198 protein-coding genes (1 of these 198 cut by a window edge) are annotated in these 230686 nt (G+C 51.0%); 116 read left to right on the forward strand and 82 right to left on the reverse strand.

Annotated features, from left to right (window positions below):
* The first annotated feature begins 278 nt into the window (after positions 1 to 278).
* Together DEV76_RS20960 and DEV76_RS20965 are read left to right on the forward strand one after the other, a co-directional pair.
* Positions 279 to 683 (forward strand): hypothetical protein, encoded by a 405-nt coding sequence (locus DEV76_RS20960; protein ID WP_109699907.1) that lies wholly within the window; start codon positions 279 to 281, stop codon positions 681 to 683.
* Positions 684 to 799: 116 nt separating this feature from the next.
* Entirely contained in the window at positions 800 to 985 is a 186-nt protein-coding gene (locus tag DEV76_RS20965; RefSeq protein WP_109699908.1) for a hypothetical protein, read from the forward strand.
* On the opposite strand, the gene DEV76_RS26015 is transcribed toward DEV76_RS20965, so the two are convergent.
* Complete coding sequence (locus DEV76_RS26015; RefSeq protein ID WP_157963022.1) at positions 944 to 1165, reverse strand: hypothetical protein; 222 nt, start codon at positions 1163 to 1165, stop codon at positions 944 to 946. The genes DEV76_RS20965 and DEV76_RS26015 overlap by 42 nt on opposite strands.
* 456 nt (positions 1166 to 1621) lie before the next feature.
* On the opposite strand from DEV76_RS26015, the gene DEV76_RS20970 reads away from it, so the two are divergent.
* A complete protein-coding gene (locus DEV76_RS20970; RefSeq protein WP_109699909.1) occupies positions 1622 to 2572 on the forward strand; it encodes an SDR family oxidoreductase in 951 nt (316 codons plus the stop codon).
* Between the two features lie 70 nt (positions 2573 to 2642).
* On the opposite strand, the gene hisS is transcribed toward DEV76_RS20970, so the two are convergent.
* Positions 2643 to 3989 carry a histidine--tRNA ligase gene (gene hisS, locus DEV76_RS20975; RefSeq protein ID WP_109699910.1) on the reverse strand — a complete coding sequence of 449 codons (1347 nt, stop codon included), beginning with the start codon at positions 3987 to 3989 and terminating at the stop codon, positions 2643 to 2645.
* Between the two features lie 31 nt (positions 3990 to 4020).
* Complete coding sequence (locus tag DEV76_RS20980) at positions 4021 to 4455, reverse strand: low molecular weight protein-tyrosine-phosphatase (RefSeq protein WP_109699911.1); 435 nt, start codon at positions 4453 to 4455, stop codon at positions 4021 to 4023.
* 566 nt (positions 4456 to 5021) lie between these two features.
* Between DEV76_RS20980 and DEV76_RS20990 the strand changes: the two genes are divergently transcribed.
* The 19 genes from DEV76_RS20990 to DEV76_RS21080 all read left to right on the forward strand — a co-directional run bounded on the left by DEV76_RS20990 (position 5022) and on the right by DEV76_RS21080 (position 25426).
* Positions 5022 to 5921: a PstS family phosphate ABC transporter substrate-binding protein gene (locus tag DEV76_RS20990; RefSeq protein WP_157963023.1), complete on the forward strand. Its 900-nt coding sequence runs from the start codon at positions 5022 to 5024 to the stop codon at positions 5919 to 5921.
* A 40-nt stretch (positions 5922 to 5961) separates the two neighbouring features.
* Positions 5962 to 7680 carry a tetratricopeptide repeat protein gene (locus DEV76_RS20995; protein WP_157963024.1) on the forward strand — a complete coding sequence of 573 codons (1719 nt, stop codon included), beginning with the start codon at positions 5962 to 5964 and terminating at the stop codon, positions 7678 to 7680.
* Between the two features lie 242 nt (positions 7681 to 7922).
* Entirely contained in the window at positions 7923 to 9635 is a 1713-nt protein-coding gene (locus DEV76_RS21000) for a tetratricopeptide repeat protein (protein WP_109699915.1), read from the forward strand.
* A gap of 241 nt (positions 9636 to 9876) precedes the next feature.
* Positions 9877 to 10272, forward strand: coding sequence for an NADH-quinone oxidoreductase subunit A (locus DEV76_RS21005; protein WP_109699916.1), 396 nt, complete (start codon positions 9877 to 9879; stop codon positions 10270 to 10272).
* 63 nt (positions 10273 to 10335) lie between these two features.
* The gene (locus DEV76_RS21010; RefSeq protein ID WP_109699917.1) at positions 10336 to 10899 is read left to right on the forward strand and encodes an NADH-quinone oxidoreductase subunit B; all 564 of its coding nucleotides are present in this window, start codon (positions 10336 to 10338) and stop codon (positions 10897 to 10899) included.
* A gap of 19 nt (positions 10900 to 10918) precedes the next feature.
* Positions 10919 to 11440 (forward strand): NADH-quinone oxidoreductase subunit C, encoded by a 522-nt coding sequence (locus DEV76_RS21015; protein WP_109699918.1) that lies wholly within the window; start codon positions 10919 to 10921, stop codon positions 11438 to 11440.
* A 24-nt stretch (positions 11441 to 11464) separates the two neighbouring features.
* Positions 11465 to 12682, forward strand: coding sequence for an NADH-quinone oxidoreductase subunit D (locus tag DEV76_RS21020; protein WP_109699919.1), 1218 nt, complete (start codon positions 11465 to 11467; stop codon positions 12680 to 12682).
* Between the two features lie 107 nt (positions 12683 to 12789).
* On the forward strand, positions 12790 to 13287 hold the full coding sequence (locus DEV76_RS21025; protein WP_109699920.1) for an NADH-quinone oxidoreductase subunit NuoE family protein: 498 nt from the start codon (positions 12790 to 12792) through the stop codon (positions 13285 to 13287).
* Positions 13288 to 13330: 43 nt separating this feature from the next.
* Complete coding sequence (nuoF, locus tag DEV76_RS21030; protein ID WP_109699921.1) at positions 13331 to 14689, forward strand: NADH-quinone oxidoreductase subunit NuoF; 1359 nt, start codon at positions 13331 to 13333, stop codon at positions 14687 to 14689.
* Positions 14690 to 14728: 39 nt separating this feature from the next.
* Positions 14729 to 15835, forward strand: coding sequence for a 2Fe-2S iron-sulfur cluster-binding protein (locus DEV76_RS21035; protein WP_109699922.1), 1107 nt, complete (start codon positions 14729 to 14731; stop codon positions 15833 to 15835).
* Between the two features lie 8 nt (positions 15836 to 15843).
* On the forward strand, positions 15844 to 16890 hold the full coding sequence (gene nuoH, locus DEV76_RS21040; RefSeq protein WP_198652152.1) for an NADH-quinone oxidoreductase subunit NuoH: 1047 nt from the start codon (positions 15844 to 15846) through the stop codon (positions 16888 to 16890).
* A 25-nt stretch (positions 16891 to 16915) separates the two neighbouring features.
* Positions 16916 to 17434, forward strand: a complete 519-nt coding sequence (gene nuoI, locus DEV76_RS21045; protein ID WP_109699923.1) for an NADH-quinone oxidoreductase subunit NuoI — start codon at positions 16916 to 16918, stop codon at positions 17432 to 17434.
* A gap of 16 nt (positions 17435 to 17450) precedes the next feature.
* Positions 17451 to 17933, forward strand: a complete 483-nt coding sequence (locus DEV76_RS21050; RefSeq protein WP_232827012.1) for an NADH-quinone oxidoreductase subunit J family protein — start codon at positions 17451 to 17453, stop codon at positions 17931 to 17933.
* Between the two features lie 10 nt (positions 17934 to 17943).
* The gene (gene nuoK, locus DEV76_RS21055; RefSeq protein ID WP_074240334.1) at positions 17944 to 18261 is read left to right on the forward strand and encodes an NADH-quinone oxidoreductase subunit NuoK; all 318 of its coding nucleotides are present in this window, start codon (positions 17944 to 17946) and stop codon (positions 18259 to 18261) included.
* A gap of 22 nt (positions 18262 to 18283) precedes the next feature.
* Positions 18284 to 20182 carry an NADH-quinone oxidoreductase subunit L gene (gene nuoL, locus DEV76_RS21060; RefSeq protein WP_109699925.1) on the forward strand — a complete coding sequence of 633 codons (1899 nt, stop codon included), beginning with the start codon at positions 18284 to 18286 and terminating at the stop codon, positions 20180 to 20182.
* Between the two features lie 25 nt (positions 20183 to 20207).
* The gene (locus DEV76_RS21065) at positions 20208 to 21653 is read left to right on the forward strand and encodes a complex I subunit 4 family protein (protein ID WP_109699926.1); all 1446 of its coding nucleotides are present in this window, start codon (positions 20208 to 20210) and stop codon (positions 21651 to 21653) included.
* 30 nt (positions 21654 to 21683) lie between these two features.
* Positions 21684 to 23048, forward strand: a complete 1365-nt coding sequence (locus DEV76_RS21070) for an NADH-quinone oxidoreductase subunit N (protein WP_109699927.1) — start codon at positions 21684 to 21686, stop codon at positions 23046 to 23048.
* Positions 23049 to 23170: 122 nt separating this feature from the next.
* Positions 23171 to 24448, forward strand: a complete 1278-nt coding sequence (locus DEV76_RS21075; protein ID WP_109699928.1) for an ABC transporter permease — start codon at positions 23171 to 23173, stop codon at positions 24446 to 24448.
* A 201-nt stretch (positions 24449 to 24649) separates the two neighbouring features.
* Entirely contained in the window at positions 24650 to 25426 is a 777-nt protein-coding gene (locus DEV76_RS21080; protein WP_109699929.1) for a hypothetical protein, read from the forward strand.
* 619 nt (positions 25427 to 26045) lie between these two features.
* On the opposite strand, the gene rplI is transcribed toward DEV76_RS21080, so the two are convergent.
* Genes rplI through rpsF form a run of 3 tightly spaced genes read right to left on the reverse strand, consistent with a single transcriptional unit; the run spans position 26046 to position 27129 of the window.
* On the reverse strand, positions 26046 to 26492 hold the full coding sequence (rplI, locus tag DEV76_RS21085; protein ID WP_109699930.1) for a 50S ribosomal protein L9: 447 nt from the start codon (positions 26490 to 26492) through the stop codon (positions 26046 to 26048).
* A gap of 6 nt (positions 26493 to 26498) precedes the next feature.
* Positions 26499 to 26771 (reverse strand): 30S ribosomal protein S18, encoded by a 273-nt coding sequence (gene rpsR, locus DEV76_RS21090; RefSeq protein ID WP_109700096.1) that lies wholly within the window; start codon positions 26769 to 26771, stop codon positions 26499 to 26501.
* A gap of 4 nt (positions 26772 to 26775) precedes the next feature.
* The gene (gene rpsF / locus DEV76_RS21095; protein WP_109699931.1) at positions 26776 to 27129 is read right to left on the reverse strand and encodes a 30S ribosomal protein S6; all 354 of its coding nucleotides are present in this window, start codon (positions 27127 to 27129) and stop codon (positions 26776 to 26778) included.
* A gap of 257 nt (positions 27130 to 27386) precedes the next feature.
* Between rpsF and htpG the strand changes: the two genes are divergently transcribed.
* The gene (gene htpG / locus DEV76_RS21100) at positions 27387 to 29210 is read left to right on the forward strand and encodes a molecular chaperone HtpG (protein WP_109699932.1); all 1824 of its coding nucleotides are present in this window, start codon (positions 27387 to 27389) and stop codon (positions 29208 to 29210) included.
* Between the two features lie 243 nt (positions 29211 to 29453).
* Entirely contained in the window at positions 29454 to 30257 is an 804-nt protein-coding gene (locus tag DEV76_RS21105) for a carboxylesterase family protein (protein ID WP_198652153.1), read from the forward strand.
* Between the two features lie 59 nt (positions 30258 to 30316).
* On the opposite strand, the gene recJ is transcribed toward DEV76_RS21105, so the two are convergent.
* Positions 30317 to 32023 carry a single-stranded-DNA-specific exonuclease RecJ gene (recJ, locus tag DEV76_RS21110; protein WP_109699933.1) on the reverse strand — a complete coding sequence of 569 codons (1707 nt, stop codon included), beginning with the start codon at positions 32021 to 32023 and terminating at the stop codon, positions 30317 to 30319.
* A gap of 116 nt (positions 32024 to 32139) precedes the next feature.
* On the reverse strand, positions 32140 to 33105 hold the full coding sequence (locus DEV76_RS21115; RefSeq protein ID WP_109699934.1) for a polyprenyl synthetase family protein: 966 nt from the start codon (positions 33103 to 33105) through the stop codon (positions 32140 to 32142).
* A 236-nt stretch (positions 33106 to 33341) separates the two neighbouring features.
* Here DEV76_RS21115 and DEV76_RS21120 point away from each other — a divergent pair, with 236 nt between their 5' ends.
* From DEV76_RS21120 to DEV76_RS21130, 3 genes are all read left to right on the forward strand, one after another.
* Positions 33342 to 34892 carry an OmpA family protein gene (locus DEV76_RS21120; protein ID WP_109699935.1) on the forward strand — a complete coding sequence of 517 codons (1551 nt, stop codon included), beginning with the start codon at positions 33342 to 33344 and terminating at the stop codon, positions 34890 to 34892.
* A gap of 203 nt (positions 34893 to 35095) precedes the next feature.
* Entirely contained in the window at positions 35096 to 37063 is a 1968-nt protein-coding gene (locus tag DEV76_RS21125) for a KUP/HAK/KT family potassium transporter (RefSeq protein ID WP_109699936.1), read from the forward strand.
* Positions 37064 to 37127: 64 nt separating this feature from the next.
* Positions 37128 to 38867: a DUF4091 domain-containing protein gene (locus tag DEV76_RS21130; protein ID WP_109699937.1), complete on the forward strand. Its 1740-nt coding sequence runs from the start codon at positions 37128 to 37130 to the stop codon at positions 38865 to 38867.
* A 101-nt stretch (positions 38868 to 38968) separates the two neighbouring features.
* On the opposite strand, the gene ftsZ is transcribed toward DEV76_RS21130, so the two are convergent.
* From ftsZ to mraZ, 13 genes are all read right to left on the reverse strand, one after another.
* Positions 38969 to 40693: a cell division protein FtsZ gene (ftsZ, locus tag DEV76_RS21135; RefSeq protein WP_109699938.1), complete on the reverse strand. Its 1725-nt coding sequence runs from the start codon at positions 40691 to 40693 to the stop codon at positions 38969 to 38971.
* 108 nt (positions 40694 to 40801) lie between these two features.
* Positions 40802 to 42211: a cell division protein FtsA gene (gene ftsA / locus DEV76_RS21140; protein WP_109699939.1), complete on the reverse strand. Its 1410-nt coding sequence runs from the start codon at positions 42209 to 42211 to the stop codon at positions 40802 to 40804.
* Between the two features lie 15 nt (positions 42212 to 42226).
* Positions 42227 to 43267, reverse strand: a complete 1041-nt coding sequence (locus DEV76_RS21145; protein WP_109699940.1) for a cell division protein FtsQ/DivIB — start codon at positions 43265 to 43267, stop codon at positions 42227 to 42229.
* Positions 43268 to 43282: 15 nt separating this feature from the next.
* Positions 43283 to 44641, reverse strand: coding sequence for a UDP-N-acetylmuramate--L-alanine ligase (murC, locus tag DEV76_RS21150; RefSeq protein WP_109699941.1), 1359 nt, complete (start codon positions 44639 to 44641; stop codon positions 43283 to 43285).
* 4 nt (positions 44642 to 44645) lie between these two features.
* The gene (gene murG, locus DEV76_RS21155; protein WP_109699942.1) at positions 44646 to 45740 is read right to left on the reverse strand and encodes an undecaprenyldiphospho-muramoylpentapeptide beta-N-acetylglucosaminyltransferase; all 1095 of its coding nucleotides are present in this window, start codon (positions 45738 to 45740) and stop codon (positions 44646 to 44648) included.
* A gap of 18 nt (positions 45741 to 45758) precedes the next feature.
* Entirely contained in the window at positions 45759 to 46925 is a 1167-nt protein-coding gene (locus DEV76_RS21160; protein WP_109699943.1) for an FtsW/RodA/SpoVE family cell cycle protein, read from the reverse strand.
* Positions 46926 to 46943: 18 nt separating this feature from the next.
* Entirely contained in the window at positions 46944 to 48287 is a 1344-nt protein-coding gene (gene murD / locus DEV76_RS21165) for a UDP-N-acetylmuramoyl-L-alanine--D-glutamate ligase (RefSeq protein ID WP_109699944.1), read from the reverse strand.
* Positions 48288 to 48294: 7 nt separating this feature from the next.
* Positions 48295 to 49545, reverse strand: coding sequence for a phospho-N-acetylmuramoyl-pentapeptide-transferase (mraY, locus tag DEV76_RS21170; RefSeq protein WP_109699945.1), 1251 nt, complete (start codon positions 49543 to 49545; stop codon positions 48295 to 48297).
* A gap of 17 nt (positions 49546 to 49562) precedes the next feature.
* Complete coding sequence (locus tag DEV76_RS21175) at positions 49563 to 51029, reverse strand: UDP-N-acetylmuramoyl-L-alanyl-D-glutamate--2,6-diaminopimelate ligase (protein WP_109699946.1); 1467 nt, start codon at positions 51027 to 51029, stop codon at positions 49563 to 49565.
* Between the two features lie 7 nt (positions 51030 to 51036).
* On the reverse strand, positions 51037 to 53139 hold the full coding sequence (locus tag DEV76_RS21180) for a penicillin-binding protein (protein ID WP_109699947.1): 2103 nt from the start codon (positions 53137 to 53139) through the stop codon (positions 51037 to 51039).
* A 37-nt stretch (positions 53140 to 53176) separates the two neighbouring features.
* Positions 53177 to 53548 carry an FtsL-like putative cell division protein gene (locus DEV76_RS21185; protein WP_232827013.1) on the reverse strand — a complete coding sequence of 124 codons (372 nt, stop codon included), beginning with the start codon at positions 53546 to 53548 and terminating at the stop codon, positions 53177 to 53179.
* A 74-nt stretch (positions 53549 to 53622) separates the two neighbouring features.
* The gene (rsmH, locus tag DEV76_RS21190; protein ID WP_109699948.1) at positions 53623 to 54531 is read right to left on the reverse strand and encodes a 16S rRNA (cytosine(1402)-N(4))-methyltransferase RsmH; all 909 of its coding nucleotides are present in this window, start codon (positions 54529 to 54531) and stop codon (positions 53623 to 53625) included.
* Between the two features lie 11 nt (positions 54532 to 54542).
* Positions 54543 to 55013, reverse strand: a complete 471-nt coding sequence (gene mraZ, locus DEV76_RS21195) for a division/cell wall cluster transcriptional repressor MraZ (protein WP_109699949.1) — start codon at positions 55011 to 55013, stop codon at positions 54543 to 54545.
* A gap of 309 nt (positions 55014 to 55322) precedes the next feature.
* Between mraZ and DEV76_RS21200 the strand changes: the two genes are divergently transcribed.
* From DEV76_RS21200 to DEV76_RS21240, 9 genes are all read left to right on the forward strand, one after another.
* Positions 55323 to 56156 (forward strand): outer membrane protein assembly factor BamD, encoded by an 834-nt coding sequence (locus tag DEV76_RS21200; RefSeq protein WP_109699950.1) that lies wholly within the window; start codon positions 55323 to 55325, stop codon positions 56154 to 56156.
* Positions 56125 to 56466 carry a DNA-directed RNA polymerase subunit omega gene (locus DEV76_RS21205; RefSeq protein WP_109699951.1) on the forward strand — a complete coding sequence of 114 codons (342 nt, stop codon included), beginning with the start codon at positions 56125 to 56127 and terminating at the stop codon, positions 56464 to 56466. Before DEV76_RS21200 ends, DEV76_RS21205 begins: the two co-directional genes overlap by 32 nt.
* 76 nt (positions 56467 to 56542) lie before the next feature.
* Complete coding sequence (coaBC, locus tag DEV76_RS21210; RefSeq protein WP_109699952.1) at positions 56543 to 57748, forward strand: bifunctional phosphopantothenoylcysteine decarboxylase/phosphopantothenate--cysteine ligase CoaBC; 1206 nt, start codon at positions 56543 to 56545, stop codon at positions 57746 to 57748.
* Positions 57741 to 58655, forward strand: coding sequence for a type IX secretion system protein PorD (porD, locus tag DEV76_RS21215; protein WP_109699953.1), 915 nt, complete (start codon positions 57741 to 57743; stop codon positions 58653 to 58655). The genes coaBC and porD overlap by 8 nt, the downstream gene beginning before the upstream one ends.
* A gap of 5 nt (positions 58656 to 58660) precedes the next feature.
* Entirely contained in the window at positions 58661 to 59137 is a 477-nt protein-coding gene (locus DEV76_RS21220; protein ID WP_109699954.1) for a DUF4296 domain-containing protein, read from the forward strand.
* 70 nt (positions 59138 to 59207) lie between these two features.
* The gene (locus tag DEV76_RS21225) at positions 59208 to 59900 is read left to right on the forward strand and encodes a CoA transferase subunit A (protein ID WP_109700099.1); all 693 of its coding nucleotides are present in this window, start codon (positions 59208 to 59210) and stop codon (positions 59898 to 59900) included.
* 7 nt (positions 59901 to 59907) lie between these two features.
* On the forward strand, positions 59908 to 60564 hold the full coding sequence (locus DEV76_RS21230; RefSeq protein ID WP_109700100.1) for a 3-oxoacid CoA-transferase subunit B: 657 nt from the start codon (positions 59908 to 59910) through the stop codon (positions 60562 to 60564).
* Between the two features lie 14 nt (positions 60565 to 60578).
* On the forward strand, positions 60579 to 61409 hold the full coding sequence (locus DEV76_RS21235; RefSeq protein WP_109699955.1) for an aminotransferase class IV: 831 nt from the start codon (positions 60579 to 60581) through the stop codon (positions 61407 to 61409).
* Positions 61410 to 61492: 83 nt separating this feature from the next.
* Positions 61493 to 62791, forward strand: a complete 1299-nt coding sequence (locus tag DEV76_RS21240; protein WP_109699956.1) for a cryptochrome/photolyase family protein — start codon at positions 61493 to 61495, stop codon at positions 62789 to 62791.
* Between the two features lie 467 nt (positions 62792 to 63258).
* Here DEV76_RS21240 and DEV76_RS21245 read toward each other — a convergent pair whose 3' ends face one another.
* Positions 63259 to 64056 (reverse strand): 1,4-dihydroxy-6-naphthoate synthase, encoded by a 798-nt coding sequence (locus DEV76_RS21245; protein ID WP_109699957.1) that lies wholly within the window; start codon positions 64054 to 64056, stop codon positions 63259 to 63261.
* 11 nt (positions 64057 to 64067) lie between these two features.
* Positions 64068 to 64724, reverse strand: coding sequence for a futalosine hydrolase (gene mqnB / locus DEV76_RS21250; protein WP_109699958.1), 657 nt, complete (start codon positions 64722 to 64724; stop codon positions 64068 to 64070).
* A 61-nt stretch (positions 64725 to 64785) separates the two neighbouring features.
* Between mqnB and DEV76_RS21255 the strand changes: the two genes are divergently transcribed.
* The 4 genes from DEV76_RS21255 (at position 64786) to DEV76_RS21270 (ending at position 67307) form a co-directional block, all read left to right on the forward strand.
* Positions 64786 to 65199: a 6-pyruvoyl trahydropterin synthase family protein gene (locus DEV76_RS21255; RefSeq protein ID WP_109699959.1), complete on the forward strand. Its 414-nt coding sequence runs from the start codon at positions 64786 to 64788 to the stop codon at positions 65197 to 65199.
* Between the two features lie 20 nt (positions 65200 to 65219).
* Positions 65220 to 65825, forward strand: a complete 606-nt coding sequence (gene folE, locus DEV76_RS21260; RefSeq protein ID WP_109699960.1) for a GTP cyclohydrolase I FolE — start codon at positions 65220 to 65222, stop codon at positions 65823 to 65825.
* 114 nt (positions 65826 to 65939) lie between these two features.
* Complete coding sequence (fabD, locus tag DEV76_RS21265) at positions 65940 to 66842, forward strand: ACP S-malonyltransferase (RefSeq protein ID WP_109699961.1); 903 nt, start codon at positions 65940 to 65942, stop codon at positions 66840 to 66842.
* Between the two features lie 60 nt (positions 66843 to 66902).
* Complete coding sequence (locus tag DEV76_RS21270) at positions 66903 to 67307, forward strand: hypothetical protein (protein WP_109699962.1); 405 nt, start codon at positions 66903 to 66905, stop codon at positions 67305 to 67307.
* 50 nt (positions 67308 to 67357) lie between these two features.
* Here the strand turns inward: DEV76_RS21270 and DEV76_RS21275 are convergent, their stop codons facing one another.
* Positions 67358 to 67804, reverse strand: coding sequence for a GNAT family N-acetyltransferase (locus DEV76_RS21275; protein ID WP_198652154.1), 447 nt, complete (start codon positions 67802 to 67804; stop codon positions 67358 to 67360).
* A 14-nt stretch (positions 67805 to 67818) separates the two neighbouring features.
* A complete protein-coding gene (locus tag DEV76_RS21280) occupies positions 67819 to 69039 on the reverse strand; it encodes a trans-sulfuration enzyme family protein (RefSeq protein WP_109699964.1) in 1221 nt (406 codons plus the stop codon).
* Positions 69040 to 69117: 78 nt separating this feature from the next.
* On the opposite strand from DEV76_RS21280, the gene DEV76_RS21285 reads away from it, so the two are divergent.
* Complete coding sequence (locus DEV76_RS21285) at positions 69118 to 69612, forward strand: DinB family protein (RefSeq protein ID WP_109699965.1); 495 nt, start codon at positions 69118 to 69120, stop codon at positions 69610 to 69612.
* Positions 69613 to 69643: 31 nt separating this feature from the next.
* A complete protein-coding gene (locus DEV76_RS21290) occupies positions 69644 to 70339 on the forward strand; it encodes an NUDIX hydrolase (RefSeq protein ID WP_109699966.1) in 696 nt (231 codons plus the stop codon).
* A gap of 519 nt (positions 70340 to 70858) precedes the next feature.
* Here the strand turns inward: DEV76_RS21290 and DEV76_RS21300 are convergent.
* The gene (locus DEV76_RS21300) at positions 70859 to 71863 is read right to left on the reverse strand and encodes a beta-ketoacyl-ACP synthase III (protein ID WP_109699968.1); all 1005 of its coding nucleotides are present in this window, start codon (positions 71861 to 71863) and stop codon (positions 70859 to 70861) included.
* A 93-nt stretch (positions 71864 to 71956) separates the two neighbouring features.
* On the opposite strand from DEV76_RS21300, the gene ruvA reads away from it, so the two are divergent.
* From ruvA to DEV76_RS21325, 5 genes are all read left to right on the forward strand, one after another.
* Positions 71957 to 72544, forward strand: a complete 588-nt coding sequence (ruvA, locus tag DEV76_RS21305; protein ID WP_109699969.1) for a Holliday junction branch migration protein RuvA — start codon at positions 71957 to 71959, stop codon at positions 72542 to 72544.
* A gap of 181 nt (positions 72545 to 72725) precedes the next feature.
* Positions 72726 to 79826, forward strand: a complete 7101-nt coding sequence (gene sov / locus DEV76_RS21310; RefSeq protein ID WP_232827014.1) for a T9SS outer membrane translocon Sov/SprA — start codon at positions 72726 to 72728, stop codon at positions 79824 to 79826.
* Positions 79827 to 79947: 121 nt separating this feature from the next.
* Complete coding sequence (locus DEV76_RS21315) at positions 79948 to 80307, forward strand: hypothetical protein (RefSeq protein WP_109699971.1); 360 nt, start codon at positions 79948 to 79950, stop codon at positions 80305 to 80307.
* A gap of 181 nt (positions 80308 to 80488) precedes the next feature.
* Positions 80489 to 82777: a TonB-dependent receptor gene (locus tag DEV76_RS21320; RefSeq protein WP_109699972.1), complete on the forward strand. Its 2289-nt coding sequence runs from the start codon at positions 80489 to 80491 to the stop codon at positions 82775 to 82777.
* The gene (locus DEV76_RS21325; protein ID WP_109699973.1) at positions 82774 to 83988 is read left to right on the forward strand and encodes a sialidase family protein; all 1215 of its coding nucleotides are present in this window, start codon (positions 82774 to 82776) and stop codon (positions 83986 to 83988) included. The genes DEV76_RS21320 and DEV76_RS21325 overlap by 4 nt, the downstream gene beginning before the upstream one ends.
* A gap of 86 nt (positions 83989 to 84074) precedes the next feature.
* Here the strand turns inward: DEV76_RS21325 and DEV76_RS26020 are convergent, their stop codons facing one another.
* The 8 genes from DEV76_RS26020 to dprA all read right to left on the reverse strand — a co-directional run bounded on the left by DEV76_RS26020 (position 84075) and on the right by dprA (position 95294).
* Positions 84075 to 84218: a hypothetical protein gene (locus DEV76_RS26020; protein ID WP_157963025.1), complete on the reverse strand. Its 144-nt coding sequence runs from the start codon at positions 84216 to 84218 to the stop codon at positions 84075 to 84077.
* 192 nt (positions 84219 to 84410) lie between these two features.
* Positions 84411 to 85172, reverse strand: coding sequence for an SDR family NAD(P)-dependent oxidoreductase (locus tag DEV76_RS21330; RefSeq protein WP_109700101.1), 762 nt, complete (start codon positions 85170 to 85172; stop codon positions 84411 to 84413).
* A gap of 12 nt (positions 85173 to 85184) precedes the next feature.
* A complete protein-coding gene (locus DEV76_RS21335) occupies positions 85185 to 87116 on the reverse strand; it encodes a T9SS type B sorting domain-containing protein (protein ID WP_109699974.1) in 1932 nt (643 codons plus the stop codon).
* A gap of 154 nt (positions 87117 to 87270) precedes the next feature.
* The gene (locus tag DEV76_RS21340) at positions 87271 to 89859 is read right to left on the reverse strand and encodes a PKD domain-containing protein (protein WP_109699975.1); all 2589 of its coding nucleotides are present in this window, start codon (positions 89857 to 89859) and stop codon (positions 87271 to 87273) included.
* Between the two features lie 35 nt (positions 89860 to 89894).
* Complete coding sequence (locus tag DEV76_RS21345) at positions 89895 to 90698, reverse strand: alpha/beta fold hydrolase (protein ID WP_109699976.1); 804 nt, start codon at positions 90696 to 90698, stop codon at positions 89895 to 89897.
* Positions 90679 to 92286: an apolipoprotein N-acyltransferase gene (gene lnt / locus DEV76_RS21350; RefSeq protein WP_109699977.1), complete on the reverse strand. Its 1608-nt coding sequence runs from the start codon at positions 92284 to 92286 to the stop codon at positions 90679 to 90681. The genes DEV76_RS21345 and lnt overlap by 20 nt, the downstream gene beginning before the upstream one ends.
* 308 nt (positions 92287 to 92594) lie before the next feature.
* Positions 92595 to 94073 (reverse strand): IMP dehydrogenase, encoded by a 1479-nt coding sequence (guaB, locus tag DEV76_RS21355; protein WP_109699978.1) that lies wholly within the window; start codon positions 94071 to 94073, stop codon positions 92595 to 92597.
* Between the two features lie 114 nt (positions 94074 to 94187).
* Positions 94188 to 95294: a DNA-processing protein DprA gene (gene dprA, locus DEV76_RS21360; protein ID WP_109699979.1), complete on the reverse strand. Its 1107-nt coding sequence runs from the start codon at positions 95292 to 95294 to the stop codon at positions 94188 to 94190.
* A gap of 162 nt (positions 95295 to 95456) precedes the next feature.
* On the opposite strand from dprA, the gene DEV76_RS21365 reads away from it, so the two are divergent.
* Positions 95457 to 96245, forward strand: coding sequence for a 5'-nucleotidase, lipoprotein e(P4) family (locus DEV76_RS21365; protein ID WP_109699980.1), 789 nt, complete (start codon positions 95457 to 95459; stop codon positions 96243 to 96245).
* A 426-nt stretch (positions 96246 to 96671) separates the two neighbouring features.
* Here the strand turns inward: DEV76_RS21365 and DEV76_RS21370 are convergent, their stop codons facing one another.
* The 5 genes from DEV76_RS21370 to pckA all read right to left on the reverse strand — a co-directional run bounded on the left by DEV76_RS21370 (position 96672) and on the right by pckA (position 102340).
* Positions 96672 to 97133 (reverse strand): hypothetical protein, encoded by a 462-nt coding sequence (locus tag DEV76_RS21370; RefSeq protein ID WP_157963026.1) that lies wholly within the window; start codon positions 97131 to 97133, stop codon positions 96672 to 96674.
* 6 nt (positions 97134 to 97139) lie between these two features.
* Positions 97140 to 99014 carry an OmpA family protein gene (locus DEV76_RS21375; protein ID WP_198652155.1) on the reverse strand — a complete coding sequence of 625 codons (1875 nt, stop codon included), beginning with the start codon at positions 99012 to 99014 and terminating at the stop codon, positions 97140 to 97142.
* 64 nt (positions 99015 to 99078) lie between these two features.
* Complete coding sequence (locus tag DEV76_RS21380) at positions 99079 to 99702, reverse strand: 7-carboxy-7-deazaguanine synthase QueE (RefSeq protein WP_109699983.1); 624 nt, start codon at positions 99700 to 99702, stop codon at positions 99079 to 99081.
* Positions 99703 to 99735: 33 nt separating this feature from the next.
* Positions 99736 to 100623: a bifunctional 5,10-methylenetetrahydrofolate dehydrogenase/5,10-methenyltetrahydrofolate cyclohydrolase gene (locus tag DEV76_RS21385; RefSeq protein WP_109699984.1), complete on the reverse strand. Its 888-nt coding sequence runs from the start codon at positions 100621 to 100623 to the stop codon at positions 99736 to 99738.
* Between the two features lie 115 nt (positions 100624 to 100738).
* Positions 100739 to 102340: a phosphoenolpyruvate carboxykinase (ATP) gene (gene pckA / locus DEV76_RS21390; protein ID WP_109699985.1), complete on the reverse strand. Its 1602-nt coding sequence runs from the start codon at positions 102338 to 102340 to the stop codon at positions 100739 to 100741.
* Between the two features lie 305 nt (positions 102341 to 102645).
* Between pckA and DEV76_RS21395 the strand changes: the two genes are divergently transcribed.
* The 4 genes from DEV76_RS21395 (at position 102646) to rsmI (ending at position 105865) form a co-directional block, all read left to right on the forward strand.
* Complete coding sequence (locus tag DEV76_RS21395; protein ID WP_109699986.1) at positions 102646 to 103938, forward strand: aminopeptidase P N-terminal domain-containing protein; 1293 nt, start codon at positions 102646 to 102648, stop codon at positions 103936 to 103938.
* Between the two features lie 169 nt (positions 103939 to 104107).
* Positions 104108 to 104875, forward strand: a complete 768-nt coding sequence (locus tag DEV76_RS21400) for a CDP-alcohol phosphatidyltransferase family protein (protein WP_109700102.1) — start codon at positions 104108 to 104110, stop codon at positions 104873 to 104875.
* A 66-nt stretch (positions 104876 to 104941) separates the two neighbouring features.
* A complete protein-coding gene (gene purS / locus DEV76_RS21405; RefSeq protein ID WP_109699987.1) occupies positions 104942 to 105187 on the forward strand; it encodes a phosphoribosylformylglycinamidine synthase subunit PurS in 246 nt (81 codons plus the stop codon).
* A 3-nt stretch (positions 105188 to 105190) separates the two neighbouring features.
* A complete protein-coding gene (rsmI, locus tag DEV76_RS21410; RefSeq protein ID WP_109699988.1) occupies positions 105191 to 105865 on the forward strand; it encodes a 16S rRNA (cytidine(1402)-2'-O)-methyltransferase in 675 nt (224 codons plus the stop codon).
* On the opposite strand, the gene DEV76_RS21415 is transcribed toward rsmI, so the two are convergent.
* Together DEV76_RS21415 and DEV76_RS21420 are read right to left on the reverse strand one after the other, a co-directional pair.
* The gene (locus tag DEV76_RS21415) at positions 105840 to 106211 is read right to left on the reverse strand and encodes a VOC family protein (protein WP_109699989.1); all 372 of its coding nucleotides are present in this window, start codon (positions 106209 to 106211) and stop codon (positions 105840 to 105842) included. The two genes, rsmI and DEV76_RS21415, sit on opposite strands and share 26 nt — an antisense overlap.
* Before the next feature lie 49 nt (positions 106212 to 106260).
* Complete coding sequence (locus tag DEV76_RS21420; protein ID WP_157963027.1) at positions 106261 to 106929, reverse strand: DUF6896 domain-containing protein; 669 nt, start codon at positions 106927 to 106929, stop codon at positions 106261 to 106263.
* Positions 106930 to 107871: 942 nt separating this feature from the next.
* Here DEV76_RS21420 and DEV76_RS21425 point away from each other — a divergent pair.
* From DEV76_RS21425 to DEV76_RS21530, 21 genes are all read left to right on the forward strand, one after another.
* Positions 107872 to 108465, forward strand: a complete 594-nt coding sequence (locus DEV76_RS21425; RefSeq protein ID WP_109699991.1) for a DUF4255 domain-containing protein — start codon at positions 107872 to 107874, stop codon at positions 108463 to 108465.
* A 44-nt stretch (positions 108466 to 108509) separates the two neighbouring features.
* Complete coding sequence (locus DEV76_RS21430; RefSeq protein WP_109699992.1) at positions 108510 to 109262, forward strand: hypothetical protein; 753 nt, start codon at positions 108510 to 108512, stop codon at positions 109260 to 109262.
* A 15-nt stretch (positions 109263 to 109277) separates the two neighbouring features.
* Positions 109278 to 110726 carry a phage tail sheath family protein gene (locus DEV76_RS21435; RefSeq protein WP_109699993.1) on the forward strand — a complete coding sequence of 483 codons (1449 nt, stop codon included), beginning with the start codon at positions 109278 to 109280 and terminating at the stop codon, positions 110724 to 110726.
* A 19-nt stretch (positions 110727 to 110745) separates the two neighbouring features.
* Entirely contained in the window at positions 110746 to 112767 is a 2022-nt protein-coding gene (locus DEV76_RS26235; protein WP_109699994.1) for a phage tail sheath C-terminal domain-containing protein, read from the forward strand.
* A gap of 30 nt (positions 112768 to 112797) precedes the next feature.
* Complete coding sequence (locus DEV76_RS21445) at positions 112798 to 113229, forward strand: phage tail protein (RefSeq protein ID WP_109699995.1); 432 nt, start codon at positions 112798 to 112800, stop codon at positions 113227 to 113229.
* 3 nt (positions 113230 to 113232) lie between these two features.
* Positions 113233 to 113745 (forward strand): phage tail protein, encoded by a 513-nt coding sequence (locus DEV76_RS21450; protein ID WP_109699996.1) that lies wholly within the window; start codon positions 113233 to 113235, stop codon positions 113743 to 113745.
* Positions 113746 to 113757: 12 nt separating this feature from the next.
* Positions 113758 to 113940 (forward strand): DUF5908 family protein, encoded by a 183-nt coding sequence (locus tag DEV76_RS21455; RefSeq protein WP_109699997.1) that lies wholly within the window; start codon positions 113758 to 113760, stop codon positions 113938 to 113940.
* A gap of 1 nt (position 113941) precedes the next feature.
* A complete protein-coding gene (locus DEV76_RS21460; RefSeq protein ID WP_109699998.1) occupies positions 113942 to 114718 on the forward strand; it encodes a CIS tube protein in 777 nt (258 codons plus the stop codon).
* A complete protein-coding gene (vgrG, locus tag DEV76_RS21465; protein ID WP_109699999.1) occupies positions 114715 to 116451 on the forward strand; it encodes a type VI secretion system tip protein VgrG in 1737 nt (578 codons plus the stop codon). The genes DEV76_RS21460 and vgrG overlap by 4 nt, the downstream gene beginning before the upstream one ends.
* A gap of 6 nt (positions 116452 to 116457) precedes the next feature.
* On the forward strand, positions 116458 to 116748 hold the full coding sequence (locus tag DEV76_RS21470; protein ID WP_109700000.1) for a PAAR domain-containing protein: 291 nt from the start codon (positions 116458 to 116460) through the stop codon (positions 116746 to 116748).
* Between the two features lie 20 nt (positions 116749 to 116768).
* Positions 116769 to 117170, forward strand: a complete 402-nt coding sequence (locus DEV76_RS21475) for a GPW/gp25 family protein (protein ID WP_109700001.1) — start codon at positions 116769 to 116771, stop codon at positions 117168 to 117170.
* 1 nt (position 117171) lies between these two features.
* Positions 117172 to 120441, forward strand: a complete 3270-nt coding sequence (locus tag DEV76_RS21480) for a baseplate J/gp47 family protein (RefSeq protein ID WP_109700002.1) — start codon at positions 117172 to 117174, stop codon at positions 120439 to 120441.
* Positions 120442 to 120460: 19 nt separating this feature from the next.
* On the forward strand, positions 120461 to 121534 hold the full coding sequence (locus DEV76_RS21485) for a tail fiber domain-containing protein (protein WP_109700003.1): 1074 nt from the start codon (positions 120461 to 120463) through the stop codon (positions 121532 to 121534).
* A 3-nt stretch (positions 121535 to 121537) separates the two neighbouring features.
* A complete protein-coding gene (locus DEV76_RS21490; RefSeq protein WP_157963028.1) occupies positions 121538 to 124867 on the forward strand; it encodes a hypothetical protein in 3330 nt (1109 codons plus the stop codon).
* Positions 124836 to 126470 (forward strand): contractile injection system tape measure protein, encoded by a 1635-nt coding sequence (locus DEV76_RS26025; protein ID WP_157963029.1) that lies wholly within the window; start codon positions 124836 to 124838, stop codon positions 126468 to 126470. Before DEV76_RS21490 ends, DEV76_RS26025 begins: the two co-directional genes overlap by 32 nt.
* Before the next feature lie 26 nt (positions 126471 to 126496).
* The gene (locus tag DEV76_RS21505) at positions 126497 to 128830 is read left to right on the forward strand and encodes a vWA domain-containing protein (protein ID WP_157963030.1); all 2334 of its coding nucleotides are present in this window, start codon (positions 126497 to 126499) and stop codon (positions 128828 to 128830) included.
* 107 nt (positions 128831 to 128937) lie between these two features.
* A complete protein-coding gene (locus DEV76_RS21510; RefSeq protein ID WP_109700008.1) occupies positions 128938 to 130380 on the forward strand; it encodes an eCIS core domain-containing protein in 1443 nt (480 codons plus the stop codon).
* The gene (locus DEV76_RS21515) at positions 130373 to 131737 is read left to right on the forward strand and encodes an ATP-binding protein (protein WP_109700009.1); all 1365 of its coding nucleotides are present in this window, start codon (positions 130373 to 130375) and stop codon (positions 131735 to 131737) included. Before DEV76_RS21510 ends, DEV76_RS21515 begins: the two co-directional genes overlap by 8 nt.
* An 18-nt stretch (positions 131738 to 131755) precedes the next feature.
* Complete coding sequence (locus tag DEV76_RS21520) at positions 131756 to 132430, forward strand: chitosanase (RefSeq protein WP_109700010.1); 675 nt, start codon at positions 131756 to 131758, stop codon at positions 132428 to 132430.
* Between the two features lie 4 nt (positions 132431 to 132434).
* Positions 132435 to 136304 carry an eCIS core domain-containing protein gene (locus DEV76_RS21525; protein ID WP_198652156.1) on the forward strand — a complete coding sequence of 1290 codons (3870 nt, stop codon included), beginning with the start codon at positions 132435 to 132437 and terminating at the stop codon, positions 136302 to 136304.
* A gap of 80 nt (positions 136305 to 136384) precedes the next feature.
* On the forward strand, positions 136385 to 138262 hold the full coding sequence (locus DEV76_RS21530) for a M1 family metallopeptidase (RefSeq protein WP_109700011.1): 1878 nt from the start codon (positions 136385 to 136387) through the stop codon (positions 138260 to 138262).
* Positions 138263 to 138336: 74 nt separating this feature from the next.
* On the opposite strand, the gene DEV76_RS21535 is transcribed toward DEV76_RS21530, so the two are convergent.
* The 8 genes from DEV76_RS21535 to DEV76_RS21570 all read right to left on the reverse strand — a co-directional run bounded on the left by DEV76_RS21535 (position 138337) and on the right by DEV76_RS21570 (position 144193).
* Complete coding sequence (locus DEV76_RS21535; protein WP_109700012.1) at positions 138337 to 139350, reverse strand: radical SAM/SPASM domain-containing protein; 1014 nt, start codon at positions 139348 to 139350, stop codon at positions 138337 to 138339.
* Between the two features lie 70 nt (positions 139351 to 139420).
* Positions 139421 to 140770, reverse strand: a complete 1350-nt coding sequence (locus DEV76_RS21540) for a hypothetical protein (RefSeq protein WP_109700013.1) — start codon at positions 140768 to 140770, stop codon at positions 139421 to 139423.
* The gene (locus tag DEV76_RS21545; RefSeq protein WP_109700014.1) at positions 140757 to 141731 is read right to left on the reverse strand and encodes a FecR family protein; all 975 of its coding nucleotides are present in this window, start codon (positions 141729 to 141731) and stop codon (positions 140757 to 140759) included. Before DEV76_RS21545 ends, DEV76_RS21540 begins: the two co-directional genes overlap by 14 nt.
* A 24-nt stretch (positions 141732 to 141755) precedes the next feature.
* Positions 141756 to 142325, reverse strand: a complete 570-nt coding sequence (locus DEV76_RS21550; protein WP_109700015.1) for an RNA polymerase sigma-70 factor — start codon at positions 142323 to 142325, stop codon at positions 141756 to 141758.
* 90 nt (positions 142326 to 142415) lie between these two features.
* A complete protein-coding gene (locus tag DEV76_RS21555) occupies positions 142416 to 142976 on the reverse strand; it encodes a DinB family protein (RefSeq protein ID WP_109700016.1) in 561 nt (186 codons plus the stop codon).
* Positions 142977 to 142989: 13 nt separating this feature from the next.
* Positions 142990 to 143229, reverse strand: a complete 240-nt coding sequence (locus DEV76_RS21560; protein WP_109700017.1) for a hypothetical protein — start codon at positions 143227 to 143229, stop codon at positions 142990 to 142992.
* 26 nt (positions 143230 to 143255) lie between these two features.
* Positions 143256 to 143630, reverse strand: a complete 375-nt coding sequence (locus DEV76_RS21565; protein ID WP_198652157.1) for a hypothetical protein — start codon at positions 143628 to 143630, stop codon at positions 143256 to 143258.
* Between the two features lie 2 nt (positions 143631 to 143632).
* A complete protein-coding gene (locus DEV76_RS21570) occupies positions 143633 to 144193 on the reverse strand; it encodes an RNA polymerase sigma factor (RefSeq protein WP_109700104.1) in 561 nt (186 codons plus the stop codon).
* 107 nt (positions 144194 to 144300) lie between these two features.
* Between DEV76_RS21570 and DEV76_RS21575 the strand changes: the two genes are divergently transcribed.
* Complete coding sequence (locus DEV76_RS21575) at positions 144301 to 145203, forward strand: cation diffusion facilitator family transporter (RefSeq protein WP_109700018.1); 903 nt, start codon at positions 144301 to 144303, stop codon at positions 145201 to 145203.
* On the opposite strand, the gene rsmG is transcribed toward DEV76_RS21575, so the two are convergent.
* The 3 genes from rsmG to DEV76_RS21590 form a co-directional block, all read right to left on the reverse strand.
* Entirely contained in the window at positions 145204 to 145821 is a 618-nt protein-coding gene (rsmG, locus tag DEV76_RS21580) for a 16S rRNA (guanine(527)-N(7))-methyltransferase RsmG (RefSeq protein ID WP_232827016.1), read from the reverse strand. It lies immediately after the preceding gene.
* A 1-nt stretch (position 145822) separates the two neighbouring features.
* Positions 145823 to 146962 (reverse strand): glycosyltransferase, encoded by a 1140-nt coding sequence (locus DEV76_RS21585; RefSeq protein WP_109700020.1) that lies wholly within the window; start codon positions 146960 to 146962, stop codon positions 145823 to 145825.
* Positions 146963 to 147080: 118 nt separating this feature from the next.
* Complete coding sequence (locus tag DEV76_RS21590) at positions 147081 to 147542, reverse strand: contact-dependent growth inhibition system immunity protein (protein ID WP_109700021.1); 462 nt, start codon at positions 147540 to 147542, stop codon at positions 147081 to 147083.
* Positions 147543 to 147834: 292 nt separating this feature from the next.
* Here DEV76_RS21590 and tgt point away from each other — a divergent pair, with 292 nt between their 5' ends.
* The 14 genes from tgt to DEV76_RS21660 all read left to right on the forward strand — a co-directional run bounded on the left by tgt (position 147835) and on the right by DEV76_RS21660 (position 167571).
* A complete protein-coding gene (gene tgt / locus DEV76_RS21595; protein WP_109700105.1) occupies positions 147835 to 148962 on the forward strand; it encodes a tRNA guanosine(34) transglycosylase Tgt in 1128 nt (375 codons plus the stop codon).
* Between the two features lie 100 nt (positions 148963 to 149062).
* Positions 149063 to 150142 (forward strand): LptF/LptG family permease, encoded by a 1080-nt coding sequence (locus tag DEV76_RS21600; protein WP_109700022.1) that lies wholly within the window; start codon positions 149063 to 149065, stop codon positions 150140 to 150142.
* 133 nt (positions 150143 to 150275) lie between these two features.
* On the forward strand, positions 150276 to 151601 hold the full coding sequence (locus tag DEV76_RS21605; protein ID WP_109700023.1) for a citrate (Si)-synthase, eukaryotic: 1326 nt from the start codon (positions 150276 to 150278) through the stop codon (positions 151599 to 151601).
* Positions 151602 to 151720: 119 nt separating this feature from the next.
* On the forward strand, positions 151721 to 153832 hold the full coding sequence (gene recG / locus DEV76_RS21610; protein WP_109700024.1) for an ATP-dependent DNA helicase RecG: 2112 nt from the start codon (positions 151721 to 151723) through the stop codon (positions 153830 to 153832).
* Positions 153833 to 154027: 195 nt separating this feature from the next.
* Positions 154028 to 157714 (forward strand): DUF7948 domain-containing protein, encoded by a 3687-nt coding sequence (locus DEV76_RS21615; RefSeq protein WP_198652159.1) that lies wholly within the window; start codon positions 154028 to 154030, stop codon positions 157712 to 157714.
* Positions 157715 to 157720: 6 nt separating this feature from the next.
* Entirely contained in the window at positions 157721 to 158734 is a 1014-nt protein-coding gene (locus DEV76_RS21620; protein WP_109700026.1) for a PorP/SprF family type IX secretion system membrane protein, read from the forward strand.
* Between the two features lie 70 nt (positions 158735 to 158804).
* A complete protein-coding gene (locus DEV76_RS21625) occupies positions 158805 to 159377 on the forward strand; it encodes a hypothetical protein (RefSeq protein WP_157963031.1) in 573 nt (190 codons plus the stop codon).
* A 61-nt stretch (positions 159378 to 159438) separates the two neighbouring features.
* Positions 159439 to 160560 carry a TIGR03364 family FAD-dependent oxidoreductase gene (locus DEV76_RS21630; RefSeq protein WP_109700028.1) on the forward strand — a complete coding sequence of 374 codons (1122 nt, stop codon included), beginning with the start codon at positions 159439 to 159441 and terminating at the stop codon, positions 160558 to 160560.
* A gap of 120 nt (positions 160561 to 160680) precedes the next feature.
* The gene (locus DEV76_RS21635; RefSeq protein WP_198652160.1) at positions 160681 to 162171 is read left to right on the forward strand and encodes a sodium:solute symporter; all 1491 of its coding nucleotides are present in this window, start codon (positions 160681 to 160683) and stop codon (positions 162169 to 162171) included.
* A 38-nt stretch (positions 162172 to 162209) separates the two neighbouring features.
* Entirely contained in the window at positions 162210 to 162908 is a 699-nt protein-coding gene (locus DEV76_RS21640) for an LOG family protein (RefSeq protein ID WP_109700029.1), read from the forward strand.
* Between the two features lie 245 nt (positions 162909 to 163153).
* Positions 163154 to 163795, forward strand: a complete 642-nt coding sequence (locus tag DEV76_RS21645; protein ID WP_109700030.1) for an O-methyltransferase — start codon at positions 163154 to 163156, stop codon at positions 163793 to 163795.
* A gap of 26 nt (positions 163796 to 163821) precedes the next feature.
* Positions 163822 to 165180, forward strand: a complete 1359-nt coding sequence (locus DEV76_RS21650) for a glucosaminidase domain-containing protein (RefSeq protein ID WP_109700031.1) — start codon at positions 163822 to 163824, stop codon at positions 165178 to 165180.
* 21 nt (positions 165181 to 165201) lie between these two features.
* Positions 165202 to 165732, forward strand: coding sequence for a hypoxanthine phosphoribosyltransferase (hpt, locus tag DEV76_RS21655; RefSeq protein WP_109700032.1), 531 nt, complete (start codon positions 165202 to 165204; stop codon positions 165730 to 165732).
* 72 nt (positions 165733 to 165804) lie between these two features.
* On the forward strand, positions 165805 to 167571 hold the full coding sequence (locus DEV76_RS21660; protein WP_109700033.1) for a YfbK domain-containing protein: 1767 nt from the start codon (positions 165805 to 165807) through the stop codon (positions 167569 to 167571).
* A gap of 4 nt (positions 167572 to 167575) precedes the next feature.
* Here the strand turns inward: DEV76_RS21660 and DEV76_RS21665 are convergent, their stop codons facing one another.
* From DEV76_RS21665 to DEV76_RS21680, 4 genes are all read right to left on the reverse strand, one after another.
* Positions 167576 to 168973, reverse strand: a complete 1398-nt coding sequence (locus DEV76_RS21665) for a sodium:solute symporter family protein (RefSeq protein ID WP_109700034.1) — start codon at positions 168971 to 168973, stop codon at positions 167576 to 167578.
* 6 nt (positions 168974 to 168979) lie between these two features.
* Entirely contained in the window at positions 168980 to 169936 is a 957-nt protein-coding gene (locus tag DEV76_RS21670) for a class I SAM-dependent methyltransferase (protein WP_232827017.1), read from the reverse strand.
* 99 nt (positions 169937 to 170035) lie between these two features.
* Positions 170036 to 171202, reverse strand: coding sequence for a molecular chaperone DnaJ (dnaJ, locus tag DEV76_RS21675; RefSeq protein WP_109700036.1), 1167 nt, complete (start codon positions 171200 to 171202; stop codon positions 170036 to 170038).
* 79 nt (positions 171203 to 171281) lie between these two features.
* The gene (locus DEV76_RS21680) at positions 171282 to 171848 is read right to left on the reverse strand and encodes a nucleotide exchange factor GrpE (protein WP_232827018.1); all 567 of its coding nucleotides are present in this window, start codon (positions 171846 to 171848) and stop codon (positions 171282 to 171284) included.
* A gap of 126 nt (positions 171849 to 171974) precedes the next feature.
* Here DEV76_RS21680 and DEV76_RS21685 point away from each other — a divergent pair, with 126 nt between their 5' ends.
* Positions 171975 to 173147: a class I SAM-dependent rRNA methyltransferase gene (locus DEV76_RS21685; RefSeq protein WP_109700037.1), complete on the forward strand. Its 1173-nt coding sequence runs from the start codon at positions 171975 to 171977 to the stop codon at positions 173145 to 173147.
* A 712-nt stretch (positions 173148 to 173859) separates the two neighbouring features.
* On the opposite strand, the gene DEV76_RS21690 is transcribed toward DEV76_RS21685, so the two are convergent.
* From DEV76_RS21690 to DEV76_RS21705, 4 genes are all read right to left on the reverse strand, one after another.
* A complete protein-coding gene (locus DEV76_RS21690; protein ID WP_109700038.1) occupies positions 173860 to 174210 on the reverse strand; it encodes a T9SS type A sorting domain-containing protein in 351 nt (116 codons plus the stop codon).
* Positions 174211 to 174372: 162 nt separating this feature from the next.
* A complete protein-coding gene (locus tag DEV76_RS21695) occupies positions 174373 to 175413 on the reverse strand; it encodes a PorP/SprF family type IX secretion system membrane protein (protein ID WP_109700039.1) in 1041 nt (346 codons plus the stop codon).
* Between the two features lie 3 nt (positions 175414 to 175416).
* Entirely contained in the window at positions 175417 to 178254 is a 2838-nt protein-coding gene (locus DEV76_RS21700; protein ID WP_109700040.1) for a PKD domain-containing protein, read from the reverse strand.
* A 68-nt stretch (positions 178255 to 178322) separates the two neighbouring features.
* Entirely contained in the window at positions 178323 to 183149 is a 4827-nt protein-coding gene (locus DEV76_RS21705; protein WP_198652161.1) for a PKD domain-containing protein, read from the reverse strand.
* Between the two features lie 220 nt (positions 183150 to 183369).
* On the opposite strand from DEV76_RS21705, the gene DEV76_RS21710 reads away from it, so the two are divergent.
* Positions 183370 to 183975 carry a class I SAM-dependent methyltransferase gene (locus DEV76_RS21710; protein ID WP_109700108.1) on the forward strand — a complete coding sequence of 202 codons (606 nt, stop codon included), beginning with the start codon at positions 183370 to 183372 and terminating at the stop codon, positions 183973 to 183975.
* A gap of 63 nt (positions 183976 to 184038) precedes the next feature.
* Positions 184039 to 184716, forward strand: a complete 678-nt coding sequence (locus DEV76_RS21715; protein WP_109700042.1) for a rhodanese-like domain-containing protein — start codon at positions 184039 to 184041, stop codon at positions 184714 to 184716.
* 43 nt (positions 184717 to 184759) lie between these two features.
* On the opposite strand, the gene DEV76_RS21720 is transcribed toward DEV76_RS21715, so the two are convergent.
* Together DEV76_RS21720 and DEV76_RS21725 are read right to left on the reverse strand one after the other, a co-directional pair.
* Positions 184760 to 185512 carry a hypothetical protein gene (locus DEV76_RS21720; protein ID WP_109700043.1) on the reverse strand — a complete coding sequence of 251 codons (753 nt, stop codon included), beginning with the start codon at positions 185510 to 185512 and terminating at the stop codon, positions 184760 to 184762.
* The gene (locus DEV76_RS21725) at positions 185509 to 187026 is read right to left on the reverse strand and encodes a carboxypeptidase M32 (protein WP_109700044.1); all 1518 of its coding nucleotides are present in this window, start codon (positions 187024 to 187026) and stop codon (positions 185509 to 185511) included. Before DEV76_RS21725 ends, DEV76_RS21720 begins: the two co-directional genes overlap by 4 nt.
* An 83-nt stretch (positions 187027 to 187109) precedes the next feature.
* Between DEV76_RS21725 and DEV76_RS21730 the strand changes: the two genes are divergently transcribed.
* From DEV76_RS21730 to DEV76_RS21750, 5 genes are all read left to right on the forward strand, one after another.
* Complete coding sequence (locus DEV76_RS21730; RefSeq protein WP_109700109.1) at positions 187110 to 188204, forward strand: Nif3-like dinuclear metal center hexameric protein; 1095 nt, start codon at positions 187110 to 187112, stop codon at positions 188202 to 188204.
* A gap of 3 nt (positions 188205 to 188207) precedes the next feature.
* Entirely contained in the window at positions 188208 to 188960 is a 753-nt protein-coding gene (locus DEV76_RS21735; RefSeq protein ID WP_109700045.1) for a zinc ribbon domain-containing protein, read from the forward strand.
* A gap of 77 nt (positions 188961 to 189037) precedes the next feature.
* A complete protein-coding gene (locus DEV76_RS21740) occupies positions 189038 to 190525 on the forward strand; it encodes a tetratricopeptide repeat protein (RefSeq protein ID WP_109700046.1) in 1488 nt (495 codons plus the stop codon).
* Positions 190526 to 190541: 16 nt separating this feature from the next.
* Positions 190542 to 192194, forward strand: coding sequence for a DNA repair protein RecN (recN, locus tag DEV76_RS21745; protein WP_109700047.1), 1653 nt, complete (start codon positions 190542 to 190544; stop codon positions 192192 to 192194).
* Between the two features lie 48 nt (positions 192195 to 192242).
* Entirely contained in the window at positions 192243 to 193055 is an 813-nt protein-coding gene (locus DEV76_RS21750) for an enoyl-ACP reductase FabI (RefSeq protein ID WP_109700048.1), read from the forward strand.
* Between the two features lie 126 nt (positions 193056 to 193181).
* Here DEV76_RS21750 and DEV76_RS21755 read toward each other — a convergent pair whose 3' ends face one another.
* On the reverse strand, positions 193182 to 193403 hold the full coding sequence (locus tag DEV76_RS21755) for a DUF2795 domain-containing protein (RefSeq protein ID WP_012794455.1): 222 nt from the start codon (positions 193401 to 193403) through the stop codon (positions 193182 to 193184).
* A gap of 97 nt (positions 193404 to 193500) precedes the next feature.
* Between DEV76_RS21755 and DEV76_RS21760 the strand changes: the two genes are divergently transcribed.
* Entirely contained in the window at positions 193501 to 194154 is a 654-nt protein-coding gene (locus DEV76_RS21760) for an ABC transporter ATP-binding protein (protein WP_109700049.1), read from the forward strand.
* A gap of 3 nt (positions 194155 to 194157) precedes the next feature.
* On the opposite strand, the gene rfbD is transcribed toward DEV76_RS21760, so the two are convergent.
* Genes rfbD through DEV76_RS21790 form a run of 6 tightly spaced genes read right to left on the reverse strand, consistent with a single transcriptional unit; the run spans position 194158 to position 200068 of the window.
* Entirely contained in the window at positions 194158 to 195006 is an 849-nt protein-coding gene (gene rfbD / locus DEV76_RS21765; RefSeq protein WP_109700050.1) for a dTDP-4-dehydrorhamnose reductase, read from the reverse strand.
* A gap of 10 nt (positions 195007 to 195016) precedes the next feature.
* Positions 195017 to 195577 carry a dTDP-4-dehydrorhamnose 3,5-epimerase gene (gene rfbC / locus DEV76_RS21770; protein WP_109700051.1) on the reverse strand — a complete coding sequence of 187 codons (561 nt, stop codon included), beginning with the start codon at positions 195575 to 195577 and terminating at the stop codon, positions 195017 to 195019.
* Positions 195577 to 196632 carry a dTDP-glucose 4,6-dehydratase gene (gene rfbB / locus DEV76_RS21775; RefSeq protein ID WP_109700052.1) on the reverse strand — a complete coding sequence of 352 codons (1056 nt, stop codon included), beginning with the start codon at positions 196630 to 196632 and terminating at the stop codon, positions 195577 to 195579. The genes rfbC and rfbB overlap by 1 nt, the downstream gene beginning before the upstream one ends.
* Before the next feature lie 26 nt (positions 196633 to 196658).
* Entirely contained in the window at positions 196659 to 197606 is a 948-nt protein-coding gene (locus DEV76_RS21780) for a UDP-glucuronic acid decarboxylase family protein (RefSeq protein ID WP_109700053.1), read from the reverse strand.
* A complete protein-coding gene (locus tag DEV76_RS21785) occupies positions 197599 to 198933 on the reverse strand; it encodes a UDP-glucose dehydrogenase family protein (protein ID WP_109700054.1) in 1335 nt (444 codons plus the stop codon). Before DEV76_RS21785 ends, DEV76_RS21780 begins: the two co-directional genes overlap by 8 nt.
* Positions 198934 to 198940: 7 nt before the next feature.
* Positions 198941 to 200068 (reverse strand): DegT/DnrJ/EryC1/StrS family aminotransferase, encoded by a 1128-nt coding sequence (locus DEV76_RS21790; protein ID WP_109700055.1) that lies wholly within the window; start codon positions 200066 to 200068, stop codon positions 198941 to 198943.
* 103 nt (positions 200069 to 200171) lie between these two features.
* On the opposite strand from DEV76_RS21790, the gene DEV76_RS21795 reads away from it, so the two are divergent.
* The gene (locus tag DEV76_RS21795; RefSeq protein WP_157963033.1) at positions 200172 to 201425 is read left to right on the forward strand and encodes a 3-deoxy-D-manno-octulosonic acid transferase; all 1254 of its coding nucleotides are present in this window, start codon (positions 200172 to 200174) and stop codon (positions 201423 to 201425) included.
* Here DEV76_RS21795 and DEV76_RS21800 read toward each other — a convergent pair.
* Positions 201395 to 202135: a hypothetical protein gene (locus DEV76_RS21800; RefSeq protein WP_109700057.1), complete on the reverse strand. Its 741-nt coding sequence runs from the start codon at positions 202133 to 202135 to the stop codon at positions 201395 to 201397. The genes DEV76_RS21795 and DEV76_RS21800 overlap by 31 nt on opposite strands.
* 116 nt (positions 202136 to 202251) lie before the next feature.
* Here DEV76_RS21800 and DEV76_RS21805 point away from each other — a divergent pair, with 116 nt between their 5' ends.
* On the forward strand, positions 202252 to 202827 hold the full coding sequence (locus tag DEV76_RS21805; RefSeq protein ID WP_109700058.1) for a thymidine kinase: 576 nt from the start codon (positions 202252 to 202254) through the stop codon (positions 202825 to 202827).
* 16 nt (positions 202828 to 202843) lie between these two features.
* On the opposite strand, the gene DEV76_RS21810 is transcribed toward DEV76_RS21805, so the two are convergent.
* Complete coding sequence (locus tag DEV76_RS21810) at positions 202844 to 203323, reverse strand: GtrA family protein (RefSeq protein ID WP_109700059.1); 480 nt, start codon at positions 203321 to 203323, stop codon at positions 202844 to 202846.
* Positions 203324 to 203402: 79 nt separating this feature from the next.
* Positions 203403 to 204893: an acetyl-CoA carboxylase biotin carboxylase subunit gene (gene accC, locus DEV76_RS21815; protein ID WP_109700060.1), complete on the reverse strand. Its 1491-nt coding sequence runs from the start codon at positions 204891 to 204893 to the stop codon at positions 203403 to 203405.
* A gap of 72 nt (positions 204894 to 204965) precedes the next feature.
* On the opposite strand from accC, the gene DEV76_RS21820 reads away from it, so the two are divergent.
* The 4 genes from DEV76_RS21820 (at position 204966) to DEV76_RS21835 (ending at position 208178) form a co-directional block, all read left to right on the forward strand.
* Positions 204966 to 205628 carry a heme exporter protein CcmB gene (locus DEV76_RS21820; protein WP_232827019.1) on the forward strand — a complete coding sequence of 221 codons (663 nt, stop codon included), beginning with the start codon at positions 204966 to 204968 and terminating at the stop codon, positions 205626 to 205628.
* A gap of 135 nt (positions 205629 to 205763) precedes the next feature.
* On the forward strand, positions 205764 to 206429 hold the full coding sequence (ccsA, locus tag DEV76_RS21825; RefSeq protein ID WP_109700061.1) for a cytochrome c biogenesis protein CcsA: 666 nt from the start codon (positions 205764 to 205766) through the stop codon (positions 206427 to 206429).
* Positions 206422 to 206679: a CcmD family protein gene (locus DEV76_RS21830; RefSeq protein ID WP_157963034.1), complete on the forward strand. Its 258-nt coding sequence runs from the start codon at positions 206422 to 206424 to the stop codon at positions 206677 to 206679. Before ccsA ends, DEV76_RS21830 begins: the two co-directional genes overlap by 8 nt.
* A 62-nt stretch (positions 206680 to 206741) precedes the next feature.
* Positions 206742 to 208178, forward strand: coding sequence for a Glu/Leu/Phe/Val family dehydrogenase (locus tag DEV76_RS21835; RefSeq protein WP_109700063.1), 1437 nt, complete (start codon positions 206742 to 206744; stop codon positions 208176 to 208178).
* Between the two features lie 384 nt (positions 208179 to 208562).
* Here DEV76_RS21835 and DEV76_RS21840 read toward each other — a convergent pair whose 3' ends face one another.
* Positions 208563 to 209033, reverse strand: a complete 471-nt coding sequence (locus DEV76_RS21840; RefSeq protein ID WP_109700064.1) for a type I restriction enzyme HsdR N-terminal domain-containing protein — start codon at positions 209031 to 209033, stop codon at positions 208563 to 208565.
* A 65-nt stretch (positions 209034 to 209098) separates the two neighbouring features.
* On the opposite strand from DEV76_RS21840, the gene DEV76_RS21845 reads away from it, so the two are divergent.
* The 4 genes from DEV76_RS21845 to DEV76_RS21860 all read left to right on the forward strand — a co-directional run bounded on the left by DEV76_RS21845 (position 209099) and on the right by DEV76_RS21860 (position 213465).
* Entirely contained in the window at positions 209099 to 209869 is a 771-nt protein-coding gene (locus DEV76_RS21845; RefSeq protein ID WP_109700065.1) for an AMP nucleosidase, read from the forward strand.
* On the forward strand, positions 209869 to 211593 hold the full coding sequence (locus tag DEV76_RS21850; protein ID WP_109700066.1) for an ABC transporter ATP-binding protein: 1725 nt from the start codon (positions 209869 to 209871) through the stop codon (positions 211591 to 211593). The genes DEV76_RS21845 and DEV76_RS21850 overlap by 1 nt, the downstream gene beginning before the upstream one ends.
* Positions 211594 to 211659: 66 nt before the next feature.
* Complete coding sequence (gene queA, locus DEV76_RS21855; RefSeq protein WP_109700067.1) at positions 211660 to 212709, forward strand: tRNA preQ1(34) S-adenosylmethionine ribosyltransferase-isomerase QueA; 1050 nt, start codon at positions 211660 to 211662, stop codon at positions 212707 to 212709.
* A gap of 78 nt (positions 212710 to 212787) precedes the next feature.
* Positions 212788 to 213465, forward strand: a complete 678-nt coding sequence (locus DEV76_RS21860; RefSeq protein ID WP_109700068.1) for a 2-C-methyl-D-erythritol 4-phosphate cytidylyltransferase — start codon at positions 212788 to 212790, stop codon at positions 213463 to 213465.
* A 1-nt stretch (position 213466) separates the two neighbouring features.
* Here DEV76_RS21860 and DEV76_RS21865 read toward each other — a convergent pair whose 3' ends face one another.
* Positions 213467 to 213817 (reverse strand): hypothetical protein, encoded by a 351-nt coding sequence (locus tag DEV76_RS21865; RefSeq protein WP_109700069.1) that lies wholly within the window; start codon positions 213815 to 213817, stop codon positions 213467 to 213469.
* 96 nt (positions 213818 to 213913) lie between these two features.
* On the opposite strand from DEV76_RS21865, the gene DEV76_RS26030 reads away from it, so the two are divergent.
* Positions 213914 to 214081 (forward strand): hypothetical protein, encoded by a 168-nt coding sequence (locus DEV76_RS26030; RefSeq protein WP_157963035.1) that lies wholly within the window; start codon positions 213914 to 213916, stop codon positions 214079 to 214081.
* A gap of 11 nt (positions 214082 to 214092) precedes the next feature.
* On the opposite strand, the gene DEV76_RS21870 is transcribed toward DEV76_RS26030, so the two are convergent.
* The 3 genes from DEV76_RS21870 to DEV76_RS21880 form a co-directional block, all read right to left on the reverse strand.
* The gene (locus DEV76_RS21870) at positions 214093 to 214443 is read right to left on the reverse strand and encodes a hypothetical protein (protein WP_109700070.1); all 351 of its coding nucleotides are present in this window, start codon (positions 214441 to 214443) and stop codon (positions 214093 to 214095) included.
* Between the two features lie 204 nt (positions 214444 to 214647).
* Positions 214648 to 214998, reverse strand: coding sequence for a hypothetical protein (locus DEV76_RS21875; RefSeq protein WP_157963036.1), 351 nt, complete (start codon positions 214996 to 214998; stop codon positions 214648 to 214650).
* Positions 214999 to 215107: 109 nt separating this feature from the next.
* A complete protein-coding gene (locus DEV76_RS21880) occupies positions 215108 to 216079 on the reverse strand; it encodes a Gfo/Idh/MocA family protein (protein ID WP_109700072.1) in 972 nt (323 codons plus the stop codon).
* 89 nt (positions 216080 to 216168) lie between these two features.
* On the opposite strand from DEV76_RS21880, the gene DEV76_RS21885 reads away from it, so the two are divergent.
* Entirely contained in the window at positions 216169 to 218196 is a 2028-nt protein-coding gene (locus tag DEV76_RS21885) for a T9SS type B sorting domain-containing protein (protein ID WP_109700073.1), read from the forward strand.
* Between the two features lie 91 nt (positions 218197 to 218287).
* On the opposite strand, the gene radC is transcribed toward DEV76_RS21885, so the two are convergent.
* Positions 218288 to 219052 carry a RadC family protein gene (gene radC, locus DEV76_RS21890; protein ID WP_109700074.1) on the reverse strand — a complete coding sequence of 255 codons (765 nt, stop codon included), beginning with the start codon at positions 219050 to 219052 and terminating at the stop codon, positions 218288 to 218290.
* Between the two features lie 140 nt (positions 219053 to 219192).
* On the opposite strand from radC, the gene DEV76_RS21895 reads away from it, so the two are divergent.
* The 4 genes from DEV76_RS21895 to DEV76_RS21910 all read left to right on the forward strand — a co-directional run bounded on the left by DEV76_RS21895 (position 219193) and on the right by DEV76_RS21910 (position 222255).
* Positions 219193 to 220143, forward strand: a complete 951-nt coding sequence (locus tag DEV76_RS21895; protein ID WP_109700075.1) for a ribose-phosphate pyrophosphokinase — start codon at positions 219193 to 219195, stop codon at positions 220141 to 220143.
* Positions 220144 to 220179: 36 nt separating this feature from the next.
* Complete coding sequence (locus tag DEV76_RS21900) at positions 220180 to 220770, forward strand: 50S ribosomal protein L25 (RefSeq protein WP_109700076.1); 591 nt, start codon at positions 220180 to 220182, stop codon at positions 220768 to 220770.
* A gap of 98 nt (positions 220771 to 220868) precedes the next feature.
* A complete protein-coding gene (gene pth / locus DEV76_RS21905; RefSeq protein WP_109700077.1) occupies positions 220869 to 221444 on the forward strand; it encodes an aminoacyl-tRNA hydrolase in 576 nt (191 codons plus the stop codon).
* Between the two features lie 199 nt (positions 221445 to 221643).
* Positions 221644 to 222255 (forward strand): fumarylacetoacetate hydrolase family protein, encoded by a 612-nt coding sequence (locus DEV76_RS21910; RefSeq protein WP_109700078.1) that lies wholly within the window; start codon positions 221644 to 221646, stop codon positions 222253 to 222255.
* A gap of 91 nt (positions 222256 to 222346) precedes the next feature.
* Here DEV76_RS21910 and DEV76_RS21915 read toward each other — a convergent pair whose 3' ends face one another.
* Positions 222347 to 222781 carry a MarR family winged helix-turn-helix transcriptional regulator gene (locus tag DEV76_RS21915; RefSeq protein ID WP_109700079.1) on the reverse strand — a complete coding sequence of 145 codons (435 nt, stop codon included), beginning with the start codon at positions 222779 to 222781 and terminating at the stop codon, positions 222347 to 222349.
* Between the two features lie 79 nt (positions 222782 to 222860).
* Between DEV76_RS21915 and DEV76_RS21920 the strand changes: the two genes are divergently transcribed.
* Entirely contained in the window at positions 222861 to 224942 is a 2082-nt protein-coding gene (locus DEV76_RS21920) for an alpha-ketoacid dehydrogenase subunit alpha/beta (protein ID WP_232827020.1), read from the forward strand.
* Here DEV76_RS21920 and DEV76_RS21925 read toward each other — a convergent pair whose 3' ends face one another.
* Both DEV76_RS21925 and DEV76_RS21930 read right to left on the reverse strand, forming a co-directional pair.
* Positions 224943 to 227318, reverse strand: a complete 2376-nt coding sequence (locus DEV76_RS21925) for an ABC transporter permease (protein ID WP_198652164.1) — start codon at positions 227316 to 227318, stop codon at positions 224943 to 224945.
* 180 nt (positions 227319 to 227498) lie between these two features.
* Positions 227499 to 227873: an SWIB/MDM2 domain-containing protein gene (locus tag DEV76_RS21930; RefSeq protein ID WP_109700081.1), complete on the reverse strand. Its 375-nt coding sequence runs from the start codon at positions 227871 to 227873 to the stop codon at positions 227499 to 227501.
* Between the two features lie 254 nt (positions 227874 to 228127).
* On the opposite strand from DEV76_RS21930, the gene DEV76_RS21935 reads away from it, so the two are divergent.
* Positions 228128 to 228970 (forward strand): oxidoreductase, encoded by an 843-nt coding sequence (locus DEV76_RS21935; protein ID WP_109700082.1) that lies wholly within the window; start codon positions 228128 to 228130, stop codon positions 228968 to 228970.
* Positions 228971 to 229169: 199 nt separating this feature from the next.
* A complete protein-coding gene (locus tag DEV76_RS21940; RefSeq protein WP_157963037.1) occupies positions 229170 to 229958 on the forward strand; it encodes a hypothetical protein in 789 nt (262 codons plus the stop codon).
* A gap of 69 nt (positions 229959 to 230027) precedes the next feature.
* Here DEV76_RS21940 and DEV76_RS21945 read toward each other — a convergent pair whose 3' ends face one another.
* Positions 230028 to 230686: the 3' portion of a phosphocholine-specific phospholipase C gene (locus tag DEV76_RS21945; RefSeq protein ID WP_109700112.1), read on the reverse strand. Its footprint extends 1867 nt past the window's final position; 659 of the gene's 2526 nt are visible here — the last part of the coding sequence; the start codon falls outside the window, past its right edge — the gene reads right to left on this strand; its stop codon occupies positions 230028 to 230030.

The following is a 230686-nucleotide window of genomic DNA, read 5'->3' on the forward strand; positions in this document are numbered from 1 at the left end:
TAATAAGCCTACTTTGTTTTTAATTAACTTTACCGCTACATTCATGTCTGGCAGTTTTAAAGGGTTGATTAAAAGTGTGGTTACTTAAAATTAACCCTAACTGTCAGATTAAATCGTAGCTATTTCACCTTATGTAATTGATGTAATTTATTAGCCCTGACATTTAATTGACCACGAACCTGCATAAAGATAATTACAAATATTTCATATTGCCCCCTCTAAAGATATTAGGCTTGTTTTACCCTTACAACCCTAATTAGCCTGCATTAGTATGCAAGGTGAATAAACTTCACCACCATCAGCACGAACAGTTCCATCACCTTCATCACCTCTACAACTCCATTAGCTCCAACAACTCTTACAACTCCATCAACTCTTACAACTTTATCATCCCCTTCAACTTTTACATCACAATCAGTTTCTTCAACTTCATCACTTCTATCAACTCTTACAACACTATCAGCTCCTTCAACTCTAACAACCCCAATAGCTCTTACAACTCCATCGCTTCCTTAAACTCCAGAAACACTTTCAACTCTTACAACACTATCAGCTCCTTCAACTCTAACAACCACAATAGCACCTACAACTCCATCGCTTCCTTCAACTCCATCAACACTTTTAACTCCATCAGCTTCATTAACTCCATCAACTCCAATAGCTCCTACATCTCAATCGTCTAACTCCATCAACACTTATAACTCCATCAGCTTCATTAACTTCATCAACTCCAATAGCTCCTACAACTCAATCGCTTCCTAACTCCATCAACACTTACAACACCATCAACTTCTACAACTTGATCAACACCATCAACACTTATAACTCCATCAGCTTCTACGACTTCATTACCTCCATCAACTCTTACAACTACAATAGCTCCTTCAACTCCATCACTTCCTTCAGCTCCATCAGCTCTTACAACACTTACAACTCCAATAGCTCATATAACTCCATCGCTTCCTTTTACTCCATCAACACCTAGAACTCCATCAGCTTCTACAACTTCATCAACTACATCAACTCTTACAACTCCAAGTTCTCCTGGAACTCCATCGCTTCCTTCAACTCCAATAACTCTTATAACTTCATCATCTCCTTCAATTCTTACAATACCATCAGCTCCTGCAACTTCATCTCCATCTCCACCTCCACCTTGCTTCAATCAACTCTTACAACTCCTATCACTTCCATCGCCACCCTCACCTCCAACATTTCCTTCATCTACATCATATTTCCACTCTTCCAAATCCTCTCCTTAATATTAATTCAGAATAAGATCTTTTTATAACTAATGTCCTTGCCAGATAAGTGAATAACTTCACTTTGTTTAGTATTATTAGCCAGCTTTATTTTAATAGAAAATCCTTGTTGATTCCAATTAATTTCTCTGAATGCATAATTCTGTTAGCAACTTACTCTTTTACAGGACCTATAGACTCCCCTTTGCAATTACCCAATTTTAGATAATCACTACATATTCTACTATAGGAAGTATGTTTGATCAACCAAACCTGGTTTGAACTAGTGCTGTTAATAGGGCAATAATCTAATTCCACTACGCAGATACAATGCGTAGTGAAACTTGATCTTTACCTCCCCAACAAACCTCGAAAAACGTATGAAACCATTGCAAGGAAAAATCATCCTCGTTGCTGGTGCAACCCGTGGCGCAGGAAGAGGCATTGCCTCAATGCTCGGCGAGGCCGGTGCTACAGTATACTGCTCAGGCCGTAGCATAAAAGGTGCACCCGCTTCCGGCCCCAAACGTCCAGAAACCATAGATGAGACAGCCGAAATCGTTACGAAATTAGGTGGTATCGGAATCCCTGTCAGAACGGACCATAGCAAAGAAGAAGAAGTCATAGCCCTGATGGATCGTATCCGTTCTGATCACGGACATCTGGATGTACTGGTAAATGATGTATGGGGTGGTGATTCCCTCATGCAATGGAACCAGCCATTTTGGGAGAATGACCTGTCTAAAGGTTTCCAGATGCTACGGCAGGCTATAGATACCCATATCATAACTGCCAAATATGCTGTGCCCCTTATGTTACCACAAAAAAAAGGACTGATTATAGAGGTGACAGATGGTGATGGTTATTTTTACCGCGGTCAATTATTCTATGACCTGGTTAAAACTTCAGTTATCCGGCTCGCATTCACCATGAACCAGGAGCTAGAGGACTATGGCATTGGAGCATTGGCTGTTACGCCCGGTTTCTTAAGATCAGAAGCTATGCTTGAACACTTCGGTGTTGCAGAATCCAATTGGAAAGACGGGACGCGTGTAGATCCCAACTGGATAGCTTCTGAAACACCATGGTTTGTTGGGCGGGCTGTGGCAGCATTGGCAGCTGATCCCAAAGTGTTTGATAAACGGGGGAAAGTCTTTAGTTCATGGAATCTTTCGGATGAATATAAATTCTCCGATCGTGATGGAAGCCGGCCACATTGGGGCAACTATGTCCGTAGCACAATTCCGGAATATTTGCACAAACCGTTAGACGATGAATTCTACAGCTATTGGCACTTGCCTTCCGGGAAAAAAATCGGTGGAGATGCCTAGGAATAATTAACTGTTTAAACCATAAAGAAAAATGGCGCCGGATATCCGGCGCCATTACAATTTTATATCGTTAGAATTCAAAAGTATCCAGCTCTTCAGGACTTAATGAGTAACGTTGTTTCACTATCATATTCCTGAATGATATCTTACCAGGTGCACTGTCTTCCACATATCCGATATATGGGATGCCACGTTTTTCAGCATACTTGAATTGCTTATCCTGCTTAATGTCGTCAGGATATATTTCGGTATTGATACCTCTCTGACGCAGGCGGGTTACATAGCCGAATACCTCAGCCAGTTTTCCTGCACCCGGATGGAAGAATATAACCTGACTACCTTGCTGAGCGGTTTCCGGGAACAACTGAAGTTCTTCGAGAACATCATAAATTCTGTCTACTCCGAAAGAAATTCCTACTCCGGAAATACCTGGCAGACCAAATAATCCAGTAAGGTCATCATAACGGCCGCCACCACCAATGCTACCCATATTTACATGAGCGGGCGCTTTCACTTCCACAATCATCCCGGTATAGTAATTGAGGCCGCGCGCAAGCGTGAGATCGATCTCCGGAAGGGAACTGAATGCAGTTAAACCGCTGCCGATAATGAACCGCAGTTCTTCCACGCCTTTCAGCCCTGTAGGAGAATTCGTGAAAAGCTGAGAAAGTCGCTCCAGTTTAGATTCGTTGGAACCTTGCAGAGAAATAAATTCCATTACAAGATCGATTTCTTTTGCCGCAAGCCCACGCTGTGCAAGCTCCTCTCGTACACCGTTATCTCCGATTTTATCGAGCTTATCGATGGCAATTGTGATATCAAGCATCAGATCCGGGCGGCCAACCAATTCCGCAAGTCCGGTCAGAACTTTGCGGTTATTAATTTTCATGCGGTAGTTACCGAGACCAAGATTGTTAAATACGGTATCGTAAATCTGTAAGAGTTCAATTTCATTAAGGAGAGAGTTACTGCCTACCACGTCTGCATCGCATTGGTAGAACTCCCGGTAACGGCCACGCTGGGGTTTATCTCCACGCCAAACGGGTTGCATCTGATAACGTCTGAAAGGAAGTTGCAATTTCCCGTGATTCATTACCACATAGCGCGCAAATGGGATCGTAAGATCGTATTTGAGGGATTTTTCGCAAAGCAAAAGCCCCAGTTCACGACTGTCTTTTGCCATTTGAGCTTGTCCCAGAATATTCGGACCGTTGTTGATAATCTTAAAGATGAGTTTATCACCTTCTTCGCCGTATTTGCCGAGGAGGGTAGAGGTATTTTCCATGGCGGGAGTTTCCAGCGGCTGGAATCCAAACCGCTCGAAAGATTGCCGGATGGTGGCGAAAATGTAATTGCGTTTGCGGACAACGTCCGGACCAAAGTCGCGGGTCCCTTGCGGGATGCTGAGTTTTACCATGCTATATAGCGTCAAGAAGGTTTAAAATGTCTTATCCACGGCTTATGATGCGCTCACATGCACCTTGAATGAGTTTGAACACTGGTTCGAAAAGTGCGTCGTCGTACCAGGGATCGGGTACCGGCTGCTGGTCGTTCAGCAACAATTGTACCTTTAGTCTGTCGGCCTCAGAGCGGGCTTTCTGCAGCACATCCCGGTAATTGTCGAGGTCCATGACGAAGATCCGGTCAAACTGGTCGAAATCGGCTGTGGAGAACTGTCTGCCACGGAGTCCGGAGATGTCAATTCCATGTTTTTTAGCCACTGCAATGGATCTGCGATCGGGAGGATGGCCAACATGCCAGTTGCCGGTTCCTGCTGAGTCGATTTGCCAATTCAGTCCTTTTTGGGACGAAAGGTGGCGGAGGATGCCTTCGGCAAGAGGAGACCGGCAAAGATTGCCAAGGCAGACCATCAATATTTTCATGTTTGCTCGCTTGACCGAGAGTAGCTGATATTCAAAGAGTTGATTCTTTCTATGACTATACTTCCTCCCGATTTTTCTGACCGCAAACCTACCGAATTTTCAGGGAAACCACTAACGCATTTTGGAGTAATTGCATATGTTAAAACTTTGTGGTATTATGGAAATTGAAAGGATCAGCATCATCTTCCTGAAAGCTTTTGAAGCAGCCTGAAAATTTTTAACAAACGAATAAAAGTTTGATACGGTAGAAAAAAGCATTTTTTTTGTATACTTGTAATTTGCCACCAATGCGACAGGAGAACGACAATACGAACACAAGGAGGAACATGTCATACCGCCCGATGGGCGAGATACTAAGGGGAGTAATTTTTATTCTTTTCAGTTTGTATGCATTGTTTTCAGAGCAACTCGGAATGGGACAGTTATTTAATTCGCAAACATTAGTTTACATATTTGCCGGCGTATTGGGCGCTTATGGATTATTTCGTGTCTACAGGGGTATCAAACAAATATTCTTTTAACCAAGTATCACCACAGTGCTTATGTTTTTAAAAGCTAAAAACTGGATGGGCTTAGCGTTCGCGACGGTTACCGTATCGATGCTGGCTACAGGATGCGGGGGCTCCGGCTCTCAGCAAGGTGAACTGGACACCCCCACGAAAGGAGAGATTCATATTTCGGTTGATAAAACTTATCAGCCGCTGCTTGAATCAGAAATAAGGGTGTTCCAGTCGCAATACCCGAATGCGAAGATCATAGCAGATTATAAACCTGAAGCAGAATGTTTCAAGGATTTGTTTGACGATAGCGCCCGGCTCATTATCGTGACCCGTGAACTGAAAGAAAACGAACTGGAATTTTTCAAAAAGGAAAAAATACGCCCTCAAAGCGGAAAGCTTGCAACAGATGCCATTGCGCTGATCGTAAATCATAACAATGCAGATTCTATCCTAACCATGGATCAGGTGCGTGAGATTATGAACGGAAAAGCGCAGAAGAAGTGGAACATCGTGTTTGATGATCAGAATTCAAGCACCGTCCGTTTCATTCTTGATTCTATCAACAAAGGCCAGCCGCTGCCACCCAATACAATGGCTGCCAAGTCCAATACCGAGGTACTGGCTCATGTTGAAAAAGATAAAGATGCAATAGGTGTGATAGGTGTTAACTGGATTTCTGATACGAACGATTCCACTGCTATTGAATTCAGCAACCGCGTTACCACTGTAAAGCTGCGGGGCGACGGATATACGGATTTCGTGAAACCGTATCAATACTACATAGGAACTAAATCTTACCCGCTCACACGGGGTATGTATTATATACTGAAAGAGCCGCGTCAGGGACTGGGATCAGGCTTTGTAACTTTTCTTTCCTCCCAGCCAGGCCAACTTGTGATCGGCAAATTCAAATTATTCCCTGCCCGTTTAAACATCGTGTTCCGGGAAGCCACTTTAACAGAGTAAAAACTTAAATACTGATAACACAACTAAAACCGGATTGCTCATGAACAGAAGGAAAAGTTTATTTGTAGCCATGCTCTGTATAGCCAACGGAGCTATGGCGCAAACTGTGGAAGATGGATTGAAGGATCTGTACTATGGCAAGTATCAGACTGCCAAACAGAATCTCGAAAAAGCCATTGCCGCAAAACCTGCAGATGACCGCGCTTATTACTACCTCGGCATAGCCGAATTAGGTCTGGAAAATAAAGACGCTGCCGCCGCTGCCTTCACTAAAGGCCTCGCTGCCGTGCCTACTTCCCAGCTCCTGCTGGTGGCTCAGGGTCGTATTGATCTCCTGAATGGTAAAACTGCTGAAGCGAAACAAAAATTCGAAGCAGCCAGCACTGCCACGGAAGGTCGTGATGGTGAAGTAGCCCGTGCTATTGCTGATGCTAACACAGAAGTAAAAGGCGGCGACCGTGGATACGCACTCGCTATCATGGATAAGCTCTTCAACAACGAAGGCCGTAAAAAGAAACAGATCTACACGCCAATTGCAGCCGATCATATCGAGCATGGTGACGCATACCGTTACCTCGGTGGCGAAAATGGTGGTAAAGCTATCATGGCTTACGAAAAAGCCCTCGAACTTGACGCTAACAACGCTGAAGCTGTAATGAAACAGGGTCTTGTTAACTACAACGCCCGCCTCCTCCAGCAAGCCGTGGCCGACTGGTCGAAAGCTACCAACATGGATGCCAACTATGCACCTGCTTACTTTGAGCTGTATCAGTTCTACATCACCCAACGTAAGGAGCAATTCTCCCTCCCCCACGCTGCACAATACCTGCAGAAATATGTGGAAGTAGGCGATCCCTCCGATAAATCCAAGAACGAATACTACCTCGCAGCTATCAACTTCTATCAGAAGGACTATGATGGTGCCATCAGCAAAGCCAAATCTCTCCTGCCACAGGCTAATGACGTTTATAAAGGAAAGCTCACCCTGCTGGCTGCCGACGCGCATCTGCAAAAAGGTGACTCCCTCTCCGCAAAAGCCCTCATGGATGAGCGTGTGAAAACCGTTTCCGCTGACCAGCTGCAGACAAACGATTATAAACTGCTCAGCGCCATCTACGGCAAACTGAAAAGCACTGACTCTGCTACCCAGGCAGGATACCAGCAAACTGCCGGTCTCTATCTGGAGAAATATGCAGAAAGCGATACGACCACCGACGCGGAAAAATTCCGTAACGTGGCAGAAGCTTTCAAAGACATGCGTAATTACAGCAAAGCTGCACAATGGTATGGCAAAGCACTGGAGGTGAAAGAGAATCCCTCAGCTATGTCTGACCAGTTCTACAAAGCATTCTATGAATACTACGCAGGCACTTACGGAGCTTCTGACTCTACCTGGTCTGACTTCACTGTGAAGTACCCCACCCAAACCACTGGTTTCTACTGGAAAGGGATGGCTAACTTCGCACTCGATCAGCAAGCCAAGGAAGGCCGTGCTAAAGATGCCTTCGAGAAATACATCTCCCTCGTTAAGCCTGAAGACGAAGCCCGTAACAAACGCTTCCTTCTCAACGCTTATACGTACCTGATGCTGTATCACTACAATAAGGAAGATCAGGCTGCCATGCAACCTTACATGGACAAACTGGTGGCAATCGACCCCAACAATGATACCGTACGCCAGGTGAAGGAGTTCCTTTCTTCCTCTAACAAGTCTACCGGAACATCTGCAAAAGCAGGTACCGCAAACGGTTCTAAATAATTCCGTCTCAACCACGGATATCACCGGCAGCGCCCACACGGGCGCTGCCTTTTTTTATGCCCGGTTTTAACGTTTTCTCCATTGTTTTTACGGGAAAAAATGGGTAAATTCAGAGGACGCGCCGGGCTGTAGCGTGGTTGCAGCCACCATTCTGGCATGTTTTTTTATTACATGAACCCATATCGCAGCCGAACTTAAAGGGCTTCGGTAATGTTTAGTTTAACGGTTTAAAACATTTCAATATGAAGAAGCGTATCAGTACCGTGGTTGCCCTCTTCCTCCTGGCAGGAGGGGCAATGGCGCAATCGATAGATGACGGGCTTAAAAACCTCTATTACGGGAAATACGCCACCGCAAAATCTGATTTCGAGAAAGTGGTGGCTGCAAAACCTACGGACGATCGGGCGTATTATTACCTCGGTATCGCAGAATTGGGACAGGAAAATAAAGACGGCGCAGCCGCTACTTTCCAGAAAGGGCTTCAGGCCGTGCCCAATTCGCCGCTGCTCACCGCCGGACTTGGCCGGATAGACCTCCTCAATGGTAATGCCGCTGCTGCCCGCCAGAAGTTTGATGCTGCCATTGCGGCAACCGCAAAGAACAAAAACGGCGACGTGGCCCGTGCCATTGCTGATGCAAATACCGAAGTTAAAGGGGGCGACAGAGCCTTAGCCCTCACCGTCATGGAAACGCTCCTGGCCAACAACGATGGCAGGAAAGGTTACAAACCGGTAGCTGCCGATTATATCGAACTGGGTGATGTTTACCGTTACCTGGGAGGTGAAAATGGTGGTAAAGCCATTGCCGCCTACGATAAAGCCCTGGAACTGGAAGATAAAAATGCCGAAGCGGTTATGAAACGTGGGCATGTGAACTATAACGCCAAATTGCTGGAACAGGCAGTGGCAGACTGGGCGCAGGCTACCACCCTAGACCCGAATTATGCCCCGGCTTTCTACGAACTGTACCAGTTCTACTACACTCCCAAGCCGCGCCAGTTCTCCCTCCCCAAGGCGAAAGAGTACCTTCAGAAGTACCTCTCCCTGTCTGATCAGGCGGATAAAACCCGGAATGAGTATTATCTGGCCTCCATTATGTTCCTGGATAAGGACTACGATGGAGCTATCAATAAGGCAAAAACACTGATTCCCCAGGCAAATGAGTCTTACAAGATGAAGCTCGAGCGTATGATCGCAGATGCTTATCTCCAGAAAGGGGATTCCCTGAGTGCCCGGACAGCCTTTGACGATTATGTGAAGCGCACAGGGGAGGCTAAACTGGAACCGATTGATTATAAGCTCGGGAGTGAAATTTACAGCCGTATCAAATTAGGCGATTCCACCCAGCAGGTAGCTATTGACCAGCAATCGCTGAATTACCTGGAGAAATATGCTACTTCCGATACTGCTAAAGACCTCGACCGCTATGAAAGCGTGGCCAAGGCCTTCCAGCAGGCACGTATATTTGGAAAAGCAGGCGACTGGTTCCAGAAAGTAGCCGACCTGAAGGCTGAGAAAGGGGAGAAACCCTCTGCCCTCGACCTTTTTAACATTGGCCAGAACTACTATTATGCTTCCAGTGGCGGTACCGATACCGTTATGCTGGGCAAATCTTCAGCCGCCTTCAGTCAGCTGACTACAGCGTACCCGGACCTGACCACAGGACACTTCTGGCAGGGGATGGCCGCTGCAGCTCGTGACGTGGAGGCTAAAACAGGAGTAGCGCAGCCGTATTTTGAGAAATACCTTGCCCTGGCCGAAGCTGACCCCGCCAAGAATAAGGCAGGTCTTATCAAGGCATATACCTACCTGATGGTGTACTTCTACAATAAAGACGACAAGGCTAATTTGCAGAAATACATGGATAAACTGACACCGCTCGATCCTACGAGTGAGCCTATTAAGCAAATCAAGGATATCATGAGCAAGCCGCAGCAAAAAGGCGGAGGCAGGTAATAGATATTTAAATTTCAAGGCATTATTAAGGCGGTCCGGATACAACCCGGACCGCCTTTTTGTTATTTACTAACACTCAATGGATTACACAAACGGGTGAGACAAAGGAAACCGGGGAAACCAACATCACATATTTTATTATATTACATATACAAAAAAAAGATTAGATTTTCGAGATTGTCGATTTGAATTCTTGTTTAGTTGCAGTATTTTTGCGCTTTCAGACAATATTGGGAAGCTTATGTTATTTGCCTCTGAATTTTTGACAGCTAGCCAAACGCCGGTCAGTTATTTTCCTATCCTTCTACAAGTGGTTGCGGCGCTGGGTTTCGTCGGCCTTACCATGGTTGCTACGCACTTTCTCGGACCTTCTCGGAAGACCAGTGATAAACTGGAGAATTTCGAAAGTGGTATCGAGCAAATGGGGAACGCACGCCAGCCGGTGGCCATCAAGTATTTCCTGACCGCGATTCTCTTCGTGTTGTTTGATGTGGAAGTCATCTTTTTCTATCCTTACGCTGTTAATTTCAGAGAGCTTGGCTGGGAAGGTTTCCTTGCCGTGCTGGCATTTGTAGGCTTCTTTATGGGTGGTTTCTACTATATCCATAAGAAAGGCGCCCTGAAATGGGAAGATTAGTACTTAGTTAACTATTAATAAATTCCTGTCGTGTGAATGCGATGGGGAAGGAGGGTAAAGATTATGTCTCGTCCTGTTCAGTTTAATTCAAAAGTGAAGGTGGTTGAAATGCCGGAAGGCTATAGCGGAGAAGGTTTCTTTGCCACCTCGTTCGATAAAGTAATTGGTATGGCCCGGAAGAACTCCATCTGGCCACTGCCTTTCGCCACATCCTGCTGTGGTATCGAATTCATGGCTACCATGGCCGCACACTATGATCTTGCGCGTTTCGGTTCCGAGCGTATCGGGTTTACACCCCGCCAGTGCGATCTGTTAATGGTAATGGGTACCATTGCCAAGAAGATGGCACCGGTACTTCGTCAGGTATATGTACAAATGGCAGAACCCCGCTGGGTGATTGCTGTTGGTGCCTGTGCAAGCAGCGGCGGTATCTTTGACAGCTACTCTGTATTACAGGGTATCGATCAGGTGATCCCGGTAGACGTGTACGTGCCCGGTTGCCCCCCGCGTCCGGAAGCCATTCTGGATGGCGTTATGCGCATCCAGGACCTGGTGGGTGAGGAGAGCCTCCGCCGCCGCCACTCCGACCGGTATAAGGATCTCATGAACTCCTACGGAATACAATAGTCACGATAATAGCGATTACATGTCTTTGACGAATGAGCATATCAAGAACAGGCTGGTCGAGAAGTTCGGCGAGGCGTTGACCAATTTTGAAGAGTCGCACGGCATGATGTCGTTCCACGCTCCCAAAGAGATCAATCTCAAGGTATTGCAGTTTCTCTACGATGAAGAGGATCTGCAATTCCGTTTTATGAGCGACCTCTGTGGTGTACACTATCCGGATAATACCGGTGCAGAGCTTGCCGTGGTGTATCATCTGCACAATATGGTGCAGAATGTGCGCCTCCGCTTCAAGGTATTTACAGCTGTGGCTACGCCCCAGATTTTCACGGCTACCCAGCTGTTCGCCACTGCCAACTGGCAGGAAAGGGAAACATACGACTTCTACGGGATCGATTTTGTAGGGCATCCAAACCTCCGCCGCATTTTGAATGTGGATGAAATGGACTACTTCCCGATGCGAAAGGAATTCCCGCTGGAAGACCAGACCCGCGTGGATAAGGATGACGAGATGTTTGGCCGTGGCGGAAGCGTCGGCATTTAAGTAAAACTTATAGCAATTCAGGATATGTCTGATCAGCAACATATACAATTACCGGAAGGCTCAATAGAGAAACAGACCAATACGCTCAACCTGGGGCCTACGCACCCTGCTACGCACGGTGTATTCCAGAACATTCTGGAGCTGGATGGCGAACGGATCGTATCCGCCACGCCTACCGTAGGTTACATCCACCGCGCTTTTGAAAAAATCGCGGAGCGCAGGCCGTATTACCAGATCACTCCGCTGACGGACCGGCTCAACTACTGCTCAGCTCCCATTAATAACATCGGGTGGCACCTGACAGTGGAAAAACTGCTGGGTATCAAAACCCCGAAGCGGGTGGATTACCTCCGCGTTATCCTCATGGAGCTGGCCCGTATCACCGACCACCTTATCTGTAACTCCGTTATTGGGGTAGACTCCGGTGCATTTACCGGATTCCTCTATGTAATGCAGTACCGTGAGCTGGTATATGAAATCTATGAAGAAGTGTGCGGCTCCCGCCTCACTACCAATATCGGCCGCTTCGGTGGTTTCGAAAGAAACTTCAATGAAACGGCTTTCCGTAAGATCCAGAAGTTCCTCGACGAATATCCCACCGTATTGAAGGAGTTCGAGAACCTCTTTACCCGTAACCGTATTTTCATGGAACGGACACAGGGAGTTGGAGCTATCTCTGCTGAGCGTGCGCTTAACTATGGCTTTACAGGGCCTAACCTGCGTGCAACGGGTGTAGACTACGACGTTCGCGTGGCTACTCCTTACAGCTCTTACGAAGACTTCGAATTTACCATTCCTGTGGGTACCACCGGCGATACATACGACCGCTTCCTGGTACGCAATGCGGAACAATGGCAGAGCCTGAGCATCATCAAACAGGCGATGGATAAACTGAAGGATCTCCCTTCTGATGTATACCACACTGATGTGCCGGCATACTACCTGCCCGATAAAGAAGACGTTTATACGAAAATGGAAGCGCTCATCTATCACTTCAAGATCGTGATGGGCGAAACTGATATTCTGCCGGGCGAGTTGTACAACGCAGTGGAAGGCGCCAATGGTGAGCTGGGATTCTATCTCATCTCTGATGGTGGCCGTTCCCCTTACCGTCTGCACTTCCGCAGGCCCTGTTTCATTTATTATCAGGCGTACCCCGAAATGGTGAAGGGTGCCATGCTGAGCGATGCCATCATTTGTATGTCATCCCTCAACCTGATCGCAGGCGAACTGGACGCTTAATTCTTTGCAGGGCCCCCAAGGGCCCTGCAGGCATATATAATCCCCTGTACTGTGATACTGTGAATGCCGGGGGCAACTTGAAATTTAACTTATAAAGACGAAGATAAATGGCCGTTCAATTTTCTGAAGAGAAGCTGAATAAAGTAAAAGAGATCATCGCGCGATACCCTGCAGGGAAGCAGAAGAGCGCCCTGATCCCGGTGCTGCACCTGGCACAGGAATCTTTCGGCGGATGGCTCAGCGCGGACACGATGGATTATGTGGCCGGCCTGCTGCAGATAGAGCCGATCGAAGTGTATGAGGTGGCTACCTTCTACTCCATGTTCAACCTGCAGCCAGTAGGCAAATACCTGTTCGAAGTTTGCCAGACGGGCCCCTGCATGCTCAATGGATCCGATGACATTATTCACTACATCAAGGAAAAACTCGGTATCAAAGTAGGAGAAACTACTCCCGATGGCCTGTTTACCCTCAAAACCGTAGAATGCCTCGGCGCCTGCGGTTATGCTCCCATGATGCAGCTGGGTAAATTCTATAAAGAACATCTCACCAAAGAGAAGGTAGACCAGATCATCGCGGATTGCCGCGCACAGGCGAACAACTAAAAACATTACGTTGCCACGGCAACAACATATATAAAGCGAGACAATGGGACGTAAATTATTGTTAGACAAGGCGCATATAGAAGGCATCCGGTACTTCGACGTATACCGGAAAAACGGCGGTTATGCCGCTGCTGAAAAAGCCCTGAAGAGCATGAGCCCGGATCAGGTTACCGAAGAAGTTAAGAAAAGCGGCATGAGAGGCCGTGGCGGCGCGGGCTTCCCCACAGGCATGAAATGGAGCTTCCTGGCCAAACCGGAAGGAGTGCCCTGTTACCTCGTATGCAATGCGGACGAATCCGAACCGGGTACTTTCAAGGACCGCTACCTGATGGAATTCCTCCCTCACCTGCTGATCGAAGGCCTGCTGATCTCCAGCTACGCCCTCGGTGCAAACACCACTTACATCTACATCCGTGGCGAATACGCCTGGATCCCCGATATTCTCGAAGAAGCCATCGCGGAAGCCCATAAGAACGGCTTCCTCGGTAAAAACATCCTGGGCACAGGCTTCGACCTCGAAATCTACGTGCAACGCGGTGCCGGTGCTTACATCTGTGGCGAAGAAACCGCCCTGATCGAATCACTGGAAGGCAAACGCGGAACACCTCGCATCAAACCGCCGTTCCCTGCCGTGAAAGGCCTCTATCAGTGCCCTACGGTAGTTAACAACGTGGAAACCCTCGCTGCCATCGTTCCCATCATCAACATCGGGGGCGACGAATATGTGAAATACGGCATCGGTAAATCTGCCGGTACCAAACTCATCTCTGCATGCGGCAATATCAACAAGCCCGGCGTTTACGAGATAGAGATGAACATTTCCGTAGAAGAATTCATTTACTCCGACGAATATTGCGGCGGTATCCCCAACGGGAAGCGCCTTAAAGCCTGCATCCCCGGCGGTTCCTCCGTTCCCATCGTACCGGCCAACCTGCTGCTTACCACCGCCAAAGGTGAAAAGCGCATGATGACCTACGAAAGTCTGAACGACGGTGGTTTCGCCACGGGTACCATGATGGGCTCCGGCGGTTTCATTGTATTGGACGAAGATCAGTGCGTGGTACGCCACACCCTGAGCCTCGCCCGGTTTTACCACCACGAGAGCTGCGGACAATGCAGCCCCTGCCGCGAAGGAACCGGATGGATGGAGAAAGTGCTCAAGAACATCGAGCACGGTAAAGGTAAAATGAGCGACATCGACCTGCTGTGGGATATTCAGCGCAAGATCGAAGGCAATACCATCTGCCCACTCGGCGACGCTGCCGCATGGCCGGTGGCTGCTGCCATCCGTCACTTCCGTGACGAGTTCGAATGGCATGTGCTGAACCCCGATGAAGCGCAGCGCCGCAACTTCGGCCTGGCACATTATGCAGACCCGCTGCCGGTAGCTGCCGCTGTCTGATAAGGAAACAACATTATTCTTCTTTTTTACTTTTTAATAATGGCGGAAGAAAAGAAATTATTCAAGGTCAAGATTGATAATATCACGGTAGAAGTGGAGCCGGGTACAACCATCCTCAACGCTGCCCGTAACATCGGCGGCGAAGTGGTGCCTCCTGCTATGTGCTATTATTCAAAGTTGGATGGCAGCGGTGGTAAATGCCGTACCTGCCTCGTGAAAGTGACAAAAGGCTCCGAAGCGGATCCACGCCCTATGCCTAAACTGGTTGCCAGCTGCCGTACCACCGTAATGGATGGGATGGAAGTAGCCAACATCACATCTCCTGAAGTGCTCGAAGCACGTAAGGGGGTGGTGGAATTCCTGTTGATTAACCACCCGCTCGACTGTCCCGTTTGTGACCAGGCCGGCGAGTGCGACCTCCAGGACCTGAGCTATGAGCATGGTGTATCAGGTACCCGATACGAATTCAAACGCCGTACTTTCGAGAAGGAAGATATCGGTGAACATATCAAACTGCACATGACGCGCTGCATCCTCTGCTACCGTTGTGTGTTTACGGCAGACCAGCTTACGGAGAAACGCCAGCACGGCATCCTGAAGCGTGGCGATGCCTCCGAGATCAGCACTTACATGCGTGCTTCCCTCGACCAGACTAACTTCATCGGCAACGTAATTGATGTGTGCCCTGTTGGTGCACTCACCGATCGCACTGCCCGTTTCAAAAACCGTGTATGGTTCCTGAAACCGGTAGATGCACACCGCAATTGCGAGGATCCGAAATGCTGTGGTAAAACAGTACTCTGGATGCGTGGAGACGAGATCTTCCGCGTTACTGCCCGCAAGGATAAGTACGGCGAAGTGGAAGGCTTCATCTGCGATACCTGCCGTTTCGAGAAGAAAGAAGTGAAAGACTGGGTGGTGGAAGGCCCCCGCAAGATTGCACGGCACAGTGTGATTTCGCAGGGCCACTACGTGGGTGTTCACAAACCACAGGAAACTGTTGCCAGGGTAATGGACGGCCGCCAGCCCAAGCTGCTGATGGACATCCATACGGTGAGCGAGGTGAACATGCCGCAGGTAGACCTGAGCCAGCTCGAAGGGCCTGCCCACTCAACTGATTTTCCCACGAATAAAGGCGTTCAATAAAGCGAGATATGGACTTCACAATCGACTGGTATTTCCTTATAGAGAAACTGCTGCTGATTTCGGCAGTACTGGGTATTTCATTGTTGGTAGCGATGTACAGTACCTGGGGTGAGCGGAAAGTAGCCGCATGGATCCAGGACCGCCGTGGTCCTAACCGCGCCGGCATCTTCGGTCTGCTGCAACCTTTGGCAGACGGTGGTAAACTGTTCTTCAAAGAAGAGATCATCCCATCCCACGCTAACCGCTTCCTGTTCGTACTCGGCCCTTCGCTCGCTATGCTCACCGCCTGTCTTACCAGTGCAGTGATCCCCTGGGGCGATTCACTGACCATTGGCGACCGTATCGTGAGCCTGCAGATTGCTGATATCAACATCGGCGTACTGTGGATCATGGCGGTTGTAGGTATGGGTGTATACGGTATTATGATCGGTGGCTGGGCATCGAATAACAAATTCTCCCTGCTGGCTGCATGCCGTGGTGCTTCGCAGGTAATCTCCTACGAGCTGCCCATGGGCTTGGCGCTGATTGCCCTGTTCATGCTCAGCGGCTCTCTGAGCCTGAAGGATATCGTGGAGCAGCAACGTGAAGGTGTGTGGTACATTGTACTTCAGCCTATCGGTTTCCTCATCTTCCTCATTTGTGCATTTGCAGAATGTAACCGTACCCCGTTCGATCTTCCGGAAGCGGAGAACGAGCTGAACGGTGGTTACCACCTGGAATATTCCTCCATGAAGCTGGGCTTCTACCTGTTTGCCGAATATATCAACATGTTCATCAGCTCGGTGCTGATGGCCACGCTGTACTTCGGTGGTTACGCCTTCCCTTACATGGATTCTCTGGGGCTCGATGGTAATATGCTCACGATACTGGGTATTGTGGCTCTGTTTATCAAAACGTTCTTTTTCATATTCGTGTTTATGTGGGTACGCTGGACGATTCCGCGCTTCCGCTACGACCAGCTGATGAAACTGGGCTGGAAAATACTGATACCTCTGGCATTGCTGAATATGCTTGTTACCGGTGCAGTAGTACTTTTCCGCCAGTACGGTATTTAATTTTTTAACTGAAGAAACTCATCATATGCAATCTTTAACCAACAGGGCGACGCCGGTAGACAGGAGGCCCATGAACCTCTGGGAGAAGCTTTATCTGCCTGCCATCTTTAAAGGCATGGCCATCACCCTGGGGCACATTTTCAAGAAGAAAGCGACGGTGAACTACCCGGAAGAAACAAGGCCTTTCAGCCCTGTGTTCCGTGGCCTCCACATCCTGAACCGTGACGAGGAAGGACGTGAGCGCTGTACTGCCTGCGGCCTGTGTGCTGTTGCTTGCCCTGCCGAAGCCATTACTATGGAAGCGGCTGAGCGCCTCCCGGGCGAAGAGCATCTGTACCGTGAGGAGAAATATGCCGCACGTTACGAGATCAATATGCTGCGTTGCATTTTCTGCGGTTTCTGTGAAGAGGCCTGCCCCAAACAGGCGGTATATATGTCAGAAACATTTGCACCGAGCAACTATCAGCGTAAAGGGTTTATTTATGGTAAAGACGACCTGCTGATTGCCCATCCTCAAAAATCCATCACCGAAAACAAGAAATAAGGCAATGGGAATCGATATGATAATTTTTACAGTGCTGTCTGCGATCGCTATTGCTGCAGCATTGGGTGTGATCCTGAGCAAAAACCCTGTTAACAGCGTGCTTTGCATGATCACCTGTTTCGTAGCTATCGCCGGCCATTACATCATGCTGAACGCACAGTTCCTGTTCGTGGTGCACCTGATCGTTTACACCGGTGCCATCATGGTATTGTTCCTGTTCGTACTCATGATGATGAACCTGAATGCAGATATTGAGCCGCAGAAGCGCAACTGGCTGAAATACGCCGGGGCCATTTCAGGCGGTGCTTTACTGCTGGTACTGGTAGCCGCACTCCGCGATGCCAGCCTCCCCGCCATCCAGGAAGGAGGAAAAACTGATATCGGCCTGGTATCCAATCTTGGTAAAACATTGTTCACCTCTTACGTGGTGCCTTTCGAGCTCAGCAGCGTGCTGTTCCTGAGTGCGATGGTTGGCGCCGTAGTGATCGGTAAGAAATAAAAAGTTTCACATGCCTGTTCAATACTACATCTTTCTCAGCATCGCCCTTTTCTGCATCGGCATTATGGGGGTACTGATGCGCAGAAACGCCATTATCATCTTCATGTGCATAGAGCTGATGCTTAACGCAGTGAACCTGTTACTGGTGGCTTTCTCCAAAATGTGGGTAGACGCCGGCCGTGTAGATGCCGCTTCTGCACAGCTCTTCGTGTTCTTCGTTATGGTAGTGGCCGCAGCGGAAGTATCCGTTGGCCTCGCCATTATCGTTATGATGTACCGGAATACACATTCCGTTGATATCAACATTCTCAGCAGACTGAAAAACTAGGATTAAAAAATAGTATAGATCGATGATACATCTTGTTTGGCTGGTACCGTTTTTACCGTTGTTGGGTTTCCTGATCAATGGATTGGGCAGGAGGTATTTATCCAAGCCGCTGACCGGCATCGTTGGCAGCGGTAGTGTGGTAGCCGCATTCGTGATCAGCCTGCTGATCTTCTTCGAAGTGCGCACACCAGGCTTCACCCCTCAGGTTGTGACGCTGTTCGACTTCATCAGCGTAGGCAGCCTGCATATTCCCTTCGCATTTCAGGTAGACCAGCTGAGCGCTTTGTTCCTCCTGATCATTACCGGTGTGGGTTCCCTCATTCACATCTACTCCACTTCTTACATGCATGATGAAAGCAACGAAGGCTTTGCGCGTTATTTCGCGTATCTCAACCTCTTCGTGTTTTCCATGCTCATTCTCGTGCTCGGCGCCAACTATGTGATGATGTTCATCGGCTGGGAAGGCGTGGGCCTCTGTTCCTACCTGCTCATCGGGTTCTGGTTCAAAAACATCGAGTATAATAAAGCCGCTAACAAGGCTTTCATCATGAACCGCATCGGTGACCTCGGTTTCCTGCTCGGTATCTTCCTCCTGATCACGCAGTTCGGCTCCGTGACCTTCTCGGAAGTATTCGAAAAGGTTCCTTCCGTAGGTGCTGACAGCGGAGTTCTGTTTGCCATTGCCATGTTGCTCTTTATTGGTGCCATGGGTAAATCTGCACAGATCCCCCTGTACACCTGGTTGCCCGACGCTATGGCCGGTCCTACTCCTGTATCCGCCCTCATTCACGCGGCTACGATGGTAACTGCCGGTATCTATATGGTGGCCCGCAGCAACGTGATTTACAGCCTCGCCCCGCACATTCAGACGATTGTGACGCTGGTGGGCCTGGCTACCGCACTGCTCGCAGCTTCCATTGCACTGAAGCAAAACGATATTAAGAAAGTACTGGCTTACTCTACTGTTAGCCAGCTGGGATATATGTTCATCGCTCTGGGCGTAGGCGCATACACTGCTGCCGTATTCCATGTGATGACGCACGCCTTCTTCAAAGCCCTGCTTTTCCTCGGTTCCGGTTCCGTAATCCACGCTATGGGCGGGGAGCAGGATATCCGGAAAATGGGAGGATTGAAGAAATGGATGCCCATTACCAATTTCACCTTCCTCATTGGCTGTCTGGCCATCGCAGGTATTCCCGGCCTGAGCGGTTTCTTCTCTAAAGATGAAATTCTTGCCCATGCCTTTGGTTACAGCCCGGTAATTTACGGTCTGGCCCTGATCGGAGCACTGATGACGGCTTTCTACATGTTCCGCCTTTACTACATCACTTTCACCGGTAAATTCCGTGGCACGCACGAGCAGGAACATCACCTGCACGAAAGCCCGGGAGCTATTACTTTCCCGCTGATCGTACTGGCCATCCTTTCCGTGATCGGCGGTTATGTGGGCATGCCTGCAGTATTTGGTGTACCTAATCTGCTGGCGGAATACCTCAGCCCCATCTTCGCACCTTCGGCTCCCTTCCTGCATGCGCATCACCTGAGCCACAGCCTCGAATGGGGACTGATGGGCCTCAGCACCGGCCTGGTGATCGTAATGATCCTGTGGGCACGCAGCAAATTTGCTAACTATACGGACAATGGCGAGCCTTCAACCGGCATCGCGAAAGTCCTGGAGAATAAATGGTATGTAGACGAACTGTACGATGCCATCATTGTAAAGCCCCTCATGGTCCTGAGCAGATTCTTCCAGGATGTGGTGGAGCGCTCCGGAATCGATGCTGTGGTAAACGGCGTTGGCTCTGCAGTGAAATGGGGAGGTGGCCGCGCCAGACTGTTGCAGAACGGTCAGGTAGGTTTCTACATCTTCGCCATGGTGATAGGTATGATCGTATTGTTTGTGATCAGTTTGTTTTTATAAATCGATAGCGGATTAAGAAAAAGATATGTTGACATTATTACTCATATTGATTCCTTTGGTGACGGGTCTGATCACATTCGGTCTCAACGGCCGTGGCGCCAAGGTATTCAGCCTGATATCCTCATTCGCCACGCTGGCCGTTACCCTGGCTGCCTGGGCGCAATTCAGGACCTCACCCGATGCCCTGAACTTCACCGCCAACTGGATTCCCCAGCTGAACAGTCAGTTCAACCTCGGGCTGGATGGTATGAGCCTCATGCTTGTGCTGCTCACCACCATTTCCTTCCCGCTCATCTTTATTACCGTATTGGGCCGCAACTATGAGAAAGCAGGTGCTTTCTATGGCCTTATGCTGCTCTCGCAGGCTGGTATGCTCGGTGTGTTCCTCTCTTACGACGCGCTGCTGTTTTACGTGTTCTGGGAGCTGGCACTGATTCCGGTTTATTTCCTTTGCTCCATGTGGGGCGGGGAAAAAGCCATCCCGGTTACGTTTAAATTCTTCGTGTACACTTTTGCCGGATCGCTCCTGATGCTGGTCGGCATTATTTATATCTATTTCCAGACGGAAGGATCTTTCAGCTGGCAGAGCTTCACCAGCCTGAGCCTCAGCAACAACGAGCAAAGCTGGCTGTTCTGGCTCTTCTTTGTGGCGTTTGCCATCAAGATGCCGGTTTTCCCTTTCCACACCTGGCAGCCCGACGCCTATGAGCAATCGCCCACCGCGGTTACCATGGTGCTGAGCGGTGTAATGGTGAAAATGGGCCTCTTCGGTGTACTGCGCTGGCTGATGCCTGTATTACCCGAAGGTGTGTACATGTGGCAGGAAGCCGCTATCCTCCTGAGTGTGATCGGCATTATTTACGCATCGTGCATCGCCATCATGCAGTCCGACCTGAAGAGACTGATCGCTTACTCTTCCATCGCTCACATCGGGCTGATGAGTGCGGCCATCTTCGCGAATAACGAACAAAGTCTTGCCGGTGTACAGGTACAGATGTTCAACCACGGTATCAACATTATCGGGCTCTGGATCATCATTGAAGTGATAGAGCAGCGCCTTGGTACCAAAAATATGCAGCAGCTGGGCGGCATCGCTTCGGTAGCGCCTAACCTGTCCATCCTCCTCGTGATTGTAAGCCTCGCCAACATCGCCCTGCCGCTGACCAACGGTTTCATCGGTGAGTTCCTGATGTTCAGCGGACTGTTCCAGCACAATGTATGGTTTGCAGCAGTATCTGCAGTGGCCATCATCCTGGCGGCCGTGTATATGCTGCGGATGCTCCAGAAGGTGTTGTTCGGTGAAGCCAATGCACTTACCGCTACCACTACCGACCTGAAAACAGGAGAGATGATTGCGCTGGGTTGCATCACCGTAATGATCTTCGTGCTGGGTGTATATCCGAAACCCCTGCTGGAACTCGTTTCCGGTACCGGTATCCAAAACACCGTAGCCGCATTGACCGGACGTTGATATAAATAATTGATTCTGTAACGTTAAGATATGAACGCATTAATTACGACTGCTGTATTTGGAATTGTTCTGATGTTCGTGGGACTGTTTGTCAAGCAACGGCAGTATATCAAATATTTTGCGATCGCCGGCACGGTGCTGGCCTTCATCGCTAACCTGATGGACGCGCAATGCGGATTCGGCACGCTGCACGGCATGGTGGAGGTAAGCTCCTTCTCCGTGTTGTTCAACGCTGTAGCCATTGCCTCCACCGCACTCTATTTCCTCCTTTGCGGAAGCGCATTCGAGAAAGTAGGGGAGGATGTGGCCGATTATTTCGCGCTGGTATTCTTCATCCTCGCAGGTATTATGATCACGGGATCGTACAGCAACCTGCTGATGCTGTTCCTCGCCATCGAGATCATTTCCATCCCCCAGTACATACTGGCCGGTGCGGATAAAAAGAACCTGAAGAGCAACGAAGCATCGCTGAAATACTTCCTGATGGGCTCCTTCACCACGGGGATTCTCCTCATGGGTATAGCCCTCATATATGGCGCCACCGGTACTTTCGATATCCGTGAAATGGGCCTTGGTACCGGTGATCTCAGCCCGCTGGCATTGTGTGGTATCACCCTGCTGGGCTTCTCGCTGGCATTCAAAGTGTCTGCCGCTCCCTTCCACTTCTGGACGCCTGATGTGTACGATGGTTCACCCACCGTGTTCACTGCATTCATGGCTACCATTGTGAAAGCCGCCAGCTTTATCGCCTTCATGCGCCTCTTCCACGTAAGCTTCTCCGGAGGTAACGTAAGCAGCCACTGGCAGGTTATCCTCGCTATCATTACTGCCGCTACCCTCATTATCGGTAACCTCACGGCGGTGTTCCAGCAAAGTGTGAAGCGCATGCTGGCCTACTCCAGTATCGCACAGGCAGGCTTCATGCTGTTTGCCATTGTGGCGCATAACGAAATGGCCAGCCAGGGCCTCATCCTGTATGCAGCAGCCTACAGTGTGGCCACTATCGGCATCTTCGCTATCCTGCTTAAACTGAACGATTATACTTTCGATGGCTTTAACGGTCTTGCCCGCAGGCAGCCGCTCGTAGCCCTCGTGTGTACGATATTCCTCCTGTCGCTGGCGGGCATCCCGCTTACTGCAGGCTTCTTCGCGAAATACTTTGTACTGAGCGCTGCCATTCAACAGGGCAACCTGCTGTGGCTGGTGATTATTGGTGTGCTTTGCGCAGCAGTGAGCGCCTACTATTACTTCCGCGTAATCATCGCTATGTACTTTAAACAGGGCGAAGCGGATGCAACGGAAGTTACCCCGGGCTTCAAGGCCCTGCTGGTAATTGCCGCAGCTATCGTGATCGTACTGGGTATTTTCCCCAACCTGCTGCTGCAGTACCTGTAAGCGGTTAAGATAATTTTTACGGAACGGCATGACCAACGCGTCATGCCGTTTTTTTTGTGCTATTCTGTAGCCTGTAAGTCCTACAGATGAGAGAAAACCGTTAACTTTAGTCAACGGTCGTTATGCGTACTAAAGATGTATTTTCCCTCGCCCTGCGCTCCGTGAGCGCCAACCGCCTGCGGGCGGGCCTTACCGTACTGGTAATAGCCTTTGGCATCATGGCACTCGTGAGTATCCTCACGGTGATCGACGCGTTGCAATACAAGATCTACGACAGCTTCGCCAGTATGGGCGCCAATGGTTTCTCCATCCGCAACAGGGAGATGCGCATCCGCATGGGGAATGGCGGTGCTGCAGTAAAAGGAACCAATACCAACCGCCGCCGCGTACGCACTTCCAATCAGAATAAGGTGATCACCTTCGGGGAAGCCATGGAGTTTAAGGAAAAGTATGATTTCCCTGCTACCGTAGGCCTGCTGTTCCGTGCCGGCGGGGGGATGACGGTTTACCGGGAAAATTTCAAGACCAACCCTAACGTTCAGGTGATAGGGGGAGATGAGAACTACCTGCAGCTTAATAACTACAATCTTCAATACGGGCGCAACTTTACGAAAGCCGATATAGAGTCGGGGCGTAATGTGGCCATATTAGGAATGGATGTGGCCAAAACGCTGTATGGCGATTTCCCGGAAAGAGCCCTCAATACCAACGTCCGCCTCGGGAATGTACGGTACCGGGTGATCGGTATCCTGGAAAGTAAGGGGAGCAGTAATATGTTCAGTGCGGATAATGTGCTGATATCCACTGTAACCAGCACAAGGCGGGTCTTTAACCGGCCATGGGCATCTTACCAGATCAATGTGAACGTGAAGGATGTTAAGCTGATGGACGAAGCCATAGGCGAAGCTACCGGCGTTTTCCGTGTTGTGAGGAAGATGGATGTGAATGAGGAAGACAATTTCTTCATCAGCCGGAGCGATAGTATAGCAGAAATGCTGTTCCGGCAGCTGGGGATGGTGACGGCGGCAGCCACTATAATCGGATTGATTACCCTGTTCGGATCTGCGATAGGGCTTATGAATATCATGCTGGTATCTGTTGCGGAGCGTACCCGGGAGATCGGGGTGAACAAGGCACTGGGGGCCACGGCGCCTACCATCCGGCTGCAATTTGTTTTTGAATCAGTAATAATCAGTCTGTTAGGCGGACTGCTCGGTATTATACTCGGGATATTGGTGGGCAATGGTGTTGCCAGCCTCATGGGCTCCAGTTTCTTCATTCCCTGGGGCTGGATCACGTTCGGGATAATTGCCTGCGCCTGTGTGGGCCTTGTATCCGGGATCTATCCCGCGGTGAAAGCTTCCCGGCTGGATCCTATTGTGGCGTTACGGTACGAGTAAGGCCAGATTATTTCTCCTTTTCTCATTTTTCGAAAACTTCTAACCTCAGTCGAAGTGACATTCGAGATTATTCAATCCCGATAATGTGGCTATTGAACAACCTGATAATCAGGCCGTAAATAGTTTGATTTTTATCAATACACCCCAACCACCCCTCAAATACATCTTCCGTATATTCCAGTACAACAAAAACTTAAAGTAATGGCAATCTTAGATTCCATGATTCCATTTACCGGTAGAATCGGTAATGTCATTTCCTACAAGCGCGATGGTAAGCACTGTTTGCGCTCTGTACCCACGCATGTCAGGCAAACGGATAACACCCGCCGGGCAGCTAAGTATTTCGGTGCGGCCAGCCGTAAAGGCGCCCTCATCAGGAGCGCTATTTCTCCCGAGCTGGACATTTACCCCGACAGCTACCTTGTGAACCGGCTTAACAGCTACATCATGAAGGCGGGGAGGAACAACCATGCCGGCCTGGTGAACTTCCGGTTCAATGGCTACACAGGGCTTGACAAGCTGCTAACACAGCCGCCGGTATTCTCTAAAGACGGTACCTTACGCATCCCGGCGCAGCGCCTGGAGGCCTACAGCAATCTCTACGGTTCCGCTAAACAGCTGGAAGTAAAACTGATCGCCACCCGGATCGATTTCGCTACCCGCAGCATTACCGGCTCCGAAGCAGTGACGATGACCATCGACCTGGAGCAGCCATTCAACGGTGCCGGAATGTCCATAGACGTACCAGGGAAGGGTACACTGCTGGTAGTGGTGCAGGCAAGGCAGTTTGTAAAAGACGGTGATATCCGTGACCGGAAGTGGTATGCCGCCGATATTGTGGCGGTTGTAGAGGAGCAGCAGCCTGAAGGATCCCTTGCAAAACCCAAATCCCATAAGAAACTAACCGGCATACCAGCGATGCCTGCCCGCAAGGCCACTGCTACTCAAAACAGGCAGGCGATCAATAAACGGGAATAGCCTCGCGCCATTACTGGATTTTTTGTTGTAAGAAGCTCATAATCAAACAATACGGAACCCCAATCTACACGGCAGGCCACTCCTCCGCCAGCCATTGCCATGGGCTGCAGGCGCCCAATCTTCACTTTACATGCCTGTTACATGCTCAACTTCACCTACAGACCAGTTCCACATCACCACCGCATCACCTCCGCATCAAGTCCACGTTATCGACGTACTTCACTCGTATTATAGCCGTACTTACTCCTAAGATGACTAAGAGTTACTGTCTTCTAACTTAATACATACCAGCTTGAGTATGCTTACAGTAACATTTCTGTATCTACTCATTAATGTACCCTGAAGGGAGGAGCAATGCAACAGTATTGGAAATGGGAGGGGGCCATATGAAGTCAGGAGGGAGTTGGGTATGGAAAGAGTGGCGCTGGTCCGGCAATGGTTCTGTTAACAGGCTTGAAGCATGAAGTAACATAGCTGCCGGGTAATGCAAATTCAAGCAAATGGATTGTAAGCAGGGGGAAGATTGATGATGAGGAATATGAGTGATGTTGAGGGGTAGGGGGCATAAAAAAAGCTGCACCGTTACCGGTGCAGCTTTTTTAGTATGGTGAGCGGGAGACTACTCGGCTACCACTTCGAATTCCAGTTCGGTTTCGCTTCCTTTACCGAAATCGAGGCGGGCTTTGTATGTACCCAGTTCTTTCACATCACCGAGGATATGGATACGACGACGGTCGATCTCATAACCTTTTTGTTCTTTAATCGCGCGGGCGATCTGAACGCCGGTAACAGAACCGAAGATTTTACCGGAGGTACCGGTTTTAGCACCGATTTTCACCGGAGATGCTTTCAGCACTTCCACCACTTTAGCGATTTCTGCGAGCATTTTCTCTTCTTTCACTTTCTGCACTTTCAGGCGCTCGTTGAGTTGCTTCAGGTTAGACTCGCTGGCCTCTACGGCGAACTTTTGAGGGATCAGGAAGTTCCTGGCGTAACCGTTCTTTACGGCTACCAGTTCATTCTTCTGGCCCAGATTGTCTACGTCTTGTATTAAGATTACTTGCATTGTTTCTTACTTTAAAAGGTCAGTAACATAAGGCAACAGCGCCATTTGACGTGCTTTCTTGATAGCCTCGGCCACCTTACGCTGGAATTTCAGCGAGTTGCCGCTGATACGGCGGGGCAACATCTTGCCCTGGTCGTTCAGGAACTTTTTCAGGAACTCGGCATCTTTGTAATCTACATACTTGATACCCAATTTCTTGAAACGGCAGTATTTCTTCTGGCGCTTCTCTTGCTTAACCGCGGTTAAGTACTTGATCTCTTGTTTAGGTTTTACTGCCATAACTTTAAGCTTCTGCGGGTTTAGGTTCAGCATCGTAGTTACCTTTCTTCCGGGTGTTGTACGCTACAGCGTGCTTGTCCAGTTTGGTAAACATGTAACGCAATACATTTTCATCGCGGTTGAGCTGGATCTTCAGCTTCTCATTGAAGTCGGATGGCGCAGTGTACTCCAGTACCAGGTACATGCCCGTGGTCTTCTTCTGGATCGGATACGCCAGTGATCTAAGGCCCCAGGGATTCTCGTGCACAATTGCACCGCCATTGTCTTTCACAAGGTCAGCGAATTTTTTCTGGGCAGCTTTGTAGTCTTCCTCAGAAAGCACAGGGGTAAAGATCACCATCAATTCGTAGTTTGACATAATTTTCCCTTGTTAGTGATTTAAAATTAAAATGGAGTGCAAAGATAAAAGGTTTTTTTGGATTAATTCGCTTTACTGGCGCGATTTTCCACGAAATTTAAAGCCCAATCCCTTACCTGTCGCACTCCTGCACCCAATTCCCCGCAACTGCCTGTAAATCAACCCCTCCATTTTTAGCCGGCCGGTCATCTTGTCAGTCGTACCCCCCGTGGCACACCCTTTGGTAAGGTTTCTCCGTCTAAAAAACTGATAAACATATGCAGAAAGGTGCCATACGTGTACAAACGGAGAACATTTTCCCCATTATTAAGAAATTCCTCTATTCAGATCATGACATTTTCCTCCGCGAGCTCGTCAGCAACGCAGTAGACGCTACCCAGAAACTTAAAACCCTGGCCAGCGTTGGTGAATTTAAAGGCGAAATGGGCGACATCGCCGTTACCGTTTCCCTCGATAAAGAAAAGAAAACCATCACCATCTCCGACCGTGGCGTAGGCATGACGGCCGAAGAAGTAGATAAATACATCAACCAGGTAGCCTTCTCCGGTGCAGAAGAATTCGTGAAGAAATATAAAGGCCAGGGCGATGGCGCCAACATCATCGGCCACTTTGGCCTGGGATTCTACTCCTCCTTCATGGTATCCTCCCAGGTAGAAATCTTCACAAAATCCTGGAAGCCTGATGCCACCCCCGTTCGCTGGGAGTGCGACGGCAGCCCCGAATACCAGCTGGAAGATACAGAGAAGGAAGCCCGCGGTACAGATATCGTATTGCATATCAACGAAGAAAGTGAAGAATTCCTTGACGAACACCGCATCCGCACCATCCTCGAGAAATTCTGCCGCTTCCTCCCCGTTCCCATCAAATTCCAGGACGAACAGATCAATAATACCACCCCCGCCTGGGTTAAAAAGCCGTCTGAACTTACGGCAGACGACTATCAGGCCTTTTATAAAGAACTCTATCCCTTCGCGGAACCCCCGCTTTTCTGGATCCACCTCAACGTAGATTACCCCTTCAACCTCACCGGGATTTTATACTTCCCCAAGATCACGAAGACCTACGAGATCCAGAAAGACAAGATCAGCCTCTACTCCAACCAGGTTTTTGTAACCGATGAGGTGAAAAACATCGTACCCGAGTTCCTCATGCTGCTGCATGGCGTGATCGACTCCCCCGATATTCCCCTCAACGTAAGCCGCAGCTACCTCCAGGGCGATCCTAACGTAAAGAAAATCAATGCCCACATCACCAAGAAAGTGGCCGACAAGCTGGATGAAATGTTCCGGACCGACCGTAAATCTTTCGAAGAGAAATGGGAGCATATCGCCCTGTTCGTGAAATACGGGATGATGACCGAAGACAAGTTCCTCGATAAAGCGAATAAATTCCACCTCCTCGAAGATATCGACGGCGGCGCCCTTTATACCCTCGAAGAATACCGTACTGCTGCAGCTGCACTCCAAACCAATAAGGAAGAGAAGCTCGTGATCCTTTACGCTACCAACCCCATACAGCAGGACAGCTACATTTCCGCTGCCAAAGCCAGAGGGTACAAAGTGGTGAAAATGGAAACGATGGTAGATGCCGGTTTCATCAATCACATGGAGCAGAAATGGGAAAACGTGATGTTTACCCGGGTAGATGCCGATATTACCGATAACCTCATCAACCCCGATTCCACCTCGCAGAGCGTGCTCAGTGAGGAGCAGGAAGGTAAGCTGAAGGATCTGTTCGGTGCACAGGTGGCGCTCCCGCATGTGAAAGTGGAACTGAAAGGCCTTGGCGCACAGGACCAGCCCGTTATTGTAACCCGTGGCGAACTGATGCGCAGGATGAAAGACATGGCAGCCATGGGCGGCTCCGCTGCAGCTTGGTACGCCGGTATGCCCGATGAGGTAACCATGACCGTGAATGCGAACCACCCCATCTTCCAGCGCATCCTCGGTGAAGGAAATGGTGTGCTGGCAGAAAAGCAGGTGCGTAACCTCGCCGATCTGGCACTGCTTTCACAGGGCCTCCTTACCGGATCAGACCTCACAGCTTTCGTGAACCGCAGCGTGGAACTGATGGAAAAGTAAAAAGATTGTACTATGATTTATAAAAGGCAAAGCATTCCGGTGCTTTGCCTTTTTTTATGAGAGAAGAATTAATGCATGCAGAAAAATTAACTCCGGTGAAGCATAACTGCTTGCACATTAGATTCCGTCATCAATTATAATATATCCATCTGTGTTGGGTTGTAATCCGCTGCCAGTAAGGGTTTTGGTATAGATGTTGTTTGTTTTGGAACGTTGAAAAACCATAAACTCACTGTATCTTTAATGAAGCACTTCAGTATGCATATACGCATGATTGGCACAATTGCAATTGCCGTTTTCCTCTTTGCGTGTGGCCGTGAAAACGACGCAGCGCCACGGCCTGCCCCTGCCCCGGGAGTTCCGCAGGATACCGTAAAGGTACCACCGCCGGGCCCTGCAGAGCAGACGGGTGTTACCGCCCGCAAGGTCCGCAGCCCGAAGAGCGTTACTGACTTCCTCCTGCAATTACCTGAGACATATAATAAGGACGCAAAAAAATGGCCCGTGATCATTTTCCTCCATGGTGTGGGAGAGCGCGGCAGCGATGTGAATATGGTGAAGAGGGCCGGCCTGGCTGCTAAAGCTGCCAGAGATCCGAATTTTCCTTACATCGTGGTTTCGCCCCAGTGCAAGGAAAATGGCTGGTGGGATTCTCCCAGCCTGGAGATACTGCTGGACCAGGTATTGAAAGATTACAGAATAGACCCGGCGCGCGTGTACCTGACGGGCCTGAGCATGGGTGGATACGGTTCGTGGGACTGGGCCCTGTTTAAGCCGGAGCGCTTTGCAGCCGTGGTACCCATCTGTGGCGGCGGAGTTCCCTCAAGGGCCTGTGTGCTGAAGAATATGCCGGTATGGGCTTTTCATAATGCCGACGATCTTACGGTGAACGTACAGGGTTCCCGCGACATGGTGAACGCCATCCGCGCCTGTGGCAGTACGCTCGTAAAATACACAGAGAATCCGACCGGCGGGCACGATTCGTGGACAAAAGCCTACAATGACCCCGCACTGTACACCTGGCTAAACCAGTATACAAAGAAATAAAAGCGAAGAATAGCTGAACAGTCCCGCAGTCTTACGGCCGGCGGGGCTTTTTTATGCGGTTATGCTCCGGCGGGCCGAATATCGATGGCTTTAAGCTGGAGGGTGGTAGTGCCGTTCCATTCGTTTTCTTCCACCGTAAATACGAGATCGAATGGTTTTTTGCCGGAAATCAGATCGAATTTATCAGCCATAAAGAACCCGATACCTGAAAACGGCGTGCCATTACGCTGGCGTACAGAAAGTTTGATATGCTCATCTTTCACGATACGGGAAAATCCGGTATCGGTCAGATTGCGGGCAATGAACACCGGGCGGAGGTTTTCCGGCCCCAGGGGTTCGAACTGGCGGAGGATATTATAGAATGCAGGAGTGAGGTCAGACAGCCATACTTCCGTATCTATCACGATCTCGGGAATGAGGAGGTCAGGGGTAATGGTGGCAGAAACCACGGCCTCGAAGCGCTCCTGGAAGGCAGGCACGTTTTCGGGCTTGAGGGTCATGCCGGCAGCATAGAAGTGGCCGCCATAGTTTTCGAGGAGGTCTTTACACTGGTGGATGGCTTCATATACATTGAAGCCGGATACCGAGCGGGCGGAGCCTGCCACTTTATCATTACTCTGGGTGAGGATGATGGTGGGCCGGTAATAATATTTATCAATCAGCCGTGACGCCACAATACCTACCACGCCTTTATGCCAGTGAGGCTGGTAAAGCACGGTTGATTTACGGGCAATCATGGCCGCATCATTCTGGATAATGCTCACTGCTTCCTGGGTAATACTCATATCGATACCCTTGCGCTCCTGGTTATCGCCATGCAGCATTTCTGCAATGGCCAGTGCCTTTTCTTCATCTTTTTCCATGAAGAGGTTAACAGCTTTACGGGCATCGTCCATTCTGCCGGCGGCGTTTACGCGCGGGGCAATTACAAATACCAGGTTGGAAGTGGTGAGCTTTTCCTTCAGGTTACTGAGGGTGAGCAGGGCTTTAATGCCGGAGGAGGGAGCATCGTTCACCTGTTTAAGGCCATGGAAGGCCAGTACACGGTTTTCACCGGTCATGGGAACAATGTCTGCCGCTATACTGGTGGCCACGAGGTCGAGGTACTGATATACCCCTTCCATAGGGAGACCTTGCTTTTGAGCGAGGGCACTGATCAGCTTAAACCCGATCCCGCAGCCGGAAAGCTCCTTGTAAGGGTAGGGGCAGTCGGCCTGTTTTGGATTGAGGATAGCCACGGCGGGTGGAAGGATGGCATCCGGCAGGTGGTGGTCGCAGATAATGAAATCGATACCGATAGAGGCGGCATGGGCAATGTAGTCGACAGACTTGATGCCGCAGTCCAGCGCAATGATAAGGCTGAAGTCGTTATCGCGGGCATATTCGATGCCCTGCATGGAGATGCCGTACCCTTCGCGGTAGCGGTGGGGGATATAGAATTCTATATTATCGTACTGTTGTTGCAGGAAGCCGAAAACGGTGGCTACGGCAGTAGTGCCGTCCACATCATAATCACCATACACGAGGATTTTCTCGCGGCGGAAGAATGCTTCTTCCAGCCGGGAAACTGCTTTGTCCATTCCTTTCATGAGCCAGGGATCGTGCAGGTCGTCAAGTGAAGGGCGGAAAAAGTGGCGGGCTTCTTCAAATTTCGTGATACCTCTTTGTACCAGTAATCGGCAAAGGAGGGGGTGGATTTTTAAAGCTGCCTGGAGCTGTTGCTCCTGTGATGGTTGATATTTCTTTACTGTCCAGCGTTTCTGCATGCAATTGTATTATAGGGAAGCGTCCCGCGATCTGGCTACATCCGGTTGTAATATAATGATGATTGCCGTATTTCCGCCAAAAGCGGGAAATTCTCCGGAAAAAGGAGAAAACGGCGTTAGAATTTACGATCGGTCGTAAAGCGCACGAGTGATTCGAGGCCTTTGCGGATGTCGTTGTCGGGGAAAGTATGGAGGATGGCGAGTGCTTCGTCGCGGTACTGGAACATTTTTTCGCGGGTGTATTCGATGCCGCCGCTTTCATTGACCATGGCGATGACTTCGTTGACGCGGTCCTTATCAGTATTATGATTTTTCACAATATTGATAATTTTACGGCGGTTTTCGGGCGAAGCGTGCTGGAGGGTGTAGATGAGGGGGAGGGTCATTTTCTTTTCGCGGATATCGATGCCGGTGGGCTTACCGATATTGGCGGTGCCATAATCAAAGAGGTCGTCTTTGATCTGGAAAGCCACGCCTACTTTTTCGCCGAAGAGGCGCATTTGTTCGGTAGTTTCGTCGCTGCCGGTGGTAGACCATGCGCCAGCGGCGCAGGCGGAGGCGAGGAGGGAGGCTGTTTTACGGCGGATGATCTCGAAGTAGATATCTTCTTTAATATCGAGTTTGCGTGTTTTTTCGATCTGGAGGAGTTCGCCTTCAGACATTTCCTTCACGGCCTGGGAGAGGATCTCAAGACTGCGGAATTCTTTATTGGTAACGGAGAGGAGGAGGCCTTTGGAGAGGAGGTAGTCGCCCACGAGAACGGCTATTTTGTTCTTCCACAGGGCGTTAATGGAGAAGAATCCACGGCGTTCGAGGGAATCGTCGACCACATCGTCGTGCACGAGGGTGGCGGTATGCAGGAGCTCTACCAGTGCGGCGGCGCGATATGTGTTTTCGGTGATGCTGTCGCTGAACAGCCGTGCGGAGAGGAGCACGAACATAGGCCTGATCTGTTTGCCCTTACGCTTTACGATATAGTGCATGATCCGGTCCAGCAGAGGAACATGGCTTTTTACAGCTTCGGCAAACTTTCCTTCGAAATCGTGTAATTCCTTCCCTATCAGTTGTTTAATTTCCTCCATGCTATAAATAAAAAGGTACGCTAAGCTAGCCCTAAAATCGGACATTTTGCAAATTTGGCCCCGAATTTGTATACATTAGCTGGATGTTCCTTAAATTAGCGTTTAATATTGAAGCACTTATCAATGCAAATAAAATCGCAAGAAAAATTTGTATATTCATTTAGGATTTTTACCTTTGCTTGGTAAAAAACGCGTTAATTGTAAAATCTTTAACAGTTTTTAAATAAAAAACAATTATGGCAAGCAAAAAGTACTTACTACTGGCAGGTGCAATGTCCGTTCTGGCTGCATCTCCTGGTTTTGCGCAGGTTAAGCCCACATATGATGCCCTGGACTCCTCAAAAGTTTCGGCAAAGCGTATGGCGCAATTCAACAGCTTCAGAAACAACCAGTCTGACTACCCCGCAAAACCCCGCGACATGTGGGAACTTGGTGTCCACGGTGGCTACCACTTCATTAAGGGTGATGTTTCCGCTCTTCCCGGTTTCGGTGGCGGTATCTCTCTGAGAAAAGCACTCGGTCACACATTCTCTGTTAGAGCTGAATATACCGGTTCTTTCGATTACGGTCTGGACTATCAGCTGAAAGGTCAATCCATGGGCCCTGCAGGCGTTTCCTGGAATCCTACAGCAACTGCAAACGGTGGTTACATCGTTCCTAACTACAAAACCGCAACTCACCAGCTCTCTCTGGACTTCATCGCTTCTCTGAGCAACATCCTGTTCTACAAGGCACAGCCTAAAGTAAACTGGTATGTACTCGCTGGTTATGGTCTGATGCTGGCTGACGTAGACGTAGACGCGCTGAACGAATCAGGTGCGGCTTACAACTACTCTTCCATCGACTTTACCCGTAAGAAGAAAGACATCCGTAAAGATCTGAAAGACTTCTACGACCGTAAATATGAAAGCAATGCACCTTCTCAGGGCAACCGCGTTCAGATCGGCCGTCAGGACGACAACCAGCTTCTCCGCCATGCGCTGAATCTGGGTACTGGTATCGCGTTCAAAGTGTCCAAACGCTTTAACATCGGTATCGAAGAGAAAATCACCCTGCCTTTCGACGATTATCTGGACGGCTACCGTGCAGGTGCTTTCGACGACAGCAAAGACTTCTTCTCTTACACCAGCGTTCGTCTGAACTTCAACCTGGGCAACCCCAACAAACGTGTTGAACCACTCTGGTGGGTTAATCCCCTGGATTTCGCCTACAACGAGCTCAACAGCCCCCGTCGTATGAAACTGCCCGCTCCCGTACTGCCTGATGCTGATGGCGACGGTGTAACCGATCAGTTCGACCGCGAACCTAACACTCCTGCTGGTGCTCCCGTTGATTCTCACGGTGTAGCTAAAGATACAGACGGTGACGGTGTTCCTGATTACAAAGACAAACAACTCATCACTCCGACTTACTGCCAGCCTGTTGACGCTGACGGTGTAGGCAAATGCCCGGATCCTGAGTGCTGCTCTAAAATCCCGACTGTTACCTGCGCTAACCTGGTATTCCCCAGCGTTTCTTTCAAAGGAAGCACTACTAAAGTTTCTTCTGAGAACGAAGCAATCCTGAGCAGCGTAGCTAACACCCTCCGCTCTAACCCTTCCTGCAACATCCTGGTTACCGGCCACGCTGGTGCCAAAGGCAAGAAAGGTGGTGTTGACCTCAGCAGCCGTCGTGTAGACGCTGTTATCGACTACCTCGCTGAAAAGCAAGGCATCGACCGCGGTCGCTTCATCAAACAAAACACTCCTGGCGACGCTGGTACCGTGGATCTGAATCCCGCTAACTAATACCTCGCTTAGGTAAATAAAAAAAAGAGGCTGCCTCATCAGGCAGCCTCTTTTTTTATGGCCGTTACCTTCCTCTTTTTTTTTGCTTTTGTGAACCCCCGGCCCCCCGTTCCCGTTTTATTTACAACGCGTTTTTTACTTCTTGCAAATCCTGATTATTTATCACTAAATTTGACCAGCCTAAACTTCACATTGTTTATAGCGTGGTAAAAGACTTCAATAAAGCTACCCTTGCCGGCATCATCGTTGCGCTGGGTATCATCTACGGCGATATCGGTACTTCTCCGCTCTACGTGTTTAAAGCCATTGTAGGAACCAACGAAATCAGTGACCTGCTGGTTATCGGCGGTATCTCCTGCATCATCTGGACACTCACCCTCCAAACTACCGTAAAATATGTTATCCTCACCCTCAAGGCGGATAACAAGGGAGAAGGCGGTATCTTCTCGCTATACGCCCTCGTCAGGCGGCACGGTAAATGGACCGTCGTTTTCGGAATGATAGGAGGGGCCGCCCTCCTCGCCGATGGTATTATTACACCGCCTATTACAGTGACTTCTGCCGTGGAAGGGCTGCGCACGCTACCCGTACTCAAAGACCTCGGTACAATAACCATCGTGAAGATCGTAGTGCTGATCATCTCCGCGCTTTTCTTCATGCAACAGTTTGGTACCGTATCTATCGGCAAACTGTTCGGCCCCATCATGGTGATCTGGTTCGGAATGCTCGCCATCCTCGGTATCATGCATATCGCAGACGATCTTTCCGTTCTCAAAGCATTCAACCCGTACTACGCCGTAAAGCTCCTCACACTCTATCCCCATGGGTTCCTGCTGTTAGGAGCTGTTTTCCTCTGTACCACAGGGGCCGAAGCCCTCTATTCCGACCTGGGGCACGTAGGCCGCGGCAATATCCGCGTTTCCTGGATCTGGGTAAAGGCCAGCCTCATCCTCAACTACCTCGGGCAGGGTGCCTGGCTGCTCACGCAAACAGGTCAGAAGCTGAACGGTGAAAACCCCTTCTTCCTCATCATGCCGGAAGGGTTCGTAATCTTCGGGGTACTCATCGCCACCATCGCTTCCGTAATCGCCTCCCAGGCCCTCATCTCCGGCTCGTTTACGCTGATCTCCGAAGCAATGCGCCTCAACCTCTGGCCCAAGCTTAAAATCAACTACCCTACCGAACAACGCGGTCAGCTCTTTATACCCGGCATCAACATTATGCTGTTTGTCGGATGTGTATCCATCGTTTTGATTTTTCAGGAGTCGTCGAGAATGGAAGCGGCATATGGCCTGTCCATCACCCTCTGCATGCTCATGACGTCCTGCCTCTTTGCCTTTTATCTCTACACCCGCCGCGTGAAGCTGTGGTGGATAGGGCTGTACCTGGCAGTATACCTCACCATCGAATTCTCGTTCCTCCTCGCTAACCTCGTGAAATTTACCCACGGCGGTTACGTTACAGTGATCGTAGGCGGCGCCCTTTTCATGGTCATGTACGCCTGGTTCCGGTCCCGCAAGATCAAGAACCGCTACGTGGAATTCGTGCGCCTCGAAGATTATCTGCCCATCCTGCAGGAACTCAGTAACGACTCCTCCATCCCCAAATACGCCACGCACCTCGTTTACATGAGCAGTGCAGACAATCCCAAGGAGATCGAACATAAAATCATCTATTCCATCCTCAATAAAAAGCCCAAACGGGCCGATATTTACTGGTTCGTGCATGTAGACGTGGTGGATGAACCTTACATGAGCGAGTACACCGTACAAACCATTATCCCCAACGAAGTGATCCGTGTAGAGTTCCGCCTCGGTTTCCGTGTGGAGCAACGCATTAACCTCATGTTCAGGATGGTGGTGGAAGATATGGTGCGCAATAAGGAGGTTAACATTACCAGCCGCTACGAATCCCTCAGTAAAAACAATGTGGTAGGGGATTTCCAATTTATCGTGATGGAAAAATTCCTCTCGCATGACAATGATCTGCCCCTGCACGAAAGGATCATCATGCGCATTTATTTCATGCTGAAAAAGATCGGACTGTCGGAGGAGCGTGGCTTTGGACTGGATTCCAGCTACGTGACCATCGAGAAATTCCCGCTCGTGGTAGCGCCTGTTACCAACCTGCAGCTGAAAAGAGTGGCCGACCGGCACAGATTTGAGGACTAACGGGTTGCAGGGATGGGAAGCTAGCACTATATTGTGAGCTTCGTCCTTACGCAATTCGTCATTTATGATAAGACAACTAGTAGCCACCGGCATGTTCGTGGCATATTCCATTACTGCACTGGCACAGGATGGTATCCGATCCGACTTTACGGAACTGAAAGACTGGCGGAAGGTAGACCCCGCCGCCTGGAGCGCCATCAGGCCCGGTACACATGTTCAGTTCGGGACGGCCGATATACGCTATGATAAGCTGTATGCCCCCGAAGCCTCCAGCCTCAGCAGCTCCTGGAACGGCCATAGCTGGAAAAACGAAAAGATCCACACACAGTTCGTTATTTACACCACCCAGGCACAGCCCGGTGTTACCATCTCCCGCTCAGCACTTACTGACGGTAAGGGTAACACCATCCCTGCAACAGCAGTTTCCACCGGTTTCCTCCGGTATGTTATGACCGATGAGCTGAACAGCGAAGGCGGCGGATGCGGTTACCGTAAGCCCGGAGAATATGATTCTTCCCTCGTGGCAGACGCGATCGATTTCAAGACGTCCATGAACATCGCCGCCAATACCACCCGGCCCGTTTGGCTCAGCATTAAAGTACCTGCTCAAACTGCTGCCGGTATCTACAAAGGCACCGTTACAGTTAAGAACAACAAGGGCGTTGCCATCAAAACCCTCACTTACAACATTACCGTTAACAACCGTACGCTCCCCGATGCCAAAGACTGGGCATACCACCTGGACCTCTGGCAGAGCCCATACGCGGTGTCCCGCTATCATAACGTAAAACCCTTCAGTAAGGAACATTTCGACGCTATGCGGCCTTATATGACCCAATTAGCAGGCGTTGGCCAGAAGGTGATCACCACAAGTATCATTTATGACCCCTGGAACAGCCAGACCGAAGATATTTATGGCGATATGGTAAAATGGACCAGGAAGCGCGATGGCTCCTGGACCTACGACTATACCGAATTCGACAAATGGGTGGAATTCATGATGGAATGCGGCGTTACCAAACAGATCGCCTGTTACAGCATGATCCCCTGGAACCTGAAATTCTTCTATAATGATGAAGCCACAGGTAAAATGATCCACATCGTGGCCAAGCCCGGCACCCCGGAATACGACGCCCACTGGCGCCCCATGCTGGTTGATTTCGCGAAGCACCTGAAACAAAAAGGCTGGTTCGATATTACCTGCATCGCTATGGACGAACGCCCCATGGAAGCCATGCAGGCCGCCATCAAACTCATCCGCAGTGTGGATAAAGACTTTAAAGTATCACTGGCAGGTAACTACCATAAAGAGCTGGTAAACGATATTTATGATTATTGCGTAGCCATCGGGCAGGACTTTACGCCTGAAGAGCGCGAAGCGCGATTCAGCAAAGGCTGGCCTACCACCTATTATACCTGCTGTACAGAAGGTTTCCCTAACACTTTTACCTTCTCCGCTCCTGCAGAATCTGCATGGCTGGGCTGGTTCGCAGCTGGGAAAAACTTCCATGGCTATCTCCGCTGGGCATATAACTGCTGGGTGAAAGATCCCCTGCAGGATTCCCGCTTCCGTGCCTGGTCTGCCGGAGATACCTACCTCGTATATCCCGGCCCCCGTTCCTCCATCCGCTTCGAGCGCATGGCAGAAGGTATTCAGACATTCGAGAAGATCCGTATCCTGAAAGCAGAAGGTAAAGGCCCTCAGCTGGAGAAAATACTGAAATCGTTCGAATGGAATAAACTGAAACAGAAATCGGCTGCAGAAATGGTGAATACCGCATCAGCAGTACTCAACAGCCTGTAAGTGATCAGTACATAATTAATGGATAAAAAAAATCCTCCGAGGAATCGGAGGATTTTTTTTAACACAACTAAAAAACAATCAAACTAATATCATCTTGTTCATCAATCAGGCTTTTTCCCGTCTAAGAACGTGTTAATCGTATTTATCTCGGTCTGGTTTTCACCGTTCTGACCGATTGTGTAGCTGGAATAAAAATGCTCGGCAGAGCCGGAGCCGTTATCCAGGTCGATGTTCCTGCGCAGGTATGCGGGGATGTTCTCGATTTCCTGGTTATTATCCATGTTCTTCACGTTAAAGCTGATGCTGCGGAGTTTGGCTACGCGCTCCAGTTGTTTTCTCTTTTGTTCATCTGCCTGGTCATCGTGCAGCTGTTGTGGCTGCGGGGGAGGAGCGGGAGCCTGAGGCGCTGCTTCTTCCCGGAAAACCATCTTCATTTCATCGGGCTGGTTTACATTGTTGTTGCTCACCGGCTCTACGTAGATGTTAGAAGGGCGGTTGAGGTAACCACCGGATGATGTACCGGTTGCAGGAGCGGCAGGCTTCTGCTGTACGGGTTGCGGCTCTGTTACTACTGCCTGCGGAGCGGGAGGTTCTACAGGCTCAATGTTGAGCGTATAGGTTTCGCGTTCCGGCTGCTGGGGAGCAGGGGGCATAAAGGATGCAGCACTGGCCGGGTGGGTAACCGTAGGCTCTACGAGGCGGGGTGCCATCACATCAATTATTTCCGGCTCATCCGTAAAGAGCATACCCTGGTTATGCATCTTTTTCTCTTCACCGTCTCCTCCAAGTGTCATCACGATTTTAGGCTCTTCCTTTTGCTCGGCAACGGCTGCAGCCTGTTGCTTAGCTTGGCGGATGGGGTTTTGCTCAAAGCCGGTGGCAATGATGGTAACACCCAGGTTACGCTCCAGCGTCTGGTCGTAACCTACACCGAGGATAACATCGCAATCCTCACCTGCCATGCTTTGCACGTAGGCCTGGATGATGTCCATCTCATCGAGTGTATGTTCGAAATCGCCTTCGGAAGAAGAGATATTGATAAGGATCCATTTGGCCCCGCGGATATCGTTGTCGTTCAGCAGGGGTGAAGTAAGTGCATCTTCGATAGCTCTCTGTGCACGGTTTTCGCCTTCAGCGAGGGCAGATCCGAGGATAGCCACGCCGCCATTGCGCATAACGGTGCATACATCGGCGAAATCGACATTGATCTGGCCGGTAGAGTTAATTACATCTGTGATACACTTAGCTGCAGTAGCCAGTACATTATCCGCTTTTTCGAAGGCAGCCTTAAATTTAAGGTCGCCGAACTTCTGGCGGAGTTTGTCATTGGAAATGATCAGCAGGGTATCAACGTAATCTTTCAGACGGTTGATGCCTTCTTCGGCCTGCAGCATTCTCTTTTTACCTTCATAAGAGAAGGGAGTGGTAACAATGCCCACGGTGAGGATGCCCAGTTCCTTACATATTTTGGCAATAATGGGAGCGCCTCCGGTGCCGGTGCCGCCGCCCATGCCTGCGGTGATGAACGCCATCTTGGTGTTCACCTCCAGTATTTTTTTGATTTCTTCAAAAGATTCTTCCGTTGCCTGCTCACCAATCCGTGGATTGGCGCCGGCTCCCAGTCCCTGCGTCAGGTGCGGGCCCAGCTGTACCTTGTTAGGTACAGGGCTGTTTGCAATAGCCTGTGCGTCGGTATTGCAGATAATGAAGTTCACCCCCTCAATGTTCTGACTGAACATATGGTTCACCGCATTGCTTCCTCCGCCACCAATGCCTATCACCTTGATGATGGAAGATTTTTCCTTTGGAAGATCAAAATGTATCATGACTCTAGCTCTTTATATGGGTTAGTATTAGTGGTGTACCGTATCCTACGCTACTTTGATCGTTTTTTATATGAACGTAATTAAATCGCAACAATCAAGCCGAAACCCTTACAGTTTGGCGTCTTCTTCTTCTGTGAACATGTCGATGATCTTTGTTTTCATCCTGTCCAGGAATCCTTTCAGTGATGCGTTACGCTCACGGGCCTTACGGTCCTGGCGTGCATCCGCAGTTTCTTCTTCTGCTTCTTCATCCATCCACTCTTCGGCAGACTCGGCCTGGCGGGCCACTCTTTCTTTGGCGAAGTAGCTGGTATTGATTTTTACGTAATTGTCTTCCATCGCGCGGAGGTCGTTCTCATAGTCGTTATAACCTTTGAGGATAAGACCAACGCAGGTGGCATACATGGGCTTCGTCAGCTCGTCGGTATGACCGCTGGCGAGGTGCTCATTCGGGTAACCGATACGGGCGCTCACGCCGGTAGTGTATTCTGTCAGCTGGATGAGATGCTTCAGCTGCGAACCGCCTCCGGTGAGGATGATACCGCCATTGAGCATCTTATTGTCCATACCGATCTGTTTCAGATGGTATACCACGAAGTCGAGGATCTCGCTCATACGCGCCTGGATGATATGGGCCAGGTTTTTCACGGAGATCTCTTTCGGGCTTTGGCCGCGAAGACCGGGGATGGTGATGTAGGCATTGTTCTTGGCTTCGTCCGCAAGGGCGTAACCGAACTGAACCTTCATCTGCTCCGCCTGAGTTTTCAGCACGCCGAGGCCGTTCTTGATATCGTTGGTAATATTTTCGCCACCGTACGGGATCACGGCAGTGTGTTTCAGGACGCCTTCATAGAAAACAGCCAGGTCGGTGGTACCACCACCGATGTCTACAATCGCAACGCCGGCTTCGAAGTCCATATCGCACATAACGGCCGCGGCAGATGCCAGGGGCTGGAGCACGAGGTCCTTGATACGGAGACCCGATTTTTCCACGCTGCGGTTGATATTGCGGATGGCGTTCTTATCACCGGTAATGATGTGGAAGTTCGCACCCACTTTCACACCACTCATCCCGATAGGATAAATAATGTTCTGCAGTGCGTCCACGATATACTGCTGGGGGATCACGTCAATGATCTGATCGCTGGCAGGGATAACCGTTTTATACTGATCGTTGATCAGCTGGTCAATGTCTTTCTGGGAGATTTCTGCATCGGTGTCGCTCCGTACAATGTCTCCGCGGGTTTGCAAACTTTTGATATGATGGCCTGCGATGCCGACATATACCTCGTTAATCTCGAGGTTTGGATTGGATGCATAGCAGTTTTCCAGTGCCTGTCTGATGGCCTTGATAGTCTGATCGATATTCAGCACCATACCGTGCTGTACACCGAACGATGGGGCTTTCCCGAATCCGAGGATTTCCAATTTCCCGTATTCATTCTTCCTTCCTGCGATGGCTGCTATCTTCGTGGTTCCAATGTCGAGACCTACAATGATGGGAGCTTCCTGATTCATGGTTCTTTATTGTTTTTAGTTGCGATTACGTTGATTAGGTTTCTGATATATTGCCCGAGGCTTTTGCCTGTCGCCGGTTGCCGGCTTCGGCGTTTTCTTCGGGGCTGGTTTTGCAGCGGTCTTCACCGGTTTCTTATCCGGATTTCTTTCCGCCGGTTTGGATGGTGGGGCCGCCACAGTAGCCGCCGGTGCGGCATGATCATCATCGTCCTGTGCCGCAATATCTGCTGCTGACGAATCTTTGTACATGGGCGGTGGAGGTGCGCTCTTCCCATCTCTTCTCGTCCCGATCACCTGATCCCTGAACGCTACATTAAGCCGGGTGTAGGTATTCCATCCTGCCTTGCTCAGTCCTTCCTTGTAAAAGACAAGCAGCCTGGCAAATTTGTTGGCCACATCCGTTCCTTCTCCGAAATAAACAATATGGTCGCCGAGCTTCGGGATAAACTCGAACTTCCTGTCTTCCGTGATTACCACCTGCTCTACCTGCGCATTCCAGAACGTGTCGGTAGCAATGAATGCCGCCATATCACGCATTTGGGCGAACAGCAGGCTGTCTTCACTGCGCAGCTTCACAGCATCAGCAGGGAAGTTGGTGAACACGGGTACTCTTGCAGAATACCTGTCAGATACAGGGATACGCTCACCGTCTCCATCGAGGTAAAAGCTGTTGCCGGAAAAAGTGAATACACGGGCGAGGGGATCGCGCTGTTCCACTTCCACCTGCAGCAGCTGGTTATTATCGATAAAGAGCTGTGCCGACCTGATCCAGGGATCCCTTTCCACGATCTTCTCCAGCTGGGCCAGGCTAACCTGGCTGATGGGCTTGCCCGTGGGGTTGAGGGATTTGTCGGCCGTAATAAGTGCTTTTACGTCTTTCACATCTACAAAAGCATTCCGGTCATCGCCCCGAAGGGAAACGCGGATACCTTTGCACTTGGCTTTTTCCTTATCATTCACCGCCGCCGCCAGCAATACGGCAAAGCCCGCCAGCACGCCTCCCCAGAGGAGGACGGTAGCGATGCGCTTAATAGCCGTTTTTGTTGTCGGTTGCATAGTGAATGAATATTGTTATTGTTTGTTTATAATATCTTTTAAAGGTTCCCGCAGCAGGTCAATATCTCCCGCACCTGCCGTGATGAGCAGTTGTGCATGGTTTTGCTGCAACCATGCCGGTACTGCATCGCGATCCATAATATGTACTTCCGGTCCTTTGATTCTGTCTGCTATCATCTGCGTGGTAACGCCTTCTATAGGCAATTCGCGCGCAGGGTAGATGGGCAGGAGGATCACTTCATCGGCCAGCGATAGCGTTTCTCCAAACCCGTCCGCGAAATCTCGCGTGCGGCTGAAGAGGTGCGGCTGGAAGATGACGGTACATTTCTTTCCGCTGAACAACGATTTGGCGCTGGTGATCAGTGCCCGCAGCTCCTCAGGGTGATGCGCATAATCATCGATATACACATGCCGGTCGTTCTTCACCAGGTATTCAAACCTGCGCCTTATGCCTTTGAAAGACGCTACGGCGTTACGGATCTTTTCGTTGGAGATACCAAGGATGTGTGCCACACCAATAGCGGCTACGGCATTTTCCACATTATGCATACCGCCGATGCGGAGCTGCACATTGTCGATCATCCAATCCTGCTGGATCACATCAAACTCATAGCCTCCGTCATCCATCCGGATGTTGGTAGCGTAGATGTCGGCAGCATCATTTTGCAGGCTGTAGTTGAGACGGTTGTCCCCTTTCAGCTCCGATCCGCGATGCAGGCCGTGTTTCACCAGCAATGTGCCGTTGGGCTTAATGTTGGCGGTATACTGAATAAAGGCTTTTTCTACTTCTTCGGCAGTACCGTAAATATCGAGATGGTCGGGGTCCATGGCAGTCAGCACGGCAATATCCGGACTGAGCTTCAGGAAGCTGCGGTCGTATTCATCAGCTTCTATAACTGCCACCTGCTTTTCGCTCGACCAGAAATTCTTTCCATAGTTAGCGCTTACCCCACCGAGGAAGGCATTGCAGCCATAACCTGAGTCGCGCAGCAGGTGAGCGATCATGGTGGAAACGGTGGTTTTACCATGGGTACCTGCTACGGTGATAGCGAAAAGGGCACGGGTGATTTCCTGCAGTACATCGCTGCGTTTCACCACTTCGTATCCGTTTTCGCGGTAGTAAACGAGTTCCTTTTGCGTAGCGGGGATGGCGGGCGTGTAAACCACGAGGCCTGCCTCCCGGTCTATCTGCGCCAGGTCTTCCGTATAATGAATGCGGATGCCTTCCGCTTCCAGTTGTTGCGTAAGTTGGGTGGAGGTACGGTCGTACCCGCTCACGATAGCTCCCTTTTCATGGAAGTACCGGGCGATGGCCGACATACCGATGCCTCCGATGCCTACAAAATAGATCCTATGTAATGAATTCAAATCCATCCTGTTATTTTATCAGCCCGAGCACTGCACGGGCGATGGTCATATCTGCGTTTTTATTGCCCAGGGGGGCAATGTTAGTTTCAAGTTGCTGCATCAGCGCTTTATTCTGTACGAGGCTTAAAGCTTCGTTAGCCAGTTTGGCGCCTGCTTCATTATCTGCAATCAGCAATGCGGCATTTTTATGCACAAGGCTTTCTGCGTTTTTAGTCTGGTGGTCTTCTGCCGCAAAAGGATAGGGTACGAAGATCACGGGTTTCTTTACAACGCATAACTCCGCGATAGCGAGAGCGCCTGCGCGGGAGATAACGGCATCGGCTGCTTTGTATGCAAAGTCCATGACGTTAATGAAGTCATATACTTTCACATGCGTGGCAAAAGGTGCTGCAGCAGCTTTGGCGGTATCGTAATACAGCTTACCGGTTTGCCAGATCAGCTGAATGTCTTTATTCACGAAATCCGCGAGGTGGGGCAGGAGGGCTTCGTTGATAGACTTAGCTCCGAGGCTGCCACCTACGGCAAACAACGTGGGTTTGCCCATCATGAGTCCGAAGTGGCGAATCGCTTCGTCTTTCGCTACAGCGCTCTGCGTGATGGACCCGCGTACGGGATTGCCGGTGTATAATATTTTGTCGGCAGGGAAGAAGGATTCCATTCCTTCATAACCAACGCAGATAACATTGGCTTTCCTGCCGAGGATCTTATTGCTTTTGCCCGCATAGGAATTTTGTTCCTGTATGAGGGTGGGAATGCCCATTTTCTGTGCTTTCCGGAGAATGGGGAAGCTGGCGTAGCCACCAACGCCTACCACCGCATCGGGCTGGAAGCGGCGGAGGATGTTGCGTGCATCGCGCAGGCTCTTCAGCAATTTGAAAGGCAGCAGGATATTTTTAAAAATATTGCTGCGGTTGAAACCGGCGATCTCAAGCCCTTCGATAGGATACCCTGCCTGGGGCACCTTCTCCATTTCCATTTTTCCTTTGGCACCCACAAAAAGAATCTCCGCATCCGCTTCGATCTTGCGGATGGCGTTGGCAATGGCGATGGCCGGGAAGATGTGCCCCCCTGTTCCTCCGCCTGCTATGATAATCTTGTGTGCCAAATAATTCAGTTTATATATTTATGCGGCCACTGCCGGGGCAGCTTCCGCTAGTTTATTTTCCGCTTCTTCCACATGCCGTGATACACTGAGGATGATACCGATAGACAAACTGGTGAATATCACCGACGATCCGCCCATACTTACCAGCGGCAGCGTTAGCCCCGTTACCGGTAAAAGATTCACGTTCACGGCCATATGCATCAGTGCCTGTATCACCAGCGTTACGCTCAGGCCCAGGGCCAGGAATGCACCAAAGGCATACGGACAATTCTTAAAAATCCGGATACTTCTGAGGAGTAAAATGAGGTATGCGCCCATCACCAAAAAGGCGCCAAAGATACCATACTCTTCAAGAATTATCGCAAAAATAAAATCGGAATACGGGTGCGGGAGAAAATTTCTCGCCGTACTGTTTCCGGGGCCCTTTCCAAGCAGTCCGCCATTCACAATTCCGATCTTCGCCTGCTGCACCTGGTAAGGCTCTTCATGCGCTTCTTTCGCTGTGAAACTCTCGATACGGTTCAGCCATGTTTTAGTACGGCCTTCCATTCCCGTGAGCTTCGCAACGCCAAACATCAGTACCACCAGCACAATGCCTGCTACTACCATCCCTGCCAGGTACTTCAGCGGCACACGGCCTATGAAGCATAACAGCATACAGCTGGCGCCCAGCAACAGGGCGGTAGACATATTTGCGGGCATAATCAGCGCGCAAATGATAGCCACCGGCAGGATGATAGGCAGGAAACCTTTCCTGAAGTCGGTTATCGTTGACTGCTTTTTAGACAGCTGTCGCGCTACGTACATGAACAGGGCCAGCTTGGCAATATCTGACGTCTGAAACGTCAGGTTAATTACCGGGAGCTTGATCCAGCGGCTCGCATCGTTCAGATTGGAGCCGAATGCCAGTGTATAGATCAGCAGCGGGATGGATAATAAGAATCCGATCTGCGCCACCCGGGAGTATATCGTGTAATTCACCCGGTGGGCGAAATAGATGATAAGAATCCCGAGGATCAATACCGACAACTGTTTGAACAGGTAGTATTCCGTATGCCCGCTGTAAACGCGGTATGCCAAAGAGCCTGTGGAACTGTATACTGCCAACAAGCTTACTGCAGAGAGGAAGAACACGATCGTCCAAATCACCTTGTCGCCTTTCGTCTTTTGAAGTAAGTTGTTCACGTTGTTCCTTTTTAATTGTTAGAGTTCTCTCACCGCATCCTTAAAGCTGCGGCCTCTTTCTTCATAATTCTTGAAGAGGTCGAAGCTTGCACAGGCGGGGGAAAGTAATACCACATCACCTTTGCTGGCAAGGTTAAAGGCCTGGCCTACGGCATCCTTCATGTTATCCGTGTTAACCATCACCTCCATATCTTTTGAAAGGGCTTCGTGAATGGGGCGGTTATCCACACCCAGACAAACGATCGCTTTCACTTTTTCCCGAACCAGTTCACGGATAGCGTCGTAGTCGTTGCCTTTGTCCACACCGCCCATGATGAGGATCACGGGGCGTTCCATGCTTTCCAGGGCGAACCATACGCTGTTCACGTTGGTGGCTTTACTGTCGTTGATAAAATCCACTCCGCGCACGGTGGCTACGTATTCCATCCTGTGTTCCAGGCTGGAGAACGTGCTGAGGCTTTCCCGGATCTTCTCTTTCCGGATATCCATCGTGCGGCCTGCTATCCCTGCTGCCATTGAATTATACAGATTATGCTTACCTTTTAATGCCAGGTCGTACATCGACATTATTACCGGTTCTTCTTCTTTTACCTGGATGTTCAGCTGGTCGTTCGCGATGAATCCACCTTCTTTCAGTTGTTCCATAATGCTAAAAGGTATTGTTGTAGAATAAATGGGTTTCTTTGCTAAATGTTCCCGTATCAACGGGTCGTCTATACAATAAATAAAAAAATCTTCCTTCGTCTGATTCATGGCAATGCGGAATTTGCTCTCCACATAGTTCTCCATTTTATAGTCGTACCGGTCCAGATGGTCCGGGGTAATGTTGAGCAGGATGGCTACGTTGGGTTTGAAATCCACGATATCATCGAGCTGAAAGCTGCTGACTTCCACCACATAATAATCCGAATGTCCTGAGGCTACCTGCTTAGCGTAGCTTACACCAATATTTCCAACCAGCGCGGCGTTTAAGCCGGCAGTTCTAAAGATGTGATGGGTGAGGGCAGTGGTAGTGCTTTTGCCGTTGCTGCCGGTGATGGCAATTATTTTGCTGCTGTCTTTACTGAAGCGCCATGCAAACTCGATCTCGGATATAACCCGAACACCACGCTCACGTATCTTTTTCATCAGCTCCGTTTTCTCGGGGATGCCGGGAGACTTCACGATCTCATCGGCCCCAAGGATCACGTCCCAGGAGTGATGCCCCTCTTCGAAGGGGATATTGTTCACAGCCAGTTCCTGCTTGTAAAGGTCTTTGATAAAGCCACCGTCGGACACGAAGACCTCGTAACCCTGCTTTTTTCCCAGCAGGGCTGCACCAATTCCGCTTTCTCCGGCTCCAAGGATAACAAGTTTATTCATAGTCCTGTTAACGCATTTTTAGGGTTGCGATGGCAAATACGACACACATAATCGTTACGATCCAGAAGCGCACGGCAATCTTACTTTCGTGATAACCGAGTTTCTGGTAATGGTGGTGCAGCGGGCTCATCAGGAACACGCGGCGGCCTTCGCCGTATTTTTTCTTCGTGTATTTAAAATATGCCACCTGTATCATCACGCTGAGGTTTTCCACAAGGAATACGCCGCAGAAGATCGGGATCAGCAATTCTTTTCTAACAATAATGGCAAGGGAAGCAATAATACCTCCCAGTGCAAGGCTCCCCGTATCGCCCATGAAAACCTGGGCAGGGTAAGCATTATACCAAAGGAAACCCACACAGGCCCCAACAAACGCTGCAATGAAGATCGACAGCTCGCCGAGGTTGGGGATATACATGATATTGAGGTATTCCGCAAACTGGATGTTACCACTGATATAAGCGAATATCCCAAGGCACACACCTATTACGGCAGACACACCGGTGGCCAGCCCGTCCAGCCCGTCTGTGATATTCGCACCATTCGAGACCGCCGTAATAATGATGATCACGATAAGGATGTAGATCACGAAGGTGAACTTCTCCGCACCGGGGCCCATCCAGGAAATGAGCTTGCTATAGTTGAACTCGTGGTTCTTAACGAAAGGAATGGTGGTGATCGGTGTTTTTACATCCACAAACCGGTGCCCGTCGGCCGTAGTGCGCTCGTTACTCACTACTTTTTCGTTAGGCGCCAGCTTCTTGCCATCCATGATCTCACGGCTCATCACCACGTTATTATTGAAGTAAAGGGTGGTGCCTACGATGAGGCCAAGACCAACCTGTCCGAGGATCTTGAATCTTCCGGCCAGCCCTTCCTTATTCTTCTTAAATACCTTGATATAATCGTCAATAAACCCGATCAGCCCCAGCCAGATGGTACAGAGGAGGATCAGGAGAATGTATACGTTCATCACCCTTGCAAACAGCAGGGTGGGGATCACGATGGCAGAAAGAATGATAAGGCCCCCCATGGTAGGCGTACCTTTCTTGGTTTGTTCACCGGCCAGACCGAGGTCGCGGATGGTTTCCCCGATCTGCTTGCGTTGCAGGTATCTTACAATACGCTTGCCCAGCAGGAGGGAGATCACGAGTGAGAGCAACAACGCCATGGTTACGCGGAATGTGATGAATTGCCACATACCGGTACCGGTGTAGTTGAACTCGTTTTTAAGATAAGTGAACAGATAGTATAACATATAATAATCGTGATCTTCTATTTATCAAACATTTCCAGTAATTCACGGAGCACCTGTTTATCATCGAACGGATGCTTTACGCCGTGTATCTCCTGGTATTTTTCATGCCCTTTTCCCGCGATGAGGATGATATCCTCCGGTTTCGCGAGACTTACAGCGGTTTTAATGGCCTCGTGGCGATCTGCAATGGAGAGCGTTTTCTTACGCTGCGTCACATTCACCCCTTCTTCCATCTGCCGGATAATGGCGCCCGCATCTTCCGACCGGGGATTGTCCGACGTAAAAATGGCTTTGTCAGAATGTTCTGCGGCTACCTCACCCATGATAGGGCGTTTGGTAGTATCCCGGTCGCCCCCGCAGCCCACCACAGTAATGATCTGCTCATGGCCCTGGCGCAGGTTCTTGATGGTAGCCAGTACATTCAGAAGCGCATCAGGCGTATGGGCATAATCCACGATACCGATGATGCGTTCGTTTTTTGAAACCACATAATCAAACCGGCCTTCGGCGCCCTGCAGGTTGCTGAGCGTGGCCAGTACACTGTCTTTATCATCACCCAGCAGCACGGCAGCGCCGTAAACTGCAAGGAGGTTATACGCATTGAACTCACCGATGAGGCGGAAGTGAACATCTTTATTGCCCACCTGCATGACCAGCCCGGTAAGATTGTTTTCAAGGATCTTGCCTTTGAACTCGGCCATGGTGCGCAAACTGTAGGTTGCTTTACGGGCCTTTGTGTTTTGCAGCATCACATTGCCGCGCTTATCGTCCAGGTTAGTGAGCGCGAAAGCGTTATTAGGCAGGTTGTCGAAAAACGATTTCTTTACCTTGATATATTCATCGAACGTCTTGTGATAATCAAGATGGTCGTGTGTAATGTTCGTAAAAATGCCACCGGCGAATTGCAGTCCTGCTATACGCTGCTGGTGGATGGCGTGGGAGCTTACTTCCATGAAGGCGTAGGTACAGCCGTCGTTCACCATGTCTGCCAGCAAAGCATTGAGGTTCACGGGGTCAGGAGTAGTATGGGTGGCAGGAACGATGCGCTCACCGATCTGGTTCTGCACGGTGGAGAGCAGCCCGCAGTGGTGCCCCATTCCGGTGTAAAGTCGGAAGAGGAGGGTTGCAACGGTGGTTTTACCATTGGTCCCCGTAACACCAACCAGCTTCAGCTTCCGCGAAGGATTGTCGTAGAAGTTGCCCGCCATAACGCCGGCAGCCTGGTGGCTGTTGGCAACCAGTACGTAACAAACATCTGCAGCCATCACTTCCGGGAGTTCCTCACATACAACGGCCATTGCTCCCTGCGCTACTGCTTTGGAGATATAGGCATGCCCGTCGGCGGCCACTCCGCGTATCGCAATAAAAGCATCACCCGGCTTCACCTGGCGTGAGTCGATATGTAACGCATGAATGGCAATGTCGTTATTGCCATGTACGTCCAGGATCTGAACCTGGTATAATATGTCCCGCAGCGTCTTCATTTCAAAATCAACTCAGTTCTATAATGATCGTTTGTTCTTTCCCAATATTGGTTCCGCCGGGCAGCGACTGTGCCGTCACTTTTCCCGCTCCGCGGATCACTACGCGCAGCCCTGCATTTTCGAGCAGGTAAAGCGCATCTTTCAGTCCCATACCTTTTACATCAGGTACGGTACCGCTTTGTTGTTTCACCGGTTCAAAGGCCAGTTTGTTGCCCTTCACATCGGCAACTACCCAGTTGCTGCTGGTGAGGGTACCGTTGTAAGGCAGACCCAGTGTTGCGGCAACGCTCTTCCATTCGCTGCCTTTACCGCCTTTCATGGCCATCATGGAATCCAGCCCGCTGTTACCGGCAAGGTGGCGGGGCTTTTTCACGGCGAGGGCATACAGTTTGTCTGCCACTTCACGGAAAACCGGTCCTGCCACGGAGCCGCCATAGAATTTGGCGGCATGGGGCTTGTTCCGGATTACCACCACACAGGTATATTGCGGATCGTCTGCCGGGAAGTACCCTGCAAACGACGACTGGTAAATTTTATCAGCATATCCTCTTTTACCGTCAGCGATCAATGCTGTGCCGGTTTTACCGGCAAAGCGGTAGTAAGGCGTCTGCAATTTGGCGGCGGTACCTTTCAGTACAACCCCTTCGAGCATATCCTGTACTGCGGTAAGGGTGCGGTTGGAGCAGATGCTGTCCATCAGCACCACAGGCTCGAAGGTTTTCACCGGTTGCCCGTATTCACGGATGCTGTTCACGAGGTAGGGCTTCATCATTTTGCCGCCGTTGGCTACTGCATTGTACAGCATGGCGGTGTGAAGCGGTGTTTGTGTTACCTCATAGCCAAAAGCCATCCACGGAAGGGTGGTGGCGCTCCAGCTTTTGTTGGCCGTAGTTTTTATCTGCGGGGTGCTTTCCCCAACAAGGTCGATGCCGGTAGGCTTGTCGAGCTGCAGTTTGCGGAGGCGGGCAGAGAAATCGTTCGGTCTTTTCTGATAGTATTGATATACCAGCTTGGCCATCGCTACGTTGGAGCTGCGCTCGAATGCGTGTTTGACGGTTACGGTGGTAAGGTGATGCGGTTCGGAATCATATACTACCCGGCGATTGATGGGCCAGCGGCCGTAATTCAGATCCACCATGGTATTGGGAGTGATGTATCCGTCTTCCAGCAGGGCAATCATGGTAGCCAGTTTGAAAGTAGAGCCCGGCTCGCCTTTCTGAATAGCATGGTTCATGTCTTCCCAGTAGTTGCCATCGGGCTGGCGGCCCAGGTTAGCAATGGCTTTCACTTTCCCTGTTTTCACTTCCATGAGGATGGCGGTGCCGTGCACACATTCGTTCTGGATCATCATGCGCATAAGGGCGGTTTCCACGATGTCCTGCATGTTTACGTCGAGGGTGGTGATCACGTCTTTGCCGTTTTCAGGCTCGATGTCGTATCCTTCCACGGGCATATAGGTACCGCCGGCGATGCGGCGCATGAGGCGTTTACCGGTTACGCCGCTGAGGTAAGCATCGTAGGTATTTTCAAGACCCACATTCTGTGAGTTGGTACGGGCCAGGCCGATGGTACGGTTCGCGAGCAGCTTGAAAGGGTTGATCCTTTTGTTCTTCGTTTCCACGATCATCCCGCCTTTGTTGCGGCCGAGGCGGAACATGGGGAAGGTGCGCAGCTGCTGGTACTGGTCGAACCGGATATCACGTTTGAGGAGGAAGTAGCGGTCTTTTTCCCTGAACCCTTCGTGCAGGAGTTTCTTATACTCTGCTGCCGGGCGGTCCATGAACAGGTTGGCGAGGGCATGGGAAAGGGAATCCACGTTCTCTTTGAAGATGTTCTTCTTATTATCCTGCAGACCGTCTGCTTTAAAATCTATACGGATATCGAAGTAGGGGATGGAGGTGGAGAGCATGCGGCCTTCTTCGGAGTAGATGGTGCCGCGGTCTGCATCGAGGTCCATGTATGCGGTATGGAGACTGTCCGACATATTACGCCAGTAGGTACCTTCCACCTGCTGGAGGAAAACAACCCTGCCGATAATGGCGACGGCGAAGATACCCATGCCTATAAGGCATAAATACGACCGCCATAATATATCTTTCTTAATCTCCATTTGCCGGGTTAGATGTCAGTATCGGTGTGTGTTAATTTTATTGCTCGTTGTTTGGTGCAGCAGTTTCGATCCTTTGGGGCGGGGTGCTGAGTTCTTTCAGTCCCAGGGGCTCTACGGCCTTGCTCACTTCGCTCAGTTTGCTGCGGAACATCAGGTCACTTTTCACGCTCAGGTATTCCCATTTCAGTTCCTTGATCTGCCGGCTGAGGCGGTTGATCCGGATGATCTTCTTTTCGGCGAGGTGGTTATTGGCGATATACACCAGTGCCACCACGGCAAGGAAGAGGATGAAGGGAAGGTTGCCGGTGATCATTTTATAATTGATCCGCAGCCGCCATTCCTTCCGGGGCTCTGCCGGTATGCTTTCCTGCGGTATTTCCGCTGATATGTCTTTTACTTCTTCCTGCAAACCTTTACGTGTTTAACGAATTGATGATGCTGACAATGTTGTTCGGTAAAAGGGAATAGGATGGAAGTAACGGCTCAGATCTTTTCTGCTACCCTCAGTTTAGCGCTCCGGCTTCTGGGGTTTTCTTTCAGTTCCGCATCTGCGGCCGTGACCGGCTTTTTCGTAATGAGGCGGAACACTTTGGGCGGGGCTTCAAAGGAATATGGATTTTCGTCCACAGTCTCGAAACTGCCTGTTTTCATAAAGTTCTTCACCAGCCGGTCTTCCAGAGAATGAAATGTAATGACCGAGAGCCGGCCGCCGGGTTTAAGTACGGCGGTGGATTGGTTCAGCAGATCTTTCAGCGCACCCAGCTCGTCGTTTACCTCTATCCGCAGTGCCTGGAAGACCTGTGCGAGATATTTGGCGGGGTTGCCTTTTACGATGGGCTGGATGAGTGATTTGAATTCTGCGATGGTGCGCAGGGGGTGAGCCTTGCGCAATTGCACGATGGTTTTGGCCAGGGTGCGGGAATTGGTCACTTCACCAAAGTCCTGAAACAGCTGTAAGAGGCGTTGCTCAGAATAAGTCATGAGCACATCCGCGGCGGTGAGCTTCGACCGGTTGTCCATCCGCATGTCCAGCGGGGCATCGAACCTGGTGGAGAACCCGCGTTCCGCCGTATCGAACTGGTGGCTGGAAACCCCCAGGTCGGCGAGCATCCCGTCGGCCCCCAGTGCTTTATGCAGCTTGCAGAAGCGCTCCAGGTGCCGGAAATTCTCGCGGACGAAAGTGACACGCTCGTCCGGGATACGGTTGCGGTATGCATCCTCGTCCTGGTCGAACACGATCAGCCTGCCCTGAGGCCCGAGCTGCGAAAGGATAGCCCGGGAATGACCGCCGCCCCCGAAGGTAGCGTCGATATAAAGTCCGTCGGGCCGGATATCCATGTGCGCGATCACTTCCTGGAGAAGGACGGGCTGATGATAGGAACCTGCTTCCATGCTTGCCGTGTTTACAGTCCGGGGATATTGCCCCCGTCTGGCGACATGACCTGCTGGGCCAGGTTGCTGAAGGCTTCCGGTGAAAAATTATCAAAGAACTCCTGGTATTTGGCTTTATCCCAGATCTCGATCTTGTTGTTGGCAGCCGCGAGCACGATGTCTTTATCGAGCCCGGCATGCGCCAGCAGGTTCTTCGGGATGTTGAGACGGCCTGCACTGTCCAATTCCACAATGGTTGCCCCGTTCAGAAAATAGCGGCGGAATTCCCTAACTTTCGGATCAAAATCGTTCAACTTGGCAATTTTTTCCTGGATAGGATTCCATTCACTCATCGGATACAGGGTAAGGCACTTCTCGAAGCCACGGTTCAGCACAAACTGGGCCCCAGCGTCTTCCGGCAGCTGCCGTTTAAACCCGGCAGGGAGCAGAAAACGCCCTTTTGCGTCCAGCGTTGATTCATATTCACCTAAAAAGCCCGTCATACTTCGGTTTGGAACCTAATTTCCATTTCCTAACACAAAATAACACTTTTTCCCACTTTTAACCGAAAAAATGCATTGTATATTTTTTCCACACGAGTATTGTGCCTGCAATGGCGGGTTTCAGCTATGGGGGAATAAGTGGGATGTGGATAAGGAGAGAGGGGTTGTGGAAAACTTGTTTATAACGGTGTTGAGAGTGTTGAAAAACCTACAGGGCACTGAAATTGCCATTTTTGCAAAATTTTAACGGCCCTTCCTTATGCCCTTACAGGATTTTGCTTTTAATTCGTACCTTCGCGACTCTTTTTTATGAAGAAAATTCTCTTATATACTGGCCTTGTGGCCCTTACGCTCTTTACAGTGTCCTGCAACCGGGAACTCAGGCGCATTGAAAAAAGCAATGACCTGGAGAAGAAACTGGCGTATGCCGATAAAATGTACGAAAAGAAGAAGTACCAGATGGCACAGACCTTATACGAGGAAATGATCCCCGTATTTAAAGGAACTGACAAGTTTGAACCTCTTTATTATAAGTACGCCTACTGCTCTTTCTACCTGAAAGATTACACACAGGCAGCCTTCCACTTCAAAAACTACCTCGACGCACTGCCCAGCAGCCCCCGCGCCATGGAGATCGACTATCAGCAGGCTTACTGCTATTATAAACTCTCCCCCAAGGTACCCCTCGACCAGACCAACACCATGAAGGCTATTGCTGCCATGCAGACCTTCATCAACACATACCCCCAGTCCGACAAATCCACCGAAGCATCCGTCGTAATTGACCTGCTCCGCCGGAAACTCGAACAAAAGGACTATAACGCCGCCGAGCTTTACTTCAACCTCGGCCACTTTAAAGCCTCCGGGGTTGCCTTCAAAAGCCTCATGCGCGCCTATCCCGACTCGGAGAAAAGCGACAGCTACAAGTTCATGGCTATCAAGGCGTATTATCAGTATGCCAAAAACAGCGTTCACTACCGCCAGAAGGAGCGTTACGAAACCGTTGTAAACGAATACCTTGAGTTCAATGACCGCTACCCCTCCAGTAAATTGCGCGGGGATGCCGAAAAATACTTTACCTTAGCAAAAAATAACATTAAAACGCTGGAAAATGAGCAAAATAAAACGGAGTCTGTCCAGTAGCCTGAACCCCTGGGTTGAGACCAAAAACACGACGGATATCAAGAACAGAACCGGTAACCTGTACGAATCCATTGCCATTATTGCCAAAAGGGCAAACCAGATCAACATTACCGTGAAGGAAGAACTCCACTCCAAACTGGAAGAGTTTGCCTCCCACACGGATAACCTGGAAGAAGTGCATGAGAACAAGGAGCAGATCGAAATCTCCCGTTTCTACGAAAGAATGGCGAACTCTCCCATTCAGGCAACACAGGAGTTCCTGGACAATAAGATCTATTTCCGCAAAAATGATGACGATCTGTACAGCTGATCAGTTCATCTTTTTGTGAAAAATACTAATTTCATAGCGGCAGAATATCGTTGTTCTGCCGCTTTTATTTTGTCAGATGTTACAAGGTAAGAAAATCCTCCTGGGCGTATCCGGCAGCATCGCCGCCTACAAGGCCGCCCTGCTCGTGCGCCTCCTCGTGAAAGAAGGCGCCCAGGTAAAGGTGCTCATGACCCCCTCCGCCTGCGATTTCATCACCCCCCTCACACTCGCCACCCTCTCCAAACAGGAAGTAGGCGTCCACATCTCCCAGGATGGCAGCTGGAGCAACCACGTAATGCTCGGCCGGTGGGCCGACGTTATGCTCATCGCCCCCGCCTCCGCCAACACCATCGCCAAAATGGCCAACGGGATCTGTGACAACCTCCTCCTAGCCGTATACCTTTCCGCCACCTGCCCGGTCCTTTTTGCCCCGGCAATGGATGAAGACATGTGGCTTCACCCCGCCACAAAGGCGAATGTGGCCCGCCTCCTGAATTACGGTCACCGCCAGCTGCCCGTTCACCGGGGAGAACTGGCCAGCGGATTGTTCGGTGAAGGGCGCATGGCAGAACCGGAAGCCATCGTTTCTTACCTCTACACCTTCTTTTCCGGCCGGACAGACGGGCAGCCCCTCAAAGGCAAAACCGCCCTGGTATCCGCCGGTCCCACCCAGGAGCCCATCGATCCCGTGCGCTTCATCAGCAACCACTCCAGCGGTAAAATGGGCATCGCCATCGCGGAAGCACTCGCAGAAGCAGGTGCTACCGTCCGCCTTGTACTGGGCCCCACTTCAAAAGAAACCCATCACGCCGGCGTTACCACAGAAAAAGTGGTCACCGCCGCCCAGATGTTTGATGCCTGCACCGGCTTTGCCCCGCAGGCCGATATCATTGTTATGGCAGCTGCCGTGGCCGATTACCGCCCCAGCACCGTGGCCGATAAGAAAATCAAGAAGAAAGACGATGAGATGAGCATCGCCCTGGAGAAAACGGCAGATATTGCCCGCACCCTCGGCGCCTCCAAAAAGGAGCATCAGATCCTGGTCGGTTTTTCTCTCGAAACCAATAACGAACGCGAATACGCCCTCAAAAAACTGAACGAGAAGCGCCTCGATATGGTGGTCCTCAATTCCCTGAACGACCCCGGCGCCGGTTTCAACTACGATACCAATAAAATCACCCTCCTCCATGCCGACGGGCAGGAGCGCCAGCTTCCCCTGCAATCCAAGCACGACGCGGCGCGGGAAATCGTTTCGGCTATAATCGACATGCAACATGGGTAAACACCTTCTTACTTTCTGCCTCTGTTTGATGGCATCCCTTGCCTCCGCCCAGGAATTCAGGGCCAATGTTTCCGTACAGGCAGCCCAGCTGGGCACAAGCGTGGAAAAGCGCATCTTCACCACCCTGCAAACCGCACTGAACGAGTTCATTAACGGCCGGCGCTGGACGGATGATGCCTTTACTCCCTCAGAACGCATTGAATGCAACTTCCTCATTAACGTTACGCAGGATGTGGGGAACAATACCTACAGGGCCAGTCTTACCGTACAGGCCGCCCGCCCGGTGTTTAATACCAGCTACACTTCCAGCATCTTCAATACGCAGGACAATAACCTCGTGTTCCGTTATGTAGAATTCCAGCCCATGGAGTTCAACGAGCAACGCATCTCCGGAAACGATCCGCTGGCATCCAATCTCACCGCGGTGATCGCTTATTACTGCAACATTATCCTCGGCCTCGATTACGATTCTTTTTCTCCCCGCGGCGGCGATAATTTTTATAAAAAAGCCCTTAATATTGTGAATAATGCGCCCGACGGAAAAGACATTTCCGGCTGGAAAGCGTTCGAAGGTAACCGTAACCGTTACTGGCTGCAGGACAACCTGCTGAACGTGAAGTTTGCCCGCTTTCACGACGTTATGTACACCTATCACCGCCTCGGCCTCGATCAGATGTATGAAGATGTGAATAAAGGCCGCGCTGCCATTATGAACTGCCTGAATATGCTCATGGGCATGCACGAAGAGCTGCCTAATTCCATGGTGGTGCAATCATTTTTCAATGCCAAAAACGAAGAGCTGATGAAGCTGTTCGCCAAAGCACCGCCACAGGAAAAAATGAGGGCTATTCAGATGTTGTCGGTACTGGATGTGCCGAATGCCAACAAGTACCAGCAAATGAAGTAATATACATGACGAATTTGAGAAAGACAGCGTACGCCCTTATTGTTGCGGCCTCCATGGCAGCTTGCGGAAATGCAGACCGTACGCCCGGTGATGTACTGAGTAAAGAACAGATGCGGGATATTTTGCTGGATATGAATTATGCCGACGTATATGCCCGCGAGCAGTTGGTAGATGGCCGCCCCGTCGGCGAAATCACCGAAGCAATGCGCGATTCCTCTACCAAAACAATGTACGCCCAGGTTTTACTGCTGCATAAGGTAGACCGTGAAACATTCACCCGGAGTTATAAATTTTATGAAGCCAACCCCGACAGGTTGGAAATGATTTATAAAGAGATGGGCAATATCGTGCGGCGCCAGCGCGAAGTGCTGGATTCCATAGAAAGGGCGCGCACCGACCGGGAGTTACGTGCCAAAGGCCGAAACCGGATGGACTCGCTGTTCTGGCCCAGTCCCGACAGCCTGAAGCTGAATATATTCTGACGTTATACACACCAAAACATGAAACGCGCAGATGCGTTCCATCTTACGGTTACAAATCAAAACTGAGAATATGAAAAAGACTGTTGCTAATGCCGATGAAGCCATCGCCGACATCCCCAGCGGCGCATCCCTCATGCTCGGAGGGTTTGGCCTGTGCGGCATTCCCGAGAATTGTATCGCAGCCCTCGTAAGGAAGGGCATCAATAACCTTACCTGTATTTCCAACAACGCAGGTGTCGATGAATTTGGTTTAGGCCTGCTCCTGAAAACAAGACAGATTAAAAAGATGATGTCGAGCTACGTGGGTGAAAACGCGGAGTTTGAACGGCAACTGCTGTCTGGCGAGCTGGAAGTGGATCTCATTCCGCAAGGCACCCTTGCCACAAGAATCGCCATGGCAGGCATGGGCATCCCTGCATTTTTTACTCCCGCCGGCTTCGGTACCGAGATCGCGGAAGGGAAGGAGACACGGCGTTTCGGAGATAAGGATTACCTTATGGAAATGGCGCTGCATGCCGATTTCTCCATCGTAAAAGCCTGGAAAGGCGATAAGATGGGCAACCTCGTATTCCGCAAAACCACCCGCAACTTCAGCACCTCCATGGCAAGGGCCGGAAATGTAACCATCGCCGAAGTGGAAGAGCTCGTAGAACCCGGCCAGCTGGACCCCGACGAGATTCATGTGCCCGGTATTTATGTACACCGCATCTTCCAGGGCAGCGGTTATGAAAAACGCATCGAAAGGAAAACTGTCAAAATCTAACACTCCTATGGCTCTCGATAAATATGGCATTGCCAAACGCATTGCGCAGGAATTGCGCGATGGGATGTATGTGAACCTGGGTATCGGCATCCCCACGCTGGTATCGAACTTTGTACCTGCGGGTATCTCCATTATGCTGCAGTCGGAAAACGGTATGCTGGGCATGGGGCCTTACCCAACGGAAGAAGACATCGACGCCGATCTCATCAACGCCGGTAAAGAAACCGTTACCGTATTACCCGGCGGCGCCTTTTTCGACTCCGCCGAAAGCTTCGGCATGATCCGCGCAGGTAAGGTAGACCTCACGGTGCTGGGCGCCATGGAAGTGTCGGACAGGGGGGATATTGCCAACTGGAAAATACCCGGTAAAATGGTAAAAGGCATGGGCGGCGCCATGGACCTCGTAGCCTCCGCCAAGAACATCATAGTGGCCATGATGCACACCAATCCCAAAGGGGAAAGCAAATTATTACCACAATGTACCCTGCCGCTGACAGGCGTAAACTGTGTCCGTAAAATAGTGACGGAAATAGCCGTACTGGACGTAACCCCGGATGGGTTCGTACTGCTGGAACGCGCCCCTGGCGTAAGTGTAGAGGAGATTAAAGCCAAAACCGCCGGCAGGCTGTTGATACCCGGGGATGTTCCCGAAATGGTTTTATAATCGTAACTTACAGTATGCAATTGTGTTATAACGGAAGATTCATAGCAAGCGACAAACCGTTACTGACCGTAGATAACCGCAGTTTCAGGTATGGCGACGGATGTTTTGAAACCATGAAGGTATACCAGGGGCAACTCCTGTTGGCAGACCTTCATTTCGAACGCCTGATTGCAAGCATGCATATCCTGCATTTTCACATTCCCCCTCATTTCACGAAAGAATATTTCACCGGGCTCATTACACAACTCTGCCGTACCAATGGCGTGAGCGACCTTGCCCGCGTGCGCCTCACCGTATGGCGTGCCGGTACGGGTTTGTATGATCCGGTAGACCATACACCGCATTTCCTCATCCAGTCGTGGGAGCTGCCGGAGCATATTTTTGAACTGAACAGTTCCGGCCTTTCACTGCAGGTATTCCCCGATGCCGTTAAAACGGGCGATAAGCTCAGCAACGTAAAATCCAACAACTGTTTGCCTTACGTGCTGGCAGCCATGTTTGCCCGGCAGCACCAGGTGGCAGAAGCCATCCTGCTCAATCAATACGGCCGTGTGGCAGATACAACCGTTGCCAATGTGTTTATCGTGAAAGATGGTGAGGTGTTTACGCCCCCGCTCACCGAAGGGTGTGTGTGCGGCGTTATGCGCAAGCATTTACTGACCACCGACTTCCCTTTTAAAATAACCGAGCAGCCGCTTTCCGTCCGCGATCTTCAGTATGCCGACGAAATTTTTCTTACCAATGCCATTTACGGCATCCGGTGGGTAGGCGCTTTCAGGGATGCCAGTTATGGCAATGCCACATCTGCCATCCTGCACGATCTGCTGTTTGAATCTATGTTGTAGGATAACAGTATCTTCGGCCTCCCGTTCCATCTGAAATAGATTTTTCCGCCGTTAACCGCACAGCCGGGCATTAAACCCTGCACATGAAAGTAGTACTCTGTTGGTTCCGACGGGACCTCCGCCTGCACGATCAGGCGGCATTATACCACGCCCTCCGCAGCGGATTCCCCGTTGTTCCGGTATTCGTGTTCGATACCGGTATCCTCGATGATCTCGACAACCGGGAAGACCGGCGTTTGCAATTCATCCACGATGCTCTGTTGCAGATGCAGGCGCAGCTGGAGAAGCTGGGAAGCGCGCTGGATGTGTATTACGGTACCCCTGCGGCAGCATTCCGTCATTTCACGGAGAAGTATGACGTGGCCGGTGTGTTTACCAATCACGACTACGAACCCTATGCCCGGCAGCGCGACAGTGCCATTGCTGCACAGCTGCAACAGCAGGGCATCGTGTTCAGATCATGGAAAGACCAGGTGATTTTCGAAAAGGAGGAAGTGGTGAAAGATAACGGTTCCCCTTACACTGTGTTCACCCCATATAGCAGAAAGTGGCGCGCAGCGCTGGAGCCTTTTTACTTCAAACCATATCCCACGGAAAAGTATTTCGTACACCTGCACAGGCAGCCGGCGATTCCTTTGCCTGCACTCAGTGAAATAGGTTTTGAACCTGCCGTACGGGGATTCCCTTCCTCCAACCCGGAAGATGCACTTTTGAAGCATTACGATACCACCCGCGATTATCCCGCCATCGACGGTACCAGCCGCCTGGGAGTACACCTCCGGTTTGGCACGGTAAGCATCCGCGAAGTGGCGCGAAGGGCATTAAAACTGAACGAAACATTCCTGAAAGAATTGATCTGGCGGGAGTTTTACCAGATGATCCTCTGGCATTTCCCTGACGTGGTACATGCGTCCTTCAAAAAAGAATACGACAACATCGTGTGGCGCAACAACGAGCGGGAGTTTAAGGCCTGGTGCGAAGGACAAACAGGTTATCCTATTGTGGATGCCGGTATGCGCGAACTGAATGAAACAGGCTATATGCACAACAGGGTGCGCATGGTGGTAGCCAGCTTTTTAACAAAGCATCTGTTGATCGACTGGCGATGGGGAGAGGCCTATTTCGCAAAGAAGCTGCTGGATTACGACCTTGCTGCCAATAACGGCGGCTGGCAATGGGCGGCTGGCTCCGGCTGCGATGCAGCTCCTTACTTCCGGGTCTTTAACCCCACATTACAGGCACAGAAGTTCGATAAGGATGGTAAATACATCCGCAAATGGGTACCTGAATTTGATACACTCACTTATGTTTCCCCCATTGTAAACCATGAAATGGCCCGGAAAAGGGCCCTGGAAACCTATGGAAAGGCCCTGAAGCCATAAATAAAGGCTCCTTTACTGGTGGGTTAAAGCAGGTTAAAAGAAGGGTTACTGTATATCAACAGTATATAAAACCGGGGTAAACCCGGTACTGTAGCGGAAAAGCTGTGATTTATATACATTACAGTACCATTATAGTAAGGATACTGTATCTGCAGACTAATATTTACTTAACATAATTGTTATTGCAGCGATTTCAGCAGATCTTGTTGAATATCAGTTGCTTTCAGACCCGGATGTTTCATCACGGGCCTGTTTAATGCCAACCGGTACCGGTTTTTGCCGTTATTTTGTGAGGAGTGTACCAGTTTCCCTGCCGGATTTTTAGGGCCCCGCCACAGTAGCGGGTTTGAGTACGTTTTTTACTTTGCAGGTGCCGAAAAGGTACATTAACCGTGCACTATCTGTGGAGTAACTGTGAAGTAACCCTGAAGTAACTACGGAGTAACCATGGAGTAACTGTGAAGCAACTATGTAGTAACCATGCCCGCCATCTGCTTCAGCACTGCTATTGCCTTATGCCCTTTTTCTCCCAGATCAAGACTGAAATCGTTGACATACAGCTCTATATGCTGGCGCATGACTGATTCGTCCATTTCCTGGGCGTGGTCTTTTACGTAAGGGGGCAGGGTGGGGTAGGCGGCGAAGGCAGTTTGGAGGCTTTGGGAAATGAGGGCGTCTATTTTTTGAGCCGTTTCTTCGGGAATGTCTTTCCGGATGAAGATGCCGCCGAGGGGGATGGGGTGCCCGGTTTTTTCTTCCCAGAAGGCGCCCAGGTCCGTGATTTTCACGAGGCCTTTCTGCTGGTAGGTGAAGCGGTTTTCGTGAATGATGACACCGGCATCCGCTTTTCCGGAGATGACGGCCTGTTCTATATCGGAGAATACCATGATTTCCTTGTGCTTCGCATCGGGGTAAGCAATGGAAAACAACAGGTTAGCTGTCGTATTTTCTCCGGGTATGGCAATTTTAAGGGACGATATCTGTTCGGGGGAGAGAGGTTCGCGGGCAATGAGGAGGGGGCCGCATCCCCGGCCGAGGGCGCTGCCGCTGTTGAGCAGGCGGTATTTGTCTGCCACGCGGAGCCCGGCGGCAAAGCTCAGCTTGGTAATGTCCAGTTTACCCTCGAGGGCCCATTTATTGAGGGTTTCCACATCTTCCAGCCGGGTATCGAAGTTAAAGCCTGCTGTGTCTATCTTTCCATTCACCAGTGCGTCGAAGATAAAGGTATCGTTCGGGCAGGGCGAAAATCCTAAGCTCAGTTGCATATATCGTTCATTTATCGTTCGTTATTCCAATCCTCCACCGTTTTCCGCAGCAGTTCGTTCATCTGCCTTACGGCTAAGGGGATGTCCCATTTGCTTTTATCGCGCTGCTCCACGTAATTGGAAACGGTGCGCAACTGCAGGAAAGGGACGTTTTCCAGCAGGCAGGCGTAGTGAAATGCCGCTCCTTCCATGCTTTCGAGGCCGGGCTGGTATTGCTGTTCCAGCCGGGCGATGGTGGCGGCTTCACCGCTGACGGTGTTGACGGATACGCCGGTCATCCGGGGGAGGCCGGCCAGCTGGTCAGGTACCCTGTCAAAAGGATTCAATAAATAGTCATGTGTAAAAGGATGCTGATCATGTTTCCAGAGGCCGATATGGAAGAGGTCGCGGAAAACACCATTGTCTTCCGCACCGAGGTCTGCGAAATATTCTTTATCCACGAGGGCGGCGGTGCCAAGGGGGAGGTGGTGCCGGAAGGTGCCCGCGATGCCTGCCTGGATGATGAGGGCGGGTTTTTCTGCGGAAAGCCGCTTCCCCAGGGCATATGCGGTGCTGAAAAGGCCGATGCCCGTGATAAGTATTTCCACATCTTTTCTGCCGGTTTCCTTCAGCCAGGTTGCCAAAGGCTGGATTTCTGCCTCCGTAGCGGCGGCAACGATCAGTTTCATCCCATAAAGGTAAGGTTATCGTCGAATTGCTTTAACTTTGCAGAAATTTATCAACAAACTAATGATCTATCTGACGCGCGTAGAGCATTTTAATGCAGCGCACAAGTTGTACAATCCGCAGTGGGGTAAAGAACAGAACTATGAAGTGTTCGGCAAATGCGCGAACGATAACTGGCATGGGCATAACTATGAGCTGCACGTTACCGTGAAAGGCGTGCCCGATCCGGAAACCGGTTTTGTATTCAACGCCAAAACGTTAGGTGTCCTGATCAATGATGTGGTGGTGGAAAAGCTGGACCATAAGAACCTGAACATGGACGTGGATTTTATGAAAGACAAATTCACTTCCGCAGAAAATGTGGCCATCGCCATCTGGGAACAACTCGAAAAGCACCTGCCGGATACCGTTCAGCTCCATTGCATCAAGCTGCACGAAACTTCCAAGATTTACGTGGAATACTACGGCGGTAAATAAACTGATAAAAAACAGCAGCCATGGCTTACAAGAAGGAAGAATTGTATGATGAGAAGGTGACGGAAGGATTGATGGAGCATTACCGCAACAGTATTTCCCTGCTGGGTGAAAACCCCGACCGGGAAGGGTTGATGAAAACGCCGGAGAGAATGGCCAAAGCCATGCAGTTCCTCACACAGGGTTATCAGCTCGATGCGAGGGAAGTGCTGAACGGCGCCAAATTCACTGAATCGTACAGCGAAATGGTGATCGTGAAAGACATCGAACTGTATTCCATGTGCGAGCATCATATGCTTCCCTTCTTCGGGAAAGCACATGTGGCTTATATACCCAATGGTTTCATAACCGGCCTGAGCAAGATCGCCCGTGTGGTTGATATCTTCTCCCGCCGCCTCCAGGTACAGGAGCGCCTTACTCATCAGATCCTGGATGCCATCCAGGATACGCTGCAGCCCCAGGGCGTAGCCGTGGTGATCGAAGCGCAGCACCTCTGTATGATGATGCGCGGTGTGCAGAAACAGAACTCTGTAACCACTACTTCTGCTTTCAGCGGCCAGTTCGAAGACGGTACCACCCGTGCCGAATTCATGAAACTCATCAGCTCCGACCTGATGGGGCGCCGGTAAAAAAGCACCTAACTTATTGATTGTATTTTCCTATGGTTTAACCCGGCGACTCTGGAAGCTGGATTAAACCATAATTTTTTATATATATTTGCCATCTGATAATTAATCATATCAATGAAGCACGCATACGTTTTTCCCGGTCAGGGAGCACAATTTACCGGTATGGGCAAAGCTTTCTACGAGCAAAGCACCAAAGCCCGCGATCTTTTCGAGCAAGCAAACGAATTGCTCGGTTTCAGGATCTCCGATGTGATGTTTGAAGGCTCCGAAGCCGATCTCAAACAAACGAAAGTAACCCAGCCCGCAGTGTTCCTGCACTCGGTGATCGGGTTCCTCTGCCTGGAAAACGCCCGTCCTGATATGACGGCCGGCCACTCCCTCGGCGAATTTTCTGCCCTCGTTGCCAACGGCGCCCTCGGCTTTGCCGATGCACTCAAACTGGTGTCTATCCGTGCAAATGCCATGCAGAAAGCCTGTGAGATCACGCCATCTACCATGGCTGTGGTATTGGGCCTCGACGATGCCAAAGTAGAAGAAATCTGCGCCACTATCACCGACGATACTGTGGTGCCTGCGAATTATAACTGTCCGGGCCAGCTCGTGATATCCGGTACTAAAACCGGTATTGCCCGTGCCATGGAACTACTGAAAGCTGCTGGCGCCAAGCGCGTTATGGAGCTCGCGGTAGGAGGGGCTTTCCACTCACCGCTGATGGCTCCCGCACAGGAAGAGCTGCAGGCTGCCATTGAAGCTACCGCTTTCAATAACCCCGCATGCCCTGTTTATCAGAACGTTGTAGCTAAAGCCGTAACCGACCCTTCGGCTATCAAGCAAAACCTGATCACCCAGCTCACCGGCGCCGTTAAATGGACGCAGTGTGTACAGGCCATGGTGGCAGATGGTGCAACCCGCTTCACAGAGGTGGGTCCCGGTAAAGTATTACAGGGCCTCATCGCCAAGATCGATAAGACCGCCGTTACCGATGGCGTAAGCGATTCTCTGGTTGCCGCTAATTAATCCGGATTGTAACTATTCCGGCGGCATGCGCGTTTCACAGGAGATTTAAAACATGTCCCTATGCGGAAACGCGTCGTGTTAGGCCTCATCGCTGTTGCAGCGGTAGCTGGCTGCTCCAAAAAGTCGGATGAAGAAGTGCGCTGGCTAGAAAGCGGGGAGAAAAAGGAAACGATTATTTTCTATGGCCGTATTCCCAATCCTGCAGGCTCAGGCGCTCCCGGCAGTGTTAATACTGCTGCCAACAGCTTCTTTTTTCAGGCCCGGAAGCTTCCGCCGGAATCCAGTTACCCCAATGCTTCAGGATTGTATTTTTTCCAGCTGGAAAAAGACAGTATCCTGTTCCGCAATAACGACAGGAAGTTTTACTTCGTTATGTCGCCCGATCAAAAATCATTCACCATTGGCCGGTTTTTCCCGGAAAATGGAACACGGTTGCCTGATAAGCTGGTGTTTATCCGGCAATAAGATGACCACATAAAAAAAAGCGTCCCGGTTGTATCGGGACGCTTTTTTATTTACAGGTCGATGCTCGCATTCAACCATTCCGGGTCGAAGCTGGCGCCGTACTTTTTGTAGAAATTGATAGCAGGCTCGTTCCAATCCAGCACCTGCCACATCATGCCGCTGAACTTCTTTTCGCGGGCTTCCACCAGTAACTGATCGAACAGTAATTTGCCGATTCCCTGTCCACGGTGACTGTCTGTCACCACAATATCCTCCAGGTACATGCGCATGCCTTTCCAGGTAGAGTACCGGATGTAATACAATGCCATCCCGGCGATCACGCCAGCAGCTTCTGCCACAAAGGCCCACCATACAGGGTTAGGGCCGAAGCCGCATTCTTCGAAATGCTCCTGCGAAACGGTTACCTGCTCGGGGGCTTTTTCGTATAACGCCAGTTCCCGCACCAGTTCCATCATGCGGGCGCAATCTTTTCTTTCTGCTCTTCTTATCGTAATCATGTGTATGTATTCGTTTAGGCGAGGGCCTGATCGAGGTCGGATAAAATGTCGGTCACGGATTCGAGGCCGGTGCTCATACGGATGAGCCCGTCTGTGATATCATATTTTTCGCGCAGTTCCTTCGGCACGCTGTAATGTGTCATGGAAGCGGGATGGCAGATGAGGGTGTCTGTAGTACCCAGGCTCACCGCGCGCAGGCACATCCGGAGCTTGTCGATGAACTTCTTACCCGATTCCAGCCCGCCTTTCAGCTCAAAGCTCAGCATGGCGCCGGGGTGCTTCATCTGCCGGGAGGCGATCATGAAATCCGGGTGATCGGCCAGGCCGAGATAGTTAACGCTGGCGATGGCAGGGTGCCCTTCCAGGTAGCCGGCTACTTCCATGGCGTTGTGGCAATGGCGCTCCATCCGTACTTCCAGCGTTTTAATGCCCTGTGTGAGCATGAATGCATCGAAGGGGTTGGAGTTGGCGCCCAGTAAACGGTGTACTTTCTCTACCGGGCCGTTCATCAGTTCCACGTCGCGCCCGATAAGCACACCGCCGATAGCGGTGCCGTGGCCGTTGAGGAACTTGGTGGTGGAATGAAATACATAATCAGCGCCATAGGCAAATGGCTGCTGCAGGTATGGAGTGGCAAAGGTGTTATCTACCGCAGTGATAAGGCCACGGTCTTTCCCCAGGCCAATCAGCACTTCCAGATCCACACAACGGAGCGTGGGGTTGGCAGGCGTTTCGAGGTACATCATGCGGATGGAGGCATCTTTGCGGAGTACGTCTTCCACGGCATTGATGTCGCGCATGTCGATAATGATAGCCTCGATCCCCAGTGGCGGGAGGATCTTGCGGAACAGTTCTTCCGTACCGCCGTAAAGGGAATAATGGGAGAGTATCTTATCGCCCGATTTGAGGTGGGCGAGGAAAAGCGTGGAGAGGGCGCCCATACCGGAGGAATGCAGTTTGGCTTTGAGCTGTAGCGGTGCCCCGTCCGGCCCGGTGAGGCCAAAAGCTTCAAGGGCAGCAATTTTACCTTCCGCTTCCCGGAAATTGGGAGAGTCCCAGCGGGAATAAATAAAGCCGTCTTCCTGCCCGCTGAAACGGCGCATGCCTTGTTCGGCAGAGTCGTAAACATAGGTGGAGGAGGCGTAAATAGGCGTCAGATGGGCGTATCTCGGGTCCTGCTCATGGCCTGCATGCACGCAAACCGAACTAAAACCTGTGAGCGGAGAAGGATTCATATGCGGGAGTTTGAATAATTTTTTGGTTATGATTATCTTGTTAAGGTAAATCAGTCAGGCTGTAAAAATAAGATTTTAATGAAGGAACTTCTCTTGCAATTGGCGGGACACAACGCCTGGGCTACCCGCAGGCTGATGAAGCTGCTGGCTACGCTTACCGATGAGCAGCTGGACCGCGATATGGGCAGCAGCTTCCCGACGCTCCGGGCTACGGTATTGCATGTCTGGAACGCAGAAAGCATCTGGTACCAGCGGCTGCACCTGGCCAGTCCGGTGATTCCTGCAGCAGTGGCTTTCCAGGGAGATGCGGGGGAGATGGCAAGGTTGTATGTGAAGCAGAGCGAAGAGCTGGAGGCCTTTGTAACCCTGGCCTCTGCAGCTAAGCTGGCCCATACTGTGGAATATAACAGCCCGGCGCTGGGGATCTGTAAAACGCCTGTTGAGCAGATTCTGCTCATGGCATTTACCCATTCTGCCTTTCACCGCGGACAGCTGGTAACGATGTTGCGCCAGCAGGGCATTCCGAAAATACCTTCCACGGATTTCATCGAATATGCACGGGTGAAAAAATAATTCCCCGTATTTTACAGGTACAATCGGAACTATGAGCCATGCATCGTTTTATGCGAATGCGCCGCGACATCTGGTGGCGGTGGATTGCATCATTTTCGGGTTTGAAGACGGCAAGCTGAAGCTGCTGATTATCCAACGGAAAGTAGATCCGCTGGAAGGGGCGTGGTCGCTCGTAGGAGGATTTGTGCAGGAAGGTGAGCATACCGACGATGCCGCCATTCGTGTATTGCGGCAAACCACGGGCATCCGCGATATTTATATGGATCAGCTGCGGAGTTATGGAGACGCCGGCCGCGATACCGGCGCCCGCGTTATATCCATTGCCTATTATGCCCTCATCCGCGTAAGCGAGCACGACAGGCTGCTGGCACAGGAGCATGGCGCCCACTGGCTGAGTTTGCATCAGATACCCGAACTCATTTTTGATCATAACGTGATGCTGCGTGATGCCCTTGAGCGGCTGCGCGACAGGGCACATTTCCACCCAATCGGTTTTGAGCTGCTGCCCGAAAAGTTTTCTCTGCCCCAGTTGAGAAATTTGTATGAGGAAATTTACCAGCAGCCGTTAGATAAACGTAACTTTAGGAAGAAGATCCTGGCGATGGATATCCTTGAAAAACTGGACGAGAAGGACAAGAGCACTTCCAAGAAGGGAGCGCACCTGTACCGGTTCGACAGGCAGAAGTACGATGCACTAACCCGGCACGGACTTGTATTTGAAATTTAGCTTTTGCGCCCGAAGAGGCTGTATATATCCTGATTGATCATCCTTATTCCAAAACCCAAGCAAAATGTGTTTGTTTATCCAAATGGATCGTTGCATTAATGCGCCCCGTTATACCGGACATGATGAAATGAAACATGCGCCATAATCTGCCGCAATCAGCCCACTTAATACCATATTTTACCTAACTATGAAAACTGCGGCCTATGTATCGTAAGTATTGTTGTGCCAGATTTGGCATACGGCATGAGGTATCGCGCGAGGAAGGAATGAATCTGCGCGTGGTAAAACGCCGGCCCGATGAGCAATTAGATGCCGGTAACCGGTATCGTTTTTATGTGACGCCGGGTTACCGGGTGGGGCAGGAAGTGCAGCGACTGAATATCCGGTATTGCCCCTTTTGCGGGACGGATTTATATGCATTTTACCGGTCCGATAAATTTGTGAACGAAGAGCCAGATATACTATAAACTGGAAAAGGCATCCGATGTGGATGCCTTTTCTCTTATAAACGGTTGTTTATTAAGCTTTCTTACCGTCGTACGCCCATTTGATGTAGCTGGCGCCCCAGGTAAAGCCGCCGCCGAAGGCAGCGAGGATGAGGTTATCGCCCTTATTGAGCTGGGGTTCCCATTCCCAGAGGCAGAGGGGGATAGTACCTGCGGTGGTGTTACCAAAACGGTGAATATTGATCATCGTTTTTTCCTTGGGTACGCCCATGTGATCTGCTGTGGCGGAAATGATACGGAGGTTAGCCTGGTGGGGAACGAGCCATGCCACGTCTTCAGCCGTAAGGTGGTTACGGTCCATGATGGTGCGGGCAGCGTCGGCCATATTGGCTACAGCGTATTTGAAAACGGTTTTACCTTCCTGGAACACGTAGTGCTGGCGGTTGGCAACCGTTTCTGCGGAGGCAGGGTAGTTGGAGCCACCGGCTTTCATGTTGAGGAATTCGCGGCCATGGCCATCGCTTTTGAGAATGGAGTCTACAAGGCCATACCCTTCGGTGTTAGGCTCGAGCAAAACGCCGCCGGCGCCGTCGCCGAAGATGATGCAGGTGGTGCGGTCGGTATAATCGATAATGGAGCTCATTTTATCGGCTCCTATAACCATAACTTTCTTGTAACGGCCACTTTCGATGAATTTGGCGCCTGTGTCGAGGGCATAGAGGAAGCCGGAGCAGGCGGCACCGATATCGAAGCCGAAAGCGTTTTTAGCGCCGATCTTATCCGTAACAACGTTGGCAGTGGCGGGGAAAACCATGTCTGGCGTTACCGTGGCCACTATGAGCAGTTCGATCTCCTCAGGGGAGATGCCTCTTTTTTTGCAGATCTCGAGCGCTACGGGCACGCAAAGCTCGGAAGTACCTTTCCCTTCTCCTTTCAGTATCCTCCGTTCTTTAATGCCGGTGCGGGTCATGATCCATTCGTCTGTCGTTTCAACGAGTTTTTCCAACTCCTGGTTAGTCAGTACATAGTCGGGAACATACCCACCCACCGCCGTAATGGCGGCTGTTATTTTACTCATATTGTTAGGATAAGTTATAAAATGGGCGTAAAAATACGACTTAAACGAATAATTCTATTTATGATTTAATTTCGCCCCTAGATAAAATCCTATATGATAGCATACCTGAACGGTAAAATAGCCTTCAAATCCCCCACCATGGTGCATTTGGACGTAAACGGAGTGGGTTACGAGGTCCTGATCAGCCTCCATACCTGGACCCAGATTGGCGCCATGGAAACCTGTAAACTCCTTACTTACGTACATATCAAGGAGGACGGGCACACGATGTACGGTTTTTTTTCCGACGCGGAAAGGACCATGTTTGTCCAACTTATCAGTGTGTCAGGGGTAGGGGCCAGTACCGCACGGATGATGCTGAGCTCACTTACACCGGAAGACGTGCAGCGGGCCATCATGATGGAAAATGAAAAGATGCTCGAAGGGGTGAAAGGGATCGGGAATAAAACTGCTAAGCGTATTATCCTGGAACTGAAGGATAAGATGAAGAAACTCAGGGAGGAAACCTTATATTTATCTCCGCAAACCCACAATACGATAGAAGATGATGCGTTAAATGCTTTGGTAACCTTGGGTATTGCCCGAAATATGGCCGAGCAGGCGGTGCGTAAGGTACTCAAAGCGGAGCCACAATTGCATGAATTGGAGGTACTTATCAAGAAATCCCTCAAAAGTTTATAAATTTATAATCCTTGACCTCTATAAAACCTAAGATCGCTTGGCAAGAAGTAATTACCTTGGAGTACTTGCAGTAATCGGTGTTGTATCTTTAGTCATTGTTGAATCAGCCGCCAGAAACAGAAACAGTTCGGGATATTCTTTTAATAAAAATATAGCGCACGCGGGGATTTGGAATATAGATGTGACACGCCCTGATACGGCTGCGAAGCCTGACACACTGAAATACCCCATCCGCGACCGGAGGGGAACTGCAGCTACAGACCCCGTGCGTAACGCAATCGACCTGAAAGATCCCGCCAATATCCAAAAGAACGTAGAATACGACCCCGCTTCCAAAGAATACATCGTTACTGAGAAAATAGGCGACCGGAATTACCGGCAGCCCACCGTTATGACCTTCGGTGAGTTTTACCGTATGCAGGCTGCACAGAGCGAACGCGAATACTGGCAGAAAAGATCCGGCACCATCGGTAACCTCAACCAGCGCGGTATGGCACCTCAGCTGTATTATGGCGATAAACTCTTCGACCGCGTTTTCGGCGGTACCAAAGTAGACATCAAGCCGCAGGGGAGCCTGGGGCTTACTTTCGGTTATCAGGGCCAGAACGTGAAAAACCCCGTTCTCGTGGAAAGAGCCCGTAAAAACGGCGGGTTCGATTTCGATATCGATATCAACATGAACGTGACGGGTAAGATTGGCGAGAAACTCAAACTCATCACCAACTATAACACCCAAAGCACTTTCGACTTTGAAAACCAGGTAAAACTGGAATATACCGGCTACCAGGACGAGATCATCAAGAAAATAGAAGCGGGTAACGTTAGCTTCCCCCTCAGCAGTTCCCTCATCCCCGGCGTACAAAGCCTGTTTGGTGTGAAAACACAGCTGCAGTTTGGCCGCCTCACCGTAACCAGCGTACTCTCTAACCAGAAATCCCAGAAGCAGAACATGGTGCTCCGCGGCGGTAACAGCGTGAGCGACTTTATCCGCCGGGCCGATGAATATGAAGATAACCGCCACTTCCTGCTGGCGCAGTTCTTCCGTGACACTTTCAACTATGCCATGAGCAACCTGCCGGTGATCCGCTCGCAGGTGTATATCAACAGGATAGAAGTATGGGTAACCAACAAATCCGGCGCCACCACCGAAACGCGTGATATCGTGGGCCTGATGGACCTGGCCGAGCAGGACCCTCACAACCCTGCCATCCAGGCCCTCACTTCCAACAAACTGCCCGACCGTAATACGAACGACCTGTACCGCAACCTTATCAGCGACCCCGGCGCCCGCTTTACCGGTACCGTGGTAAGCCGCCTCCTCGCCATGCAGCTGGAACCGGTGCAGGACTTTGAGAAAACATTCGCCCGTAAACTCGATTCTACAGAATATACCCTCAACCGCCAGATCGGTTTCGTATCCCTCCAGCAACAGCTGCAGCCGGACGAAGTGCTGGCCGTAGCATACCAGTATACCTACAACGGCCGTGTATACCAGGTAGGTGAGTTTTCGCAGGACGTGCCGCCGGACCCTAAGAACTCTGCCAACCAGCAGATACTCTTCCTGAAGATGCTGAAAGCCACTTCCGCCAGGCCCGCCCTCCCCATCTGGGACCTTATGATGAAAAACATCTACTCCACAGATGCTTACCAGGTAAACCGTGCAGACTTTAAACTCGACGTTCTCTATAAAGACCCCGGAACAGAAACCCGTGCCCCCAGCGAAAAACGCTACCTCCCGGATGCAACAGGCCAGTACCAGGGTGCTCCCATCATCACCATTCTCAACCTCGACCGCCTCAATAACCAGAACGATCCCCAGCCGGATGGGGTGTTCGATTACGTGGAAGGTTACACGATCTTCCCGCAGAACGGAAAAATCATGTTCCCCGTACTGGAGCCTTTCGGTGAAGGAGTAAGGAAAGCTTTTGGAGGAGATGCCACGCTGGAAAAACAATACATGTATACTACGCTGTACGATTCCATCAAGGTAATCGCCCAGCAGTTCCCTAACCTCAACCGCTACATCATGCGCGGGTCGTATAAATCGGCCAACGCTTCCGAAATAGCCCTTAACGCTTATAACATCCCCCGTGGCTCGGTAACCGTTACCGCCGGCGGGCAGATGCTTCGTGAGGATATCGATTACCTCATCGATTACAATATGGGCCGTATCAAGATCATCAACGGCGGTGTACTCAGCGCCGGCGTGCCCATCAATGTACAGTTCGAAAACAATGCCCTCTTCGGCCAGCAGGTCCGGAACTACATGGGTACCCGCCTCGATTATTATGTGAATGACAAGCTGAACCTCGGCGGTACCATCGTAAGAATGAGCGAAAGGCCTTATTATCAGAAAGTGAATTATGGCGATGATCCCATCAAGAATACCGTGGTGGGCCTCGACGCGAATTATATCTCCGAATGGCGCGGGCTTACCCGCCTGCTCGACCGCCTGCCCAACTTCCAGACTTCCCGTCCGGCAGGTATTAACTTCACCGGTGAGGTGGCCAGGCTTTTCCCCGGCCACAGTAAACTGGTGAATGCACCCGGCTCCAAATCAGGCCAGGTAATGATCGACGACTTTGAAGGTACCCGCAGCGGCTACGACCTGAAGTTCCCGTCTACCGCCTGGAGCCTGGCCTCTACTCCCCGGGATGCTACCAACGCCAGCGGTTCCATTCTTTTCCCTGAAGCGGAACTGAACGATACACTGGCATATGGTAAGAACAGGGCGCTGCTGGCATGGTACATTATTGAACCTACCCTGCAGATCCCCCGGTCCAGCAACCTGCCTCCCGGTGTGGGCGATGCTTCACAGTCCGACCCCCGTACCCGGCTTATTTATCAGAAAGACGTATTCCCCAACCGCTCTACCGACTTCGGCCAGAGCCAGCTGAGTACGCTCGACCTGGCATACTATCCGGAAGAAAAGGGACCATATAATATGGAGTCGTCTGCCCTTCAGCTGCAGGCCAACGGCCGCCTCCGTAATCCGAAGGCCCGCTGGGGCGGTATCATGCGCGCTATCGACAACTCCGACTTCGAAACTGCCAATATCGAGTTCATCGAATTCTGGCTGCCCGATCCTTTCTTCGACAAGCCCAACTCTACTGGCGGTTCGCTGTACTTCAACCTCGGAAACGTATCGGAAGATGTGCTGAAGGATTCCCGTAAATCTTTTGAAAACGGCCTTCCCGATCCTAACCGCGACCGTAATAAACTGGACTCCACCCATTGGGGCCGTATCCCTAAGTTCCAGCAGCAGATCACGCAGGCGTTCGATAACGACCCTGCTATCCGCCGCTACCAGGATGTGGGCTTCGACGGCTTAGAGAACGGTGACGAGAAAAACTTCCACGCACCTTACCTGCTTAGCCTCGCTGCTAACTTCGGCACCGGATCCGCCGCATTCCAGAATGTAGCGAACGACCCTTCGAACGACGATTATAAATGGTACCGCGATAAATCTTACGACGATGCCAAGACCGACATCCTCGGCCGTTATAAAAGGATCAACGGTCCGGATGGTAACTCGCCCGTGTCTAACGACAACTCGCAGTTCTCCAACGCGGCTACCAACTATCCCGAGTCGGAAGATCTCAACCGCGACAATACCATGAACGAAACGGAGGAGTATTTCCAATACCGCGTAGACATGACCCCCAATATGCAGGTGGGTTCGAACTATGTGGTAGACCGTTTTGAAACCAAGGTACAGCTGCCTAACGGTCAGATGACTGACCAGGTTTGGTACCAGTTTAAAGTTCCGGTAAACCAATATGATAAGAAGGTGGGTAATATCCCCGACTTCAAATCCATCCGGTTCATGCGTATGTTCCTGACCGGCTTCGAAGATTCGGTAGTATTGCGTTTCGCTAAGCTCGACCTGGTGCGTAACCAGTGGCGCCGTTATTTATATGAACTGAAACCCGGAGATCCCATTCCCGTGGATCAGCAGACCACTTTCAACGTTTCCGCAGTAAACATTGAGGAAAACGCCAAGCGCCGCCCCGTACCTTATGTACTGCCTCCCGGAACCCTGCGCCAGAATACGCTGAGCACCAACAATACCAACATCCTGCTCAACGAACAGGCCATTTCTACTCAGATCTGTAATCTGCAGGATGGTGAAACACGGGCGATGTATAAAAACATCCAGCTGGATCTGCGGCAGTATAACCGCCTGCAGATGTTCATCCACGCAGAAGCTGTGAGCGATCCCAACTCATTGAAAGACGGTCAGCTTCAGGCCATCATCAGGGTAGGAAGCGACTTTACCGAGAACTACTACGAATACCGCATCCCCATGAAGCTTACGCAATGGGGTGCTTCCCGCGATCTGGACATCTGGCCGGAAGCCAATAACCTCGACCTGGATCTGGACCGTTTCGCCAAACTGAAACAAAGCCGTAATAATAATGGAGCCTCTCCGCTGGTGCCTTATGAAGAGCAGGATGGTACCGCCATCGTTGCCGTAGTAGGTAACCCCAGCCTGGGAGATGTGAGGAACGTGATGATAGGGGTAACCAACCCTAAAGATGACGGGATGCCGAAATGTACGGAAGTATGGTTCAATGAAATGCGCCTCACCGGTCTGGATGAAAAAGGCGGTTATGCCGGTCTTGCCCGTATGGACATTGACCTGGCCGACCTCGGTACCATCACCGTAAGCGGTAATATGCACACGGCAGGCTTCGGAGGTATCGACCAGCGGGTGAACGACCGCTTCCGCGATAACTTCCTGCAATATGATATCGCAGGTAACTTCGACCCCGGTAAACTGTTGCCCAAGCATATCGGCGTTACCATTCCCATTTACGCCGGTTATTCACAGACAACCAGCAACCCCGAATACGATCCGTATGATCTGGATATTAAGCTGAAAGATAAACTGGCGCTTGCCCGTAACCGCGAACACCGCGATTCTATCCGCCGCAACGCACAGGACTTCACTTCCATCAAGAGCCTGAACATGACCAACGTGCGCAAGCTTTCGATGGGCCGTACCAAGAACAGGTTATGGGATATTGAGAATTTCGATATCAGCTATTCCTACAGCCAGATCAGCCGGCACAACCCTGTAATCCAGGAAGATGTGCTTACCCGTCATCGTGGCGGTCTGGGCTATACCTTCAATGGCCAGCAGAAGTTCGTGGAGCCTTTTAAAGGTTTTATCAAGAGCAAATCGCCCTGGCTGGCGCTGCTGCGTGAGTTCAACTTCAACTACGTGCCTACGCTCATGAGCTTCCGGGCAGATGTTACCCGCCAGTTCGGTGCCACCCGTATGCGTAATATCGGCGGCGGGCCTTTCCTCCTGCAGGAAACGTATGATAAGTTCTTCCGCTTCGACCGGTATTATTCCCTGAAGTGGGATTTCTCCCGCAACCTGTCTCTCGACTTCAATGCCGTGAACAACGCACGCATAGATGAACCGGACGGGCGTATCAATACCGGTTCCAAGAAGGATTCCGTTCGCGGCAACTTCTTCAAAGGCGGCCGTACTACCAACTATTTCCACAACGCCAATATTACATATACACTGCCTACCGCCAAGTTCCCCGCCCTTAACTGGACCAGCGTGGCACTGAGCTATGGAACGGAGTACCGCTGGATTGGGGCATCCCGCCTGGCTATGTACCTCGGTAACGCCATTGAAAACTCTAACCAGAAAACGGTGGCGGCAGAGTTCAAATTCAACGAACTGTATAACAAGAGCAAGTGGCTGCGGAAAATGAACCTTAGCAGCTCAGGCGGCTCGGAATACGTTCCGCCGCTGATGGGCAATGCACCACAGGGTGCAAAGCCTGAGGATAAGAAAGCAGAAGAAGGACAGCCTTCAGGCGTAGCCAAAACACTCATGCGCATCGCCATGATGCTGAAACGTGTGAACGTTAACTACAGTGAGAATTCCGGAACCCGCCTGCCCGGTTACCTCGACAGTACCAAGCTGGTAGGGATGAACTGGCAGTCCATGGCACCGGGCCTGCCCTTCGTATTCGGTAAGCAGCCCGATAAAGCATGGATGGACAACTTCGCGAAGAAAGGCCTCCTTTCTCCCGATACCCTGTTCAACATCCAGTTCCAGCAGCAGTTTACCCAGCGTCTCGATATTCAGGCACAACTGGAACCTATCCGCGACCTGCGCATCGATCTCAACCTGACGCGCTCATTCTCTAAAACACATACCGAACTGTTCAAGGATACCATCGGCAACGGGATGTTCAACCACCTGAACCCTTACGATGCGGGTGGTTTCGAGATTACCTTCATCGCTATCAAAACGATGTTTGGCAAGATCAATACGGAAGACGGGGTATCCACAACATTCCGCAACTTCGAGAACTACCGTGCGGCGGTATCTGAGCGCCTAGGCAAACTGAACCCTTATAATAACAACGGTTCCGTTCCGCAATACGATCCGAAAGATCCGCAGTACCGTTATGGTTACGGCCGTTATGCGCAGGATGTACTGGTGCCCGCGTTCCTGGCTGCCTATACAGGTACCACACCGGAAAACGCACCGCTGCTGAAGCACTCCAATTCCAACGTGCGTTCCAATCCGTTCAAGAACATTATTCCCCGGCCCAACTGGCGTATTACCTATAATGGTCTCAGCCGTATTAAACCGTTTGCCGACTTCCTGACCAACTTCACGCTTACCCATGCCTACACCGGCCTGCTGAGCATGAACTCGTACAATACGGCCCTCATGTATTACGATCCGCTGATCCTGGGGTATCCTGCTTTCCGTGATACGGTTTCGGGTAACTACGTGCCTTACTTCCTGGTACCGAACCTCACCATCACCGAGCAGTTCGTACCACTGCTGGAAGCAGATATGACCTTCACTAACTCCCTGAACATCCGCATCGGCTTCCGCAGAAGCCGTACCCTCAGCCTTAGTCTTATCGACTACCAGCTGAGTGAAATGCGCTCCAGTGAGATTACTATTGGCGGCGGTTACCGCGTAAGAGGATTGCCTTTGCCTATCCGTATCGGTAAAGATGGCGGCAAGCGGCTGGAGAACGATCTTAACTTCCGGATGGATCTTAGCTTCCGCGACGATAAAACGGTGAACAACAGGCTGGATGCCGACATTGTGATACCCACCAGCGGACAGAAGGTGGTAAGTATTGCCCCCTCTATCGACTATGTGGTGAACAACCGTCTTAACATCAAATTCTTCTACGACAGAAGGCAAACCATCCCTGTGATTTCGACGGCTTACCCGATCACGAACACAAGGGGCGGTATTACGCTACGCTTTATGCTGGCGCAATAGCAGCCTGCTGACTATAATTTTACCCGAACGGGGAAACCTTCATAAAGGTTTCCCCGTTTTTGTTGGAAGATTGATTTTAATCATTACGTGGTATAGTCTGAACGTTTACTTTTGCATTGTTATGAAGCAAATATTCGTCATAGTCATCCTTGGGGGGCTCTTGCTGCAATCGTTCAGCAAGGGGCTTCTGCTGGCGGAATTTGCGATGAATCAGGAGTATATTTCTCGTGTGCTCTGTGTCAATAAGGCGAAACCAAAGCTGAATTGTAACGGGCACTGCCTGCTCATGAAGAAGATGAATGCTGAGTCGAAGAAAGACAAAAGCGGCCAATCCGTGAGCGAGAAGTATGAGATCCTCATTTCCCAAACCGCCACGCAGTTACTGCTGCGCCCCGAAAAGGCGGTACGCATCCGCCCTGCTTATCTGGCCGATGTTCCTTCCCGGCCTTTACATGCCGTATTCCACCCTCCACGGGCATAACCCCTTTTTCATCATTCCTTTTAATTTTTACTGACGAATTGCAACGCCCGTCCTGCAAAAGGGACCGGGATTCCATCCACATGTATACGCCTGCCGTAGCCGGACAGCTGTGTGCGCATATTTGTGCCCGCACTCCGGCAACAGGTTAGCAGCACTTTGCGTATACATTAAAAGCCAGACAATGCCTCGCTTGTTATATACCTTTTTATGTCTCATACTGGCTGTAACTACAGCCAGATCCCAGGAAAGGCTCCGGGGGCGGGTGATAGATGCCCTTACCCGCCAGGCCCTTCCCAACGTCACCGTTCAGGCGGGAGGCGCGGGCTGTACTACAGATGCTTCCGGGCGTTTTACCATGATGCGTCCTGCAAATACAGATTCCTTGAAAGCTTCCTGCATCGGGTACGCCAGCTGTTGCGTACAGGTAGCAGGTAACATTGAATACACCCTCGTACTGGAGCCCATGGCCGGTAAGCTGGGGGAGATCATCGTTTCCGCAGGAAGAATAAAGCAGTACCGGTCTGATGCACCCATTGCCATCAGTACCCTCAGCGCCCAAACCCTGAAAGAAACCAAAGCCACCTCGCTCGAACAGGTGCTGAATAAAGTAAGCGGGGTGTATATGGCAGACCTCGGGAACGAACAGCATACCATGGCCATCCGCCAGCCCATCGGTTACAAAAGCCTCTTTTTGTATATGGAAGACGGGCTGCCCATCCGTACCGTGGGCGATTTTAACCATAACGCCCTCATCGAGATCAATATGGCTGCACTGCAGCGGATAGAAGTGATCCGTGGACCGGCCTCTTCCCTCTATGGCAGTGAAGCTGTGGGAGGTGCCGTTAATTTTCTTACTGCCAATCCAACTTCCGTTACCACCGGTAAAATACAGGCCGAAATGAGTGACGGGGGATATAAGCGTACGGATTTCAATGTGTCGGGCACCAAAGGGAAACTGGGCGTCTGGGCAGGGGGGTATTATGCTGATCAGCGGAATGGCCGGATAGAGCATAGTGATTTCCATAAACTGGCCCTTACGCTCAAAACACAATACCGCTTCAGTGACCGTTCAGTATGGACGAACACTGCTTCTTTCGTGGATTACAAAACGGATCAGACAGGAGGGGTAGACAGTGCCAATTTCTACTCGCGCAACTACAAAAGCATGCACACGTTCTCCTACCGTTTGGTGAAAGCCTTCCGCTTCCGGAGCACGCTGGAGCAACAATGGAGCGACCGTGACCAAACCAGTTTCTCTGTTTTCTACCGGCACAACGAAATAGGGCAGAACCCATTCTATGCAATTAAAACTACCAGTAATCCCCTTAAAGCCAGGGGCGAAATCAACAGCGATGCTTTCCAGAGTGCGGGGCTGCTCGTGCAGCATAAAAAGCAGTTTGGCTGGAAAGGGGCTTCTGTAACTGCGGGCCTTAGTGTGGATTATAGTCCTGCTACATACTACGCGCAGTTTATTGATGTAGACCGTAATGCGGATGGTTATTTCACCGGTTTCACCAAGACTGATTCCGTACTTACGGATTATAAAGTAGACCTCGTGAACACCGCGCTCTACGTACAGGGGGAAATGAGTCCTGTGAAAAACATGAAAGTGATTGCCGCTTTGCGGTACGACAGGATGGATTACAAGTTTGATAATTATCTTCCACCTTCCGCCTTCACCGGCTCGCCTGATGAAACGAACAACTTCCAGGCATGGACGCCGAAGCTGGGGCTTACTTATGACTTCGGTAAGAACCGTGGACTGTATGCTAATTACAGTGTAGGCTTTGCCCCGCCCAATATTTCAGAATTATACCGCGGTGTGAAAGTGCCCACGCTGCGCCCTGCTACCTACCGCAACTATGAGATCGGCGGGTGGATGGCATTTGCCGGACAGAAAGGGCATGCCGAAGCCAGTATTTACCGCATGGATGGCACCAATGAGATCATCAGTGTGCGGTTGGCGGATAACTCCAGTGAAAACCGTAATGCCGGTAAAACGAAGCATGCCGGGGTAGAGTGGAGCGTGCGTTATGAAGTATTGCCATCATTACAGATCCGCACAGGCGGTACCTATGCAAAGCATGATTTCGTGCAGTTCGAAGACAAGGGTAAGTTCTACAACGGTAACCGGATGAACACTGCTCCGGAATGGATCACCAATACAGAAGCCACCTGGAAGCCTTCCTTCCTCAGTGGCCTTCGGCTGGGGCTGGAATGGCAGCATGTGGGCAGCTATTTCATGGACCCCGCTAATACAGAAAGCTACGGCGGGTATGAGCTCTTTAACGCGAGGGCCGGTTACCAGCTGGGCGCTTTCGAATGCTGGGTAAACTGCCGCAACCTTGCCGATGTTACATATGCCACCACTGCAGAGAAAAGTGCTTTTGGGAAAAGCTACCGCCCCGGTCCGCAGCGGACCTTCAACTTCGGCGTGGCTTATACTTTCACCGCGAAACATAAATCATGATGCGCCTGCTTTTACTTGTAATAGCCGTAGGGGTGTTGGCTGCCTGCGGTAAGAAAGGGAAGGATTTCACTACCGGGCCGGAGTGCATCCTTTCCGATACCACTAAGCTGGCATCATGCACCCATATTTCTCAGGATGCATCCGGCAGGCTGGTGGTAAGCTGGGTAGAACAGGTGCCGGGTAGTGAAACGGGAACCCTCTGGTACGCAGTGTCTGACGATGGAGGTGAGCATTTTGGTAAGCCGGTATCGGTAACAACCGCCACGGGCATCTCTCCCCAGCCGGAGAATATGCCGAAGATTGTATTCCGGAAAAACGGGCAGGCCATTGCCATGTACGGGACGCGCAACCCCGATCCGCGCAATAAGTACGCCGGCAAGGTTTGGTATGTGAGCTCGGCAGACGGGGGCTTGTCCTGGCAGCCTCCTGTTCCGCTCGTAACTGATACTGCAGGTTACGACCAGCGCTATTTCGATATGGCATTGCTGCCTTCGGGAAACGTGGCGGCTATATGGCTCGATAACCGGAAGGATCATCAGCAGGAAGGCTCCACGCTTTACATCGCTACTACCGGGAAGGAGGGCTTTGAGCGGTCCCGCCCATTAGTGCAAACGGTTTGCCAGTGCTGCCGCACTTCGCTTTATACCGATGCACAGGGAGGCCTCCATGCCGCCTTCCGCGATATCATCAATGATACTATCCGCGATATGGTGCATATATATTCGAAAGATGGCGGTGAAACCTTTACACAGCCGGTGCGCATCAGTGCGGATAACTGGGCTGTGAACGGCTGCCCTCATACCGGGCCCACGATGGTAAGTAATGGCAACGGGCTGCATTTTGCCTGGTTTACCATGGGAGGGGGCCAGGGTGTTTTCTACGGTAAATCCATCAACAACGGGATTACCTTCTCACCAAGGGAAAGCATCAGTGCCAAACCTACGGCCAAACACCCCCAGCTGGCAGCTACATCCAGCGGTGAGTTACTGCTCGCCTGGGATGAACCGGCAGATACCGTTACGAACCGGATCGGTTTTGTAAGGAAGGCACCCGGTGGAGAAACACTGGCATCAGTCTTCCTGACCGGAGAAGGCGAGCAATCGGTTTTCCCGGTGCTGCGCCCCGTGGCAGAAAAGGCTACGCTGGTAGCTTACCGTAAAAGAGTGGGAGACAGGGAGATGATTGTGGCCAGGCGGGTAAGCTGGAATTAGATAATTAACGGGATGAATAACAGCTAAGAAAAAGGGCTGTCTCAATTGAATGAGACAGCCCTTTTTGAATGCAATTTGTTTGTTGGTTAGTTGTAGCCCAGCGACCATTGCTTCTCAGCTTTCCAGCTTTGACGCATGGCCCAGCGGCCGTAATTGTTTCTGCGGGAACTATCATAATAAGCCCCCAGAAACTCTTTACATCTAGGATAGTACAGTCTGATGATGTACATAGTAACAAATGTTAGCATAGGGATATGGTTATAGGATTTACAATAGGCTCATCCGGGCATCCGGCCCTTTTGACCGGATGGTACTTTTTCTGTTATTCGCTCGTCTGTAAGTGGTATTTAGAAAGGCGTTTATAAGGATTTCAAATATAATAAGTATTCGTTAAATGTATAATAACACTAATGTGTAATTTTTCAACGGAAGGTATAATAAGCATTCGCCTGCGCCGTTGCTGTTACCACCAGGTCGTTAATACACACATGGGGTGGCAGGGAGCAGCAGTACCAAACCACGTCTGCCACATCTTCCGCCTTTAGGGGCTGAAAGCCGGTATATACATCTTTGGCTTTGGCGGCATCGCCCTTGAAGCGTACGATGGAGAATTCGGTATCTGCCGCGCCGGGGTGTACGGCGGTCACTTTAATACCGTAAGGCAGCAGATCGATCCGCATGCCTTGTGAGAGGGCATCTACGGCAGCCTTGGTGGCGCAGTATACATTCCCTTTCGCATACACCGTTTTGGCGGCTGTGGAGCCTATATTCACGATATGCCCGCTTTTTCTTTCCTTCATCCAGGGGATGACGGTACGGCTCACATACAGGAGGCCTTTCACATTGGTGTCTATCATCGTATCCCAGTCGTCGGTATTGCCTTCATCGATGGTAGAAAGGTCGAGGGCGAGGCCGGCATTGTTCACCAGTACATCTATCTGCCGCCATGCTTCAGGGAGGCTATCCAGTGCCGTGGTTGCCGCTTCTTTCGAGCGTACATCGAACGTAAGGGCGATGGTGGCGGTTCCGAAATCCTGTTTTAGCTTTTCCTGTAAGGCGGTCAGTCTTTCCGATCTCCTGCCTGTGAGAATCAGCTGGTAGCCTTCCCGTGCAAAACGTTCGGCACAGGCTTCTCCGAATCCGGCAGTAGCACCGGTAATAAGGGCGATTTTTCCAGTCTTCATGTTTGATACCATTTAGCGAAGCAAAGTTACAGTTCCTTTCCTGGATAACTTATTCCCGTTGAGGTCAATGCCTTCGAGAATCCAGAGATAGGTATCCACTGCCGCCGGACGGCCATTATACCAGCCATCCCATCCCCGCCGGAAGTCGAGCGAGCTGTGGATCAGCTCACCCCAGCGGTTGAAGATCCTGAAGTAATGATACTCACGAATGCCTACGGGGATAAAGCGGAAGAAGTCGTTGTTGCCATCGCCGTTGGGGGAAAAGGCATTGGGGATATAAAACTCCGGCCCGGTATAGTATTTAACGTTGATACTGGCAAAGCCCACGCATCCCTGCTGATTACTGACACGGAGCCGGAAGGTGACTTCACTGTTCCAGTTAAGGACAGGGTCGGGGACTCCGGGGTCGCTTAATCCGGAGGTGGGCGTCCACTGATAGAATTCACCTCCCGAACCCTGCAGCCTCAAAGTTTGCCCGCGGGCAAGAATAGTATCGTTGCCTGCAAAGGGCCTTACTTCATACACCTGGAAGTTCTTTGTAACAGTGGCCTCACATCCCCGGTCGGTTTTAATATGCAGTTTGATGGTATACACATTGCCACCGGGATATTGGTAGTTAGGTGCCGTTAGTGCCGATACATCCGTTTCTGTATCCGGCACGCCAAAATCCCACTGCCGGTAATTGATGATGCCATAACGGTAGCTGGAAGTATCGGTGAAAAAGACAGGGTTTTCACGACATGCACCCTGTATCGTGAATCCCGTTCGCAAACCGGGATAATTGAATATCCGGCCGGTTGTACTATCTGTACACGGCAGGCCCGGGTTCACTACCAGTTTTACGGCATATACACCGGTATCCGCGAAAGTCTTGAAGAAGATGTTGCGCGAATTGGTGATGGTATCGAATCCATCGCTGAACGTCCAGTGGAAAGTGGAAGTGAAGCCGGCTACACTGTTATTGGTAATAGGTACCTGCATGCCCAGCGAATCGTTGCAGTGATATAAGTTAGAAGGGGTGGAGGCTGTTATGCGTGTCTGGCAATTGTAGACGGTGATAAGTATGTCTTTATGATGCGTTCCCAGCAACCGCTTCGTTCGCCGGTCATATTCCGATACGCACACGGACACCACGAATTTCCCTGAATGGGTAGGGGTGCCCGTAATAAGCCCGTTATTGTCGATGCTCAGTCCCGGGTTGCCGCCCATCGGGTTGTTGCCATTATAAGGCGGAATATAGCTTACGGTGGTATTGTAAGGCGGCGGTGTCACCGTTTCATTATTACGGCCTGTACCGCCTGCAAGGGCGCTGCAAAGGGAATAGGTAAGGCTGTCACCATCCGGGTCAGTAGCGCGGTAATTGTAACGCAGCGGAAGTCCTGCACAAATCACGGGCGCTTCTTCAATATCAAAATATGCGCTGTTGTTATTAGGGCGAAGTTCACTACCCGGGATCCAGGTTACGAAAGTAGATCCTTCCCGTTCGGAGTTGTAGATATTGGTGAGTGCTTCACCGCGGCAGCAGCGTTGATAGGAAACATAGTATCCGCCATCGATAGCCGGCAGCTCAATGATCTCGCTTTCGTAAAAGGCAACTTCCAGGTAAATGGTTTGCGGGGCAAGGCAGGGGTTCTTCAGGGTATCTCGTATGGGAGCTGTGCGCTGAATGGTTAATACTCTCGAAGTACCTACGCGAATGCCTCTTGCAGTAAATATGTGGAAAGGAACGGGGTTCTCGAAATAGTCCAGGCAACCCTGGCGGGAGCCGCATACAAATTCCCCATCCCGGTAAAGCTTCATGATGATCCGGTAGCGATGTTGCCCGTTTTGCGGGTTGATGCCGAGATGGCGGTAAAATATTTCCCCACCGATAATATGGTACGCGTTCACAGTGCTCCCTAACATGCAGGCCAGTAAGATCAGGAGGGTCAGAAATTTGCCCATGGGGTAAGGCTTTTCTTGCTACCATAATTTACGGAAAAACGCGCGCTTGCTGAAATTTAAGTGCCCGGTACACTATATAAATACGGCGATAAAGTGTAAGCGATTGTCGGATAGCCAGATGGCTTTTGAAGGGGTTTTCGTTTAACCGCGAAGTTTACCGCAGAAGGGTTACAGTGCCGCTCTTTTCAAGGGTTTTACCTCCTACATCCAGTCCGCCGATGATCCACACATAGGTGTCGGCAGTGCCTTTTTTACCATTGATGGTTCCATCCCATCCTTTGAGGTAGGCAGGTGAATCATATACGAGCTGCCCCCAGCGGTTATAAATGCGGAAATAAGACACGTTTACTATGCCTACCGGTAGTGCCCGGAAGATATCGTTCACACCATCACCATTGGGTGTGAAGGCATTAGGGATATGAATGGCAGGGCCATGCATCCAGCGGACGAAGATGTCATCGTAACCCACGCAACCCTCTGCTGTTGTAACCCGCACCCGGTATGTGATGTCGCGGTCATTAAAAGTAAACGGATCGCGGACGTTGGCATCCGTAAGCCCTGTTGCCGGCGACCATTGATAACCAACACCTCCGCTGGCACCGAGATGTAATGGAGCGCCTTTCATGATGATGGTATCGTTCCCTGCAAAGGCAGGAACAGGCGGTACTACATTTACCTTCCTGCTGGCGGATACCGGCTTAGGGCATCCGAGCGTATCGGTGACTATAACGGTATAAACGGTTGTGTCTTTAGGCCAGGCAATGGTGGTACGCTGGCGTGGGGTGGTAAGTGTGCCTTCGGGCGACCATTGGTAGAATGCTCCGCCGGAAGCAATGAGCGTCAGCTTTTCGTTAAAGCAAACAGTGGTGTCAAGCCCGGCAAATGCGCGTGGAGGATCTACTGCTTTGTAGTTCACGGTATCTCTGGCTTCACAGTCGCCCAGCTGCGCACGGATCTCATAGGATGTAGTGCGCGGCACGGGAAGCATGATATTGGCGCCACGGCCTTCTATACGCCGGGTATCGAGATTGGTCCAGGTGAATTCATACGGCCCGTCGGCTTCCGAACGCAACGGTATCATATCACCGGTGCAAATAGTACTATCCGGCATAGTCCTTACCTGCAGCAAACTGCGGACATCCACCTTAACACGTTGTGTATTAACGCAGCCGGTGCCGTCTGTAAAGGTTACCTCATAAGTAGTATCCACCCTTGGAAAAGCTACAGGGCGCGCTGTATTGGTTCCGGTAATGTTATAGAGCGGGCTCCAGGTGAAGGTGCCCGGTACGGTGCTTTCCGCCCTCAGTTGCAGGGAGTTGAGGATGCACAGCAGGGTATCCTGTGTGGTGGTGAGCGGTGGCTTATCATAAATCTGCACCGTTTCCTGGATCTTGCGTTCGCAACCTTTAGTGGTACGCATAAACAGGGAAACATCATAATTACCCGGCTGGGTGTATTGCCAGGCGGGCCGCTGCAGGTTGGATGTATCGTTGGCAATGGCCGGAACTCCGAAATCCCATTTCAGGTATTCGAAAGAGCCGATGGTATTTGTGGAAGTGTTGTTGAAGTTGGTGGGCTTGGTGGTGCATAAGCCGCTGATATCCATGTCGGGATTCAGGAAAGGGTAAACGCGCACAGTGGCAAAAGCGCTGTCGCCACAGCTGCTGGCAGGGTCTACGATCAGCTTTACGCGGTAGGTTCCTGTATCGGCATAACGATAAGGGAATGTGGCAAGACTGTTCGTGGACCTACGGTTACCATCTCCAAAATCCCAGATGTAATCTTTGTTGGGCGTACTGTTATTAGGGAAATTGATGACGAGTCCGTCGCAATCCGCGAACTTATCCGGCATGGCAGCTATTACCTGCCGTACGCAGGTTTCCACAGTAATCTGGAATTCTTTCCTATGCTCACCTATCAAAATGCCACGGCGGTATTCCCGGGCTACAACCGTTACGATGTATAATCCGCTTTGGGGTGCAATGCCTGAAATCAGTCCGGTTTTTGGATCGATGGTTACCCGGTCGCCCATTGGCTGGCTGCTGGAGAAATTGTTGTTGTAATTCACTTCGTAATAAGGCGGGGCATCGGCCTGTTCCGGCATGGGATAATCGCGTGTGGCGCCGCTATAAGCCGGGGCAAAAGCATAAGCCAGGGAATCACCGTTGGGGTCAACCGCATTGTATTCGTAGCGGAAAGGCCTGTTGGCGCAAACGATTACGCCCTTCTCGAGGTCAAAACGCGGACTGCTGTTGTCTTCATTATTAGGAAGATCGCCATGGATATTCGTGAAATAGGTACCACCCACATTATTGTTACGGGCGTTGATATTGGTGAGGTTGGTACGGCGGCAGCAGCGTTGATAGGCTGCGGTGTAACCGTTTGCTGATTTAGGCAGCCGTACGGTGGTACTATAAAAACCTATCTGGTAACAGATGTAGGGCGGATTGATAATACAGGGATCCACATCGGTAGCCAGGAACCGTTCAATCCGGTTGCGGCGCACATTGCGGAGAATGGTGTGAAGCCCGCCCGATGCAGTGTAAACGGAGATATTGACTTCAGGTTCAAATTGTGCATCTGATGCATCGCAGCGTACGAACAATTTAAGCGTGATGGAGTAGGTATTGGTAGTGGCGTCTGAGTCCAGCAGGGTATAAAACATCTCTCCCCCGATGATGTGATCGGCGCGCGCAGCCAGGGTCAGCAGGCCCAGTAAGGACAGCAGGAGAAGTTTACGCAAGAGGGACAAAGTAGCCGTTTGGAGTGCGGCGGTTTTTATTGTTTATGTTGACAAAATGTAATGAACTGATGGAGCAACAGGTTGCTTTCTTCAAATACTTCCAGCAGGCCCATATGCCCTACGGCATCGAAGATGTGAATGCTGGAAACGGGAGGGAGTACCACCTGCGTCAGGCTGTTTTCCAGCGGAACGGCCTGGTCTTCTTTCCCGATGAAATAAAAAACCGGTTTATGGGCGCCGGATAAAACGGCGGTCCTGTCTGGCCGGGCAATCATGGCTTCGTAATAGGCGATCATGGTTTCCAGGGGGATCGTCATAGCCTGTTGAATGTAATTATCGACTCTTGCTGCCTGCGTGTTCCGGAATCCGGAAGCGAACATATTGGGCAGCAATTGTTTCACGAAAGATTCTACACCGTATTGCTGCATAATCCGGATGGATTTGCGGCGGCTTTCCACCTTTTCTTCGGTATCGGGCCGGGCGGTGGAGCTGAAGAGGCCGAGGCCTTCCACGGCATCGGGGTAAGCCTGGGCGAAAGCTAGTGCAACATATCCTCCCATTGAATGCCCTATCACCACGGCGCTGTTTACGCCTTCGGCCTGCAGTGCTTTCCATGCGAAGGTTGCCATGCTTTCCATACTGAGTGGTGATGTGAGAGCGGAGCGGCCTGTACCCGGAAGGTCGGGAACAATCACCCGGTAATGCGCGCGGAGGTAAGCGGTCTGGTGTTCCCAAACGGAATGGTCTTCAGCGAAACCGTGCAATAACAGCACTGCATCGCCCTGGCCTTCCACCCAGTAAGCGCCTTCCTGGCCTCCGTTATCGAATGTTTTCCACATTTTTCTTCCTGATTACCCGTAAAACAATGGTGTATGTCAATAGCAATATACAAAAGATCACCGGAGCGAAGGCAATCTCAGCGCTATATTTTACATAAAACGTGAGCCTGGATGCGCATTGTATATTACCTGCAATTACACCCGGTTCCCAGTAGGGCAGGGGCATCAGTACTTTACCGGCAGGGTCTATGAGGCAGGAAATACCTGTATTGGCACTGCGTGCCACCCAGCGCCGTGTTTCTATGGCACGCAGCCTGGCGTATTGCATATGCTGGCGGTGGCCTTCAGAATCGCCCCACCATCCGTCGTTCGTAGCTACTACCAGCAGTTGGGCGCCTTCCCGTACTTTCTGTGCTACAAAGCTGCCATATACCGATTCATAACAGATCGCAGTGTATACGTTGCAGTCAGCATTGGTAAACAGGGGAACGCCGGGAGTTAATCCATAACTGCCGGTAATACCGCCCATATCGAGGGCCAGCTTCTTCATGAAAGGGAAATACCGCATATAGGGCGTTAGTTCCACCCCGGGAACGAGCTTCGCTTTGTGGTATACCTGAATTTTCGAAGAAGTATCGATCTGTATGGAGGAATTGAATGCGTCGTACCAGTAATTGCCTTCTGTAGCATGGCGTGCAGTTCCGGGGATATTGTCGAGCGCGGTGTATTGCAGGTAGGTGGATGCGCCGGTTATTATGCTGGCTTTGGGATATTGCTGCAGGAACTGGCGGATGGCGAGCACTTCGGGCTGATTGTTCAGTTCATGTTCCCAGGCGCCTGTTGTGAACAGGGCAGTTTCCGGCCAGATGATGAACCGGGTGTTGGAATCGGTTTGTTGTGCGGTGAGATCCAGCAATTTGCGTAACTGAACTTCGGCAGCTCCGCGGGCATATTTTTCATCGTAGGGATCGATATTGGGCTGTACCACCACGATCTTTTTGCTTTCTCCGGGCAACTTCTCTGCCGGATTAAGGGCAAGGGAAATGAGAATGGGCATCAGGAGCACGGCTGCAGGCGCGCCGAAGGATGCATATTTACGGCTGGCGCGGAAGTGAAGGATCGCACGGTAAATGAGAATGTTTACAATCAATACCCACCACGATCCGCCTTCCGTTCCGAGGTATTCATACCACTGCACCCATCCCGGCCGCATGGCGAAGGCGTTTCCCAGGGTAAGCCAGGGCCAGCTCAGTTCCCATTGCTGGTGAATGTATTCAAACGTCATCCAGTACACTGCCAGGGCAAAATATCCTGTGGTACGTCCGGCTCTTAACCGTGTGGTACGGTAAAACAGCCAGGGGAGCGTCATGAGCAGGGCGTTAAACGCATTGGCGAATATACCGCTGGCAGGTACAGGGGTATTGCCCACCCACCAGGTAGTGGCAGTATTCCATATCCAGAAGGCCAGGAAAAGCAGGCCGAAATAAGCCGCAGGGCGCTCCGTCATCCGGTCGCTCATGGCTAGCAGGGGAACAAATGCGAAAAAGATAAGGAAGGTAAGGGGAGACGTAGGCCAGGCTGCCCAAAAGAGCAGGCCGGAAAGGATACTGAGCAGCAATGCGCCGCGCTTTTGCAGGAAAGCATTCATCTGTCAAATATAAACAGGGCAGACAAGAAAAAAAGGCATGGCTTTTCAGATACAGGGCACTTCATAAGGATTTTTTATACCGGCGGCTGTGTACAGCTAAAGGCTGGAAATGGAATTGCCGTTTGGGAGCCGGGGTTTGAGGTGATATGCAGGTAAAAGAAAGCGGCTCATCAGCAACCGTATCCCTGAAAGTATCAGCCCGTATCCCGTTAAGGACGAGTAGTTAATAATACTGATCAGATGATACTCCGTGAAACTAAAAAGGGCCTGCAAGTGCAGGCCCTTCAAAATATTGCGGGAATATAATATTAGCGGCTGTAGTTAGGCGCTTCCTTGGTGATCACCACATCGTGCGGGTGGTTTTCCTTCACGGTAGCGGAAGTGATTCTTACAAACTGTGCTTCCTGCAGGGCTTTGATGTCTTTAGCACCTACATAGCCCATACCTGCGCGGAGACCGCCAACGAACTGCTGGATTACTTCAGAAAGTGTGCCTTTGTAAGGAACGCGGCCCACGATGCCTTCGGGTACGAGTTTCTTGATATCGGCTTCCACATCCTGGAAGTAACGGTCTTTACTGCCTTCGGCCATGGCTTCGATGGAACCCATACCGCGGTAGGATTTGAATTTGCGGCCTTCGTAAATGATGGTTTCTCCGGGGCTTTCTTCCACGCCTGCGAAGATGGAGCCTGCCATGATCGTGGAGGCGCCTGCTGCGAGGGCTTTCACCATATCGCCGGTATAACGGATACCGCCGTCAGCAATCACGGGAACACCGGATTTCTTGAGGGCCTGTGCAGCATTCATCACAGCAGAGAGTTGCGGGAAGCCGGCGCCGGTTACTACGCGGGTGGTGCAAATGGAACCTGGACCTACACCTACTTTAACGGCGTCTGCACCAGCGGCTGCGAGGGCGAGGGCGCCTTCTGCAGTAGCTACGTTACCCCCTATTACCTGAAGTTTAGGGAAGTTCTTTTTCAGTTTCTTCATGGCTTCCAGCACATAGATGGAGTGGCCGTGGGCGCTGTCGAGCGTCACAACGTCTACACCGGTATGGAGCAATGCTGCTGCGCGGTCCTGCAGGTCGGCAGTGATGCCGAGGGCTGCACCAACGAGGAGACGGCCGAAGTTGTCTTTCGCGGAATTAGGAAAGCTTTGCAGCTGGAGGATATCGCGGTAGGTGATGAGGCCTACCAGTTTACCCTGTTTATTAACAACGGGGAGTTTTTCGATGCGGTGTTGCTGGAGGATCTTCTCGGCTTTCTTCATGTCTGTACCTTCTGGTGCAGTCACGAGGTTATCCTTCGTCATTACCTCGCTGATAAGGCGTTTGGTATTTTGTTTTTCGAAGCGGAGATCGCGGTTGGTGAGGATGCCGATCAGCTTTTTGTCGCCATCTACGATGGGGATGCCGCTAATACCGTTATCACGCATGAGGCGCAATGCCTGGCCGATGGTAGAATCTGCACTGAGGGTAACCGGGTCGAGGATGAGGCCGCTTTCGCTGCGTTTTACCTTCCTTACGAGTTCGGCCTGCTTTTCCACGCTCATGTTCTTATGCAGAATGCCGAGACCGCCTTCCCGCGCCAATGCGATGGCAAGGGTGGCTTCCGTTACGGTATCCATTGCGGCGGATATCATGGGGATGTTAATACGAAGGTTCTTGGTAAGTTGGGTGGAGATGCTTACTTCTCTTGGCAGCACTTCTGAGTAGGCTGGTACCAGTAAAACATCGTCGAAGGTGAGACCGTCAGCTACAAATTTCTCTTTAGATTTTCCCGCAGGCATATTGCAATTATTTTGGTAAGGTTTCTAAATAATTGCACGCAAATCTACGACTATTTTATCGATTCTGCACAATCCGTTTTTTATGTACGGATAAAATAACATGTATGGAGCGCCTTATGCGGGTAACCTTTGAAAGGTATGTCCGGGGAGGGCGCGCACCATGCCCAGCATTTCCAGTGTGAGCATATCGCCTGCCACCTGGCTGCGCGGAATGCCGCTTTTATACTGGATTTCGTCCATACTCAGGCGCCCTTCGCCGATCATGTCGAGGATGAGGCGCTGCTGTGGTTCCAGGTCCCGGAAAAGTGCCGTCTGGATAGCTGCTTGTGGCGAAATGGCCGCCTGCCGCCAGTTTAATTGCGCCGCAATATCTTCCGCAGATGTCACCAATGCGGCTTTATTTTCCCGGATAAGGGCAAGGCACCCGGCAGATGCGGCATCTCCGATTCGGCCGGGGATTGCCATTACATCACGGTTGTAGCCATTCGCCAGATCTGCAGTTATAAGTGATCCCCCGCTTTCCCCGCTTTCCATAACAAGTATTCCGTCGCAAATACCCGCCACCACCCGGTTCCTCCGGGGAAAGTGCATCCTGTTTAGGGCGGTGCCGCTGGGGAAATCGCTGATAAGCCCTCCCGATTCCCGCATTTGCCGGGCTATGCGGGCATGCTGGGAAGGATACAGGCGGTCCAGCCCGTGAGCCAGCACGCCGATAGTAGGCAGTCCCGCTTCCAGTGCGGCCTGGTGTGCGGTAATATCAATACCATATGCCATACCGCTCACTATGGTAACATTGAATGGCGCCAGGGCACTCACCAGGGCTTTGCAGCAGGCAACGCCATAAGCAGTAGGCCTCCGGGTGCCAACGATACCCAGCATGCGGGGCGCCTGCAGGTTAACGGCTCCGCCTGCATACAGTAAAACAGGAGCATCCCAGCAATGGCGCAGCTTTGCGGGATAATCTTCATCCGTCCAGAATATTGCGCGGATATTATTCCGTTCCATGAACCTGATTTCCGCATCCGTACGGTCGAAATCCCTGAATGCCCGGATGGCAGCTGCCCGGGAAGGACCAACAGCAGCTATACGCTCCAGTTCGCGGCGGGAAGCTTTAAAGATGGAAGATGCATCACCGAAGTGTTCGATGAGATGGCGCGCAACCACATCCCCGATCTGCGGAAGGAAAGAAAGCGCTATGCGGCACTGGGTTTCTGTTGCCATGGATGAAAAATTAAGGAATCGAAACTAGGGGAATTCCCGCAATTAAAATCGGAGCATATCTCCGTTTTTCGGGGATATTCCCTGTTCTTTTTTGATGCTCCAAACAGAATAATCCCGACTTTTGTGCCGTTACCTCCTTACTTACATTTTAACCATCCGTATATGCGTTACGTTTGCTTTTTCCTCCTCATTATCGTATCAGCCTGCAAAACTGCCGGTCCGGCTGCTACAGGTGTTTCTTCAGCACAGCAAAATACATTATCTGCCGGCCCTGCCTGGGCAGCATTGTGGCAGCAGCGTGCGGGAGAATACAAGGCTTTGTGCCTGCAGGCTTACCGCTCAGCAGGTGCAAGGGTGGAAGAAATGCGCCATCAGCAAACGCTCCGGCCAAGGGCCATCGTTACTGATATAGATGAAACCATACTGGATAACAGTCCTTATTCCGCCGCAACTGCACTGGCAGGTAAAACATGGTCGCAGGCTTCGTGGGAAGAGTGGACAGGGAAAGCCGCAGCAGAACCAGTTCCCGGCGCGCTGGCATTCTTTAAGTTTGCGGCGGAGAGCGGCTTTACCATTTACTATATCACCAACCGCCTTGAAAGCGAACGCGCAGCTACATTGAAGAACCTACAGCGCTGTGGATTTCCGCAGGCAGACAATGATCATCTGTTAATGTCTGCCGGTAATTCCGATAAAGAGCCTCGCCGCAAAGAAGTAGCGATGAAATTTGAGATAGCCATGCTGGTAGGGGATAACCTCAATGACTTCTCCGATATATTTTACAAGCTGCCGGCGGAAGTACGCAATGCAAAAGTAGAAGAGATAGAGCAGGGGCTGGGAAGTAAATACATCATGATCCCCAATGCCATGTACGGCGATTGGCTGAGTGCACTCATTCCTAAAGGCGCCCGCCCTGATAGTGCCCTGCGCAGTGCAATCCGCGTGAATTAACCGCTAAAGCATGAATAAGATTAATCAATGGAAACCATCCCGTAGTACGGCTTTGGCAGTTGAGTGCAATTCACTGAATTGTACTTAGTTTCTGAAGGATTTATGCTGCACAATAATTGTTACATAGAATATCACCTCCTTTCTCCCAATTCATTAACCTCCAATGTGATATATCGATAGGTTTTCCCGTTACCCGCAGGTGGAAATAAAAGCATTATCGTAAGAAATATTGCGGTAGAATGCACACGGTTTTTTCCATTGCATTTTTTGTTGCTGCGATTAGTTTATACAACAACCTGATTTCTGCATATATGATTACATGTAATGCAGTATTGAATATTGCCTGTTAATGTTTTTCACTTCTGCATGAAACGCCCCGCCAGTATACATTGCCCGGCTCTGTGATGGAGATTTGAATATCAGACATTACTCTTCCAGCAATCCAAATTGCGTGAAGTGATGACGGAAATGCTTCTGATGAAAACGCTGCCAGTCCTCATACCCGATGGGTCCAAAAACAATATGAATCGCCTGATGAGCAGGGTTTTCTGTGTAGAACCTGAAGAAGCCGGCCAGCGCCGCCAGCATATGCTGAATTGCAGTCTCTAAATCAGGATAACGATTACGCCCTTCCTTTACCAACGGGTTGCGGAACCCGCGCGACAAAGGCTTATCAGTATGGAGCCATTCAATCATTTGCGGGAGCTTTTCAGGAGGCACCAACACCTGCACCGGCATATCACCTGTTGAATGAAGGAGTATACTTTCCAGGTGTTCTATCATCTGCTGTGCGGTCATCGATCCCCAAACCGGTGTAGCGGAAGGCTCCAGCCTGTTTAGTAAAGGGACCAGTACATCGGTTTGGGCAAGCGGGAATAATTGTTCCATATTCTTTTACTGTAAGCTGATGATCCTGAGTTCGGTTCTCCGGTTTTGCGCACGGCCTGCTTCGGTATCGTTACTGTCTAAGGGTTTGGTTTCCCCATACCCTTTTGCTTTCAGCCTTGTTGCGGTAATACCATTTTGTGCAAGGTAATCTACAACAGATTTAGCGCGGTTGAGCGACAATTGCAGGTTAGCGGCATCACTGCCAACATTGTCTGTATGTCCGCTGATCTCCACCTGCAGGTTTGCATTTTCTTTGAGGAAAGCTACCAGCTTATCCATCTCCGTTGCGGATGCGGGCTCTAATACATACTGGTTAGACGGGAAGAAGATGTTACGAAGCACCAGCGTTGCATTGGCCTCTATGGGAATGAGCGGAATGTTTTTCTCGAAGGGCTTGCCTTCCTGATTGCCGGTGAGAGAGAAGTTATCTGAATAGAACAGGTAACCTTTCCGGGTTACGTTAAAGGCATAGTCTTTCCCGGTGGGCAGGGGTACCAGGTAATCGCCGTTTTGATTACTGCGGATGGTGGCCACCTGCTGGCGGGTGGAGAGTTCAATAAGATTGAGTTCAGCCGGCAGGCGTTGCTGTGTTTTAGCATCAAACACGTACCCGCGGATGTAGAGCGTTGGAAGCGGACGGGCTTCGGGATATAGTTCGAAGCTATAGATGTCCAATGCCCCGCGAGAATCGCCCCGGTCGGATGCGAAGTATGCTGTGCGGCCATCGGCTGCTACTGTTAAACTGCCATCTTCTTCAATGGTATTGATGGGGTAGCCCAGGTTTACAGGATTTCCCCAGGAGCCATCAGGCTGTTTGCGGCAATAATAAAGGTCGAGGCCGCCGAAGCCGGGATGCCCGTCTGATGCGAAGAAGAGTGTTTGCCCGTCGGCATGCAGATAAGGCGTGGTTTCCCTGCCTTTGGTATTGATGTTAGGGCCAAGCCTTTCTGCGAGGGTCCACTGGCCTTCGGCATTCCGGGTGCTGAAAAAGATGTCGGAACCCGCGTCGGGCGTGGCACGCACGAAGTAAATGGATTGTTTATCGGGGGAAAGGCAGGGTTGGGATTCCCATACTTCCGTATTGATGGCAGGACCAATATTCTTTGGTTGTGTCCATCCGCCGCCGGCAGCGCGCATAGAGAAATAAATATCGCAGGAGCCGCGGCCGGTGGGGAAGTCGCAACCAGTGTAAACCAGCATCTCACCATCCTGGGAGATGTTCTGCGCTCCTTCGTTGAATGCGGTGTTCACGGGTTCGCCCATGTCTTTGGCAGAATTCCATAGCAGGCTGTCGCGCCCGGCAATAAAGAAATCTTCATTTCTGCCTCCCACGCGGCGGGTAAATACGAGTGTTTTACCGTCGATGGTAGGTGAGGGGAAGTATTCCGGATCGGGGGTATTTACGGATTCTCCGAGGTTATGCGGCTGGAAGGGAACGGGTTGTGTGGTAACGGCGAACTCCAGGTTCTTTTTAAGCTGCTTTGCGCGGGTAGAAACATTTTTTGCGGTGAGTTCATAGCGGCTGAGGAGGTCCAGCGCTTCGCGGAACTTACCGTTACCGGCCATGGCACGTGCCTGGGAAGGGGCAACGGATTTGAGACCTGTGGAATCGAGCTCGCCGAGTTTAAGGAAAGCCTGTTCTGCCTCCGTATACTGTTTCATGGCGAGATAGGTGAGGCCCATCTGTCCGTACGCATCAGGAAAAGCGGGTTTGGTGCGTACCGCTTCCTGGAGGAGGCGGATGGCTTCCGGATATTGATATTCCCGCATGGCGGTCATGGATTGTTCGAGCAGTTCCATGGCTTTACGGGTGGCTTTATCCGGCTGTTGGGCGAAAGCTTGCATGCTGATAAGGCAGCAGCATAACAGGAGTTTTTTCATAGTGACCTCTAAATAACGAAAAAAAAGCAGGCGCATTGCATGATGGCCTTACAGTGGAAGATGATCAGGGTACGTTCAGGTATTTATGGATCTGCAGGGAGATCTGCCATTTGGGATGGGCTTTCACGTAATCGATGATGAGAGGCGTCATTTCCTTCTCACGGCTCCATTCCGGCTGGAGGTATAGTTTGCAGGAAGGAGATGCCAAAGCAGCATACTTTTCTGCCCATGCAAAATCGGATTTGTTGTAAATAACGATTTTCAGTTCATGTGCAGCCTCACAAACTTCCGGCAGCGGGGCTTTAAACTTCTTGGGGGAAAGGGTGATCCAGTCCCACTCTCCGGATAAGGGAGAAGATCCGGATGTTTCCATATGGGTGCGGAAGCCTTCTGCATGGAGCGCCTTTGTGAGGGCGCCGAGGTCATGCATGAGGGGTTCTCCGCCTGTAATAACAGCAATACGGCCGGGGTGGGCGGCTGCTTCAGACACCAGCTCGCTCACAGGGCGCACGGGATGTTTGGAAGCATCCCAGCTTTCCTTTACATCGCACCATACGCAGCCCACATCACATCCACCTAAACGGATGAAGTAAGCCGCTTTCCCCTGATGGAGCCCTTCTCCCTGAATGGTGTAGAAGGATTCCATCACGGGCAGTACGGTTGTTGTATGTAGCGTTGCTGTCGTCATATTGCAAAGGTACGTCAATCTGGCTGGCTGCTTTTAGTTCTGGTTACCCTTAGTGCCGATGGCGGCCTGATAGGTGTTTTTCAGCAGAGCAGCGATGGTCATGGGGCCTACACCACCGGGTACCGGCGTAATGAAGCTCGCTTTGGGCGCTACTTCGGCATAGTTCACATCACCTACAAGGCGGAAACCGCTTTTCTTGGTCTCGTCCGGGATACGGTGGATACCTACGTCCACGATCACGGCACCTTCTTTTACCATATCGCCTGTCACGAAATGCGGGCGGCCTACAGCGGCTACCACGATATCGGCCTGGAGGCAGAGTTCCTTCAGGTTATGGGTATGAGAGTGACAAAGTGTAACGGTGCAGTTGCCGGGATTGCTGTTGCGGCTGAGCAGGATGCTCACGGGCGTGCCTACGATGTGGCTGCGGCCGATAACTACTGCATGTTTGCCTTTGGTTTCAATGTTGTAATGTTCCAGCATCAGCATAATACCGTAGGGCGTAGCCGGCAGGAAGGCGGGAAGACCGCTCACCATTTTACCCACGTTCATGGGATGGAAGCCATCCACATCCTTACTGGGATCGATGGTATTGATTACCAGTTCCTCATTGATGCGTTTGGGAAGGGGAAGCTGTACGAGGATACCGTCGATATCGGGGTTCTCGTTCAGCATAATAATATGATCGAGCAGGTGCTTTTCGGAGATGGTGTCTTCAAAACGGAGGAGGGTGCTGTTGTACCCGATTTCCGCGCATGACTTCACTTTGGACGCTACGTAAGTTTCGCTGGCGCCATCGTTACCAACGAGGATGGCTGCGAGGTGTGGGACTTTTTTGCCCTGTGCTTTCAAGGCGGCTGTTTGAATAGCCAGCTGGTCCTTAATTGCCTGAGAAGAGAGTTTGCCGTCTAAAATTTGCATGCGCAAAGGTAGTGAAAATGGCGGACAAACGAAAGGGGCTGCCTAGCCTGGCAGCCCCTAAACCAAATTGATAAATGAACGTAGGAATCTATAATTATAAAGGCAAAACGGTGTGTCAGAGGGTTGGTGCGGCAGCCAGGATCTCAGGATCGGCCTTAGCAGCGTATTTTTCAAAGTTTTTCAGGAATTGCGAAACCAGGTCGGCAGACTGGGCATCATATGCCGCAGGGTCGGCCCAGGTATTGCGCGGTTCCAGTATTTCGTCGGGCACACCGGGAACGGATTCCGGAATGGAGAGCCTGAACTGGCCGTAGATTTTGTAAGCGGCTTTGTCCAGCACCCCGTTCAGGGCGGCGGTGATCATGGCGCGCGTGTAGGAAAGCCTGATACGGGAGCCGGTGCCGAAAGCACCACCCGTCCAGCCGGTGTTGATCATCCATACATTCACCTCGTGCTTCCGCATTCTTTCACCCAGCATCTGCGCGTAACGGGCAGGGTGGAGGGGAAGGAAGGGTGCACCAAAGCAGGCGCTGAAGGTGGATTTGGGTTCCGTAATACCTGTTTCCGTACCTGCTACCTTGGCCGTATAACCGGAAATGAACTGGTACATGGCCTGTTCAGGAGTAAGCCGGCTGATAGGGGGCAGTACGCCATAAGCGTCGCAGGTGAGGAAGAAGATATTCTTAGGAATGCCACCGATAGAGGGCTCCTTGGCGTTGGCGATGTAAGAGAGCGGATAGGAAACACGGGTATTTTCCGTGATTTTGCCGCTGGCGTAGTTCACCTCGTTGGTATCGGGGAAGAACATCACGTTCTCCAGCAGGGCGCCTTCGCGCACGGCATTGAAGATAGCGGGTTCCTTTTCCGCGCTGAGATCGATGGTTTTGGCATAGCATCCGCCTTCGAAGTTGAAGACGCCGTCTGCCGTCCAGCCATGCTCGTCGTCCCCGATGAGCTTACGCTCAGGGTCTGCGCTGAGGGTGGTTTTGCCGGTGCCGCTGAGGCCGAAGAATACAGCAGTATCCCCTTCTGCGCCCTGGTTGGCGGAGCAGTGCATGCTCAGCACGTTGTGGGCATGGGGCAGCAGATAGTTCAGGATGGTGAATACCCCTTTCTTGATCTCCCCGGTATAGGCGGTGCCGCCGATGAGGATCATTTTACGGGTAAAGCTCACAACGGCGAAGTTATGTTGCCGGGTACCGTCGGTAGCAGGGTCGGCATGCAGGCCCGGGGCCTGGATAACGGTCCACTCCGGCTCATACTGCTCCAGCTCTTCCTCGGAAGGGCGCAGGAACATATTATATGCAAAAAGACTGCTATAGGGCGATTCCGTGATAACGCGGATGTTCAGCCGGTACGCCGGATCGGCGCAGGCCATACAGTCACGTACCCAAACGGGCTTGCCACTAAAGTAACGGGTGATCTTGCGGTACAGTTTCTCAAAGTTGTCAGCAGAAAATGGCTGGTTAAAGTCGTTCCAGTTGACGGTGTCGGCGGTCAGATCGTCTTTCACGATAAACTTGTCCTTCGGGGAACGGCCTGTGAACTCGCCCGTGTTGACGACTAACGCCCCTGTGCTGCTCAGACAGCCTTCCGAGCGCTGCAGCGTTTGCGCAGTCAGCTCGTCCGGGGATAGTTGGTAATGTACATCGGCGACGTTCTCTATGCCCAGTTCCCGCAATTCTCTGAGTGTATCCTTTACACTGCTGATTTGCATAAAGAAAGATTGTTTTGGTGTAATGGCAAAACTAGGGATTTTTTGATAACGTTAAATTTGATGGGTGTTGTGACGTACAATTTTGTTTGAAAATCTACTTTTAAGCGGTGTTTTTTAGAAAATATTCAATTCCACCGATTCCAATTTGTCCGAAAAGCAATTAACCCCTATAATATATTTATGGTGAATAATCTACCAGTATGGGGGAATATTGAACCGGTCGGGAAACGGCCGTTTGGCGGGTTTCTTATTTTCCGGTAAGTTTGACCTCAAAAGCAAGAAAAAGCAGTAAAAAAGACGCATAAATGAAATATTTGCCACTGGATCAACAGATCTTCATCAAGAACCGCAACAGATTTACGGCAAAAATGCAGCCCGGCTCCATCGCCATCTTCAACTCAAACGATGAGTTGCCCACCAATGGAGACGCTCTTCATCCTTTCCGTCAGAATTCAGACCTGTACTGGCTTACCGGTATCGATCAGGAAGACACGATGCTCGTGCTTTTTCCCGATAACCCGGACCCCAGGCACCGCGAAGTGCTCGTACTCGTAAGACCTAACGAACTGAAGGAAAAATGGGACGGCCACCGTCTTCGCCGCGAAGAAGCCACCGCCATTTCCGGCATCACCACCATCGTATGGCTCGATGCCCTCGATGCGCTGCTCCAGACATGGATTCACGATGCCGTGAACATCTACCTCAACACCAACGAAAATAACCGTAAGAGCAATTACGTTCCCGTACGCGATTACCGCTACGCACAGGAGCTCCGCACCCGCTACCCTCTTCATAACTTCCTCCGTGCCGCATCCCTCCTGAAAGAGCTGCGCTCCGTGAAAACACCGGAAGAAATAGCAGTGCTGCAAACGGCCATCGATATCACGGAAAAAACTTTCCGCCGCCTCCTCGGCTTCATCCGCCCCGGCGTGTTTGAACACGAGATCCATGCAGAAATCTGGCATGAATTCCTCCGCAACCGCGCCACCGGCGAAGCTTACGGTTCTATCATCGCCTCGGGCGACCGTGCCCGCACCCTCCACTACGTTTCCAATAACCAGGAGTGTAAAGACGGAGAAGTGATCCTGATGGACTTTGGCGCTGCCTATGGCGGTTACAATGCCGATCTTACCCGCAGCGTACCTGTAAACGGCAAGTTCACCAAGCGCCAGCGCGATGTGTATAACGCCTGCCTCCACCTGCACAATTACGCCAAAAGCCTGCTCAAACCGGGCATCACTATCGCAGAGTACCACACGCAGGTAGGTGTTGAAGCCGGTAAGGAATTCGTGAAACTGGGGCTGCTCACCGAGGCCGACATCAAAAACGAAGACCCGGAAACACCCGCATACCGCAAATACCTCTACCACGGCATCTCCCACCATCTCGGAGTGGATGTACACGACCTCGGTCCTTCTTTCCACAAGCCTATCCCCGACGGGGCGGTGCTGACCGTGGAGCCGGGTATCTACATCCAGGAAGAGCAGCTGGGCATCCGCATCGAGAATAACATCTGGGTGAAAGCAGGTGGCAATGTGGATCTCATGAAAAATATCCCCATCACGGCCGACGAAATCGAGGCCCTGATGAAAAAATAATGGCACCCGCCATCCCAAAGCCCCCCGCAAAGCGCAGGGGGCTTTTTTTGTGAACCTGCGGCAGGCATTTCACATATATTCTTCAATTTTTAATATTTTTCCGCCGGGAAACCGGGCACTTGTCCGAAAACGTTCCCAATCACTGGCGCTGGCGCCAACAACCGGTATCATGAAACAAATTCCTAACATCCTTACGCTGTCCAACCTTTTCTGCGGTGCGCTGGCCATTATTTTTATCCTGCACGCCCCGGAATACATCGCCGAATTCAACGGCACGGAATATACCATTACCAATCCTGAGCCGATTTACTGGGCAAGCGGACTGGTAGTGCTGGCCGGTATCATTGATTTCTTTGACGGATTTGTGGCGCGGTTGCTGAAAGTATCCAGCGAGATGGGTAAGCAGCTGGATTCGCTGGCAGACGTAGTATCCTTTGGTGTGGTGCCCGGTATGATCCTGTTCCGCCTCCTGCAAAGCGCTTACATGCAGATGCCGGATGTATATGATGTATCGGTTATCAACCTCGCTCCGGCGTTGCTGGTGCCCTGCTTTGCCGCATACCGCCTCGCAGTGTTTAACCTCGATACCCGGCAAACAGAGCACTTCATCGGCGTTCCCACGCCGGCTGTGGGCTTCCTGGTAGCTTCTTTCCCGCTGATTATGCTGTACAATCCGTTCGGACTGGCACAGTGGCTGGAAAACATCTGGGTATTGTATGGTATTATTGCGGCGTTGTGCTACCTCATGGTAAGTTCCCATCCCATGATCAGCCTGAAATTCAAAAACCTCTCGGTAAAAGATAACTGGACGCGCTTTTTACTGGTGATCCTCACTGTGGCGAGTATACCGGTATTGGGATATGCAACGGTGCCTTTTGTGTTTGCAGTATATGTTGTACTGTCCCTCATCGTACCCCCAAAGAGCCAGCATGGCTGATTCTGCAATTCCTTCCGGGGAATTTCATAGTAAATTGCTAGCTTTGCGTCTAAATTTTTCGAACAAATGACATTTACTGCGCATATCAACGTGATGCCGTTGAAAGAACTGCTGGACCCCCAAGGCAAGGCTGTGCTGGGCGGATTGAAGAACCTGGGCCTGGGAAATGTACACGACGTACGTGTAGGCAAGCACATTACGCTCCAGATCGACGCGGCTTCCAAAGAAGAAGCGCAACAGATCGCTGAAAACGCCTGTCAGAAACTGCTGGCTAACCAGGTAATGGAATCTTACGAAGTAAACATTCAATAAGCATTGTCTAGGCTCTACCTCATCCCATCGCCAATAGGAAATCTGGGCGACATTACGTACCGGGCCGTTAAGGTGTTGGAAACGGTGGAGCTGGTGCTCGCGGAAGATACCCGTACCTCGGGGATACTCCTCAAGCATTACGGTATCAGTAAGCCTGTAACACCTTATCATCAGCATAATGAGCATAAGGTGTTACAGCATCTGGTACAACAGTTAAAGGAAGGGCGCTCCATGGCGCTCGTAACCGATGCCGGTACCCCCGGCGTGAGCGACCCGGGATTTCTCCTGGTGCGCGAATGTATCCGCGAAGGGATTGATGTGGAATGCCTCCCCGGCGCCACTGCCTTCGTACCTGCCCTCGTAAACAGCGGCATTCCCATGAACCGCTTTGCTTTCGAAGGCTTCCTCCCCCTCAAGAAAGGCCGCCATACCCTGTTGACGCTCCTGGCTACCGAAACCCGCACCATGATTTTTTACGAATCGCCCCACCGCCTCGTAAAATCGCTGGAAGACTTTATACAGTACTTCGGAGAATCCCGCCAGTGCTGTGTGTCGCGCGAGCTCACCAAGATGTTCGAAGAGAACAAGCGCGGCACCCTCACCGAAGTGCGCGACCACTTTCAGGCCAAAGCCGTAAAAGGTGAAATCGTTATTATTGTGGAAGGAGTTCCTGAGTAACTTCGGTCAGTTCTATTTTTCTCCCGTCGTGATCTTCAACAATGGCATTGAAACCCCAAGCTGTTTCCGCAGGTTGTGAGATTATTTTTATGCCTTTTTTGTTCAGCAGGTTCACCAGTTTTTCCAGTGATGACACTTTGAAACCAAGTCTTGTTGTATTATCGGGAGAGGGTACACTTTTCGGCAAGGGGTAGATTTCCAGCACAAATCCGTTGCCAGTACTGGCATAATGGAAGGGACCATTCCCGTGTTTATGATATTCAAATGTAAATCCTAGCAGCGTATAGAAATCTTGCTGCTCCTGCATTTTATCGGTTTTGATGACAAGTAGGGAAAGCTCAGCCATATCTTAAAAGTAAAATCTTTTTTATTTGTTTTATGCTATCTGCGCCTCTTTAAACCGCAATGATCCTCCTCGAGCCGTAATCCACTGTTTTTCTTTGAAGTGATCCATCCAGTATCAGAAGGTCAAGTGCTTTCTCAATCGGGGCTTTACTTTCATTAAAGAAGGCTGCCAATGGCTTAAATCTTTCTGTTGTAGACATGTACAACTCAAAAAAGTAACTATTCAAATATCCGAATTCAGGAAAGGTAATAATAATGACTTCCAGTACTTGACCAGTTTCAATGTTTTCGAATCTGCATTCTGCTCCGTGCAGATGAAATTGCCATACTTCATTTAGTTGCCGGAGGTGCAGCCTGTAGCCTTCTGCAAAACGTAACTCATGTAATCCATCCAGCGTCTGCAGATCTACTCCGAATGTTTCAGCCATCAGCTGCATTAGACCATTGGCCTCTCTCCGGAATGATCTCGCACATTCCAGTACTGCTGCTTTATGGGGTAAAATTTTTTCTGTTGAAATGGAAGGAGAGATGTGAATGGTGCATTCCCGCTCCTGTATTCTTACATAATGATCCGGCAGGGAATAGGTAAGGGATGCGAAGTAATCTGTGGGAAGGTGGAAGTAGTGAAATGAAAAAGATGTTTTTGTTTTTAATAATGCCAGGAGTTCCCCGGGTGACATCAGTTTATCTCCCGGGCCAAATTGCATATCATAATTCATATCAGAAAGATAACAACTATCCTTCAACTCATGAAGGTTGCTGGATGCAGTGAACTTTATAATTGGTTAACAGTATATACAATTATGTGCATATAATATATAAACATCCATTTACTTACCTATGTTTTATCCCTTTATTAGGATAAGACATAGATAAGGTATAGATAAGTCATAGATAAGATATAGATAAGTCATCTCACTTTTTTCTGAGCTGTTACTGCGGATTTTGGATAATATAGTATTGGAGGTGGATAGCAGTAGCGTGTTTACAACTTTCGCAGAAAACGGAACGGTTGGTTTACATTTTTCGAAGGATATGAAAAGGCTGGCAGTCGCCGGATGAATTTTATTGAAGGAAGACTATGCTTAATGTAAACTATCCGGCGTGATGAATTATAGCCCAAACTGGATTCCTCCATTGGGAATATAATTAGACAGGTGGCATTCTGTATTTATTCGTGAAGACCTATTGATTCGAAATGTTAACCGGAAGGATTGATGGGTTAAAAAACAAATCACAATACTTTCATGAGAGCAGAAAGGTAATGCCTGCAGAAAGTAAACTGCTTTAGAAAAATCTATTAAACATGTTGTTTAAGATGCATTCCCGGATGGATCAATGGGTGTTGAACTGAATGAAGTTGTTCATATTATTGTAAGAAGCATTCTTGTTTTAGCTGCATACAATGTGAAACCTGCCGCATGTACGAAACTGCTGCGTGCCCGCACTACAACAAGTTTGCGCCGCATAAAACCAGTTATCATCCACATCCCGCCAGTTATCGATTTTTTTTGTGAATTAAATTTTATTACCTAATATTACATCGTTAGAAAAACCTTGGAATTGTAGCACAGCCCCAAACTCAGCACTATAAGAATTATAAGTTAGACCCCGGTTTCCAATAACATTATTTTCAGCGCAAACCCCGAAATCCATCACTGATGATTGATCAGGTTTTGAGCGCGATCATTGGTAAGTTGAACACATATATCGGTACGCTTGACCCTGAAGTTGTCCTCGGCAATATATCGTTCGCGGATGCCTATCAGGAAAATCCTTCGCAGAATGTGAGTGATAAGATCGTTGTGTCCGTTGTAAACATTCAGCAGGAAGAAACCTTGCGCAACCTGCCCTTCCGGCGTACGGTGTATACCAACGGTATTCCCGAAGTAGTGGAGCGGCAACCCGAGATACACCTTAATGTGTTCATCCTGGTCAGCGCCAATAAAAATACCTACAGCACAGCCCTGCAGCGCATCTCGCAGGTGATCGCTTTCTTTCAGCGGCAGTTTGTATTTACGCCTGCAGACACACCCGTGCTGGGAACCCTCCAGCTAAACCGCGTTATTTTCGACCTGTATTCCACCCGCTTCGAAGAGTTGAACCAATTGTGGAGCGTGATGGGAGGGAAATACATTCCGTCTGTTATCTATAAAATGAGGATGGCCGTTATCCAGGATGCTCCGCAGTCCGGCTCCGGCATCATCACTGAAATTAACCTGCAAACACAGGTACTTGGCACTAAAACCGAATAGCTTCGGCACGAATTGTTATTGAATAACCCCTTTGTGTAGTAACTATGGAAAAACTGGTTTGGCGTTATATCCCTGAATTCAGGATACGCATCCGTATCAACAACGCAGACCCCGGCGACGGCGTTCGCCTGATCCTTTCCCCCCTCAGTGAGGCGGTAGCAGCTAATTTCGGCTTGCTCATCCGTTCCTCTCCCGGCGGCCTTACTGCATTTTGTAAGCAACACCATAATGGCGTTACCTGGGTGCCCGCTACCGCACTCACACAGCCCGTGCAATTCACTTTCTGGCTCATCATCGATAAAGCCCGCGCAGCACTGCCCGATTTCTTTGAACAGGGCACGCAGCAGCTGGGGCGCCGCATTTTCTACGCCAGCAATCTCACCGCCGCAGGTGTTATCGACGCTAATCTTGCCGGTAACCTGGTAACCCTTACTGCCACCGCTAACGCAGGCAACGCAGAAAATGGTGCGCTCAGCGGTTATCTCCTTTCCCGTAAAGTAACACCCGGAGCATTTAACCAGATACGTGCCGGGAAGATCGCTGCGGGAGCCCCGGTCAGCTTTACCCTCAGCGAAGCCGTTGCGCCGCTGCAGGAGCGTGTGGGCCTCGACCTCAGGCCGCATCCGCGCGGGGCTTATGTAGTACGTCTCGAAGGCGGTGCCCCGCTGGAAGAAAAAGTAGTCTTCGACCAGAACGCCGCCACGGCCGATGTCTGCGGTGTGATCGACATATTTAAGCAAGCCTGGCACCTGGCCCCACAGCCACGGGAATACAGCATCAATTTTCAAAGAACCTGATTAAACTGATCGCTCATGTTAAACTTAGCAAATCTTAAAACCCCCGGCGTTTACATCGACGAGGTACCCAAATTCCCGCCGTCTGTGGCGCAGGTGGAAACTGCCATCCCGGCCTTCATCGGCTACACCCGGCTTACCACGCTGAATGGCAATTCGCTGGTGAACAAACCGGTACGCATCACTTCCATGGTGGATTACGAATCCATCTTCGGTGCACGGCTGGAAACATTCACCGCGCAGGTTAACACCGTAAACGGACAGCACGTGGTAGCCGCCGGTCCAACAGCGCCGGCAGCTCTTTTCAGAATGTACTATGCCATGCAGATGTACTTCTCCAACGGTGGCGGCCCCTGCTACATCGTTTCCATCGGAGCCGATACGGCCACGCCTCCTGCAGCCACCATCGGTAATTACACCGCGGGACTGGCAGCCATCGCCAAAGAAGATGAGCCTACACTGCTCGTGTTCCCCGATGCGCAGATCCTCAACCAGGGCGATTTCTATAATCTGCAATCGCTCGCGCTGGCACAGTGCGCCGATCTGAAAGACCGCTTTGTAATCATGGACGTGTTTAACGGTCATCTAGATTACACCAACCCCGGCAATACCAATGTGATCGATGATAATGCCAACGGCTTCCGTACCCTTATCGGCAACAACAACCTGTTATACGGGGCTGCTTATTATCCGCATCTCGAAACTTCGCTGACGCTGAATTATAACGAAGAAGCAGTTACCATTACAGGCTCCCTTAACGGCAACCCCGTTCCCGGCGCCATGGTGCTGCGGATTTTTGAGCCTACTGTTCCGCAGGAAGCCAACTCGCTGTATCACGTAGCGAATAAATTATATCATCAGATTAAAAATGCCATAACGGCCATGCCGGTGATCATGCCGCCCAGCAGTACCATTGCGGGCGTGTATGCCACCGTAGACGCCACACGTGGTGTGTGGAAGGCCCCGGCCAATACCAGTCTCCGTTTTGTACGCAGGCCGCTGGTTACTATCAGTGACGATGCGCAGGAGAATCTGAATGTGCATACAACAGGCAAGAGTGTGAACGCCATCCGTTCTTTCAGTGGTAAAGGTGTGCTCGTATGGGGTGCACGCACGCTGGCGGGTAACGATAACGAATGGCGCTATGTGAGCGTACGCCGTTTCTTCAACATGGTGGAAGAATCTACCAAGAAAGCATCCGAACCATTCGTGTTTGAGCCCAATGATGCCAACACCTGGGTGAAGGTGCGCGCCATGATTGAGAACTTCCTCATCCTGCAATGGCGGGCAGGAGCGTTGGCAGGCGCCAAACCAGAGCATGCTTTTTATGTGAAAGTGGGCCTTGGACAAACAATGACCGCGCAGGATATTCTCGAAGGCCGCATGATCGTGGAGATCGGTATGGCCGTGGTTCGTCCTGCGGAATTCATCGTACTCCGCTACAGCCACAAAATGCAGGAATCTTAACCTCTTAATCTGATTGGATATGGATTATAAGACCCCAGGCGTATTTGTCGAAGAGCTTTCGCTGATACCGCCTTCCGTAGCAGCCGTGGCAACAGCCATCCCCGCCTTCATCGGCCATACGGCGCTAACAACAGATCCGGGAGGGAAAACGCTTCTCAACCGCCCTGTCCGCATCACATCGATGCTGGAATACACTTCCCTCTATGGTGGTGCCTATACACCTGCCACCGTAACCGTGAAGCTGGACGCGCAGAATAACATCACTGACGTTACGCCGGTGAGCGGGCGTAAGTTCTTCCTGTTCGATGCGCTGCAGCATTTCTTCGACAACGGTGGCGGACCCTGCTACATAGTTTCTGTAGGTAATTACACGACAGATGTAACGTTGGGTAATGCTACCACAGGACTCCTCGGCGGCCTCACTGCCGTGTCTAAAGAAGACGAGCCTACCATCATCTGCGCGCCGGATACCTGTGCGCTGAAAGAAGGCGATGGAACACCCGACTTCGTAAACAGTGGCAACTTCCACAAAGCAGCCATTGCCCAATGCGCAAAACTGCAGGACCGCTTTGCCGTGCTTGATATCCCCGGCGGACAGCTTGGGCTTGCCCATGCAGAAAACCCTATCGGTAATTTCCGGACGCAGGTGGGCAACCAGGAGCTGAAATATGCAGCGGCGTATTATCCCTGGCTGCAATCATCCTACCCCCAAAATCTACGCTTTACCCAGCTCGCCTTCATCGACCAGGCCAATGCGGCTATCCCCGACGGTACTATCAACAATATTGTGCCGGCAGACAGTGCATTGGTAACCGGCCTGCGCGACAGGCTGCTGGAAGAAGCAAGGGTGTTCAGTAAAATACCATCCCCGGTACTTAACCGCAGCAACTATAACCCCATCAGCGCGCATTTTGAAACATTGCGCATGGGTGTAATGACGGCTATTAATGTAGCCAATGCCCGTACGGCATTTGCTCCGCTGATGACCTTTGTGCGCAACGTTGCCCTTTCCATGCGCAAGCTGGAAATGGATGCCGGGAATACTCCCGCTATGATCCATGTGCTGAATACACTGAAAGCCAATACGGATCTGCGGTTGCAACTCATTGCACTTATCGCGTTCGAAAAAAATGGCGCCATATTGTCCTCACATCCCGCTCCGCCGCGTACCGATGCGATGGTGAATACGGATTACACCGACCTCAATGCAACAGACTGGATTGCGGGTGCCACACTGGCTTCCATTCAGCCTGAACTCAATCCTTATACCGGTGCTACGCCGCTGGCTACCGTTCAGAACGTTGCCAATTCCGTGACGCTGAGCAAGGCGTTCGAGAAAGTGGCGGATGCATTTATGGCTGTATTGCAGGATGCTATTAACCGTACCGATAATGCAGAGCTGCTTCTTTTTACCCGGCATCCGTTCTTCAAAGGCGTGGTGGAAAGGGTGAAGTTTGAAATGAGCCTCCTGCCTCCGTCGGGTGCCGTGGCGGGTATTTATGCCGCTACAGACCGCACCCGTGGCGTATGGAAAGCACCTGCCAATATGAGCCTCCGTAGTGTGGTGGCTCCGGCAGTGAAGCTGAACGATCAGGAGCAGAGTGGGCTGAACGTGAATGAAAATGGTAAGAGCGTAAACGCTATCCGGGCATTTACCGGGAAAGGCATCCTTGTATGGGGTGCGCGTACGCTGGCCGGTAATGATAACGAATGGCGCTATGTGAACGTCCGCCGCTTTTTCACTTTCGTGGAAGAGTCAACAAAGAAAGCATCGGAGCCTTTCGTATTTGAAAACAACGATGCCAATACCTGGGTACGCATCCGTGCCATGCTCGAAAACTTCCTGACGCTGCAATGGCGGCAGGGCGCGCTGGCAGGGGCTACCACCAAGCAGGCGTTTTATGTGAAAGTAGGCCTCGGAGAAACAATGACTGCGCAGGACATACTGGAAGGCCGGCTGATCGTGGAGATCGGTATGGCAGCAGTACGGCCCGCGGAATTTATTGTGCTCCGTTTCAGCCACAAAATGCAGGAATCCTGATTTACTCATCCATCCATAAAAAACTGAGTTATGGCGAATTATCCGCTTCCCAAGTTCCACTTCCAGGTTGAATGGGGTGGGGCCAACATCGGGTTTACCGAAGTATCCGGCCTTGATGTTCAGATCGACCCGATCGAGTACCGCGATGGTGCCAGCCCGGAATACGTGAAAACGAAAATGCCCGGCATGATCAAGTACAGTAACATCACCATGAAACGTGGCACTTTCAAGGGCGACAATGAATTCTACAACTGGTGGAACACCGTGGCACTCAATACCATCGAACGCCGCAACGTTACTATCAGCCTGCTGAATGAAAACCACGAGCCGGTGGTGGTATGGAAGGTAAAGAACGCCTGGCCTATCAAGGTACAGAGCTCCGACCTTAAATCGGACGGTAATGAAGTAGCCATCGAATCTATCGAGCTGGCGCACGAAGGTCTGGTGATCCAAAACGAATAGCATATGTCTGCCTTTGACACCCCACAGGTCGGTTTTCATTTTCTCGTCCTTTTCGAGATCCTCCCGCAGTTTCCGCAAGACGTACGTTTCCAGGAAGTGTCGGGGCTCACGGTGGACATGGAAATGGAAACCGTAGCCGAAGGCGGCGAGCACCGCTTCGTGCACAACCTGCCCGTTCGCTCCAAATATGGTGATGTTACATTGAAACGGGGTAAGTTCCTCGGCTCAGGTGTGCTTCACTGGGCGCGGCAGGCTCTCGACGAATTCAGGTTCAAGCCCAGCAACGTCCTGATCTCCCTGATGAACGCAGATCATGTACCCCTGTATAACTGGTACCTCATCAACGCCATCCCCAAGAAACTCGAAGTAAGCGGCTTCAATGCCGGCAACAACGAGATAGTGGTGGAAACGCTGGTGCTCTCTTACCAGTATTTCAAGTACTACGATCCCATCAGCGTAGGGCTGGATCTTGCAGCTGGATTATCTGCATCCGTCGACATCAACATCGGCCTCTAAAAACATTCGTGTATGCCCATAGAAATCAGAGAGCTTGTGATCCGCGCCAGGGTGGAAGAACCCGCTTCCGGCCAGTCCGGCGGCTCAGGACCTTCCGGCGGAAGCGCACCACAGCAGCAGACAGACATACAGCAGATCGTAGCGATCTGTACCGAAGAGGTCATGAAATTATTGAAGAAACAAAAAGACCGTTAACATGCTGGAATCTGTATTTGGCGGCGGTAAGCTGGAAAAAATGAGTATCCGCGCGTATAAGCCCACGGCCAACGCGAAGGATAAGCCCGTACTCAGCGACGCCGAAGGAGATAAATACATGGTGCAGGTAAACCCGGATAATTACGCCATCAACTACCGCGTCAATTACAACCGCAGGCCTGCCCCGGGAAACTCCGGCTCCGTTGCCAGGTATACCCATACCTCTCCTCCCGGACTGGAATTCACTTTCCTCTTCGATGGTACAGGCGTGGTACCGAAACCGGCCGGTCCGCTCGACAATGTGCCTATTGCCGGCGCCATTGCAGATCTTATCGCCGGTGGCGATGAATATGATGTGATGACGGAGCTGCAGAAGTTCGCCAAAGTGGTGTACCTCTTCGAAGGAAAGGAACACCGTCCGCGGCGGGTGCAGCTGAACTGGGGTAAGCTCGTGTTTACGGGGGTGCTCAGTACACTGGCCATCACCTACAAACTCTTTAAGCCCGACGGTACGCCCCTGCGCGCCGAAGCAAGGGCCGGTTTTGAAGGATCGATAGAGGATATGCTGCGTGAAAAGGTGGAAAACAAAAGCTCTCCCGACCTCACGCACGTACGCCAGGTAATTGCCGGAGATAATATCCAGCTTATGTGCCAGGATATTTATGGCACACCCAATCCATACATTGAAGTGGCAAGGGCGAATAAGATGTACAATTTCCGTAAGCTGAAAGACGGTTCTTCCATCTTCTTCCCGCCTGTTAAAAAGCAACCCAAATGAGCGACGAGGAATTACTGCCGATAGAACAGGAAACAAGCCTGGTTACATTCACCGTAAAAGTGAATGACGAGCCGGTGACCGGAGAGATACCCATCATCTCCGTAACCGTGTGGAACGAGGCTAACCGTATTGCCGGCGCAACCCTCCTCATTTCTGATGGCGATGTAGCCCTTGCAGACTGGCCGGTGAGTGCCGGAGAGCTCTTCCTCCCCGGTAACGAAATCGAGATCATGGCAGGGTATCACAGCCAGGAAGAAACCATTTTCAAAGGCATCGTAACCGCTCACTCCCTGAAGCTCAGGCAGCATGTGTCGGAACTACAGGTGGAATGCCGCCATAAAAGCTCGCTGCTGGCCATTGGCAGAAAGAGCGCTTTGTTTAAAGATCAGAAAGACAGTGAAATTGCCGCCACCATTCTGGATGCGGAAGAGCTGACAGGAGCCGTAGAGGAAACACCCGTGGCGCATGCCGAAATGGTGCAGTACAATGCCACCGACTGGGACTTCCTCATTACAAGGCTCGATGCTATCGGCTTTGTAGCCGTAGCCAACGAAGACAAGATCGATATTTTCAAACCTGCCGTGGAAACAGAAGGCGTTGCCATCCTGCGGTTCGGAACCAACCTCCTCGAATTCGACGGGGAGATAGATGGCAGCCTTCAATACGGCAGCATAAAAGCACAAAGCTGGGACCCTGCATCGCAGGCACTGCTGGAAGCAGAATCGTCCGAACCGGAATGGACAACACCCGGTGATCTGGCAGCTGCCGAAATGGGCGTACCGCTCTATACGCTGATACAGCCCGCAGGATTGAAAGAAGAAGAAGTGCAGCAATGGGCAGATGCGGCAGCCCTTCGCAGCCGGATGGCTTTCCTCTGCGGAAGGGCACAGGTGCAGGGTTTTTCGCAAGCTGTTCCCGGTATTACCGTAGCTCTGGAAGGGCTGGGTACCCGTATGAACGGTATGGCATGGGTAAGCGGTGTGCGGCACGATATAAGTGCCGGTAACTGGACGGTAGATCTGCAACTGGGTATGTCTCCCGAAAAACACACCGACCGGTTTCCCGTACAGGCCAAAGCCGCAGGCGCAATGCTTCCCGGGATCAACGGGTTGCACACTGCCATCGTGAAGGCGCTGGAAGGAGATCCGGATGGAGAAGGGCGCATCCTCTTACAGATACCATCAGTAGATACGGGAGACGATGGGGTATGGGCACGCGTATGTACCCTCGATGCAGGCGGCAGCCGCGGCAGTTACTTCCTCCCGGAAGTGGAAGATGAAGTGCTGGTGGGTTTTCTCGACGATGATCCCCGGTACCCCGTGGTGCTCGGAGGCCTTCACAGCAGTGCTAAAGCCGCACCGCTGGAAGCTAAAGACGATAATCATGAAAAAGGATTCTTTACCCGCAGTGGTATGCGCATCCTTTTCAACGACGATAAAAAAACGCTCGTCATCGATACGCCCGGCGGCAATATGCTGACGCTTGACGAAGATGCAAAAGAGCTGACGATCAAAGATCAGAACGATAATAAGATAGTGCTCTCGGCCGATGGGATCACGATTGAAAGCGCGAAAGACATTGTGATGAAGGCCTCCGGCAGCATCAAGGTGGAAAGTTCCACCGGGCTGGAAGCCAAGGCGGGCACGCAGTTTAAGGCGGAAGGCTCGGCGGGTATGGAGATCAGCTCCAGCGCTAATACCGTGATCAAAGGTGCGATGGTACAGATAAACTGATAAGATATGACAATGGCTGCAAGAGTGGGCGACATGCATGTTTGCCCGATGGTGACCGGAACAGTGCCCCATGTGGGCGGTCCGGCCCTGCCGCCCGGAGGCGCTACCGTCATGATAGGCGGGATGCCCGCCCTGCGTGTGGGCGATATGTGTACATGCACCGGTCCGCCGGATGCTGTTGTGAAAGGCTCCGGCACCGTCATGATCGGCGGGATGCCTGCAGCGAGGATGGGAGACAGTACGGCGCACGGGGGAAGTATCATCATCGGTTGCCCCACTGTAATGATCGGTGGTTAACGTTTAAAAAAAGAGTTGTTATGCCCCAGGAAAATGCATTTCTCGGAAGAGGCTGGAGCTTCCCGCCCACCTTTTCCAAACTCGACAAATCAGTCGTAATGCTGGATGCCGAAGCCGACATCCAGAGCTGTATAGCCCTTGTATTGTCTACCGAACTTGGTGAGCGCGTCATGCAGCCATCGTTTGGCTGGAAAAGGGACCGCTGGATTTTTGAATCCCTCGGTACCACTACCGCCACCGCCATTCAGGCAGAAATAGAAACGGCCCTGATAGTTTATGAACCGCGTATTAAACTGAACCAGGTAATGCTGCAGCAGGATCCCGCTGAGGCCGGAAAGGTAAGTATACTGGTAGATTACACCATTCGCAGCACCAACGCACGCCACAACCTTGTTTACCCCTTCTATCTAACCGAAAAATAACATGAGCGCTTCCGGACATATCTTGCAATACCTGCTGTCGGCCGATGGACTGAACCAGTCCAGCCGTTCCCAGCCCGCGCTTGACCCGGCTGCGCTTCCGCTCGACGGCCGTAGCCTGAGTGATCTTGCCGCCTTCGTCCATAAACTGGCCGCGCAGGTAAGGTATTACGATACACAGCGCAACCCGCAGGGCGACTGGCAGGCTTTCTTCGAACAGATTGCCGGCGCCAGTGAATCTCAGCTGCAGGCCATGCTGGCCGGAAACGGTAACCTCACGCCCCATCTGGCATTACTGATGGCGTACTTTAAAACGTTCTCCATCGTTCGCGACGATATCAATCAGCTCACGAAGAAAAGGCTGGACTATTACTACGAAGAAGTACTGCGCCTGCGCCGGACCACTGCTCAGCCTGATAAAGTACACGTACTCTTCGAACCATCCAAATTCGCGAAGCCACTGCTGTTGAAAGCAGGTACAGAACTCGACGGAGGAAAGGCGGCCAACGGTAAGCCCCTTCACTACGCCATCGACAGTGATATTGTGGTGACCCAGGCGAAAATTGCAGGGCTGCGTAACTCTTTCCGGGATCATAACACCGGCGGCAAAAGCATCCTTTTCAAATCCGCAGATGCCACTGCCGTGCGCATTGGTACCCGCACCGCCTGGCGGCCATTGGGTACGAAGCAACTGCCTATCCCGGAAGACAGTGGCCGGATGGAAGCCGCCACCATAGGGTGGGCCATTGCATCTCCCAACCTTTTGCTTTCAGAAGGCCTGCGCACCATAAAGCTGCAGATCCGGATGAAAGCGCCCGTTATCACTACCGAATTAGTTATTACCCCCCATCTGAAAATAGGGCTTACTACAGCAAAGGGATGGCTGGAAACTGATTTCGCATACAACGCTACCCTGAAACCCAAGTTACCACAGCTGCCTGACCAGGATAATGAAGTGACGCTGGAAGTATCTATGAGCCTGCCCGTGGAGCTGCCCGCCATCACGGCTTACAACGAAGGCGTGCACAAAGGATCGTTCCCGACAGGATGGCCGGTAATAAAAGTAGGCCTGGAGCCGCAAAGCTTCCTCATTGAAAAGTTGAGCGCGTTTACGCTGGTGGATATAACGGTGGAAGTAGGCGCGCAGGGCGTAAAAAAGCTTGTGCTGCAGAACGATCAGGCATTGCAGGCTGCAGATAAACCGGTATCGCCGTTTACCAGCCAGCCGCGCATCGGATCATCGTTCTACGTAGGGCACGAAGAAGCATTTAGTAAAACGCTGCAATCGCTCCGGCTTACATTGGAGTGGCAGGATCCGCCCCTTGATTTCAATGAATATTACGAGAATTACGGAAATAATAATGTGCAGAACGGGGTGTTCCGGGCAGACCTTCACCTGCTGAACAAACGCAACTGGAATTCCCGGCTGCTGAATGATGCGTTGTTGTTTGTGGGGAACAATCCTCCATCCCCGGCCACCATCAATGTGATTGAATCCACTTTTAATAATCAGACTGCCGCGCAGCCTTACCTCCGCAATCCCTCACTAACGCTGGGCGATGGTTTTACCCATGATGTGAATCAGGGTTTCGTGCGCCTTTCGCTTACGACGCCTACAGCTGCAGAGCTGGGTAACGCTCCGGCAGAAGAGCCCTTCGAGGCATTTGGTCATAAAACTTACCCGGTTGCATATACGAAAACCGTGATCGCGATCAGTAAAACCACCATCGGCGATCCGCCAACATTGCCGAAGCCGCCATATACGCCCGTACTGAAAAGCGTGATGATGGATTATACTGCACGCGATACTTTCCGGCCCGATCAGCCTAATGGCATCGATCAGTTTTTCCTGCAGGATGTATTTGGCCCGGCAGAACCGGTTTCCAACATACCATCTGCCCTGTTGCCGGAGCATCCGGGCGGGGGAGCATTATACATCGGACTGGAAGGTGCGGAAGCGCCGCAAACAGTATCGCTCCTTTTTCAGGTGGAAGAAGGCAGCCTCGAAAGTGCAACGCTGCTTCGCAGTACAGACCTGCAGTGGAGCTATCTCGCAGGCAGCGTATGGCAGCCGGTAACAGGTACCGATATTTTGGAAGAAAGTACCAATGGCATGCAGCGCCCGGGTATCGTGCGGCTCAACATCGGCACCGACGCTAGTTTACAGCATAGCCGTATGCCGGGAGGCCTGCGATGGATAAGACTGCATGTAACGGATAATCCGGGAGGCGCGGCTTCCCTGAAAGAGATATTCACACAGGCTGCCACAGCAACCCTGCTGCTGCCGGAAGGCGGGAGTGAAGGATATGAGGGCCATCTGGCCGCTCCGCTGGCGGCAGGTACCATCAGCAAACTGCTCAGGAAAATACCTTCGCTGAAGAAAGTAAAGCAACCCTTCGCATCGTTTGAAGGGCAGAGCCAGGAGTCGGATACTTCGTTTTACCGCAGGGTGAGCGAAAGGCTGCGGCATAAAAACCGCGCCGTATCTACCGAAGATTTCGAGCGGATGCTGCTGCAATACTTCCCGGGCATTTATAAAGTGAAATGTATCCCCCATAATACCCGCGACGGCTGGATGCAGCCCGGGCAGGTGCGTATGGTGGTGGTGCCCGACTGGCGTAAACGCCCCACGGGCGATCCCCTTCAGCCGAAAGCCAACCTGCATCAGCTGCGGGAGATGGGCGAATTCCTCACCGGGGCATATACCTCGCCCTTCGTCAATTTACAGGTCGATAACCCTACATATGAAACATTACTGATCGATTGCCGCGTGAGCTTTCACCCGGGTTTTGATCCCGGATATTACGGGCAGGTACTGGAAGAGGATCTGAAGAGGTTCCTCAGTCCATGGGCGTATGAAGAAGGGCAGGATATCGTATTCGGCGGTAAGCTGCATGCTTCAGAAATACAGTCATTCATCGAAGGCCGTGACTATGTGAATTACATCGTGGATTTCGCATTGTATCACCGGCATAACACAGACATAGGCGGCGGCATCGGGGAGATGAAGATCGGCACGGACTTTATCGTGGGTGTATCTCCCGAACCGGCCATCGCATCTTCCGACAATACCATCGCCGGTAAGGCCATCGGTGTCGACTTCGTGATAGGTGAGCCGGTGGATGTGGCTTCTGCCACCCGGCCGGATGCCATCCTGGTATCGAACGGCAGCCACCGTATTGCAGCATTGCCTGATGGAGCCATTACCTGCAGCGATCTGCAGGATGGCATCGGTCAAATGATCATCGGCCTCGATTTCATCGTTTTTACTTAATCCTCAAAAAATTTGCATCATGTCAGAACGTAGTAAAGCCCATTTAAAACAGGAGTTCAGGGACGGAGAGCGCCCAACGGGGAAAGACTTTGAAGACCTGATCGATTCTTTCGTCAGTAAAATGGACGACCAGGTAACAGTGGACCCTGTTACGCATAACCTCAACATCCCCGGTGGTATTAACCTCGCAGATACTGCACAGGGCAAAGCCGGAACGCTGCGCTTCAACGGAGGGCAGGTACAGGTGCACGATGGTGCCACATGGGGCCAGGTAAGTGGCAGCGGCGGAGCCTTTCAACCAATAGGAGGCGGGCCTAACGTAGGTTTTACCGGTGGAAACGTTGGTATCAACACGGCCGCCCAGGTACCCGTGGCACGGCTGGAAGTACGCTTTAATACCGTGGCACCCACAGCTGTGGATATTGCCAAGTTTGGTAATGCTGCAGTGGCCAATGGCGCTGCCGGCTTCACAGACTTTGCAGTGTTCGGTCATGCCACCCATGTGGTGCAAGCGAATAACTACGCCCTCCGTCAGGCCCCCGGAGGTGATGTGGCTATTAACGCCCCCGGTACGCAGAATATCTCATTCACCCACAGCCGTCTTACCAACCGCATGGTGATCCATGGTACCAGTGGCGCCGTACTCATCAACACCAACGCAACTATTCCCGGTAGTGTAAACAATGCCGTTGGTGCGCATATGCTGCAGGTGGCAGGGCATGCCTGTAAGACTGTTGGTGGCGGTACCTGGACCGATCTGTCGGACTTCCGCGCCAAACAGGATATCCGCAAACTGGAAGATGGCCTGGAGAAACTGATGAAAGTACGTACCGTACGATATCGCTACAACGGTAAATACAATACCACCACCGATCATGAAGAGTTCGGTATTATCGGACAGGAAATCCGTGAGATCTTCCCCTACATGACTTCCCTGGGTAAAGTGATAGACGAAGCCACCGGTAAAGAAGATGAAGTGGTAATGTTCAACGCCAGCCCGCTCACTTTCGTAATGGTAAACGCCATTCAGGAACTGACCACCCGCGTACAGGAACTGGAGAAAAGAATCAGCGCGATGGAAGGAAAAAAATAAACCATGGAACCGATCACACAAATACCAGCCGGTCCGCCGCCCATGAAAGGGCAGGACTTTAACCTGCTGCGGGCGGAAGGCCTGAAGGTACTGCAAGCTGCGGCTGGTACCAGCTGGACTAACCATAACCTCAGCGATCCCGGTATTACACTCCTGGAAGCCTGCTGCTACGCGCTTACCGAAGCGGGTCTTAAAGCAGGTATTCCCATGCGCGACCTCCTGGTCAGTGATGCCGGCGGAAGAGGGCAGGAAAGTCCTACTCCCGGTGTAGTATTACCCATGGCGCCCCTTACGATCAACGACTACCGGAAAACGCTCATCGATCATCCGCTGGTGCGTAATGCGTGGGTATTCCCCATAGAAGCTGCGCAGAGCGGGCTGCTCAAAGTGCTGCTGGAGTTTGAGGATAAGCAGGTTAATAACAACACCTTCAATATTCAGCTGAACGTAGACGTAAGCACTCCGCCTGATCCGCCGCTGATTATTCCCATTTCGGCAGACATCGCTTTTCCCTTCTGGGACGAAGCGGCTGCCAGGCCCTTCAGTGCCGACGTGCAACTGCAGAATGTAACGTTCCAGGATTTAGGAGGCGGTACTAACTGGGCACCGATCGAAAATTCAAGTTCCTTTCTCGCCCGTATTAATGTGCAGTACCAGCCACCCGCCGCATCGGTTACGGAGCTGGTGGTAGTAGCGCAGATCAATACCCTGCTGGAAGATCCGATTCAGCAAACCCCGCTGGTACTGGCGGCTTTACAAACATATATTTCCACCCTCGGCGATAATTCCCCGGCCGATCAATCGCAGCTCAAGCAATATAACCGCTGGGTGCTGGATGCCGCTGCAGCCGTACGCAGCGTGGAAATGTACATGCGCAGCCACCGGAACCTCTGCGAGAGGTTTGCCATGTTCCAGCCGGTGAGGCTACAGGAAGTAGCCATCAATGCAGGAATCGAAATTAATGCCGGTGTGGCGCCGGAAGAACTGATTGCTTCCATTCTATTCAATATCGACCAGCACATTACCCCGGTAGCCGTGATCCGCGGACTATCGGCCATGGGAGTGGATGTCCCGTCCCACGAATTGTTTGAAGGCCCTCCGCTGAACGGAGGCTTCCTGACAGATGAAACGCTTGTAGCCACTAATCTTCCCGAACGTCTTTTTTCTTCCGACATCCTCCGCATCATTCTCCGCCATCGCAATGCCGGTAACGAAGATGTAAATATCAGGGAGGATGTGAACAACCGCAGGATCGTATCTGTCCGCACACTCAGCCTGTCGCTCTACATCGATAACCGCATTGTGACTGACAGTGCCCGTGATACACTTTGCCTTGCCAACAGCCAGCAGCATATACCGCACCTGAGTTATTCCAAAACCAGGATCACTTTATTCCGGAATGGTATTCCCGTTCCGTACGACTGGCAGCAGGTGCTGGCACGTGTTGAGCAGTTGAAAGATGAATGGCTGAACGGCGGATTGGGTACGGGAGATGATCTTGCACTACCCGAAGCCGAAAGCATTGCCGTGGCAGATTATTATCCTATTCAGGAAGATCTGCCGCTAGTGTATGGCGTAGGCTCAGCAGGTTTGCCCGATTCTGCCACACTGGCCCGTAGGGCACAGGCCTTGCAATTGCAGGGTTACATGTTGTTCTTTGAGCAACTCACGGCAGGGCTCGCCAGCCAGCTCGGGAATCTGAACGCGTTCTTCTCCGCATCTCCAGACATAGACCGTACTATCTTCAACCAGCCGCTACCTCAACTGCCACAGGCACAATTGCTTTTAGGCGATGGATACGAAACGGCATTGCAGACTGCAGCGGAAACACCGGTACAGTTCCAGCAAAGGCGCAACAGGGTATTGAACCACCTGCTGGCCATGTTCGGAGAGAATATGAATGATACTTCATCATGGGCATTTCACGAAGCACTACAGCCGGATGCCAGTACACCGGTACTGTTGCCTGATTTGCTGGCGCATCAGCAGGAGCAGATGTCTAAAGCATCCCTTCAGCTGATACGTGAGAAATCCGCGTTCTATTACGCGCTGCCGGCATTGAGCCGGCACAGGGCACAATCGTTCGGCAACCCCGTATGGCTGGAAGATTCGGTTATTGATATCACTTTTTCCAACGGACAATACAATTGGACGATCCTCAATTCCGGCGGGCAACCGTTGCTGCGGGGCTATACCGCGGAAGAAGATCCGGCATCGGCACCAGCCAGGGAAACTGCCATGAAGGCAACGTTACAGGCAGCCGCAGCCATGAGTCTGGCCCGTTATACCGTAGCGTATTCCGCCCAGCCGCTGGGTGCGCCTTTCCACCTGCAGCTGCGTGAGCATCCGGATGCCGCCCCCTACGGCCGGTCAGTAGCACAATACCCCGATGCACCTACCGCTATCGCAGGAATTGCATTGATCAGGGCTTTTGTGCGCAGCCATTGGGAAAGGTTTGCACTTACACCACTGGAAAGGAAACTCTGTCATTTGCTGGAAATAGTGGTGCAGGAAAAACGGCAGCTGCTCTCATCTCTTGCAGATTATTTTGAAGTGTTTGATGAGCCACCTCCTATACAAAAGAAATTCAGGTTGTTCTCCGGCTTTGCACATACCGGCGATACATTGCTCGTAAGTGATGATGTATTCACCGGTGCTACTGATCCTGATGCCGTTACTGCTGCCCAGGCAGGTATTCAACTGGCCATTTCTAAGGGACTGAAGATAGAAAACTACCGTGTTGTTACTGCCGGTCCCAACCTGTTCCGTGTGCAATTGATGCTGACGGCTGGTGAGGTGCTGGCAACATCGGGCGGCACATTCCCGTCGGAGGAAGCTGCCAAAGCCGGTATCAGGCGCATATGGCTGATGCTGAACCGCCTTTTCAGCGGCGAAGGCATGTATATAACAGAGCACCTGTTGCTTGCTCCTGTTGATGATTCGGTGCCGCCACTGGTGATCCCGGATACAGCGGATCCTTATTCTTTCCAGATAACAGTAGTGTTCCCTTCAGGATATGCGAGCGACTTTAGTGGAGGCCCGCTTCAGCCCGACATGCCTGCCAAATACCGTGACCCTGAGTTCAGAAGGTTTGCGGAGAAGCAGGTACGCACTGCATGCCCTGCGCACATCCTGCCCCGGATATTGTGGGTAGACCGTGAGTTGCCCACCGCACCGGCAGGCTCTCCCGGATTTGGGCGCTTCGAATCTGCATGGCACGGATGGCAATCGGAATGGCTTACCGACGAAAACGATACTGCAACGCTACAGGCGCCGAGAGATGCGCTGGTAGCAGTTTTAAATGATATCATCGCTGCTGCAGAAAATGAATGATCTCCGGCATATGATCCACCGCCAGCTATTTGAGCTGACCGCCCATACCGGTACACCGGCGTGGGAGTGGGACCGTGCATCTGCGGATCTTCACCGTAACCACCTCCTGCCTGTGCTGGAAGCATGCTTCGACGAGGCTGACAAAAAAGGGGAGCATCTCATCATCGACCGGCTGGAAATTGATCTGGGTGTATTCAGTGGGAAGGATGCTTTTGCTAAAGAAGCAGGGGAGCGGCTGCGTGAGAAACTTCTGATCATTCTGCATGGGAAAAGGAATGAAGCGGCTGCACATATTATTCCTGCTGCTGCCGGTTCTCCTTCCAGACTTACAAATGGAGTAACAGAAACAAATACTACAGATTCCTTTGGGGAAGAGGGAGCATCCTTTCCTGTGAAAAAGCCCCGCCGTGAAACGCCTGCGGCGCTGATGAATGAAATGCAGGCACGGTTGACTGCTTTCCTTCACTTCCTCAAGGAAGGCCGTTTGCCCTGGTGGTTTGATCATGGAGGAACAGATTTTTTCGGCAAAGCGTTCCAGGATGGTTTAACGGAAAAAGAAGTGCGGAAGATCCTGTATGCAGTAGAGCGGGGGGCAGGTCAGTTTGAAAACTCCCGGCAGATAAATAGTAATGTACAGGCCATCCGCTGTGTGCAGGTGCTGGATGATGCGGTGATGCTGCGTATGATGGAAGAGAAAGGTTTGGCGATGCCCGAACTGCTACGCGAATGGGAATTGCTCAAAGCAGCCGTTCAGCGATTCGGACATTTCTATCCTGCTTTCCGCCAACGCTACTGGACGCTGCGGTTACAGACATCCAGCATTGAAAATTGGGATGAGACACATTGGGGAGTCATTTTCCCAACCGTTACGCCGGTGCATTTACTGGCAGTAATGCTTGGTGAGCTGTCTTCCGTAAAAGACGCATCTCTCGCACAATTCCTTGCTACCCGCCTTAAGGAGCAGCAAAATGGGAATGAGAAAACAGATGCCTCCGCTAATCCCGGTACTCAACCTAAATCAGAAACCGCTATAGCGGAAAGTAAAACGATCCGTAAACAGGAAGCAAAACATACGGCAAATAAGAAAAAAGAGATGGAGGAAGAAGACGGGCTTTATCTGGAAGCAGCGGGCCTCGTATTGCTGCATCCCTTCCTTACAGAATTATTCTCCGCCACCGGATGCCGAGCCAACAATGAATGGACGGAACAGGGCCGGCAAAAAGCAGTGCGGCTGCTGGGGTATTTATCGGACGGCGACGAAAACCTGCCTGAGTACCGGCTCGTTTTTCAGAAGATACTGGCAGGCCTTGTTCCGGAAGAACCACTGGAAGCCATAGCGCCGCTTTCGGATGAAGCACTGGCTTCCTGCGATGAACTGCTGGAGGCAGTACTCAAACATTGGAGCGCTCTTAAAAGCACCGGGAAAGACGGTTTGCGGGAAGGTTTCCTGCAAAGGCCCGGCATATTGCGCACCGGCACAAATGGCATGCAGCTCGAAATGGAAAAACGTGCGCAGGATGTACTCATTGCCCGCCTCCCCTGGGGCTACTCAATGGTACGACTGCCATGGATGGAACAATTGATCGCTGTAAACTGGGTATGATGAAATTTTTTAAAAACACACATATCATGAAGACTCCCAACCTCATTGTTTGGACGCTTGGCAGGAACTTACTCGTGCTCCTGCTGATGCTCATTCTTCCCCATCTGGCATTCAGTCAGTTTACTGTTAACATCGGATCGTCGCAGACTGTGAAGCTGCCACTCGTGAAAGTAGGTTCCGTCATTACGCCTGGTACCATAACCATAGGCATAGGCGGTGCAGGTGGCAACGTAAAATGGACGATCCAGGATCCCCCTCCTCCGGGCCTCGGCGGCCCTGATCCCGGTGAGTTCGGATTCAAGAAAGACGGCTTTAAAGGCCTCTTTCCTGCGGAAGAAGGACAGTCTACCTCTCCCGATGGCGACCTCGTAGTAGCAGGTACACCTACCGTTCCCGGCGCCTGGGAAATCAATATCCGTGTGCAGGATGAAAGCGTGGTCAGTCCGGATATCGCAGTTAACTCGGCGCAGATTAAGATTATTTTCGAAGCTACCCAGCCGTTGGACCTGGTACTGGTACTCGACCGTTCCGGTAGTATGTTCGAGAAAACAAGCACCGATATGGGTGCACCCACACGCTGGCAGGCCCTTAAAGAAGCCGTGGGCAATTTTACCAATCTGTATAAGGAGCACGCTATCGAAGGCAGCCGCCTGGGTATTACGTACTTCCATACAGATGCCACTCCCGTATCTCCCTGCTGCGGCGTCCTGAAACCAGTGGATGCCGGTTTGCCCGGCGTAGTGGTAGCGGAACTGAATTCTATCAATCCGGAAGACATGACCGCTATGGGTAAAGGCTTTATCAATGCAGTAGCCAAACTTACTACTCCTGATCGTGCACGTGGTATCCTGCTCTTTACGGATGGTATTCAGAACGAACCGCCGCTGGTACTCGATAATGGTACCGGTGTAACCGGCCAGCCTCCGTTTCCCACAGGAGTGGGTGGTATTAAGATCGCTACTATTGGTATCGGCAGCCCTGCACCGGAATATCACAGTGTGCTCATGAACCTGGCAAACAATAACCGCGGTAAATACAATACTACCCTCGACGGTACCAGCTATACCGCTCACCCCGGTGGTGATCCGGACGGCTCATTGGGTATGGGAACCGGATTTACGCAGCAGTTCATCACCATGCTTTCGCACTTCAGTCCGCAGCTGGTAACCAGTTCCGTGAAATTCGTTTCCAGCGCAGGCCGTACTGAACTCGCGAAATTCTCACTGAATAAAGATGTGGATAAGCTGGTGCTGGAATTTACCGGCAATATGTTGTTCTCTTCCACCCAGCTGCCTTACCTGCGCCAACTGATAGAAGTGCGGAAGAACGGTGTGCAGATCGGTAGTAACGGAAGACTGAGCTTTGCAGGAACATCAACCCGCAACTTCCTGATCGTATATGATTTCGGAGAAGACGGCGATACGCTCACCCCGCATGGTGATTGGGAAATCGCTTACTTCGAGCCGGTGATCGGCATAGCCGCTACACATGCAGCCGCCAATGTCCCCAAATCTCTCCGGCTGGGGCTTAATGTAGTGGCAGACGATCACTATGTGGATATGACCAGCTCCTTCTCGCCCAAACAACCCCGCGTGAAGAATTCGCTGAAACTGACCTTCGACCTCAAGCGCCTGCAGGTACCCATTACCGGTGCCGTTGTGAAAGTGGCCTGTGCCCGCCCCGGTGAAGATATCGGTAATGCCCTCGCACTCGATTCCCTGAAAGTAAAAATATCCGATGCGGATTCCACTGCTCCCGGTGTGGAGAAATGGGAAGAACTGATGAAGGACTCTACTTTCCGCAACCGTTTCAATGCGGTGAGCAACGTAGTAACCCTTACGCATGTAGGTAATGGTAAGTACGAAGGTACTTTTGACAGTCTTACCGTTGCCGGGGTATATCAGCTGGTATACTTCGTAACAGCGGAAACACCTGCCATGGGTAAATTCGAGCGCACCTTTACCGAAGCGGTATATGTAGCCTTCGGCGATGTGAATATGGCGGCCTCCAACGTTACCACTTCCATCGTAAACGGAACACTGGTGCTGAACTTCAGGCCCATGACCAGCTATGGCATGTATGTTGGCCCCGCACTAATGAATGCATTCAGTGTATCTAATCCCAACATTACCATTCAAAGAGTGGAAGATCACCAGGATGGCAGCTATACCATCACCTTCGGCGGTAAGATCGAAGAAGACACCAAACTCATATTACTCGGACAGGAAATTTATACCGGCAAGCTGGAAGATGCAGGCAAGAAACCGGGAACAGTGTTCGGATTGCCCTCATGGCTGATCTGGCTGCTGTTGCTGCTGATTATCATTCTGTTGTTCCTGCTGCTGCGCAGAAAGAAATAGGAGGGTTCCCGGCACTTGTGCCGGGCCCCTTTTAGCTAAGGAGGACTCATGAAGCCGCGCGTTTTTATACGTGCGGCTTCTGATGAAACTAATAAAAACGCATCCGGATGAAACAGGAAAAAAGCGGGACCCCGGCGGCCGCTCATGCCGCCACACCACGCGGAATGCCTTTCTTCCAGGCTAAGCTCGCAGTTAACGAGCCGGGAGATGCGCATGAAAAAGAAGCCGATGCCATGGCAGACCAGGTGATGCGGATGCCCGCACCACAGGCTGCTTTCGGAGGAAGTACCCCGTTCGTACAGCGTAAATGCGCTGCATGCGAACAGGAAGATAAAGAGATGGCCCAACGGATGCCGCTGGCAGAAAGGATTACCCCGGTAATTCCGCCTGCAGCCCAGCGGAAGTGTGCCGCCTGCGCGGGAGAAGAAGAAGCGCACCGCTCAGGTGAAGCTCCTGCTCCTGTAGTGGGTTCCGGAACAGAAAGCGCCATTAATGGTATGCGTGGCGGAGGTCAGCCACTGCCGGGCGATACCCGTGGATTCATGGAGTCCCGCTTCGGAAGGGATTTCGGCGACGTACGCGTACATACCGGTAATGATGCCGGACAGCTTAGTAAAAACCTCAGTGCCAGAGCATTTACGACTGGCAAAGATATTTTCTTCAACGACGGACAGTTTGCACCTAATTCTCACGCCGGCCGTCAGCTGCTGGCCCACGAGCTTACGCATGTGGTGCAGCAGGGCGGAACACTGGCACGTAAAAAGATTCAACGGTACGCATGGCCGTACAATTTGCGGCTAACGCGCGAAGTATCAGAAGCACGGTCGGAGACAATTTCCGGTGCTCCTGCAGCTTATGCCGCCTGGAACGGTACCTTCAACTGGACCTCCCGTTTCCACATCGGGCTGGATGCACTGCGTGGCAGGGCTACCATCACCATGCGGCTTCACTCCACCGCAACCCCTGCCGTACAGGCAGCATGGGCGGCAGCAATTCAAAGCCGGTGGAGTAATCACATGTATCTGAAGATACAGCCTGCAGGCGGGAGACTGGGCCCATGCAAAATGCCCATCTACGTTAATATCCAGTGGGAGCGGAGAGCGGCCGATGCGCATTATACCATCAACCCGCAAGGCGCAGGTGGCACCACAGGAGGCCGGGCCGGCTCAGGAGGAACGTCGAGCATGACGGATTGGGGAACAGCCGATACGCAGGATATTACGCATGAATTCGGGCATATGCTCGGCAATGCGGAGGAGTATTTCACCACCAATGGAACCAACTACGCTACGGGCGGCCGCAGAGGCTTCCGGGATGTGGGAGGCGGTATCATGAATAATCCTGCGGAAGCAGCACAACTCAGGCATTTTAACCTGCTCCGCGAGCAGGTGGCCCTCATGCTAAGACTCAACGCATCCAACGTGAATATTATTTACGATAACCCGGCCATAGAACTATGCCGTATCGATCTGGGCGACTTCCCCACGCCACGGCGCGAACCGGGTGATTTTCCATCCATATTAGAAGACGGAGATACTGCATATGCTTAAAACATCCAACATAAAACCCCCTCGTGCTTCCGGTAATGGTATACAGGAACCTTTTCTCGTGCATACCCTCGAATGGCTGAAAGCGTTTACCACAGCACGGCTGGAATCCCACTTCCGCCAGGCGCCCTATATCCGGCCGGAAACTCCCGTGCCGCCTGCCAACGATGAAACTTCTTTTGCCCGGTACGTGCGTCATGCCGAGCTTACTACAGAAGAAATACTGCTGCTTACCTGTGCTTTGGCACCCGGTGTTGTAGCAGGCTTCTTCGATAATATCATACAGTCCTATCTCCCGCAGGGTGGTGAATTTGCAGAATTCGGCGGGATGAAGGGCACTAACCACCGCGGTACTTTGCCAACAGGCGAAACTGTGATGTTCCTCCTTGCAGGCAGCGATGCAGGACTGCGGTTAAAACTGCTGCCCCTTTTTGGAGAAGGCAGTTACCTGTTCAGAAATAAAATCCTCATCCTGGAAGGCGTACGCTCAGGAGAGCCCGCGCTTAGCGGCCGGCTGATGGCAGATCCGGAATATGCTGAGGTATTCATGACCGGTCGTATTGCAAGGCCAAGGCTCAGTATGCAGTTTCCTGCAGAATATATTGAAACGCAGCTGGAGTGGGATGACCTTGTGCTGCCTGACGGTGTACGTGCGCAAATCCGGGAACTGGAAAGCTGGATTGCTCACCAGGGAGCGCTAATGCAGGAATGGAATATGGGCAGGAAGCTGAAACCGGGATACAGGGCATTGTTTTATGGCCCGCCGGGAACAGGGAAAACCCTTACTGCCACTCTCCTCGGGAAATACACCGGGCGCGATGTGTTCCGGGTAGATCTGTCTTCCGTAGTGTCAAAATACATCGGCGAAACGGAGAAGAACCTTTCTTCCCTGTTCGATAAGGCAGCGCATAAAGACTGGATATTGTTCTTCGACGAAGCGGATGCCCTCTTCGGCAAGCGAACCGGTGTACGTGATGCGCACGATAAATATGCTAACCAGGAAGTATCGTACCTCCTGCAGCGGATTGAGAGCCATGCGGGCCTTACCATCCTGGCTTCCAATTTCAAGAACAATATGGATGATGCATTCATCCGCCGTTTCAATTCCATCATCTACTTTCCGCCACCCCGTGCGGAAGACAGGCTGCTGCTATGGAAGAAAGCTTTCCCTGCCGCGGCAAAGCTGCAGAAAGACGTGGACCTGAAGGCGGTGGCAGAACAATACGAGCTTACCGGATCGCATATACTGAATGTGGTACAATATGTATGTCTACAGGCGCTGGACAGAGGTGGTCCTGAAATAGGGCATGCCGATGTGCTGCGCGGTGTAAAGCGTGAACTGGAAAAAGAAGGTAAATAACCCATCAATATTTTCATCATGATTACTCCAGCTATCAAACAAAAGATCATGGCCATCGTGAACGTGTTCGAGACAGGTTCTGCAGAAGGCGAATACGATGCCATCTCTGTATTCCCCGACGGAAGGAACGGCTCCCGGCAGATCACTTACGGGCGCAGTCAAACCACCGAGCAGGGGAACCTCCGTAACCTCATTTCCCGGTACGTGGATCTGAACGGGCAGTTCTCGGACCAGTTCCGGGTATACCTGCCAAAGATCGGGACGGTGCCGCTGGTAAACGATAATGAGTTTAAAAGACTGCTGAAAGTGAGTGCCCAGCAGGATCCGCTGATGCGGCAGGCGCAGGACGAAACATTTGAGATCCTGTACTTCGAACCGGCCATGCACTTCTTTACTGCTGAGCAATTTGCGTTACCCCTCAGCCTGCTGGTGATTTACGATAGCTTCATCCATTCCGGTATTGTTCCGGGATTTCTGCGGGCACGTTTCGCAGAGCGAACTCCATTACGCGGCGGGGATGAAAAAGCATGGATATCAGCCTATACGCAAACACGCAACAACTGGCTGGCTACGCATTCGAAGAAATTCCTGCGGCCCACGGTATACCGTACCAAAACATTCCTGAACGAAATGAATAAAGGCAACTGGATGCTCGACCAGCCTGTTAAGACACAGGGCGTAACCATCCCATAAACATATGTCCACAGGCGCAATACCACATATAGGCCATACCCACCCCGGCAACCAGACTCCCGCACATGAACATGCAGAGAGTGCCGGCAATCACGAAGAGCGTCCGTTCTTCGGGGGCATGCCTGTGCAGGCCAAGCTGGAAGTGAGCCCTCCCGACGATCCGCAGGAACGGGAGGCAGATGCCGTGGCGGATGTGGTAATGCGTTCGCAGGATCCATCCTCTCCACCGGAAGCCCCCGGTGGTGCATCGGGCTTCATTCAGCGGGAATATATGGGTACTATGCCAGAGGCGCCCGTTCAGCGCGCCTGTGCCACCTGCGATGCGGAAGATATGGTGCAGCGATCAGCCTATACGGGTAGTAGTGGTGAAAGCGTTCAGCGAAAATGTGCCGCCTGTGAATCGGAAGAAGAAGTACACCGCATGCCGGTGCAACGGAAATGTGCGGCATGTGAAAAGGAAGAACTGGTGCAGCGCTCTGCGTATAGCTCTTTACCCCAAAGCGATACAATCCAGCGCTCCTGCGAAGAGTGTAAGATTGAAGATGCTTCGAAGGAAGAAACGGAAGAAGACGCGGAAAGTGATGCCTTGGAAGAAGAAGCCCAGCCTGATGAAACAGGAGGCGCAGGTGGTGGGAATACCGTAAGTCCTAAAGAAGCTCCGGGTGGTGCGGGACCTGCCAGCCCGGGTTTTGAATCAGGATTGCGTGCCAGTAAGGGAAGCGGAGCGCCTATGAGTGGCGGGCTCCGCGCCAGTATGGAAGGCCGGTTTGCACAGGATTTCAGTCATGTGCGAATTCATACAGGAAGCAAAGCGGCGGCAATGTCTGCCAGCATCAATGCACAGGCATTTACACACGGGTCAGACATTTACTTTAATCAGAATAAATTCGACGGTCAGTCCGATTCCGGTAAACGCTTGCTTGCACATGAACTGACACACGTAGTGCAGCAAACTGGCAGTGCCCCCATTCAGCCAAAGGTGCAGCGGGCGGAGGAAGCCAAGATCGGTAACTGGGCACACCAGAATATCCAGACAGGAATGCGGGGGAAAGATACCAACCTCATTACCGAAGCCGGTATACCGGGAGCCACACGTCACGGTGCTAAAATCAACAACGCCGGATTTGCGGATCTCTATAAAGCCGACGGGCATGTGGTTTCCGCCGTTCAGGCAGAGATACGGGGAGAAGGAGGCGATAAGGATGATGTGGATTATACCTATAAGGGTTTCATGCAAAGCGGGAAGCGCGCACTGGAAATGAAGCAGAACGCGGGAGGCATCAAACGTGGTCCCAAATACACGGCTAAAACCGATACCTGGGACTGGAACCCTAACTTCCCGCCAAACTTCTGGATCGGGGAAATCAAGCCCCTGTTCCTTTTTGATTTTCCGGGTTCCGCAGGTACACTCAGTGGAGCCTTCAATCAGCAAAGCCATTATATAGAAGGATTCCAGGAGTTCGTAAAGCAGGTTCATAAAGACACTAACCGGCCGGGTAAAACCGGCAGCAAAGCTCCCGCAAGCATAACCGGGCATACGCTCGACCTGGACCCGCTTATCCCTGATGCCATTAACTACAAGAAATTCGATGCACAATACAATCAGTATGGGAAAGATGCCATCCTGAAAAAAGACACCAAGCAAAGGGTATGGATCTATAACATGGGGCATGGTATCGCCGTGTATTTCCTCATTAAAGATCCCTATGCGCCACCTAAGTATCCTGAGCATATCGAAAACCAGCTTACGAAGCTGGACCCATTACTGAAAGAGCTCAGGAAGAAAAAGCCCGACATGAACCCCGTACTGGGCCCGAAGCGCATCCAGAAGAAAGATGAAGCAAAAACGGATTGGGATGCTGCCCATAAGAAATGGGAAGGAAGTCGTAAGTCATGGGCAGGCGGGCACGCCGGAGTGGAGAAGCCGAAGAAGTTCCTGAAAGAGCAGGCTAAAGGCATCCTGAAGCGTGGTAAGGTGGATAAGGAACTGAAGATCAAAACCTCTGCCGATCAGGCCAAAAAGCTGAAGCAGGTAAAAGATGTCCGCTTCTGGAGTGGCCTGCGTGGCCGCATCTTTGGGGCACTCCGTTTTAAATTCGCCAAAACATTCGATAAGGTAGAGGCGATGTTCGAAAGGGTGCGCGACAGGTTCAAGAAGCACCGCGAGAAAGCGGAAGCCATGAAATCCAACGCAGGCGTATTCGATGGATGGAAGAAAGTAGCCACCAAAACCATCATCCGGCTGGCAGTGAAGATCTTCCAGGAAATGATAGGCCTGGCGTTCCAGGGCTTCGTGAAATGTATGAACGGTGTGCTGGGCGTAATCGTAGGCAAATATGAAAAAGGGCTGGAAGAGCAGGGCGAAGAAATGTTGAAAGAACTGCGCCCGCAATGCTGTGAGGTAATGAGCTTCAAAGAGATGTTCGACCGGCAGGTGGAAAAGCACGAGGAAGAGATCAAGAAATTTACCGAAGCTGTGGAAACCATTCAGGCATGGCGCGAAATATTAGACCGCGTGGAAATTGCCGTACGTATAGGTGTTCAGGTAGTATCGTGCGGCACGCCACCCGCATTAGGTTGCCTCTGGGGGCTTGTGGCGCAGCTGGGTATATCGGCCGGCCTCAGCCTGTTGTCTAGAACAGATTATTTCGAGAACAATATCGCCAAGCCCGCTGCGCAGGCACTGATGGATGCCATCGTTGGGGAGAAGCTGCATAACTTCATGATCGACCTGCTGGAAGGTACCCCGCTCAAACCGTACCTCGCCGGGGCAGATGGCTGCCAGCGCATTAAGAAAGGCGGCGGAGGTGGCGGAATGGGTGCCATCGGTGGAGGGCTGGATAAACTCAATCCCAACGATCCTGCAATAGCCAAAGCACGCAAGGAATGGGAAGCAGAGTTTAAAGATGAAATGCTGGCTGACCTCAATAAAGTCTTCAAACAGGGCGATAAGCCCATGACCGAAGCGGACTTCAAAGCCATGGTAGACGCACTCAAGAAATCGGGCAAGAAGCCTGAAGAAATGAAGAAGCTCCTCGAAACAGGTAAAGATGCACAATCCGGACAGATCGATTTCGCCAAAGCCCTCAAGGCCGTGAGCCGTAAAATCGATTACGATAAAGCCAAACGCACAAATGCCAGCTACCAGAAAGCCATTGGCTGGAAGCCTGAACTGTTCCAGCCCGGTGCTACTGACGCAACAACGGATGAGTTTGCCAATGCGGTATATGACCTGCAGGAATCTATGGGTGTACATGCCGACGGGATCGCCGGTGGCGGCACCACACAGAAAGTGTATGAGAAAAACGGACTGGAGAAAGATGAAGTGTATAAGAATGCCAAGGCCGTAGAAGCTACCGAGAAAGCAGAAAAAGAACGGAAAGCCAACGAGAAGATGGAGGAGGAAGTAAGGAAGAAGATGGAAGAATTCTACAAGAAACCGGAAGTGGTGGCTGCCATGGCTAAATCTTTCCCGTCAGACAGTGCCCTCAAACAGGATCTGGAATCCTATACCAGCTGGGAAAATGTTCCCAAAGGAGGGTTACGATTCCTGAAACGCTCCTACGGCGGATTAATGCTGTTGAAGACTTCCGGCGGTGCCAGGATGGGTGCTTCCGTAAAAGTGGCGGAAGTTGAACGGGAAGGCCATAAAGAACTGGTGGTTGTGGACATCATGAAGTTTTACCTGATGGACAATATCAAGGCCGTTACCATGAATGATTCCGATTCCATGGACGGAATCAGTGTTAACTGGACCAGCAAAGACGGTAAAATCAAGCTCCAGGCCTTCGAGTTCTTAACTGGCCAGAAAACGGGAGATCTCCTCACGCTCGATCACCTCTTCCTCCTCTGGAGATTTACGAACTTTTACTGATAACACCCCCGCACATCCCAATTCTCTCCGCCAAGCCCCGAAATTTGCTATTTTCGCTCCTTATACCAATCGTAGTTATCATGAAAAGAATTATCGGCCTGGTTGTAATGGTATTGCTGGGATCTGTTACCGCCAGTGCGCAAACTGACCGCTGGCAGCAGCGCGTTAAGTACAAAATGGATGTTACTGTGGATGTTAGCACCCACCGTTTTACCGGCAAACAACAGCTGGCTTATACCAATAATTCTCCCGACACCCTTTTTCGTGTGTTTTATCACCTGTACTGGAATGCTTTTCAGCCCGGCAGTATGATGGATCAGCGCAGCCAGGAGCTGGGAAAGATCGGGGTGTCTAAAGACGCGAAAGGAAATATCAAGTACGACTGGGATGCCCGGGTAACCGACCGTATCTCTAAGCTCACGCCCGCTGAAATCGGCTACCAGAAAGTACTGTCACTCAAGATGAACGGCCGCCAGCTTTCCTGGAAAACGGAAGGGACCATCCTTGTGGTGGAACTGGATAAGCCCATCCTGCCTAAGTCTACCGTTAATTTCGATATGGAATTCGAATCACAGGTGCCGGTGCAGATCCGCCGCAGTGGAAGGGAGAACAGTGAAGGGGTGGATTATTCCATGGCACAATGGTATCCGAAAATGTGTGAGTATGATAATGAAGGATGGCATCCCACCCCTTACATCGCCCGTGAATTTTACGGCGTATGGGGCGATTATGATGTAAAAATCACTATCGACAAAAAGTATGTACTGGCAGGTACCGGTTATCTCCAGAATCCCGGCCAGATCGGATATGGTTATGAAGCCCCTGGCACTAAAGTAACCCGTCCGGCAGGCAAAACGCTCACCTGGCATTTCCTTGCCCCCAACGTACACGACTTCGTTTGGGCTGCTGACACTGATTATAAGCACATTACTAAGAAGGTAGACAACTTCACCGCTCACTTCTTTTACCTTGAAAATGAAAATACCCGCAGCACCTGGCCGCAACTGGCAGAGATGATCCCCGCGGCGTACGCCTATATCAAAAAACACTTCGGTGCATACCCCTACGAGCAGTATTCCTTTATTCAGGGAGGCGATGGCGGTATGGAGTACCCCATGGCTACGCTTATTATGGGCAATGGTAAAATGGACGGTCTCTACGGCGTTGCCATCCACGAATGGATGCACTCCTGGTACCAGGGCATGCTGGCTACCAACGAGAGCCTGTACCCCTGGATGGATGAAGGGTTTACCACTTTCGCGGAAGATCTGACTATCGGTAATACCATCGATTCACTCAAAGGCAACTGGCATCACGAAGGCAGCTATAGAAATTATTTCCGGCTGGTACGCAGTGGCTTCGAAGAACCCATCAGCATGCATGCCGATCATTACAATACTAACCTCGCATATGGTGTCAGCTCATATTCCAAAGGTGCTGTATTCCTCGAGCAGCTGGGTTATGTAATTGGCGCAGCTAACCGCGATGCGGGGCTTCACAGGTATTACCGCGACTGGCGTTTTAAACACCCGAATGCGCGCGACTTTATCCGCGTTATGGAGAAAGAAAGCGGTCTTCAGCTCGACTGGTACCTGCAATACATGGTGAACACCACAAGGCATATCAACTACGCGCTGGATAGTATTCATGAAGCCAATGGTAAAACAGTGGTAGTGATCCGTAACGCCGGCGATTTCCCCATGCCCATTGATTTGCTGGTGGAAACAAAAGACGGGCGCAAAGAAATGCACTACATTCCGCAATCCATTATGTTCGGCAACAAGCCAAACGAAGATGAAAGCGTGAAGCGCATCATCCATGACAGCTGGCAATGGACGCAGCCTGCTTACCGCATAGTGCTGGATGCGCCGCTGTCTCAGATTAAAAGCCTGGAGATCGATCCCAGCCAGCGTATGGCTGACGTAGACCGCAGCAACAACAAGGCAGTATCCAAATAGGATACTGATTGAATATAATAAACGAAGGCCGCAGGGATTACTCCCTTGCGGCCTTTTTGTTTGTTCTGGTTATGTTAAAAGGTTTCACATTCTCGGCAAAGATCCAGCTCCGATTTGCGGCGGCGTAAAAGCAGGTTGAGATAACGTTTCCGGTTTTCGGAGTGAAGGATGGAAACAATGTCCTGCTGCTGCACATTACCCACTACCCCTTTGCTGTTGAGATCGCTGCAGCAGACAGTGATATCGCCATTGGGAAGTAGTACCATCTGTTTCATCAGCATGCTGCAGCCTATCTTATGACGTTTCTGACGGGCGATAACGGTAGACACTTCTCCGGCCCAGTTGTGCAGGCGGCGCAGCTCAAACCAATCCAGCTTTTCATACAGCTCCCTGAATTCGGGATGCATCCACTTCGTTTGAAGCGGCTTGTCTCCGGGAATGCAGGTGATACCGTATATCCGGGCGGGTTTGCCCATCCTAACATTTACTGCATGCAGGTTTTTTACGTTCTGGAAGAAGACGGGCCATATAGCATTGGTGCGCATGGCTTCAAAGGATTCGGGGGTGCCTCCGTCGAAACTCAGGCCTATTACATCTACCACGCCGAGTTGTAGAATATCCTCCGCCAGTTTTTCCCGCAGCAGCATGCCATTGGTCAGCATACGTATTTCCGGGAATGGAAGGCGGAGTGCCCGTGCCTGTTGTTTGTATTTGCCAATAATGGCAAGCATTTCCAGACGCTTGGGATGAAGCAGTATTTCCCCGCCATTATGAAGATTAATTACTTCTACTTTCCGGAAGCGGCTGTCGGCCAGCATCTGGGAGAAGAACAGTTCCAGCGTTTCTGCACTGATAGCCTGTTTGGGTTTGAGATGGTCGAGGGAGCAGAAGGAGCAGCGGAGGTTGCACTGGCTGGCAAATTCAATGTTGATCTCCCTTACGCTAAGGCGTTTCTGATGCCCCGGCATACGGTAATAGTAGAAATAATCCGCCACATATACGAGGCCCTGAAGTGTTTCGATAAAGGGCCACAGAATGGGGTTGTGATAGAACCATTTTTTGAAATGCTGGCGCAGCGAAATATACATGGCTTCTCCGTGTTTTGTAGAAGTAATACACGCAGCATTGCCTTTACCCTGATGGGTGAGTTAAAAAAAATCAGAAACGGAAGTATACACCTACCTGTGCGCCGATCCATCTGTCTTTCCATGTTTTACTGCCATCATGGAAAGATGAGGATATGGTGTATAGCGGTTTTAGGGCACGGTGGCCGCTTTCAGGTATAGGATCATTGATCACATGGTCGCCGGGGCCAAGGCGGCCACCACCTGAGGTATTGATGCGGTTCAGCATATTCCAGGATAGCCCTGCTACAACAGCCCATCTTTTTCCAATGGTTCTTTCTGCCTGTAGTCCTATCCGGTGGAGGGTTTCGGTGATTTCAATTGATTTGCTGATCATTCCCAGGGAGTCGGCGGTAAGCGCATCTTTAATTTTCCCTGTCGTGAAGTTAGCCTGTGCATGCCAGTCGTCGTTGAAGCTCCAGCGGCTGCCTGCTCCAAAGCGCCAGGAGGAATACCGGGAAGTGGCGCTGTAACTTACTATACCATGCAGCATGCGAATACCTCCTTTAAAGAGGACGTTTCCCGGAAATGTTTCGCTGACTTCCACACCAACAGTTGTATATCGGGTGAAGATGCCCCGGTTACCTGCAAAGCCCCGCTGCTCCAGGGGACTACGATATGTTGGGGGAGATGTGGATGCCAGTCGCCCACCAGATATGGCTTCAATTCGATTCCGGTAAGCCTTCTGCCGAAGGTGCTCGTCCTGTACAATCGTTCGTACCGGGCGGGTTTCTTCCGGAAGATTATGGGAAGGAGTACCGGAAGATTCCCGGTTAGCCGGTTGATTGTGATCTGCCTTCGTTTGCCCGTTGCCGGAAGGGGAGGATTTTCCTGTGGGTAGCACTTCTCCGGCTGTAGTATTTTGTTGGGAAGATGTGTTGGCAGGGCCGGTAGTTGCAGGTTTATCTGCCTGCGCAGAAGAAGATCCTTTGACCGTTGTAGGGGAGATACTGTTCTTTACATTGACAGGGGCACGCTGATTGCCGTTCGTGGTTTGCCTGCCTGCATTTCTTTCCCCGGATGATTTTTCCGTGGGTTTTATTTGTTCGGTAACAACCGGCTTTTTACGGGAAGCAGTAAAGATGACGTGGTCCTGGTAAACTTTGTAATCCGTCTGCAACTGCGCTTTCATCATGTCCAGCAGTTCTCTGGCAAGCCAGTCTTTTTTCTGCAGCCTGATCTGCTGGCCGGGCCTGAAGGTGTTAGAGCCAAAAGAGAACTGAAGCCCTGTTTGCCGGGAGATCTCTTTCCGAAGGTCGTTCGCACTGAGCTGTGTGGAAGGCAGCGAAATTCTTTTGCGCAGTGCATCCTGTGCCGGGAGCCGTATGGCACACAGGAGAAATATCAGCGGCCACCACTGTATACATTTCTTATTCGCACGCATTTCCATAAATGTAGACAGTATCGTGGGCTTTGCGATATTCCAGCCGCAGGGATTCTGTGATCACAGTCAGCACGTAATCCAGCGGTTTATCGTTAAATGAGGTGTTGATGCGGCAGCTGGCCAGGGCGGGGTTATCCAGCTCCACGGGTACTCCGTAGGCCGCAGAGATAACCCTGATTGCTTCTCCGAGCGGGGTGTCGTTAAACTCGAAGACTGTTTTCGATGGTATTACACCAGGTGAATGTTGTTGATTTTGTGCAAAACGATGTGTTGCCGGGTAATAGACGGCATGCATCCCTGCTTTCAGCAAAGTACTGTCCTGTTTCCCGATTGCCATTACAGCGCCTTCGCTGACATCTACCGTAATACTGTCGTGGTACCGCTTTATTTCGAAAGCAGTGCCCAGTACACGGATGATGAGGGGATTGGCATAAACGATGAAAGGGTGTTCCGGATCAGCTTTCACGGAGAAAGCTCCGTTGCCGGAAAGTGTGGCGGTACGGCTTCCATCAGTGGTCTGCGACCAGGATAATTTGGAGTGGGGTGGAAGTGTTGCCAGGGAGCCATCCGGCAAAGTATGATCCCTGCTGGTAGAGGCAGCTTCGAAAACAATAGTGGTCTTATCTGCCGGATGAGTGCCTTCCCGGAAGAGGAGCCATGCACTGCCTGCCAGCAATACTAATGCTGCGGCTGCCACCCACCGCAGCCAGATGCTGCGTACTACGCGGGGAGACTGTTGGGATTGTTGCCAGCGGTTCCATTCTTCAGGAACGTTGGGAGCCTGATAAGACTGGCCGGGGCCCGATGCTTCCCAGGTATCCTGCAGCTGTCGGAAAGCTACTGCGTTGGCGGGTACTTCCAGCCATTCGCCAATGGCCATAGCCTCGTCTGGCCCCGCCTCTCCGGCCAGGAATTTAACGAGCAGCTCGTCGGTAATGGTGATATGTTGCTGATGGCTCAAGTACAGTTAGTATTCAACCGGGATTTAAGATAACAATTTATCGATATACAAAAATACAGCTCCTCCCAGTGCCAGGTAATCCGCGAGTTTTTCACGCAGGATGCGGAGTGCTTTGCTCATTTGTGTTTCCACGGTTTTTACGGAAAGGGAGAGTGTTTCTGCGATTTCCGCATATTTCTTTCCCTGTTCCCGGCTAAGTGTAAAGATCAATCGGCATTGAGGAGGCAGGGAGTCAAGTGCTTCTCCGATCCGTGCGCTCAGTTCCGCAGTTGCCAGTTTACCACCGGCATCGTTGGCAGACGATCCTTTACTGCTATGTGCCAGCCATTCCGCATACTTTCTCCCATTGCCTTCTTTCCGGATGCGGTTAAGGCAATGATTATGAACGGCACGGTACAGATAAGGGCCGAGTTCTTCCCCGCTTTCCAGTTCATCCATCTTTTCCCAGAGCCGGGAAAAAACAGCCTGAATAGCATCACTGGCTTCGTCCTGATCTTTCAGCATCGTATAGGCATAACGATGCAGTTTTCCATACCAGGTATGAAAAACGTGTTGAAAGTTCGAAGTCAGGTATTTCTTTCCGTTGCTGTCCAATGTTCGTCTGCGGCACCTTCATTCCGGGCCGGTCTTCACAAAGTAAAACACGCTAAGGGGAATTTACCCCTACTGAAGGAGAAATTTTTTTTAGAAAAGGACTCTTTCCAGCTGGCTGGGCCAGGGTTGCTCGGGTTTTTCCCGAAGCTGGAGGGTATGGAGGTGGTGGTAATTGTGGTAAATGGTGAAATACAGTACCTCGCGGGTGGTAAGTTTACCAAGCAGCGGGTGGGGGAGCTGGTAGCGGTCGAGTTCTTCTTCGGTCCATTGCCCGGTGAGGCTGATCATCTTTGCTTTCTGTGCCTCAAACTGTTTGAGCAGGGTATGCCGCTGATCGGCTTCCGTTACCGGAGGTACGTAGGGCCGGGTAGAGGTGGCACCATGCTTCAGGAGCTGGCGGTATGCATCCCGGATCTCTTCAAAACTGCGGGAAGGTTTTGCCGGTTTGCCAAACCAGCGGAGGAAGAAGCGGGGCATGCTCATGGCCTTGTTTACAGGCTTTGCACTGCGGATAAGATGATCGAGCTGCTGCCCGGCCGACCATTTGCCTTCAGGGGAAACGATAAAACGGTGATCGGACAAGCCGCCGATGAATTCAGAAAAATCGGTAAAACTTTTATCTAGGAGTTGCTGGATATCAGGTTGCTGCATAATAGGTTGGGTTTCATTCTAACACTTCACATTCAAAGCCCTGCTGCTGAACGAATTGTATGATGGATCGTTCGTCAACCCTCATGTCTACGACGCGGAGTACCTTGTCGCAATCCTCAATGTCCACGTTGCAGGACGCTACTTCAAAGGTATTACAAATTGCGCTGATAACACGTTTTCGGGCATGCATGGTTCCGATATTGGTCCTGAAGATGCCAATACGGGCTAATGTGGGAGTGAGATGGCGTTGCATATAGTCGGGTTTTAGGAAAGTAATGGTTATTCGGGTTGCCGTTCGGTAGTTTGTCCTTCTTCCGGCTGCCATCTTTTACCCCAGCCGCAACGGTCGAAATGACTTTTCAGTTTTTCTTTTTCTTCGGGAGACATGTGTTCCATTTTCGCCTGCATGCGTTCCCATTTTCTTTTCTTCCATCCTCCTTTATCATGATCTTTCGGGAAGCCGCCAAACAGGAGCTTGGAAAGAATGAATAGGCCGAGTGCCTGCCAGAAATTGATGACCGGGCCATTGAATAATTCGGGAATCAGCCAGTTCCAGAGCATCATGATGCCGAAGCCGAGTAGGGTAACGAAGCCAACCCCAAGGGCAATAAACCCTGCTATTTTTAATCCGGTATAACGTTTCATATGCTTCATCTTTATGCGTTTTTCAATTCGTTGTACAATTGCACGAGCCTTTCCCGGAGGTAAAGCACGGCGTATCTTTTACGGGACAGCAGCGTGTTTACAGGCACGCCCGTCAGTTCCGCGATTTCTTTAAAAGGCCTGCCTTCCACTTCATGCTGCAGAAACACAAAGCGCTGGTCTTCCGGCAGTTCATCAATGGCTTCCGTGATCGCTTCCGACATGAATTTCCTGAGCATGGGAACGTCCGTTTTGGAATCCGCATCAGCCAGTATGTCTGACAGGTAAAGGGGGCCGTCTCCATCTGCGCCTTCGAGGGCATGGTCGGAGAAGCGGTCTTCTTTCTTTTTCCTGAACCAGTCTGTTATACGGTTACGCGCCACGGCAAAGAGCCAGCCTGTCAGCGATTCAATGGGTGAGCCTCCGCGGATGTACTGGGTGAACTGGAACAGCACGTCCTGCAGAATATCTTCCGCATCGGCACTGTCATCCACCCGCTTGCGGATGAATTGCAGCAGCCGTTGGCGTTCTTTTTCTACCGTACGCTGTATGCGCTCGTTTTGTTCCAGGGCCATTGGTTTTTTTATGGAGAGCCACTCGTTCATCTTATGGTTAAAGACGAACATCGCGGCCGCATATTGTAGGTTTTCCGAACTTTTTTTAAAGGACCTTGTAATTTTAGATGATGCACGACCACGCCCATTCCCCCCTCCCGGTTACCGGCCAGCTCAACCGCGCCTTCCTTATCGGCATAGGCCTCAATCTGTTATTCGTAACTGTGGAGGCCGCCGCAGGTATTGCAACAGGCTCTCTAGCCCTGCTTTCCGACGCCGGTCACAACCTCAGTGATGTAGCCAGCCTTGGCCTGTCTATGGTCGCTTTCCGCCTTGCACGGATCCCGCCCAGCTCAAGGTATACGTATGGCTACCGAAAAAGTACCATCCTTATCTCATTATTAAATGCCGTCATCCTCCTCGTGGCAGTGGGGGCTATCGGGTACGAGGCTGTTCGCCGGTTGCAAAACCCTGTACCGCTTCAGGGTGGAACGGTGGCCGTAGTAGCCGGGGTTGGTATCGCCGTAAACACAGTTTCCGCACTGCTCTTTCTGAAAGATAAAGATAAAGACCTGAATATCAAGGGTGCTTACCTCCACCTGGTGGCCGACGCCCTCGTTTCGCTGGGTACCGTAGTGGCAGGGTTACTTATGTTATATACCCACTGGTACTGGCTGGATGCCGCAGTGAGCATCGTAGTAATGGTCGTAATCGTTTACAGCACCTGGGGACTGATGACAGACAGCCTCCGCCTTTCGATGGACGGTGTTCCGGGAGGCATTACGGTAGAGGCGGTGCAGGAGAAAGCCAGGGGAATTCCCGGTGTGGTGGATCTGCATCATGTCCACATCTGGGCGGTAAGCACTACAGAAAATGCACTCACGGCGCATGTAACCATAGCGCCGGCGCTTTCGGGAGATGAAGTTACACGGGTGAAGCACGACCTCAAGCATATGCTCGAATCATTCAGCATTATACATGCCACGCTGGAAACGGAATATAACCATGCCGACGAAGATGTCGGGTTCTGATTACTGTACCGCTATCACGTATTTTTCCTGGAAGAAGTCCTGCGGGAAGAGTTTGTAAACAGGAACCATTTTGGGACGTACGCCACTTTCGCTGATCTCGGCCGCCAGATCGCCCCCTTTAAGGCAGACAAGGCCGGTAGGGCCACCGCCGGAGGGTTTTTTAATGAGTGGTTTACTCCAGTGCCAGAGGTCTTTCAGGGGCGCCACTGCGCGGGAAACCACCAGGTCGAACTTGCGGTTCTTAATATCTTCAACACGGGTGTGCTGCGTTGTTACGTTCTGAAGGCCAAGGCCCTCCGCCACGGCTTCGACTACTTTAAGCTTTTTGCCGATAGAATCTACAAGGTGGAATTTTACCTGGGGAAAGAAAATAGCCAGCGGTATACCGGGGAAGCCCCCGCCTGTACCTAAATCCACCACCTGGTAACCGGCGGGAATATCCACTACGGCTGCAATAGCCAGGGAGTGCAGTACGTGCTTCTCGTACAGGGAGTCAATATCTTTCCGGGAGATCACGTTTATCTTCTCGTTCCACTCCTGGTATAAAGGTCCCAGCAGCCGGAACTGTTCCAGCTGTTGGGGAGTAAATTCACTGAAATACTGTAAAATCTGATCCATGCTATTTCCACTTGCTTCTTCCTTTCGCGAAGAACAATGCGGGCGTGAAGATAACATAATATAGGAACATGAGAATGTCCATCAGCCACACATACCAGAACAGGTCGCGCTCATCCAGCGTTTTAAGGGCAAAGCCGGAGATCACGGTCTGCACTACGATACGCAGCCCCAGGATGCCCAGCGTGAAGTAGAGCATAGGCGTGTAAAACAATGCCAGTGCAAGGGCGGGGTAGAAGAGGAAGTGCGTGAGGGAAAAGAGCCCCAGCACGAACTTATGCCCTGTTTTATAGTAACGCCCGGTGGACATATGCCGTGTTTTTTGCCCGAACCAGTGCTTCCATTTACGTTTAGGCTCCGAATATGCAAAAGCCATTTTGTCGATCACCACAGCCGTATTTTTACTATTGGCTGCCCGGTTCACGAAAAGATCATCGTCACCGGAAGCAATATGCTGGTGGGCGGTGAAGCCTTTATGCCGGAAAAAGAGATCTTTCTTATACGCCAGGTTACGGCCCACACCCATATAAGGCATGCCGGAAAGGGCGAAAGAAAGGTATTGCAGGGCGCTGAACCAGGTTTCGTAACGGATAACCTTATTCAGGAAGCCGGGCTTTTTGTAGTAAGGGCCGTATCCTAACACAATTTCCTTGCCTTCCGTGAAACCCTGAGACATCATGGTAAGCCAGTGAATACTGCCGGGTTTGCAATCCGCATCCGTTAAGGCCAGTGTTTCAAACTTGGCACCTTTGATACCTATCGACAATGGATATTTCTTACCGGGAATGAATTTAGCAGCCTGCTTGATCTCGATATGGCGGTAGTGCGGATAGCCGTTTTCGATAGAAGCGAGGTAATACTTGGAGTCGTCCTCCGAATTATCGTTCACCACAATCACTTCATACGAGGGTTCGCCATGTACCTGGTATCGCTGCTGGAGAACGGTGGGGAGGTTCATGGGAAGGCTCCTTTCCTCGTTCTTGGCGCAGATGATAACCGACATATCCTCGGCCGGCGGCTGGTCGAGGTCGAACCTGCGCTTGTAAAAAGCTACGCGGGAGAAGAAAACCAGGTAGTACAACACCTGTATACCCGCAATCGCGGCGAATGAATAGAAAAAGATTAAGCCCAGATTATCTGACATAAGGGTCAAAAATATATGTTTTTATTTATCTATGTAATGTTGTGGAAAAAATTAATATAATCCGCAGTTTGGGGGAAAACCGGGATTATTTCTTTTTCCGGTACCTGTGGAAACTCCTTTAAAGCAGATCGCTACCCGGATCATGAGCCGGTGGAAGATCGCCGGTAAAGAAGGCCTCATACACTTTATTCACATTTTTACCGGTTGGAGAATATTCCCTGGGCGCTTCCATCTGGGGGCGTTCCCTGGCCAGTACCCTGCGTGCGTCTGCCAGCAGGAGGGGGTGTGCTGCCCAGAAGCCGGGCGGAATGGTAAGTACGGCCTTGAGGAGATCGCCGGGATAATAATCGGTTTCGAGGAGCATATTATCTGACAGGATGCGCAGCGCCAGGGGTACCAGGTACAGGCAGCCGGTTTGCTGGCCTATCATGAACCGGATATCGCCCGGTTCATATTCCGAAAGTGGCCGCGGGTATAGTTCACGCCACCGGCTAACGGTGCCGGATTCCATATCGGTGTTGGGGCAGTCGTGGTTTTTGCCTTCCAGCTGTGCCAGCGACCTGTTCTCTTCAATTTTCATATTTACCTGAAAAAAGCAAATGTAAGGACTATCCTTGTAAAGGGGTAAGACATCTTTTTCATTGTCTGTTAACCAGTTATGACGGGTGTAAGCTCCACCTGCCTTTTGCAGGACCTGCTGACATCCTGCTGCCATCCTCCATCGATCCTCCATCCATGTCCAGCAACAACAAGGGTTTGATGGAGGTTGGATGGAGGATGGAAGAAGGTTGGATGGAGGATTGATGAAGGATGGATGCCTGCCCATTCCCCGAATTTCAATACCTTTGCACCCTGAAAAAAACAGCGAGGCTTTGGATTTTAAACTGATCAATACAGACCCTTCCGGCGCACGGGCCGGGGTTATTACAACGGACCACGGCGTTATTGAAACGCCTATTTTCATGCCCGTGGGCACCGTTGGTTCGGTGAAGGCCGTTACCCAGGAGCAGCTGCGCAGCGATATCAATGCGCAGATCATCCTTGGCAACACTTATCACCTCTACCTGCGCCCGGGTATGGAAGTACTCCGTAAAGCCGGGGGGCTCCACCGCTTCAATGGCTGGGAGCGTCCCATCCTCACCGACTCCGGCGGGTACCAGGTATTTTCCCTCGCTGCCAACCGCAAAATCAAGGAAGAAGGGGTGGTATTTCAAAGCCATATCGATGGATCGCGCCACCTGTTTACCCCCGAAAATGTAATGGATATCCAGCGGAATATCGGGGCCGATATCATTATGGCCTTTGATGAATGTCCGCCGTACCCCAGTGAATACGGATATGCCAAACGCAGTATGGAGCTTACCCACCGGTGGCTCGACCGCTGTATCCGCCGCCTTGCAGAAACGGATCCCATATACGGGCATGAGCAAACGCTCTTCCCCATCGTACAGGGCAGCACGTATAAAGACCTCCGCCGTGCCTCCGCAGAAGCCATTGCCAGCCGTAATTGTGCCGGTAACGCCATTGGCGGGCTGAGTGTGGGAGAGCCTGAAGAAGATATGTATGAGATGTGCGGCATTGTTACGGAAATACTGCCGGTAGAAAAGCCCCGTTACCTCATGGGTGTGGGCACCCCCTGGAATATCCTGAACAATATTGAACTGGGCATCGATATGTTCGATTGCGTAATGCCCACCCGCAATGGCCGCAACGGGATGCTGTTTACATGGGATGGTGTGGTGAATATCAAGAATAAGAAATGGGCCGATGATTTTTCTCCCATCGATGCAAAAACACCCTGTTTCGCCAGTCAGCAATATACCCGCGCTTACCTGCGCCACCTCTTTGTGGCAGGGGAATTCCTGGCACTTACACTGGCCAGCATCCATAACCTGGCGTTTTATCTCGACCTGGTGAAAGTAGCCCGCCAGCAGATACTGGCCGGTACCTACGGGGAATGGAAGCGCAAAATGGTGCCGCAGTTAAAGACAAGGCTGTAACAGTATGTTAAAATTGATCACCATACGATATATTGCATTTGCATTTCAGCCGGAATGCTAGCTTTGCAACCTGACGGCGCAGCCGTTCCGAAAAATCCATATGAAGAAGCTCGACTGGTATATATTACGCAAGTTCATCGGTACCTTTATCTATTCCCTCATGGTGCTGCTGGTCATTTCCGTGGTGATTGACATCACGGAGAAGATCGACGACTTTCTGGAGCACGACCTCTCTTTCGGGTTCGTATTCATGAACTATTACATTGGCTTTATCCCCCACATTGCTGCGTTACTGTTCCCGCTGTTCATCTTCATTTCGGTGATCTTCTTCACTTCCAAGATGGCTTACCGTACGGAAATTGTGGCCATGCTCAGTGCAGGTATGAGCTTCCGGCGTTTTTTACGCCCTTACTGGGTAGGAGCCATCCTGTTCGGCACTATCCTGTGGGCAGCCAACCAGTGGGTAGTCCCCAAGGCCAACCGCATCCGCACCACCTTCGAAGCTAAATACGTAAGCGCGCCCAAAGAGCACAAAGCGCTGGAGAATAAATCGATGCGGGTAGATACCACTACCTATATCACCTTTGGTTACTACGATCCCAATTATAAAAACGGGTCCGATTTTATCCTCAACCGGATAGACGGACAGAAGCTGATATATACCCTCCGGGCCGACCGTGTTACCTATGATTCCACCACTAAGAAGTGGAAACTGGAATCTGTCACCGAGCGGCATATTAACGGGATGAAGGAATCGGTGACCACGAAGTCTGACACCAGCCTGAAGATGGCGCTTGACCCCTCGGAACTGATAGAGGTGAAGAATAAGCAGGAAGCGATGACCACGCCGGAGCTGAATAAGTACCTGGCCATGGAAGAACTGCGGGGTGCGGAAGGGCTGAACGTTTACTATGTAGAAAAATACCGGAGAACATCTGCTGCTGTGGCTGTAATTATCCTCGTGCTGATCGGTGCCATCCTTTCCAGCCGGAAAGTACGTGGTGGCAGCGGGCTTCACCTGGCCATAGGGATCGTAATCAGTGCAACGTATATCCTTTTCATGCAGTTCTCCACTGTATTTGCCACAAAGGCCGACCTCGACCCTCTGCTGGCGGCATGGATTCCCAACTTTGTTTTCGCAGGACTGGCCTTTTATCTCTATTTAAGGGCGCCCAAGTAACCCGGCTGACCATTTTGGGCCAAAACCGGAAAATATCCGTTAAATCTGTCTTAAAAGGCAGGTATTTTTATGATTAATCATTACTTTTGTTCATTGATCGATTACGTTAATTTTTCTAAATCATTGTGGGAAAATGAGTTATATAAAAGAGAAATTCAAGGCAAAGGCAGATGAACTGGGCGCAGAGGTTAAGGACCTGCTCAAGAATCATGGAACAAAGAAAGTAGAAGATGTTACGGTGGCCCAGGTTTACCAGGGCATGCGTGGCATTACAGGGCTGGTAACAGAAACCTCCCTGCTGGATGCAAATGAAGGTATCCGTTTCCGCGGATATTCCATTCCCGAACTGCGGGAACATCTCCCTAAAGCCCCCGGAGGTGCAGAACCACTCCCGGAAGGTCTTTTTTACCTCATGCTCATCGGTGAACTGCCGACTGAAGCTGACGTTCAAAACCTCAGCAGTGTGCTTGGCCGCCGCTCTCACGTACCCAACCACGTGTTTGACGCTATCAACGCGCTCCCTCTCCATACTCACCCGATGACCATGTTCACCGTTGGTGTAATGGCTCTCCAGACAGAATCCGTATTCGCTAAAGCTTATGCCGAAGGCATGAACAAGAAAGAATACTGGAGCTATATGTATGAGGATACCCTGAACCTCATTGCGCGCCTGCCCCGTGTAGCCGCTTATATCTACCGCCGCAAATACAAAAACGACCAGCATATTCAGCCCGATGGCATGCTCGACTGGGCAGCCAACTTCTCTCACATGCTCGGCTACGAGGATGAAGGATTTAAAGAGCTGATGCGTTTATACATGGTGATCCATGCCGACCACGAAGGCGGTAACGTGAGCGCCCATACCACACACCTCGTAGGCTCCGCTCTCAGCGATGCTTACCTGTCGTTTGCTGCCGGTATGAATGGTCTTGCCGGTCCCCTCCACGGCCTGGCTAACCAGGAAGTGATCAAATGGATCCTCGATATGCGTGAAGAACTCGGAGGTGGTGTGCCCACTAAAGAGCAGATTGATGCTTTCGTGCGTAAAACCCTTGCAGACGGTAAAGTAGTGCCCGGTTACGGCCATGCCGTTCTCCGCAAAACCGATCCCCGCTTCACTGCGCAGATGGAATTTGCGAAGAAACACCTGCCCGATGATGAGCTGGTACAGATCGTTTGGAGAGTATACGATACCGTTCCCGGCATCCTCGGTGAGCTGGGTAAGGTGAAAAACCCCTGGCCTAACGTAGACGCACACTCTGGTGCCCTGCTGTTACATTACGGCCTGCAGGAGTATGAATTCTATACCGTACTCTTCGGTGTTTCCCGCGCCCTGGGCGTACTGGCTTCCCTCTGCTGGGACCGTGCCCTCAGCCTCTCCATCGAACGTCCGAAATCCGTGACTTCCGAATGGATGAAAATGTTTGTTGAAGGTAAAGTAGAAGCCTCCGCCGAATAATCCGGTAGGTTTCAACCCAAGATACAAGCCCGGAAGCACTGCTTCCGGGCTTTTTCATAATACCTGCCGTTTGCCTTTTCCTTCGAAATTGCCGTACTTCGTACCATCGTTTTTAGCGCTTGAGTTTCATAGCATCCATATTAAACAATCCGATAGAATACCTGAAGGGCGTAGGCCCTCAGCGGGGTGAGCTGCTGCGTAAAGAGATCAATCTCCACACCTTCCGCGACCTGCTGGAATATTATCCTTTCCGGTATATCGACCGCACACGTATCGATAAGATCCGCCACCTGAGCGGTATGGAAGAATTTGTGCAGATCCGCGGGAAAATTGTTCAGATGGAAGTAGTGGGGGAGAAGCGCTCCAAACGCCTCGTGGCCACCTTCCAGGATGAAACGAGCCGCATGGAACTGGTATGGTTTCAGGGCTGGCAATGGATGGAGAAATCGCTCCGCGAAAACGTTCAGTATCTCGTATACGGCCGCGTATCGCAGTTCAACGGAAAGTTGCAGATTTCCCATCCGGAAATGGATCTGCTAACAGAAGAAATTGCCGATGGTAAACAGACGCTGGAACCCGTTTATTACACCACGGAAAAACTAAAAGCCCGTGGCCTTACCGCCAAAGCCATCGGTAAGCTAAGCCGCAACCTGCTGGAGCAGCTGTCTCTCAGTGAGATCCGTGAGAATATACCCCACTCCGTTTTGCAAACCTACCGGCTTATGCCACGCGGACAGGCTTATTTCAAAATACATCTGCCCGCTAATGAAGAAGAAGCGAAGCAGGCCCAGCGCAGGCTGAAGTTTGAAGAACTCTTCATTGCCCAGATCCGCATCTGCCGCCTGAAGATCCGCCGGCATAAAAACAGCCAGGGCTTCATATTCAATGCCGTAGGCGATGTTTTCAATACTTTCTACAACGAGCATCTTCCGTTCCCGCTTACCGGTGCGCAAAAGCGTGTCCTGAAAGAGATCCGGAAAGATACCACCACCGGCCGCCAGATGAACCGGCTTGTGCAGGGGGATGTGGGAAGCGGGAAAACCATGGTAGCCCTGCTTTCATTGCTTATCGCGATAGATAATGGCTTTCAGGGATGCCTGATGGCACCTACGGAAATCCTTGCACAGCAGCATTATAAAGGCATATCCGAGCAGCTGAAAGATATGCCCGTTACCGTTGCCCTGCTTACCGGCAACATCAAGGGCAAAGCCCGTAAGGAGATCCTCGCCGCTACGGCTGCCGGGGAAATCAATATCCTCATCGGCACACATGCCCTTCTCGAAAAGGAAGTACAGTTCAAGCGCATCGGAATGGCTATTGTGGATGAGCAGCACCGCTTCGGCGTGGCGCAACGGGCACGGCTATGGGAGAAAAGCGAAACCCCTCCCCATATCCTTGTCATGACGGCCACCCCCATTCCCCGTACACTGGCTATGACCGTTTACGGCGACCTTGATGTATCCGTCATCGACGAGATGCCGCCCGGCCGTAAGCCCATCACCACGGTGCACCGTACAGAATACCAGCGGCCGCAGGTAATGGATTTTATTAAAGATGAAGTGAGAAAAGGGCGGCAGGCCTATATCGTATATCCGCTGATTGAAGAATCCGCTTCCCTGGATTTCGAAAATCTGACCAAAGGATACGAAGAAGTAAAGGCCTTTTTCCCGGAACCCAAATATTATATCAGCATGGTGCATGGCAAAATGGCGCAGGAGCTCAAGGAAGCCAACATGCACCGCTTTGTTACGGGCGATACCCAGATCATGGTGGCCACCACGGTAATTGAAGTAGGCGTAAATGTACCCAACGCCTCCGTGATGGTCATTGAAAGTACGGAACGCTTCGGGCTGTCGCAGTTACACCAGCTGCGTGGGCGCGTAGGCCGGGGAGCAGAGCAGAGCTACTGCATCCTGATGACAGGTAACAAGATAGGCAAGGATTCGCAGGAGCGGGTGAAGGTAATGGTGCAAACCAATGATGGATTCGTGATATCTGAGAAGGATATGGAGCTTAGGGGCCCCGGAGATATCGAGGGTACCCGGCAAAGCGGGCTCCTCGATCTTAAACTGGCAGATATTGTGCAGGACCGAACCATGTTAATCGCTGCCCGTGATGTAGCCGAGAAAATCCTGTCAGACGATCCCGACCTGACTGCCCCGGAAAATCAGCCCCTGCACGACTTTCTCGCCACCCAACGGTCAAAATCCGCATGGAGTAAAATATCCTGATCACTTTTACGTTGTTCATGATGGAATGACCGGCAGGGATGGTTTGTTTTTGAAAAGTTGAGCCCGCCTGATACCTTATTGTGAACCGTCCACTGCCGGTCGCCAACCAAATCCCGGACCGTAACATTTTACTGCTCCCGTCCGTTATTAATGTGTACTAGTTTTACAGGGACAATCTTAAAAAGTTATACCGTCTTGAAATCTACTCGCCCTATCGGAATTTTCAGTCTGCTGCAGATCGTAATACTGGTGATACTCGCCTCACCCGTTCTATCGCAGGATCATGGCCATTCACACAGTGGCATGACAACTGCGATTGAGTTCGTGGAAAACAAAGGGCAGTGGGATGGAAGCTTCCTCTACCGGGCTAACCTCGGTGGTGTTGGCATCTTCCTTAAAAAGAACGCCATCCGTATGATGCTGCTGCATCCCGGAGACCTCGACCGGGAAGATCTTGCCCGGCATGGGATGAAAACTGATACCGGGAAAGGCGGACCCATCTATAACCCCGATGGCGGTAAATACAAGCCGAAAGATATTGCCAGTCCGGGAACTACAGACTCCAAACCCGGTGGCGGAGGTAACGACGGATACGTTCCCGGCAAGATCCGGGGCCATGCCTACGAGATCACATTCCTCCAGGCCAATAAGAACCCCGTACTGCTCCCCTCTAAACCCACTCAGGAAAACATCAATTACTTTATCGGCAACGACCCTGCCCGCTGGAAATCAGGCCTTGCTGCCTACACGAACGTCCAGTACGAAAACTTATACAATAACATCGACCTCCAGGTGTATTCCGAAAGCGGGCAGATGAAGTACGACTTCATCGTTCGTCCGGGTGCCAACCCCTCCAATATTCAACTGGAATATTCCGGTGCCAAAGCCGTGTTCCTCAAAAAAGGTAACCTCCATGTCCAGACCAGCGTGGGAGAGATCGTGGAGCTGCAGCCATACGCTTACCAGTTCGTTAATAACCAGCGGAAAAAAGTAAACGTTGATTATCAGCTCAAAGGCAGCACCGTTTCCTTCCGTGTTTCCGGCAGGTACGATGCACAGTACCCGCTGGTGATCGATCCGGTAGTGGTATTTGCCACCCTTACAGGCTCACGCCCGGATAACTGGGGCTTTACCGCTACTTACGACGACGCCGGTAATTTCTATGGCGGCGGTATTGTATGGAATGTGGATTACCCCACTTCTGTAGGTGCTTATGACAACTCGTTTAACGGCGGCCGGATAGATATCGGTATTACTAAATTCAATGCAACAGGCAGCCGAATCTTGTACAGCACCTACCTGGGTGGTGGTGGCGATGAGCAACCCCATTCCCTGTTTGTAGACGGCGCAGGCAACCTCGTAGTTTCCGGGAGAACCAATTCCGGGGGTAGCTATCCGGCTACCACAGTAGGCCCTTGTGGTGGTGAAGATATCGTAGTTACCAAGTTTAATGCGAACGCTACGGCCATCATAGGATCCCTCCGCATTGGCGGTACCGGTATTGATGGCGCCAATATGCAGGCAGGGAAAGCTTCTGCGATCGACGGCCTCCTCCGTAACTATGGAGACGATGCCCGCAGCGAAGTAGTGCTCGACGGAAACGGGAACGTTTACGTGGCAAGCTCCTCCCAGTCGCAGGACTTCCCCACTACACCAGGCGTGTTTCAGCCAGCCTATGCAGGTGGCCGGCAGGATGCAGTGGTAATCAAGATCGCTCCTAACGTAGATCGCGTGCTTTGGGCAACCTATCTCGGTGGCGACCAGGCAGATGCTGCATATGTTCTGGCAGTGAACGGAGGTAACTCCGTATATGTGGCCGGTGGTACCGCCAGTGGCAACTTCCCCACCCGGGGAGGCGTGTATGGCGGTTACCGTGGCGGCGCATGCGACGGGTACATTACCCATATTGCTGCAGACGGCTCCAGCATCCTGCATTCTACCTTCCTGGGGTCCGATAACAGCAAGGCCGACCAGGTATATGGTATTCAGCTCGACCGCAACAATGATGTATATGTAATGGGTACCACGGAAGGTAACTGGCCCATCCGCCAGCCTGCCGGTACTGCTACTTTCTATAACGACAATTCCCGGCAGTTTATCACGAAGCTCCGGCCTGATCTGTCTAATATCATTTATTCCACCACATTCGGTAAAGCCGATCCTTCTCCCAGTATTTCCCCCGTGGCATTCCTGGTAGACCGTTGCCAGAACGTGTATGTGTCTGGTTGGGGTGGAAGACTGAACTCGAACTTCAATAACTCCGGTACGCGGGGGCTGCCCATTACGGCTGATGCAAGACAGTCCCGTACGGATGCCAGCGATTTCTATTTCTTCGTCATGAAGCGCGACGCGCTCGGCATATTATACGGTACGTATTACGGAGGAAACGGTTTGGCCGAACACGTAGATGGCGGTACCAGCCGCTTCGACCGTAATGGGGTGATTTATCAGGCCATCTGCGCTTCCTGCCAGCTGGATCCGGTTAGGGTACGCTTCCCCACAACTCCGGGCTCCTACTACACGGGTATGACCACCTACTGTAACCTGGGCGCCCTTAAAATCGCGTTCAACCTCGATGGGGTAAGAGCAGGTTTTACCACGCAGGAGAGAAGACGGAACTATTGCGCCCCGGCCAATATCACTTTCATCGATACTACCAATGTAAACGCGCAGCAGTGGATCTGGAACTTTGGAGACGGCTCGCCGGAGATATCCAATACCAGTCCTACCATGCAGCATACCTACCAGAACGTGGGGGATTACCGGGTACGGTTAGTGAAATTTGACCCTGCCAGCTGTAATGTTTACGATACTGCATTTATCAATATCCGGGTAAGGAACGATGAAGCCCGCGTAGCGTTAACTCACCGCAGGCTCGATCCCTGCCAGGCATTGGCGTATGAGTTTGTAAATACTTCCGTTGCGCCTGCCGGCAAACCATTTACCGATACTTCTTTCGTTTGGGACTTTGGAGATAACACACCTTTGCGCAGAGCAGGCCTCGGCCCTGTACAGCATAATTACGCAACAGAAGGTATTTATAATGTACGGTTGAGACTGATAGATACCAACTATTGTAATGCACCGGATGAGCAGGTAATTCAATTGCGCGTTGCTGCCAATGTGGTTGCGTTATTCAATGTGCAGGACAGCTCCTGCGCACCGTTCACCGCACAGTTCGATAATATCTCCAAAGGAGGCGTGACCTTTGAATGGGATTTCGGAGATGGAAGCCCCATTAACAGAGACATCTACCCAACGCATACCTACACCCAACCGGGCCGGTACCTGGTAACCCTCCGGGCGTTTGATCCCAATACCTGTAACCTGCGTGATGATACTACGGGCTGGATCACCGTAATGCCCGGCCCCACAGCAGCATATTCGTTCCTGCCTAACAAGCCGGTAGAAAATACGCCTACCACATTCACGAACGAATCGCAGAATGCGGTGCGTTATCATTGGGATTTCGGGGATGGTAACACATCTAATGATCCCAATCCCGTACACCAGTACCTCCGCTCCGGCATATATGAAGTTTGCCTGACGGCCTATACGGATTTCGGCTGCCAGGATACGGTTTGCCAGGAGGTATCCGCCATTGTGAATCCATTATATGATGTACCCACCGCCTTCTCCCCGAATGGAGACGGTATCAACGAGAAGTGGGAGATTAAAGGATTCGGCATAGTTAAATACGACATGAAAGTATTCAACCGCTGGGGCAGGCTCATGTTCCAGTCTAACGACCAGCGCCTTGGATGGGACGGCCGCTTTAACGGTACCGTACAGCCAATGGATGCATATGCCTTTGTATTGAATGTAGAATTTACAGACGGAAACAAGATCACCAAAACAGGAAACGTAACTTTGTTAAGATAGCGGGCTATGAGAAAAGCTGTGTACCATATTTTCCTCGTTTGTTGCCTCGCGGCGGCTTTACCCGCTGCTGCGCAAGACCTGCACTTTTCGCAGTTCTTCAATTCTCCATTGTCCACCAACCCGGCCAATACAGGATTTATCCCCGATGGCAACTACAGGATCGGCATCAATTACAGGAACCAGTGGGCTACCATCCCTGTTCCATATAAAACCATGTCTGCCTTCGGCGACTTCCAGCTGCTGCGCGACCGGCTTACCTACGGATGGGTGGGCGTGGGCGGTATGGTACTCCGCGATGTGGCAGGTAATGGTAACCTCACCAGCACAAAGGCTTATGGCTCGGTAGCCTACCATCAGCTCCTTGGCCAGAGCAGCCTCCTTTCTGCAGGTTTTAATGTGGGGTATGCCGATAAGCGGGTAGACCTCAGCAAGCTGACCTTCGGCTCGCAATGGAACGGCCAGTTCTTCGATTCCCAGATGTTTTCAGGGGAGCCTTTCACACAGGCTTCCGTGGGTTATCTCGATATGCAGGTAGGGATGAACTACGCATACTTTCCCAATGACCTTGTTTATATCAATGGCGGGTTTTCCGCCCACCATGTGAACACCCCGCGAGAAACGTTCTACGACGGAAATAACAAAATCGAGCGGCGGTATATCGGGTTCCTGAATGCCAGCCTCAAGATGAGTGATAAGGTAATCCTCAACCCCAGCGCGTATTACTCCCGGCAGGCCAATGTCAGCGAAACCATGGTAGGGGCGTATGCAGCCTATAACCTCTCGGGCGACGGGCACCAGCAGTTATTCGGAGGCGCCTATTACCGACTGAAGGATGCTGCGGCATTACTCGTTGGGTACCAGGTGGCTAATTTCAGGCTGATGTTTAACTACGATGTTACTACCAGTGCACTTTCTGCCGCCAACAAACGGCAGGGCGCATACGAGCTTAGTTTGTTATACATCGGGCTTTATCCTAACCGCAGCTTCTCCAAACGGACAACCCTTTGTCCTTCTTTCTGATAAAAACAGGGTAATGTGAACGGCTGTCGGGAAAAATCCGATAATTTAGCCGAGTAATAAAATAGCGCATATGAAACGGATTTGTTTGGTGGTAACCTTCCTGCTAACGATGCAGGCCGCATTTTCACAGACGCCATACAGAGTAGATACCGCCCGTGGTTTCGATCCTTCTAAACTGATGGCAGGCGGTAACTTCGGTTTTGCTTTTGGAAACTACTCCCTGCTGAACATTTCCCCCATGATCGGCTACCGCTTCAGCCCTAAATTCGCCGCCGGTATCAATATCAACGCCCAGTTTACCTGGGAGAAGTACCGCGACATCGATGGGTTTGAGCGGAAAGATAACTTCTCCATCCTCGGTGGCGGTATCTGGGGCCGGTATTACCCGCTGGATTTCCTCTTTGTACAAGCCCAGCCCGAATATAATTCCATCAGCCTGAAACGGCAGATCTACGATGATCCCCGCCGGACGTTTAAGGAACGCTATGGCGCGCCCAGCCTGCTCCTTGGCGGCGGTTATGCACAACCCATCGGGGGCAACTCTTCCTTCGTAATCATGCTCCTGTATGATGTACTGCAGGATAATAATTCTCCTTACCGAAACCGCCCCGTATTTTCCGTAGGAGGAAACTTCGGGTTTTAATTCTCTGTTAAGAGTTAAGAATTACTAAACATTTATTTATAAATACTGCTATATTTGTTGCATGCACCAGCAAGCAGATACCGCAGTTATAGGCGCAGGCATTGTAGGCCTGGCCACGGCATATCACCTCGCCCTGAAAGGGAAGAAGGTGGTCGTATTCGAGCGTAACCCACGTGCAGTGGGAGCTTCCTTCCGCAACTTCGGCCTCGTATGGACGCTGGGGCAGAAGCCCGGCCATATTTATGAGCGGGCTATGTACGGCCGTGCCACCTGGCAGCAGATAGCACGGGAATCCGGACTGCCCTGTGAAGAGAATGGCTCGCTCCTCCTTGCATATCATGCCGATGAAACAGGGGTATTGGAAGAGTTTGCCGGCAGTACGGGCATCACCTGTGAGATACTTACACCGGATGCAGCACGCAGCCGCAGCAGTGCTTTCCGCCCCGAAGGATTAAAAGCCGCACTCTGGAGCCCCCTCGAAATGTCGCTTAATCCCCGCGAAGCCTGTGCCCGCCTTGCAGCGTGGCTGGAAAGCACCCACGGCGTTACCTTCCGTTTCGGAACACCCGTGAATGGCATTCAGCTGCCCCACATTGAAACGAAAGACGAAAAGTGGAAAGTAGATAACGTATATGTGTGCAGCGGGTATGATTTTGAAACGCTCTATCCCGAAGTATTTGCGGCAGCACCCCTTACCCGCTGCAAGCTTCAGATGCTCCGCACCGTTCCCCAGCCTGATGGCTGGAAGCTGGGCCCCGCACTGGTAACCGGCATGTCCATGTTACATTACGCTTCCTTTGCACACTGCCCCGGACTGGCAGCCGTTAAAAAGCGTGTGGAGGAAACCCTGCCGGAATACGTGCGCTATGGCATCCACCTCATGGTAACCCAGAATGGGGCAGGGGAGCTTTCCCTCGGAGATTCCCATGAGTATGGCTGGGAAGTGGACCCCTTCGACAAAGAGCGCATCTCCGACCTCATTCTCCAATATATCAATACATTCCTGTATGCGCCGGCACTGGATATCCAGGAACGCTGGCATGGCATATATCCCAAACTGACTAATGGCGGGCACGATCTGGTACTGCATCCGGAACCGGGTGTTACCATCGTAAACGGCCTCGGAGGAGCAGGCATGACCCTGTCTTTCGGCCTTGCCCGGGACGTAATTGCATTGCAATAATTACCCGTATTTGTGTATAACGAAGGTGGGCGGCTGTCGAGCCGCCCTTTTTTTATGCGTTTTTATGCGTTTTTATGCGGAAAACCCTATTTTTAGTGGTTTAAATCCATGTTTATCTCCATGTCGCCAATATCACCGGGCATTTTCGTCCTTTTCATAGCATGCTATTTTATCCTGTTACTGCTGGTATCGTACATCACCACCCGTAAGGCGGATGAGCAGTCGTACTTTATCGGTAACCGGAATTCCGTCTGGTACCTCGTGGCCATCGGGATGATCAGTGACTCCCTTTCGGGTGTTACGTTTATTTCCGTACCCGGTAAGGTGGAAGTGGCGTCGTTTTCTTATCTGCAAACCATCCTGGGGTATATATTGGGGTATGTGGTAATTGCCACGGTATTGCTGCCGCTGTATTATAACCGCAACCTCACCTCTATTTATACCTACCTGCAGCAGCGCTTCGGGCCGGTAACACAGAAAACGGGAGCGATGTTTTTCATCCTCTCCCGCCTCGTGGGCGCAGCAGCCAGGCTCTTCCTCGTAGCAGGGGTATTACAGCTTTTTGTATTCGATTATTATCATATCCCCTTTGCATTGTCGGTTTCGATCATGATCATTCTGATGCTGGTATACACTTACCGCGGAGGGATCAAGACGCTGGTGTGGACGGATGCCATGCAGTCTACCTTCCTGCTCCTGGCCGTAATACTTACCATTATAGTGATCTGCCGCGATCTGAACTGGGGCATCGGTGACCTGGTTACCAATGTGGTAAACAGCCCTCATTCCAAAACCTTTTTCTGGGACTGGAAGGCCAGTAACTTCTTCCCTAAAGAGTTCTTCGGCGGGATGATGATTGCGGTAACCATGACCGGGCTTGATCAGAATATGATGCAGAAGAACCTCAGCTGCCGTTCCCTGAAAGAAGCACAAAAGAATATTTATTCCTTCAGCATAATGCAGCTGGTAGTAAACGTGTTTTTCCTGAGCCTGGGTATTTTACTTTACCAATACCTGCATTCGAATAACATTCCCGCACCATTGAAGATTGATGGCGGACTGGCTACAGACCAGGTGTTCCCGCTGCTGGCACTGCAGCACCTTGGTACTTTTGCATCCATCATTTTCATTGTAGGTTTAACGGCCGCAACGTTCTCCAGTGCAGACAGTGTGCTTACCACACTCACCACTTCCGTGTATATCGATATGCTGGGGTACCCCACCGAAGGGATCGATGCACGCCGTAAAAGAATTAAGAACATCATCCATATAGCATGTGCCGTGGCGCTGCTGGGAACCATATTGCTGTTCAGGGAGTTTAACAACGATGCCATTATTGATTCGGTACTCTTCCTGGCTACTATCACCTACGGGCCTATGCTTGGACTGTTTGCATTTGGTATCCTGAACAAGCGGCCCATCCTTGATTACGGCTCACTCATCGTATGTTTGATAGCGCCGGTATTATGTTTCTTCCTGAAGCAAAATTCCGAAGCGTGGTTAGGCGGATATAAATTCGGGAACGAATTGCTGATCGTAAACGGCTTGTTTACGTATATTGGATTATGGATGTTTTCCCGGAAGGGGAACGCCCTGCCCGCATTGCAGTAAAAAAGTGTAGATTACAATATTACCAAAACGCATAGCAGATGAATGATTCGTTAAAGAATTTGAAAATGCGCGACTGGACGGAAACAAAGGCGCATTCCAGCTGGCAGATATTTAAGATCATGGCCGAATTCGTGGAAGGATTTGAAGCACTGGCAAAAATTGGTCCCTGTATTTCTATTTTCGGATCGGCGCGTACACGCACCGGCAATAATTATTACGAGCTGGCTTGTGAAATTGCAAGAAGGCTTGCGGAAGATGGTTTTGGTATTATCTCCGGTGGTGGCCCCGGTATTATGGAGGCAGCCAATAAAGGCGCGCAACTGGCCAATGGTATGAGTGTAGGCCTCAACATTACACTGCCGCACGAACAATATGCCAACCCTTACCTCGACCGGGATAAAAGCCTCAACTTCGATTACTTCTTCGTACGCAAAGTAATGTTCACCAAATACTCCCAGGGCTTTGTGATGATGCCCGGTGGCTTCGGTACCATGGATGAATTCTTTGAAGTAGCCACCCTCATCCAGACCAAGAAGATGACGGAGACCCCGCTGGTGCTTGTAGGCAGTGAATATTGGGGCGGCCTCCTCGAATGGATCGACACCGTGATGATGAAAAAAGAAAGCAACATCCACCCCGAAGATCTCAACCTCCTCAAGGTTTTTGATACTGCCGATGAAGTAGTGGAATACTTCCGCGTATTCTATACTACCAACAAACTGAGGCCCAATTTTTAGATTATCATTAAGTTATATACACATGAAATATATTTATGCATCATCTTGAAATTGCATATATATTTATAAAGTCACAGCCTAATATGGACCGTTAAACACATTGTATATATGGTCAATAGTTGTGTCTTTAATGGTTAACATGGGGTAAAGAGCCTGGTATTACTATCAGGCTCGATTTATTTTCAGTCCTTCACATATATCGCATTTACTTGATAATTGCTTAGGTTTGCAAAAAAAAGTACTGCATGGAGGTAATACCCGGGGATATTCAGGCGTTTGCAGAGAAGTACACCAGTCCGGAAGGGGATTTGCTGTATCGCCTGCACAGGGAAACTTACCTGAAGGCAGACCAGCCGCACATGCTAAGCGGCCATGTTCAGGGTACTTTTTTATCGATGGTAAGTCACATGATGCGGCCACGCCGTATTCTCGAAATTGGTACTTACACCGGATATTCCGCCATCTGCCTCGCGCAGGGCCTCGAAGCCGGAGGCATGCTGCACACCATTGATGTAAACGAAGAGCTGGAAGATATGGCTGCCCGCTACATCGCGGAAGCCGGTCTTACTGATAAGATCACCCAGCACATCGGCAAAGCAGCTAACATCATCCCTGAACTCAACGAAACTTTTGATCTCATATTTATTGATGCCGACAAGGCAGGATATGGAATGTATTATGACATGGTGTGGGAGAAGCTGAGAACGGGAGGCATGATACTGGCCGATAACGTGCTGTATCATGGAGAAGTGGTATTGAACGAATCAGAACAGAGCAATAACGCAAAAGCTATGATCCGCTTTGTGGAAAAAGCAGTAGCCGACGACCGCGCGGAAACATTATTGCTCACCCTGCGCGATGGCGTAATGCTCATCCGTAAGAAATAACCAGGACCCATTAAATTCGACATATAATGCAATTGAAGTCATACTGCCTGGCAATCTGTTTGCTGCTTGGCGGAGCCATTAAAAGCACCGCACAGAACATCAGCACCCAACAGTACATTGACACTTATAAAGTCATAGCCATGGAAGAAATGCGCCGCTCCGGCGTTCCCGCTTCCATCAAACTTGCCCAGGGCATCCTAGAAACACAATCCGGCAACGGATGGCTGGTGCAGAACAGTCACAACCACTTCGGTATCAAATGTAAAAATAACTGGACCGGCCCATCGGTAGCCTATGATGATGATGCCCGTGGGGAATGCTTCCGCAAATACGGTTCTCCACAGGAATCCTGGAAAGATCACTCCGAGTTCCTCCGCAATAATCCCCGTTACCGCTTCCTGTTCGACCTGAATCCTAACGATTACAAGGCATGGGCATACGGACTGAAAACCGCAGGCTACGCCACCAGCCGTACCTACCCTCAACAGCTTATCCAGATCATTGAAACGTACCAGCTCCAGCAGTATAGCGACATTGCCATGGGCAAAGGGGAAATCCGCACCAATGATGTGTTTGCCGGTGATCCCGGTACTTATGCACCCACACAGCAGCCTGCTGCAAACCGCCCTGTGGTACCCGCCGCCGCGCCTGCAAAGAAGTATCCCGAAGGCTCGGAGTTCCGCATCAACAATCGCAAAGCCATCTTTGTTAAACAGGGAACCGCCCTCATACAGGTGGCGGCTTCGAAAGATATCCGTTTAAGTTCTTTGCTGAAGTATAACGACCTCACTTCCGATGTTCCCCTTGAAAAAGATATGGTCATCTTCCTGCAGGGTAAAAGCAAACGGGGCGCCAACGATTTCCACATTGTGGCTCCCGGCGAATCTTTGCATGACATCGCACAGGCCGAAGGGGTTCAGCTCCGCTGGCTCCGCCGCAGGAATAAACTGGATGAAGGCGAACAGCCTGCCGCAGGGGAGCGCATCGCACTCGATGGTTATGCATCCGCCAAGCCACGCCTCGGCAGTAACACCGTGGCAGTAGTAGATGAGCATCAGGATCTGAAGCCCCGTGAGATCATCCGGGACATCAAAAAGGAAATAGAGAAAGCTTCCGCCCAGGCACCCGTTGCAGAAAACAGGCCGGCCACTCCGCCTCCTGCTCCGGAAAAAGCCCCCTCAGCATTGCCCCCCGGCATGATCGAAGATCTGAAGAAAGCGGGCGCACAAACCAGCTCCCGTGAACAATACCATATCGTAGGCGAAAAGGAAACGCTCTACAGCATCTCCCGCCGCTACGGCTGCACTGTGGCCCAGCTGCAGGAATGGAACACCCTGGCCGACAATGGAATCAAAATAGGCCAGCAACTGATTGTGAAAAAGTAAACGTAAAACCGCATACATACGATGATTCAGGTACATGATAAGAAGTTCGTCCCCTATATCACTGAGGAGAAACTGCAGGCGCGTATCAAAGAAATGGCGCAGCAACTCAGCCTAGACCTCGAAGGGAAAAGACCGCTTTTTATCGCCATCCTCAACGGTTCGTTTATGTTTGCTGCTGATGTGTTCAAATACCTGACGATCGAAGCGGAGATCTCCTTTATCAAACTGGCGTCTTACAAAGGCACTAAATCCACCGGTAATGTGATCACCGCCATCGGCCTTGATGAAGACCTCTTTGGCCGCACCGTTGTGATCCTGGAAGATATCGTGGATACGGGTAAAACCCTCAGCCAGTTCCTCCCTCAATTGGAGCACCAGCAGCCCAAGAGACTCATGGTGGTATCGCTCCTGCACAAACCGGAAGCACTCACGCACCACGTAAAAATCGATTACCTCGGCTTCTCCGTTCCCAATAAATTCCTCCTCGGATATGGCCTCGATTACGATGGCCTGGGCCGCAACCTCCCCGAGATCTACCAGCTGGCGGAGTAATTTTTACCCGCTGCAGCCTTCGGATCAACAAATTGTTTACTTTTAGGTATCGGTGTATGTTAAAATATTTCGATGCATAAACTCATCATTTTGCTTCTATGCGCAAGCTGGAGCATGATGGGAGTGGCACAACAAAGAAAAGTCGTGACGGGGGCTGTGCAAGACAGTATCCGGCACGATCCGGTGCCGGGCGTGAGGGTCACCGTTTGGCCAGACACTGCTACCGTGCTTACCAATCAATATGGCTTATTCCGCATAGAGATCCCTATTGGCAGCACGCACCTCGTTTTTGAACACCCCGGCTATCTGCGCAGATCTGTGCCGCTTCTCCAACATGACCGCATGCTCATTGAACTGAGCCCCCTGAAAAAAATTCCACCTGCCAGCGATGATATTGCTTCGGCCAAAGCCCGTGCGCGCTATGCACACAGTACCAACCCCAACTACAGCAACCTCGGAGTGGCCATCACCAACTTTTACGACGAAACTTACGGACGCCTGTACGAAAACAAGTTTGTAGAAACCACCCGCAAACCCGTGTCTGATTTCGCACTGGATGTAGACCGCGCTGCCTACAGCAACATGCGCCGCTTCGCCAGGCTCAAACAACCCGTTCCGGTAGATGCCGTGCGCATCGAGGAAATGCTCAATTATTTCCACTACAGCTATCCGCTCCCCCGGCACGATTCCCTGTTTGCCATGTATAGCCATTATACGGATTGTCCATGGGCGCCGGAGCACCGGCTGCTGCAGATTGCGGTAAGGGCTAAACAGATAGCAACAGACAGTCTCCCCGCCAGTAACCTCGTGTTCCTGATCGACTGCTCCGGCAGTATGGGCACTCCCAATAAACTACCCTTGCTGCAGGCCGCTTTCCGGGTGCTGGTGAACAACCTCCGTCCGCGCGATAAGGTGGCAATTGTGGCATATGCAGGCACCCCCGGCCTGGTATTACCCTGCACCCCGGGCCATCAGCAGGAAAAGATCCTGCATGCCATTGATTACCTCAGTGCGGGAGGCGCCACCGGGGGAGAGGCCGCCATCAAAATGGCGTACCAGATTGCAGGTGAAAACTTCATCCGCGGTGGCAACAACCGCGTGATCATGGCCACCGATGGCGATTTCAATGTAGGACAAACAAGCGATCAGGATATGGAAGACCTGATATCCATGCAGAAGGAAGGAGGGGTGCTGCTGACCTGCCTCGGCTTTGGGATGAAAGATTATAAGGACTCCAAGCTGGAAGCCCTTGCCAGCAAGGGTAATGGTAACTTTGCGTATATCGATGACCTGGAGGAAGCCAATAAAGTATTTGCCCGCGAATTCGGTTCCACACTCTTTACCATCGCACGCGATGTGCATGCACAGGTCACCTTCCATCCCGGCCGTGTGAAAACTTACCGGTTGCTGGGGTACGAGAATAAAATTCTGAAAGAAGATAACGGCGATAGTGTAAAGGTGACCGGTGGCATCGTAGGCTCCGGGCATTGCGTGGTGGCCATGTATGAAATAGAACCGGTGAACCCCGACCCCGGAGGCCCTTTGGCAACGGTTTCCCTGACCTACCGGCCCGATGGGGAACCCACGCAATACGAAATAAGAAAAACGATTACCGCGAAAGCCGCGAGCTTTGATGATGCACCGGACGATTGCCGGTTTGCTGCCTCAGTGGCATTGTTCGGTATGCTGCTCCGCAAATCGCAATATACCGGCAAGGGAAATACCGACATGGTAACACGCATCGCGAAGCAATCCCTCGGCCCTGATCCGGGGAAATACAGGAGTGAGTTTTTAAAACTGATCAAGCAGCTGAAGAAAAATACGGAGTGGCTGAAGTAACGGCTCAGGTAGCGGGGCTTTCCGTAACCGGTACCGGCGCTTTCCAGATCAGCGAACCTGCCACCATACCCGCGATGCTCCATAATAAGCCCACAAAAAGCGGCGGAGTGGCGGTTTCCATCCATTCTCCATACGCATAGCCTGCTGTTCCCATAATGATGGAAAGAATAGCGCCTGCCTGGCTGGCGCGCTTCCAGTACAACCCTGCTGTGAGCGGAACAAATAATGAAACAAGACTTAATACGGAAGATGAACCTACCAGCTCATAAATGTTCTGGCTGGCAAACGCCATGGCAATAGCGATGGCCGATACTGCTATTACCGAAAGCCGGATGATAAGCAGGAATTTTTTATCCGAGATATCGCGGAAGAAGGGTTTGATGAGATTCTCGCCCAATACGGTTGCCGGAGCAAGTATGGCGCCGCTGGTAGTACTCATAATGGCAGACAGCAGCGCACCGAAAAAGAGGATTTGTATAAACAGGTTACCATGCTGCATCACCATATCCGGCAGGATCTTTTCCGGTCCGTCGGCCCCCAGCGCCGGATACAGCTGCTTCGCACAGAGCACAATGAGCAGCGGCAGCGAACCGATGACGAGATACATTAATGCCCCAAGATAGGAGGAATACTGCGCCACCTTTTCGCTCTTTGAACTCATGAGCCGCTGAAACACATCCTGCTGAGGGATGGAGCCAAGGCCAATGGTAAACCAGGCGGCGAGATAATGCAGCCAGCTATGCCAGTCGTTGTCGGGGAAGAAGCGGAAGGTGCCTGCCGGCGCGCGCTCCACCACGGTGGTGATACCCCCGGCTTCCTTCACCACAATGAATGTGATGATGAGGATACCCACGATGATCATGATGGTTTGAATGAAGTCGGTGATGGAGACAGACCACATGCCGCCCATATACGTATAGCCCATTACGATAAGCCCGCTGGCAATCATGGCAGTTTCAGGGGATATGCCCATTACAGTATTGATCACAATGCCCATGGCTACTATCTGCGCAGCGATCCATCCGAAGTAGGAGGGGATCATGAGCAGGGCGGAAATAATCTCCGCCTTTTGCCCGAAGCGCACCCGGAAGTAGTCGCAGAACGTGAGGAGGTTGCTGCGGTACAGCTTTCTGGCATAGAACAGGCCTACCAGTAACAGGCACAGCGATGCTCCGAAAGGGTCTTCTATCACCCCGATCAGCCCGTGTTGTGCAAACTCACTGGTAGCACCCAGCATAGTCTCAGATCCGAACCAGGTAGCGAATATCACGCAGGTACTGATGCCTAATGGCAGGCTGCGGCCTGCAACCATAAAGTCGCCCGCGGTTTTTACACGCCTGGCCGCCCAGCGGCCGATGAGGATCGTAATGAGCAGATATATCAGTACAAAGGCCGTGAGCATGTGCTGTTATTTGATGATCCGGAAACAGTGCCGAAGCAGTTTTCCCGTGAAGTCGAACGGGATGGTTTGCGCTGTGATATTTTTAATGGAAGTGGCTTCAATGGCAGGCTCATCCAGCTCAAAGCGGCGGAGGTTATTGCTGAAATACAGCACCCCGCCTTTCTTCATCGCCATCAGTACTTTGTTGATAAGCGTCACATGATCCCGCTGGATATCGAGGAAGTCTTTCATGCGCTTACTGTTGGAGAAAGTAGGCGGGTCCATCACCACAAGGTCGAACGTGTTAATCTTCAGCTCGTCGAGGTACTGGAGTACATCAGCATGCACGTAATGGTGCTTTGCGGGATCGTAGATGCCGTTGAGCTCCATGTTATCCTCAGCCCATTTGAGGTAGGTTTTGGAAAGGTCGGCCGATGTTACGGAAGCGGCACCGCCTGCAGCGGCATATACGGAAAATGATCCGGTGTAGCAGAACAGGTTGAGAACGTGTTTGCCTTCCGATTCTTCCCGCACCATATGCCGGGTAATGCGGTGATCGAGGAACAGGCCGGTATCGAGGTAGTCGGACAGGTTTACCTTGAAAGTAAGCCCGTCTTCCTTCACATTGATCTCTGCTTTTTCTATGCTGAGCTTTTCGTATTGGCTCTGGCGGTCGGTTTTGCGCTGGCGGGTACGGAGAAATATGTCTTCCCTCGGAACATGTAAAACCCTGCCCACGCATTCCACGCTCTGTTCGAGCCATGCATCATAGGCATCATCTTCCATACCGTGCTGACTGAGGTATTCCGCTACGGAAACCTTGTCTTCGTACAGTTCAATGATGAGGGGGAATTCCGGGAGGTCGCGGTCGTAGAGGCGGTAGCAGGTGATGCCCTGCCGTCTGGCGGTCTTGGCGAGATGCTTGTGCACTTTGGCCAGCCGGTTTTCGAACATCTGGTACTTATCGGACATAATTGTGTGCAAATATGCGATTTTCCGGGCGGATGCACCAGCGGTTGCCTTAAAAAGCAACAGCCGGAACGGGGTGCGTTCCGGCTGTTGGTATGTTTAGCTGAGGATGAATCAGCTGAAGATGTCTTTTACTTTTTCGAAGAATCCTTTGTCGGATTTTTCAGGATTGGGCTTGAAGTTGCCGGAGGCCTGCATTTTTTCGAGCATGGATTTCTCTTCGGAAGTCAGCGTTTGGGGCGTCCATACATTCACATGAATGAGCTGGTCGCCTTTTTCGTAGCTGTTAACGGAGGGGAATCCTTTGCCTTTGAGGCGGAAGATCTTACCGCTCTGAGTGCCAGGTGGTACCTTGATCTTGGCTTTACCGTCGATGGTGGGTACTTCTGTAGAGATGCCGAAAGCGGCTTCGGGGAAGGAGATGTGCAGGTCAAAGGCTACGTTCAGCCCGTCGCGCTGCAGTTCAGGATGTGGTTCTTCTTCCACGAGGATGAGGAGATCGCCGGGGGCGCCGCCTCTTTCGCCGGCATTGCCTTTCCCGCTCATGGAAAGCTGCATGCCTTCCATTACGCCTGCCGGGATATCGATGGATACGGTTTCTTCGCCGTATTGACGGCCTTCGCCTTTACAGGAGGTGCATTTGTTGGTAATGATCTGGCCTTCACCGTTACAGGTGGGGCAGGTGGTTACCGTTTGCATCTGGCCGAGGAAGGTCTGCGTTACTTTACGGACTTGTCCGGAGCCGTGGCAGGTGGTGCAGGACTGGAAAGCGTTTTTGTCTTTCGCGCCCAGGCCACTGCAGGTATTGCAGGTAACGTATTTCTTTACTTTGATCTTTTTGGAAGCGCCTTTGGCGATTTCTTCGAAGGTGAGTTTGATTTTCACTCTCAGGTTGCTGCCGCGGGTGCCTCTGCTTCTGCGCCCGCCACCACCGGAGCGGCCGCCGCCGCCACCGAAGAAGCTGCCGAAGATATCTTCCCCGAATATATCCCCGAAGTTGGAGAAGATATCGTCCATATTCATATGGCCCTGGCCATGTCCGCCGCCGCGCCCGCCTACACCGGCATGGCCGAATCGGTCGTATTGCGCGCGTTTATCGGGGTCGCTGAGCACTTCATAAGCCTCTGCCGCCTCCTTGAACTTTTCTTCCGCATCTTTATTGCCGGGGTTCCGGTCGGGATGGAACTGCATGGCAACCTTGCGGTATGCCTTTTTGATTTCATCCTGAGAAGCGGTTTTGGCAACCCCTAAAATTTCGTAATAATCTCTTTTGGTGGACATGTTTATACACTTGAAAAGCCCATTCCGGCGGAACAGGCTATGAAAATTCTATTAGCTGGCGTACACTGCTGTCACAACGTCATTTTCCCACTACCACGCGGGCGTGGCGGATGATTTTGTCGTTGAGATAGTATCCTTTCTGCAGCACGTCAATCACCTTACCTTTCAGCTCTTCTGTAGGGGCGGGTATTTCGGTTACGGCTTCATGGAGATCCGGGTTGAACTCTTCGTGCAGGGCTTCCATGGCTTTAAGGCCTTTGGATTGCAGGATGTTCTGGAATTTGTTGAAAACGAGCATTACGCCTTCGTTGGCGGCATTGGCACCGGCAGATGATTCCAGCTGTTTGGCGGCTCTTTCGGAATCGTCCAGCACATCGAGGAGGGCAATAATCACCTCTTTGTTGGCAGTATTGATCAGTTCCACGCGCTCTTTGGCGTTCCTTTTCCTGAAATTATCGAAGTCTGCGTTCAGCAGCAGGTATTTTTTGCGTAATTCTTCAAGGTCGCCACGCAGCTTATCCGCTTCACCTTCTTCCGGCAGGGCATCATTCAAATGGGTTGATCCGCTTTGATTCTCATCTGCATTGATGTCAAAATCACGGGATTCCTGCCCGTTTGCGTGCATATCTTTATCTTTTTCTGTCATAATCGTTCAAATTGTCTGCAAGTTACCCACCGTCAATAACTTTGCCAAGCCCCCTTTTGGGGACAATTTGGCAGGCCTTGGGGGGATTGCCTGCATAATTGTAACTTTGCGCTCCAATAACAAGCAATGACCAAGGTATTTCTGAAGAAAAAGATAGCAAACCGCGTTTTAACAGGGCATCCCTGGGTTTTCGGCAACGAAGTAAACCAGATAGACGGGGAGGTGAACGCCGGGGATATCGTTGATGTTTTCACCCATAACGGCATTTTCGTAGGCCGGGGATACATCAACCCCCAGTCCCAGATCCTCGTGAGGATCCTCACCCGCGACAAGAACGAAACCGTGGATGAAGGGTTTTTCCTGAACCGTATCCGCAAAGCATGGGAATACCGGAAAAAGCTCGGGTATGTGGAAAACTGCCGTCTCATCTTCGGAGAGGCCGATGAAATGCCTGCCCTGATCATCGATAAATTCAACGACTACTTCGTACTGCAAACCATGGCCCTCGGCATCGACCGCTGGAAGCCCGCCATCGTTAACGCACTCCACGAAATCTTTAAGCCTAAAGGCGTTTACGAGCGCAACGATGTGCCCGTACGCGAACTGGAAGGCCTCGCCCAGCAAAAAGGATTTCTCGGTGAACCTTTCGATACCAATATCATTATCAACGAAAACGGCCTGAAATTCCATGTCGATATCGTAGGCGGACAAAAGACCGGTTACTTCCTCGACCAGCAGGATAACCGCCGTGCCATCCAGCATATTGTGAAAGGGGCCGACGTACTGGAAGCATTCTGCTACACCGGCACATTCTCCTGCCATGCAGGGCATTATGGCGCTAAAAGCGTACTGGGGCTCGATATTTCCGAGCATGCCGTGAATACTGCCCGCCGCAACGCGGAACTGAACGGACTGCAGGATATCTGTAAGTTCCAGGCGGTTAATGCTTTCGACCAGCTGAAGCAATGGACCCGTGAAGACCGTAAGTTCGACGTGGTGATCCTGGACCCGCCCGCTTTCACCAAAAGCCGGGAAAACATCCAGAAGGCCATTACGGGCTATAAGGAGATCAACCTGCGGGGCATGAAGCTCCTCAAGCCGGGCGGTTTCCTCGTAACGGCGAGCTGTACCAACCTGGTAGACCCTTCCATGTTCCTCGAAACCATTGATATGGCAGCGAAAGACGCGCGGAAGAAGCTGCGCCAGGTAACTTTCCAGACACAGGCGCAGGACCACCCCATCCTCTGGAACATCGAAAACACCACTTACCTGAAGTTCCTCATCGTAGAGGTACAGTAAGGATCAGATAAAATCACAGCAAAAGGCCGTCTCAATTGTTTGAGACGGCCTTTTGCGTTTTAATCCCTCCCTATAAAATGGCGAGCATACAGGCATTGTATGAGAGGTTTGCAGATTGCTTATTTCAGGGCTTAATCGGGGAGTATGAAGGGAATAAATGGCAGTAAAGGAAGGGTTAAAGAAGGGATAAAGAAGGGTTAAAGTATACCTAATGTATATAAACAGGGGGTAAAACCAATACTGTAGCGGATTAGGGGCCCTTTTATATACATTAAGTACCTATAAGGTATACATACAGTATTACAGGATTACCCTTACAGTTGCCTAAACGTACATCGGAACATATAGGGAGGTTGCCATATTGGTTAAGGAAAGTGGCTATATTGATGGTATCTTACCTTAAGGGAGATGTAGGCAGGGAACATAGCGGGAAATCCGGGCTAACATGGGGTGAAATACAAGTTAAGTGTGGATAAAAGGTGGACTTGAGGTGGACATGAGGTGGACTTGATGCGTACGTGAGGTTGCCAAAATAGTATCATAGGATTGGCGGAGAGGAGGCATTACTTCTTACGAAGGTAAATGCTTTCAGAAATAACAAGAGAGGCGTTAAGGATGTTGAATTCCAATAAAACTATTGATTAAAAAAGGCTGACAGTGCGTGATGCATGCTGTCAGCCTTTTTTATTTATAATATTCCTACTCTTAGATCTTATTTGACTACGTTGAACTTCCCGGATTCTATAAGCGTTCCGTCCTTTTCGCGGAGCTGGAAGATGTAAAGGCCACTGTAGTAATTATCCAGCGGGAGGGAAGTGCGGTTGGCGAGATTCTTCAGATGATCCACCTTCTTGCCTAAGAAGTTGTATACAATAATCTCGTAAACCTTATCGTTATTACGCTGAATTTCGAAATATATCTTAGATGTCGCGGGATTCGGATATGCTTTCACTACTTTACTCGCACTCTCCGTTTCGGGGAGGTTAGACTTGCTCTGGGACCATGCCGGTACAGTAAAGGCACAGCACAAAGTAAATAGGATGAGAGTAACGGTTTTAAACATAGTATCCAAAGATATAAATTATTTTAAATATTTCCCAAATATTTGCTTTTTGGTGGCTATATAAAGATAACAAACGGTAAGCCAATTTGTGCAATTCCCTTCCTCTTTTTTCCTAAACTTTAACGTTTTTAACAATTTTTTTTCCAGCATGCCGTTGCGGGTTTAAAAACTTGGGCACGTTACGCTATTAAGTGTTGAATTCCAGCGGTTTAGGAAATTCTTGAAAACCATCGATACTTCGAAGCCTCCCATTGCCTGGCTGGCCGTCCGCAGCCTGCTCACGTTCACATCATAGCTCACCCCTATCTCATAAGCCCCCATATCGAGGCGAAACATAGGCACTATGGCATCGTTCCAGCGGTAAAAAAGCCCGCCATACATCCCCCTGTCCGATTCCAGCCCTTCATCCATCAACCCGTATCCTACAAATGCGCCGCCGATAAATTCGGTATAAGCTCCCTGATGCACCTGGTTGTAATGTGCTATCACCCGCACCCTTTCAGACACGGGTATCGTGATACCCATATTGAAACTCAGCTTGGGGTCCAGCGTTACCTTGTCATCGTTGAAGAACGAAACTTTGGGTTTGTTGAAATGATAGTAAGCCGCGCCCACAAAATAATTCGTAGCCTCTCCCAGCACACCGTTGTAGCTCATACCCACACCTGCATCCCAGTACCCGTATCCTACTTTGGCCAGCCGCCCTTCTTCACCCGTAGGTGCAGCGGGGTCGAAGCGCCCGCCGGTATACTGGTTATTGAAGGTCAGGTTGGCAGGGTTGAACTGGCGCTGTACATAACCGCCCATAAATCCTACCGAAAGGAAACTGCTTTTGTCTTCGCTGAGGGATTTATGGTAATTAAGTGCGGGCAGGAACTGAACGGATTGCAGGTTCGAAGAACCCGCCCGGTCGAACGATGCCTGAATGCCGGCCGTTACGTGATCGTTATAATTGCCGACAGGGAATTTCAATTCGCCGCTCACCGTACCCGTCTGGTACGGAATAGTGACGCTGTTCCACTGATTCCGGTATACCGCCTGCACCCGCACATCGCCCTTGAAAAGCCCGATCAGTGCCGGGTTCCGGAGAATGGGAGTTTCCATGAACTGGGACAGATGAATGTCCTGCGCGCACAGCGGCAGCCCGATAAATGCGAGCGCACCGCTTAACCAGTATTTCTTCATGCTTTGCAGCGTTTTCATACGTTATCGTAATAAAGTTACATTTCCTTTGAGTGTAAATCTTTCCCCGGTATCACAAACTGCATCCAGCAGCCAGATGTAAACATCCGGCGCCAGCAGTTTACCGTTGTGTGTGCCGTTCCAGCTAACCGATGCATCGTTTACCTGGAAGTTGGCGCGGCTGAATACTTCCTGTCCTGCCCGGCTGTAAACCCGGAAGGAGTTGATGCTCCGCACCCCTTTCCCGCGGGGGAAAAACTGGTCGTTCATCCCGTCTCCGTTCGGAGAAAATCCGCTGGGGAGGAACACATTACCCTGGTCGCAGATGAGCCTTACGTTCATCACATCCGATTTCTTACATCCTTCGCTGTTGGTTACTTCATAAGCATAATCCGTCCCCAGCCGCGGTGCTGCCACCGTTTGAGGACATGTTGCGCAATCGATCCAGGTGGCAGGTTTCCATTCCCCGCTCACCACATCGCTGCTGTAAGTGGCTTTCAGTGTAACAAGGCTGCCTGCCACCACTACCTGGTCGGGCCCGGCATTAACGGTGGGGGAGGGCTTTACTGTTATGGTAATATTCTTTGTTTCGGTTGGACAAATGGGATCGTTGCCGGCCGTTACCGAATACGTTGTTGTAGCAGTGGGCATGATAAGCGGCGTTGCAGTCTGGCCGCCTTCGGTACCTGCCGGCGTCCAGTTGTAATAAGCGGCCCCACTGGCCCTGAGGCGGGCACTGGCACCTGCGCAGATCGCCGTATCCGGGCTTACGGTGAGTAATACCTTAGGTACAACATCGATCCAGAGCGTGTCTTTACTGATACAGCCAAATGCATTGGTGGCGATTACGATGTACGATGTGTCTTCGGTTGGAGTGGCGCGTGGCGCAGGGCAGGTGCTGCAGCTCAGCTTCCAGTCGGGCACCCATTGCACGGTGCCGTTGGTTACTGCCTGCAAGTCGGTACTGCTGCCTTCACATAGCTTGGCGACCGTTGAAATAGCGTTCACGAATGGCGTGGGATGGATGGTGACGGTTCGGGTTACGGAATCCACACAGTTACGCGCATCCGTGATCACCAGCTTCACATCAAAGTTGCCGCTGGCATTGAAAAGCGTTGCATCCGGTGTGTTTTTGTCCGATGTTTTTCCATTCCCCAGATCCCACTTCCAGCCTATCAGCGGAATGTTGGGCGTGGGCTGCGATTGCTGAATAAACTGCACGGGCTGGCCCTGGCAGGTAATGGGGCCAGTGGCAAACAGCGCCTGGGGTGCCATTACAGTGAGGTGATCTTTCTTGATAATAGTATCCGGGCAATAAGCAGGGTCGTTATAAACGATGATGAGCGTATCGGAGAACAGTCCTTTTTCTTTCACCACTCTCCGTATATCCACATCCGTTGTCATGATCCTTTCCCCGTCGCCAAACCGCCAGTCGTAATACCGCACCATAGTAGAAGGTACCTGCACCACCCCATAATGCACTTCGCTGTTCCGGCAGATGGAGCCAACGCCGGTATGGAAGTCGGCCGCAAATACCCGGATGGTTTTATAGATGGTGCTCATACAGGTTTGGCTGGCATCCCGCACAATGAGCCGCACGTTATAAGTGCCCGGCTGCGCGAAGGTATGTGTGGGATGAATGCTGTTACTGGCTGGAGTATTATCATCAAAATTCCACTCGTAAGTATCACTGGTGGAACCTACCGTAATGTTGGTAAAGGTATAGGAGGTGCCGCCATTCCCGCAATTGCGCGCATAGGTGAAATCTGCCACCGGCCCGGTATTGTTAATCGTTACCGGCGCTGCATCGGTAAAGCACCCGTTGGAACCGGCGCTCATCCTTACCGTTACGTTACCGGCTGCACGAAAGGCGTGGTTGATATCGTTTTCCGGTCCTTCATATACAGTACCGTCTCCAAAATCCCATTTGTACCGCGACGCATTGTCTGCACTGGCGAGCAGCCTCGCCATGGTACCCGCACAATCATTTGGCCGTGTAACTGTAAAGCTAACATTGGAAGGGCGTAACCCTGTTTTAACCTGCTTCTGGAACGTTTTCATGGCCATACAACCCTGCTGGGTGGTAACGGTGAGCGTAACGTTGAAGTCTCCGGCAGTCTGGTAAACGTGTGAAATATTGGGCGTTGTGGAATTGGCGCTGGTGTTATCCCCGAAAACCCAGGCGTAAGACTGGGCAGGGTCACCCGGACTGGTTTGTACGGTAGCGCTCAGGCCGGCAGTAAAAGGCACGCAGCCTTCCAGCGGGGCGGTACCCATGGTGATGACAGGCGCTGAAATCTTTATGAAATCGGGCTTGCGGAGGGTTTTGGTACATCCGGTGGCATTGGTTACCGTGAGGGTAACATCGAAAGTGTCGAGTTTGGTATAAGTATGCTGAACGGTGGCGGAGTTGGTACTTACAGGAGTTGATCCGTCTCCGAAATCCCAAACGCGGTGCGAACCGCCGGGTGTATCGTCCGTAAAAATTGCTGTATAAGCGCCGCAGGAAACTTCTTTATTGACAGAAAAGGCGGGTTCCGGAACAGGATAGATCGTGAAGTTTGCGGTTGAAGTAGCGGTTGCCATGGCATAATGTGCCGTTAGTTTGATGGTAACCGGGCCGGCCGTATTAAAGATAACCTCGGGTTCTTTTTCAGTAGAACTGCGCCCGTCGCCGAAATCCCAGTGAACAGACAGGGGGCTGCCCGTAGTGGTGTTTTTCAGCGTAACCTTAGCCGGTGCGCATTGGCTCACCGGCGAAACAGTATAGGTAAACCCTGCCTGTTGGGCATTGGCTACCCCCGGCAAGGCCAGGAGCGCCCATAATAATCGGTGCAGGTTTTTCTTCTCAGGTGCTTTCATCTTTCACAGGATATGGGATCGTATAGGTTTATGGATTATACAAATTTATTATATTTTTTCCATATCCCCTATCGCAGCAGGGTCACATTTCCTTTGAGCGTCATCGGCTCCCCGCTGTCGCATACGATCTCGGCTACGTAAACAAAAACATCGGGAGGCAGCAGCTGACCGGCGAAACGCCCGTCCCATCCGCATCCGGGGTTGTCTGACTGGCAGTTGGCGCGTTCAAAAACCACCTGTCCCCAGCGGTTAAATACCCGGAAAGATTTGATATCCCGGATGCCGCGGCCTCTTATGTAGAAAATGTCGTTCTGCCCGTCTCCATTGGGCGTGAAAGTATTGGGAATGAATGCGGTACTGCCTGAGCAGAAGAGCTTTACAGGCAATAGCGCCACGCTCTGGCATCCGTGGATGTTGGTAGCGGTGATCTGGTAAGTGACATTGCCCTGCAGGAGCATTTCCGGGGTTGGACAGTCGTAGCAGCTAAGCCATTTATTAGGCTGCCAGCTCCAGGTGGTTATATCCGGGCTGCCGGTAACGGGCGCCGGCATCTGGGTACCACTGGGTACGGTAAGTACCTGCGGAACGTTGATCACGGGGGCACGGTGTACGTTCACGGTTACGGCTACCGTATCGGTAAAGCAGGCATCGTTACCATAACCCACTACCTGGTAGCGCGTTGTGGTGGCTGGTGTGGCTATAGGGGCGGCAAGGCCTGCATCGTTCAGTCCGGTAGCAGGTATCCAGCGGTAGCGCACGGCACCGATGGCGCGGAGCTGGGTTTGTTTGCCTTCGCAGATATCCGCTCCTGCCGCCTGCACATTGAAAGGATGCGATACGCTGATACGGATGGAATCTTTGGATTCGCAGCCGAACTGGTTCACGGCGGTCACCCGGTAGAGGGTATCAATTATCGGACTGATAACAGGGTTTTCTGCCGTGGCGCTGGAAATGTTGTAAGGCGTCCAGCTATAGGTGGCGGCACCGCCATTGCTGCGTACCTGGAGGGATTCTCCTTCACATACTATAGCCTGACGGGGCATTACTGCCAGCGGAGGCAAGGGGTTTACTACCAAACGGAAATCGGCAGTATCCGGGCAGGTGCCTTCCGAATTATGAATTATAAGGCGGATATCGTGCGTGCCTGCCTGTTGGAATACAAGGCGCGGCGGGAGAGACGGGCTGGCGCCGGCTACATTATCTACCGTCCATCTCCATGCCGTACCCGGCAGGTTCCGGGTATCAGCACCACTGAACTGTACCGGTTCATTTACACAAACAGGTCCTGCAGGATTGATAGCAGCTACTGGTTTCGGGTCTATTTTCAGGGTAAGGAAAGACGAGTCTTCGCATCCGTACCTGCTGGTCGTGATCAGTTTAATGCGGTGCTCCCCGGGGCCTGTATATCCAAAGCGGGGATGCTGGTCGGTGCTCACATCATCCGTTCTGCCATCGATCCCGAAGTCCCAGCGGTATTGCATCAGGTCGCCATGCTGTGCTGCAGAGAGGGAAGTGGAGGTATTGGTAAATAACACATCCGCTGTATCGCAGGCGGCCAGCGTACTCATACTGAAAAGGGCAGTGGTTTTATCGACGATGATACTGTCGGGCACGCCCTGTGCGGGTACCTTACAGCCCCGTGAATCTTCCAGTACCACCCTTGGATAATATACGCCCGGCGCATCGTATTGGTAAGTGAAAGTATTGCCTGTTGTCGTTTGCACCACGCCATTATCCATATCCCAAGTATAGCGCACGGCGTTAGGAGAGTTGGCGCTGAAAGAAGTGGTATGCGGAGCGCAGCCTGTTTTATTAACGATGCTCCTGCTCCCGGTTGGCCCTTCAATCACAATATCCTGCGTTGTGGTGCTGAGGCAATTTCCTTCCGAATATACATTCAGCCTGATGGTGTAGGTGCCGGGATAAGTATACACGTGGTCCGGCTCGAAGTGATCGGAGTTGCTGTTGTCTCCAAACTCCCAAACGGAACGCTGGAAACCGGTACTCAGATTGCTGAGGCTCACCACTGCCGGGGGGCATTGGGAGATCTGTCCGGGTACTGTAAACCGCGCCTGTGGATCGGGTACGGTGATATATTGGTTTTTAACCTCGGAAGCCACGCATCCTTCTGCATCCCTTACCGTCAGCGATACGGTATAGGTACCGGGTGCGGAAAAGTTTTTAAGCGGATGCGGCGCCGTGGAAGTAGTGTTGTCTCCAAAATCCCACGCGTAGGTGAGGTTGAAGCCGACAGATGCGTTGCTGAACTGGAGGCTCTCGTTTTTACAGGCGATCTGCGTGGCTGTGTTGAAACCTGCGCTGACAGACATTACCTGTACCGGCCGGGAAATAGTGGTCACACATCCCGCTCTGTCTTTCACCTGCAGCGTTACCGGGTAGGTGCCGCCGGTAGTGAACGCATGTTTGTAGTTGAGAGGGCGGGTGGTAACCGTTTCATCCGGTGTACCATCGCCGAAGTTCCAGGTCCAGCTTTCGATAGTATATCCGTGGAAGGAAGTGGATGCGTCGTTGAAAACCTGCTCGTCTCCTTCACAACGGCGGCCCGTGAATCCGAAATCCGCCGTAGATCCATTCACTTGTATATTGAGGGTATTGGAGCGGCTAACGCAATTGTTCCGGTCGGTGACGGACAACACTACGTTGTAGCGGCCCGGCTGCCCGAAGGTTTTGGAGATGTTGTTGCCTGCCACGGGGCCATAGGTACCATCTCCCCATTCCCACGACCAGCTAATGATATTGTTATCATCCACATTATCTCGGGAGAATATGAGGGGGCTCCCAGCACATACTTCCGCTGCGGATGCACGGATAACGGGCTTCTCGTCGATAATATCCACTACAAGTCGCATGTCGGAATCACAGTTGCCGTTGCTTACGTTAAGATGCACGGTGTAAGTGCCGGGAGCGGCGTATACGTGTGTGGGTGACTGGCTGGTGGATGTATTGCCATCTCCGAAGTCCCAGCGCCAGAAGCGGGGCGTTCCGGGGATAGGCCCGAAGTTGGAAAGGTCGGTAAATGCCACACGGTACCTGTCTGTACACAGGTTCGACATGGAGAAGTCTGCAACCGGCGGGAGGATGGTGATAAAGTCATCTTTCCGGAGGGAGCGGCGGCAGCCATAGTTATTCACTTCCAGCGTTACATCGTGCAGGCCTATTTCCTGGAAAACATGTGTGGGGTTTTCCATGTTGAGCACGGTGCCGTTATCGTCGTGCAGCGTCCATTGCCAGCTGGTGCCGCGGGGTACCGAAAGGTTGGTAAACTGAACGGGTACACGCTGGCAGGGGGCTTTAGGGTTGGCGTCGAACTGTACAACGGGGATGCGGCCTGCCTGCACTATGGCGTTCAGCACCACCCGGCAGTTATTGTTGACAGTGAGCGTAAGCCGCACGTTGAAACGGCCTTCTGTTGTATAGGTATGCGAAGGTTGCGGGCTGGCAGAGGTATTGCCATCGCCAAAATCCCATTGGTAACCCGTAATAGTGCCTGCGCTGGTCAATACCGCGCGGAAGCTGGTGGTATGGGGAAGACAGCCTTCCGGATCAGAAACCACAATCATTCCCTGTGGCTGCTCGGCGATGATGTAGTCAGACTGCCTCAGTTCATCGAAACATCCCTGCGCATTTTCTACCCGGAGCGTTACGGCATACCGGCCGTAATTGGCGTACGTATGGTTAGGAGAGGGTGCAGTGCTGGTTGTGCCATCCCCGAAGTTCCACAAATAGCGGGAGGCACCGGTTGCCTGTTGGGTGAACTGTACGTTGAAAGGTGCAGTACAGCTGATCTGGGGTGTGGCAGTGAATCCCGATGTAGGGCGGGGGTGAATGGTAATAGCTTTGGTGACGGTTTCCATGCAGCCGGGGAGCCCCGATGTAAGGGTTACGTTGTAGGTGCCGGGCTGTGCGAAGAAGAAGGAAGCGTCCGTTCCGGTAGTGGTACTGCCGTCGGGGAAGGTCCAGCTGGATAATGTAGGCCTTGGCGTGGTGGTATTGCGGAAGCGGACGTTGGTGCCTGCGCACGATAATCCGTCTACCACAAAGTCCGTCCGCGTACGTTCAATTACCACGAATGCAGTTTGGGTAACGGTGGCTTCACAACCTTCCGGGGTGCGTGCCCGAAGGGTAACCGTATACCGCCCTTCGTTGGCGTAGGTGTGGGAAGGGTGCTGGGCGGTGGAGGTGTTGGTGGCAGATGTGGGATCGCCGAAATCCCACGCGTAGGTAAGTCCGCCCGGACCGCTGCTCCGGAAGTTAACCGTGAGCGGTGTGGTGCAGGAAGCCCTTACGTCGGATGTAAAACCGATCTGGGGTGTGCTGCCCACTTTTACATATTGGGTATACGTAACACCTTCCTTACAGCCGAAACTGTTTTCCACGATGGTGGAAATGGAAAATGCGCCGTTGACGTTGAAGGTATGGGTAGGATTGGGGCCTGCGCCTGTACTGCCGTCTCCAAAATCCCACAGGATGGAACGGATGGAGCCGGAACCGGGGCGGGAGGCATCGGTGAACTGTACGGTGAGGGGTGTACAGCCGGATAGCGGGTTGGCTGTGAATATGGGTTCGGGGTTCTCGTAAACGGTAATGGTTTGGGTGGCGGAGCGGGTGCCTCCGGGATAGGTGACTGTTAACCGGACGTTATATGTACCCGGTACGGTAAATACTTTGGACGCGTTTGGTGATGTGGCATGGGCCCCCAGTTGGAAATCCCAGTCGTAGGCACTTGCTCCGGCATCTGAGGTATTGGTGAATGAAACGGTCAGCGGGGCACAGCCGGATGTTTTATCGGCTGTAAAGCTGGCCTGTTGTGCCCGGGCTGCCAAAGAGCATAGAATAATCAGGCAGCAGCACACCATGGACAGATAGTTTTTCAATTGGCGTCGGTTGATCATAGGTACCCGTAAAATGGAGGTATACCCGCATGGGGGTTTGGTGTCAAAGAGGTAAAAATAATATTTAAAAAAGAATTATCTGTTTATATTAACATTATGTTTTCACGGTGTTAAGCTATAAATTATTTATTTGCCCCTTAATAGGATGTGTAACAAGTACATTTACTTGGGATTGCGTCCGCTTCTTCCAAACCAAATGGATATGCCTGAATTGGACAAAGCTTACTGGGATGCGCGCTATGAGCGCGGGGAAACCGAATGGGACATGGGAACCGTATCGCCACCTTTGCGGGATTACTTCGACCAGTTGCCGAACAAGAACCTCCGGATACTTATACCGGGCGGTGGTAACAGTTACGAAGCCAAGTATTTGTGGGACAGTGGGTTCCGTGACATTACCGTGTTGGATATTTCCACGGTGATCATTGAGCGGCTGAAATCGAAATTTACCGGAACGGGCATTAAGTTCGAAACGGGAGATTTCTTCGAGCATGAAGCCGAATACGACCTGATCGTGGAGCAAACGTTCCTTTGTGCGCTGGACCCCGCCCTCCGGCAGGCCTATGCCCGGCATATGTATGATCTCCTTTGGGAAGAAGGCCGCCTGATAGGCGTGCTCTTCAACCGCGAATTCGATAAGGAAGGGCCACCCTTCGGTGGCGGCATCAAAGTATACCGCCGGATGTTTGAACCGTATTTCAATTTCAAAACTTTCGCTCCCTGTTATAATTCTCACCCCGCCCGCCAGGGTAAGGAAGTGTTCATCAATTTCCGGAAGCTGGACAGCGTGGCCCGCAGAAGAAACTGACGTTTACCGTGGATTGCGTATCTTTATGGCTTAGCCGTTAAGACAAATCAATCACGGAAACCGATGAAAAATCTCATAACTTTTGCCATCTTACTGTGCCTTGCCGGCACAGCCCTTGCGCAGCACGCCGTATCTCCCGATATGTTCGAAAAAGGCCTTCGCCAGCCGGGCATTCAGCTGCTCGATGTGCGTACCGCCCAGGAGTTTAAAACCGGTCATATCAACAACGCGCTGCAGGCCGATTTTACCAATAAGGAAGAATTCGCCAAACGGGTCAAATCCCTTGATAAAAACAAACCCGTATACGTTTACTGCCTCGTAGGCGGCCGGAGCGGTGCTGCTGCCAAATACCTGGCCGATCAGGGTTTTACCGACGTAACAGACCTCTCCGGGGGTGTAAAAGCCTGGAAAAACGAAGGTAAGCTCCTCGCCGGTGGCCAGCAGGCACCTCAGATGAGCGTAAGCATGTATAACGAGGCCGTTGCCAGCAGTAAATGGATACTGGTGGATGTAGGCGCCACCTGGTGCCCGCCCTGCCGTAAAATGCAGCCTGTTGTGAAACAGTTTACGGACGAAAAGAAACTCAAAGTTTTGGCCGTAGATGGTGGAAATGACATCGATGTCATGAAAGCCGTAAAGGCGGAAGAAATCCCCACCTTTATCCTGTATAAAGACGGGAAGGAGGTCTGGAGGAAATCCGGGATTGTGGAACTGGAAGAATTCCGCAAAGCGATGAAATAAATGAAAAAGGGGCACTGCAAAGTGCCCCTTTTTTTATGCCGGCTCAGCAACCTATTGGTATACTGAATTGAAGTATCCTGACATATGCACTGCCATCCGATTTGCGCCTGGCTCTTACACGGATGTACATTTCATCAATCGCAACATCTGAAGATCCTTCCCGGATTGCTTTGTTATCCTTAATGATGTCGAAATATTCCTGCCCGCATTGCTGCTTTACCCGGGCCTTCCATTCACCGATATCGGTTGTCGGGAACTGGCTCATATCCTTTTCCGTTAGCTCACGGAAACGGTAGTTTCCGTTCAGGAATGGCAGCAGCTCCCATTCAGCAACAAATGATTTCCAGTCGTTCATCACACATACCGGTCCTTCGTTCATAATGATCGGCACATTCCGGAAAGAAAAATCCACCTGTATGTCTGAAAGCGAATCGCTTTCGATTAACACCCGTGTATTGGTGATAAACTGGCCGATCTCTTCCGGATAGATGTGGATGGTGTCTTTACCGGTGTCTTCCCCTGCCAGTGCCTGCTCGTCGTCAGCATAACCTTCTACCGTAATCGTAAACTCAGGGAATCTGACAGTGGTATTGGTGTCTGGCGCTACTCTCTCCGCAGCCCCGGTTACTTCACTGGCAACCGGTACTTCCGCAATGGGCGCAGTAGCTGTAACGGGTATGGTATCATTGTTCCCGGAATTGCTTACTGGTTGATTGCATGCGTATAATACAGGCAGGATAATAGCAAGTGAACTTTTAAGCAACTTTAAAGGTTGCAGGCATAGGGGAATTTTCATGCCCCTAAATTATACATCTTGCCGTATTTGTCCTGCGCGTATGCCATGAAGTGCTTAAAGTTCAGCTTCTCGCCGGTCACTTTTTCACATAACTCATTGGAGGTGTAATACCTGCCGTGGCGGTGGATATTATCGCGCAGCCAGAGGAGCAGTCCATCGTAACGGCCGTCAGCAATAGCACTGTCGAGGCCGGTGATCTGTTTCCTGGCTGCGTTATGGAACTGTGCCGCATAGAAGCTGCCGAGTGAGTATGTGGGGAAGTATCCGAAGCTGCCGTGGCTCCAGTGGATATCCTGCAGTACACCGTGCATATCGTCCGTCACTTTCACGCCGAGGTAATCGAGGTAGTATTTATTCCAGATATCGCGGAGGTCTTTGGTTTGCAGTTCGCCGCCGATCAGTCCTTTCTCGATCTCATAACGGATCATGACATGGAAATGGTAGGTAAGTTCATCCGCTTCCGTACGTATCAGCGAGGGCTGTACCTGGTTAATGGCTTTGTAGAAGTCCATGATGGGTACGGCCTGGAGGTTGGCGCGGAAAAGGCCCTGCAGGTGCCCGTAATGCTTTTGCCAGAATATAAGGCTACGGCCTACGTTGTTTTCCCACAGGCGGCTTTGGGATTCATGGATGCCGAGGCTGGCGGCTTCTCCGCAGGGCAGCCCGTATTGTTCCACCGGGAGGCCCTGTTCGTAGAGTGCGTGACCGCCTTCGTGAATACAGCTCCAGGTCATATTCCCGAGGTCCTGCTCATCGATGCGGGTGGTCACCCTTACATCGCGCGGGTTGAAGCTGGTAGTGAACGGGTGCTCCGATACGTCCTGACGGCCGGCACCGAAATCGTAGCCCATGGCTTTGAGGATATCGATCCCGAACTGCCATTGCTGGTCTTTGGGATAGAGCCTGTTCAGGAACTTACGGTCGGGAGGTGTTTGCAGGGCAATTTGCTGCAGCAGGGGCAACAGGGATTGTCTTACATCGCGGAAGATGGCATCGAGCATAGCCACGTCTGCGCCTTTTTCATATTCATCGAGCAATGCATCGTAAGGGTGGCCGGTATATCCGAGGATCCGGGTTTCCTGTTTTTTCAGTTCCACCATTTTAGCCAGCGGGCCTTCGAACACGGAGAAGTCTTTCTCTTTCCGGGATTTTATCCAGGCATGGTAGGAAGTGTTAGTGGCGGTAGACAGTTCTGCCACGAAAGAAGCGGGGTATTTACGCTGCTTTTCATAGTCTTCGGCCGAGAGCTGAACGTTCCTGCGCTGGATATCATCGAGGTCGGTGCGTGACTTCAGTTCTGCCAGCAGATCTCCCAATTCCGGGGCGGTAGACAGTTCGTGGGCGATGGTACTAAGGGTGGTGATTTGCTGGCCGCGGAAGCCGGCGCCTTTTTCGGGGAGGTAGGTTTCCTGGTCCCATCCGAGTACGGAAGTAGCGTTGCGTACATCGGCGATTTTCTGCATCCTGGCTTTGTATTCGTCGTAGAGTGATGCTGAAGTTTTTTGCACTGTCATGAAAAGCGGTTTATTTTACAAATCTAATCAACTGCCGGTTTCGCCAGCCATTGAAAGCGGAGAATGTTGATTATCTTGAAGATATGACGATTCAATCCATCCTGCAAGTTATTGAGCAATTTGCGCCGCCTGCCTATCAGGAAAGTTACGACAACGCCGGTCTCCTCTTCGGAGACTCCTCATGGGAGGTAAAAGGCGTATTACTCACCCTGGATGCTACGGAGGCTGTGCTCGACGAAGCAATCGCAAAAGGCTGTAACCTGGTGATTGCGCATCACCCCATCGTGTTCGGTGGCCTGAAGCGTATCACGGGGCGGAATTATGTGGAAAGGGTGGCAATTAAAGCTATCAGGAACGACATTGCCGTATATGCCGCCCATACCAACCTTGATAATGTACGGGCCGGGGTGAGCGCCATGATGGCGAAGCAACTCGGCCTGGAGGGTACCCGGGTACTGGATCCCAAAAAGGATCTGCTCCGCAAGCTCTATACATTCGTGCCTGCCGCGCAGGTTTCCGCGGTACAGGACGCCCTTTTTGCTGCGGGCGCCGGCCATATCGGGAACTACAGCGAGTGCAGTTTTACACATGAAGGCACAGGAACCTTTAAAGGGGGAGAGGGCAGCAATCCATTCGCCGGTAAGCCCGGTGAGCGGCATGGAGAGGCGGAAGTGAAGCTGGAAGTTATCTTCCCGGCCCAGCTGGAAGGGAAGGTGACGGCAGCCTTACTGGCGGCCCATCCTTATGAGGAAGTGGCTTACGACATTCTGAAACTGGAGAACCGGTGGGCGGAAGTGGGCTCCGGGCTGGTAGGGGAGCTGCCGGAGGCTATGGAGGAAATGGACTTCCTCCGGATGGTGAAGGAGCGTTTCCGGACGGGATGCGTACGGTATACCCCCCTGAGAGGGAAGAAAGTACGGAAAGTGGCAGTATGTGGCGGGGCGGGAAGCTTCCTGCTGAAGCAGGCAAGGGCGGCAGGGGCTGATGCCTATGTGTCGGCCGACTTTAAATACCATGAATTTTTTGATGCTGAAAATCAATTAATTATAGCAGATGTCGGACATTTTGAAAGCGAACAGTTCGCAGTAGACTTATTTTATCATATATTGACTGAAAATTTCCGTAATTTTGCGCCTCTTAAATCTACCATCAACACAAACCCGGTAAATTATTTATAATACATGGCTACTGTTAAAGAATACAACGTTGAGGAAAAGCTGGTTGCTGTACTGCGGTTACAGAAAATCGATTCCAAGTTGGATGAAATCCAGATCCTGAAAGGGGAGTTGCCGATTGAAGTGCGGGACCTTGAGGATGAGATTGAAGGCCTGAACCACCGCCTTGCCCACATCGAAGATGAGGTGAAGGGTATCCAGGATTTCGTAGCCGCCAAGAAAAACGCCATCAAAGACGCGGAAGCACTGGCAAAGAAGTACGAAAAGCAGCAGGACAATGTGAAGAACAGCCGCGAGTTTGAAGCGATTTCTAAGGAAATCGAAATGCAGCAGCTGGAAATCAAACTGGCCGAAAAGCATATCCGCGACGCTAACGACGACGTTAAGGAAAAATCCCGCTCACTCGAAGTAGCCAAAAAGGCGATCGCTGAGAAGGAAACCAACCTGAAGCATAAGAAAGGCGAGCTCGAAAAGATCATTTCCGAGACCGAGAAAGAAGAGAAAGGCTACGAAAAGCAAAGCGACGAAGCCCGTGAGAAAGTGGATTCCCGTCTGCTCCAGGCTTACGAGAAAATCCGTAAGAACTACCGCAACGGCCTGGCTGTTGTTACCGTAGTGCGCGACTCCTGCGGCGGTTGCTTCAACGCTATCCCCCCGCAACGTCAGGCTGAAATCCGCCACCGTAAAAAAATCATCGTATGCGAGCATTGCGGCCGCATCGTGGTAGACAACGATCTCGAAGCCACCGTGACTATCTAGTCCCGTCAGGCTCCAAATAATAACATGTGAGGAACTCTGCGCATATCTATTGCGCGGAGTTCCTTATTTTTGCCCCTATGCGTTTTTCTCTCCTTATCGTCCTGATTTGCAGTTTAGCCATTTCCGTAAGCGCGAGACAGCCCCGGTACGATTTTAACGACCGCTGCCAGCAAGCCTATCACGCCATTATGCAGCTGCGCCTTCAGACAGGTATTCAGTTCCTCGAAGCGGAGAAGCGCGAAAACCCCGACAACCTCCTCCCGTATTTTATCGAGAACTATGCAGACTTCTTTACTCTTTTCTTCAATGAAGACCCCGCTGCCTATAACCGCCAGCGTAAAATGCGCGCCGTAAGGCTCGATAAACTGGCCGAAGGCCCGTCAGACAGTCCGTATTACCTCTACACACAGGCTGTGGTAAAGTTCCAGTGGGCACTCATCAAAGTGAAATTCGGAGAGAAGTGGGATGCGGTATGGGAAGTGCGCAAATCATACATTACCCTGAAAGAGAATGAACGGAAGCATCCCGGCTTCCTGCTCAATAAAATGATCCTCGGCCCCATGCAAACCGTTTTCGGCACTATTCCCGAAGGGTATAAGTGGATCACCAACATCCTCGGGCTCCGGGGCAGTATCAAGCAGGGCATGGCTAATCTTCAGACTGTGATCGACAGTCAGGATCCTGTATCGGCCATTTTCAGGGAGGAATCTTACTATTACTACTGCTATCTGAAGCTTTTTATTGAGAACAAACCTGAACAACTCTGGGATTTTGTCCACAAAAAACAGCTCGACACAAAAAATAACTATCTTTTCGCCCTGATGGTGGCCAACCTGAGCCTCAATAACCAAAAAGCGGATCAGGGCATCCGGGTGCTGGAAGAGCGCCGGCAAAGCCCTGAATATACCTCGTTATGGTATAGTGAGTATGCGCTGGGCCTGATGAAGTTTGAGCGGGGCGATGCCGATGCAACCGCGCATCTGGAGCGCTTCGTGAACGGGTTCAAGGGTAAATTCTATATGAAAGAAGCCCTTCAGCGGCTGAGCTGGGCCTATTACCTGAAGGGCGACATGAGTAAGGCCAACTATTTCAGGAGCCTGGTAACGCAGCGCGGTAACCTCGAAACGGATGCCGATAAACAGGCCCAGAAAGAAGCTAAAAGCGGTAAATGGCCCCATGCAGTTTTACTGAAGGCCCGTTTACTCAGCGATGGCGGGTTTTATACCCAGGCACGCGACCTGCTGCTGGCTAAAAAATCGACAGACTTCCCGCTGGTAGAACAAAAGCTGGAATACGCCTACCGCCTGGCCCGTATCTATGACGAAATGGGGCAGGATACCGCAGCGCTCCGCCTCTACGATGCCACTATCAAAATTGGCAGCAACCGGCCGGAGTACTTTGCCGCCAGAGCCGCCTTACAGGCAGGATATATCTATGAGAAAACGGGCGATAAAGAAAAAGCCCGCCAGTATTTCCAGACCTGTCTCGACATGGAAGGCCACGATTACAAGAATTCCCTGGACCAGCGTGCTAAATCCGGTATGCTGCGACTCGACGGAAAATAAAACGGAACAACAGATTATGTTATACCGCCTGGTTATTCAGAATTACGCGATTATCGACGAACTGGAAGTCGGCTTTGCCGGCAACCTCAATGTCATCACCGGCGAAACCGGCGCCGGTAAATCCATTTTATTGGGCGCTCTCAGCCTCATCCTTGGCGAAAGGGCCGATCCGGGGGTGTTGTTCGATAAAACGCGGAAGTGCGTCATAGAGGGCGCATTTCGCGTAAAAACGGCACAGGTACAGCCCTTCTTTGAAGCCAACGAGCTGGACCTCGATGATCCTGTGATTATCCGCCGTGAGATAAGTGCCGCCGGTAAATCCCGGGCATTTATCAACGATACCCCCGTCAACCTCTCCCAGCTTCAGGAACTCAGCGCTCTGCTGGTAGATCTTCACCAGCAATTCGACACCCTCGAACTGGAAAAGTCCAACTTCCAGCGCGAAGTAGTAGATGCCCTCGCCGGGCATGCCGACCTGCTGCAGGCCTACGGGAAGCGTTTTGCTCAGTACGCACGCCTCCAGAAGGAACTGCGGGAAATGACCGCCATGCGCGATCATGCCAACAAAGAAGCCGATTACAATAAATTCCTGCTGGACGAGCTGCTCGATATCAACCTGCAGGAAAATGAAATAGAAAACCTCGAAGCAGAACAACAGCTGCTGAGCCACTCCGAAGAAATTAAAGGAACCCTCAACCGTATATACTTTCAGCTGAAGGAGGATGAGCAGCCATTGCTGCAACAGCTCCGCCAGTTACAGCAAAGCCTCCACAGCCTGGCTGCTTTCCATAAGGAAGTGCCCGCACTCGCAGAAAGGATGCAATCGTCGTACCTCGAGCTGCAGGATCTGGCTGCCGAAGTGGAACGCCTCAACGATCAGGTACAGTTCGACGGCGGGCGGATGGAAGAGCTGAATGAAAGGCTGGCCATCGCTTATAAGCTGCTGAAGAAGCACGGCGTACAGGATACGGCAGCCCTCCTCGCTATCCGGGACAGCCTCCAGGAAAAGCTGGATGGCGTGCTTAACCTCGATGACCGTATCCGGGAAACGGAGAAGCAGGTGGCAGAATGCCAGGAAACACTGGAGAAAGAAGCACAGGTGCTTTCCGAACAGCGCAGGGCGCAAACCGCGCCGTTTGAGGCGAAGGTGAACGATCTGCTGGCACAGGTAGGGATGCCCAACGCCCGCATCAGGGTGGATATTACGGAAGGAGCGCTGCAGGCCTTCGGGAAGGATAATATCGAGTTTATGTTCGATGCTAACCGCAGTAACCAGTTCGGGCCTATCCGCAAGGTAGCGTCTGGCGGGGAGCTGAGCCGGCTGATGCTGTGCATCAAATCGCTGGTAGCCCGTTCCGTAGCATTGCCTACGCTGATATTCGATGAGATAGATACCGGCATTTCAGGTGAAGCTGCCAAGCAGGTAGGAGTTATCATGAAAGAGCTTGCCCGCGGGCACCAGGTTATCTGTATCACCCACCAGCCGCAACTGGCCGGAAAGGCGGATGCACACTACTTTGTGTACAAACAGCTGATCGATGATAAAGTGAAGACGGGCGTGCGGCTGCTTTCACAGGATGAAAGGATCACGGCGATCGCCAAGATGCTTGGAGGCGAAAAGCCCACACAGGCCGCGCTGGAGAACGCAAGGGAGATGGTTACGCAATAAGATTTCAATTTTCGACTATAACTGCTAAATTTGCCCAAATTTTATTCAATGGCTCATAATTTATTACAAGGGAAGAAAGGGATCATCTTTGGGGCGCTGGACGAGAATTCCATCGCCTGGAAAACAGCTATGCGCTGTGTGGAAGAAGGCGCGCAAATCGTGCTGACAAACGCACCGATCGCACTTCGTATGGGTGAGATCAACAAGCTGGCCGAAGCCTGCAACGCCCCGGTAATACCTGCCGACGCCACAAGCATGGAGGATCTGAACAACCTGTTCACCAAATCTATGGAACACTTCGGCGGTAAGATCGATTTCGTGCTGCATTCCATTGGTATGAGTATCAACGTCCGCAAAGGTAAACCCTATACCGACCTGGATTATGACTTTGTGCATAAAGGGATGGACATCTCCGCCATGTCTCTCCACCGCGTGCTGCAAACCGCTTTCAAACTGGATGCAATCAGCGAATGGGGCTCCGTAGTAGCGTTGACTTACATTGCTGCGCAACGCGTATTCCCCGATTACAGCGATATGGCCGATGCCAAATCCATGCTGGAATCCATCGCCCGCAGCTTCGGTTTCCACTACGGTGTGAAGAACAAAGTACGTATCAATACCATTTCGCAGTCGCCCACCCGTACCACGGCAGGCAGCGGCGTAAAAGGGTTCGACGGTTTCATTACTTACGCTGAGAAAATGAGCCCCCTTGGCAACGCTTCCGCAGACCAGTGTGCGGACTATACCGTTACCCTGTTCTCCGACTACACCCGCATGGTTACCATGCAGAACCTGTTCCACGATGGCGGTTTCTCTTTCACCGGCGTATCGAGGGAAGTAATCGAAGCAATGGAAAAATAAACAACGGCCACTTCAGGCCTGAAAAATAAAAACCGTCCCGGGGAGTTGCTCACCAGGACGGTTTAATTTTTTCCAGCATAGGCATACGCAGCGGGGCGGATGACAATGGGGCAGGGAATAAGGTGCTTAGTATTCGTCTTCGTTAAAGAAGAAGTCGTCTTGCGACGGGTAGTCAGACCAAATATCCTCAATGCCCTCATAAATTTCCCCTTCATCCTCCAGTTCCTGAAGGTTTTCGATAACTTCGATGGGTGCACCGGAGCGGATGGCGTAATCTATGAGTTCGTCTTTTGTGGCCGGCCACGGAGCATCCTCCAGGTACGACGCTAATTCTAAGGTCCAGTACATCTTATATAAATTTTTACTTTTCCAAATTTTCGCAAAAGTATTATTTAATTTGAAATAAACAACTATTACTATTTTAACGGTTATTTATCGTTCGGTTATGCTTGTTGCTCGCAATGTCACCAAAAATTATTCCAACCTGCCTGTTTTAAAGGGGGTGGATATTTCTGTCAGTAAAGGGGAGATCGTTACCATCGTAGGATCGTCCGGCGCAGGGAAAAGTACTTTGTTACATATCCTGGGTACACTGGATGCGCCTTCCGGAGGGGAGATCGCTATTAACGGGGTTCAAACCAGCCACCTGGCGGGTAATGCCCTGGCAGATTTCCGGAACCGCCATATTGGCTTCATTTTTCAGTTCCACCACCTGCTGCCTGAGTTCAGTGCACTGGAAAACGTATGTATCCCCGGTTATATCGCCGGTACCCCTAAAAAAGAGGTAAGGGAACGTGCGGAATACCTGCTGGACACACTTGGCCTCAAATCCCGTCTTCACCACCGCCCCAACCAGCTTTCCGGAGGAGAACAGCAAAGGGTCGCAGTGGCAAGGGCACTTATCAATAAACCCGATGTTGTGATGGCAGATGAACCTACCGGTAACCTCGATTCTCACAATGCCCGCGAGCTCCACCAGCTATTTCTCCAGTTACGCGACCAGTTCGGTCAAACCTTCATCATCGTCACCCATAACGAGGAGCTGGCTACACTCAGCGACCGGCAACTCGTCATGAAAGACGGGAAAATAGTCAGCTAACGGCTATTTTCCCAGGCAAACTGCCAAACTGTCTTTCCAGTACGGAATCTCCACACCGAAAGTTGCTTTGATCTTGCCTTTGTTCAGTACACTATACGCCGGGCGTTGTGCCGGGGTAGGGAACTGTTCAGAAGTAATGGGGAATACTTTGCACGCTGCACCGGTCAATTCGCGGATAGCAACGGCAAAGTCGTACCAGCTGGCAACACCTTCGTTGCTGAAGTGGTATACACCTGCTTCAGGCGCTTCGTGCTGCAGTATGGTGAAAATAGCAGCAGCCAGGTCGGGTGCGTAAGTAGGGGTACCCGTCTGGTCAAACACTACATTAAGGCTTTCTTTTTCTTTCATCAGCTCCTGCATGCGCAATGCGAAATTCACACCATAACGGGAGTAGAGCCATGAAGTCCGGATTACGATGGCTCCCGGGTGGGTTCCCATAACCGCAGCTTCTCCACGGAGCTTGGAGGCGCCGTAGATGCTTTGGGGAGAGGTTTCGTCTTCCTCAGTGTAAGGGCGGCAATTGCGTCCGTCAAACACGTAGTCGGTAGACACCTGGATGAATGCACAGCCTTTGGCCTGTGCAGCTTCCGCCAGGAACAGGGGGGCCTGGAAATTGAGCTGGAATGCAGTTTCCTCATCAGTTTCTGCTTTATCCACTGCTGTATAGGCAGCACAATTCACTACCGCGTCGATTTCCTGACCGGCGAAAAATTCGTTTATGGCATCCGCATTGGTGATATCGAGCTCTTCCCGGTCTGTCAGGATAAGTGAACATTCCGGAAAGCGGGAGGAAACGGCTTGCAGGGCCTGGCCCAGCTGGCCTTTGGCTCCGGTTACCAGTATTTTTTTCATGGCGTCAGTTTTAAGGCTGGAAAGTAAAGTTGTGTTGACAATCTGCTAATACAGGGAGCACGGCATCTTTAGCCGAAATCACGGCATCCTGGTGGGGGATACCCCAGTCGATGTTCAGGGCGGGATCGTCGAAACGGATACCGCCTTCGCTCGCTTTATGATAGAAATTGTCGCATTTATACAGCACTTCGGCAGTAGGGCTCAGCACAGAATATCCATGCGCAAACCCTTGCGGCACCAGCAGCTGCAGTTTGTTTTCTGCCGAAAGCTCGATAGAAAACACTTTGCCATAGGTGGGCGAACCTGTACGAATATCTACCACCACATCCAGGATCCGCCCTTCCAATGCACGGATCAGCTTTGTCTGTGCGTGAGGGTTCAGCTGGTAATGGAGGCCACGCAGAACACCATAAGTGGAACGGGCCTGGTTGTCCTGTACGAATTTAATATCGATACCACCTTCGCTAAAAGTGTTGGCATTGTAACTTTCGAAAAAATATCCACGGTCGTCTTTATGCACAACAGGCTCATAGACGAACAATCCGGGGAAACCGGTAGGTTGTAAAGGCATTATCGTTGCTGGTATTGTTCTTCGTAATAAGATTTATAAGCTCCGCTGGTTACATGATCCAGCCATTCCTGGTTAGACAGGTACCACTCCACAGTTTTTTCCAGTCCTTCTTCAAACTGCAGGCTGGGAGACCATCCCAGTTCCTTGTTAAGTTTGGTGGCATCAATGGCATAGCGCTGGTCGTGTCCGGCACGGTCTTTCACAAAAGTGATCAGCTGAGCGGAAGTACCTGCTTCACGGCCAAGTTTTTTGTCCATTATCTGGCAAAGGAGGCGGATGAGATCGATGTTTTTCCATTCATTGAAGCCACCGATGTTGTAGGTTTCACCGGTTTTGCCTTCATGGAAAATGGTATCGATCGCACGAGCATGATCATTCACGAAGAGCCAGTCGCGCACGTTTTCGCCGGTTCCATATACAGGAATGGGCTTGTTATTGCGGATGTTATGAATGGCCAGCGGAATGAGTTTTTCCGGGAAGTGATGGGAGCCGTAGTTGTTGGAGCAGTTGCTCAATACAACGGGCAGGTGATAAGTGTGATAGTATGCACGTACAAAATGATCGGAGCTGGCTTTGGAAGCGGAATAGGGCGAACGGGGATCGTACGCGGTATCTTCCGTGAAAAAGCCTTCTTCACCCAATGAACCGTATACCTCATCGGTAGACACATGGTAGAAGCGTTTACCTTCCATATCATCTTTCCAGTATTTACGTGCGGCATTCAGGAGCACTGCAGTACCGAGGACGTTTGTACGGATGAATGCGAGCGGATCGAGAATGGAGCGGTCTACATGGCTTTCTGCCGCAAGATGTATTACCCCGTCGAAGTTATATTTTTCAAAGAGGCTGTTTACTGCAACTTCATCAGTAATATCTACTTTTTCGAAAATATAGTTAGGTTGATCCTTAATGTCGTTTAAGTTCTCCAGATTGCCTGCATACGTCAATGCATCACCGTTAACGATCTGGTAGGAGGGGTATTTGCTGACGAAAAGCCTGACAACATGGGAGCCGATAAAACCGGCTCCCCCTGTGATCAATATGTTTTTTTTCATGCTAATTAAGTTAACTGAGATTTTTTTCAGGCTTTTCCTAAAGCCTGTTTGAAATACTCATACGTAATCCTGAGCCCTTCTGCGCGGTCCACTTTCGGTTCCCAGCCCAGTAGTTCTTTCGCTTTCGTGATATCCGGTTTCCTTTGTTTCGGATCGTCTTTAGGAAGGGGATGGAACACGATTTTCTGGTTGGTACCTGTCAGTTTGATAATCTCTTCCGCGAATTCGAGGAGGGAGATTTCGGCAGGGTTGCCGATGTTCACAGGCAGGTGGTAATCGCTCATAAGCAGGCGGTAAATACCTTCCACGAGATCTGCCACGTAGCAGAAAGAGCGGGTTTGGGAACCGTCACCGAATACAGTGAGGTCTTGCCCGGTAAGTGCCTGGCTCATGAAAGCGGGCAATGCACGGCCGTCATCGAGGCGCATACGTGGGCCGTAAGTGTTGAAGATGCGGATGATGCGGGTATCTACACCATGGAAATTGTGGTAAGCCATGGTGATGGATTCCATGAAACGTTTAGCCTCATCATATACGCCACGGGGACCAACAGGATTCACATTACCCCAATATTCTTCGGGCTGTGGGTGCACGTTGGGATCACCATAAACTTCGGATGTGGAAGCCACGAGAATACGTGCTTTCTTTTCCTTGGCAAGCCCCAGCAGGTTATGGGTACCCAGAGAACCTACTTTCAGTGTCTGGATCGGCATTTTAAGATAGTCGATCGGACTGGCTGGTGAAGCGAAGTGCAGAATATAATCCAGTTCGCCAGGAACATGGACAAACTTTGTGACATCGTGATGGAAGTATTCGAATTCCTTCAGCGGAAAAAGATGCTCTATATTTTTGATGTTTCCGGTGAGGAGGTTATCCATCCCGATAACATGAAAACCTTCTTTAATAAAACGGTCACACAGGTGAGAGCCGAGAAAACCGGCAGCACCGGTAATTAAAATACGTTTCTTAGTCATTATTTACGGTATTTAAACGGGTAACGGCTTGCCGGCCCACGCTTTCATAGTGAAATCCTAGTTCCTGCATGCGGGGAACTTCAAAGAGGTTGCGGCCGTCGAATATTACCTGATCTTTCAGGTGCTGGCGAATCTTGTCGAAATCCGGCGTACGGAATACGCTCCATTCTGTAGCGATGATCAAAGCATCTGCATTTTCCAGTGCATCGTACTGGTGTTCCGCAAAATTAATGCGGTTGCCCAGCAATTTCTGTACGTTCGGCATGGCTTCCGGATCAAAGGCAGTTACTGTAGCACCTGCCGCAAGCAGGCGTTCGATGATATATAAGGCAGGTGCCTCACGGATATCGTCTGTATTAGGTTTGAAAGCAAGCCCCCACAGTGCGAAATGCTTTCCGCTCAGGCCATTATCGAAATAAGCTTCGATTTTAGGTAGCAGGAATACTTTCTGCTGCTCATTCACGTCCATTACGGCATTGAGGATGCGGAAATCGTATTCAGCATCCTGGGAAGATTTTACCAGTGCCTGCACATCTTTAGGGAAGCAGCTGCCGCCATATCCGATACCGGGGAACAGGAAGCGTTTACCAATTCGGTCGTCACTACCGATACCACGGCGTACCATGTCCACATCAGCACCCAGGCGCTCACAGAGGATGGCGATCTCGTTCATGAAAGAGATCTTGGTAGCAAGGAAAGAGTTGGCGGCGTATTTGGTAAGTTCTGCAGATTTCTCATCCATGAAAATTACGGGATTGCCCTGGCGTACGAATGGACCATAAAGGTCTCCCATAATTTTACGTGCCCTTTCAGAGTTTGTCCCAATCACTACACGGTCGGGTTTCATGAAATCTTCTACAGCAACGCCCTCACGTAAGAACTCAGGGTTAGATACCACATCGAATTCAACGGTGGTGTTTTTCCCGATAGCCGCACGAACTTTATCTGCTGTACCTACAGGTACCGTACTTTTGTCGACAATAACTTTATAATCCTCCAGTAAATGTCCCAACTGGTCTGCTACCTTCAGAATATAGGAAAGGTCGGCCGATCCGTCTTCTCCCGGAGGGGTAGGCAAAGCAAGGAAAATAACTGCTGCGTCACGAATTCCTTCGGCCAGATTCGTAGTGAAACTCAGCCGCCCTTCTTTGAGGTTACGCTCAAATAACTTTTCCAGTCCCGGCTCATATATTGTAATCTGACCGGATGAGAGCATTTCAACTTTTTTTACATCGATATCCACGCAAGTGACATCATTGCCTGTTTCGGCAAAACAGGTACCGGTCACAAGACCTACATACCCGGTTCCTACCACGGTAATTTTCATGTTGGGATTAGTTTAAGAATGATTGTACGGATTCAATAATGTGCTTCAGCTGGTCAGGATCCATTTCCGTATGGATGGGAAGGGAAATGACCTTGGTGGTGAGTGTATCGGTAACAGGAAGGTGTTGATTCGTTTCGGTCATGCCATCGAACATTTTCTGACGATGTCCCGGTACAGGATAATAAATCATGGCCGGCACTTTTTTATCGGCCAGGAAAGCCTGGAGTCCGTTACGGTCTTTCCCTTCGAGCTGAAGCGTGTACTGGTGGAACACGTGCAGCTGGTTGGGTGCCTGGTAAGGTGTGATAACGTGCGGGTTGCCTGCGAATGCTGCATCATAAGCAGCGGCCACTTCGCGGCGCGCGGCTATGTATTGGTCCAGCAGTTGCAGCTTGATGCGGAGTACTACAGCCTGCAGGGTGTCGAGCCGGCTGTTGACGCCTACCACATCATGGTAATAGCGCTGTGACTGGCCGTGGTTGGCTACCATGCGGATTTTTGCTGCCAGCTCATCATTATCGGTAAAAAGAGCGCCGCCATCTCCATAGCAACCCAGGTTTTTGCTGGGGAAGAAAGACGTGCAGCCGATGTGGCCGAATGTGCCTGCTTTTTTAGTAACGCCGTTTTTGAGGGTATAGTTGCTGCCGATAGCCTGTGCATTATCCTCAATCACATACAACCCGTACTTATTGGCAATGTCCATGATGCTGTCCATATCGGAGCAATGCCCGTAAAGGTGCACCGGAACAATGGCTTTCGTTTTAGGCGTAATGGCCTTTTCGATCGCCTGAGGGTCTATACAGTAAGTTTTAGGATCTATATCTACAAATACCGGCTTCAGCTGCAGGAGTGCAATCACTTCTGCTGTAGCGATAAAGGTAAAGGAAGGCGTAATCACTTCATCCCCAGGCTGCAGGCCAAGGGCCATCATAGCAATCTGGAGAGCATCGGTACCATTTGCGCAGGGGATAACATGCCTGGTTCCGAGATAGTCGCCAAGTTCCTGAGAAAACTGCTGAACGGGGCCGCCGTTAATGAATGCGGCGCTTTCCAGTACTTCCAGCATTGCCGCATCTACCTGCGGTTTAATCTTGTTGTACTGGCGTTTTAAATCCACCATCTGAATTGGAACCATGAACAATGTCTTTTTATGAGTTGGCAAATTTACAAATTTTGGGTTAGGCTGCAGAGACTATCTTTGCAGGGCATTACATTTTACCAGATTAAAGTTCAATACCGTGCGTGTATCGTTTTTTTTGTATAACATAGGCATCCGGCTCTACAGGGCTGCGGTGGGGCTTGCAGCCCGTGCCGGGAAGGCAAAGGCTAAGGCCTGGATCGAAGGCCGGGAGCGGCTTTGGCCTGAACTGGAGGCTGCCATGGAAGGGCAAAAACCGACCGTATGGGTACATGCCGCATCCCTTGGCGAATTTGAGCAGGGGAGGCCTGTTCTGGAAAACCTCCGCACGGATTACCCGGGTCACCGGATTGTACTCACCTTTTTCTCCCCTTCCGGGTATGAAGTGAGGAAAAACTGGCCGGGAGCGGATTTTGTTTGTTACCTCCCCCTCGATACCCCTCAGAATGCCACCCGGTTCCTGGACCTGGTGCGCCCGAAACTGGCCATCTTCATCAAATATGAATTCTGGTTACACTTCCTGCAGGCTTTATATGCCCGTAAGGTTCCCGTGCTCCTGATTTCCGGCATATTCCGCGATAAACAGCTCTTTTTCAGGTCGTATGGTAAAATGTTCAGGAACCTGCTCCTGCATATGGACCACCTTTTCGTACAGAACGAAGCTTCCATTACACTGCTGCACAATATAGGGGTAAAGCATGTTTCCCTTGCGGGGGATACCAGGTTCGACCGGGTATGGGCCCTCCGACAGAACCCGGTTTCGCTTCCAGTTATTGAAGCAGCCCTGCGCGTTCCGAAAGTGCTCGTGGCGGGCAGTACCTGGGAAGCTGATGAAACAGTGCTGGCAGAATGGTGGTATGGCGGGGGGAAAGAAGGCCGGCAACTGGTGCTGGCGCCCCATGAAATTCATAAAGCCCATCTCGATAAAATACAATCCCTTTTCCCTGATGCCGTGCGTTTCTCAGAACTAAACGGACGCCAGCCGGATGTACTCGTGATCGATAACGTAGGCATGCTGGCGGCCCTATACCGTTATGGCAGAATCTGTTACGTGGGCGGAGGATTTGGAAAAGAGGGGATTCACAACCTGCTGGAGCCTGCTACCTATGGCCGCCCCGTCATCATTGGTCCGGAATATTCCCGGTTTCATGAAGCAGAGATGCTGGTGCACCTGAGGGGTACGATTGTAATCAACAATGCGGCGGAGCTGGGAAAAGCAATTGAGGCGCTCAACGATCCCTATTACTACGGGCAAACCGTAGAGATCACCAGCCGCTTCGTGGAAGAACACAAAGGAGCTACGGAAAAAATCATGCGTTACATTCAGGAAAAGCGCTTCCTGACAAGGGAGTAGAAGTGCTGGGCCACGGTATCTGACTCGTCCCACCCAAGCTTGATCTTCAGTTCACGCTCAATCCAGTATTCGGCTTCCTGGAGTGAAGCACACTCGTTGATGGTTTTCAGCGAGCGCTCATACATGTCCTTATCATTGCGGAAAAGGGCGTCCATGAACTGAAACTTGTCGTTGATACCGATCGCGCTTTTGAGGTCGGGCACCCCTTTATTCCCGATCTTCTCACCTACTTCCAGTTTATTGCTGCTGAATCGGTCGTTAAGAGAAGCGGCTGGTTTGGAAGCCAGTTCGTTCAGTTCACGGCGAATGGTATTCTGCGGCTCGGGAGCCGGAGCAGGCTGGGCAGGAGGTGGATCAAAAAGGGTGGCGCCTGTTGGTATGGAGGGGCGTACCGGTTTAACGGGCACACGGTCGGGCGCATAACCATTGGCATGGCCGTTAGTGGCTGCTGCTGCCGGTGTATATGCTGCCGGGGCGGCAACAGGTTCTACAGGCACAGGCGTTGGCAGGGCAGGTTCAGGGACATGAACGTGTGCCGGCATAATAACCGCCACATGACCATGGGAAGAAAGCTCTGCTTTTTTCTGAAGATTACGCTGGTGGAGGATCTCCGCCTGCAGCAACTGTGTATAGTAGGATATGGATTGCAAACTCGCAGTTGAATTTTTCAATTCCTGCAGTTTGTCAATTAAGGCATTTATCTTTTCCATGCGTTAATTGAATTTTTGGTCCGTAAATCAGTGTTGATAACGTTGTACGGCAAAAAATATTTTATTTGCACTAAAGTTATACTTTTTTAACCACTTGTTAATCAAAATACTATAATATGTTTATTGAACCTTCGCTTACGGGTGGCCGGAGAGGATGGATCGAAGTGATCTGCGGATCGATGTTCTCCGGTAAAACGGAAGAACTCATCCGCCGGCTGAAACGTGCGAAGTTCGCTAACCTTTCTGTCGAGATCTTCAAACCTGCCATGGATGTGCGGTATGATCATGAACATATTGTGTCTCATAACGAATCGCGCATCCTTTCCACACCCGTCGAAAGCTCTCAACAAATGCTGCTGCTGGGGCAGGGAGTAGAAGTGGTCGGTATCGACGAAGCCCAGTTTTTTGACATGGAGCTTCCCAATGTTTGTGACCAGCTGGCGCTGCAGGGCATCCGTGTTATCGTGGCAGGCCTCGATATGAACTTCCGCGGCGAGCCTTTCGGCCCCATTCCCGCCTTGCTTGCAAAAGCCGACTATATCACCAAACTACATGCCATTTGTGTGCGTTGCGGTAACATAGCCACTCATTCCTACCGTACCGCTGCAGGTTCGCAGAAAGTATTGCTCGGTGAAAAGGACCATTACGAACCCCGCTGCCGGCATTGCTACGCCAGGGGAGATGCTGCATAATGAAAGGGCCTTTTCATTAAGGCTCCACCTTCACTTTAAACGTAAATTTCTTCTGGGTGATGTAACTGAAACATACGACAACGGCCGTAGTCAGGATTTTACTGATAGTGGGGTAGAAGCCGCAATAATCCACAAACAGCTTCATCAATACATAGTTCATCAGCAGGCAAACCGCTACCAGCAGGAAGTAACGAACCAGCTGCACGCGGCCTCTGAGATTAGAGTCCGAAAAAACAATGTATTTATTGAGTAAAAATCCTGACGGGAAGCTGACAATAAACGCCATGAATACCGCTGCGATGTGAGGACTGAGAGAAATCAAAGGCAGATGCACCACCTGCTTTTCCAGCACAAAATTGTAGAATATAAAGAACAGGAAAATATCCAGCAGGGTGTTACCACCTCCGCATGCCAGGTAACGGAAGGTCTGGAATGGCATAACCTTCGCGAATGGCCTGTAAAAGAAGGCCAGGATATTCAGAATCAACTGCTTCATTAGAAAATCGCTGCAAAGCTACAAACGAAAAGACAATTCTCCTTGCCGTTCCCTTGTTTTAACATCCTTTTACACGGTATTACCGCATCTGTTTGCGTTGTTTCCAGCGGGACGATGGTTTTGCTGAATGGTTTTCCGGTGTTGCTGCTGCCGCTGCGGGTTTATCCCATAATATGGCAGCAAGAATGGCGGCTGCACGTGCCGCATCATCCTCAGGCGCTTCCAGTGCCTGGGGCGTAAAATACCGGCCGATGAAATTCGTATCGAAATTACCATCTATGAACGCCGGCTGCTGCAGTGCCCATTTACCAAAGGGGAGTGTTGTTTTAATTCCTGTTACCCTGTATTCGTCGATGGCACGGATGAGCCGGTGCCGGGCCTCCTCACGGTTAGCTCCCCATGCAATCAGCTTCGATATCATGGGATCGTAGAATATAGGGATATCCATTCCTGCTTCATACCCGTCATCTACCCGCACGCCGGGGCCCTGTGGACGAATATACGTTTCCAGCCTGCCGGTATCGGGGAGGAAGTTGTTGGCCGGATCTTCCGCACAAAGGCGCAGTTCAATGGCGTGGCCATTCATTTGCAGGTCGTTTTGCCCGAAAGAGAGTTTTTCGCCGCGAGCCACCTTAATCTGTTCCTTCACCAGATCGAGCCCCGTGATCATTTCTGTAACGGGATGCTCTACCTGCAGGCGGGTATTCATTTCTAGGAAGTAGAAATTGAGTTTATCATCGACGAGGAACTCCACTGTACCGGCGCCGTGGTAGTTACAGGCGCGGGCCACATCTACGGCGCACTGCCCCATAGCCTTACGGATATCCGGGGTAAGGCAGGATGAGGGGGCCTCTTCGATAAGTTTCTGGTGACGGCGCTGGATGGAGCATTCCCTTTCGAAAAGGTATACTACATTGCCATGGCGGTCGCCCAGCACCTGTATTTCAATATGGCGGGGAGAGCCCACGTATTTTTCAATAAAAACGGCATCGTCTCCGAAAGCGCTGAGGGCTTCGCTTTTGGCGAGGCGTATCTGTTCTTCCAGTTCACTTTCTTTTTCTACCACGCGCATCCCTTTACCGCCGCCGCCTGCAGATGCTTTGATGAGGATGGGGAAGCCGGTTTTCTTTACAACTTCTTTCGCTTCTTCAAGACTTTTAAGGGGCGTTTCCGTACCGGGTACCATTGGCACGCCGAACTTTTGTGCGGCTTGTTTAGCGGCCAGTTTGCTGCCCATTGTTTCGATACTGGAAGCGGAGGGGCCAATGAAAAGGAGGCCTGCATCTTCCACCGCCTGCGCGAAGCGTGCATTCTCACTGAGGAAGCCGTAGCCGGGATGGATGGCATCGGCACCTGTTGATTTCGCAACTGCGATGATCTTGTCGCCCAGCAGATAGCTTTGGGCGGAAGGGGCCGGACCGATACAAACTGCTTCGTCGGCATACTGCACAAAGGGCATGGTACGGTCGGCTTCTGAATAAACTGCTACAGTGGCGATTCCCATTTCCCGGGCTGAGCGCATTACCCTCAGAGCGATTTCGCCCCGGTTGGCAACAACGATTTTCTTCATATGCTATGCATTGCGGTAAAGCGTTAAAGTTAATGGATTTCAATTTGACGGATCAAAGTTATCTTTGTGCCCGTGAAAAGTCCGATTTCCCAGATATATGCCCTTGTCCGTAAGGATATCCTGCTCGAATGGCGCCAGCGCCATGCCCTTTTTGGTATTCTGCTCTATGTTTTTTCCACGGTGTTCGTCATTAACCTGATGGTGCGGGAACCGGAGGAGCGGATGTGGAATGCCATGTTCTGGGTGGTGCAGCTGTTTGTATGTGTGAACGCCGTGGCGAAGAGCTTTCTGCAGGAGAGCAGGGGCCGGCTTTTATACTTTTATTCGTTGGTACACCCCCGTTATTTTATAGCAGCCAAGCTGATTTACAATGTGTTGCTGATGCTGTTGTTCAGCTCCGTTACCCTGCTTTGCTGTATTCTTTTCCTGGGTAACCCGCTGGTGAAACCCTGGTATTTCCTGGGGGTGGTATTGCTGGGCGGGGTGAGCCTGAGCCTGTTATTTACCATGCTGGCTGCCATTGCCGCACAGGCCAGCCAGAATGCGGCGCTCATGGCGATCATGGGTTTCCCGCTTATTATGCCCATCCTTATTTTGCTGAGTAACGTTTCCCAGAGTGCTTTTTCGCCCGTGGTGCAACCGGGGCTGGGAGGGATGTTCCTCATGCTGGCAGGGATGGATGTGCTCATTATTGCCCTTGCGCTTATCTTGTTCCCATTCCTCTGGAAAGAATAAATTTCAACAAAAGTCGCTCCGCGATGCGGATTGTTCAATGCTGAACGGTGGATTTGCAGGTTCATCAAAATCATCAAATTGCTTTGCCGTTCGGCGATAATCGTGTAGGTTTGCCCCCAATATTTCATTACAGTAATGGCTAAAAATTGGTGGAAAATACTCTCCGTACTGCTCCTGCTTTACGTGATCATCGGAGGGTTCATGGTTCCGGTGCCTGTAATCGGCAACAACCAGCAGGCTGCCCGCAGCATCTTCTTTCACTTGCCGATGTGGATGGCAATGTATACCCTGCTTACGATTTCCGTGGTTAATTCCGTATGGTACCTCGCTACAAACGATCTCCGCCGCGATGTGCGCGCTTCCAGCGCAGCCAGCGTGGGGGTGCTTTTCGGCGTAATGGGCTTCCTCACGGGCATGCTCTGGGCCACCTATACCTGGGGCGGTACTATCGTAAACGATCCCAAGCAGATGACCACCGCCATTGCCCTGGCCATTTATATGGCCTACCTCGTGCTCCGCATGTCTTTCACTGATATCGACAAGCGCGCCCGTGTGTCTGCCATCTACAATGTGTTCGCCTTTGCACTGCTCATTCCGCTTACTTACATCATCCCCCGCACGGTAGATTCCCTGCATCCCGGCAGCGCCAGCAGCCCGGGCTTCAGTGATAAAGACACGGCCGGTACCATCAAAATGGTGCTCTGGCCCGCCTTCATCGGATTCACCCTGCTGGGCATCTGGATCTATACCCTCCGCAACCGTTATAAAAGATTGGCTCTTAAAAATATCATTCATGGTTAACAGAATATCCGTTTCCTTTTTCGCCATTATGCTGCTTTTCGTTTCCACCGCCTTCGGCCAGGATACCGCAGCAGCCGTACAACAAGCCGCCGGCCAGCAAAATACGGAGACCGGCGCCGTGAACGAGTTTTTCCGGAGCAACAGTAAAATATATGTAGCCGTGGGCATCCTGGTGATCATCTTCAGCTGTATCACATTTTACCTGGTGCGGCTCGACAGGAAGATCACGAAGCTGGAAAAAGAAAAATAGCCCCCGCCGCCCCCTTACAAGTCTGCTTACAACACCAAAACAACATATCTAAACCGTTTTTTATGGCTAAAGCAAAAGCGCTGACGCAAGAACCGCATTATAGCTTTTTCCACAGTGTGGAAATGAGCTTTGATAAAGCCGCGCAATTCACAAAATGGGAGAATGGCATCCTTGAGCAGATCAAGGCCTGTAACGCTGTATACCGTATGAAATTCCCCGTTCGCGTAGGCGATGGCATTGAAGTAATTGAGGCTTACCGCGTACAACACTCTCACCACAAACTGCCCTGTAAAGGCGGTATCCGCTTCAGCGATGAAGTGAACCAGGACGAAGTGATGGCGCTCGCCGCCCTGATGACTTACAAGTGTGCGATTGTAAACGTACCCTTCGGTGGTGCCAAAGGCGGTATCCGTATCAATCCCCGGAATTACACCCCCTTCCAGCTCGAAAATATCACCCGCCGCTACACGGCTGAACTGGTGAAGAAGAACTTCATCGGCCCCGGCATCGACGTTCCAGCACCAGATTACGGAACCGGTGAGCGCGAAATGAGCTGGATCCTCGACACCTACATGAGCCTCCGCCCCGGAGAAATCGACGGCTACGGCTGTGTAACAGGTAAACCCGTATCCCAGGGCGGCGTTCGCGGCCGTAAAGAAGCCACCGGCCTCGGTGTGTTCTACGGTCTCCGTGAACTCTGCAACGTTAAAGAAGACATGAAACGCCTCGGTCTCGAGCCCGGAATCGAAGGTAAAACAGTTGTGGTACAGGGTATGGGTAACGTGGGCTACCACGCCGCCAAATACTTCCACGAAGCAGGTGCCAAAGTAATCTGCCTCATCGAGTGGGATGGTGCCATCTACAACCATAAAGGCCTCGACCCCGATGCTGTACTGAAACACCGTAACGAAACCGGTTCCATCACCGGCTTCCCCGGCGCAAAAAACCTTAAAAAGAACACCGAAGGCCTGGAAATGGAGTGCGACATCCTCATCCCTGCTGCCCTCGAAAACGTGATCGACGAAGAAAACGCCCCCCGTATCAAGGCTAAAATCATCGGTGAAGCGGCTAACGGCCCCATCACCCCTGAAGCAGACGATATCCTCGCTAAGAAAGGCGTGATCGTAGTGCCTGATATGTTCCTCAATGCAGGCGGTGTTACCGTGTCTTACTTCGAATGGCTGAAAAACCTCAGTCACGTGCGCTACGGCCGTCTCGGCAAACGCTTCGATGAAAACATGAATATCCACATCCTCGGCCAGATCGAAGAACTGACCGGTAAGAAAGTATCTGAAAAAGAAAGGAAGTTCATCGCCCACGGTGCAGATGAAGTGGACCTGGTTTATTCCGGCCTGGAAGAAACCATGATCACCGCCCTCCACGAAGTGCGTGAGAAATCCCTTGAGCATAAGAAAATCAAGGATATGCGTACCGCAGCCTATGCCTGCGCCATCGATAAGGTGGGTGCAGCTTACGAGCAGCTCGGCATCTTCCCCTGATTTTTACACAAATACGGAACTGTACGACCGGGGCGGCCATTATGGCCGCCCTTTTTTTGTCAATTTGCACCCCTTACAAAAATACTTTAGCCATATCCTTATCGGCTTTTAATGGGCTTTTAGATATATTCTAATCCTTGTCTTGTTGCCTTCTATCCTTATATATGTCTAGGGTATATTTAGCCTATATCTAGGGTATATCTAGGGTATATCAGGCCCTTAAAGAGGCTAAACATACCCTAAATATAGGCTGGTCATATCCATGATATAGGCCAGATATAATTAGGGGGTGAATGGAACGACTATAGGTCTGCAAGGAGTCTGGCATACGGCTAAGGGCCGCCTAAAGGGCCACCTTTTAATACTTTGAACGATAAAACATACTTATTCGGCTGTGGGAGGGGGCGTCACAGCGGGGTAATCGGGAAGGTCCTGCTCAAATACCCAGGTGGCGGCAGCCCCGTCGAGGCGGCAGCACCAGGTATTCACCCCGTTGGTAATTACCAGCCAGGGGGCGGGCAGGGCCATATGGTATCTTACGATCTGTTCCAGTACGGGCTGCTTCAGGGGAACGCCCATTTCCTTACATTCCACGATCATCCAGGGGGTGGCTTCGCGGGAATACACCACGATGTCGCACCGTTTGCGCAACTCGCCAAGGTGCAGTTCCTTTTCTATACTCATGAGGGCGCCGGGGTATTCGCGGGATTTAACAAGGTAGTTCAGGAAGTTCTGCCGCACCCATTCCTCCGGTGTAAGCGCCACATACTTTTTCCGGTATGGATCGTAAATCATTTCCCGGCCATTGCTGGCTGTAATCTTAAAATCGGGCTGTGGGAACCGGATGGATATCATCCCGTAAAACTAGCGATTGGATGGCTTTTTGCCGAAAAAACATTACATTCACTTGTCAAAAGGCTATGAAGACGAAAGAAGAGATAGTAGCTAACTGGCTGCCCAGATACACGGGCGAGAAGCTGGAGAACTTCGGTTCCCACATCCTGCTGACCAACTTTTCCAACTACGTACTGCAATTTGCCCAATGGAACGATGCTAAGATCGTTGGCGCCGACAGGCCCATGCAATGCTGTACAGCAGGCGATATTACCATCATTAATTTTGGAATGGGTAGTCCCGGAGCCGCTACGGTAATGGACCTGCTCAGTGCTATATCTCCCAAAGCCGTACTTTTCCTGGGGAAATGCGGGGGATTGAAGAAGAAAAACAGTATCGGCGACCTCATCCTGCCCATTGCGGCCATCCGGGGAGAAGGTACCTCCAACGACTACTTTCCGGCAGAAGTGCCCGCCCTCCCGGCGTTTGCTCTCCAGAAAGCCATTTCCACCACCATTCGGGAATACGGTTGCGATTACTGGACCGGGACCTGTTACAGTACTAACCGCCGGGTGTGGGAGCATGATGCCGACTTCAAGAAGTACCTCGAGCGTATCCGTGCCATGGCCATCGATATGGAAACTGCCACCATCTTTTCGGTCGGCTTTTATAATAAAATCCCTACCGGTGCGCTGCTCCTCGTTTCTGACCAGCCAATGGTGCCTGAAGGCGTGAAAACCGAAGAGAGCGATAAGAAAGTAACGAATGAATTCGTAGACCGCCATCTCCGCGTAGGGATCGATTCCCTGAAAAATCTCATCAACAGCCACCAAACCGTAAAACACCTCCGTTTCTAATGCCTGTACCGCTGGTTGCTATCCGTAATCTATCCGTCGAATTTCGTGGCGAAGGCCATACCGTTACCGCTGTAAAAGGCATTTCGTTTAACATTCAGCCGGGTGAGATACTGGGTATTGTAGGAGAATCCGGATCGGGGAAATCCGTAACCTCCCTCAGCATTATGCGGCTCATTACCGAGCCGGGGCGCATCAGCAGCGGGGAGATCATCTATCAGCCGGAAAATAAGCCTCCGCAAGACCTGCTGCGCCTGACAGAATCCGCCATACGCGGCTACCGTGGCCACGAAATAGCCATGATCTTCCAGGAGCCTATGACCAGCCTGAACCCGCTGCATACCTGTGGCCAACAGGTGGCCGAAGCCATTATTCTCCATAAAAAAGTAAACGCCCGCGAGGCCCGCCGGCAAACGCTCGCCCTCTTTGAGCGCGTGCGCCTGCCAAGGCCTGAAGAAGCGTTTGATAAATATCCCCATGAGCTTTCCGGGGGGCAGAAGCAGCGTGTCATGATTGCCATGGCCATATCCTGCGGGCCGCGCCTCCTGATTGCTGACGAGCCTACCACAGCCCTCGATGTTACCGTGCAGAAAACGATCCTTGAACTGCTGCGGGAGTTACAACGGGAGATGGGGATGAGCGTGGTGTTCATTACCCACGATCTTGGCGTGATCGCGGAAATCGCCGACAGGGTGGCCGTGATGTATAAAGGTGAAATAGTGGAAGAAGGGGAAGTGCAGCAGATCTTTGAACGCCCTGCCCATGCATATACAAAAGGATTACTGGCCTGCCGTCCACCGCTGGACCTTCGGTTACGCCGCCTGCCTGTGGTAAAGGACTTCACCGGCAGCAGGGAGCCCCTGGAAGTGAAGGCATTTGTACAATCGCTGGAAATGCCCGGAACGGAAATGCTGGCGCGGGAAGAAATGCTCGCGGAAAGGCCGCCGCTCCTGGAAGTGGAAGGACTGAGCACCTGGTTCCCCCGCGGAAAGTCACTGTTCGGGAAGGTGAAAGAATGGAACAGGGCGGTAGACGATATCAGTTTTACTGTCAGGGAAGGGGAAACGCTGGGGCTGGTAGGGGAATCGGGCTGCGGAAAAACCACCCTGAGCCGCACCTTGCTCCGCCTTGTGGAGCCAACGCAGGGGGCTATACGTTACCGCGGGCGCGATCTGCTGGCCATGCCGGCTTCGGAGCTGCGCGACATGCGGAAGCATATCCAGCTTATTTTTCAGGACCCATATTCTTCTCTCAATCCACGGATGACCGTTGGGCAGGCCATTCTTGAACCCATGCAGGTACATGGATTGTATGGGAACGACAGGGAGCGGAAAGAGCGGGTGCTGGCATTGCTGGAGAAGGTGCAGCTGCTGCCGGAGCATTATCACCGTTACCCACACGAGTTTTCGGGCGGCCAGCGGCAGCGTATAGTGATTGCCCGGGCACTGGCCCTGAACCCGGAGTTCATTATCTGTGACGAATCGGTATCTGCGCTGGATGTAAGTGTGCAGGCCCAGGTACTGAACCTGTTACGGGAATTGCAGAATGAGTTCAATTTCACGTATATATTTATATCTCACAATCTGTCTGTTGTGCATTTTATGAGTGACAGGATGATGGTGATGCAGCGGGGGAAGATTGCGGAAATGGGGAGGGCAGACGATGTGTATCACCGGCCTGCATCTTCCTATACGAAGGAATTAATAGCGGCTATTCCCGGCCGTTGAACCTTATTTCCGGATATGCGTTATAATCCGTACCTTTGCAGACTTTAAATTCATTCATACCGTAATATGAAATTATCACAATTCAAGTTCGATCTGCCGTTAAACCTGATCGCACAACATCCCTCCAAGACAAGAGACGAGAGCCGCCTGATGGTCGTTAACCGCGCCACTGGTAAAATCGAGCACAAAGTTTTCAAAGACATTCTGGGTTATTTCAATGATAAGGACGTAATGGTCGTGAACAACACGAAAGTGTTTCCCGCGCGCTTGTATGGCCGTAAAGAGAAGACCGGAGCGAAAATTGAAGTGTTCCTGCTCCGTGAGCTGAACAAGCAAAACCGTCTGTGGGATGTAATCGTGGATCCGGCCCGGAAGATCCGTGTAGGCAACAAACTGTATTTCGGGGACGACGAGAGCCTGGTGGCGGAAGTAATCGACAACACTACTTCCCGCGGCCGTACCATCCGTTTCCTGTTCGAAGGAAACGACGAAGAGTTCAAGGCCGTACTGGACAGCCTGGGAGAAACCCCGCTGCCGAAGTACATCAAACGCAAACCGGAAGAAGAAGACAAGGAACGTTACCAGACCGTGTACGCCAAGTACGAAGGTGCTGTAGCTGCTCCTACTGCGGGGCTTCACTTCAGCCGTGAGCTGATCAAACGCCTGGAGATCAAGGGCGTGAAGTTCGCCGAAGTTACCCTTCACACCGGCCTGGGAACTTTCCGCCCTATTGAGGTGGAAGACCTGAGCAAGCATAAAATGGATGCGGAATATTTCCACATCGATGAATATGCCGTGAAGATCGTGAACAAAGCGAAAGAAGAAAACCGCAAGATCTGCGCTATCGGTACCACTACCGTTCGTGCCGTTGAATCTTCCGTTACCGCACAGAACCATCTGAAAGCGGCAGAAGGCTGGACGAATACCTTCATCCACCCTCCGTATGATTTTTCCATTCCGAATGCACTGGTAACCAACTTCCACCTGCCCAAAACCAGCCTCCTTATCATGGTATGCGCCTTCGCCGGCTACGACCTGATCATGGAAGCTTATCAGCAGGCTATCAAGGAAAAATACCGGTTCTTTAGTTATGGCGATGCCATGCTCATTATTTGATCCGGATACAGGATTTTTAAAAGGCAAACAGTACATACTGTTTGCCTTTTTTTATCAAAATAACCTTACTTCGCATATATGCCAGACAGGAATAAGATAGCAGTTATCGTAGCCGGTGGTTCCGGCCAGCGGATGGGAAGCACCATCCCCAAACAATTTATGGAGATAGGCGGCAAACCCGTGCTGCATCATACGATTAACGCATTCCGCACCGCATACCCGGATATCCGGATCGTGCTGGTAATTCCCCAGGCTCATCAGGCCTACATCGCACCCTTACTGGTTTCATTTGACGTGCCGCCATCCATTATGATCGTACACGGCGGAGAAACACGTTTCCACTCCGTGAAAAACGGTCTGGAAACGATTACAGAACCGGCAGTAGTGTTTGTACACGATGGCGTGCGGCCATTGCTTTCTCCTGCATTGATCCGCCGGTGCTGCGAAGGCGCTTTATCAAAGGGAAATGCCATACCGGCAATCGAAGTAAAAGACAGTTTGCGCGAGGTAGATGATGAAGGCAATTTGTCGGTAGACCGTAGCCGGTTCCGTATAATCCAGACTCCCCAGACGTTCCTGTCTGAACAATTACTTCCTGCATTCGATCAGCCTTATGATCCGTTATTTACGGATGAAGCCAGCGTGGCAGAGCGCTATGGTGCAGAGATTAACCTGGTGGAAGGAGAGGAGCGCAACATCAAAATCACCCGACCGTTAGATATGGCGATTGCCGAAGTGTTGCTTCAACAAGCATAAGTTACTGCTTGCGAAAACCCATGGTGAGGAATTTCTGCTGCTTGCTATTATTGGGGAAAATGTAAATAACGTTGCCGGTTTTACAATTGCATTCCGTACAATTCTGGGCTGTGCCCGGAATCTTCTTACGGAGCGGCTGCACAATGGTAAAACCCGTTTTCGATTCTAACCATTTATCTAATTCCGCTTCAAAGTTGGCACTGTTGCGATCTACATCTACCGCCCATGGATCCCCGCATTTCGTTTCCGTCCATATAAGTGTATCACCTAATGGTTCTATCTGCTGATCTTTCTTACACGATATATTGGCCAGGGTTAGACAGGCTATCACTAATAGTAAACCTTTCCTCATGAAATCTATTTATATAAAAACAGTCTGAAGGTACTAAAAGTTATTGCCTCACGAACCCAGGGGCGATAAATTGCTGCTCATAACGTTGAGGAGACAATGAAGTTATCACCATATAACTGTTATGACAGGCAACCTTATGATCCGTTATTCACGGATGAAGCCAGTGTGGCAGAGCGCTATAGTACAGAGGTAAATCTGGTAGAAGGAGAGGAGCGTAATAAGCTCATAATCCCCTCGATATTATCATTACGGGAGTTTTCCTGAAATCAGAATAATTACTCTGCCTTACGGAATCCCAGGTCGATGAACTTTTGTTCGGTGCCTTTTACCGGCCAGATAAAAAGGACGTTACCTGAAGTGCAGGAACAGGCTGCACAGTAAATTGCTTTCCCTACCTGGTATTCCCGTTTAGGCTCCGATATGGGCACGCCGGTTTTAGTAATTAGCCAGTTCTTTAGTTCTTTGGTGAAGGTGCTGCTGTTTCGCTCGATATCCCTGAACCAGGGATCGGAGCATTGGGTTTCATCGTAGTAATAGGTGTTAGACTTGTCAGGAGATTTGTCTTTTTTACAGGATGCTACAGTGATAAGCATGGTAGCCGCTAATAGGAATAGTCCATTTTTCATGGTACGTGGTTTTTTTCTGAAACGAGTGGAAATACACAAAGGTTACAGCATGTAGCAAATGGCAATATCAGGTGTATCGCTCATCACGGCTACGCCGCTTGCGGAAATACGGCTGATGCCGGATTGTACAATGCTGATCACAATATCAATATCACACGCCCGCCGGATATTGCCATTGCGGAAGTTTTCCTGAAATCAGAATGACTATTCAACCTTTTGGAATCCCAGGTCGATGTACTTTTGTTCGGTTCCTTTTGTCACCCGGATTATAGTGACGTTGCCTGATAAGCACGAACAGGCCAGGCAATAATTTCCTTTTTCTTTATTAAATTCCCGTTTGGGTTCCCCGATTGGTACACCGGTTTTGGCGATCAGCCATGCCTGTAGCTTTTGGGTGAAGTTGGTGCTGTTACCTGGTACATCTCTCACCCATGGATCGGAGCAATGGGTTTCGTTAAATATGAGGGCTTCAGTTTTACCGGTTTTCTTGTCTTTCTTACAGGATGCTGCGGTGATAAGCATAATGGCCGCAATGAGGAGTAGTCCATTTTTCATGGTACGTGGTTTTTTCTGAAACGTGTGGAAATACACAAAAGTTACAGCATGCAGCAACCCCGTTGCTGAATGTTGGGGACCACGTTTCATTCATCTTTACCGGAAATGCTTATTCCGACTGGCCTTTCCCGATTTTCTGCAGAATCTGATGAGCAGCTTCCAGTGCCTGGAACCCGTCGCGCACATTTACGGCTACCGGTTTGTTTTCGAGGATGCTGTCGCGGAAAAGCTCCAGTTCCGTACGGATAGCGTTAGACTGTTTGATCTCCGGATTATCGATGGCGATCGTCTTTTTACCATTATTGGTAGCGATATCGAGGGTGAATTTCCCTTCGTCTTCCGGTGTTTTCAGTTTGATGATCTCGGTTTTCTTATCTAGGAAGTCGATACCGATGTAAGCATCTTTCTGGAAGAGGCGCATTTTACGCATTTTCTTCAATGAAATACGGCTGGAGGTGAGGTTGGCAACACATCCGTTGTGGAATTCGATACGGACGTTGGCAATATCAGGTGTATCGCTCATCACCGCTACACCACTGGCGGAAATGCGGCTGATGCTGGATTGTACGATGCTGAGCACGATATCGATATCATGGATCATGAGGTCGAGGATCACGCTTACATCTGTACCACGGGGATTGAATTCTGCCAGGCGGTGTACTTCAATGAACATGGGCTTGAGGTCGTACCCTTTCAGTGCAAGGAAAGCAGGATTAAAGCGCTCAACGTGGCCTACCTGGAATTTGATATTCGCTTCTTCCACGAGCTTTACCAGCAGCCGGGCTTCTTCCATGGTATTGGTCATGGGCTTTTCCACGAATACGTGCTTGCCCATGCGGATCGCAGTTTCGCATAACTGGAAGTGCTGGGTGGTAGGAGCCACAATATCGATTGCGTCGGAAGCTTTGATAAGCTCCTCGGCAGATGAGAACCGGGTGAGATTATACTGGTCGCGGATACTGTCCGCGTTGGCATCGCTGGGATCAAAATATCCCGTCACTTCCACATCTTTCATGGTTGACAGCTGGGAAAGATGTATTTTGCCCAGGTGTCCTACTCCAAACAAGCCAATTTTTAGCATGCGCTGTTATTTTTAAGAAAATTCCTGCAAATGTAACAAAACGACATGTTATTACTTTATATATATTTATACGACACCCCTAACCATTCATGCGCTTTTTACTGCTAATCATATGCTTACCACTATTGCCGGCACTTCACGCCTCCGGACAGGCATGCCAGCAACTGGGACAGACGCCTCAGAGCGCATTCCCTATCTGTGGCACCCGTAATCTGGCACAGGCTTCCGTTCCCCTTTGCGCCGGGCGTACCCTCGCACTGAACTTCTGCGGACAGGTGGATCCCAATACGGATTATACTGACAGGAACCCTTTTTACTACAAATTCACCTGCTATCAGGCAGGTACACTCGGGTTTTCCATATTACCGAACAATCTGAACGATGATTACGACTGGCATGTGTTTGACGTAACCGGCCGGAACGTGAACGATATTTTCACCGACCGGAGCATGCAGGTTTGCGGCAACTGGAGTTCGCTTTCCGGGCTTACAGGGGCTGGCCCGGCAGGGCAGGGGCTTATTAATTGTGCCGGACCCACTTATCCCAACTTCAGCAGTATGCCCACCTTACAGGTAGGGCACGAATACCTGCTGCTGGTAAGCCATTTTACCAATACCCAAAGCGGATATACTTTATCGTTCGGTGGCGGCACTGCCGTAATCACCGATCCCAATACCGGTGATTTTGTATCGGCCCGCTACCGTTGCCTCAATAACCGGATCGCCATTAAACTGTCCAAAAAGTTCCGGTGCAATACCATTGCAGCTAATGGGAGCGATTTTGAACTGGCCGGTCTTCCCGCCCGTGTAATAGCAGCGGAAGGCGTTAATTGCACAGGGGGCTTTGATATGGATTCGGTTGTGCTTCAGCTGGACCGGCCCCTGGGGCCCGGTAACTATACCCTCCGGGTAAAAACCGGCAGCGATGGTAACACATTGCTCGATGCCTGCGATAACCCCATCACCGCCGGCAAGAATATCACGATGACGATAGCCGTTCCTCAACCGGTACCCTTCGACCTCATCCGGCCGGTAGGTTGCCGCCCTAACCGTCTCATGGTAGTGCTGCGGGATCCTGTACGTTGTGCTTCCGTAGCTCTTAACGGTTCTGACTTTACCATTACCGGAACAGGGCAACCCGTGATGGTTACCGCCGCAAATGTGTTCTGTAACGGACAACTGACCGATAGTATTGAGATAGTACTCAACCGAACCATCACGGAAGAAGGTAACTGGCGGTTAAACCTGGTACGGGGCACCGATAACAATACCCTGATGAGTGAGTGTAATGTGGAATCGCTACTGGGGCAGTTCGTGCCATTCGGTACCAGCGATGTGGTGGATGCCCGGTTTGCTTTCCGCGCAGCGCTGAATTGTGCTTCCGATACCATACACCTGGATCATAACGGAGCCAACGGTGTAAACCGGTGGAGCTGGAAGTTTGAAGATGGCAGTGAAGAAACCACCCAATCGGTCGACAAAGTGTATTGGAAAGGGAACTATGGGATGAAGGAAGTGGAGCTGACCGTCTGGAACAGGCAGTGTACAGATGTGCATTCAGAAAAAATTGACCTTCCAAATGAACTGGTGGCTGCTTTTACGCCTGGGGCGTTTGTGCTTTGTCCGCTGGATATGATCACATTTACCAATCAGAGCACCGGTAACATCGTGTCGCAGCGCTGGAACCTGGGCCATGGGCCAGGCAGCATTCTCCCTGTACCGAATCCGTACCGCTACCCGATGGTAACGCGGGAGGCTCAGTATACGGTGCGGCTGATTGTTGTGGACAATCTGCAATGTGAAGATACAGCCGTACATGTTTTGAAAACAGTACCCAGTTGTCATGTAGCGGTGCCTACCGGATTCACGCCCAATAACGATGGAGTGAATGATTATCTGTATCCGTTGAATGGATATAAAACTGCTGATTTGCTATTCCGTGTATTTGGCCGTAATGGCCAGCTGGTGTTTGAGACCCGTAACTGGCAGCAGAAATGGGATGGCCGGATCAATGGATCGCCGGCATCCGTAGGCACATATGCGTGGGTGCTGGAGTATACAGATACGGAGTTCAACAAAAGAGTATTCCAGAAAGGGGTGACTACTTTGTTGAGGTGATGCGGAGCACAGCAGGGCTATGCTCCACATCCCAAATTATCTTCATCCGGCGGGATTCCCACGGTATTCTATGGTAATTTCATTTTTTCAACTACTCTCCCAGATCTCTCAACACGCCATCTTCCCGGAGGCTGTGATAGCCGTTTTCAGAAACGATCAGGTGGTCGAGGACTTCAATGTCGAGGAGGCGCCCGCCTTCCTGGAGTTTACGGGTGATGTTGATATCGGCCTTACTGGGCTGCAGGGTACCGGAGGGGTGATTGTGGCTCAGCAAAATGCGGGTGGCTTTATGCTGCAGGGCAATCTGGAACACGACCCTGGGATCCACGGTGGTGGATGTGATGCCGCCTGTGCTGATACAGGACTGATATACTACTTTGTTGGCATGGTTCAGGAAAAGCACGTAGAAGCTTTCACGGGGCTGCCCGGCCAGTAAGGGGCGAAGATAATCTGCAGCATCTTCGATGGATGAAACCACCGGCTTTTCCAGGAGGGGGCACATTTGCCGCCGCCGGCACAATTCCAGTGCCGCGAGGATGGTAGCCGCCTTTTTGGCCCCGATGCCCCGGAAGTTACGGAGTTCCCGCATATCCAGCCGCTCCAGTTCGCGCAGATCATTCCCGCAACTGCCGAGAATATCCCGGGCCAGATCCAGGGCCGACTTTTCCGGAGTGCCGGAATTAATGATAATGGCTAATAATTCAGTGATACTGACAGCCGCCGGGCCTGCCCGCAACATCTTTTCGCGTGGCCGGTCATCTTCCGGCCATTCCTTAATACGGCGGCGCTTTACCACCTTCAATCGCCGCTGCGGCGCAGGCTCGCAGTAGGAGGGGTTAACATAAATGGCTTGCATACTTCTTACAAATTCATTTCAAATTACTCCTAAATTTCCGGTTTTGCTAAAATATTTAGTAAACATTTCAGCTTCCCTGCCAGATTTTTTTCCACATATCCGCAATTAAAATCTTAGTTTTGCAACCTCTTTTCTTTGTCATGAATCCATCGGTTAAAATCTTTACGGGTAACAGTAACCCCGCTCTGGCAGAGCTAATCGCCGCCAGATATGGAAACGGTCTGGGTAAAGTAAATATCCAGAAGTTCAGCGACGGCGAATTCCAGCCAGTTTTCCTGGAAAGTATCCGCGGTGATTACGTTTTCCTCGTTCAGGGTACCAATGCCCCGTCCGACAATCTCATGGAGCTGCTGCTCATGATAGATGCCGCCAAGCGCGCTTCTGCCGGTTATATTACTGCCGTTATCCCGTATTTCGGGTTTGCCCGGCAGGACCGGAAAGATAAGCCGCGTGTGGCCATCGGTTCCAAGCTGATCGCCAATCTGTTAACAGCCGCTGGGGCTAACAGGGTGATTACTATGGATTTACATGCTCCACAGATCCAGGGTTTCTTCGATATCCCGGTTGACCATCTCGACAGCTCGGCGATTTTTATACCTTATATAGAGAATCTCAAGCTGAAAAACCTTACCTTTGCGTCCCCTGACGTGGGTTCTACCACCCGTGTACGTGAAGTGGCAAGTTATTTCAATGCTGAAATGGTTATCTGTGATAAGCATCGCAAACGTGCCAACGAGATCGCTTCCATGGTGGTAATCGGGGATGTAACTGATAAGGACATCGTACTTATCGATGACATCTGCGACACGGCAGGAACGCTTACAAAATCGGCTGCCCTCCTGAAGGAAAAAGGCGCCCGTTCTGTAAGAGCTTTTTGTACCCACCCCGTTTTCAGCGGCAAGGCGTACGAAAACATCGAAAACTCCATCCTCGAAGAACTGGTGGTATGCGATACCATCCCGCTCAAACAGGAAAGCGCTAAGATAAAAGTGATCAGCGTGGCCGAACTTTTCGCAGTTGCCATCCGCAACATGTACGAAAACAAATCCATCACCAGCCTGTTCATTCACAGCCAGCGCCGGATGCCATAACCAAGTGTATTTTTTTACATCATAAATGTTTAAACAATGAAATCAATAACCATCGAAGGACAACTCAGAAGCGAATTCGGCAAAAAAGCCACCCGCCTTCTCCGTTCTGAGGAAAAAGTGCCTTGCGTTATTTATGGGGGTGCAGAAATCGTAGCATTTTCCGCTCCGGCTACTGCTTTTAAAGACCTGGTTTACACACCTGATTTTCAGGTTGCTGAAATTAAACTGGGCAGCAAAACTTACCGTGCTATCCTGAAGGATCTGCAGTTCGATACCGTAACTGACGTTCTTTCGCACGTAGACTTCCTGGAACTCGTAGAAGGCAAGAAAGTAGTTGCTTCCCTGCCCCTGAAAGTTACCGGCCAGTCTGTAGGTGTTAAAGCAGGTGGTAAACTGGTAGTGAAAATGAAAACGCTGAAGGTGAAAGCGCTGCCTAAAGATCTGCGCGAGAACCTGGAACTCGACATCACTAACCTCAACCTCAACGAGAACCTCCGTGTGGAAGACGTGAAAGCTGAAGGTATCGAAATCCTCAACTCTGCACGTATCCCCGTTGCTTCCGTTGTAATGACGCGTCAGCTGAAACAAGAAGAAGCTGCTGCCGAGAAGGATGCCAAGAAGAAATAAATTGGCAAAATAATTATATTAAAAAGCCCGGCAGAATATCGGCCGGGCTTTTTATTTTTGGCATCCCGTAACAAGCGGGACAATTTTAGCCTCCCCATATGAAATATTTAATCGTCGGATTAGGCAACATTGGGCCGGAATATCATCACACCCGCCACAACATCGGATTCGATGTGGCAGACGCCTTTGCTGCCAAACATCAGGCTGTTTTCCGGAGCGACCGGCTGGCGGATGTAGCGGAGATTCGCTGGAAAGGCAAAACCTTTGTTGTGATCAAACCAACCACCTATATGAATCTCAGCGGCCGTGCAGTTAAGTACTGGATGGATAAAGAGAAAATACCTGTGGAAAATGTGCTGGTTATCGTAGACGAGCTGGCACTGCCCCTTGAATCCATCCGTATCCGCCCGGGTGGCAGCGATGCAGGGCACAACGGCCTCAAAAGCATCCAGGAATCCATAGGCACCAATCAATATCCCCGCCTCCGTTTCGGTATCGGAAACGATTTTCCGAAAGGCCGGCAGGTGGATTATGTGCTCGGTAAATGGTCTGCCAAAGAAGAACCGGTTGTGCAGCAAAAGATTGATAAGTGCGTGGAAATAGTGGAAAGTTTTGCCACTATCGGATTACAACGATCTATGAACAATTATAACAACGTTACTTTTCCATTATAGAAATGTAAATTGTATATTTCATGCCGAAAGGTGCCTCCCACCTTACACCGCTATAGGTCATGATCCGTGTACCACTGATCGTTATATCAACCGGATTTTTTTTCTGCCATCATCCGGATGATAGTACGCACAGTGGGCAATGTATTGTGAGCTATGGGTCAAACCATAGGCTTTATTAACCTTACAAAATACACGCATTATGAAAATTATCTGCGTTGGAAGAAACTATGCCAAACATGCAGAAGAATTGAAGAACGAAGTGCCCTCCGAACCCGTGATTTTCATGAAACCAAAGAATGCCCTGCTGCAAAACAACCATCCCTTCTATTATCCGGAATTCACGGATAACCTCCATTATGAATGTGAGCTGGTGCTGCGGATTTCTAAAAATGGGAAACACATCCAGGAAAGATTTGCCAGTAAATATTACGATCATATTTCGGTTGGCATCGACTTTACCGCCCGCGATCTGCAGGAGAAGCAAAAAGAAAAAGGCCTCCCCTGGGAAATCGCCAAATCGTTCGATAATTCAGCAGTTGTAGGTAAGTTTATTCCTATTACAGAAACGCTGGATCTGAAAGATCTGAATTTTTGCCTTTACAAAAACAAGGAAATCGTCCAGCAGGGAAATACAACAGAACTCCTGTTTTCTTTTGACAAACTGATTGCACACATCTCCCGGTTTTTCACCCTCAACATCGGAGACCTCGTCTTTACCGGTACCCCCGCAGGCGTAGGCCCCGTTGAAATTGGTGATACCCTTGAAGCGTTCATCGAAAACGACAGTCTGCTGGAATTCATGGTCAAATAACCGCTACCCGTTCATCGGTTCTGCCAGTCAGAAAAAGTAAAAATTAAAAAGTTAAAAGAGTACGGGCTTTTTCCTTTTTAATTTTTTCTTTTTAAGGAATGTTCGAATAAATCACATCCAGAATCCGCGTCATTTCCTGAAAATCCCCTTCAGTCAGGTTCTTCCAGCCTGTTTCGCGCATTTCCAGCACCAATGGCCTCACTTCCTTATACTTACTCACCCCCTCAGGCGTTAATTGCAGAAATACCTTCCGCCGGTCGTCTGTAGACCCCTGGCGCTCCACCAGCTCCTTCCGCACCAGTAACTCCACAATCCGGGAAACCGTTGTGATATCTTTCGAGGTTAGCTTAGCTAACTCGTTGTGTGTAATGCGCTTATGCTTGTACAGGTTTTCAATGACCAGCCACTGATCTACCGTAATGGCCAATCCCCGGGCATCGAAATTCTTCTGCCAGTAATTCTTAATTTTTTTTAATGTGGCATCCAGCTTAAAAAAAGACGGATTACTCACGAAAGATTCATGCATATTCTTTAATTTGCAGTAGCAATAGTTGCTATGGCAACTATCTATAAGATACCGGCCATCATCACCAAAACAATATTACGTGCTTAAAGATAACATAAGCGTTCCTGTTTTGAAAGCCACCATTACGCACCGGGAGGAGGACCCTGCCTTCCAGGCCCTCCTCCGCCAGGCGTATGGCCTCATGTGCACAGCACGCCGCATGGCAGATCAATATGAAGCTAACCGCCCCATCTGTAAATATGTGCATTCCACCTCAGCAGGGCACGAAGCCATCCAGATTGCCGCCGGTCTACAGCTAAAGCCCTGCGATTATGTAAGTCCGTATTACCGCGACGATGCCATGATGCTCGCGCTGGGATTTTCTCCCTATACCCTCATGCTCCAGCTCCTCGCCAAAGGGGAAGACCCCTTCAGCGGCGGGCGTTCCTATTACTGCCACCCCAGCAGCCGGGATACCGATAAACCGGTTATCCCCCACCAAAGCAGCGCTACAGGCATGCAGGTGATTCCTACAACGGGTATGGCGCAAGGGGTTCAATATCTTGAAAATGCGGGTCTGCTGGATGCGGGAGACCGCCCCGTGGTACTGTGCTCCCTCGGCGATGGAAGCGTTACGGAAGGGGAAGTGAGTGAAGCATTCCAGTTTGCGGCTCTAAAGCAACTGCCCATTATTTTCCTTGTGCAGGATAATGACTGGGGCATCAGTGTGAGTGCGGATGAAGCCCGTGCCATGGATGCCTACGAATATGCCGCAGGGTTCAAGGGCCTGGAGCGCATCCGGGTAGATGGGGCTGATTTTGAAGCCAGCTACCGCGCCATGGAATCCGCCATATCTTTTGTACGAACCGAGCGTAAACCCATCCTGGTGCATGCCACCGTGCCCCTGCTGGGGCACCATACATCAGGGGTGCGCCGGGAATGGTACCGTACGCCGGAAGACCTTGCCCGTCATCAATCCCGCGATCCTTTGCCACGCCTCCGCAGCCAGATAGGCAATGTGCGTGATGCAACAGATATAGAGCTGGATGCGCAGCGCGAAGTGGAAGAAGCTTTCTCCGCCGCCGTAGCCAGTCCGGATCCTGACCCCGCCACTGTGCGCGATCATGTATTTGCCCCTACGCCTGTAACGGCAGAATCGGGAGACCGCCTGCCCGCTGGAGGAAGCAAAGTAGTTATGGTGGATGCCGCACTGCATGCCATCGAAGAAATTATGGCCGCACACCCTGAAGCTATTTTATTCGGACAGGATGTAGGGCGCAGGCTGGGAGGAGTTTTCCGTGAAGCAGCCACGCTGGCGGAGAAGTTTGGTGACGACCGGGTTTATAATACCGCTATCCAGGAAGCATATATCATTGGCAGCACAGCCGGACTTTCCGCCACAGGAGTGAAGCCCATCGTGGAAGTGCAGTTCGCCGATTACATCTATCCCGGGTTCAACCAGCTGGTAACAGAGCTATCGAAAAGTTGTTATCTGTCTTGCGGGAAATTTCCTGTGCAGTCACTCATACGTGTACCAATAGGGGCATACGGCGGTGGCGGGCCTTATCATTCAGGAAGTGTGGAAAGCACATTGCTGACGGTAAAGGGCATTAAAGTGGTATATCCCAGTAATGCAGCCGATCTGAAAGGTCTTATGAAAGCAGCATTCCTTGATCCTAACCCGGTGGTGATGCTGGAACATAAGGGGCTTTACTGGAGTAAAGTTCCGGGAACGCAGGACGCTATGACCATTGAGCCTGCGGCAGATTATATACTCCCGCTGGGCAAGGGCCGTGTGGTGCAGGAAAGTGAGGATGGCCTCACCGTTATCACATACGGTATGGGTGTTTACTGGGCAAAAGCCGCTGCGGCACAGTTTCCGGGGAAAGTAGAGATCATCGACCTCCGCACTTTATTCCCGCTGGATGAGGAACTGATATATGCTTCCGTGAAAAAACTGGGTAAATGTCTGGTACTGACGGAAGAGCAGCTTGGAAATTCCTTCGCAGAATCGCTTGCCGCGAGGATTTCCCGGAATTGCTTCCGTTTCCTCGACGCACCGGTATTTACTTTTGGAGCCCTGGATCTGCCGGCCGTTCCCCTGAACATGGAACTGGAAAAACAAATGCTCCCAACGCCGGAAAAAGTAATAGCCCAGATACGGGAGATTCTTGCATATTAATTACTCCGTTTTCAGGCTCACAGCCGGGTTCATCAATGCTGCGCGGATAGATGTATACCCGACTGTGAGCGCCGTAATAGCTGCGCACAGTAAAATGGTGATCAGGTAAATATCTCCGCCGATGTCTATGCGGTAATGGAAGCTTTTCAGCCAATTGCTCATCAGCCACCAGGATAATGGTGCTGCCGCTAAGAAGCCTGCTATCAGCATCATCGTGAATTCCCGGCCAAAGAGCCAGATTACAGACGGAACGCTTGCTCCCAGTACTTTCCGTACCCCGATTTCCTTCTTTTTCTGTACGGCCATAAAGCTGATCAGTCCATATAATCCCAGGCATCCGATGAGCACTGCCACGAAGGCGAATATCTCAACAAGCTGCATCAGCATTGTTTCGGCCTCGTACATCTCCGCAATATCATCGTCCATAAATTCGGACCGGTACAGATAGGCCGGGAACGTTTCGTTCCACATCTTTTCTATTGCCGGTTGCAAAGTTGAGGCCTGCTGCATGTCTATTTTCACCGCCAGCTGATCCCATTCGCTTATGTCTGAATACATGCAAAGCGGTTCCAGATCACTATGAAAACTTTGCGTGTGAAAATCGCGGAATACTCCGCGTACTGCTATGTTTTGGTTATTTATGTTGATGGTTTTGCCGATAATATCATTGGCGGAAGCCATGTGTAGTTTACGCAGCATCGTTTCATTCACCAGCATGCCGTTGGCGGTATCAGACAGCGGGAGGTTGTTACCCGCGATCAATTGTATCCCGAAAGTGGAGAGGTAGTTTTTGTCTACTAATTTCACGCTGATCTCGAAATCTTCATTTTCTTTCCGCCCTTCAATCCGCACACTGGTAGTGCGGTTGGTGTTGGATAATGGAGCCGCATTACAATAGGTGGCATCCACAACACCCGCCAGTTGAGTAATACGGTTGCGGAGTGTTTGCAATGCTGATGACTGCTGTTCTGGTATCCTAATTAGCATCACACCTTTTCTCTCCATGCCTGTATCGCCATGCATGGAATAATGCATTTGCCGGGCAATAACAATGGCGCCTACGATCATCACCTGCATGATGACGAACTGGATGATGATAAGCGTTCGCCGGAGGGGGAACCGGCCTTTCCCGCCAGCTGCGGAATGTGCGCGTAAAGCCTTGATAGGATTCAGTTTCGCCTGCATGATGCCCGGGTAATACCCGGCGAGTAACATCACCACAGCCAAAAGCAATACCGCGAATACAGACAGCATTATTATGTTGTTGCTGTCAAGCGTGATATCGGTAAACAGTGTTTTATTGAGTAATGGAAGGGCAATTGCCACACCTGCAATGGCTATGGCTACTGCAGCTGCCACTATAATGAATGTTTCTGACAGGAACTGGCTGAAAATCTGCAGCCGTGTGCTGCCTAATGCCTTGCGCACTCCTATTTCGCGTGAGCGGCGGAGTGACTGTGCGGTAGAAAGATTAATGAAATTTATACAGGCCGTAAACACGAGAAAGGCACCCATCCATGCAAGCGACCATAAATACTTTTTCTGAATGGTGCCGCTGAACCGGGTGTCGAAATGCAGGTCTCTGATGGGCTGCATAACAAAATTCATCCCTTCCTGATCCGGATTATATTTCTTAATGACCTGCGGGAATATGGATGTTACCTGTTCCGGGCTGATGCCTGCTTTCAGTTTTACATAGCATTGAATAGAACTCGCAATACTGCCCCAGCTGCTATCGCTGGCCATGTAAGGGTTGATGTCTTTATAGGCGGAATAGGAGAGGAAAATGTCGAGTGGATGGTCGGTATTCACCGGCATATCTTTCGCGATGCCACGTACGGTGAATGTAATGGAATTGGAAAGACGGAATTGTTTGCCGATCGGATCTTGTCCGGGAAAGAAGTTCTCGGCCGTTTTTTGAGTGATGATGGCACTGTAAGGCTCCTTGAGCGCGGTTTCGGGGTTACCCTGAATGATAGGGAAGTTAAGGATGCGGAAGTAGGATGGCTCAACGAATGCCGGCCGTGCGGTAAATTTGACCTGGTCTTTACCGGATTGCACGGTAATAAGCGGCCGGCCCCGTGTAACCCGCATGGCTACATCTTCGAAATACGGATAATCGTTGCGGAGTGCTTTACCCAGTGGCTGTGGTACTCCCTCGTTGAAATCTTCCGTTCCGTACATGGTACGGGAGCTGATGCGGAAAATACGGTCGCTGTCCGGATGGAAATTATCAAACCGCAGATGGTAACCGATAAAAAGGTAAAGAATGATGGCGCAGGCGAGGCTGGCGCCCAGTCCGGCGATATTAATAATAGCGTAGGGCTTGTTGTTTTTTAAACGGCGCCAGGCAGTAACGATTTGGTTTTTCCACATACATGACCAGATGAGCCGATTCACTGGCATAAAAAAGGCCAAAGTAAATAACTATTGATATTCAGTTGGTTAGTAAGTGCAGATCGTCCGATTTAGTACAGGAAGATGTTCGGAAATGAACATGGGGCATTAAAAAAGGAGGCGCAGGGCCTCCTTTTTATAAATTCTTATCCGGCAGGATTATTTCAGGTGTTTGTTAACGATACCCGCCAGTTCGAACATGGATACCTGTTTTTTACCACCGAAAACGATCGCCAGTTTAGCATCCGCATTGATCATGCGTTTGTTCTTAGCGTCCTGGAGGTCGTTTTTCTTGATGTAATCCCAGATTTTTTTAGTGGCTTCAGTTCTGGGGAGTGGAGTGGATCCAATAACCGCTGCAAGGTCAGCACTGGGCGTAAGCGGTGCCATGAAAGCCGCATTAGGTTTGCGGGCAGTTTTGGCGGCAGCCTTTTTGGGTGCTGCTGCTTTAGCAGCAGCTTTAGGGGTGGCGGCTTTCTTAGCCGTAGTGCTGGTTGCGGCCGTCTTTGCGGGCTGCTTCACCGATTTTGCCATGATTCGCGAGATTTAATGTGTTAAAAAGGATTTGATAGCACTAATATAAACAGTCCAATCTATTCCTGGTTCAACTTATTCCATCAAAATCATGCCATTCCCCCCGGAAAACCCATTTTTTTCTCCGAAAAGGGGTTGCGGGCGGTTTGAAATATGCAATTTTCCCTTTCTTAGGTGTAAAATCCCTGCTTAAAACGTCCCTTACCTTTGCTGAAGTAATCCGAACAGGATCTTCACCTTTTAACTGACAATCAATGAACAATCAAGTCTGGTTTGTAACCGGGGCCTCCAAAGGCCTGGGGCTTTCTTTGGCCCAAACCCTCCTCCGCAAAGGTTATCGTGTGGCTGCAACGTCCCGCCGAAGGGAAGAGCTGGTGGCTGCTATAGGCGAAACTGCCACGAATTTCCTCCCCCTGACCCTCAATATTCTCGATGAGGCCCATGTAGCTGAAGCGATTGCTGCCACTGTGGCGCATTTTGGAACTGTTGACGTTGTCGTGAACAACGCAGGGTACGGCCTTGTAGGAGCTATCGAGGAATTGACCGATGCGGAAGCAAGGGCAAATTTTGATATTAATGTATTCGGCACGCTCAATGTAATCCGCCAGGCGTTGCCACAAATGCGCAGCCAGGGTAAGGGGCACATCTTTAATATCGCATCCATCGGCGGATTTACAGGCGCGTTCCCGGCTTTCGGTATCTATTGTGCTACCAAGTTTGCCGTGCATGGCTTTTCCGAGTCGCTCGCGCAGGAAGTAAAACCCTTCGGAATAGGCGTTACCGTAGTTTCGCCGGGGTATTTCCGTACAGACTTCCTGGGCGCTTCCTTAGGTTTACCTGCACGGGAAATTCCGGAATATGCCAATGTCCGCGCCGTACAGTCCCTGCATCAGCACGACTATAATGGCCGGCAGGCAGGAGATCCGGATAAAGCTGCAGCAGCCATGATACAGGTTTTGGAAGATGGAACCGCACCCCTTCACCTGTTCCTCGGTGAAGACGCCTACCAGCTGGCAGAACAAAAAATCGCAGCCGTACAGGCCGACCTCGATGCAGTGAGGCCACTGGCCACCGCTACGGGTTTTGAACATGCTTAGTATCAGGAAGGAGGCCACCTGGCCTCCTTTTTATTATCCGCCCATTTCCTGTAAAAGGAGCCTGGATTATTCCATTCCGGCCTATCTTTTTGATTCTGAATAAGTATGCGTGGGCAATTTTATCCAGCTAAAATATCACGGAAGTTAGGAGGGGAAATAACGTAAATTCGGATAAGACAATCCCTTCAACCTGAAATCTATGCTTTCCCGGACCCTTTCCTTTTGCCTTTTAGCCATCGGCTTCTTTTCCTGTAAGAAATCAGAGATATTAAATCCACCACCGATTACACGGGTAGACAGTGTGTCGATCCGTTATACCAAACAGGGCAGCCTGGTTACGCCGGTTCCGGGAGCGATCCCCGGGGATATGAAGTACGCGCTTCTATGGTCCGGACATGCAGCTGTGGCCAGATGGGGCGTTTTTACTCCGGGAAGCGGCACAACATGGGGCAGCTTTACATATATGCTGTATGATGGAGTAGAATATGCGAAGGATACTATCTTTATTCGTACTTACAGTTTAATGGCCTCTTCCGTAGTACCAACCAATATTCGGAAAATTGTTGTGCAGCGTGGCCGACTGCATATGCTGATTAATACTACTACCGGCGAAACCACGCAGTTTTACTTTAAAGGAAAGGATAAGCTGGCTTATACAGAGAAGCGCCGTAACAACATAATGACCCGTACGGAATATCTGCACGATAATAAAGGCAATGTGAAAACAATTACTATTGATAAGTATGAGAATGAAAGACTGTTTGCGCATGAGGTAACCGTTTTCCTTGAATATGATGATAAACTCAATCCGCTGAAAGGACTGATATTGTGGGAAGATATGCTAGACCGTGCCCAGTCTGATAATAATCCATTAAGAGGTTACCAGCATGGTTATCATGAAAACGGCGGGTTGCGTGGTGAATACAGGAGTACTTTTACCTATAATTATAAATATACTCCGAAGGGCTATGCGGATTTCAGCCAGTAGCCAACTTTATAAATAACAACAGCCGGCATCCTCATGGAGCCGGCTGTTGTTATTTTGATACCTTACTTATTATGCAATAGCTTTCCCCATTACAGGATCGGTGATGGTTTCTTTTCCGGTTTCCGCACGGCCGGCAAAACGTTGCGACCATTCGGGGAACTGATCTGCAGTTACACTGAAATCATACCAGCCCTTGTATTCGCTGCGGTTTACCATAATATCCTTTTTGGCACCGGGTGCCAGAGTAATGGTATTATCTGATTTTCCGTAACCATGATCCTTCAGAGTAACCTTCAGCGATTTGCCACTACGGTTTTCCAGCTGGAGGAAAATGTTACCACTGGGACCTTTCGATTTACCGGTAGTTTCATACATACAATCCACACGCAGCCCCGGATCCTGTTTGCTACCACGGAACTCGCGGTAGAAACCATTTGGCCCGTGGAGCCTCAGTACGTATTTACCGGATGCGAAATCGGAGAGGGGCCAATCGTAAGTAAGCTGGTCGCCGGCTTTTGCTGCGAAATGCCAGTTGCGGCATACTTCCCCTGCAAAGCTTTCCGGTGCATAAACAGTAAACGGAGAGCCGGACGATTTTTGGCCGAAAAGTTTATTACCCGCACCCATGCGGATTACAAATACCTCTCGCTTCGCATCCCATTCACCTGCAGCGTGCAGTTCATAGGGCAGTCCGCATGCAGGACGGGTACCTGTTTCCTGCCGTGCCA

This window comes from Chitinophaga deserti, from assembly GCF_003149455.1.
Classification (GTDB): Bacteria; Bacteroidota; Bacteroidia; order Chitinophagales; family Chitinophagaceae; genus Chitinophaga; species Chitinophaga deserti.

What these genes read in the sequence shown, in the direction of transcription:
- DEV76_RS21475 (WP_109700001.1), top strand. Translation starts at nt 116,769, where the DNA reads ATGCCCCAGGAAAATGCATTTCTCGGAAGAGGCTGGAGCTTCCCGCCC.
- DEV76_RS21510 (WP_109700008.1), top strand. Translation starts at nt 128,938, where the DNA reads ATGAAACAGGAAAAAAGCGGGACCCCGGCGGCCGCTCATGCCGCCACA.
- DEV76_RS21560 (WP_109700017.1), bottom strand. Translation starts at nt 143,229, where the DNA reads ATGCAACGCCATCTCACTCCCACATTAGCCCGTATTGGCATCTTCAGG.
- DEV76_RS21290 (WP_109699966.1), top strand. Translation starts at nt 69,644, where the DNA reads ATGAGCCATGCATCGTTTTATGCGAATGCGCCGCGACATCTGGTGGCG.
- DEV76_RS21050 (WP_232827012.1), top strand. Translation starts at nt 17,451, where the DNA reads ATGATAATTTTTACAGTGCTGTCTGCGATCGCTATTGCTGCAGCATTG.
- DEV76_RS21255 (WP_109699959.1), top strand. Translation starts at nt 64,786, where the DNA reads ATGATCTATCTGACGCGCGTAGAGCATTTTAATGCAGCGCACAAGTTG.
- DEV76_RS21420 (WP_157963027.1), bottom strand. Translation starts at nt 106,929, where the DNA reads ATGAATTATGATATGCAATTTGGCCCGGGAGATAAACTGATGTCACCC.
- hisS (WP_109699910.1), bottom strand. Translation starts at nt 3,989, where the DNA reads ATGGTAAAACTCAGCATCCCGCAAGGGACCCGCGACTTTGGTCCGGAC.
- DEV76_RS21805 (WP_109700058.1), top strand. Translation starts at nt 202,252, where the DNA reads ATGTTTATTGAACCTTCGCTTACGGGTGGCCGGAGAGGATGGATCGAA.
- DEV76_RS21415 (WP_109699989.1), bottom strand. Translation starts at nt 106,211, where the DNA reads ATGGCTGAGCTTTCCCTACTTGTCATCAAAACCGATAAAATGCAGGAG.
- DEV76_RS21685 (WP_109700037.1), top strand. Translation starts at nt 171,975, where the DNA reads ATGACCAAGGTATTTCTGAAGAAAAAGATAGCAAACCGCGTTTTAACA.
- DEV76_RS21730 (WP_109700109.1), top strand. Translation starts at nt 187,110, where the DNA reads ATGACGATTCAATCCATCCTGCAAGTTATTGAGCAATTTGCGCCGCCT.
- DEV76_RS21345 (WP_109699976.1), bottom strand. Translation starts at nt 90,698, where the DNA reads ATGTGGAAAACATTCGATAACGGAGGCCAGGAAGGCGCTTACTGGGTG.
- DEV76_RS21015 (WP_109699918.1), top strand. Translation starts at nt 10,919, where the DNA reads ATGTCTTTGACGAATGAGCATATCAAGAACAGGCTGGTCGAGAAGTTC.
- DEV76_RS21930 (WP_109700081.1), bottom strand. Translation starts at nt 227,873, where the DNA reads ATGGCAAAATCGGTGAAGCAGCCCGCAAAGACGGCCGCAACCAGCACT.
- DEV76_RS21035 (WP_109699922.1), top strand. Translation starts at nt 14,729, where the DNA reads ATGGCGGAAGAAAAGAAATTATTCAAGGTCAAGATTGATAATATCACG.
- DEV76_RS21565 (WP_198652157.1), bottom strand. Translation starts at nt 143,630, where the DNA reads ATGAAGCATATGAAACGTTATACCGGATTAAAAATAGCAGGGTTTATT.
- DEV76_RS21270 (WP_109699962.1), top strand. Translation starts at nt 66,903, where the DNA reads ATGCGGAAACGCGTCGTGTTAGGCCTCATCGCTGTTGCAGCGGTAGCT.
- dprA (WP_109699979.1), bottom strand. Translation starts at nt 95,294, where the DNA reads ATGGCAACAGAAACCCAGTGCCGCATAGCGCTTTCTTTCCTTCCGCAG.
- DEV76_RS21445 (WP_109699995.1), top strand. Translation starts at nt 112,798, where the DNA reads ATGGCGAATTATCCGCTTCCCAAGTTCCACTTCCAGGTTGAATGGGGT.
- DEV76_RS21690 (WP_109700038.1), bottom strand. Translation starts at nt 174,210, where the DNA reads ATGTTTAAAACCGTTACTCTCATCCTATTTACTTTGTGCTGTGCCTTT.
- DEV76_RS21640 (WP_109700029.1), top strand. Translation starts at nt 162,210, where the DNA reads ATGAATGATTCGTTAAAGAATTTGAAAATGCGCGACTGGACGGAAACA.
- DEV76_RS21520 (WP_109700010.1), top strand. Translation starts at nt 131,756, where the DNA reads ATGATTACTCCAGCTATCAAACAAAAGATCATGGCCATCGTGAACGTG.
- rpsR (WP_109700096.1), bottom strand. Translation starts at nt 26,771, where the DNA reads ATGGCAGTAAAACCTAAACAAGAGATCAAGTACTTAACCGCGGTTAAG.
- murC (WP_109699941.1), bottom strand. Translation starts at nt 44,641, where the DNA reads ATGGATTTGAATTCATTACATAGGATCTATTTTGTAGGCATCGGAGGC.
- DEV76_RS21915 (WP_109700079.1), bottom strand. Translation starts at nt 222,781, where the DNA reads ATGCATGAATCTTTCGTGAGTAATCCGTCTTTTTTTAAGCTGGATGCC.
- ftsZ (WP_109699938.1), bottom strand. Translation starts at nt 40,693, where the DNA reads ATGATACATTTTGATCTTCCAAAGGAAAAATCTTCCATCATCAAGGTG.
- recN (WP_109700047.1), top strand. Translation starts at nt 190,542, where the DNA reads ATGTTATACCGCCTGGTTATTCAGAATTACGCGATTATCGACGAACTG.
- DEV76_RS21645 (WP_109700030.1), top strand. Translation starts at nt 163,154, where the DNA reads ATGGAGGTAATACCCGGGGATATTCAGGCGTTTGCAGAGAAGTACACC.
- DEV76_RS26235 (WP_109699994.1), top strand. Translation starts at nt 110,746, where the DNA reads ATGGATTATAAGACCCCAGGCGTATTTGTCGAAGAGCTTTCGCTGATA.
- DEV76_RS21750 (WP_109700048.1), top strand. Translation starts at nt 192,243, where the DNA reads ATGGCTCATAATTTATTACAAGGGAAGAAAGGGATCATCTTTGGGGCG.
- DEV76_RS21320 (WP_109699972.1), top strand. Translation starts at nt 80,489, where the DNA reads ATGCCTCGCTTGTTATATACCTTTTTATGTCTCATACTGGCTGTAACT.
- DEV76_RS21835 (WP_109700063.1), top strand. Translation starts at nt 206,742, where the DNA reads ATGGCTAAAGCAAAAGCGCTGACGCAAGAACCGCATTATAGCTTTTTC.
- DEV76_RS21735 (WP_109700045.1), top strand. Translation starts at nt 188,208, where the DNA reads ATGGCTACTGTTAAAGAATACAACGTTGAGGAAAAGCTGGTTGCTGTA.
- DEV76_RS21875 (WP_157963036.1), bottom strand. Translation starts at nt 214,998, where the DNA reads ATGAAAAATGGACTACTCCTCATTGCGGCCATTATGCTTATCACCGCA.
- nuoK (WP_074240334.1), top strand. Translation starts at nt 17,944, where the DNA reads ATGCCTGTTCAATACTACATCTTTCTCAGCATCGCCCTTTTCTGCATC.
- DEV76_RS21880 (WP_109700072.1), bottom strand. Translation starts at nt 216,079, where the DNA reads ATGCTAAAAATTGGCTTGTTTGGAGTAGGACACCTGGGCAAAATACAT.
- DEV76_RS21635 (WP_198652160.1), top strand. Translation starts at nt 160,681, where the DNA reads ATGTCGCCAATATCACCGGGCATTTTCGTCCTTTTCATAGCATGCTAT.
- DEV76_RS21570 (WP_109700104.1), bottom strand. Translation starts at nt 144,193, where the DNA reads ATGGCCCTGGAACAAAACGAGCGCATACAGCGTACGGTAGAAAAAGAA.
- DEV76_RS20995 (WP_157963024.1), top strand. Translation starts at nt 5,962, where the DNA reads ATGAACAGAAGGAAAAGTTTATTTGTAGCCATGCTCTGTATAGCCAAC.
- rfbC (WP_109700051.1), bottom strand. Translation starts at nt 195,577, where the DNA reads ATGCCTTTACAACCTACCGGTTTCCCCGGATTGTTCGTCTATGAGCCT.
- DEV76_RS21065 (WP_109699926.1), top strand. Translation starts at nt 20,208, where the DNA reads ATGTTGACATTATTACTCATATTGATTCCTTTGGTGACGGGTCTGATC.
- DEV76_RS20970 (WP_109699909.1), top strand. Translation starts at nt 1,622, where the DNA reads ATGAAACCATTGCAAGGAAAAATCATCCTCGTTGCTGGTGCAACCCGT.
- DEV76_RS21720 (WP_109700043.1), bottom strand. Translation starts at nt 185,512, where the DNA reads ATGAAAATTCCCCTATGCCTGCAACCTTTAAAGTTGCTTAAAAGTTCA.
- fabD (WP_109699961.1), top strand. Translation starts at nt 65,940, where the DNA reads ATGAAGCACGCATACGTTTTTCCCGGTCAGGGAGCACAATTTACCGGT.
- DEV76_RS21935 (WP_109700082.1), top strand. Translation starts at nt 228,128, where the DNA reads ATGAACAATCAAGTCTGGTTTGTAACCGGGGCCTCCAAAGGCCTGGGG.
- murD (WP_109699944.1), bottom strand. Translation starts at nt 48,287, where the DNA reads ATGAATAAACTTGTTATCCTTGGAGCCGGAGAAAGCGGAATTGGTGCA.
- ruvA (WP_109699969.1), top strand. Translation starts at nt 71,957, where the DNA reads ATGATAGCATACCTGAACGGTAAAATAGCCTTCAAATCCCCCACCATG.
- DEV76_RS21910 (WP_109700078.1), top strand. Translation starts at nt 221,644, where the DNA reads ATGAAAATTATCTGCGTTGGAAGAAACTATGCCAAACATGCAGAAGAA.
- mqnB (WP_109699958.1), bottom strand. Translation starts at nt 64,724, where the DNA reads ATGAAACTGATCGTTGCCGCCGCTACGGAGGCAGAAATCCAGCCTTTG.
- DEV76_RS21365 (WP_109699980.1), top strand. Translation starts at nt 95,457, where the DNA reads ATGCGTTACGTTTGCTTTTTCCTCCTCATTATCGTATCAGCCTGCAAA.
- DEV76_RS21505 (WP_157963030.1), top strand. Translation starts at nt 126,497, where the DNA reads ATGAAGACTCCCAACCTCATTGTTTGGACGCTTGGCAGGAACTTACTC.
- DEV76_RS21885 (WP_109700073.1), top strand. Translation starts at nt 216,169, where the DNA reads ATGCGCTTTTTACTGCTAATCATATGCTTACCACTATTGCCGGCACTT.
- DEV76_RS21000 (WP_109699915.1), top strand. Translation starts at nt 7,923, where the DNA reads ATGAAGAAGCGTATCAGTACCGTGGTTGCCCTCTTCCTCCTGGCAGGA.
- rfbD (WP_109700050.1), bottom strand. Translation starts at nt 195,006, where the DNA reads ATGAAAAAAATACTGGTAACCGGAGCCAAAGGCCAGCTGGGCCAGGCC.
- DEV76_RS21335 (WP_109699974.1), bottom strand. Translation starts at nt 87,116, where the DNA reads ATGGGCAAATTTCTGACCCTCCTGATCTTACTGGCCTGCATGTTAGGG.
- DEV76_RS21800 (WP_109700057.1), bottom strand. Translation starts at nt 202,135, where the DNA reads ATGGAAAAGATAAATGCCTTAATTGACAAACTGCAGGAATTGAAAAAT.
- DEV76_RS21430 (WP_109699992.1), top strand. Translation starts at nt 108,510, where the DNA reads ATGGAAAAACTGGTTTGGCGTTATATCCCTGAATTCAGGATACGCATC.
- DEV76_RS21070 (WP_109699927.1), top strand. Translation starts at nt 21,684, where the DNA reads ATGAACGCATTAATTACGACTGCTGTATTTGGAATTGTTCTGATGTTC.
- DEV76_RS21870 (WP_109700070.1), bottom strand. Translation starts at nt 214,443, where the DNA reads ATGAAAAATGGACTATTCCTATTAGCGGCTACCATGCTTATCACTGTA.
- DEV76_RS21075 (WP_109699928.1), top strand. Translation starts at nt 23,171, where the DNA reads ATGCGTACTAAAGATGTATTTTCCCTCGCCCTGCGCTCCGTGAGCGCC.
- DEV76_RS21285 (WP_109699965.1), top strand. Translation starts at nt 69,118, where the DNA reads ATGAAGGAACTTCTCTTGCAATTGGCGGGACACAACGCCTGGGCTACC.
- rpsF (WP_109699931.1), bottom strand. Translation starts at nt 27,129, where the DNA reads ATGTCAAACTACGAATTGATGGTGATCTTTACCCCTGTGCTTTCTGAG.
- DEV76_RS21650 (WP_109700031.1), top strand. Translation starts at nt 163,822, where the DNA reads ATGCAATTGAAGTCATACTGCCTGGCAATCTGTTTGCTGCTTGGCGGA.
- DEV76_RS21455 (WP_109699997.1), top strand. Translation starts at nt 113,758, where the DNA reads ATGCCCATAGAAATCAGAGAGCTTGTGATCCGCGCCAGGGTGGAAGAA.
- DEV76_RS21665 (WP_109700034.1), bottom strand. Translation starts at nt 168,973, where the DNA reads ATGCTCACGGCCTTTGTACTGATATATCTGCTCATTACGATCCTCATC.
- DEV76_RS21710 (WP_109700108.1), top strand. Translation starts at nt 183,370, where the DNA reads ATGCCTGAATTGGACAAAGCTTACTGGGATGCGCGCTATGAGCGCGGG.
- DEV76_RS21860 (WP_109700068.1), top strand. Translation starts at nt 212,788, where the DNA reads ATGCCAGACAGGAATAAGATAGCAGTTATCGTAGCCGGTGGTTCCGGC.
- porD (WP_109699953.1), top strand. Translation starts at nt 57,741, where the DNA reads ATGGGTAAACACCTTCTTACTTTCTGCCTCTGTTTGATGGCATCCCTT.
- DEV76_RS21230 (WP_109700100.1), top strand. Translation starts at nt 59,908, where the DNA reads ATGGCTCTCGATAAATATGGCATTGCCAAACGCATTGCGCAGGAATTG.
- DEV76_RS21790 (WP_109700055.1), bottom strand. Translation starts at nt 200,068, where the DNA reads ATGGTTCCAATTCAGATGGTGGATTTAAAACGCCAGTACAACAAGATT.
- DEV76_RS21300 (WP_109699968.1), bottom strand. Translation starts at nt 71,863, where the DNA reads ATGAGTAAAATAACAGCCGCCATTACGGCGGTGGGTGGGTATGTTCCC.
- DEV76_RS21490 (WP_157963028.1), top strand. Translation starts at nt 121,538, where the DNA reads ATGGAACCGATCACACAAATACCAGCCGGTCCGCCGCCCATGAAAGGG.
- nuoL (WP_109699925.1), top strand. Translation starts at nt 18,284, where the DNA reads ATGATACATCTTGTTTGGCTGGTACCGTTTTTACCGTTGTTGGGTTTC.
- DEV76_RS21130 (WP_109699937.1), top strand. Translation starts at nt 37,128, where the DNA reads ATGATAAGACAACTAGTAGCCACCGGCATGTTCGTGGCATATTCCATT.
- DEV76_RS21240 (WP_109699956.1), top strand. Translation starts at nt 61,493, where the DNA reads ATGAAAGTAGTACTCTGTTGGTTCCGACGGGACCTCCGCCTGCACGAT.
- DEV76_RS21585 (WP_109700020.1), bottom strand. Translation starts at nt 146,962, where the DNA reads ATGTCAGATAATCTGGGCTTAATCTTTTTCTATTCATTCGCCGCGATT.
- DEV76_RS21225 (WP_109700099.1), top strand. Translation starts at nt 59,208, where the DNA reads ATGAAAAAGACTGTTGCTAATGCCGATGAAGCCATCGCCGACATCCCC.
- purS (WP_109699987.1), top strand. Translation starts at nt 104,942, where the DNA reads ATGACATTTACTGCGCATATCAACGTGATGCCGTTGAAAGAACTGCTG.
- DEV76_RS21810 (WP_109700059.1), bottom strand. Translation starts at nt 203,323, where the DNA reads ATGAAGCAGTTGATTCTGAATATCCTGGCCTTCTTTTACAGGCCATTC.
- DEV76_RS20990 (WP_157963023.1), top strand. Translation starts at nt 5,022, where the DNA reads ATGGGCTTAGCGTTCGCGACGGTTACCGTATCGATGCTGGCTACAGGA.
- DEV76_RS21725 (WP_109700044.1), bottom strand. Translation starts at nt 187,026, where the DNA reads ATGACAGTGCAAAAAACTTCAGCATCACTCTACGACGAATACAAAGCC.
- DEV76_RS21380 (WP_109699983.1), bottom strand. Translation starts at nt 99,702, where the DNA reads ATGACGACAGCAACGCTACATACAACAACCGTACTGCCCGTGATGGAA.
- DEV76_RS21020 (WP_109699919.1), top strand. Translation starts at nt 11,465, where the DNA reads ATGTCTGATCAGCAACATATACAATTACCGGAAGGCTCAATAGAGAAA.
- DEV76_RS21830 (WP_157963034.1), top strand. Translation starts at nt 206,422, where the DNA reads ATGGTTAACAGAATATCCGTTTCCTTTTTCGCCATTATGCTGCTTTTC.
- DEV76_RS21395 (WP_109699986.1), top strand. Translation starts at nt 102,646, where the DNA reads ATGAAATATTTGCCACTGGATCAACAGATCTTCATCAAGAACCGCAAC.
- DEV76_RS21680 (WP_232827018.1), bottom strand. Translation starts at nt 171,848, where the DNA reads ATGACAGAAAAAGATAAAGATATGCACGCAAACGGGCAGGAATCCCGT.
- DEV76_RS21535 (WP_109700012.1), bottom strand. Translation starts at nt 139,350, where the DNA reads ATGTATATTTCGCTGCGCCAGCATTTCAAAAAATGGTTCTATCACAAC.
- mraY (WP_109699945.1), bottom strand. Translation starts at nt 49,545, where the DNA reads ATGTTATACTATCTGTTCACTTATCTTAAAAACGAGTTCAACTACACC.
- DEV76_RS21740 (WP_109700046.1), top strand. Translation starts at nt 189,038, where the DNA reads ATGCGTTTTTCTCTCCTTATCGTCCTGATTTGCAGTTTAGCCATTTCC.
- DEV76_RS21235 (WP_109699955.1), top strand. Translation starts at nt 60,579, where the DNA reads ATGCAATTGTGTTATAACGGAAGATTCATAGCAAGCGACAAACCGTTA.
- queA (WP_109700067.1), top strand. Translation starts at nt 211,660, where the DNA reads ATGAAATTATCACAATTCAAGTTCGATCTGCCGTTAAACCTGATCGCA.
- DEV76_RS21590 (WP_109700021.1), bottom strand. Translation starts at nt 147,542, where the DNA reads ATGAAAATTGAAGAGAACAGGTCGCTGGCACAGCTGGAAGGCAAAAAC.
- DEV76_RS21325 (WP_109699973.1), top strand. Translation starts at nt 82,774, where the DNA reads ATGATGCGCCTGCTTTTACTTGTAATAGCCGTAGGGGTGTTGGCTGCC.
- DEV76_RS21315 (WP_109699971.1), top strand. Translation starts at nt 79,948, where the DNA reads ATGAAGCAAATATTCGTCATAGTCATCCTTGGGGGGCTCTTGCTGCAA.
- DEV76_RS21375 (WP_198652155.1), bottom strand. Translation starts at nt 99,014, where the DNA reads ATGAAAAAACTCCTGTTATGCTGCTGCCTTATCAGCATGCAAGCTTTC.
- DEV76_RS21715 (WP_109700042.1), top strand. Translation starts at nt 184,039, where the DNA reads ATGAAAAATCTCATAACTTTTGCCATCTTACTGTGCCTTGCCGGCACA.
- DEV76_RS21485 (WP_109700003.1), top strand. Translation starts at nt 120,461, where the DNA reads ATGTCAGAACGTAGTAAAGCCCATTTAAAACAGGAGTTCAGGGACGGA.
- DEV76_RS21330 (WP_109700101.1), bottom strand. Translation starts at nt 85,172, where the DNA reads ATGAAGACTGGAAAAATCGCCCTTATTACCGGTGCTACTGCCGGATTC.
- pckA (WP_109699985.1), bottom strand. Translation starts at nt 102,340, where the DNA reads ATGCAAATCAGCAGTGTAAAGGATACACTCAGAGAATTGCGGGAACTG.
- DEV76_RS21695 (WP_109700039.1), bottom strand. Translation starts at nt 175,413, where the DNA reads ATGAAAACGCTGCAAAGCATGAAGAAATACTGGTTAAGCGGTGCGCTC.
- DEV76_RS21025 (WP_109699920.1), top strand. Translation starts at nt 12,790, where the DNA reads ATGGCCGTTCAATTTTCTGAAGAGAAGCTGAATAAAGTAAAAGAGATC.
- DEV76_RS21515 (WP_109700009.1), top strand. Translation starts at nt 130,373, where the DNA reads ATGCTTAAAACATCCAACATAAAACCCCCTCGTGCTTCCGGTAATGGT.
- DEV76_RS21385 (WP_109699984.1), bottom strand. Translation starts at nt 100,623, where the DNA reads ATGCAAATTTTAGACGGCAAACTCTCTTCTCAGGCAATTAAGGACCAG.
- DEV76_RS21370 (WP_157963026.1), bottom strand. Translation starts at nt 97,133, where the DNA reads ATGGAACAATTATTCCCGCTTGCCCAAACCGATGTACTGGTCCCTTTA.
- nuoH (WP_198652152.1), top strand. Translation starts at nt 15,844, where the DNA reads ATGGACTTCACAATCGACTGGTATTTCCTTATAGAGAAACTGCTGCTG.
- recJ (WP_109699933.1), bottom strand. Translation starts at nt 32,023, where the DNA reads ATGCAGAAACGCTGGACAGTAAAGAAATATCAACCATCACAGGAGCAA.
- radC (WP_109700074.1), bottom strand. Translation starts at nt 219,052, where the DNA reads ATGCAAGCCATTTATGTTAACCCCTCCTACTGCGAGCCTGCGCCGCAG.
- DEV76_RS21605 (WP_109700023.1), top strand. Translation starts at nt 150,276, where the DNA reads ATGAGTTATATAAAAGAGAAATTCAAGGCAAAGGCAGATGAACTGGGC.
- DEV76_RS21785 (WP_109700054.1), bottom strand. Translation starts at nt 198,933, where the DNA reads ATGAAAATTACCGTGGTAGGAACCGGGTATGTAGGTCTTGTGACCGGT.
- DEV76_RS21120 (WP_109699935.1), top strand. Translation starts at nt 33,342, where the DNA reads ATGGCAAGCAAAAAGTACTTACTACTGGCAGGTGCAATGTCCGTTCTG.
- DEV76_RS20980 (WP_109699911.1), bottom strand. Translation starts at nt 4,455, where the DNA reads ATGAAAATATTGATGGTCTGCCTTGGCAATCTTTGCCGGTCTCCTCTT.
- DEV76_RS21865 (WP_109700069.1), bottom strand. Translation starts at nt 213,817, where the DNA reads ATGAGGAAAGGTTTACTATTAGTGATAGCCTGTCTAACCCTGGCCAAT.
- DEV76_RS21555 (WP_109700016.1), bottom strand. Translation starts at nt 142,976, where the DNA reads ATGCAGCAACCTGATATCCAGCAACTCCTAGATAAAAGTTTTACCGAT.
- DEV76_RS26025 (WP_157963029.1), top strand. Translation starts at nt 124,836, where the DNA reads ATGATATCATCGCTGCTGCAGAAAATGAATGATCTCCGGCATATGATC.
- DEV76_RS21175 (WP_109699946.1), bottom strand. Translation starts at nt 51,029, where the DNA reads ATGAAGACGCTGCGGGACATATTATACCAGGTTCAGATCCTGGACGTA.
- DEV76_RS21205 (WP_109699951.1), top strand. Translation starts at nt 56,125, where the DNA reads ATGAGCAAAATAAAACGGAGTCTGTCCAGTAGCCTGAACCCCTGGGTT.
- DEV76_RS21010 (WP_109699917.1), top strand. Translation starts at nt 10,336, where the DNA reads ATGTCTCGTCCTGTTCAGTTTAATTCAAAAGTGAAGGTGGTTGAAATG.
- DEV76_RS21625 (WP_157963031.1), top strand. Translation starts at nt 158,805, where the DNA reads ATGAAACGGATTTGTTTGGTGGTAACCTTCCTGCTAACGATGCAGGCC.
- rsmG (WP_232827016.1), bottom strand. Translation starts at nt 145,821, where the DNA reads ATGGATCAGATTTTACAGTATTTCAGTGAATTTACTCCCCAACAGCTG.
- DEV76_RS21755 (WP_012794455.1), bottom strand. Translation starts at nt 193,403, where the DNA reads ATGTACTGGACCTTAGAATTAGCGTCGTACCTGGAGGATGCTCCGTGG.
- DEV76_RS21900 (WP_109700076.1), top strand. Translation starts at nt 220,180, where the DNA reads ATGAAATCAATAACCATCGAAGGACAACTCAGAAGCGAATTCGGCAAA.
- DEV76_RS21200 (WP_109699950.1), top strand. Translation starts at nt 55,323, where the DNA reads ATGAAGAAAATTCTCTTATATACTGGCCTTGTGGCCCTTACGCTCTTT.
- DEV76_RS26030 (WP_157963035.1), top strand. Translation starts at nt 213,914, where the DNA reads ATGAAGTTATCACCATATAACTGTTATGACAGGCAACCTTATGATCCG.
- DEV76_RS21700 (WP_109700040.1), bottom strand. Translation starts at nt 178,254, where the DNA reads ATGAAAGCACCTGAGAAGAAAAACCTGCACCGATTATTATGGGCGCTC.
- hpt (WP_109700032.1), top strand. Translation starts at nt 165,202, where the DNA reads ATGATTCAGGTACATGATAAGAAGTTCGTCCCCTATATCACTGAGGAG.
- DEV76_RS21940 (WP_157963037.1), top strand. Translation starts at nt 229,170, where the DNA reads ATGCTTTCCCGGACCCTTTCCTTTTGCCTTTTAGCCATCGGCTTCTTT.
- DEV76_RS21180 (WP_109699947.1), bottom strand. Translation starts at nt 53,139, where the DNA reads ATGGAGATTAAGAAAGATATATTATGGCGGTCGTATTTATGCCTTATA.
- DEV76_RS21660 (WP_109700033.1), top strand. Translation starts at nt 165,805, where the DNA reads ATGCATAAACTCATCATTTTGCTTCTATGCGCAAGCTGGAGCATGATG.
- guaB (WP_109699978.1), bottom strand. Translation starts at nt 94,073, where the DNA reads ATGCCTGCGGGAAAATCTAAAGAGAAATTTGTAGCTGACGGTCTCACC.
- vgrG (WP_109699999.1), top strand. Translation starts at nt 114,715, where the DNA reads ATGAGCGACGAGGAATTACTGCCGATAGAACAGGAAACAAGCCTGGTT.
- coaBC (WP_109699952.1), top strand. Translation starts at nt 56,543, where the DNA reads ATGTTACAAGGTAAGAAAATCCTCCTGGGCGTATCCGGCAGCATCGCC.
- DEV76_RS21530 (WP_109700011.1), top strand. Translation starts at nt 136,385, where the DNA reads ATGAAAAGAATTATCGGCCTGGTTGTAATGGTATTGCTGGGATCTGTT.
- DEV76_RS21540 (WP_109700013.1), bottom strand. Translation starts at nt 140,770, where the DNA reads ATGCGTGCGAATAAGAAATGTATACAGTGGTGGCCGCTGATATTTCTC.
- DEV76_RS21115 (WP_109699934.1), bottom strand. Translation starts at nt 33,105, where the DNA reads ATGGAGGAAATTAAACAACTGATAGGGAAGGAATTACACGATTTCGAA.
- DEV76_RS21105 (WP_198652153.1), top strand. Translation starts at nt 29,454, where the DNA reads ATGAAGCACTTCAGTATGCATATACGCATGATTGGCACAATTGCAATT.
- rplI (WP_109699930.1), bottom strand. Translation starts at nt 26,492, where the DNA reads ATGCAAGTAATCTTAATACAAGACGTAGACAATCTGGGCCAGAAGAAT.
- DEV76_RS21460 (WP_109699998.1), top strand. Translation starts at nt 113,942, where the DNA reads ATGCTGGAATCTGTATTTGGCGGCGGTAAGCTGGAAAAAATGAGTATC.
- DEV76_RS21780 (WP_109700053.1), bottom strand. Translation starts at nt 197,606, where the DNA reads ATGACTAAGAAACGTATTTTAATTACCGGTGCTGCCGGTTTTCTCGGC.
- DEV76_RS21480 (WP_109700002.1), top strand. Translation starts at nt 117,172, where the DNA reads ATGAGCGCTTCCGGACATATCTTGCAATACCTGCTGTCGGCCGATGGA.
- DEV76_RS21220 (WP_109699954.1), top strand. Translation starts at nt 58,661, where the DNA reads ATGACGAATTTGAGAAAGACAGCGTACGCCCTTATTGTTGCGGCCTCC.
- rsmH (WP_109699948.1), bottom strand. Translation starts at nt 54,531, where the DNA reads ATGGAAGCAGGTTCCTATCATCAGCCCGTCCTTCTCCAGGAAGTGATC.
- DEV76_RS21850 (WP_109700066.1), top strand. Translation starts at nt 209,869, where the DNA reads ATGCCTGTACCGCTGGTTGCTATCCGTAATCTATCCGTCGAATTTCGT.
- DEV76_RS21760 (WP_109700049.1), top strand. Translation starts at nt 193,501, where the DNA reads ATGCTTGTTGCTCGCAATGTCACCAAAAATTATTCCAACCTGCCTGTT.
- accC (WP_109700060.1), bottom strand. Translation starts at nt 204,893, where the DNA reads ATGAAGAAAATCGTTGTTGCCAACCGGGGCGAAATCGCTCTGAGGGTA.
- DEV76_RS21425 (WP_109699991.1), top strand. Translation starts at nt 107,872, where the DNA reads ATGATTGATCAGGTTTTGAGCGCGATCATTGGTAAGTTGAACACATAT.
- DEV76_RS21280 (WP_109699964.1), bottom strand. Translation starts at nt 69,039, where the DNA reads ATGAATCCTTCTCCGCTCACAGGTTTTAGTTCGGTTTGCGTGCATGCA.
- DEV76_RS21275 (WP_198652154.1), bottom strand. Translation starts at nt 67,804, where the DNA reads ATGATTACGATAAGAAGAGCAGAAAGAAAAGATTGCGCCCGCATGATG.
- mraZ (WP_109699949.1), bottom strand. Translation starts at nt 55,013, where the DNA reads ATGACGGGCTTTTTAGGTGAATATGAATCAACGCTGGACGCAAAAGGG.
- DEV76_RS21620 (WP_109700026.1), top strand. Translation starts at nt 157,721, where the DNA reads ATGAGAAAAGCTGTGTACCATATTTTCCTCGTTTGTTGCCTCGCGGCG.
- nuoF (WP_109699921.1), top strand. Translation starts at nt 13,331, where the DNA reads ATGGGACGTAAATTATTGTTAGACAAGGCGCATATAGAAGGCATCCGG.
- DEV76_RS21400 (WP_109700102.1), top strand. Translation starts at nt 104,108, where the DNA reads ATGAAACAAATTCCTAACATCCTTACGCTGTCCAACCTTTTCTGCGGT.
- pth (WP_109700077.1), top strand. Translation starts at nt 220,869, where the DNA reads ATGAAATATTTAATCGTCGGATTAGGCAACATTGGGCCGGAATATCAT.
- DEV76_RS21435 (WP_109699993.1), top strand. Translation starts at nt 109,278, where the DNA reads ATGTTAAACTTAGCAAATCTTAAAACCCCCGGCGTTTACATCGACGAG.
- DEV76_RS21080 (WP_109699929.1), top strand. Translation starts at nt 24,650, where the DNA reads ATGGCAATCTTAGATTCCATGATTCCATTTACCGGTAGAATCGGTAAT.
- DEV76_RS26020 (WP_157963025.1), bottom strand. Translation starts at nt 84,218, where the DNA reads ATGTACATCATCAGACTGTACTATCCTAGATGTAAAGAGTTTCTGGGG.
- DEV76_RS21630 (WP_109700028.1), top strand. Translation starts at nt 159,439, where the DNA reads ATGCACCAGCAAGCAGATACCGCAGTTATAGGCGCAGGCATTGTAGGC.
- rfbB (WP_109700052.1), bottom strand. Translation starts at nt 196,632, where the DNA reads ATGAAAAAAAACATATTGATCACAGGGGGAGCCGGTTTTATCGGCTCC.
- DEV76_RS21470 (WP_109700000.1), top strand. Translation starts at nt 116,458, where the DNA reads ATGACAATGGCTGCAAGAGTGGGCGACATGCATGTTTGCCCGATGGTG.
- DEV76_RS21840 (WP_109700064.1), bottom strand. Translation starts at nt 209,033, where the DNA reads ATGATATCCATCCGGTTCCCACAGCCCGATTTTAAGATTACAGCCAGC.
- lnt (WP_109699977.1), bottom strand. Translation starts at nt 92,286, where the DNA reads ATGAATGCTTTCCTGCAAAAGCGCGGCGCATTGCTGCTCAGTATCCTT.
- DEV76_RS21925 (WP_198652164.1), bottom strand. Translation starts at nt 227,318, where the DNA reads ATGTGGAAAAACCAAATCGTTACTGCCTGGCGCCGTTTAAAAAACAAC.
- ftsA (WP_109699939.1), bottom strand. Translation starts at nt 42,211, where the DNA reads ATGAATCAGGAAGCTCCCATCATTGTAGGTCTCGACATTGGAACCACG.
- DEV76_RS21005 (WP_109699916.1), top strand. Translation starts at nt 9,877, where the DNA reads ATGTTATTTGCCTCTGAATTTTTGACAGCTAGCCAAACGCCGGTCAGT.
- dnaJ (WP_109700036.1), bottom strand. Translation starts at nt 171,202, where the DNA reads ATGTCCACCAAAAGAGATTATTACGAAATTTTAGGGGTTGCCAAAACC.
- nuoI (WP_109699923.1), top strand. Translation starts at nt 16,916, where the DNA reads ATGCAATCTTTAACCAACAGGGCGACGCCGGTAGACAGGAGGCCCATG.
- DEV76_RS21450 (WP_109699996.1), top strand. Translation starts at nt 113,233, where the DNA reads ATGTCTGCCTTTGACACCCCACAGGTCGGTTTTCATTTTCTCGTCCTT.
- ccsA (WP_109700061.1), top strand. Translation starts at nt 205,764, where the DNA reads ATGGCTAAAAATTGGTGGAAAATACTCTCCGTACTGCTCCTGCTTTAC.
- DEV76_RS21145 (WP_109699940.1), bottom strand. Translation starts at nt 43,267, where the DNA reads ATGCAACCGACAACAAAAACGGCTATTAAGCGCATCGCTACCGTCCTC.
- folE (WP_109699960.1), top strand. Translation starts at nt 65,220, where the DNA reads ATGGCTTACAAGAAGGAAGAATTGTATGATGAGAAGGTGACGGAAGGA.
- DEV76_RS21845 (WP_109700065.1), top strand. Translation starts at nt 209,099, where the DNA reads ATGAAGACGAAAGAAGAGATAGTAGCTAACTGGCTGCCCAGATACACG.
- DEV76_RS21575 (WP_109700018.1), top strand. Translation starts at nt 144,301, where the DNA reads ATGATGCACGACCACGCCCATTCCCCCCTCCCGGTTACCGGCCAGCTC.
- DEV76_RS21895 (WP_109700075.1), top strand. Translation starts at nt 219,193, where the DNA reads ATGAATCCATCGGTTAAAATCTTTACGGGTAACAGTAACCCCGCTCTG.
- DEV76_RS21600 (WP_109700022.1), top strand. Translation starts at nt 149,063, where the DNA reads ATGAAGAAGCTCGACTGGTATATATTACGCAAGTTCATCGGTACCTTT.
- DEV76_RS21245 (WP_109699957.1), bottom strand. Translation starts at nt 64,056, where the DNA reads ATGCAACTGAGCTTAGGATTTTCGCCCTGCCCGAACGATACCTTTATC.
- DEV76_RS21525 (WP_198652156.1), top strand. Translation starts at nt 132,435, where the DNA reads ATGTCCACAGGCGCAATACCACATATAGGCCATACCCACCCCGGCAAC.
- htpG (WP_109699932.1), top strand. Translation starts at nt 27,387, where the DNA reads ATGCAGAAAGGTGCCATACGTGTACAAACGGAGAACATTTTCCCCATT.